We start from the raw sequence: 227,047 nt of genomic DNA, 5'->3' as shown, positions 1-227,047 counted from the left end.
ACGCCCGGCGAGTCCGCGTCGATGATCACGGCGCTGGAGGGCAACAAGATGGCCAGGCGCGGGCGGGCCGCCCAGGCGCTGGCCACGGCCGCGATCGGCTCGTTCGTGGCCGGCACCATCGCCACGGCCCTCCTGGTCGTGGCGGCGCCCGCGGTGGTGAGCTTCGCGATCGCGTTCGGCCCCGAGGACTACTTCGCGCTGGCGATCCTGGCCTTCACGGCCGTGTCGTCGGTGCTGTCGCGCTCGATCGTGCGCGGCCTGGCCTCGCTCGGCCTCGGCCTGGTGATCGGCCTGATCGGCATCGACCAGCAGACCGGCCAGGCCCGGCTCACGCTGGGCATCCCGCAGCTCCTCGACGGCATCGACGTGGTGATCGTCGCGGTCGGCCTCTTCGCCCTCGGCGAGGCCCTGTACGTGGCCTCCCGCCTGCGTCACGCGCCTCCCGAGGTGGTGCCGGTCGGCCGGGCGTGGATGGGCCGCTCCGACTGGCGCCGCTCCTGGGCGCCCTGGCTGCGCGGCACCGCCCTGGGCTTCCCGTTCGGCGCGCTGCCGGGCGGCGGGGCCGAGATCCCCACGTTCCTGTCGTACGCGGCCGAGAAGCGCCTGGCCCGCGGCGTGGCCCGCGAGGAGTACGGCCAGGGCGCCATCGAGGGCGTCGCGGGCCCCGAGGCGGCCAACAACGCCTCCGCGGCCGGCACCCTGGTCCCGCTGCTCACGCTGGGCCTGCCCACCTCGGCCACGGCCGCCATCCTGCTGGCCGCCTTCCAGCAGTACGGCCTGCAGCCCGGGCCGCAGCTCTTCGACCACAACCCGGCACTGGTCTGGGGCATGATCGCGTCGCTGTTCATCGGCAACGCGATGCTGCTGGTGCTGAACCTGCCCATGGCCCCGCTCTGGGCCCGCGTCCTGCGCGTCCCCCGGCCGTACCTGTACGCCGGGATCGTGCTCTTCGCCGCCCTCGGCGTCTACGCGCTGAACGGCTCCGTGGTGGACCTGTTCGTCCTGTACGTGCTCGGCCTGCTCGGCTACGCCATGCGGCGCTTCGGCCTGCCCGTCGCGCCCGCCGTGATCGGCATGATCCTGGGCCCGATGGCGGAGATCCAGCTCCGCCGGGCGCTGGCCATCGGGGCGGGGGACGTGAGCGTGCTCGTCCGCAGCCCGATCGCGGCCGTGCTGCTCGGGCTGTCGGTGCTGGCGCTGCTGACGCCCCTGTTCAGGAAGCTCCTGGCCCGGCGCGGCCTCGCCCCCGCACCACGCGGGGACTGAGCTCCCGCCCCGGGCGTCGCCTCCTCCCCGCACCACGCGGGGAGGAGTGACCGCGGCCCGGGCCGGGAATCGTTCATCGTGGTTCTTGGAGCGGCCCCGCCGATCTGTCCGGATCGACGGGGCCGGCCCGGGCCTACTCGGAGACGCCGAGCTTCTCCAGGATGAGCTGCCGGGCCCTGGCCGCGTCGGCCTTGCCCTTGCTGGCCCGCATGACGCCGCCCACGAGCGCGCCCGCCGCGGCGATCTTCCCGGACCGTACCTTCTCGGCCGCGTCGGCGTTGTCGGCCAGCACCTGGTCGATGATCGCCGAGAGCTCGCCCTCGTCGTTGACGATCTTCAGCCCGCGCCGCTCGACCACCTCGTCCGGGGTGCCCTCGCCGGCCAGCACGCCTTCGAGCACCTCGCGCGCCAGCTTGTCGTTGAGCGCGCCCGACGCCACCAGCTCGGTCACCCTGGCGATCTGCTCGGGCGTGATCGGCAGGTCGGCCAGCGGCGTGCCCGTCTCGTTGGACTTGCGCGCCAGCTCGCCCATCCACCACTTGCGCGCGTCGGCCGCCGGCGCGCCGGCCGTGACCGTGGCCTCGACCAGGTCGATGGCGTCGGCGTTGTGCATGGCCTGCATGTCGAGGTCGGACAGCCCCCACTCGGCCTGCAGCCGCTTGCGCTTGACCGACGGCAGCTCGGGCAGGGCCGCCTTCAGCTCGGCCACCCACGCCGGGTCGGGCGCGATCGGCACCAGGTCGGGCTCGGGGAAGTAGCGGTAGTCCTGCGCCTCCTCCTTGGAGCGGCCGGACGTGGTGGTGCCGGTGTCCTCGTGGAAGTGCCGGGTCTCCTGGACGATCTTCCCGCCACCGGCGAGCACGGCGGCCTGCCGCTCGATCTCGCTCCGCACGGCCCGCTCGACGCTGCGCAGCGAGTTGACGTTCTTGGTCTCCGTACGGGTGCCCCACTCGGACGAGCCGCGCGGCATCAGCGAGACGTTGACGTCACACCGCAGCGAGCCCTCCTCCATGCGCACGTCGGAGACGCCCAGCGAGCGCATGATCTCGCGCAGCTCGGTGACGTACGCCCTGGCCACCTCGGGCGCGAGCCGGTCGGTGCCCGGGATGGGCTTGGTCACGATCTCGACCAGCGGGATGCCCGCGCGGTTGTAGTCGACGATCGAGTAGTCGGCCCCGTGGATGCGCCCGGTCGCGCCGCCCACGTGGGTGGACTTGCCGGTGTCCTCCTCCAGGTGCACGCGCTCGATCTCGATCCGCACGGTCTCGCCGTCGACCTCGACGTCGATGTAGCCGTCGAAGCAGAGCGGCTCGTCGTACTGAGAGATCTGGTAGTTCTTCGGCATGTCCGGATAGAAGTAGTTCTTCCGGGCCATGCGGCACCACTCGGCGATCGAGCAGTTGAGCGCCAGGCCGATGCGGATCGTCGACTCGATGGCCTGGGCGTTGGCCACCGGCAGCGCGCCGGGGAAGGCCAGGCAGGTCGGGCAGACCTGCGTGTTGGGCGGGGCGCCGAAGGTCGTCTTGCAACCGCAGAACATCTTCGACCGGGTGCCCAGCTCGACATGCGTCTCGAGACCGAGCACCGGCTCGAACCGCTCGAGCGCTTCGTCGTACGGCATGATCGTGCCGGCAGTCATCGTGAGGTCCTTCGTTCGGATCGTCGCATGTGCATCGCCCTACAGCTCCGGCGCCTTGGACAGCAGGCTGCCGCCCCAGCGGCTCTCCAGGGCCTGCTCCACGGCCGCGCCCACGCGGTAGCAGCGGTCGTCGGCCAGGACCGGGGCCATGATCTGCAGCCCGACCGGCAGGCCGTCCTCGTCGGCCAGGCCGCACGGCACCGACATGGCCGCGTTGCCCGCGAGGTTGGACGGGATCGTGCACAGGTCGGCGAGGTACATCGCCATCGGGTCGTCGGCGCGCTCGCCGATCGCGAACGCCGTGGTCGGCGTCGTCGGCGACACCAGCACGTCGACCTGCTGGTAGGCGGCCTCGAACTCGCGCGCGATGACCGTGCGCACCTTCTGGGCCTGGCCGTAGTAGGCGTCGTAGTAGCCGCTCGACAGCGCGTACGTGCCCAGCATGATGCGCCGCTTGACCTCGGGGCCGAACCCGGCGGCCCTGGTCAGCGCCATGACCTCCTCGGCGCTGCGGGTGCCGTCGTCGCCGACGCGCAGGCCGTAGCGCATGGCGTCGAAGCGCGCCAGGTTGGACGAGCACTCCGAGGGCGCGATCAGGTAGTACGCGGGCAGCGCGGTCGTGAACGACGGGCAGGAGACCTCGACGACCTTGGCCCCGAGCGACTCCAGGAGCTGGACGGCCTCGTGGTAGCGGGCCAGGACGCCCGCCTGGTAACCCTCGCCGGCGAACTCCTTGACGACGCCGATCCGCATGCCGGCGATGTCGGGGTTCTTCGCGGCCTCGACGACCGAGGGCACCGGCGCGTCGATGGAGGTGGAGTCCATCGGGTCGTGGCCGGAGAACGCCTCGTGCAGCAGCGCCGCGTCGAGCACGTTGCGGGCGAACGGCCCCGGCGTGTCGAGCGAGCTGGCGAAGGCGATCAGGCCGTACCGGGACGAGCCGCCGTAGGTGGGCTTCATGCCCACGATGCCGGTCACCGAGGCGGGCTGCCGGATGGAGCCGCCGGTGTCGGTGCCCGTGGACAGCGGCGCCTCGTACGCGGCCACCGCCGCGCTGGAGCCGCCCGACGAGCCGCCGGGGATCTTCGTCAGGTCCCACGGGTTGGAGGTGGCGTGGTAGGCGGAGTTCTCCGTCGAGGAGCCCATGGCGAACTCGTCGAGGTTCGTCTTGCCCAGGATGACCAGCCCGGCCTCGCGCAGGCGGGCGGTGACGGTCGCGTCGTACGGGGGCCGCCAGCCCTCCAGGATCTTGGAGGCGGCCGTCGTCGGCATGTCGCGGGTGGTGAAGATGTCCTTGTGCGCGATCGGCACGCCGGCCAGCGGCCCGAGCCTCTCACCGGCCCGCAGCCTGGTGTCCACGGCGCGCGCCTGCTCCAGCGTGACCTCGCGATCGACGTGCAGGAACGCCTTGACCTTGGGCTCCACCTCGGCCATGCGGTCGAGGTGCGCCTCGGCCACCTCCACGGCCGACACCTCGCCGGCGGCGATCATCGACCCCAGCTCGGCGGCGGTCTTGCGGATCAAACTCATGCCTCCTCCCCGAGGATGCGCGGCACCCGGAAGCGGTCGTCCTCGACGGCGGGGGCGCCGGCGAGCGCCTGGTCGGGCGTCAGGGACTGTCGCACCTCGTCGGCACGGAAGACATTGGTCAGCGGAAGCGCGTGCGACGAAGGCGGCACGTCCTCGGCGGCGACCTCGGCCACCTTCGCGACCGACTCGATGATGGCATCGAGCTGGGTGGCGTAGTGATCGAGCTCATCGTCGGTGAGCGCCAGCCTGGACAACCGGGCCAGGTGTGCGACCTCGTCGCGGGTTATGGCGGACATGAGTCGTTGAACCCGTTTCGTGGATGGAGTCTTTGGACACTGCCATCCTAGGGGGCTTGACCAACAAGCCCCGAACCATTAAGCCTCAGGCCGAGCTGCTGACCTCAGGCTGGTACCCGTACTCCACGGCGCCGCCCGCCCGGTCGCGCAGCCACTCCGCGGCCTCCTCGGCCGGCATCGGGTGGCAGAACAGCCAGCCCTGCCCCACGTCGCAGCCCATCTCCACCAGCCGCATCGCCACGTCGTCCGACTCCACGCCCTCCGCGACCGAGCGCAGCCCGAGCGAGCGGACCAGGTCCACGATGGAGCGCACGATGCGGTAGTCGTCCTCCGACTCCGCGATCCGGCGGACGAACGAGGCGTCGATCTTGACCTCCGACACCGCCAGCCGCTGGAGCCGGATCAGCGAGGAGTAGCCGGTGCCGAAGTCGTCCAGGGCGAGCGGCACGCCGAGCGTGGCCAGGGCCTTGATGGTCTCCTGGGTGTAGGCCTGGTCGCCGGTCAGGATGCGCTCGGTGACCTCCAGCTGGATGGCGGCGGGCGGCAGGCCGTACCTGGCCAGGCCGACCTCCAGCTGCTCGGGCAGCGCGGAGGCGAGCAGGTCGCGGGCGGAGATGTTCACCGAGATCTGCACCCGCAGCCCCGTGTGCCACCAGGCCGCCGCCTGCTCCAGCGCCTCCTCGATCACGTACGCCGTGAGCTGCCGCATCAGGTACGACTGCTCGGCCAGCGGCACGAAGTCCGACGGCGCGATCGGCCCGTGCACCGGGTGCCGCCAGCGCAGCAGCGCCTCGACCCCCTGGATGTCGCCGCCGCCCAGCCCCACCTTGGGCTGGTAGTGCAGGCGCAGCTCGCGGTTGTCGATGGCGCGGCGCAGGTCGCCGAGCAGGGTGAGGCGCTCGGGCGAGTTGCGGTCCTTGTCCGGCTGGTAGAGCTCCACGCCGGTACGCCCCTCCTTGGCCAGGTACATGGCCACGTCGGCGCGTTGCAGCAGCAGCTCGAAGTCGGGGGCGTGGTCGGGGTAGAGGGCGATGCCGACGGAGGCGTCGAGGTCGAACGTCATGCCCTCCAGGCGTACGGGCTCGGTCAGGGCCGCGCGCAGCCTGGCGGCCACCTCCCTGGCCGCGTGGGCGTCCCTGATCGAGGGCAGCAGCACGGCGAACTCGTCGCCGCCCAGCCTGGCCACGACGTCGCCGGGCCGTACGGAGTGGGTGAGCCGGTGCGCGATCAGTTGCAGCAGCCGGTCGCCCACCGGGTGCCCCAGCGTGTCGTTGACCTCCTTGAACCGGTCGAGGTCGAGCAGGAACAGCCCGACCCGCTCGTCCTGGCGCGCCTCGGCCAGCGCCTCCTCGGTGCTGACGATGAGCAGCTTGCGGTTGGGCAGGCCGGTCAGCTCGTCGTGCAGGGCCTGGTGGTCGCGGCGCATGGAGAGCGTGGCGGTGAAGTAGACGGCGGCCAGCGGGGCGACGAAGAGCGGCACGAGGCCGGGCGAGTGGCTCATGACCACCACGACCAGGGGCGCCAGGCCCAGCAGGCCGGTGTAGACGAGGCTCTGCGGGCCCACGGTGACCTTCAGCACGCGCATGATCGAGCGCCGCTCGTGCAGCGCGACCGCGCCGCTCACGAGGGTGGCCCTGGTGGCGAAGTACGCGATGCCGGCCAGCGCGATCGCCAGCAGGTCGCCCCCGCCGGGCACCCACGGCGCGGCCGGGCTCGGCACGATGCCGAACGTGCTCAGCACCACGGCAGCGGCGGTGAGCGCGAGCGTGGACTGGGCGATGTTGAACATGACCCGGTGCCACGACCTGCGCGTCACCACGCCATTGATCACGACGGCCACGGCCTGCATCAGCACCGCCACGGGCAGCCCCAGGTGGAGCAGCACGGCGAAGGTGAACATGGTGGACGGGTACGTGCCGCCGACGGCCGTCGCGGACGACACCATCACCGGACGGAGCTCCCCCAGGATCACCAGCACCGCGAGCACCCAGAACAGCGGCGTGCGGGCCAGGCCCGCCACCCCGGTCGCGTCCAGCCTGAGCATGGCCACCACCAGAGCGGTGAAGCCGATCACAGTGATGCCCGCGAGGTATCCCCACAAGGGTGTGCCGACGCGTGGTCCGGTGTCGCGGGTGTCGGTTGGGTCAGTCATCGGTAACAGAACCCCCATTAGGTCACTATGGGAGGGTACGACCTTCACCCCACTTCGCGAAACCAAGCGCGTACGTTCCGTCACTTCTCCTTCCCGACATATACCCAAAAAGCACCCTCAGTAGCAAACCGAGCACACAATGACGAAGGGGCCCGCCCTTTCCGGGCAGACCCCTTCCAGCAGCCGGACGCTATCCCTCCGGCCTGACCGCCACCCCGGCGGCCGCCTCAGGCCCCTCGTCGAGCAGGACCCCGAACCCTGCCAGGTCGAGGATCGGCACCCCGAGGCTGACCGCCTTGTCATACTTCGACCCGGCGTTCTCCCCCGCCACCAGGAACGACGTCTTCTTCGACACCGAGCCGGACACCTTCCCGCCCCGGCTGGTCAGCGCCTCGGCGGCCGTGTCACGCGTGTAACCCTCCAGCGTGCCCGTCACCACGAACGTCAGCCCCTCCAGCGTCTGGGGCCCCTTCTCGGGCGCCGGCTCGTCCTCCATCCGGACCCCGGCAGCCCGCCACCGCTCGACGATCTCCCGGTGCCAGTCGACCTCGAACCACTCCTTGATCGTGGCCGCCACCCTGGGCCCGATGCCCTCGACCGCGGCCAGCTCCTCCTCCGAGGCGTTCATCACGGCGTCGATCGAGCGCATGGCGTCGGCCAGGTCGCGGGCGGTGGGCGGGCCGACGTGCCGGATCGACAGCGCGACCAGGATCTGCGCGAGCGGCACCTGCTTGGCCCGCTCCAGCTCCTCGATGAGCAGCCGGGCGCCGGCGCTGGGCTGGCCGTCGAGGTTGGAGAAGAAGGTGACGACCTTCTCCTCGCCGGTCTTCGGGTCCAGCTTGGGCAGGCCGGTCTCCAGGTCGCGGACCACCGACCTGATCGGCAGCAGCTTCTCCAGGGTCAGGTCGAACAGGTCGGCCTCGGTGCGCACCACCGGCTCCTGCGGCGGCAGCGGCTGGGTGAGCGCCGTGGCCGCGACGTAGCCCAGCCCGTCGATGTCGAGCGCGCGCCGCCCCGCCGCGAAGTAGATGCGCTCGCGGATCTGGGCGGGACAGCTCCGGGCGTTCGGGCAGCGCAGGTCGGCGTCGCCCTCCTTCTCGTACGCCAGCTCGGTGCCGCACTCCGGGCAGTGCGTGGGCATGACGAACTCCCGCTCAGACCCGTCGCGCAGCGCGGCGACCGGCCCGACGATCTCGGGAATGACGTCGCCCGCCTTGCGCAGCACCACGGTGTCGCCGATGAGCACGCCCTTCTTGACCACGATGGCCGCGTTGTGCAGCGTGGCCCGCTCCACGGTCGAGCCGGACACCACGACGGGCTCCATCACCGCGTACGGCGTGACCCGCCCCGTCCGCCCCACGCCCACCTGGATGTCGAGCAGCTTGGTGTTGACCTCCTCCGGCGGGTACTTGTACGCGATCGCCCAGCGCGGCGCCCGCGAGGTCGAGCCCAGCTCCCGCTGCGTGCGGAAGTCGTCGACCTTCACCACGACCCCGTCGATCTCGTAGGCGGGGTCGTGCCGGTGCACCCGGTAGTGCTCGATGAACTCGTCGACCTCCGCGAGCCCCGGCACCACCTTGACCAGGTCGCTGACCGGCAGCCCGAACTCCCGCAGCCGGTCGTAGCAGTGCGACTGCGCCCGCGGCTCCTCCGTGCCCTCCCAGACGCCGATGCCGTGCACCAGCATCCGCAGCGGGCGCTGCGCCGTGATGCGCGGGTCCTTCTGCCGCAACGTGCCCGCCGCGGCGTTGCGCGGGTTGGCGAACGGGGGCTTGCCCTGCTCCACGAGCTGCTCGTTGAGCTGCTTGAAGTCCTCGACCGGGATGTAGACCTCACCGCGGATCTCCACCAGGCTCGGGACGTCGTCGCCCTTGAGCCGGTGCGGGACACCCTTGATCGTGCGGACGTTGGCCGTCACGTCGTCACCCGTGCGCCCGTCGCCCCGGGTCGCGCCGCGCTCCAGCCTGCCGTCACGGTAGACCAGCGCCACGGCCAGCCCGTCGATCTTCAGCTCGCACAGGTAGGGGCCGGGATCGCCCTCGGCCAGCCGCTCGACCCGCGCCTGCCAGCCCGCCATGTCCTCGGCGTTGAAGGCGTTGTCGAGGCTCTCCATCCGGTTGAGGTGCTGGACCTTGGCGAAGTCGCCCGACGGCGCCGCGCCCACCTTCTGCGTGGGCGAGTCGGGCGTCTGGAGCGTCGGATGCGCCTCCTCCAGCGCCAGCAGCTCCCTGAACCACCCGTCGAACTCGGCGTCGCTCACCGTCGGCTGGTCGAGCACGTAGTAGCGCCAGCGGGCCTCCTCGACCAGCTCGCTGAGCTCGGCATGCCGCTTGAGCGCGCTCACCGGGACACCCTCGACCTCATCCACGTGAGCCTCCTTCCGTACGACGACCTGTGCAAACGCTACCGTCGAGCACCGTCACCACCACGACTCAACCCTCTCGCGGATCGTCCCTGAGCACCCGCGCCGCCTTGCGGCAGGCCGCCAGCGCCGCCCGCGCGTACGCCGGGGAGGCCCCCGCCAGCCCGCAGGCCGGGGTCAGCACCACCTTCGAGGCCAGCCCGTCGGGCGCGAACCCCAGCCGCCGCCACAACCCCAGCGCCGGCCTGGCCACCACGCCGGGATCGGCCAGGCGCGTGTCCCTGCCCGGCACGACCCCCATGAACAGCGCCATCCCGGCCTCGAACAGCTCTCCCAGCTCCTCGTCGTCCCTGCGCCGCAGCAGCGCCGCGTCCACCGACACGCCCCGCACCTCCGCCCTGCGCAGCAGCGCGTACGGCACGCCGGGCGCGCAGCAGTGCACCACCGGAGCCTCGAACGAGCGCAGCGACTCCTCCACCCGCCACTCCTCGACGGCCGCCAGCCGCCCGAACCCGGAGGCGGTCGGCACCGTCCCCGCCAGCACCCCGGGCAGCCCCGGCTCGTCGAGCTGCAGCACGATCTCGGTAACTCCGGGCAGCCGCCTGCGCACCTCGGCGCAGTGCTCGGCCACGCCCTGGGCCAGCGAGGCGGTCAGGTCGCGCACGGCCCCCTGGTCGGAGAGCATCTTGTCCCCGAACTTGAGCTCGATCGCCCCGGCCAGCGTCCACGGCCCGCAGACCTGCAGTTTCAGCGGCCCCGTGTAGTCGTGACCGATCTCCTCCAGCCCGTCGAGGTCGCGCCGCAGATGGTCGACGGCCCGCTGGTGGTCGCGCCCCGGCCGGTCGGACAGCCGCCATCCGGACGGCTGCACCTCGACGGGCAGGTCGACGAGCAGCGCCGCCGTCCGGCCCACCATGTCCGCGCCGACGCCTCTGGCAGGCAGCTCCGGCAGGTACGGCAGCCCTGGCACCTCGCCGAACACGACCCTGATCGCCTCAAGATGATCCTCACCCGGATGCGAACCGACTCCGGTGGCTTCCCACGTAGACATGGGCACCAGCGTAGGCTCTGCCGAATGAAGCTCACGAAATTCGGCCACGCCTGTGTCCGCGTGGAGAAGGACGGCAAGGTCCTGGTCATCGACCCGGGCACGTTCACGGACGGCTCCGCCCTCGACGGCGCCGACACCGTGCTCATCACCCACGAGCACGCCGACCACGTGGACGTCGGCAAGCTCAAGGCGGCCTCGCCCGACCTGGAGATCTGGACCTGCGAGGGCGTCGCGGCGGACCTGACCGAGGTGCCGGCCAAGGTGCAGGTGGTCCGGCACGGCGACGACTTCGAGACGGCCGGGTTCCAGGTGAAGGTGTTCGGCGAGTGGCACGCCAGGAATCACCCTGACATGCCCGTCGTGCAGAACGTCGGGTTCCTGCTCGACGACGAGCTGTTCTACCCGGGCGACGCGCTCACCGTCCCCCAGGCGGAGGTGGGCACGCTGCTGGTGCCGACCGGGGCGCCGTGGATGAAGCTGTCGGAGATGGTGGAGTACCTGCGTACGATCCGCCCGGCGCGGGCGTACTCCACGCACGACGCCCTCTACAGCGAGGTCGGCCTCGGCCTGGTGGACAACTGGCTGCGCATGGAGGCGCAGAAGCAGGGCGCCGACATCCGCCGCATCCCGGTCGGCGGGTCGGCCACGCTCAGCTAGCCGAGACGATGGTGGCCGAGCCGATCACCGTCGCACCGGAGTAGAGCACCGCGGCCTGGCCCGCCGCGACGCCCGTGGCGGGCCGGTCGAGCTCGATCGTCAGCCCGCCCCCGTGCTCGGCGAACCGGCACGCGTAGACCTCGCCGTGCGCCCTGAGCTGCACCGTCAGGTCGTCACGGCCGGACGGGCCGTTCCAGACCGGGGTGCCGCAGGTGATCGTGGTGACCTCCAGCGCGGAGCGCGGGCCGACCGTCACCGTGTTGGACACCGGCTCGATCGACAGCACGTAACGCGGCCTGCCGTCGGGCGCCGGGCGGTCGATGCGCAGGCCCTTGCGCTGCCCGACCGTGAACCCGTGAGCCCCCTGGTGGCTGCCCACGACCTCGCCGCTCTGGTCGACGATCGGCCCCTCGGCCGCGCCGAGCCGCCCGGCCAGGAAGCCGCGCGTGTCGCCGTCGGCGATGAAGCAGATGTCGTGGCTGTCGGGCTTGTCGGCGACGGTCAGGCCGCGCCTGGCGGCCTCCTCGCGCACCTCGGCCTTGGTCGAGTCGCCCAGCGGGAAGATCGCGTGCCCGAGCTGCTCGCGGGTGAGCACGCCGAGCACGTACGACTGGTCCTTGCCCTGGTCGACGCTCCTCGACAGGACCCCGTCGACCAGCTTGGCGTGGTGGCCGGTGGCGACGGCGTCGAAGCCCAGGGCCAGCGCCCGGTCCAGCACCGCGGCAAACTTGATCTTCTCGTTGCAGCGCAGGCAGGGATTGGGGGTGCGGCCCGCGGCGTACTCGGACACGAAGTCCTCGACCACGTCACGCTGGAATCGCTCCGCCATGTCCCAGATGTAGAAGGGGATGCCGATGACGTCGGCGGCGCGCCGCGCGTCGCGCGAGTCCTCGATCGTGCAGCAGCCCCTGGCCCCCGTGCGGTGCGATTGGGGGTTGACGGAGAGCGCGAGATGGACACCAGTGACGTCGTGACCGGCCTCGGCGATCCGAGCGGCGGCCACGGCGGAGTCGACGCCGCCCGACATGGCGGCAAGCACACGCAGTCCCATGACCGTTCCAGCGTACTGTCCGCATGGGAGTGCGCGACCATGCCCTCCGTCTGGGAGTATTCGACCATGCGACTGTTCGGGCGCAAGGACGCAGACGAAGGGGCCGTCGGGCCGGCCGAGGCCATCGCCGAATTCTGGGCGTGGTGGCAGGAGGCCAGGCCGCGGGTCGACGCCCTGCTGGGAGCGGGCGACGCCGAAGGGCTGGAGACGCTGCTCACCCCGTCGGTCGCCGCGATCGACCCCGGGCTGATCTACGAGGTGGCTCCCGGCAAGGAGGCCGCGCACGCCCTGGTGGTGACCGCGGCGGGCGACGCCGAGCTGCGCTCGCTCGCGCACCGCTGGGCCATGGCGGCGCCGCCGCCCGACCTGCTGTGGGAGTTCCACCCGTCGCGCCAGGCCAACCCGCAGGCGACGGAGCTGAGGCTCGACGTGGGCGGCTTCGTGTTCGAGCTCGACAAGCTCACCCTCGGCCTGCGCGTGCCGCGCAACCAGCCCAGGGTCGACGTGGCCGCCTACCACCCGATCTTCGGCGAGCTCGACGAGGACACCCGGATGGAGACCACGCTGCTGGCCCTCGACTGGCTGCTCGGCGAGGACGACGTGGCCAGGTGGGTGGGCGAGATCACGGCGGTCACGTTCGAGCCGATCGACTCCGTGGCGGCCGTGCACCTGCCGGCCGTGGTCGCCGACGTGGCCTCGGGCTACTCCGAGGAGGAGTGGCTGCTCCTCGAAGGCCAGACCGGCACCGGCGCGCCGCTGGTCGCCACGGCCCGCCACCCGCTGCGGCCGGTGGACCACCCGCTCTTCGACCAGCACATCGCGATCACGCTCCCGTACGCGCACCGCGACGAGAACGGCCTGCCGGTCGGCGACTCCCTGGCCGCGCTGCGCTCCTTCGAGGAACGCCTGGCCGCCCGCCTCCTCAAGCTGCGCGACGACGCCGTGCTGGCCGCGCACCTCAGCGCCGAGGGGCACCGGATCATCCACGTGTACGCCGACCCGACGGGCGAGGCCGCGATCCACGCCAAGGAGCTGATCGTGGGCTGGGAGGAGGGCGAGCCCCGGGTGGACGTGAGCTCCGACCCGGCGTGGACCGCGGTGGCGCCGTTCCTGACCTGAGCGGAGGGCTCGGGCCTCTGGCGGAGGCCCGCCGAGACCTCGGTCAGCCCAGCCCGGCGCGCCGGGCGCGCTCCACCGCGCCGGGGAGCACCTCGATCAACCTGTCCACGTCGTCGCGCGTGGAGGTGTGCCCGAGCGTGAAGCGGAGCGAGCCGCGCGCCGCCGCCGCGTCGGCCCCCATGGCCAGCAGCACGTGCGACGGCTGCGCGACGCCGGCCGAGCAGGCCGACCCGGTCGAGCACTCCACCCCCTTGGCGTCGAGCAGCATCAGCAGCGCGTCGCCCTCGCAACCGGGGAAGGAGAAGTGCGCGTTGCCGGGCAGCCGGTTGACGGGGTCGCCGTTGAGCACCACGTCGGGCACCGCCTCGCGGACGCGCCGGATGAGCTCGTCGCGCAGCTCCACCAGCCGCCGCTCCAGCGCCTCCTGCTCCCGCACGGCGCTGCTGACGGCGGCGGCGAGCCCCGCGATGGCGGGCGCGTCGAGCGTGCCGGAGCGCACGTCGCGCTCCTGCCCTCCGCCATGCTGCACGGAGACCGGCGTCAGCCCTCTGGCCAGCAGCAACGCCCCGACTCCCATCGGCCCGCCGATCTTGTGGCCGGTGAGCGTGAGCGCGTCGGCCCCCGAGCCGGAGAACGACACGGGCAGCTGCCCGACCGCCTGAACGGCGTCGGTGTGGAACGGGATGCCGTGGTCGTGCGCGATGGCGGCCAGCACGTGGACCGGCTGGACGGTGCCCACCTCGTTGTTGGCCCACATGATGCTGATCATGGCGACGCTGCCGGGGTCGCGCTCGATGGCGGCGCGCAGCGTGTCGGGATGCACCCGGCCGTGCTCGTCCACCTCCAGCAGCTCCACCTCGGCGCCCTGGCTGTCGGCCAGCCACTGGGCGGGGTCGAGTGCGGCGTGGTGCTCCACCGAGCTGATCAGCACGCGCCCGCGCGGGCGGCGCGCCCAGTAGAGGCCCTTGATCGCGAGGTTGTCGGCCTCGGTGCCGCCCGAGGTGAACACGACCTCGCTGGGCCTGGCCCCGAGCGCGCCGGCGATCGTCTCGCGCGACTCCTCGACCACCCTGCGCACCTGGCGACCGGCCGCATGCAGGGAGGAAGCATTTCCGACGCGTTTGAGTTGATCCGTCATGGCCTCGATCGCTTCGGGCAGCATGGGGGTGGTCGCCGCATGATCAAGGTAGGCCGACGGTCTGGTCACGTGCTCAGGGTATCTCGTTTGCAACTGTACCGTCCGGACGGTACAGTTGAGGCATGCGAAGGGACGAGCTGTTGGACGCCGCGGAGGATCTCCTCTGCGACCAGGGCTCGGCCGCGCTCACCCTGGCGGCCGTGGCCGACCGGGCGGGCGTGAGCAAGGGCGGGCTGCTCTATCACTACGGCTCCAAAGAAGCCCTGATCAAGGGCATGGTGGAGCGGTTGATCGAAGACTTCGACGCACTGATGGCGGCCCAGCCCGGCGACACGTACACCGAGCGCTACCTGGGCGCCACCCTGGCCGCCGTCCGCTCCGGCAGGCTGCGGCGATGGGCGGTCGTCACGGGGGCGTCGGGCAACCTCTTCCTGCTCGCGCCGCTGCGTGAGGCCATGACCCGATGGCATCGCGAGGAGCTGCGGGAAGAGCCCGACCCGGTGGCCTCGCAGATCGTACGCCTCGCGTGCGAGGGGCTGTGGGACGTGGCCAGCCACGACCCTGAGCTGAACACGGAAGCCGACCTCCAGGTCCTGGAGCAGCGCCTCAAAGCGCTCATCCGGCCCGCGTCCGCCTAGCTCCCGCCCCTCTCCGTCCCGGGCCGCCGCCCGGCCGGCCCGTCTCCCACCGGTGTGCCCGCGCGCCGCTCCGATCCGGTACGGCCCCCGCGCACCGAGCCACGACCGGCCTCCGGCAGGCCGTCATCCCCCTTCAAGCACCCCCACCTTCAAGACGGCCCGGCCGCCTCCCAGACGGCCCGGCGGTCTCCCTGTGCTGCCCCGCAGCACACCCACCATGCCCGATTTATCACGAAAAACTACGACCTTCAGTGAGGTAGCCCTATGACCCGCGAGCTGAGGAGCGCCCGTTACGGGGCGGTCCTCACCTTTGTCCTTGCCGGCCTGATGGTGGGCACGATGACCGTGCGCATCCCCGCCCTGACCGACAAACTAGGCCTGTCCGAGGCCATGGTCGGGACGATCCTGCTGGTGTGGGGCCTGGGCGCTCTGGTGACCATGCAGTCCATGCGCCGCGTGATGGCGCGCGTGGGCAGCAGGACACTCCTGCGGGCAGGCGGCCCCCTGACGGCACTCGGCCTGCTCGGCGTGGCCCTGGCACCCGACCTGCCCCTGCTCCTGGTGGCCGTGGCGCTCTTCGGCATGGCCTTCGGCACCGTGGACGTCGCCATGAACGCCCAGGGTTCGGCCGTCGAGCAGGCGTACGGGCGCCCGCTGATGAACGGCATGCACGCCGGCTGGTGCGTGGGCGCCATCTCGGCGGGCGGGCTGGGCAGCCTGGCGATCGCCGCGGGGCTGCCGTTCACCGTGAACGTGGCGCTGATCGCGCTGGTCTCGCTGCCGGTGATGGTGCTGCTCGGCCGTACGTACCTGCCGGAGCCCCCGGCGGCGGCGGGGACCGCGCGGCAGGGCCGCCGGCGCATGCCGCCGATCGTCTACCTGCTCGGCACGATCATGTTCTTCGCGTTCATGGTCGAGGGCACCGTGGCCGACTGGAACGGCCTGTACCTGCGCGACGAGCTGGGCGCGCCCGAGGCCGTGGCGGCGCTCGGTTACCCGGTCTTCGAGGTGGGCATGCTGGTCGCCCGGCTCACGGGTGACCGGCTGCGCGTCAGGTTCGGGGTGCGCGGGATGCTGACCGTGTCCGGGGTGGCCACGGCCGGGTTCTTCGCGGTCGTGCTGCTGGCGCCGTCCGCGCTGGTGGCGGTGTCCGCGATGTTCTTCGTCGGGCTCGGCGTGGCGACGATCTCGCCGCTCACGCTGTCGCTGGCGGGCACCGCGACGGACACTCCCGGACCCGCGATCGCCCAGGCCGGCGCCATGGGATACGCCGGGCTGCTGCTCGGCCCCGTGGTGATCGGGTTCCTGTCGGACGCGACCTCCCTGCGTACGGCGCTCGGCGTCGGCGTCCTGCTCGGCGTGCTGATCGCGCTGGCCGGACGGCTGCTCCCGCGCCGCGAGCCGGCGGCCGAGCTCGGCTCCCTGCCCGCGCGTGAGGCCGTGGAGGCCGCGGCCTGACATCATCAGGTGATGGATCTTGAGCGGAAAGTGCCCTTCGACGTCGCCGCCTACGTGGAACGCGTGAAGTCACGCCCCTGCTTCATCTGCGCCATCGTGGCCGGCGACCCGGATCACGCCCTCGAACAGATCGTCTACGAGGACGACCGGCACCTGGCGTTCCTGCCGCGCTACCCCACCGTCCCCGGCTACGTGCTGGTCAGCCCGAAGCGGCACGTCGAGCACGTCGTACGCGACCTCGACGAGCCCGCCTTCCACGCGATCATGGAGGTGGTCAGGAAGGTGGCGCTGGCGGTGGAGGCGGTGGTGCCGTCGGAGCGCACGTACGTGCTCTCGCTCGGCAGCCAGCAGGGCAACGCGCACCTGCACTGGCACATCGCCGCGCTGCCGCCCGGCACCCCGTACGAGGAGCAGCAGTTCCACGCGCTGATGTCGGAGAACGGCGTGCTGCCCTGGACCCAGGAGCACGCCGAGGAGCTGGCCGCCCGCCTGAGGGCGGCGCTCTCCTGAGACATTCCTGTGGATCCGGTGCGGGCCCGCCGCGCACCCCCCGCGTGGCGGCCCCATCTTCACAGGGAACTCACAGAACCGCCCAGAGCCCCTCCAACCACCCGCCGCACGCTGGACGTCATGATCCAGCTCAGCGGACTGACCAAACGTTACGGCGAGAAGCTCGTCGTGGACGATCTCACCTTCACGGTACGGCCGGGCCTCGTCACCGGCTTCCTGGGCCCGAACGGCGCCGGCAAGAGCACGACCATGCGCATGATCCTCGGCCTGGACCTGCCCACCGCCGGCACGGTCACCGTCAACGGCCGCCCCTACCACGAGCTGCTGCACCCGCTGCGCGTGATCGGCTCGATGCTGGACTCGCGGGCCGTGCACCCGTGGCGCAGCGCGTACAAGCACCTGCTCTACCTGGCCCAGTCGAACGACCTGCCGGCCTCCCGCGTGGACGAGGTGCTGCACCGGGTCGGGCTGGCGGACGTGGCCAGGAGGCGGGCCGGCGCGTTCTCGCTGGGGATGAGCCAGCGGCTGGGCCTGGCAGCGGCGCTGCTCGGGGACCCGCCGGTGTTGCTGCTGGACGAGCCGGTCAACGGGCTGGACCCGGAGGGGGTGCGGTGGATCCGCACGCTCATCCGGGGGCTGGCCGCCGAGGGCCGTACGGTGCTGGTGTCCAGCCATCTGATGAGCGAGATGGCGCTGACCGCCGACCGGCTGGTGGTCATCGGCAAGGGGCGGTTGATCGCGGAGGGCGAGCTCGGCGAGTTCACCGAGACGGGCGCGGCCGTGGTCGTCCGCACGCCCGACGCGGCGGCGTTCGCCCGGCGGCTGGAGCTGGCGGGCGCCCACGTGCGGCCGGGAGAGGGCGGCGAGCTGCTGGTCACCGGGCTGGGCATGCCCGACGTCGGCCGGCTGGCCTGCGCGGAGAGTGTGCCCCTGTACGAGCTGGCCACGCGGCGCGTGTCGCTGGAGGAGGCGTTCATGGACCTGACCCGCGACGCCGTCGAGTACGGAGCGGCCCGATGATCGCCGCGGGGGCTCTCAGGGCGGAGTGGACCAAGTTCAGCAGCATCAGGGCCACCATGGTGCTCTCGCTGGCGACCGTCGTCGTGTCGGGGCTGTTCGGGTGGCTGTTCGGCAACGCGGCGGCCGGGGATTACGCGATCGCCACGCCGCAGGAGCGGCTGGACTTCGATCCGCTGGCCGCGGGCATGCGCGGAATCTTCATCGGCCAGCTCCTGATCTCCGCGCTGGGCGTGCTGGTCGCCTCCTCCGAGTACGGCTCGGGCACCATGCACGCCACCCTGGCCGCCGCGGGCAGGCGCGGCCGGCTGCTCGCCGCCAAGGCCGCGATCACCGTGCTGACGGCCCTGCCGGTGAGCGTGGCCTCGGTGTGGCTGATGTACACCCTCAGCCAGAGCACGCTGGCGGCGAGCGGGGCCCCGTCCGTCATGCCGGGCGACCCGGCCGCGCTGGCGATGTTGCTGCTCGGGCCGGTCGTGCTCGCGCTGCTGGCGCTGTTCGGGCTGGCGCTGGGCTTCCTGCTGCGCGGCACGGCCGCCGCCGTGAACGTCAGCACCGCCTTCCTCCTGCTGCCCACCCTCGCCTCGTCCTCGCCCGGCATCCTGCGCGACCTCATCGAGAACTACTGGCCGAGCACCGCCGCCCTCCAGGCGCTCTACGGGACGACCGAGCTGCCACCGGTGGCGGCGTTCGGGCTGTTCGTCACCTTCGTCGCGATCATGCTGATCGCGGCCTTCGTCAAGTTCAACCATCGGGACGCCTGATTACGCTGGACACCGGGGAGGTGCCTCACTTGGGCGAACGGCTGCTGGTGGTCGACGACGAACCCACCGTCAAGGAGTTGCTGTCGGCGACCCTGCGCTTCGCGGGCTTCACCGTGAGCTCGGCCGACAGCGGCACCCAGGCGCTGGAGGCGGCCCGGCTCGACCCGCCCGACCTGGTGCTGCTCGACGTCATGCTGCCGGACCTCGACGGCTTCGAGGTGCTCCGCCGCCTGCGCGGCCTGCCCAGGGCCGGCGGGCGGCCCGGCCCGGTGCCCGTGCTGTTCCTGACGGCCCGCGACGCCACCGCCGACAAGATCAACGGGCTCAGGCTCGGCGGCGACGACTACGTGACCAAGCCGTTCGACCTGGAGGAGCTGCTGGCCCGCATCCGGGCGATCCTGCGGCGCACCGGCGCGATCCCCGACGAGCACACGCTCGTCGTCGGTGACCTGGAGGTCGATCCCGACGCCCACCAGGTGACCAGGGCGGGGCGGCCGGTGCGGCTGTCTCCCACCGAGTTCAGGCTGCTGCACCACCTGGTGCTGAACGCGGGGCGGGTGGTGCCGAAGCCGCAGATCCTGGAGCACGTGTGGCGCTACGACTTCGCCGGCGACACCAGCATCGTGGACACGTACGTGAGCTACCTGCGGCGCAAGGTGGACACCACCGAGCCCAAGCTGATCCACACCGTGCACGGGGTCGGCTACCTGCTGCGCAGACCGCGATCATGAGGCTGTCGCTGCGGGCGCGGCTGCTGTCGATCACGGTGGCCCTGCTGGCCGTCGGGCTGGTGGTGATCGGCTCCGTCGTCGTACGGCAGCTCGAGCACCAGCTCCTGACCCGGGTGGACGCCCAGCTCGCCCCCATGAGCAGGGCGCTGTCCACGATGCCGCCCGAGCTGCTGGACCGGCTGCGGGCCAGGACGGGCCAGGAGCCGCTGGGCCGGCTGCCGACCGGAGCGGACCAGGGGTCGCCGGCCGCGGACCCGCTCGACCTGATCACGAAGGGATACGCGGGTTACCTGTCCGCCGGCGGCGCCGTGCTGCACTCCTTCGGCGACCCGGCGGGCCCCGGCCTGCCCCGCCTCGACGCCGCCGCGGTGACGGCCCGCGCCGGCGAGCCGTTCACCGTGGAGGGCGACGATGGGCAGGAGTGGCGGGCCGTGGTGCTGCCCGCGCAGGGCGCCACCGGCCACTCGGGGGTGGTCGCCGCGGTGTCGCTGGAGGCCCTCCAGGCGACGGTCAACCGGGTGCGCGCGGCCTGCCTGGTGGCGGGCTCGGTCCTGCTGGCCGTGCTGGCGCTGGTCGGCGGGATCGCGATCAGGGCCGGGCTGGCCCCGCTGCGCCGCGTGGAGGAGACGGCCGCGGCCATCGCCGGCGGCGACCTCAGCAGGCGCGTGCCGGAACCCGCCGCCCCCGGCACGGAGGTGGGGCGGCTGGCCCGCTCGCTCAACACGATGCTCGCGCAGATCGAGCAGGGCGTGGCGGCGAAGGTGGAGTCGGAGGCCCGGATGCGCCGGTTCGTCGCCGACGTCAGCCATGAGCTGCGCACCCCGCTGTTCGGGATCAAGGGCTTCTCGGAGCTGTACCGCATGGGCGGCACCGAGGCCGGGCCCGCCATGGCCCGCATCGAGAGCGAATCCGGCCGCCTGGCCGAGCTGGTGGACGACCTGCTGCTGCTCGCCGGGCTCGACGAGAGCGACGGCCCCGGGCTCGACCTGACCCCGATGGACCTGCGTACGCTGGCCGCCGACGCCCGTCACGACTTCGCCGCCCTGGACCCGTCCAGGCCCATCGCCTTCACCGGCCCCTCCGGCGGCCCGGCCGCCAGCGCTCCCGTGCTGGGCGACGAGGCCCGGCTGCGGCAGGTGGTCAGCAACCTCGTCGGCAACGCCGTCACCCACACGCCCGCCGGCACCCCGGTCAGGATCGGGGTGGGCACGGACGGCGGCGAGGCGGTACTGGTCATCGCCGACGAGGGGCCCGGGCTGGCACCCGAGGAGGCGTCGAGGGTCTTCGACCGCTTCTACCGGGCGGACGGCTCCCGTGCCCGCGCCACGGGCGGGGCCGGGCTCGGGCTGGCCATCGTACGGTCGATCGTGGCCGCGCACGGCGGGCGGGTGGAGCTGCGGTCGGCGCCGGGCCGGGGCGCGGCCTTCGAGATCAGGCTTCCCGCCGCCGCCTCCTGAGCCGGGCCGCTCAGCCCTCCTGCGAGAAATCCCCGTACGTCGGCTTGCCCGCCGGCTGGTAGATGCCGACGATGCAGCCGCTCCCCGTCGTCCTGGACTCGACCAGGCGCATCGCCGTCGCCGTACGCCCCGGCTCGAACAGCCGCTTGCCGCTGCCCAGGACGACCGGGTACGTCCACAACCGCAGCTCGTCGATCATCCCGTGGTCCAGCAGCGTCCTGGCCAGCGCACCGCTGCCGTGGATCTGCAGCTCGCGGCCGGGACGCTCGCGCAGCTCGGCGATCTGCTTGAGCACGTCGGTCCTGATGATCGTCGTGTTGTGCCAGTCGGCCCTGTCCAGGGTCGTCGAGACGACGTACTTGGGCAGGTTGTTCAGGCTGGTCGCGATCACGTCGTCCGCGTCGGTGACGGTCGGCCAGAACGCCGCGAAGATCTCGTACGTCCTGCGCCCCAGCAGGAACGCGTCCGCCTCGCCGAACCACTGCTCGGAGTAGGTGCCCAGCTCCTCGTCCGCGTAGGGGAACTGCCAGCCGCCGTGCTCGAAGCCCCCGCTGGGGTCCTCGGTGGGCGTTCCCGGCCCCTGCATGACACCGTCCAGCGAGAGGTACGTGGCCAAGGTGATCTTCATGATCGTGCTCCCATCGGTCGCCGGGGTCTGTGCCGATGATGACCTGCCCGACCGACAGAACTCATCGTCAGCTCTGCTGGGCGGTGGGCATGATCGTGACCTGCTGGAGGTTCGCCCGCGGCGGCAGGCTCGCCAGGAACCCGATCGTCTGCGCTACGTCCTGCGGCGTGAGCCACTCCACCGTCTGCTTGGAGCCCTCCAGCCACGCCCGCGCGCCCTCGTCGGTGACGTGGCTCTGCAGCTCGGTGCCGACGATGCCCGGCTCGATCGCCGAGACCCGCACGTTCTTGGGGCCCAGCTCGGCCCGCAGGTGCCGCGACAGGTGCGTGACGAACGCCTTGGTCCCGGAGTAGACGGCGAAGTTCGGGAAGATGTTCTGCGCCGCGATCGACGAGGTGTTGATCAGGTCGGCCACGCCGCGCTCGCCGGCGGACCCGACGAGCTGCGGGACGAACGCGCCGATCACGTTCATCAGGCCCGTGACGTTCAGGTCGATCTGGTGCTGCCACTGGTCGGCTGCCAGCTCCTCGACCGGGGCGGGCAGCATCACGCCCGCGTTGTTGAACAGCAGGTCGGCGCCGCCCAGCTCGGCCGCCACCCGCTCGGCCGCGGCCCGGACCGCCGCCGCGTCGGTGACGTCGGCCGCCAGCGCCAGCGCCCGGCCGCCGGCCCGCTCGATGCGGGAGACCAGGCCGTCCAGCCGCTCGGCGCGCCGCGCCAGAACGGCCACCCGCGCGCCCAGCCCGGCCAGGTGCTCGGCCGTGGCCTCGCCGATCCCGCTGGAGGCACCGGTGATGACGGCCACGCGGCCAGAAAGAGAGGTGTTCATGGTGTGTGCGCCCTTCGACGTCCTGCGCGGCCGGTCGCCGCGCTCCTCCAACAGCACACCACCCGCGACCCCCCTCACGGGGTGCCCGAGACTGCCCTGACCAGGCAGGTAACCGCGAGACTGGTACTGGCAGGGCCACCCCTGCGGCCCCGCCGGCACGCGGGCGGGGCCACACTGGGGACATGGACCGCAGTCGCGAGCTCGCCGACTTCCTGCGCACCCGCCGCGCCCGGATCACGCCGGACCGTACGGGGCTGCCCGCCGACGGCCGCCCCCGCCGCGTGCCCGGCCTGCGCCGCGACGAGGTGGCCAGGCTGGCCGGGGTCAGCACCGAGTACTACACGCGGCTGGAGCAGGGCCGCGCCGGCAACCCCTCGCCCGAGGTGACCGAGGCGCTCGCCCGGGCGCTCCAGCTCGACCCCGCCGAGCGGGAGCACCTCACGAACCTGCTGACCCGCCCCAGCCGCCACGCCCCCATCAGCCCCCAGCGGGTCAGGCCGGGGCTGCGCCTGATGTTGCAGACCCTCGACCACGTACCGGCCTTCATCCTCGGCCGCCGCACCGACGTCCTGGCAGCCAACCGCCTGGCCCGCGAGGTGCTGACCGACTTCGACGCCCTGCCCGCCACCCAGCGCAACCTGGCCAGGTACTACCTGCTCGACCCCGAGGCCCGCACCCGTACCGGCGACTGGGAGCGCATCGCCGCGGAGACCGTCGCCGTGCTCCGCCTCGAAGCCGGCCGCTACCCCGACGACCGCCGCCTCGCCGAGCTCGTCGGCGAGCTCACCCTGCGCTCGCCGGAGTTCGGCACCTGGTGGAACGACCACCGCGTGCTGCGCCGCACGCACGGCGCCAAGCACTACCACCATCCGCTCGTCGGCGAGCTGCACTTCGAGTACGAGTCGCTCCAGCCTCCCGGCGACCCCGACCAGACGTTGTGCGTCTACAACGTCGAGCCCGGTTCCCCGACCGCCGACGCCCTGCGCCTCCTGAGCAGCTGGACGGCCTCCGCCGCCTCCTCCTAGCCCGTTCAGCCGCCGCCCGGCGACCATGATCGGTAATGTGCCAGGATGAGCGGAACGTTCCCCCGGCACGTGTTGTGCGTGCTCGGCTCCGGCCTGGAACTTTCGGAGATGCAACAGATCGCGGCCGGCTTCGGCGGGCTCGTCCTTGATCGCGAGTACTCCGAGGCCGCACCCGATCCCCGGATGCCGGACGCGTTCCAGGCCGGCACTGGCCGACGACGCAGCCGGGGTCATGGACGAGAGACTGGCCGCCACGCTCGTCACCGCCTGGGTCAAGCGACCCGTCTACGACGGTCAGGTGCTCTACAGCTCTGGCATGCACCTGCTCGGCGCGCCCGAGGTGGAGATCGAGACCGGGACGGAGCCGCCCGCGCCGGCCGGATGACCGAGGACGCGCCCCGCTGGGTGCTGCGCACCGGCCCGTGCGACCGTTACGACGAGGACGACCTGTTCTTCAACCCGTACGGATACGTCCGCCTCACCCGCGAGAAGTGACGGCCCGCTGCCGGAGGATCTCCGCCGTGGCCTCATCAGCAGGCAGGAACGCCTCCAGCCGCAGCTCGGACAGCGTCACGTCCACAGCGGTCGCGAACGACGTCAACGTGCTGATCAGCCGCAACTCCCCCTCCGGCACCCGCAACCGCAGCGGCACGGCGAACCCGAGATGCCCGGCCGGCGCATCCAGCTCCGGCAGGTACCCGTCCAGCTCAGCGATGAACGCGTCGAGCCCCGGATGCGGACTGCGCAGCGCCTGCTCCCGCAGACTCCCGGTGATGTGCCGCCCCCACTCGGCCAGGTTCTCCACCCGGCGCGCCATCCCCTCCGGATGCAGAGCGACACGCAGCACGTTGACCGGCGGCTCCAGCAACGCCGGCGCCACCCCCTCCCCCAGCACCCCGAACGCCGCGTTGGCGGCGACCAGCTCCCCGTAAGGCCGGACGACCACCGCCGGATACGGCAGATGCCCCTCGAGAATCCGCTCCAGCGCCTCCCGCACCGGTCCGAGCTCGGGCGCGTCCAGCCCAGACTCCGCATAGACAGGGGCGAACCCGGCGGCAAGCAGCAGCCCGTTCCGCTCCCGCAACGACAGCTCCAGCGACTCGGCCAGCCGCACGACCATGGCCCGCCCCGGCCGCGACCGGCCCTGCTCCAGAAAGCTCAGATGGCGCTGGGTCGTGTCGGCCCTGATCGCCAGATCGAGCTGGCTGAAGCGCCGGCGCGTCCGCCACCGCCGCAGCTCACTGGCGAACCGATCAGTCCCCGTCGACACCGTCATGCCCCCTTCATACTGCACCGCCGCGCCCGCGCGATTCCCTGCGGGGAATCGCGGCGATGCCCTGCCTGACCCCAGACTGCCGGACATGAGCAACGCCTTCGATGTGCAGGAGCGGGCCGGCCGTTACGTCGCCCAGTGGAACGAACCCGACCCGGCGACGCGCAGCGCCCTCATCCGCGAACTGTGGGCCGCCGATGCCGTCCACGCCCTGGTGCACCCGCCCGAGGCGATCCGCGACGCCGCCGCGGCCCTCGCCTTCCCCGCGCCGCCGCTGGAGGCCCGCGGTCACGAGGCCCTGGAGGCGCGGGTGACCCGTGCCTACGAGATGTTCGTGGAGCCGGGCGAGCACGTCTTCGAGGCGGCCGGGGAGGCGGTGGTGCTGATGCCGCGGGTGATCGGTGTCCGGTGGTCGATGGTGTCGGTCCGTACGGGGGAGGTCGTCGGTGGTGGTCTGGACGTCCTGGCCCTGGACGGCGACGGCCGGGTGCTGACGGATCACCAGTTCATCGGGTGAGCCGGTACGGGTTCACGAAGATCGTTCGCACCGGACAGGCAGGCTTGAGGGTGTCGCGATGATGTCTTTATCCAGTCACGAGCCGCGTGCTTTGACTACTTGAACTAAACACCGGGCGAGATGAGTATCCCGGCCAGTTCTCTCTCCAGCAACACGGACCTTCCCTAACACAAAGGGCATCTCAAACGCTCACAGCGAAGCCTTGCGCAACCACGATTGCAAGAACGCAGGTTTCCAGCAATAATCGCTGCCATGATGGACGATGAAGCTGGTCAGCTCTCGATGCTTCTGGCGTTCCGGGCAGAAAATACCTACTCGTTCTATGACGAGTTGGACTTCTCGCTGGAAGCGACCGCTCAGGCGGAGAAGGGTGTACCACGGACCGTCCAATGGCATCAGAAGGGCGGCAGGCCACTTCGGGTGCTACCTGCGGCAGGCGTGTTCGGCGCCAACGCGTCGGGCAAGACCAACCTGCTCAAGGCTCTGAGCGATCTCAGGGAACATGTCCTGTTCTCCTTCCGGTCCGGAGATCCTTCCGGCGGCATCCGCCGACCCAGCTTCCGTCTCACCCCTGAAGCAGCAGAGAAGACGACCCGTTACGAGGTCGATGTCGTTCTGAACGGCGTCCGCCACGAATACGGCGTCGCGATGAACGACCAGTATGTTCTTCATGAATGGGCCTATCGCTATCCGCACGGCCGCGCCGCCCTGCTATTCGAACGCCGGCACGGAAAGCCGGTGGACCTGCCGGTCGGCAAGCGTTCGATCGGCCGCGCGATCGAGCGGATAGCCAGGCCGAATTCACTGTTCTTGTCGGCTGCCGCTGCCGGCAACCATCCAGACCTACTGCCGATCTATGAGTGGTTCGGGCAGAACCTGATGCTCGCAGAAGCATCGAGCAGGCAAGCGCGCTGGGCCTTCACCGCACAACTGCTACGTGAGGACTCCAGTCGCGAGCAGGTCCTGGCACTCCTCCGCGCCGCAGATCTCGGGATCGCGGATGTCAAGATCCGGCCACCGGATCCCAAGGTCATGGAGCGGGTTCGCCGCGCCGCCCTCATCCTTGCCGGCCGCGAGGACGACGCCGAAGGATTCCCTGACATCGAACTCACTGAACTGGGTTTAGTGCTGAGCCACCAAGGCGCCAAGGAGGACGTCGAGTTCAACGTGTCAGAGGAATCTCTCGGCACCCTTGTCTGGCTCGGGCTCGTGGGTCCCGTCTTCGATGCCCTCCGATCGGGCAGCGTCCTGCTGGTCGATGAACTGGAATCGAGCCTTCATCCCATACTGGCCGCACGAGTGATCGGGCTGTTCCAGGATTCGGAAGCCAACCCGAAGGGTGCTCAGCTCATTTTCAGCTCGCATGCCCCGACGCTGCTGGGCAACGCGTCTCACGCACGCCCTCTGGGGCGTGACCAGATCTGGTTCACCGAGAAGCTCACGGATGGGCGGAGCCGCCTCTACCCGTTGTCGGATCTGTCGCCACGGCAGGAGGAGGCCATCGGGAAGCGGTATCTGAGCGGGCGCTACGGAGCGACCCCCATCGTGAGCCATGAGGAGTTCGTCGAGGTGGCGCGGCTCATAGCCACCGGGAGCCGCAGATGACCAGGAAGCCGCGCAGCCGCTCCCAGCAGTCGTCCGCACGAATATCCGAGAGGCGGACGCTACACGTCTACACCGAAGGGACCAAGACCGAGGTCATCTACCTCCAGCATTGGCATCGGATCCATAGACACAACACCATCGTCACTATCGACGACTTCCATGGAGCCCCCTTCTCTCTCGTGCGTGCCGCTGTTGATCGCAAGCGGAACGACCAGCGGGAAGAGAAGCGTGGCCGTGGCCGGGCGTTCAATGAGTACTGGTGCATGTTCGACGTCGACGAGTTTCCGAACCTTCCGGAGACCTATCAGCTGGCCGCCCAGCACGACATCAAGATCGCTGTATCGAACCCCTGTGTTGAGCTGTGGTTCTTACTTCATTTTCAGGACCAGACGGCCGCCCTCGAACGAGGTCCAGCTCAAACACTCGCCAAGAGATATCTTTCGTGCGGAAAGTCATTGACACCCGATGCGCTGGACCAACTGGTCCAGCATCATGGTGTGGCCATGGAGCGCGCGGAGAAGCTGGACAACAAGCATGAAGGGGACGGGTCTCCTGCGCGCTCGAATCCGAGCTCAAGCGTCTGGCGGCTGGTCGAACGCATCCGGAACCAGTGATCTGGTTTCCCTCTGAGAGGGGTCGCTGACCACAACCCGCTACTGCCGTCGGCACGGTTCCAGCCGGACATGGTCACACGATTCCGCTGTTGAGCTTCGGCTCCCACGCCCCAGCAACGTCATCGGCCAGCGCGGCGGCGCAGCGGCATTTGAGCGGGGGTTTGGGGGGCTGCGCCCCCCGATGTCACAGCCCGACCCCCGAGGCGCGAAGCGCCCGATCGGGAGGACCACGCTTGTAGAGCCGGGGGTTCGGGGGGCCGCGCCCCCCGATGTCACGGCCTGAGCCCCATGCGCGAAGCGCCGGCTGGGAAGACCATGCGTTCACCCCCGGGAACTACCTCTACTTGCGCTTGTTGATCTCCTCGGTGAGCTGGGGGACGACCTGGTGGAGGTCGCCCACCACGCCGTAGTCCGCCAGCTCGAAGATCGGGGCCTCAGGGTCCTTGTTGATGGCCACGATCGTCTTGGCCGTCTGCATGCCGGCCCGGTGCTGGATGGCGCCCGAGATCCCGGCCGCGATGTACAGCTGCGGCGACACCGTCTTGCCCGTCTGGCCCACCTGGAACTGGTGCGGGTACCAGCCGGCGTCCGTGGCGGCGCGGGAGGCGCCCACCGCGGCGCCGAGGGAGTCGGCCAGGCCCTCGATGACCGAGAAGTTCTCGGCCGAGCCGACGCCGCGGCCTCCGGAGACGACGATGGCGGCCTCCGTCAGCTCCGGCCGGGCGCCCTTCTCCTGCTTGACCCGCTCGACCACGCGGGCGGCCTTGGCGGCGTCGGAGAGGGTGACCGAGACCTCCTCCTCCGCACCGGCGCCCGCGGCGGCGACGGGGGCGGTGGAGTTGGGGCGTACGGCGACGATGGGCGTGCCCTTGCGCACCCGGGAGTGCACGTTGACGCCGCCGCCGAAGATGGACTGGTCGGCGACGAAGCCCTCGCTCAGGCCGACGGCGTCGGTGATGACACCGGAGTCGGTCTTGATGGCCAGGCGGCCCGCGATCTCCTTGCCTTCGGCCGTGGCGGCCACCAGCACCGCCGCGGGCGACTTGCCGGCGACGAGCTGGGCGAGCAGCTCGGCCTTGGGCGCGACCACGTGGTCGACGATGTCGCCGTCGCCGGCGACGTAGATCTTCTCGGCGCCGTACTCGGCCAGGCGGGCCTTGGCCTCGGGCGTGATGCCGGGGCCTGCCCAGACGGCGGAGGGCGTGCCAAGGGAGCGGGCCAGGGTCAGCAGCTCGAGCGTGACCTTCTTGACCTCGCCTTCGGCGTGCTCAACAAGAACGAGAATTTCCGACATTTCCGTATAACCCCCGTTCTCAGATGAACTTCTTGGACGCCAGGAAGTCGGCGGCCTTCTCGCCACCGTCGCCCTCGTCCTTGACGATCGTGCCGGCCGCGCGCGGCGGGGCCGCGGCGAAGTCGACCACCTCGGACCAGGCGGCGGCCAGGCCGACCTGGGCCGCGTCGATGGAGGCGTCGCCGATGGCGAGCGTCTCGACCGGCTTCTTCTTGGCCGCCATGATGCCCTTGAACGAGGGGTAGCGGGGCTCGTTGATCTTCTCCACCACGGAGACGACGGCGGGCAGCGGAGCCTCGACGAGGTCGTAGCCGTAGTCGGTCAGCCGCTGGATCGTGATCGCGCCCTGGCCGACCTCGACCTTGTTGGCCAGCGTGAGCTGGGACGCGCCGAGCCGCTCGGCCAGCATCGCGGCCAGCACACCGGTGCGCGCGTCGGTCGACTCGGAGCCCAGGATGACCAGGTCGAACCCGATCTTCTTGAGCACCTGGGCCATCGCGTACGAGGTGGACAGCGCGTCGGAGCCGTGCAGCGCGTCGTCGCTGAGGTGGACGGCCTTGTCGGCGCCCATGGCCAGTGCCTTGCGGATGGTGTCGGTCGCCTTGCCGGGGCCCATGGTCAGGACGGTCACCTCTCCGCCCTGGGCCTCCTTGATCTTCAGCGCCTCTTCGACCGCGTACTCGTCAAGCTCGTTGACCACGCCGTCGGCGGCGTCGCGGTCGAGCGTGTTGTCATCGGACCGCAGCTTGCGCTCGGTCGCCGTGTCGGGGACCTGCTTCACGCAGACGACGATGTTCATGGCCGGTGGCCGACCTCCCGTAGTTCGCGTGCGCCCCCGCCTCGCTGCGGTGGGCGCCGAAATGCATCTGTCCAGACTGCCAGGTGCCCGCCGGGCATCCGACAGAGGGTCTGCCGTGGTTTCGCCGTTATGTTACCCATGGGTAGCTTACGCGCAAACCAGCGGCGCGTACGCAACCATCCCCACCATACCGAACTTTATTCGGTTGCTGCTCACGCGGACAGCAGGAACACGACGCCCACCACCAGAGCGGTGCCCGCGAACAGTGCCAGGGTGAACGTGGTGAACATCGCCGCCAGCCCGAAGCAGAGCCCCACCGCCCCGGCCACGCTGACCAGATCCGCGATCATGCGGCCCCGCCTGAACGGGCTCCGGGAGAACAGCGCCACCCCGGCGTCGGACACCACCCCCAGCGCGTACGCCGCCAGCAGGAAGAGGGACACCTCCGGCAGCGGCTCGCGGGCGGCGGCCGCCAGCAGCGACACGAACAGCCCTGAGCCGATCAGCCAGCGCCTGCGCACCTTCTCCCGGTGCCTGGCGCGCGACTCCTCCACCGAGCGGCGGTAACGCTCCTTGCCGGGCCGCCACTCCCTGGTGTTCATGTCGTCCATGGCCGGCCGGGCACGGACGGGCGGCACGTGCGGGACCGGCACGACGTCCAGCCTGGCGCAGATCTGCTCGGCCGTGGGCCGCGCGGCCGGATCCGTGGACAGGCACTCCCGTAACAACGGCTCCAGCCACTCCGGCGCGCCCTCCAGGTCGGGCGGATGGTGCACGACCCGGTAGGCGACCGCGGAGGCGGGCCCCTGCCCGTACGGCTGCCGCCCGGTGGCCGCGTACGCCAGCGTCGCCCCGAAGGCGAACACGTCGGCCTCCACGCCCACGGCCCGCCCTTCGAGCACCTCGGGGGCCAGGTAGCCGGGCGTGCCCACCACGGCGCCGGAGGCGGTGACGGACAGCGAGTCGAGCGCGCTGGCGATGCCGAAGTCGATTACGACCGGCTCGCCCTCGGTCATCATCACGTTGGCGGGCTTGAGATCCCGGTGCACGACCCCGGCCCGGTGCATCGCGAGCAGCGCGTCGGCCAGCCCCGAGGCCAGCCGCCGCAGGTCGTCCACGGGCAGGGGGACCGAGCTGAGCGGGCGGCCCTGCACGTACCGGGTGACGAGGTAGGGCCTCGGGCCCTCCAGGGAGGCGTCGAGCACCTCCGCGACGTGCGGCCCGCCGACCATGCGCATGGTCTCCACCTCGCGCGCCAGCCGCGCCAGCGCCGCCCCGTCGGCCGCGACGTGCGGATGCAGCACCTTGACCGCGACCGTACGGCCCTCAGGGTCGAGCGCCAGGTGCACCTCGCCGAACCCGCCGGCCCCCAGACGGGAGAGAAGCTCGTACGGGCCGAGGCGCTCGCTCATACCTCATCTCTCCCCCGCGGCGGCGGCGGGGACACTCAGGACCAGGGATTCAGCCACCCCAGCCCCAGCCCCTTGAGCAGATCGCCGATCAGGCCCGTGATCAGGCCGATCGTGCTCTGCTTCGCGTCGCTCGCCAGATCGTTGATCACCGACTCCGGTGCCCGCCACGGCGCCCACGAGGTGTCCTGTCCCAGCGCGAACATCACCGCGAACAGTGCCGCCGTGCCCACCAGCACGACCGCCACCAGGGCGGCGCCGGGGCTGCGCAGCACGCCGGTGAGCGTGCGCGTGACGGCCTTGCGCGGCGCGCCGCCGCCGGGCAGCACGAACAGGCCGGCGGCGAAGGCGCCCGCCGCGTACGCCGCGGCCTCGTTCACGCTCAACTGCCCGGCCCAGTACAGAACGCCCCAGACGCAGACGCCGAACAGCAGCGCCAGCGGTGCGTGCACCACGGTCACGAGCGCGGACTTGACCAGCGCCCAGGGCGTGCCGACCAGGGCGAGCAGCGGGTCCGCCGCGCTGCTGCCGCGCACCTGGCGGCGCTTGACCAGGTCGCCGAAGAGGTACTCGCCGATCCGCAGCACGAACGCGAGCGCGACCGCCACCGCTCCGGCCATGACCGGCATCATGACGGTCAGCGCCACCAGCGTGACCAGCAGCAGCAGCCCGACGACCTGGCTGCCGAACAGGTACCGCTTCCGCTCCGACGGAGGCGTGTACTGCGGCGGCGGGGTGTAGGGCCGCACCTGCGAAGGCGAGGTGGGTGCGGGGACCAGCCGCCGGTCGGGCGGCGGGTAGCCGGCCACGCGCTGGTCGGGATGGGGCGCGGGCCTGGCGGGCATCGGCGCGGGCACGTACGGCGGCGGCCGCTCCTCGCGCCGCTTGGGCCGCTCCTCGTGCCGCGTCGGCGTCGGCGCGGGCGGCGGCGCGGCCTTGCGGTACTCGACCGGCGGCAGCAGGTCGGAGAACGTGTCCATGGTCCGGGTACGGCCCACCGGCTTCGTCCCCGTCGGCCCCTCGTTGAACGTGGTCACCGCCGGGTCCAGCGCCTTGGCCATCCGCAGCAGCTCGTGGGCGCCGGGCCGGGCCGACGGCTCGACCTGCAGCGCCCGGCTGAGCCAGCCGCGCAGCCACGCGGGCGCCTTGTCGATCTGCGCCCGCCCTTCCATGATGTTGAAGCAGACGGACTCGAACGTGCCCGTGCCGAACGGCGGCGCGCCGGTCGCGGCGAAGAACACCGTCGAGGCCAGCGCGTGCACGTCGGCCGCCTGCGTGATGTCGGAGTCGCGGATGATCTCGGGCGCCAGGTAGCCCGGCGTGCCCACGAACATGCCCGTCTGCGTCAGCCGGGTGGCGTTGACCAGGTGGGCGATGCCGAAGTCGATGACCAGCGGCCGCTCGTCCACCAGCATGACGTTGGACGGCTTGAAGTCGCGGTGGATCACGTCGGCCGCGTGGATGGCCACCAGCGCCTGGCAGAGCCCCTGGGCGAGCTGGATGACCTGGCGGGCCTCCAGCGGGCCCTCGGCCAGCACGGTGTCCTCCAGGGTCCGGCCGGGGGCGAACCTGGTCACCACGTACGGCTGGCTCCCGACGAGCTCGGCGTCGATCACCTCCGCGACGAACGGGGAGCGCACCCTCCGCATCGTCTCGACCTCGCGAGTGAGCCGGTCGCGCGCCTTGAGGTCGGCGGCCACGTGGGGATGCAGCACCTTGATGGCGACTTCGCGTCCCTCACCGTCGAGACCGAGGTGAACGACGCCCATGCCGCCCTCGCCGATCTTCCTGACGAGGCGATACGGGCCGAGGCGTTCTGGTGCTTGGGTGCTCATCGCCACCTTCCCCGCGTCATCCCCCGGAATTCCCCCCTAGCTGGTTGAGCTGCTTCGCCACTTCTTCGACGTTCAGCGGAGTCCATACGGCCTCCCCCTCAGGCTTGTCCCCGAACGTGCTGGATGCGAGGCCCAGCGAGAGCGCGGCACCCGCCGCGAGTACTCCCGCCATCACCATCGCCGCTGTTCTCGAGGGTACGAGCGATGAGAGCGTTCTGCGCATCTGTTTGCCCGGACCTTCGACTCCGGGACCTGCGCAGACCGTCCACAACGCGATCGCCGCGCCCCAGGCCAGGGCGTAGTAGGAGTCCATCCCGGCCACCACGGTGAGCAGCAGCGTGACGGGCAGCCCCAGGATGAGCGCGTACAGCACCAGCGCCAGCGTGATGCCCGCCGACTTGGCCAGCGCGGCGGGGACCGCGAACACCCTGACCACGTCGAGTGCCGCCGCTCCCGCCGCCCGCCGGGCGGCGAGCTGGGGCTGCGCCAGGTCGGCCGCGCGCAGCAGGATCGCGACGGGGACCGCCACGATCGCCACCAGCACGGGCTTGAACACGGCCGCCACGATCATCAGGATCAGCAACATGGCGCCGGCCACGCCGTACGCCCTGGAACGCTGCAGCGGCTTGCCCGGCTGCGCGCCCGGGATGTACGGCTCCCGCTTGGTGCTCAGCCGGTCCGGCTGGGCGGGCGGGAACTGCGGCTGGGCCGGGATGTAGGGCGGCGGCTGCGCCGGGATCGGGTTGGGCCGGCCGTAGTCGGGTGCCTCCGGCCGACCGTCGGGGCCGACGACGGGCCTGCCGGGGTTGGGACCGGACTGCGGGCCCTGGTTCATCCTGCGGTAGTCGGCCGAGTCGGAGCGCACCCGCCTCGTGGGCACGTCGGTCTCGCCGTGCGCGGGCGCGGCAGGGCCGTTGCCGGCGGCCTGCGGTGTCTGCGGCGGGTAGACGCCGGCCTCGCGCTGGATCTGCCGCAGCTCCTCCGGCGACACCCTGCGGGTCGGCCACGGGTCGGGCTGGTTGGGCAGCAGCGAGACGTACTGCTGCTCCTGCGGCTGCGGCGGCGCGGGCGGCCGCTCCTGGTTCTCCAGCAGCCGCTTGGGCGTGACCGGAGGCGTGGAGATGTCGTACGACGGCCGCTCCGCCGGCCTGGGCGGCGCGACCGGCTCGGGGCGCGGCACGGTGGAGATCTCGTCGGGCGAAGACGACCCCTGGGCCTGCTTGGGCAACATCCTGGCCGTCTGCTCGGCCAGCTCGGCGGCCTTGGGCCGCTTGCTGGGGTTGCGCTGGAAGGCCGCCTTGAGCAGCGGCTGCAGCTCGGCGGGGGCGGCGCTGATGTCGGCCTTGCCCGCGGTGATGTTGTAGAAGATCATCTCCAGCGTGCCCTTGCCGAAGGGCGGCTGGCCCGTGCCCGCGTACAGCAGCGTGCCGGCCCACGCGTGGATGTCGACCTCGGGGCCCGCCTCCTGGCCCTCGATGATCTCGGGCGCGAGGTAGCCGGGCGTGCCGATGAACATGCCGGTCTGCGTCAGCCGGGTCGCGTCGACCGCCTGGGCGATGCCGAAGTCGATGAGGACCGGCTCGCCGTCGAGTATCAGCACGTTGCCGGGCTTGAGGTCGCGGTGGATCACGCCCACCGAGTGCACGACGGCCAGCGCCGAGGCCACCCCGTGGGCGACCCTGAGCAGCGCGGGCAGGTCGAGCGGCCCGTCGTTCTTGACGATCTCGTCGAGCGGCGGCCCCGGCACGTAACGCGTGACGATGTACGGACGATGACCGGTCACATCGGCGTCGAGCACCTCGGCGATGTACTTGCTGCGCACCCGGCGCATGGTCTCGACCTCGCGCGAAAGCCGCCGCCTGGCGACCTCGTCACCGGCGACCTCTCCGCGCAGGACCTTGATGGCCACCTGCCGCCCCTGAGGGTCGACAGCGAGGTGGACAACGCCCATCCCGCCTTCACCGAGCCGCCTGAGCAGCCGGTAAGGGCCTAGTCGGTCATCGTTCATGGCATGAAGCACCATACCGGCTTAATCCCCGCCCACGAGATGAACCATGAGGCCACATTCCCACTCGTACAACGTCCAGAACGGCCTCATCGGTTTCCCATCCAACGGTCTCGAATCGGCCTCAGTTTCCTTCAGCCTGCCAGGGAGAGCACCTCTGCCCTCTTCAGCCCGGCCAGCGCGGCGCCGGAGACGGCGAGCTTCGACCTGCGCAGCCCGCTTCCGATCACCACTCTCGCGTGCTCCGCGACGTGCGTGTCCACCAGGACCGGCCACTCCTCGGGCAGGCCGAGGGGCGTGATGCCGCCGTACTCCATGCCGGTCAGCTCGACCGCCTCCGCCATCGGGGCGAAGCTGGCCTTGCGGGCGTCGAGGTGCCTGCGCACCACGCCGTTCACGTCGACCCGCATCGTCGCGAGCACCATGCACGCGGCGTAACGCGTCTCGCCGCCCCGCTTGGCCGCCACGACGACGCAGTTGGCCGACTCGTCGAGGGTCACGCCGTACTTCTCGCAGAACGCGGCCGTGTCGGCCAGATCGGGATCGATCTCGGCCACCTCGGCTCCCTCCACGTCCGGCACGGCTCGGGCCACCGGATCGGCCAGCAGATCGATCCGCTCGGTCGCGGGCACCCAGTGCAACGTCATTCCATCTCCTCGATCGCCTCTCCCAGGAGCCTACTTGCGCTCCCGGGAGCAGCGGGCGGCGTCACGGAGACTGCAGGACTCTCCTGTGCAGTTGGGTGACGGCGCCTCTGGCGGACTCCATGGCCCCCGCCTGCCACGCGATCAGATGGGTGAGCCAGTCGCCCGCGAAGTAGACCCTTCCGGCCGGGCGTTGCAGAAGAGTGAAGGACGAATCAAAGGACGGCCAGCGCACCCAGCCGCCCTGGATGTGCTCCTGGCGTTCCCAGGCGATGGAGACGCTGGACAGCAGGTTCTGGCGGTACTTCTCGCCGTGGATCTTCTTGCCCTGGGTGAGCGCCCTGCGCCGCCTGTCCTCCGGGGTGAGGGCGCCGTACAGCTCGGCGGCGCGCTCGGTGTTGTAGTACCCGACGAGCAGGCCGCGCTCGGCGTGGTAGTCGTGCGACGGGTACCAGATGTGCGTGATGTCCAGGTCGGTCTCTGTGACGCCGCCGTAGACGCGGTCCTCCAGCTCCCACCAGCGCCTGCCGTACTCCAGGCCGATCTTGCCGGCGGCGATGGGGACGGGGGTGCTCAGCGCGGCCGTGATCGGGGCGCCGAGGTTGTGCGGGATCTTGGCGAGGAGGTGGGGCGGGAGGGTGGCGATGCAGTAGTCGGCCTTGAGGATGCCGCCGGTGTGGGTGACCTCGACGCCGTCGTCCAGGGTGGTGATCCCGGTGACCCTGGCGCCCGTCTTGATCCTGTCCTGGCCGATGGCCTGCTGGAGCCCGGTGGCGATGGCGTCCATGCCGCCGACGGGCTGGAACATGGGGGTGGCCTGCTCGTAGCCGAAGTCGTTGGTGATGGCGCGGCCGGTGCCGGCGGCGAGGACCTGGTGGAGGGTGCCGGGGTCGGGCATGGGGACCCCGCCGTCCAGGGCCGGGAACCTCGTGAAACCGCGGCGCTCGGAGCCCTCGTAGTCGAGCTTGGGGCCGAGGTCGCCGAACCGCCTGAGGAACTCCAGCAGGCTTTCCCTGTCGTCCTTGGTGAGGGCCTTGTCGAGGGCGCCGAGGTTGGTGGCCTTGGCCAGGAGTTCGGCGATATATCCGTACATGTCGGCTCGGGCCGTACGGGCCCTGACCGTCTGGCCGTTGGTGTGGACGTAGGCCGAGGCGTTGTTGTTGATGAACGTCTCGATGGGGATGCCCAGCTCGCGGCAGTAGTCGAGGGTCACCATCCACTGGGCGATGCGGCCGGGGCCGGCGTTGAAGTAGACGCCCGTGCCGAACTTCACGTCCTGGGCGGGGCCGTTCAGCTCGGCCAGGCGGTCACCGGCGCGCAGCGTGAGGTTCCGGCCGCCGGGCTTCTGCCGGGCTTCGAGCAGCGTGCAGTCGTAGCCGGCCTTGCCCAGCTCGTACGCCGCGGTCAGCCCCGCCACGCCCGCACCGATGATCACGACCTTGGCCGAGGCCCTGCCGCTCAGCGTGAAGTCGCCCTGGCGCGGCGGCGTGTACTCCTTGTCCTGCCCGGTGGGGGCCAGGCCGAGCGCGCCCATGGCGGCGTACATGGCGCCCGCGCCACCGGCCGCGCCGATCCCGACGAGCAGCCCCCGCCTGGTCAGCACGCCGCCCTTGGTCTCAGCCATAGGGCCCGCTGCCGCAGGCGACCTGGCCGGCGATGCTGGCGAACAGGCCGAACAGGGCCATGATCTGGTTGAAGTCGCCGGTGGTGAACTCCGTGTGCCGCGCCCCCACCGACTTCACGCCCGGGATCAGCGACACGGCCGCGGCGATGGCGGTGGAGTTCCACTCCACCCCGAGCGTGTACGGCGCCTCCACCACGTACGGCGTGAAGTCGTTCAACCGGCCCAGCGCCCGAGCCGTGGCCTCACGGATCCGGGTCTGGGCGACACTCGGCGGCAGCAGCTCGGCCGAGAACTTGTCGATCCCCTTCTTCACCGCCACGGTCTCGACGTCGCCGAGCAGCTCGCGGGCCTCCTCGCCCACGGCCTCGTCCCCGGTCACCAGCACCACCGGCACCCCGTGGAACCCGGCGCAGGCCGCGACCAGCCGCGTCTCGCCGCACAGCTCGCCGTTGAGGTAGACGTTCTGGATCTCCTTGCCCATCCACGTGTGGTTGAGCACCCCGTGCGGCACGCCGGCGCGGGCGTGGTAGCCCACGAAACCGGCCGCCTGGAACGAGCCGTCGAGCCCGTGCGCCATCCGCTGCGCCTTGCCGGGCCCCCTGATCAGGCTCGCCCGGGGGTCGAGGAGGTCGATGCGGAGGTTCTTGGTGGAGCCGTGGGCGTCGTTGACCAGCACGCCGCTCGCGCCGGCCGCGAAGGCGCCCTCGACGGCGGCGTTCGCGTCGGCCGTCATCAGCTCGCAGCCCCGCTCGTACCCGCGCTTGCCGGCGTGCATCTCCTCCGGGTCGGTCAGACCCGTCACGCCCTCCATGTCGACCGACAGATAGACCTTCACACGCTCCCCCACGACTCGACCCTGCGGACCTCGGACTCCGTCATCAGCCCGACGTTCGCCTCGATGAACGCCGCCGCCTGCGCCCGCCAGCGTGCCGGGATCTCCTCCAGGGCCGGCGGGTAGCAGTGCTCCAGCCAGCTCGTGGACTCCTCCGAGACGTCGAAGTAGTCGAGCGCCGGGGCGAACAGCGTGTTCTCGATCCCGGGAACGCGGGCCAGCCCGTACTGGATCATCTCCTGACCCCCGTACGGCGGCTTCTTGAGGTACTTGCGGGCCACGGGGCGGTCGGCGGTGATCGGCGTGTCGAGCGGGCGGCGCTCCACGGCGGCCTGGATGAGCTCCTTGTACAGGCACTTGCCGCAGTTGCGGCACGGGCCGTCGGTGCCGCGCAGGCACCAGCGGACCTGCTCCCGTAACGGCGAGCTCAGGGCCAGCCGCATCGTGACGGCCTCGCTCACGCCGCCCACGGGCAGCACGAGGTGCACGCCCGCGGCGGCGAACAGGCGGCCCCACCTGCCGTGGGGCGACCACATCGGGTTGTCGGGGGTGAACCGCCACAGGTAACGGCCGCCGCCGAGCCAGCGGGAGCCCATCTCGTAGCCGAAGCCCAGCCCGCCCAGGTCGAGCTGGTCGGCCAGGAGCAGGGCGCCGGCGGCCACCGCGTGGTGCTCGGGGTAGCCGGGGCGGGGCTCGGCGAGGGTGTACTCCAGGTCGGAGGTGACCGTGCTCAGCTCGCGGCCGGTCTTCGCGGCCAGCTTGGCCAGCACGTCGGAGCGGTAGTGCGGCCAGCGGTTCGGCACGCGCGGGTGGGCGACCCTGCGGAAGTGCACGAACGGGGCCTCGGGGAAGACCGTGGCCGCCGCCACGGAGTCCGCGCCGCCGCTGTACGAGATCGCCAGCCGGTCCCCCGGCCGCCGGGGCTCCGCGCCCACCGGCCCCGCCTCGATGCCCCAGCCGTCGTGCAGCACCTGTGCCAGCTCCGCCGAGATCGCCCGGTCGAACGTGATCCGCCTCCTGGTCCAGGGGGCGACGATCGTCCAGGCGGCCACGGCGTACAGGTCGGGGTGCGCGTCACCGGGGACCCCGCCGATGGAGCACGAGTTGATGGCCAGCTTGATCGGGTACTCGTCGGACGCCTGGCCGGTGATCTCGTCCTCCGGGTCGAGCCGGAAGGTCAGGTTCGACCCGGCACTCCAGGTCACGCGCACGGTTGCTCCTCGGGCCTGCCCGGCTCGCCGCGCCCGGCCCGCAGGCCGTCGATGGCCTGCCAGACCAGGACCTCGTTCTGCAGGACGCCGTCCATCGCCCTGGCCGTCTCCTGGGCGAGCCGGTGGGTGTCGTCGAGCTTGGCCTTGAGCGCCGGGTCAGGCCCCGGCGCCGCCGCCGGGCGGGCGCTCCGCAGCCGCTCGACCTCGCTCTGCAGGGTGGCCATCTCCCGCCGCAGGGTCTGGACCTCCCAGAGCGCGTCCCGGATGTCCTGGCGATGATCGGCGATGGAGATGTACCGAGAGTCGAACCATGTGCGCACGGCCTTTCTGAGCCGGGCAGGGACGGGGACGCGCATCATGAAACGCCACCATAGTGGCAAACCAACATCGGAATGGACGACCCTTACCGAATGCGTTGACTTCTCGTTGCACCCGGCGCGACGGGGCTACCGCCCGGTGAACTTGGGCTTGGTCTTCTCCGCGAACGCGCGCAGGCCGATCTTGGCGTCCTCGGTGGCGAACAGGCCGGAGAACTGCAGGCGCTCGATCTCCATCCCCCGGTCGAGGTCGGTCTCCAGCCCGTGGTCCACGGCCTGCTTGGCGGCGCGCAGCGCGACGGCCGGCCCGCCCACGAAGGTGGCCGCCCATTCGAGGGCCGCGGTGTAGACCTGCTCGTCCGGCACCATCCGGTCGACCAGCCCGATCGCCAGCGCCTCGGCGGCCGGCACGTGGCGGCCGGTGAAGATGAGGTCCTTGGCGCGGGCGGGCCCGACCAGGCGGGGCAGCCGCTGGGTGCCGCCCGCGCCGGGGATGATGCCGAGCAGGATCTCGGGCTGGCCCAGCTTGGCCGACTCGCCCGCGACCCTGAAGTCGGCGCAGAGCGCCAGCTCGCAGCCGCCGCCCAGGGCGTAGCCGGTGATCGCGGCGATGACCGGCTTGCCGATCTTGGCGACCGCGGTGAAGCAGGCCTGGAGCGTGGCGGAGTGGGCGGCCATGTCGGCGTACGACATGTCGGCCATCTCCTTGATGTCCACCCCGGCGGCGAACACCCGCTCCCCGCCGTACAGGATCACCGCCTGCACCTGCGGATCGGCGTCCACGATGCCCGCCGCCTCGGCGAGTTCGGCCTGGACCTGGCCATTGAGGGCGTTCATCTTCGGCCGGTCAAGACGGATCGTGGCGATCTGGTCGGCCACCTCGACGCTCACAAACTCACCCATGTGATCGAACCTAACAGGTGCTCACCCGGCCGCCGCCGCGGACTTGACCGCGTCCACCGACTTCTTGCTGCGCGAGACCCGCACCAGGGCGGCCGACAGGCGGGCCAGCTCGTCGCCCGAGTGCGCCAGCTCGGCCAGCGGGCGGGCCTGGCGGGGCAGCCCGAGCTTGCCTGCTCCGTCCAGCACCCGCTTGTCCAGGTGCGGCGCGACCTGCGGCCAGACCGCCTGCACCTCGCGCAGGAAGATGTCGGCGCCTGTCGGCCCGATGCCGGGGAACTCCATCAGCAGGTCCGCGATCCGCCGCTCGTCGCCCTTCGCCTCGTCGCGCAGGCGGCGCAGGTCGCCCTTCCAGCGGTCGTTGATCAGGTCGGCGCCGTCGCCGAGCATCGTGGCGGTCCGCTCGTCGTAGCGGCGGTAGTGGCCGCGGCCCAGCGCGTCCACCCGGTCCTGCCAGCTCGCCTCGCGCATGCCCCTGGGCGTGCCGTACCCGGCCGCGTACAGCTCCCTGGCGGCGGCCACGGCCACGTCGGCCGAGATGCGCGCGCTGAGCAGGGTGGCCAGGACGAGCAGCTGGTAGAGCGGTTTGGGCTGGTCGGCCAGCTTGATGCCGGCCTCGGTCGCGAACGTGCGGCCGAACCGGTCGAGCAGGGCGTCCAGCACGGCTCCATCCTTCTTACCCATGCCGCTGCGCCTACCCGCCACCCGCGCGGGCATGCCGGGGCGGTGTTTGGGCTCGTGGAGGCAGGTAAGGCGGAGTTCTCCCGCAAGTGAAGGAGCAGGTCGTGCTGACATTGACCGACAACGCCGTGGTGGCCATCCGTGATCTCATGGTCGGGGAGGACGTGCCTCCCGACGCCGGTCTGCGCATCTCGCCCAAGGCCGACGAGGCGGGCACGCTGGAGGTCTCGCTCGCCAGCACTCCGGAGGCCGGTGACCAGGTGGTGGAGAAGGAGGACGTGCGCGTGTTCGTCGCCGAGGACGCGGTGCCGATCCTCGACGACAAGGCGCTGGACGCCCAGCCGGGCACGCCGGGGCATCCGACGTTCCGCCTCGACCGGCGGTCCTGAGCCCACGGTCCGGGTTCCTGGGCCGTCAGCCCTGGTCGGAGTCGCTCTCGGGCGGGCGGGTGTCGCCGAGGCCGAACAGGCCCACCAGCGTCCCGTCCGCCTGGGTGACCACCACGTGGTCCACCTTCGCCTGGTCCATGCGCTGGACCAGCGGGTCGATCTCCTCGCTCGGGCGCACCGTGGTGGCGCCCACCCGCATGACGCTCTCGGCGGTGCCGTCCAGGTCACCACCGCGCAGCTCGCGGGAGCCGATCACGCCCTGGACGACGTCGTCCTCGTCCACCACGACCGCCAGCCCGGCCGGGTCGGCGATGATGCGCTCGGTCAGCATGCCCAGCGGGTCGTCCAGCCCGGCGGTCACCGGGTCCCTGCGCACGTTCCTGGACACCAGGGCGGCGTGCCCCTCGTACGGCAGGTCGGCGGACAACCAGTCCATCTTGCCCACCCCGTAGTCGTACACCTGGCCGAACCCCAGCCGCTGGAGCCGGTGCGCGGCCCGCGGGCTCAGGTCGCAGAGCCAGTCGTGGCAGTACACGATGACCGGGCGCGCCCGGTCCAGCGGCGGCGTGCCGTCGATGCGGCCCAGTGGCAGGTGGACGGCCCCCGGCAGGTGGGCCCACTCGTACTCGCGCTCCGGCAGTACCTCGACGAGCTGCGCCTGCCTGGTGGCGACCAGGTCCCGCACGGCCTCGCGATCGATGATGTGCGTCATGACCTCCCCGTACCCAGAGTCGGGGGACGCAGCGGACGATTCGTGTCACGATGACGGCGCGTCCTCTTCAGGGAGTATCCGATGTGTGACGATCCGCTGCTGCCTCCCGCCGTCGCCGCCGCGCTCGCGGACTACCGCTCGTTGCGGGACACCCACGACGTCCGCTGGGGCGAGCCGCCCCTGGGGTACGTGGTGCAGGCCTGGGCCACCGTCTTCCTCGACAACCGCTACGGCTACTGGGCCGCGGCCCTGCGGCAGATCGCCGGACGCCATCCCGGCGTGCCCCCGGAAGACCTGGAGGCCCACCTCGGCGAGGTGGACCCCGACCGGGTGGTGCGCGACGCGCTGGCCGGTGACGTGCTGGACAACCTGGCCGCGCTGCGCCTGACCCCCGGAGGGTGCCTGCTGGAGGCCGAGACGCAGGTGGTGCTGGGCGACCGGCCCTTCCGTACGGGGTTGCTGCTCGACTCCAGCCGGGACGAGCCGGTCACGGTGGTCGTGGACGGGGTCCCGTACACGGTGGGGCCGTACGGGGCCAAGGTGGTCGAGGTGGCCGAGTCCGTGCTGGTGGGCGGGCGGCCGGTCGAGCTGTCGCCGCTGAGCAGGCGGGCGGAGGCGGCCGTGATCAGGGTGCGGGCCGGGTTCCCCTGCCGGTGGAGCGTCATGGGGGCGAACGGGCAGGGCTGGTACCCGCAGGGTGTTCCGCCCAAGCGGGACGCGCACCGGCGGCCGTACTTCCACGGCGACGACCTCGTGGTCGAGGTGCCCGCCGAGCCGATCACCGTGGGCGTGGCCAGGGGCATGGAGTACACCACCGCCGAGCTCGTGGTGACCCCGGAGGCCGGTGCGACGACGCTGGTCGAGCTGGCCCCCGAGCGGCTGTACGACTCCGCCGCCCGCGGCTGGTACGGCGGCGACCTGCACGTCCACCTGAACTGGATGGGCGAGGAGCCGGCCGCCCCCGTCCTGGCCGCGGCGGCGCAGCACGGCGAGGACCTGCACGTGCTCAACCTCGTGGCGGGCAACGTCGCCGGCGAGCGGGTCTACGACGTGGAGGCGCTGCGGCACTGGGCGGGCAAGGACCTGCCCTGGTCCGACGACCGGCACCTGGCCAGGCTCGGCGTCGAGTACCGCAACGACCTGATCGGCCACTGCACCGCGTTCGGGCTGCGCGAGCCGCCGCGCCGCTACCACTCGGGCTTCCTTGGCACGGCCGACTGGCCGCCGAACGCCGTGGCGCTGGAGGAGCTGCGCGCGCTGGGCGGCGTGACCGGGTACGGGCACCCGTTCCACACTCCGTTCGGCGACGACGACCCGCCGGACGTCGTGCTCGACCGCGGGCGCTCCTGCGCGGCCAGGGAGATCGTGGCCGACGCGGCGCTCGGCCTGATCGACACCCTGGACGTGCTCAACCACTCCTCGATCGCGGCCACCGCCGCCGTCTACCGCCGGCTCATCGGCGCGGGCAACCGGCTGGCGGTCACGGCCGGCACCGACGCCGTGCTGTCGTTCTGCCGCCGCGGCACGGCCTCCTCCCCGCCGGGCTGGGAACGCGTGTACGCCAACGTCGCCGGCCCGCTCACCGCCGAGTCGTACGCCGAGGCGATCCTGCTCGGCCGCACGTTCGCCACCACCGGGCCGTGGCTGGAGCTGACCGTGAACGGGCACGGCCCCGGCGACACGCTGGAGCTCCCGCCCGGGCAGCGCGTGGAGATCGCGGTCTCCTCGATCGGGCCCGAGGTCGAGACCCTGGAGATCCGCACCGCGGACGGCGTGCTGGCCCAGGGGCCGCCCGGGCGGCTGACGGCGTTCGTGGAGGTGCGCGAGCCGACGTACGTGGTCGCCGTGGCCTCCGGCCCGCCGCACCCGCGCAGCATGCACCGCTCCGGCGCGTACGCGCACACCAGCCCGGTGTACGTGGACGTCGCGGGCGGGCACGTGGCCAGGGAGGCGGACGTGCGGTGGTGCCTGGCCTGGCTGGAGCGGCTGGAGGCGGTGTTGCGCGAATCCGGCACGTTCGAGACCCCCGGGCAGCTCGGCGACCACCTCGCCCTGTACGAGCGCGCCAGGGAGGTCTACCGGCGGCGGCTCGCGCCTCCCGGGGTCAGGTGACGCCGGCGAGGACCCGTTCCAGGCCCCAGCGGAACTGGCCGGCCGGTCGAGACGTAGGCCGCGACGGCGTCGGCGGCGGCGTGCGTGCGGGGGAATGCCTGCTCGTCCACCGCGAGCGCCGCGCGGCGGGCGGCGGGCGGCGATCCGCTCCACCTCCGGCGGCACCGGGCCGTCCACCTCGGCGGCCTCCAGGGAGATGGCGCCCAGCACGTACACCATGATCGTGTACGAGGCGCGGGGGTCCGGGAGCGCGGCCAGCAGCGCCTCTCCGACGCGCAGCGCGACGGGGCCGCTGAAGGCGGCGCCGAGGATGGCGGGGACGGCCGCGGGGTGGCGCATCAGCACCTCGCGCAGGTCGAGCGCGAACGCCGTGATGCGCTCGGCCGGCGGCCTGCTCTCGTCCTCAAGCGACGCCAGGTCCGCCTCGCCGAGCAGCCGGTCGCGCCGTCCTCCTCGGGCGGCTGCTGCCCGCGCTCGCCTGATCCGCGTGCTCGTCTGATCCCCTCGCTTGTCTGGGCCCGGTCAGCGTTCGGTCGTCTGGATGTATGCGGTCGCGGTGGCCACGGCGACGGGCTCGCCGTCGGGGGCCAGCAGTTCGCCGGACATGAAGCACACCTGGCGGCCCCGCCGTACGACCCTGCCCCGGCCCACCAGCCGGCCGGGGCGGGCCGGGCGGAGGAACTGGACGTGCAGGTCGAGCGTCGGCGCGAACTGCCCGGGCGGCAGCGTGGCGACCAGCGCGGGCCCGAGCGTGTCGTCGAGCATCGCCGCCAGGAAGCCACCCTGGACCGCGCCCACCGGGTTGGTGAAGCCCTCGCCGGCCGTGAACGCCACCTCGATGGCGCCCTGGGCGGGATCGACGTGCAGCAGCTCCCAGCCCAGGGTGGTGGCGGCGGGGGGTGGGGGCACCCGGCCGGCCATCACGTCCCAGAACGGGCCCTCGCGTGTGGGTGTTTCCATGCGGGCCATTCAACGCCGCGGCACCGACAAGTTCGGGGACGGCCGCCTGGAAATCGTGCTTCGCGCACTCGGGGTTACGCTGCTGTGAGGAAGGCGATGGACGAGCAGAGGAAGGCGGCTGACCGCATGAGCGCGCCGGGCCATCTGACAGCGGAGGCCGGAGGAGACCGAGGGGCCATGCTCGCCGACCAGGTGAATCGCATGATCGCGCTGGCTGAGGAGGCGCGGGCGGAGGAGACGTGGGCGTTCGATGCGCTCAGCAGGTTCGTGGCGGGGTGTGCGGGGCTGGGGCTGGATCCGCTGGCGGCGGTCGGCGTTGCAGAAGCTCCTGGTGCGGCACGTGATCGTTTGATGAAGGTGCTCGAAGACGTCGTCCGGGCCGGTCACGACGAGGGTGCGCTGCGTGGTGACGTGGGCGCGGGTGATGTGGTGGGGGTCGTCGGGCTGCTCGTCCGGGGACTGCCCACGGTGCCCGCCGGGTTGGGCGAGGAACTGCGGGAGCGGGCCGTGCGCCTGGTGCTCGCCGGGATGCGCGCCCACCCCGCGCCGGTCCCGCCGGGCGCGGCGCTGACGGCCGGGGACCTGGCGCGGCGCGTTTCCGGGTAGGGGCCCGGGCACCGTACGCGTTGCGCCGAACCCCACCGCACGACGACCCGCCGACCCGGCGCAGGCCAGCGAGCCGACAGTCCTCGCTCGGCCCACGGCGCAGGTCAGTGGGCCGGCGGGACTCGCCCGGCCCAGCCGGCGCGGCTTGTCGGCCGACGGGAGTCGCCCGGCGCGTCGGTGGGCCGGGCGAGGTCCGTGTGCGGTGAGGGCGGGATCCGGGGTGGGCGGGGTTAGGCGGGTGGGTGGAAGGTGGTCAGGCCTTCGGGCATGCCGCGCCGTACCGCCTGGACGATCTCCTGGTGGAGGCGTGGGCCGGGGTCGGCGGGCGGGCCCAGGGGGCTGCCTTCGACCTCGTACCACTCGTCGGCGTCCAGGTACTGCACGCGTACCGTCACCCGGCCCCCCGCCACCACCGTCCGCACCGTCACCTCACCGGTGATGACGCCGACCTCCTCGGTCATCACCCCGCCCGGCCCGGCGACGACGCTGCTCTGGTAGGTCTCGGCGCTCACCTCAGGCCCCGGTCTCCCCGTAGCAGGTGGCCACCATCTCGGTCAGCGCGTCGCGTTCGGCCTCGGTGACGGTGAGGTCGTAGCGGGACTTGACGTCGATCCAGGCCCGGCTGTACGTGCACCAGTACGACCGCAGCGGCGGCTTCCACTGGTCGGGCGACTGGTCGCCCTTGGAGCGGTTGGAGGCGGCCGAGACGGCGAGGAGCTGCGGCCCTTCGAGGTCGTTGGCGAACTGCCTGCGGCGGGCGTCGGTCCACGTGTTCGCGCCCGAGCGCCACGCCTGGGCCAGCGGCACCATGTGGTCGATGTCGAGGTCCGCGGCGTTGGTGAAGTCCCTGCCGTCGTACACGCTGTGCCAGGTGCCGCTGATGGCCCGGCAGTTCTCGTCCTGTTTGACGTCGGCGCCGTCGCGGGCGAGCACGGTCTCGCGGGTGTCGCAGGAGTGGCCCTGCGACGTCCAGTGCGGGAAGCGGCTGCGGCTGTAGCCGGCCATCGAGCGGGGTTCGGCGATGACGAGCTGCTGGAGCTGCGCCTGGGCGGCGGGGGCGGAGAGGGTGGGCGGGAGTTCGGCGGGAGAGGCGGCGCCCGCGCCGGCCGCCGGGACCAGGGCCAGGATGGTCGTGGTCGCGGCGGTCGCCGTGCGGGCGGGCCATGATCGCAATGAGAACATGGCCCACGACTACTGCGATGATTACTCTGAGTAATCGAAGGCGCGCTCCGCTTGTCACTTGGAGTGACAGAGTTGGGGTTGGCTTTGGTCAGGCGGTGCCCGAGAGGCGTTCGACGCCGCGCAGCAGCGCCGAGTGGTCGAGCGCGCCGTCGCCGACCGCGTTCGCCGACGCGACGAGCTGGGCCACCAGGGCGCCGAGCGGCAGCACGACCCCGGCCTCGCGGGCGGCCGAGGTGACGATGCCCAGGTCCTTGTGGTGCAGCTCCAGGCGGAAGCCGGGCTCGAAGGAGTGGGCGGCCATGTTGGCGCCCTTCTGGCTGAGCACGGCGGAGCCCGCCAGGCCGCCGCCCAGCACCTTCAGCGCCGCGTCCAGATCCACCCCGTACGCCCGCAGGAACACCACCGCCTCCGCCAGCGCCTCGAGGTTGGCCGCCACGATGAGCTGGTTGGCAGCCTTGACCGTCTGGCCCGATCCGCTCGGCCCGACGTGCACGACGGTCTTGCCCACCGCCTCGAAGACGGGCCTGGCGGCCTCGAACGTGCCCGCGTCCCCGCCGACCATGATCGACAGGGCCGCGTTCCTGGCACCGGCCTCGCCGCCCGAGACGGGGGCGTCGAGGTAGCGCAGGCCGCGGCGGCCCGCCTCCTCGGCCAGCTCGCGCGTGACGTCGGGGCGGATCGTGGAGAAGTCGATGATCAGCGTGCCAGGGGCGGCGTGCTCGAAGACACCCCCGGGGCCGGTCAGCACGTCCTGGACGTCGGGCGAGTCGGGCACCATGATCGCGACGACCTCGGCCCCCGTCACCGCGTCGGCGATCGACCCCGCCGCCCGCCCGCCGGCCGCCGCCAGCGGCGCGGCCTTCTCGGGCGTGCGGTTGTAGCCGGCCACGGCGTGCCCGGCCTTGACCAGGTGTACGGCCATGGGGCTGCCCATGATGCCGAGGCCGATGAAGGCGATGGCGGTCACGTCGAAAGGTCCTTCCGTGTCGGGTTCGGTGGGCGTCACGCGGACGGCCGCTGCTCCCTGGGCAGCCAGCCGAACGCGTCCTGCCCCTTCGCGAGGTACTCCAGGCCGACGTACCCGTCGTATCCGGCGGCTCGCAGGTCGTCGAGCCACTGCCGCAGCGGCAGCTCGCCGCTTCCAGGCGCGCCCCTGCCCGGCGCGTCGGCGATCTGTACGTGGGCGACGCGCGAGCCGTACCGCTCGATGGCGGCGGGCACGTCGTCACCGTTGACGGCCAGGTGGTAGAGGTCGGCGAGCAGCCCGGCCCCCGGCACGCGGTCGAGCACGGCCACCGCGTCGGCGGCCGTCAGCAGCGGGTAGCGCGGCGCGCCGCTGACCGGCTCCAGCAGCACGGTGCCCGGCACGCCCGCCACGCAGGCGGACAACATCTCGACGGCCAGCTCGTCCTGCTCCCCGGCTCCGGCGCCCTCGACGCGGTTGCCGTACAGGGCGTTGAAGGCGCGGCAGCCCAGCCGTTCGCCGATGGACGCCACCACGGGGATGTTGTCGAGCAGCTCGCGCGAGCGACCCGGCCACGACACCACGCCGCGGTCGCCGCCGGGCATGTCGCCGGCGAAGAAGTTGAGCCCGGTGAGCCGGACGCCGGCGTCCTCGACCGCCCGCACGAACGCGTCCACGTCGCGGTCGGCCGGCACCGCCACGGGCCACGGCCACCAGAACTCCACCGCCGTGAACCCGTCGGCCGCCGCCGCGGCGGGACGTTCGAGCAGCGGCAGATCGGTGTAGAGGATGGAGCAGTTGACGGTCCACTTGGTCACGCGCGGGCCTCTTCCCGGTTCTTCACGGTCTGGTCGTCGATGCCACGAGTATGTCGCCGTGCTCGTGGACGGCGTACATCGGGGGCCGCGCGACACGGGCGTGGGGCGGGTGTGTCATGCGGGCAACATGAAGCCGGAGCGGGTCTATGATGTTGGAAAGTAAAGCGGCGGGAGGTCGGGCATGCGGATGTCCCAGTGGGCCCACGACACGTTCGGGCAGCGCGTTCCCCTGATCAGACAGGGCATCGCGGAGGCGCTGTCGGTGGCGCTGGAGAACGCGCTCGACGCCCAGAAGGTGGCGCAGACCGATCATCTGCATCCGTTCGGGTTCACGCTGATGTCCCGCAAGTTCGAGGCGCTGGCCGAGGCGTTCGAGGACCTGGGCGACGTGCGCGTCGTCAAGCCCGGCGGCTCCCAGCACGAGCTGGTGGTGCTCGACGGCAAGCTGCTGTTCCCGTTCCGCTACGCCAAGGACCGCTCGGTCAGCGTGATGAGCGCGCGCATCGGCGACGGGCGGCCGTCGGCGCTGGTGCAGGCGCTGTTCAACCGGTTCGGGCCCGAGCCGCGGATGCGGCAGCTCGCGCTGCACGACCTCCCGCCGCACGCCGTCCCGGTCGCCGAGGCGCTGGGCGACCTGCCCGACGACACCCGGCTGGTGCTGATCGCGTACGCCTGCAACGCGCACTCCGGGCTGCTCGACGCCTGGTGGGGCGAGGCCGAGCTGCTCGACCGTACGGGCAGCCTGCGCTGGCACCACTGCGAGGAGATCCCGCTGGTGCAGGAGAGCGTGGCGCCCGCCGGGCGCGAGGGCGAGGCCGCGGCGTTCGACCACGGGGTGCCGCCCGCGCCGGCGCTCAACCCGCGCAGGGGCGCGGCGCGCCTCGCGGCGCCGGTCAGCGAGCCGCTGCCGTTCGGGCCAGAAGCCGCCAGCGGTGCGTGACTCCGGCACGGGCAGGCGGCCCCCGCACTCCGGTACGGGCGGGCCGAGCCCGCAGGCGGTCGCCGACGCGTTCGACGCCACCCGCCTCACCCAGGCCCGGCACCTGGCCGCGCTCACCAAGAAGGAGGTCGCCGAGCACCTCGGCGTCTCCCCCGCCGCGGTCGGCCAGTACGAGTCGGGCGTCACCCGGCCCCGGCCCGACCTGATCCCGCGGCTGGCCGAGGTGCTGTCGGTGCCGATGGCGTTCTTCCTGTCCGGGCGCCCGCACGGCAAGCTCGACGGCTCCATGGCGCACTTCCGCAGCCTCCGCTCCACCCGCGCCTACCAGCGGGCCAAGGCCGTGGCGTTCGTCGAGCAGGTGTGGGAGCTGACGTACGCGCTGGAGAAGCGCGTCCAGCTGCCCCCCGTCGACCTGCCCGGGTTCGCGGGCGGCGAGATGCACTCCGACCTGCCACGCGACCCGGCGGGCGCGGCCCGCGCGCTGCGCGCCCACTGGGGGCTGGGCACCGGCCCGATCGGGCATCTGGTGCGCCGCATGGAGTCGCACGGCATCGTCGTGGCCTTCCCCCGCCACGACCCCGACGCGGTCACCGTCGACGCCTTCTCCACCTCCAGCCTGCCGCGGCCGATCGTGGTGCTGACGCCCAACCGGTTCGACGACATCTACCGCCACCGCTTCACCGCGGCCCACGAGCTGGGTCACCTGGTGCTGCACGGCGACACGGCGGCGGGCGACCCGCAGCAGGAGCGGGAGGCCGACGCGTTCGCGGCCGAGTTCCTCACGCCGCGCGACAGCATCCTGCCCCAGCTCCCGCTCCGCGCCGACCTGCGGCGGCTGGCCGAGCTGCGGCTGACGTGGGGGGTGTCGGTCGACTCGCTGCTCTACCGGTGCAGGGAGACGGGGCTGCTCTCCGACTCCGCCGCCGGCCGGGCCTACCAGCGGCTCGCCGCGCTGCGCGACCAGCCGGGCTTCACCAACGAGCCGGTCTCCGGCTATCCGGGTGAGCAGCCGGTGCTGCTGGCGCAGGCGTTCGAGCTGGCCGGCCGGGAGAGCGGGCTGAGCGTCGCCACGCTGGCGCAGGAGCTGGCCTGGCCGATCGCCCGCGTACGCGAGCTGATCGGCCTGCCCGACCGGCGGCCGTCACTGAAGCTCGTGCCCTGACCCGCGCTCTTCCTGCCGGGGAGCGGCGGTCAGCGTGAGGCTGCCCGGCAGGGCCGCGACCGTGTCGCGGAAGCGGGCGGCGAGCGCCGGGACGGACGGCGGGCCGTCCGCCTCGGCCGACCACTCGCCGACCGCGACCCGCCACGCCGCCACCAGCATGTCGCCCGCGAGCCGGGTACGCGGGTCGTCGGGCAGGTCGAGCCGCCGGTGCAGCACCTCGATCACGGACCCCATGGTGCTCTCGCAGAAGTGCAGGTTGTGCGCGTCCATCGTGGACGTCTCCTGCGACAGCCGGTAGCTCAGCACGGCCCGCCCGGCCCACGCCTCGTCGGCCACCCGGTCCAGCGCTGCCAGCAGGGCCGTCTGCATCAGCTCCACCAGCGGCCCCCCGTCGGCCGGGATCGTCTCCAGCTCGTCGAGGAAGACCCGCCACATGTCGTGCAGCGGCGCCATCGCGACGTCCTCCTTGCCGGCGAAGTACCGGAAGAACGTGCGCTTGGACACCTCCACCTCGTCGCAGAGCTCGTCCAGGGTGACCGCGCCGAAGCCGCGGCGGCCGAACAGGTCGAGCGCGGTGTCGATCAGGGCCTGTCGGGTGCGCTGCTTCTTGCGCTCGCGCAGCGGCGGTGCGGCGGTCATGCAGGAAGTGTACGCGAGCGGCATACGCCACTTGCAGGCTTATGCCACTGAGTGGCATAAATTAGCCGTTGTCCCCTTCCGGAAAGGCGCGAACCCATGCGTGCTCTGCTCATCGACCACTCGACCACCTCCGGCCTGCGCCTCGGCGAGGCCGCCGACCCCGTGCCGGAGCCGCACCAGGCCCTCGTCCGGGTGCACGCGACGTCGCTCAACTTCGGCGAGGTCAGACACGGCATCGAGCACGCCGCCGACGGCACCGTGCTGGGCTGGGACGCCGCGGGCGTGGTCGAGCGCGCCGCGGCCGACGGCTCGGGCCCGGCCGCCGGCACCCCGGTGATCACCATCGGCTACGCCGGCGCGTGGGCGGAGCTGCGTGCCGTGGACACCTCGATGCTCGGCGTCGTACCCGCCGGAGCCGACCTCGGGGCGATCAGCACGATCCCGGTGGCGGGCGCCAGCGCGCTGCGCGCGTTGCGCAAGCTCGGGCCGCTGCTCGGCAAGCGGGTGCTGGTGACGGGCGCCACGGGTGGGGTGGGCCGGTACGCCGTGCAGCTCGCCCGCCGCGCCGGCGCCCACGTCATCGCCTCGACCGGAGACCCGGCCGGGCAGGGCGACGGACTGCGCGCGCTGGGCGCCCACCAGGTGGTCGCCCGCCCCGAGCAGGCGGACGGCCTGGTGGACGGGGTGGTGGACAACGTCGGCGGGCCCCAGCTCGTGGCGGCGTTCGGCAGGCTCGCGGCGCACGGCACGCTCGTCTCCGTCGGCCACGGCACGGGCGAGGCGGAGGTCTTCCCGTTCGGCGCGCTCTTCGGTGACGAGGGGCGGCACGACCGCTCCATCGTCACCTTCTACCTGCTGGACGGCGCGGACCTGGTCCCCGACCTGACCTGGCTGGCCGCCCGCGTGGCCGCCGGCGGCCTCGACCCCGGGATCTCCTGGCGCGGCGAGTGGAAGCGGGCGGACGAGGCCGTCGCCGCCCTGGTGGAGGGACGGCTGCACGGCAAGGCGGTGCTCGACTTGACCTGAAGCAAAGTTGAGGTTGCAGGCTCGTAGGCAGTACCGCAGTCAAGTCCTCCGGGAGAGCACCATGCGCGCCGTCGTCCTGCACACCTTCGGACCCGCCGAGAACCTCAGCTACGAGACCGTCCCCGACCCCGAGCCCGGCCCCGGCCAGGTGCGCATCGCGGTGAAGGCGGCCGGCGTGCACCTGGTCGAGACCATGATGCGCTCCGGACTGGCGAGCGATTCGCTGCCGCCGCTGCCCGAGCTGCCGACGATCTTCGGCGGCGAGGTGTCCGGGCAGGTGGACGCCGTGGGGCCGGGAGTGGACCCCGCCTGGATCGGCCGGGACGTGGTGACCTCGGGCGGGCAGCCCGGCGGGTACGCGGAGCTGGCCGTGGCCGACGTGACCGGCCTGCACCGGCTGCCCGCCGGGCTGGGCCACGAGGCGGCCGTGGCGATGATCGTCACCGGCGTCACGACGCTGCGGTTCCTCGACGTGGCCGAGCTGACCTCCTCGGACGTCGTCCTGGTGACCTCGGCCGCGGGCGGGATCGGGCGGTTGATCATCCAGTACGCGCGCCGCCTCGGCGCCCAGGTGATCGGCGCGGCGGGCGGCCCCGGCAAGGTGGCGGCCGTCCGCGAGCTGGGCGCCGACTTCGCCGTGGACTACGACGTGCCGTCCTGGCAGGAGGAGGCCGCCTCGTGGCTGGGCGGCAGGAAGGTCACCGCCCTGCTCGACGGGGTGGGCGGCGACAAGGCGCGGGCGGCGTTCGAGCTGCTGGCGGACGGCGGCCGGTACGTCACCATCGGCAACGCCTCCCAGGGCGGCTTCACCCCGGACCCCGAGACCGTCCGGGAACGCGGCCTCACCGTCACCAACGCCCTGCTCCTGCTGCTCGGCCGGCCGGAGGAGCAGCCGGCGTACGAGGTCAGGGCGCTGGCGGCGGCCGCCGACGGCACGCTGGTGCCGGACGTGCAGGTGTTCCCGCTGTCGCAGGCCGCGGCGGCACACGCGGCGCTGGAGTCGCGGCAGACGACGGGCAAGGTCGTCCTCGTGCCGTGACCGCACGCGGCGCGCTGGCGTTGCGGCGGACCATGGGCGCGGTCGTCCTCGTGCCGTGATCGCACGCGCCCCCTCCCGCCAGATCCGGACTCTGCGCTCAATAGGGTGCAAGGCATGGCGGATCGGACGATGAATCCGGGCACCCCTGACTGCCGCAGCGCCGGACGGTACCTGTGGTGGCTCGTCATGCAGCAGCGCGGCCGGGTCCTGGCGGGCGCCTGCCTGGGCACCGCGTGGATGGTCTGCCTGACGCTGCCGCCGTACTTCCTGTCCCGCGCCATCGACGACGGCCTGGCCAAGGGGCGCTGGCCCGTGCTGGCCGGGTGGACCGCCGCCGTGTTCGGCATCGGCCTGCTGAACGCCTGGCTGGCCATCATGCGCCACCGGACGATGACCCGGGTGCGCATGGACGCCGCGTTCCGATCCGTCCAGGTGGTGGCCCTGCAGGCGACGCGCCTGGGTGCGGCGCTGCCGCGCAAGGTGACGACCGGGGAGGTGGTCACCATCGGGTTCGGCGACGCCGCCATGATGAGCAGCACCCTCACCGTCACCGGCCCTGGCGTCGGCGCGGTGCTGGCCTACATCGTCGTGGCCGGGCTGCTGCTGACCGTCTCCCCTCTGCTGGCCGCCGTGGTGCTGCTGGGCGTGCCGCTGCTCGTCGTCCTGCTCGGGCCGCTGCTGGGACGGCTGCGCGGTGCGGAGACGGCCTACCGCGTACGGCAGGGCGAGCTCGCCGCCAGGTTCGCCGACATCGCGAGCGGGCTGCGGGTGCTGAACGGCATCGGCGGCAAGGACGTCTACGCCGCCCGCTACCGGCACGGCTCCCAGCAGCTGCGGGAGCAGGGGTACCGGGTCGGGGCGGTGACGAGCTGGATCCATGCCCTGGGGGTGGGGCTGCCCACGCTGTTCCTGGGCGCGGTGACGTGGCTGGCGGCGCGGATGGCCGTGCAGGGGGAGATCACGATCGGGGAGCTTGTGGCGGTGTACGGGTATGCCGCCGTACTCGTGGTGCCCGTCGCGTTCTTCGTCGAGGGCGGCTACGACATCGGCCGCGGCCTGGTCGCCGCCCGCAGGGTCGTGCACTTCCTGACCCTGAAACCCGACACGCCCGGCGGCGGCCTGGCCCCTCCGGCTTCGCCCGCCTCACTGCGTGATCCGGCGTCCGGCGTCGAGATCGTGCCCGGCCGGCTGACCGCGCTGGTCAGCGCCCGGCCGTCGGAACCGGTCGCGGTGCTGGACCGGCTGGGCGGGTTCGCCCCGTCGGAGGCCACCTGGGGCGGGGTGCGGCTGCGCGACATCGATCCGGCGCGGCTGCGGGAGCGCATCCTGGTGGCCGACAACGAGGCGGACCTGTTCGCGGGCACCCTGCGCTCGGTCGTCGCGGGCCGCCTGGACACGCCGGACGAGACCGCTGCGGGCCGCACGCGCTCGCTGGAGGAGGACATGGCGCGGGCGATCCATGCGGCCATGGCGGACGACATCGTGCAGGCGCTGCCGGACGGGCTCGGCTCCATCATCGCCGCCCAGGGCCGCAACCTGTCGGGCGGGCAGCGGCAGCGGTTGCGGCTGGCCCGTGCGCTGCTGGCCGACCCTGAGATCCTCCTGGCCGCCGAGCCCACCTCGGCCCTGGACGCGCACACGGAGGCCACGGTGGCGGGACGGCTGCGCGCGGCCCGCGCCGGCCGCACCACGGCCGTCGCCACCACCTCACCGCTCGTCCTGGATCGCGCGGACCTCGTGCACTACCTGGTGGACGGCGTGGTGGCAGCCTCGGGCTCCCACCACGACCTGCTGCGCGACCACCCCGGCTACCACGCGCTGGTCTCCCGTGGCACGGACGACGACGGTGATGGAACGGACGCCGGCACAAGCTCAGACGGCGAAGCAGGCGGCGACGGCGGCCGAAGATGCGGTGGCGGCGTTGCTACAGAGGAGCGGGTGAGATGAGCGCCGCCACCCCTCACCCGCCCGCCGCCGCCCACCCCGGCGACACCCCCGGCAAGCTGCCCGTCGCCGAGCCCAAGCAGACCCGGCGGGCCGCGCTGCGCCTGATCCGCCTGGACGGGCGCGCCTTCGCGGGCATGCTCGCCCTCAACGCCCTGGCCGCGGCCGCCGGTCTGGCCGCGCCGTGGCTGCTGGGCCGCATCATCGACGAGGTCAAGGCCGGCGCGAGCCTGACCACCGTGGACCGGCTGGCGCTGGCCATCCTGGTGTGCGCCGTGGCCCAGCTCCTCCTGTCCCGGTACGCGAGCTATGTCGGCCACCGCTTCGGGGAGCGCACGCTGGCCCGGATCAGGGAGCAGTTCACCGAGCGGGCGCTGGCGTTGCCGTCGTCGGCGGTCGAGCGGGCCGGGACGGGTGATCTGACCACCCGGGGCACCACGGACGTCGCCTCCGTCGGGGCCATGTTGCGTGACGCGGGGCCGGACGTGGCGATCGCCGCCGTGCGGGCGCTGTTCGTGGTGGCCGCCGTCTTCGTGCTGGACCTGCGGCTGGGCGCGTGCGGGCTGCTCGGGCTGGTGGGCATCTGGTTCGCCTCCCGGTGGTACCTGCGCAGGGCGGTGACGGCGTACCTGGATGAGGGGTCCGCGAACTCGGCGCTCGCGGAGGAGCTGGCCTCGACCACCGGCGGCGCCCGGACGATGGAGGCGCTCCGCCTGGAGCGCCGGCGCATCGACGCGTGCCAGGGCGCGATCGAGGAGTGCCGCCGCACCCGGCTCAGGACGTTGTTCCTGCGCAGCGTGCTGTTCCCGGTGGTGGACGTCTCGCACGTGCTGCCGGTCACCGCCGTCCTGCTGCTCGGCGGGGCGCTGCTGATGCGGGAGCCGAGTGCCGTGACGCTGGGCACGGTGGTGGCGGCGGCCCTGTACCTGACCCAGCTCTCCGCGCCGCTCAACACCATCCTGGAGCAGCTGGAGCGCCTGCAGAGCAGCACCGCCTCGTTCGCCCGCGTGGAGGGGCCGGCCCCGGCCTCACGGGCCGCCGAGGTCTCCCCCGTGCCGGCCGACGACCGCATCGAGGTCTCCGGCGTGCGCTTCGCCTACGACGGGGGCCCCGACGTCCTGCACGGGGTCGATCTGCGGGTACGCCCAGGCGAGCGGCTGGCTATCGTCGGCCCCTCCGGCGCGGGCAAGACCACGCTGGGCAGGCTGCTGGCGGGCATGGACGTGCCCAGGGCGGGCTCCGTCACGGTCGGCGGCGTCCCCGTGGCCGGCCTCGACCCGGCCCAGCTCCGCGAGCGCGTCGTTCTCGTCACCCAGGAGCACCACGTCTTCCTCGGCACCGTACGCGACAACCTGCGCATCGCCGCCCCCTCCGCCACGGACGCCGAGCTGCGCGCGGCCCTGGCTGCGGTGGGCGCGGACTGGGCCGGCGACCTCCCCGACGGCCTGGACACCGACCTGGGCCACGGCGCCCACCGCCCGGACGGCGCCCAGGCCCAGCAACTGGCGCTGGCCCGCGTGGTGCTGGCCGACCCGCACACGCTGATCCTCGACGAGGCGACCGCGCTGCTGGACCCGCGTACGGCCCGGCACACCGAGCGCGCGCTGGCCGCCGTGCTCAGGGGCCGTACGGTCATCGCCATCGCCCACCGGCTGCAGACCGCGCACGACGCGGACCGGGTGGCGGTGATGCGGGACGGGCGGCTCACGGAGCTGGGGACGCATGACGAGCTGGTCGCGGCCGGCGGGGCGTACGCGGCGCTCTGGCACTCCTGGCACGGCGGCCGTTAGGACCTCAAAGGCTGAAAAATATCTTCGCAAAGATCTCGCCTGCGAAGGAAAATGTTGAGACGCTGAACTGCACGACGCGCCCCCCAGTCCCGAGGAGTGCCCATGCGCAGACTACTGGCGATCTCCCTGGTCGCCGTACTCCCGTTAAGCAGTATCAGCGCCGCTCACGCCCAGGAGCCCGCCGACCGGCAGCAGGCGTTCGCCGCGGCCGCCGAGGAGTTCCAGGTGCCGCAGAGCGTGCTGCTCGGCGTCTCCTACCTGGAGTCCCGCTGGGACGCCCACGCCGGGCAGCCCTCCAGCGACGCCGGCTTCGGGCCCATGCACCTGACCGACGCCGCCGCGTTCACCTCCGGCAACCACCACCACGAGGGCACCGAGGACGCCCGCGGCGACGAGAGCCGCCCGCTGCCCGCGCCCGTCGAGCAGCCGGCGCCGGCCGACGTGCCCGCCTCGCTGCGCACCATGGAGCGGGCCGCCGCGCTGACCGGTGAGAGCCACGAGAAGCTGCGCACCGACGACGCCGCCAACATCCGCGGCGGCGCGGCGCTGCTGGCCGACTACCAGAAGGCGCTCGGCGCGCCGCTCAGCGACGACCCCGGCGAGTGGTACGGCGCCGTCGCCCGCTATTCGGGCGCCGAGGAGGCCGGGGCGGCCAGGTTCTTCGCCGACGAGGTGTTCTCGGTGATCGAGCAGGGCGTCACCCGGACCACCGACGACGGCGAGCGGATCGCGCTCCCGGCCGTGCCCGGCCTGGAGAAGATCGAGAAGTGGCTGGAGAAGCTCGGCCTGCGCCCGTCACGCCCCGACGGCGTGGAGTGCCCCGCCTCGATCTCCTGCGAGTGGATCCCGGCCGCCTACCAGGAGCTGCCGGACAACGACTACGGCCACTACGACCTGGCGAACCGCCCGTTCAGCCAGAAGGTCGACTACATCATCATCCACGACATGGAGGGATATTTCCTCCCGTCCATCCGCCTCAACCAGGACCCGAACTACGGCGCGAGCTGGCACTACTCCATCCGCTCGTCCGACGGCCACATCGCCCAGCACATCAAGACCAAGGACGTCGGCTGGCAGGCCGGCAACTGGTACGTCAACGCCAAGTCCATCGGCCTCGAACACGAGGGCTTCCTCGCCGAGGGCGGGACCTGGTACACCGAGGCGATGTACCGGTCGAGCGCCCGCCTGGTCCGCTACCTGGCGCTCAAGCACGCCGTGCCGCTGGACCGCGCCCACATCCTGGGCCACGACAACGTCCCCGGCACCCTGCCGACGACCGTGCGCGGCATGCACGAGGACCCGGGGCCGTTCTGGGACTGGGCGCACTACTTCCAGCTCATGGGCGCCCCTCTGCACGCCTTCGGCGGCCCCCGCGCGGGCTCGGTCATGATCAAGCCGGACTTCGCCACGAACAAGCCCTACTTCTACGGCTGCGACCGCAAGAACCCCGAGGCCGCCTGCCCGCCGCTGCCCGCCGGCACCGTCTGGCTGCGTACCGAGCCCCGCGCGGACGCGCCGCTGGTCAAGGACATCGGCAAGCACCCGACCGGCGACTCCCTCTACAGCGTCTACGACCACAGCGCCCGGGCCAGCACCGGCCAGCGCTACGCCGTGGCCGACCGGCAGGGCGACTGGACGGCCATCTGGTACCTCGGCCAGAAGGCCTGGTTCCACAACCCGGCCGCCGCGCCGACCGCGGTGCCGTCCATGGGGCTGGTGGTCACGCCGAAGCCGGGCAAGGCGACCGTCCCGGTGTACGGCAGGGCGTACCCCGAGCAGGAGGCGTACCCGGAGGGCATCCCGTACCAGGCGGTGACGCCGCTGCAGTACACGTTCTCCGCCGGAGAGAAGTACACGCTCGCGGGCCCGGCCGCCACGGAGTACTACCGCGCGGTCACGTTCAATCTGGAGGACCACCAGGTGGTCCGGGGCAGGACGAAGTACCTGGAGATCCAGTTCGGGCACCGCGTGATGTTCGTCAAGGCTGACGACGTGCAGGTGACGTTCTCCGGGTGAACTCCTTGACGGCGCGCCTGGTGCTCGCCAGCGCCTCCTGAGAGGAGTCGAACGTGCGCTGGGCGACGCCGACGAACACGCAGTCGACCACGAGGAGCTGGCTGATCCGGCTGGCCAGGGCGCCGGGACGGAACTCCGTCTCGCGCCCGGCCGAGATCAGCACGTGCTCGGCCAGCTCCGCGATGGACGAACGCGGGTTGTTCGTGATGGCGACCGTGGTGGCCCCCGCCTCCTTGGCCCGGCTCAGCGGCTCGATCACGTCGGGGGTCTCGCCCGAGGTGCTGATGCCGATGGCGACGTCGCCCTTGCGCAGCAGCACCGCGCTGGTCAGCGCCAGGTGGGCGTCCTGGAAGGCGTGGCTGGACAGGCCGATGCGCAGCAGCTTCTGCGCGACGTCCTCGGCCACCAGGCCGGAGGCGCCGACCCCGAAGGCGTCGATCCGCCTGGCGCCGACGATGGCGTCCACGACCAGGCCGAGCCGCTCGGAGGTGAGCTGGGCGACGGTGTCGTTGATCGCCTCCGACTCGGCCCGCGCCACCTTCTGGATGACCTCCGACAGGGGGTCGTCGGGGGCCAGGTCGCCCGGCACGAGCCGGTCGGGCTGCGCGGCCGCCGCCGCCAGCGCCAGCCTGAGCTGTGGATATCCGGCGAAGCCGAGCAGCCTCGCTGTGCGTACGATCGTGGCCTCGCTGGTGCCCGAGGCGGCGGAGAGCTCCGTGATGGTGCTCCTGGCCACCGTCGCGGGGTCCTCCAGGATGAGGCGGGCGACGGTCTGGGCGGCAGGCGTCAGGGACGGCAGCACACCGCGGACCGTGGCCACAAGAGTGTCGGCGCGCACGCCGTTCCCACTGTCGTCCACGGACCGATTATGCCGCCATAATCCGAAACGCGAGCGCGGCCATTTTTCCACCACGACCTGTCAAAACCCTCACAAGCCATGTGTGAACCCCCACGGGCCGCCGCCGTCATGCGTGTCGGAGACCCGCCGCGCTCGCCGTAACCCACGCATCCGCTCACGCCGTACGGTCGTGACCGTCGCTCAGCGCAGCGTGCCGTTCGTCATGCCCGCCGGCTCCTCGGGGACGGCGATCAGGCCCAGCTCGGCCGGGGTGGCGAGCAGCGGGTGGGACGGGACCACGCGGACCGTGTAGCCGAAGGCGCCCGTGCGGTCGAGCGGGACCGCGCCGGTGTAGTGGGCGCGGCCGTCGTCGTCCACCGAGCGCACGATCAGCTTCGTGTACGAGGGGTGGACGAGCTCGTCGTGCGGGCCCACCTTGCCGTGCGCGGCCTCCACCAGCACGTCGTCCGGCTCCAGGTCGCCGAGCGCGATCGTGGCGTGCAGCTCGATGGCGGCGCCGACCTCGGGGGTGTCGCCCACGCCCGCGGCCTCCACATGCTCCACCCGCACCCCGGGCCAGGCCCTGGTGACCCGCACGCGCCAGGCGGCGAACGCCTTGGCGGGAGAGTAGGCGTCGGCGCTCAGGGCGCGGGCCGCGGCGGCGGCCGGGTTGTACAGGCCGACGACGTAGTCGCGCAGCATGCGGCCGGCCAGCAACTTCGGCCCGAGTGAGGTCAGCGTGTGCTTGACCATCTCCATCCAGCGCCGCGGCAGGCCGTCGAGCGCCCGGTCGTAGAACCGGTCGGACACCTCGTGCTCGATCAGGTCGTACAGGGCGGCGGCCTCCAGCTCGTCGCGCCGGTCGGGGTCGCTCACCCCGTCGGCGGTGGGGATGGCCCAGCCGTTGGTGCCGTCGTACCACTCGTCCCACCAGCCGTCGCGGATCGACAGGTTGAGACCGCCGTTCAGCGCGGACTTCATGCCGGACGTGCCGGACGCCTCCAGGGGGCGCAGCGGGTTGTTCAGCCACACGTCGCAGCCCTGGACCATGAGCTGGCCGAGCGTCATGTCGTAGTCGGGCAGGAAGACGATCCGGTGCCGCACGTCGGTGCGGTCGGCGAACTTGACGATCTGCTGGATGAGCTTCTTGCCGCCCTCGTCGGCGGGGTGGGCCTTGCCCGCGATGACGATCTGCACGGGCTTGTCGGGGTCGAGCAGCAGCTCGGTGAGCCGTTCGGGGTCGCGCAGCATGAGCGTGAGCCGCTTGTACGACGGCACCCGCCGGGCGAACCCGATCGTCAGCACCCCCGGGTCGAGCGCGTCGTCGATCCAGCCCAGCTCGGCGTCGGAGGCCCCGCGCTCGCGCCACGACCTGCGCAGCCGCGCCCTGGCCCCCTCGACGAGCCGCCCGCGCAGCACGCCGCGGATCTCCCAGATGTCGGCGTCGGAGATCTTCTGGATGGCGTCCCAGCCGCGGGCCCGCTCCAGCAGGGAGGGCACCTCGCGCCCGGCGAGCTCCATGAGCTCCCTGCCAACCCAGGTGGGCGCGTGCACGCCGTTGGTGATCGAGCCGATCGGCACCTCGTCGAGGTCGAATCCCGGCCAAAGATTCTTGAACATCTCCCGGCTGACCTCGCCGTGCAGCTGGGACACCCCGTTGACCCGCTGGGCCAGCCGCATGCCCATGACGGCCATGTTGAACCGCCCGGGGTCGGATTCGGCGCCCAGCGCGAGGATGCGCTCCACCGGCACCGTCGGCCAGGCGTTGGCGCCGCCGAAGTGCCGCGCGATCATGTCGACGGGGAACCGGTCGATGCCGGCGGGGACGGGCGTGTGCGTGGTGAACACCGTGCCCGCGCGCACCGCCTCCAGCGCCTCGTCGAACGTCATGCGGGCCTCGGTCAGCTCGCGGATGCGCTCCAGGCCGAGGAAGCCGGCGTGGCCCTCGTTGGTGTGGAAGACCTCGGGCTCGGCATGGCCGGTGATCTTGCAGTAGGCCCTGATCGCGCGCACGCCGCCGACGCCGAGCAGCAGCTCCTGCATGAGCCGGTGGTCGGTGCCGCCGCCGTAGAGGCGGTCGGTGATGTCGCGCGCGGCGGTGTCGTTGTCGGCCACGTCGGAGTCGAGCAGCAGCAGCGGGACCCGCCCGACCTGCGCCACCCACACCTGCGCGTGCAGCACCCGGTCGTCGGGCAGGGCCAGGCGGATCTTGACGGGCGTGCCCTCTACGTCCTTGAGCAGGCTCAGCGGCAGGCCGCCCGCGTCGAGCGACGGGTAGTGCTCGAGCTGCCAGCCCTCTGGCGACAACGACTGGGTGAAGTAGCCGTGGCGGTAGAGCAGTCCGACCGCGAGGATCGGCACGCCCAGGTCGCTGGCCGCCTTGAGGTGGTCTCCCGCCAGGATGCCGAGACCTCCGGAGTACTGCGGCAGCGCGGCGGCGATGCCGTACTCGGGGGAGAAGTACGCGATGGCCCGCGCGCCCTCGGGCAGCGTCTGGTACCACCGCGCGGACGTCATGTACTCGCGCAGGTCGTCGGCGGCGTCGGCGAGGCGGCGCAGGAAGCGGCGGTCGGCCGCCAGCTCGCTCAGCCTGGCCGGCGTGACGGCGCCGAGCAGCGCGACGGGATCGTGCCCGACCTGTTCCCACAGGGCGGCGTCCACCTCCGCGAAGAGGTCCATCGTCTCCGGGTGCCAGGACCACCGGAGATTGTGGACGAGCTCGCCGAGGGCGGCCAGCTCCGCGGGTAGGACGGTGCGGACGGTAAACCGGCGGATAGCTCTCACGTTTCTGCACCCTACGGGCTAGGAGGGACCTCTGAGTCCTTCACCCTCATGAAGGCCGTTCAAACCCCTTCCGGGAACAAGCATGAAGAGGGACTATTGGGGCAACTTTCCAGGTTGTTGGGCTCTCCCGTACACACCGACGGGAGGTCTATCCGCTGCTGTCCACAATTTACATGCAAGGATCGATCCTGCCAGGGAAGCCTCCGGCGGCACCGGGAGTGCCGCCGCAAACTCTCGAATGCGATGATCGGACGAATTCCCATCACGGACATCTCCCCCGTCGTCGACTGCGGGCAATGGCCCGCCAAGGCGGTCGCCGGCGAGACCTTCCAGGTCTCGGCGACCGTTTTCAGAGAGGGCCACGACGCCGTGGCCGCGGGCGTGGTGCTCACCACTCCCGACGGCAGGCGAGGCCGCCTGAAACCCATGCGCGAGCTCGCCCCCGGCACCGACCGGTGGGGCGTGGACGTGAGCCTGCCCGCCGAGGGCGACTGGCTGTTCCGCGTGGAGGCGTGGAGCGACCCGATCAGCACCTGGCTGCATGACGCCGAGATCAAGATCCCGCGCGGCATGGACGTCGATCTCATGTGCGAGGAGGGCGCGCGGCTGTTCGAGCGCGCCGCCAAGGCCGTGCGCGCCGCCGACTGCCCCAACGGCGCGAGCGACGCGCCCAGGCAGAACGGCACGCGCAAGCAGAACGGCAACGGCGACAGCGCCTGCGGCCACCGCGCCGCGCTGCTGTCGATCTCCGCCACCCTGCGCGACCAGGACCTCGACCCCCGGGCCAGGCTCTCGATCGCCCAGCTCCCCGAGACGGCGGCGCTGCTGGACGCGCACCCGTTCCGGGAGCTGGTGACCAGGTCGAAGTCCCACAAGGTCAGGGTGGACCGGCGCAGGGCGCTCTACGGCTCCTGGTACGAGTTCTTCCCCCGCTCGGAAGGCGCGGTGGTCAACGAGCTCGGCATCTCCAAGTCCGGAAATTTCCAGACAGCGGCGAAGCGGCTGCCCGCCATCGCCAAGATGGGCTTCGACGTCGTCTACCTGCCGCCCATCCACCCGATCGGCACCACGTACCGCAAGGGCCGCAACAACACGCTCAGCCCCGAGCCCGACGAGCCCGGCTCGCCGTGGGCGATCGGCTCCGAGGACGGCGGCCACGACGCGGTCCACCCCGACCTCGGCACGATCGAGGACTTCGACGAGTTCGTCGGCCGGGCCAGGGAGCTCGGCATGGAGATCGCCCTGGACTTCGCCCTGCAGTGCTCCCCCGACCACCCGTGGGTCAAGGAGCACCCCGAGTGGTTCACGGTCAGGGCGGACGGGTCGATCGCGTACGCGGAGAACCCGCCGAAGAAGTATCAGGACATCTACCCGGTCAACTTCGACAAGGACCCGGAGGGCGTCTACACCGAGGTCAGGCGGGTGCTGCGGCACTGGATGGACCACGGGGTGCGCATCTTCAGGGTGGACAACCCGCACACCAAGCCGGTGGCCTTCTGGGAGCGGATGCTGGCCGACATCCACCGCACCGACCCCGACGTGATCTTCCTGTCGGAGGCGTTCACCCGGCCGGCGATGATGCGCGCGCTGGCCAAGACCGGCTTCCACCAGTCATATACGTATTACACCTGGAAGAACTCCAAATACGATGTGGAGACCTATCTGACCGAGCTCGCCCACGAGACCTCCTGCTATCTGCGGCCGAACCTGTTCGTGAACACGCCGGACATCCTGCACGAGTTCCTGCAGCACGGCGGCGTGCCCGCGTTCAAGATCAGGGCCGTCCTGGCGGCGCTCGCCTCGCCCACCTGGGGCGTCTATTCGGGGTATGAACTCGGGGAAAATGTCCCGGTACGCCCGGGTAGCGAGGAATACCTCGATAGCGAGAAATATCAATACAAACCGCGCGACTGGGCTGCGGCTGAACGTGAGGGACGGAGCCTGGCTCCCTTCATCACGCACCTGAATTTGTTCCGAAGAGCGCATCCGGCGCTCCAGGAATTGCGTAATCTACGGTTCCACAGGGTCGACCAGGCGGACATCGTCTGCTTCTCCAAACGACTCCCGGGCGCCTATGACACGGCCACACGAAGGCACGGGCTGGGCGACGTCGTTCTGGCGGTCATCAACCTTGATCCGCACCACACCCACGAGGCGACGGTCGACCTTGACCTGCCCGCCCTCGGCCTCGACTGGAACGCCGAGTTCGTCGTCGACGACGAGCTGTCGGGCGAGTCGTACCGCTGGCGGCAGAGCAACTACGTGCGCCTCGACCCTCACATCCAGCCTGCCCACATTCTCACCGTACGAGCCGCGCCACGGTAGAAACTGAATTCAGCGGGGAGTCTTCAATTGTGTGTTAGCGCCTCCCTCATGAGCCTCCTGCGGGGCGACTCATGAGCTCAACACCCATTCCCAACACCTTTGACGAGGAAAAGCCGCGCGACCCCTACTGGTACAAGCGCGCGGTTTTCTACGAGGTCCTGATCCGGGGCTTCGCCGACTCCAACGGCGACGGGACAGGCGACGTCAGGGGGCTCATCAGCAAGCTCGACTACCTGCAGTGGCTGGGCGTCGACTGCCTCTGGCTGCTCCCGCTGTACGAGTCGCCGCTGCGTGACGGCGGCTACGACATCGCGGACTTCATGAAGATCCTCCCCGAGTTCGGCGACCTCGGAGACTTCGTGAAGCTGGTCGACGAGGCGCACAAGCGGGGCATGCGCGTCATCGCCGACCTCGTCATGAACCACACCAGCGACGCGCACCCGTGGTTCCAGGCCTCCCGGCACGACCCCGAGGGCCCGTTCGGCGACTTCTACGTGTGGTCGGACACCGATGAGAAGTACCAGGACGCCCGGATCATCTTCATCGACACCGAGACGTCCAACTGGACCTACGACCCCGTGCGCGGCCAGTACTACTGGCACCGCTTCTTCCACCACCAGCCCGACCTCAACTACGAGAACCCGGACGTCCAGGAGGCGATGCTGGAGGTGCTGCGGTTCTGGCTGGACCTCGGCATCGACGGGTTCCGGCTGGACGCGGTGCCGTACCTCTTCGAGGAGGAGGGCACCAACTGCGAGAACCTGCCGAAGACGCACGAGTACCTCAAGCGGACCAGGGCCGAGGTGGACCGCCTCTTCCCCGACCGGGTGCTGCTGGCCGAGGCGAACCAGTGGCCCTCGGACGTCGTGGAGTACTTCGGCGACCCGGTCGGCGGCGGCGACGAGTGCCACATGGCCTTCCACTTCCCGCTGATGCCGCGCATCTTCATGGCCGTGCGCAGGGAGTCGCGCTACCCCATCTCCGAGATCCTCGCCCAGACGCCCAAGATCCCCGAGCACTGCCAGTGGGGCATCTTCCTGCGCAACCACGACGAGCTGACGCTCGAGATGGTCACGGACGAGGAACGCGACTACATGTACACCGAGTACGCCAAGGACCCCCGCATGCGGGCCAACGTCGGCATCCGCCGCCGCCTGGCGCCCCTGCTGGAGAACGACCGCAACCAGATCGAGCTGTTCACCGCCCTGCTCCTGTCGCTGCCCGGCTCCCCCGTGCTCTACTACGGCGACGAGATCGGCATGGGCGACAACATCTGGCTCGGCGACCGCGACGGCGTGCGCACCCCCATGCAGTGGGACCCCGACCGCAACGCCGGCTTCTCCGACTGCGACCCCGGCCGCCTCTACCTGCCGGTGATCATGGACCCGATCTACGGCTACCAGGCCATCAACGTCGAGGCCCAGCAGAAGAACGCCGGCTCGCTGCTGCACTGGACGCGGCGCATGATCGAGATCCGCAAGCGGCACCCGGTCTTCGGGCTGGGCGGCTACGCGGAGCTGAACTCCTCCAACCCCAGCGTGCTCGCCTTCGTCAGGGAGCTGGGCGACGACCGGATGCTCTGCGTGAACAACCTGTCACGATTCCCGCAACCGGTCGAGCTCGACCTGCGCAGGTTCGTCGGCGTCTCCCCCGTGGAAACCATGGGAGGCGTACCATTTCCGGCAATTGGCGAACTTCCGTATCTTTTGACGCTTCCCGGGCATGGGTTCTATTGGTTCACACTCCCGCCGGCCATCACCCAGGAGGAGTAAGCCGTGCTTGACGAGCTCCTTGCCGCATGGATCAGCCGCCAACGTTGGTTCGGCGGCAAGGGGCGCCCGATCGACGAGTTGTCGATCGATTCGGACGTCGAGCTGACACCCGGGCTGAGGCACCTGATCGTCGCCGTCTGGCAGGAGGGCTCGCGGGACCGGTACCAGGTCCTGCTGGGCGAGCGGGACGAGCTGCCCGACCGCCTCACCCACGCCCTCGTCGGCACCATCGGCGACGGCTACCTCTACGACGCCCTGCACGACAGCGAGCGCACGGGCTGGCTGCTCGACGGCATGGCCCGCGACGAGACCCGCAGCGGCCTGCGCATGCGGCACGTGCCCGGCGTCACCATCGACACCACCCCGCGCAGCCTCGTACTCGGGGCCGAGCAGTCGAACACCTCGCTGGTGTACGGGGACTCCTACATCTGCAAGCTCTTCCGCCGGCTCATCCCCGGGGTGAACCCCGAGCTGGAGATCATCACCGCGCTGGCCGGCAGGAACGCGCCGCACATCGCGCAGCCGTACGGGTGGATCGAGACCGACCTCGACGGCACCAACACGACGCTGGCCATCATGCAGGAGTTCCTGACCCCCGCCAACGACGGCTGGGACCTCGCGCTGGCCAGCGTCCGCGACCTGTACGCGTCGCTGCCCGAGCTGCCGGCGGCCGAGGCGGGCGGCGACTTCGCCGCCGAGGCGGTACGGCTGGGCAGCGCCACCGCCCGCGTGCACCACGAGCTGGCCGCCGCCTTCCCCACGAGCATCGTGGAGATCCACGAGGTCAAACGCATGGCCGAGGGTTTCAGGCGCCGGCTGGGGCGGGCCGTGGCCGAGGTGCCCGAGCTGCGCGAGCATGTGAGCGCCATCGAGGCCGCCTACCACCAGGTAGAGCTGCTCACCAGCGAGGTGCCTGTGCAACGCGTTCACGGCGACTACCACCTCGGGCAGGTGATGCGCACGCCGACCGACTGGGTCATCCTCGACTTCGAGGGCGAGCCGGGCCAGCCGCTGGCCGAACGGCGGGCGCTGTACTCGCCGCTGCGGGACGTGGCGGGCATGCTGCGCTCGTTCGACTACGCGGCCAGGCACCTGCTGGCCGGCCATGCCCAGGCCGAGGAGCTGGAGCCCAGGGCCCAGGAGTGGGCCGACCGCAACCGGGCCGCCTTCCTCGACGGCTACACCGAGGGCGGCGGCGTCATCTCCCCGGCGGACGCGGCGCTGCTGCGGGCGTTCGAGCTGTCGAAGGCGGTCTACGAGGTCGTGTACGAGGCCCGCAACCGGCCCTCCTGGATCCCGATCCCGCTCGCCGCCTTCCGGCCTCGCTAGAACCCGCTGGAACCCGCCAGAACCCGCTAGAGCTCCTCGATCAGACCCGACAGCCCCTCGTGGCCCAGCCCCCTGGCGGTGCGCTGGTCGATGACGGCCTTCAGCGGCAGCAGCAGGTCCGGCTTGACGCCCTGCTCGCGGAAGGCCCGCACCAGGTTCTCCACGCCCGCCCGGTTGATCTCCAGGTTGGAGACCTCGGTGCTGTGGTCGCCCGACGCCATCTTCTCGGCCCACAGGGGCTGCTGCGCGGCCATCGCGTTCAGCCAGGGCACCAGCAGCGACGACACGAACTCCGTGAGCGGGTAACCGGCCGACCTGACCAGCGCGGCGGCCTCCAGCAGGCCGGCGATCTGGCCGTACATGCCGGTCAGCATGGCCAGGTCGAGCAGCGGCGCCATGCCGGGGTCGGTGCCGGTGAAGCGAGCCTCCGCCATGGCGGACAGCGCGCCCTCGTGCCGGTCGAAGGCCGGCTGGGAGCCGCTGTAGAGGATGAGCGCGCCGGGCCGGGCGATCATCTGGGGGACGGCCATGATGCCGCCGTCCAGGTACTCGCCGCCGCGCTCGGCCACCCACGCCGCCAGCTCGCGGGCCTCGGCGGGGCGGCCGGTGGTGAGGTTGGCGACGACCCGGCCCGGCAGCGGCGTTCCCGCCAGCGTGGACGTCACGGACGGGTAGTCGAGCAGGCAGACGATCACCAGCGGGCTCGCCGCGACGGCCTCCTCGGGGGTGGCCGCCTGCTTGGCACCCCTGGCGAGCAGGGGCTCGGCCTTGGCCGGCGTACGGTTCCAGACCGTCACCTGGTGCCCGGCGGCCAGGAGGCTCTCGGCGAGCGCGGTGCCCATGAGCCCGAGGCCGAGCACGGAGATATTTTCCGACATTTCGGTGTTCCTTACGAGTGAGGGTTGTCTCTGCGACCACCCTGCTCGCGGGCGGTTATGGTCGCATTCGGAGTTGGTTATGGGGGGCTTGATGCGGTTCGGGGTGCTTGGCCCGCTCGCTGTGTGGACGCCGGACGGCCGGCCGGTCCGGGTGCCCGAGGTCAAGGTCAGGGCGCTGCTGGCGGGGCTGCTGATCCAGGCGGGCCGTACGGTCTCCGCCGACCGGCTGATCGAGGACCTGTGGGGCGACCGGCCACCCGCCGACGCCGCGGCGGCGCTGCGGGTGAAGGTGTCGCAGCTGCGGCGGGTGCTGGGCGACCGGGAGCTGGTGGCGTACCGGGCGCCGGGGTACGTGCTGCGGGCCGAGCCCGAGTCCGTGGACGCCGGGCTGTTCGAGTCGCTGCTCCTGCGCGCCCGGCGCACCGGCGACCTCGACGCGCGGGCGGCGCTGCTGCGCGAGGCGCTGGGGTTGTGGCGGGGCGGCGCGTACGCCGAATTCGCCGACGAGCCGTTCGCCAGGGCGGTGGTGGCACGGCTGGACGAGCAGCGGCTGGTCGCCCTGGAGGAGCTGGCCGAGACGCGGCTCGCGCTCGGCGAGCACGGGCCGCTCGCCGCCGAGCTGGCCGACCTGGTGGCCGACCATCCGCTGCGGGAGCGGCTGCGGGCCGTGCAGATGCGGGCCCTGTACCGGGCCGGGCGGCAGGGCGAGGCGCTGGCCGGCTACGGGGACCTGCGGCGGCGGCTCGCCGACGAGCTCGGGCTGGACCCCGGGCCGGAGCTGGCGGCGCTGCACCAGGCGATCCTGGAGCAGGACCCCGCGCTGGAGGCGCCCGCCGCGCGGCCCCGTACGAACCTGCCCGCGCCGCTGACGGCGCTGGTCGGACGGGACGAGGCGGTGGCCGAGGTACGCGCGCTGCTGCGCGCCAACCGGCTCGTCACGCTCACGGGCCCGGGCGGCGTGGGCAAGACCCGCCTCGCGCTGGCCGCCGCGAGCGGCTGGACGGCGGGCGCCGAGGTGACACCGGACGCCGCCCAGCGCTTCGAGGGCGGGGTGTGGCTGGTGGAGCTGGCCTCGCTCGGGGCCGGGGCGCAGGTCGTGGAGGTGGCCGAGGCGATCGCGGCCGTGCTGGGCCTGCGTGACGACGCGGCGGGCTGCATCATGGACCGCCTGCCCGGCGTCCTCGCGGCCCGGCCGACGTTGCTGGTGCTGGACAACTGCGAGCACGTGGTCGAGCAGGTCGCCACGCTGGCCGCCCGGTTGCTGCGCGCCGCCCCCGGGCTGCGCGTGCTGGCGACCGGCCAGGAGTCGCTGCGGATCGAGGGCGAGGCCCTGTGGAGCGTGCCGCCGCTGGGGCTGGAGGCGGCGATGGAGCTGTTCACCGTACGGGCCGGGATCGAGCCCGACGGCGACGTCGCGGAGATCTGCGAGCGGCTCGACGGCATCCCGCTGGCCCTGGAGCTGGCGGCCACGAGGATGCGCGCGCTGACCCCGCGACAGCTCGCCGACCGCCTCGACGACCGGTTCCGGCTGCTCGCCTCCGGCCTGCGCGGCGCCCCGGCCAGGCAGCGAACGCTGCGCGCGATGATCGACTGGAGCTGGGAGCTGCTGACGGAGCCCGAGCGGGTGGTGCTGCGGCGACTGGCCGTGCACGCCGACGGCTGCACGCTGGAGGCGGCCGAGCACGTCTGCGCCGAGCCGGGCCTGGACGTGCTCGGCCTGCTGGCCCGCCTGGTGGACCGCTCCCTCGTGGTACGCACGACCGCGGGGCCGCGTTATCGCCTGCTGGAGTCGGTGGCCGCGTACTGCCAGGAGCGGCTGCGGGAGGCCGGCGAGCTGGACGACGTACGCCTCAGGCACGTCCACCACTACGCCGCCCTGACCGCGCAGCTGGAGCCCGCCCTGCGCGGGCCCGGCCAGCGCGACGCACTCGCCCGGCTCGACGCCGAGGCCGCCAACCTCAGAACGGCCCTGGAGACAGCGGTCCGCATGAACGCGGCGGACCAGGCGCTGGCACTGGTGAACAACCTGGCCTGGTACTGGGTGCTGCGCGGCAGGCTGGGCGAGGCCCGCCGCGCCCTTGAGTCGGCCCTGTCCATGGCGCCGCCCGGAGACCCGGCCACGGCGCGGGCCGGGGTGTGGCTGGCCGGGTTCGAGATGCTCGCGGGCCGCCTCGTACGGCCGGACAGCACGCTGTTCGAGGCCATCGAGGACCCGTGGGCGCGGGCCCGGGCGCGGTGGTTCGCCGGGTTCGCCCTGTTCGGCTACGAGGACCTGTCGGCGAGCCACGAGCTGGTGACGACGGCGCTGGCGGAGTTCCGCCGGCTCGGCGACGACTGGGGCACGGCCGCCGCGCTCACCCTTATGGGCAGGTACGCCGCCATGCGCGGCGACCTGACGGCGCTGCGGGACAGCGCGGAGCGGGCACAGGGACTGTTCCGCGGGATCGGCGACCGGTGGGGCGAGCTGCGGGCCACGGAGAACCTCGGCACGCTGGCCGAGATCACCGGCGACTACGGGCGGGCCGCGGCGCTGCGCCTGGAGGTGCTGGCGATGGCCGAGGAGCTCGGGTTGTGGAGCTCGGTGTCGGAGGCGCTGTCGCGGCTGGGCAGGATCGCCATGCTGACCGGCGACCACGTACGGGCCGACGACTACCACGAGCGGGCCAGGAGCCTCGCGGTGGCGCAGTCGAACCGGCCCGCCGAGGAGTTCGCCGAGCTGGGCCTGGCGCTCAGCGCGCGCAGGCAGGGGCGGCTGGACGAGGCGGAGCGGCGGTTGCGCGCCTGGCTGGGCTGGGTCGAGGACGTGTCGGGCGATCCGGGCGCTGCTCTGATCCTGGCCGAGCTGGGGTTCGTGGCCGAGCAGCGCGGCGACGCGGCGGGCGCGCTGGACCTGCATCGCCAGGGGCTGGCCGTGGCCCGCAAGGTGGGCGACCCGCGGGCCGTCGCGCTGGCCCTGGAGGGGCTGTCGGGCGCGCTCGCGCTCGACGGGCGGCCCGAGCAGGCCGGGCGGCTGCTGGGCAAGGCGGCGGCGCTGCGGGAGTCGGTGGGCGCCCCGCTGCCCGAGGGCGAGCGGGGCGACGTCGAGCGCATCACGGCGGCGGTACGGCGGGCGGCGGGAGCGGACGCCCTCGCGGCGGCCATGAGCGCCGGCGCGACCCTCCCACTGGAGACCGTCATCTCCCCGGAGCCGCAACCCGGCAGGCGTCAGCCCGCCGGGTGATCACCGCGCTGCCGGTCAGCCCCGCCGAGTGATCACCGCGCGCCCGCCAGCAGGCCGGGCGATCCACGCGCGCCCGTCAGTACGCCGGGTAGCCGCCGTGGGCGGCCGGCGCGGCGGACGTGGCCTGGAGGTGCTGTTCCTGGGCGCTGCTGATCCTGCGGATGACGCCGATCGCCAGCACCGCCGCGACCAGCATCAGCCCGATGCTCACCGTGTCGAACCGCGCGGCCGCCGCCAGGGTCTCCAGGTCCTCGGCCCGGAACAGCAGCCGCCCGGCGAAGTTGCTCACCAGGCTGCCCACGAGCCAGGCCGCCCACCAGGCGTCGATCAGCCCCTTGGACGCGGAGCCGTCGCGCGTGGAGGCGTACCAGATGTCGTCCACGACCTGCTTCGGGAACCAGAAGTTGACGATCGGCACCACCCAGCCGAAGATCACCCACGGCTTGCCGCGCCGGTGCCCGCCCGGGGAGAGGAGCTCCGCGTTGGCACGCACCCTGAACAGCCAGACCAGGAACGCGACGACGGCGACCACGTACACGATGAACTCGGCGATGCCGGACAGCCCGTAGATCAGGTCGGCGGTGTCGATCTCCGAGTCGGAGACGGAGTCGAGGTCCACGATCATGCGGTCCACGAGCCCGCCGTACCACAGGCCGACCCCGGCCGCGCAGAGGCCGACGACGGAGTCACACGCCAGGGCCACGATCGCGAACAGCGCGACACCGCGGACCGGGCGTAAGGGGGGCGGGGGCGGGGCGTATCCCTGTGGTGGGTGTCCGGGCGGAGGTGGATACATGGCTCGCCTTTCTGGGAGGGGACGCGAGCAGCCCACCAGTATGTCGAGCCAAGAACGGGGAAAGGATCTCTAGACCACCTCGGCATCCTCTTGTGATAAACCCGGGATTTCGCACATCCGGTGATTGTCGCCGTGAAAGCGGGCAGTGCCTGGGATGGACGGTCATCTTAGGGCAGTGTTGGGAGCATGCCGATGAGGACAGAGCTCGACCGCCTCGCGGGCGGTGCGCACCACGACCCCCACTCCGTGCTGGGAGCACACCCCGTGACCGGCGGGGTGGTGTTCCGCACGCTGCGGCCCCTGGCCGAACGCGTGCGGGTGGTGCTGGAGGACGGCTCTGCCCACGACATGAAACACCAGGCCCACGGGGTGTTCGAGGTGACGCTCCCCGGGCTGGACAAGGTGCCGGCGTACACGCTGAGCGTCAAGTACGCGGGCGCGGACCCGTACGAGGTCCGGGACCCGTACCGGCACTGGCCCACGCTCGGCGAGGTGGACCTGCACCTGATCGGCGAGGGGCGGCACGAGCGGCTGTGGGAGGTCCTCGGCGCGCGTGTGATGGAGCACGAGGACGTCCAGGGCACGGCGTTCGCCGTCTGGGCGCCGAACGCGCGCGGGATCAGGGTCGTCGGCGACTTCAACCACTGGGACGGCGTCGCCTACCCGATGCGGTCGCTGGGCCGGTCGGGCGTGTGGGAGCTGTTCGTGCCGGGGCTGGGGGCGGGCCAGCGGTACAAGTACCAGGTGCTGGGCGCCGACGGGGTGTGGCGCGACAAGGCCGACCCGATGGCCAGGCGCACCGAGGTGCCGCCGATGACGGCCTCGGTGATCGACAAGTCCGACTACAGCTGGCAGGACGACGCCTGGATGGTCGACCGGCGCGAGCGGCAGCCGCAGCACGGGCCGATGAGCATCTACGAGGTGCACCTGGGCTCGTGGCGGCCGGGGCTGTCGTACGTGGAGCTGGCCGACCAGCTCTCCGAGTACGCCGCGGACCTGGGCTTCACCCACGTGGAGCTGCTGCCGGTGGCCGAGCACCCGTTCGGCGGGTCGTGGGGTTACCAGGTGACCTCCTACTACGCGCCGACGGCGCGGTTCGGCACGCCCGACGAGTTCCGCCACTTCGTGGACCGCATGCACCAGCGCGGCATCGGCGTGCTGCTCGACTGGGTGCCCGCGCACTTCCCGATGGACGACTGGGCGCTGGCCCGCTTCGACGGCACCCCGCTGTACGAGCACGCCGACCCGGCCAGGGGCGAGCACCCCGACTGGGGCACCTACGTGTTCGACTTCGGCCGCAGGGAGGTGAAGAACTTCCTGGTGGCCAACGCGCTGTTCTGGCTGAAGGAGTTCCACATCGACGGCCTGCGGGTGGACGCGGTGGCCTCGATGCTCTACCTCGACTACTCGCGGCGCGAGGGCGAGTGGACGCCCAACGTGTACGGCGGCAGGGAGAACCTGGACGCGGTCGAGTTCCTCAAGGAGATGAACTCGGTCTGCTACCGGGAGGCGCCCGGCATCACGACCGTGGCCGAGGAGTCGACGGCCTGGCCCGGGGTCTCGCGGCCGGTGCATCTGGGCGGGCTCGGGTTCGGGTTCAAGTGGAACATGGGCTGGATGCACGACACGCTCAAGTACCTGCACCACGAGCCGATCTTCCGCCAGTACCACCACCACGAGATGACGTTCTCGCTGCTGTACGCGTACTCGGAGAACTACGTGCTGCCGCTGTCCCACGACGAGGTCGTGCACGGCAAGGGCTCGCTGCTGGGCAAGATGCCGGGCGACGAGTGGCAGCGGTTCGCGCAGCTGCGGGCGTTGCTGGCGTTCATGTGGGCGCATCCGGGCAAGCAACTGCTGTTCATGGGCGGCGAGTTCGGCCAGGGCTCGGAGTGGTCGGAGAGCCGCGGGCTCGACTGGTGGGTGCTGGAGTTCGACGGGCACCAGGGCGTGCAGCGGCTGGTCCGCGACCTGAACCGGCTCTACCGCGACACCCCGGCGCTGTGGGAGCAGGACTCCAGGCCCGAGGGCTTCCGGTGGATCGACGCCGACGACGCCTCGGGCAACACGCTCTCGTTCGTGCGCTACGCCAACGACGGGTCGGCGGTGGCGTGCGTGGTGAACTTCAGCGGCGGGCCGCACGAGAGCTACCGGCTCGGGCTCCCGTACGCGGGCCGGTGGTCGGAGGCGGTCAACACGGACGCCTACGATTACTGGGGCAGCGGCGTCGGCAACCTCGGGGCGGTCGAGGCGGAGGCCGAGCCGTGGCACGGGCTGCCGTACTCGACGACGTTGCGGGTGCCGCCGCTGGGCGCGGTGTGGCTCACGCACGAGGGGAACCGGCTGAACGATTGAGGTGCACCCGCTGAAAGTTCGGTGAGAAACCCCCTGGGGGCCTGTGCCTCTGGGGCAAATCGCCCTAAACTCCGAGATCATCCCCCTCGGAGGACGCGTGCGATTCCGCCCCCTGATCGTCAGCACGATCGCCCTGGCCCTGCTGCCGCTTTCGGGTCCCGCCTACGCGGAGGACCCGGCCGCGACACCGGCGCCGGGCGTGACGCAGACCCCGACGGAACAGCCCCCGGCGGAACAGCCCCCGGCGGAGGAGACCCCTCCCGCGGAGGCTCCCGCCGACCCTGAGAGCAAGGTCGAGGACGGCTTAGGCGTCGACGGCGGCACCGAGCGGGCCATCGTCGAGCTGACCGGCCCGGCCGAGACCGCGCCCGTGGCCACGCAGGCCGCGGCCGAGAGCGTGGACGTGGTGCTGCAGCCGCAGAGCCAGTCGTTCATGGTCGTGGAGGGGACGGCGGAGGAGCTGGCCAAACTCGCCGAGGACCCGCGGGTCTCCTCCATCCACCGCGACCGGACGTACACGCCGGCCGAGGTCGCCCCGAGCCTCTCCCTGATCGGCGCCGACAAGGTGCACGCAGGTGGCAACACCGGGGCCGGCCAGGTGGTGGCCGTGCTCGACACCGGCATCGACGTCGACCACCCGTGGTTCCAGGGCCGGATCGTGGCCCAGGCGTGCTTCTCCGCCACGGAGGACAGCGGCGTCGTCTCGCTCTGCCCGAACGGCATGAACGAGCAGAGGGACGGGAACGCGGCGGACGCGACGACCCCCAACTGCCTGCTCGACGGCGTGAACCTGTGCGACCACGGCTCGCACGTCGCGGGCATCGCGGCAGGCACCGGCGGCGTGGCGCCGGGCGCGGGCATCGTGGCCGTGCAGGTGTTCAGCCGGCTGAACGACGAGGACAGCTGCGGCGAGCCGGCGTGCCTGGTGGCGTACGAGTCGTCGCTGCGCCAGGCGCTCGACTACGTGGCGAGCCTGAACCAGCCCGTCGCGGCGGTGAACATGAGCCTCGGCGGCATGCTCTACGACACGAACTGCGACGCCACCGTGGAAGGCGCGATCTTCAAGGAGAAGTTCGACGCGCTGCTGGCCAAGGGCGCCGCGACCGTGGTGGCCGCGGGCAACGAGTACTACGAGGGCACGGCCCACCCCGCCTGCGTCTCCACGGCGGTGGCCGTCGGCGCGAACGACAACGCCGACGCCATCGCGGAGTGGTCCAACCGGGGCCCGCTGCTCGACCTGTTCGCGCCCGGCGTGGACATCGAGTCGGCGGTGCCCGACAACACCACGATCGTCTACAGCGGCACCTCGATGGCGACCCCGCAGGTGGCCGGCGCGCTGGCGCTGATGAAGGCGGCCTCGCCGGACAAGCCGATGGCCGAGCTGATCGAGACGCTGAAGTCGACCGGCAGGCCGTACGTGTACGACGTCGCCGGCGCCCAGGTCACCACCCCGCGCCTGGACCTGGCGGCGGCCCTGACCGGCGCGGCCGCGCAGCCGCCCGTCACCCAGAGCCCGTCCCCCGTGGCGGACGACACGGCCCCCGAGCCCGACCCGAGCGACAGCAGCGGCCCCACTCCCGAGCCGGAGGATCCGGCGGAGCCGGCGCCCTCGCCGTCCTCCACTCCGGTCCCGCTGCCGACGGTGACGGTCACGGTGACCGTGACGGAGACGGCGAAGCCGCCGGCCGCGGTCTGCACGCGGGGCACCGCCGCGCGGAAGCTGGCGACCCCGCAGTGGGCCGTGGAGCTGCACCGGGCCAGCGGCACGATCCCGGACGAGACGCTGACCTGCTATCTGAAGCTGATCGGCAAGTCGAGCAAGGTGTTCCCCGAGCTGACGAAGGCGTCGTCGCTGGGCAAGGCGTACCGCGTACTGAAGAGTTCGAAGACCCGCAAGGCCAAGCTGGACAGCGCGCTGCTGACGGCCTGGCTGAACTGGGCGCACGGGACGAACGGCACGACGGCGCTGTCCGCGGCCGAGAAGGTCAGGCTCAGCAGCAAGCCGAGCGCGGCGGCGCTGAAAAAGGCCACCAGCAATATCCTCAAAACCGTCAAATAGCGGAATTTCCGAATAAGGCCGGTCACTTCAGACCGGCCTTTTCGCTTGTGTCGCATAAAAGCAAAATAGCCTCCAACGTTTAATCGGGTTACATACGTCACTGACATCACAGTTGTCGCAGGTGGGGAGGTAAGCGGCTGTACGCAGCCGCGAGCCGGAAACGCTTCACGGCTCCAGCTCCCGGGAGGAAGAAGTGAGGCTACGGTCTCTGCTGGTCGGCGCGACGACGCTGGCCATGACGACCGGCGCCCTGTGCGCCGGTACGGCTCTCCAAGCCGACACCATCGACACCGGTGACCCGATCATCAGCCCCGCACTCGTCTCGGAGATCCAGGAGAAGAGCGCGGTACGCTCCATCATCCAGCTCAAGCCCGGCCAGAGCGTCGAGGCCGTGGCCGCCGACATCGAGCAGGCCTCCGAGGGCAGCCGCGTCCTGGAGGCGGCGGAGTCGCCCAACTTCTTCGTCGCCGAGCTCGACGGCGCGACGCTGGAGAAGCTCAAGCAGGACTCCCGTGTCCAGTCCGTCTACAAGGACGAGCTGAGCATGCCCCTGCTCGACACCAGCACCGCCACGATCCGCTCGGTCCAGGCGAACGCCGCGGGCTGGAACGGCACGGGCACCACGGTGGCCGTGATCGACACGGGGATCGACAGCGACCACCCGTTCTTCACGGGCCGGGTCGCGGACGAGGCGTGCTTCTCCTCCTCCAGCGGCAGGGACGGCGCCGTCTCGCTCTGCCCGAACAACCAGCCCAGCCAGACGGGGCCCGGCGCGGCCAACGTCGAGATCCCGCAGTGCACGGTCAACGGCCAGAACGCCTGCTCGCACGGCTCGCACGTGGCGGGCATCGCGGCGGGCAAGATGGTCGCGGGCGCGCCGGGCAACGGCGTGGCGCCCGAGGCCCGGGTCCTCCCGATCCAGGTGTTCAGCCGCATCGACAACCCGCTGACCTGCGCGATCGGCGGCTCCACCGCGCCGTGCTTCCTGAGCTACACCTCGGATCAGAAGCTGGCGCTGGAGTACGTGACGCGGGTGGTCAGGACCTACAACATCGCGGCGGTGAACATGAGCCTGGGCAGCGCCCGCGGCTACACCGAGGCCTGCGACACGGACACGACCGCCGCGGCGGTCAAGCCGGAGTTCGACGCCCTCGTGAGCCTGGGGGTGGCCCCGGTGGTGGCGGCGGGCAACGCCGCCATGCAGAACGCCGTCGCGTCGCCCGCCTGCATCTCCACGGCCGTCGCGACCGGGGCCACGGACGACGCCGACGCGCTGGCGCCGTTCACCAACCGCGGCAACCTGCTCGACCTGTTCGCGCCGGGCGTGGCGGTCAACTCCGCGGTGCCGGACGACCTGTATGGCGTGAAGGCCGGGACCTCGATGGCCGCGCCGCACGTGGCGGGGGCGTTCGCGCTGATGCGGCAGCGGTTCCCCGAGTTCACCGTGGCGCAGAGCCTGCAGCGGCTGCAGGACACCGGCACGCCCGTCCAGTTCGACTCGTCGGGAACGGCGGTGATCAAGTCGCGGATCGACCTGGAACGCGCCACCTCGAACACCCAGGGACCCGCCAACCCCGGCGCCTGACCACGAGCCATCGAGGGGCCGGGCCACCCGGCCCCTTTCGCATGCCGGCAGGTCACGACAGTCGCATGCCCGCAGAGCACGACAAGAAGCTATAACGGAACACACGCGCCTCTCTGACATCAGTTGTCCGATTACTAGACTTTCGTCAACAAACACCCCCTGAACCCCCGGAGGAGCAGTTGAGACTCTCGTCTCTGCTGGCCGGCGCCATCGCGTTAGCCGCCACCTCGGCAGCGCTGGTGGCCACACCCGCCCTCGCCGACCCGGAAACCAAGCTCGACCCGGCGATCACGGCGAGCGGCGAGCACCGCGTGATCGTCCGCGTCCAGCAGCCCGCCCAGGTCAAGTCCGCGCAGTCCAGCGCGGAGGCGGTCGAGCAGGACAGGAAGAACGTCGGCGCGGCACCGCCTGCCGAGGTCGCCGGCGAGCTGGACTTCTTCGTCTACCGCGGCACCCGCGCCGAACTGGAGCAGATCGCCCAGCAGTCCGACGTGGTCTCGATCCGCAAGGACAGGCTCAACGAGCCCACGCTGGTGGAGAGCATCCCGCTGATCGGCGCCGACAGGGCGCACCGCCTCGGCTACACCGGCAGGGGCACCGCCGTGGCGATCCTCGACTCCGGCATCGACAACGACCACCCCGCCTTCGGCGACCGCATCGTGGCCCAGGCGTGCTTCTCCGCCACGGACCCGGTGGACGGCTCCAAGCCGCTGTGCCCGAACGGCAGCCAGTTCCAGATCGGCGACGGGGCCGCGAACGCCGAGACGGCGGCGTGCATGACGGGCGCCCCGCAGCCGCAGTACGGCCTGTGCTACCACGGCACCCACGTGGCGGGCATCGCGGCGGGCCAGCGGACGGCCGACTTCGCCGCCAGCGGCGTCGCGCCCAAGGCCAAGATCATTCCGGTGCAGGTCTTCAGCCGCTTCGACAACTCGCCGTACTGCTCGGGCCGCCCGGTCTGCATCCTGGCCTACGACTCCTCCATCCTGACTGGCATGGCATACGCCGACACGCTGGCCGACCAGTACAACATCGCCTCGGTGAACCTGAGCCTGGGCGGCGGCAAGTACGACACGGCCTGCGACGAGGGCGACGGCGCCGACTTCAAGGCCGAGGTGGACAAGCTCCTCGCCAAGGGCACCGCCACGGTGGTCGCCTCCGGCAACAACGGCTACGACGCGTCGGTGTCGTGGCCCGCGTGCGTCTCCAACACGGTGGCCGTCGGCGCCACGGACAAGCAGGACGCGGTGGCCGCCTTCTCCAACCGCGGCGCCCTGCTCGACCTGTACGCCCCGGGCGTCGCGATCACGGCGGCCATCGCGGGCAACACGTACGCCGCCCTGAACGGCACCTCCATGGCCACCCCGCACGTCACGGGCGCGTTCGCGCTGCTGCGCCAGAAGAGCAGGCACGCCACGGTGGACAGGCTGCTCGGCTCGTTGCAGCGGACGGGCAAGCCGATCACGTACCCGAGCGCGGACACCGAGGTCACCACCCCCCGCCTCGACATCTGGTCCGCCCTCCGCAAGGGATAGACCCCCACCCATCGCCCATAGGGGTGGGCCACCCACCCGTTGCCCGTCGGGGTGGTCGCCCATGGGAGCCCACCCCGAAAGGGCTTCGCCGGGGGCGCTTCGCGCGCACAGCTCAGACGCTCTGATCAGGCGCCTCCGGCGCAACCCGGCCTTCGGCACCCCAGCGCCTCCGGCGCCCCGCCCGGGGGCGCCTGCGGCGCCACTCGGTCCGCTCCCTTGCCCATCCGCCGGAGTGAGCCACCCGAATCCCGCAAGAGAGCCGCTCAAGAAGGCACCCGTCGTGCCCGGGCTCGAACGCCCTAACCCGCGATCACCCCTCCACGGCGCGTTCAGACGCCCGCCGCGATCTTGAGCAGGACCACCCCGCCGATGATCGCCGCGAACGACCCCAGCTTGGCCGGAGTGATCCGTTCCTTGTAGATGAGGGCGCCGAGCAGCACCGTGCCGATGGAGCCGATGCCCGTCCACATGGTGTAGCCGACGCCGACGTCCAGTGTCCTGAGCGCCAGGCTGAGGGTGAAGATGCCGCCTGCGGCCGACAGCAGCGTGAAGACCGACGGCCAGAGGCGGGTGAAGCCCTTGGTGGCGTTGGTGCCGAGGGCGAAGCCGATCTCGAAGACGATCGCGATGGACAGGTAGAGCCAGGCCATGATGGCGTTCCTCCGGTTCAGGCGGCGGTGGTAGTGGCGGTGGTGGACGGGCGGTCGGCGAGTTTGAGGCCGAGGACGCCGCCGATGATCAGGACGAAGGCCAGGGCCTTCCACACGGTGATCTGCTCGTCGAAGATCAGGGCGCCGAGCACGACGGTGCCGACCGAGCCGATGCCGGTCCACACGGTGTAGCCGACGCCGACGTCCAGCGTCTTCAGCGCCAGGCTCAGGAAGAAGATCCCGCCGGCCGCCGCTCCCGCCGTGAGCAGGGACGGCCACAGCTGGGTGAATCCCTCGGTGGCGTTGGTGGCCAGTGCGAAGACGACTTCGAACACCGCCGCGATGAGCAGGTAGATCCAGGCCATCGGAGATCCCTTCTCGGAATTTGCATGTATCTGCAAGTAGTTGGGCCGAGCAGAAGGATGTATGTACATGTATATTGTTGTCAAGTGAAAGCCGCCTGACACCGGGAGGTCCCCATGACCGCCGCGCCGCCCGTCTCGGAGATCGCCTCGACGTGGAATCACGTCCTGCTCCTGCACGCACGCGTGGAGAGCAGGCTCGGCACCGCGCTCCAGCGGCGGCACGGCATCGGCCTGTCGGAATACCGGGCGCTCGGCCACCTCGCCGCCTCCCCCACCAGCGAGCTGCGCATGCAGGAGCTGGCCGACAGGATCGGGCTGAACCAGAGTTCGGTGACCCGGCTGGTGGCGCGGCTGAACGCGGCGGACTTCACGTACCGGGACCTGTGCCCGGACGACAAGCGCGGCGTCTACACGGTCATCACCGAGGCCGGGCGCGCCCGGTACGCCGAGGCGAGCCAGACCTACGAGGAGACGCTGAGGAGCGCTCTGGAGGAGGCCGGGCAGGCGGACCCGGCACTCGCCGCAGCGGTCACGGCGCTGGCCGGAGCGCTGACACGCGGCTGAGCCTCCGGCGCTGGGGGGAGCGCCCGGCACAGGCGGAGCGGAGGGCCGGCGGCTGAGTTCTCAGTGAGGAGATCCGGCCGGCCCGGATCGGTGTTCGCTCTCGTACCATGATTGCGTGCAGGGCCTCCTCCGCTCGCTGTGGGACGAGCCCCGTCCGCCCCAGGCGCCGCGCCGGGTGTGGCGGGACTGGGCGCTCGTGGGGCTGCTCGCCGTGGCCATCGTGCTGGAGGCGGTGTTCCGTACCGATCTCCAGTGGCGGCCGATCTCGGTGATCTTCGCCGCGGCGATGCTGCCCACGCTGTTATGGCGCCGTACGCGGCCGCTGCCCGCCGTGGCGGTCCCGGTCGTGCTCTCGGTCCTGGTCCAGCTGCTCACGGGTGCCGATCCGGCCGAGATGGGCTCCATGGCCTACATCCTGATCCTGCTCTACGCCCTGTCCCGGTGGGGGTCGGGACGGGAGGTCGCCGCGGGGCTGGTGCTGATCACGGCCGCGGTGCTGGCCGGCGTGGCGTCGGGGAACATCCTTCCCGGCGACGTCGGCGGGGCGTTCGCGGTCGTGTTCGCGGGGATGACGCTGGGCGGCACCTTCCGCTACCGGGCCAGGGCCAGGATGCGCGAGCTCGATCAGGTCAAGCTGCTCGAACGCGAGCAGCTGGCCCGCGACCTGCACGACACCGTGGCCCATCACGTCTCGGCGATGGCGATCCGGGCCCAGGCGGGCATCGCGACCGCGGCCTCCGATCCCGGCGCCGCCGTGGACGCGCTGCGGGTGATCGAGGCCGAGGCGTCCCGTACGCTCGCCGAGATGCGCACCATGGTCCGCGTCCTGCGCCGCGACCAGGGATCCCCGGCCCCCGAGCTGGCTCCGAACCCGCACCTCGACGACCTCCGGCAGCTCGCCGGGCGCGGCCGGGTCGGCCCCGCCGTGGACGTGCGGATCGACGGTGACCTCGACGACCTGTCCGCGTCCGTCGGGGCCGCGATCTTCCGGATCGCCCAGGAGTCCGTCACCAACGCCAGGCGGCACGCCCGGCACGCCACCCGGATCGAGGTCCGCGTGGCCGCCGACGACACGTCCGTGCGCCTGCGGGTGAGCGACGACGGCGACAGCACCGCGGGCCGTCCCGTCACCCCGTCCGGGTACGGGCTGCTCGGCATGATCGAACGCGCCGGCCTGCTCGGCGGCACCTGCGAAGCCGGACCCAACCCTGGTCGCGGCTGGACCGTGACCGCCGAACTGCCTCGAACGGGAGCCTCCACATGACCACAGGGCCGGCGGAGCACCCGGGTGAACCGACCAGGAACGCGGGCGAAGCGGCCCGGAACACAGGCAAAGCGGGCCAAAACGCGGGCGAAGCGGCCGGGAACACCGGCGAAGCAGGCCGGAACGCGGACGAAGCGGACACCGGGATGCGCGAGCAGCCGCACCACGACGGCCCCATCCGGGTGATCGTCGCCGACGACCAGGAGATCGCCCGTACCGGCCTGCGGATGATCATCGACGCCCAGCCCGGCATCGAGGTCGTCGCCGAGGCCGCCGACGGGCACCGCGCCGTCGAGCTGGCGCGGCGGCTGCGACCAGATGTATGCCTGTTCGACATCCGCATGCCCCGCTGCGACGGCATCGAGGCCACCCGCGCCCTGGCCGGGCCCGAGGTGGCGGACCCGATGGCGGTCGTCGTGATCACCACGTTCGACCTCGACGAGTACGTCTACGCCGCGCTCAGGGCGGGCGCCCGCGGGTTCCTGCTCAAGGACGCGGGCCCCGCCCTGCTCTCCCAGGCGATCCGCGCCGCGGCGGGCGGCGACGCGCTCATCGCGCCGAGCATCACCGCCCGCCTGCTGTCGGCGTTCGCCGGCACCGGCCCCGCCCAGCCCCGCGTGCAGCCGATCGAGCCGCTCACCGAGCGGGAGGAGGAGATCCTGGTCACCGTGGCCCGCGGGCGGACCAACAACGAGATCGCCGACGAGCTGCACATCTCGCTGAGCACGGTGAAGAGTCACGTGGCGAGCCTGATGACCAAGCTCGGCGTCCGTAACAGGGTCGAGATCGCCATGTGGGCGTACGAGACGAACCGGGTCAGGCAGCGCTGACCCGCCACCCCCGCCGGCGGATGATCGCCTCGGCCACGGCGGCGTTGATCGCCCAGCTCGCGCCCAGGACCAGCGCCCGGGTGAGGTGGTCGGGCTCGCCCGCGGCCGCGATCCACACTCCCTGCGTCACGGCCTGGGTTCCCGCGCCGGCGCCCATGGCGTACGCGCGCATCATCCAGGCGCGGTGCCGCGGCACGTCCCCGCGGCGGATGGCGGCCAGGCCGAGCACGAGGGAGCCGCACATGACCGTCCCCGCCACCCAGCGGAACACCGACAGCAGCCCGTCGTCGCCGGGCGGCAGCTCGGCGAACGCCGTCATCCACAACCCCGACAGCCCCGCCACCAGCCCGAACCCGACCAGCGCCCGCCCGGCGGCCCGGTGCCACGCGCGCCTGCGCCGCCGGAACCTGGGGGCGAACTGGAACGCGCCCACGGCGCTGTAGACGGAGACGGCCACGACGTGCGCCACGATCGGCGCGGGCGAGGCGAAGAAGCGGGCGTTGGCCTGCGTGATCTCGGCCCCCGCGGTCAGCTCGGTGAGGCGGATGGCGCCCGCGAGCAGGGGGACGAAGCTGAGGGCGATCAGTCCGGCCGGCACGAGCCAGCTCGTCCTGGGGGCTGCGAGGTCGTTGGGCATGCCCCGATGGTGACCGCCGGGCCCGCCCCGGCTCATCGCCCTGACGGCCCGACCTGGTTGAGCCGATCGGCCGGTCGACAGGTCGTACTTTCGACCGTTGAGCCTTCCCGCAGGTCGCGCCCACACTGAGGCCATCGACCCCACGGAAGGAGATTCCCGATGAAGGCCTACGTTCTCACCTCGTACGGCTCCCCCGACGCCCTGGAGCTCAAGCACGTCGCCCAGCCCGCCCCCGGCCCCGGCGAGGTCCTGGTACGGGTGCGCGCCGCCTCCGTCCAGCCCGCGGACTGGCACCTCATGCGCGGCGAGCCGTTCGTCTCCCGGCTCATGCCCGGCCCCCTGGGCCTGCGCAAGCCGAAGATCAGCGTCCTCGGCGCGGACGTGGCCGGGGAGGTGGAGGCGGTCGGCCCGGGCGTCACGCGGTTCGAGCCGGGCGACGAGGTGTACGCGATGACCGCCAAGGGCGGCGGTTTCGCCGAGTACGTGTGCGTGCCGGAGACCGAGCTCGCGCCCAAGCCGGCGAAGCTGTCGTTCGAGGAGGCGGCGGCCGTGCCGCTGGCCGCCGGCACCGCCCTGCTGGCCCTGCGCGACCAGGGCCGGGTGCGGCCGGGGCAGCGGGTGCTGATCAACGGCGCCTCGGGCGGCGTGGGCACGTTCGCGGTGCAGCTCGCCAAGGCGTACGGCGCGCACGTCACGGGCGTGTGCAGCACGCGCAACCTGGACCTGGTGCGCTCGCTCGGCGCCGACGAGGTGGTGGACCGCACGAAGGAGGACTTCACCCGTGGCGGGCAGGTCTACGACGTGCTGCTCTACATCGCGGGCAACCGCTCGTTCTCCGAGTGCCGCAGGGTGATGGCGCGCAAGGGCGTCTGCGTCCTGATCGGCGGCTCGGCCAGCCGCTGGCTGCAGCCCGCCGGCCACGTCTTCGCGACCCTCGCCGCGTCGGCGTTCGTCTCCCAGAAGGCGGTGCTCACGAACGTGCTCGCGGCCACGGGGAACCGGCGGAACCTGGAGGAGCTGACGGACCTCGTCGAGGACGGCCGGCTCACGCCGGTCGTGGACCGCGTGTACGACTTCGAGGAGCTGCGGGCGGCGATCCGGTACCAGGAGGAGGGCCAGGCGCCGGGGAAGGTCGTCGTCCGGGTGTGAGGGCCGATGGGCGAGTCAGGCGTACAGGTCCTCGAGGCCGACCAGGCGGGCGTCCTTGGGGAGGTCACCCTGGAAGCCGGCGCCTGTGTAGCACGTGAGGACCGTACCGGTGGTGTCGTACCCCTTCACGGACAGCAGATCCCGGGCGCGGCGGAGCCGTTCGACATGGCCGGCGTTCATGACCTTGTCCCATTTCACCTCGCCGAGGGACAAGATTCGGCGTGGCCGGCCGTGCTCCTCCCGGGCGAGGACGGCCACATCGACCTGGATCTGTGTCCGGTTGTGCGGGTCTGCCACAGTTCCGGCGGCCACCTCGCCAGGCGACTCACCGAACATTCCGGCGTCCACGGTCCACACCCACTCCCTGCAGAGGGCCTCGAAGTGCGGCCCTACCACCTGGGACAGGAACGTCCCGCGAGAGTCGCGCCACGCGGCCTCCGGCTGACCGCGTTCGAGCCGGGTCCACTCACGGCGCATCACGGCCTCGTAGAAGACGATCAGGGGCTCGCTGATGCGGAAGACCGACTTTCCCCTTCTGAACGCGTCAGCCTCGCGGGTGATCAGCTGCGAATCCTCGAGGACGTTCAACGGATGACCTATGTCTGGAGATTTCCGGCCAATGTGGTTGGCGATCCCGCCACGGGTCGCGTTGCCCGATGCGATGGCGTCGAGCACGGCGTGATAGACGGCCGTTTCGCGGATGTCCGCTTCCTCCGCCAGGAGGTAGCGGGCCTCGCGGAAGATCGGCACCTGCGGGTTGAGCACGGTGCGCACCACCCAGTCGTCGAAGTCGTCCAGGGACTCAGGCACGTCATCGGCCACGAACTCCCGGCGGTAAGCGGGTGTGCCGCCCGCGATCGAGTGAACGAGCACCGCGAGCCGTGGATCGTCGATGCCCCAGAACCTGGCGGCGGCACGGTAGTCCAGCGGTTTCACCACCAGTTCCAGGCTCGCCCGCCCGCGCAGGGGCGCATTGCCCGCCAGAAGACGGCCCATCACGCCCATGGCCGATCCGCACAGCAACAACCGCGACTTCGCACCCCTCGCGTAGCCACGCGGGTCCAGGGCGAGCTGGAACACCGAGGCCAGGGAAGGGGAGGCCTTGGTGAGATAGGGGAACTCGTCGATCACGATGAGTCCCTCGGGCACATCGATGTACAGGCGCTCCAGCGCCTCATGCCAATCGGCGAACGCGTATCGACCGCCTCCGGTCTGCGCGGCCAAGGCCCGGCCGAACCGGGCCAGCGCCGCGGTCTCCGTCTCGTCGGTGGCCGTGAAGAAGAATCCGCCCGCTTCTTGCACCAGTGCGTCCAGGAGGAAGGTCTTGCCCTGCCTCCGCCTGCCGCTCACGATGCCGAGCCTGACGTCAGGACTCGGGGATGTCGCGAACCTGGCCAGGCCCGCCCACTCGCGATCACGATCGAACACGTGTGCAGGCTTGGGGATGGTCTTCATGAGTAGAAGTATACAGCTAAGGTTTACACCCCTTAGCTGTATATCCCTACGCGCGTTTGGAATTGTGTCGCTTAGGGTGGCTTCTATGGACGCAGGCAAGGTGATCTTCGAAACCGTGGAGAAGCTCCGTCAGCGGCGGACGGCCCCGCTGATCCTGGAGCTCGATCTCACCGAAGGCCTCACCGAGGGCCCGCCGGCGGATCCGCTCGCCGCTGTGCTGTCCATGCGCAAGACGCGCCTGGCCGACGTCCTGTCCGGGCTCAAGCGGGCCAGGCAGGACTCCAGGGTCAAGGCGCTGGTCGTGAAGATCGGGGGGCAGCCGCTGGGTCTGGCCATGGTGCAGGAGCTGCGCCAGGCCGTGATCCACTTCCGTGCCTCCGGCAAGCTGACCGTGGCGTTCTCGGAGTCGTTCGGGGAGTTCGGCGGCGGCACCGTGCCGTACTATCTGGCCACCGCCTTCGAGCGGCTCTACCTGCAGCCCAGCGGCGACGTCGGGCTGACCGGGGTGGCGATGGAGCAGCGCTTCGTCAAGGGGGCGCTGGGCAAGCTGGGCGTCGGGTTCGAGGCGGGGCAGCGGCACGAGTACAAGACCGCGCCCAACACCTTCACCCAGGACCACATGACCGATCCGCACCGCGAGTCCATGGCGCGCATCGTCGAGTCGGTCACCGAGAGCCTCGTCGCGGGCATCGCCGACGGCCGCCGCCTGGACCCGGGCAAGGTGCGGGAGCTGATCGACCGCGGGCCGTTCACCGCCGCCGAGGCGCAGGAGGCCGGGCTGGTCGACGGGCTGGCCTACCGGGACGAGGTGTACGACGAGCTCAAGCGGTCCGCGGGCGACGACGCGCACCTGCTGTACGTCGGCCGCTACGCCAAGGCCGCGGCCGTGCGCAAGCTGCCGCACCCGATGGCCGACGCGGTCGCGCTCGTGCACGCCACCGGCATGATCAGGACCGGCCGCAGCGGCCGCAGCCCGCTCGGTGGCGGCGGCGCGATGGGCTCCGACACGATCAGCGCCGCGCTGCGCGCGGCCAGGCGGGACGACCACGTCAAGGCCGTCGTGTTCCGGGTCGACAGCCCCGGCGGCTCGTACGTGGCCAGCGACACGGTCTGGCGCGAGGTGACGCTGACGCGCAAGGTCAAGCCCGTGATCGTGTCCATGGGCGACCTGGCGGCCTCCGGCGGTTACTTCATCGCGATGGCGGCCGACGTGATCGTGGCCCAGCCCGGCACGCTGACCGGCTCGATCGGCGTGTACGGCGGCAAGCCCGTCTTCTCCGAGCTGCTGGAGAAGGCCGGGATCAACTCGGAGATGGTGGCCCAGGGCGCCAACGCCGGCATGTTCTCCACCTCCCGCGGCTTCTCGCCCGAGCAGTGGGACCGCATCAACGCCTGGCTCGACCGCATCTACGACGACTTCGTGGGCAAGGTGGCCCAGAGCCGCGACCTGTCCCGCGAGCGTACTCACGAGCTGGCCCGCGGCCGGGTCTGGACGGGCGCCGACGCCCGGGCGAACGGCCTGGTGGACGAGCTGGGCGGGCTGGAGGACGCGCTGGCCATGGCCAGGAAGCGAGCCGGCCTGGCCGACGACGCGCCGGTGCGCACCTATCCGCGGATCAACCCGCTGGAGCGGCTGCGCGGGCCGGAGTCGAGCGAGGACCGGTCGGCGGCGCTGGCCAGGATCAGGATGGACGCCTGGGGGCCGCTCGCCCGGCTGTCGGCCGAGCTGGGCCTGCCCGCGGTGGGGCCGCTGATCCTGCCCGGCTGGTACTCCATCCGCTGACCGCGTGCGGGCGGTACTCCGTCCGCTGACCGCCCGAGGGCTTCGCGGTCGGGGAGCCCTGCGTCAGGTGGCGGCCGTCGAGCGGTAGCGGCCGCGTAGCCGTACCAGGGGCTGGAGGGACGCGTCGACGTAGTCGACGGCCAGCACGGCGGCGATGAAGATCGTGTGATCGCCGGCCGGGACCACCTTGGTGGTCTCGGCCTCGATCGCGGCCACCCCGCCCTCGATCACGAGCGCCTCGGTCAGCGGGCCCCGGTGGTGCGGGGTGCCCGCCACGAGCAGCCGGGCGCTGGGCCGGCCGGCGGTGGCGAAGCGGCTGGCGACGGCGGCCTGGCCCGACGACAGCAGGGAGGCCGCCCAGCGGTCCTGCCGGAGCAGGACCTCGTTGAGGTAGCCGCGGCTGGCCAGGCTCACCAGCACCAGCGGCGGCTCCAGCGAGACGGACATCAGCGCCGACACCGTGGTGCCGAGGTCGTCGCGCCCGTCGCGCGCGGTCACGACCGCCACCCCCGCGGCGAGCTGCGCCATCGCCTCCGTGAACAACTCGCTCACCGCACGGGCCCCCGGCTTCCCGGGGCCCGCGGTGGCGAGACCGTCCGCACGGGCGCCCGGCCTTCAGAGGCCCGCGGTGGCGAGGCCGTCCGCGCGGGCCCCCGGTGACCGGGGGCCCGGAGCGCGGAGGTCATCCGAGACCGTTGGTGGTCAGCCATTCCTTGGCCACGACCGCGGGCTCGTCCTTGTTGACGGAGATCTTCTGCATCATCTGCAGGAGGGAGTCGGTCGTCAGCTTCGCCGAGATGCCGTTCAGGGTGGTCCTGATGGTCTCGCTGGCCGCGGCCTTGTTCAGCAGGGGCGTCACGTTCTGGGCGGGGAAGATGTTCTTGGGGTCCTGCAGCGCCACGAGGTTGTTGGCGGCCATCTTCGGGTCGGTGGTGAAGACGTTCCCGACCTGGATCGAGCCGTCCTTGATCGCGTCGGAGGTGGTGGGCCCCGTCGGCTTCCACTCCTTGAACTCCAGGCCGTAGACCTCCTTGAAGCGCGCCTCCCACCGGTTCTTGAACTCGGGCGGGCCGCCGACGATCATGTCCTTGGAGACCTTGGCGAGGTCCTCGATCGTGTTCAGCGACTGCTTGGTCTGGGTGTCCTTGGAGATGGACAGGCTGTCCTTGTCCTCCGCCGGGGAGGAGTCGAGCACCTCCAGCTCGGCGGGCAGCTTCTCCTTCAGCGCCGTGTTCACCTCGTCGGTGGTGGCGGCGGTGGCCTTCTGGTCGATGAAGGCGAGCAGGTTGCCGTTGTACTCGGGGACGATCGTCAGGCCGCCGCTCTTGACCTGGTCGTAGACGACCTCGCGGCTGCCGATCCGCGGCTTCTCCTCCACCTGTACGCCCTTGGCCTCCAGTGCCTGGGCGTAGATCGAGGCGAGCAGCACGCTCTCGTCGAAGTCGAAGGAGCCGATGACGGCCTTACCTCCAGCGCTCGAAGCCGAGCCGGTGGGAGCGGCGCTCGTCGTGTCGAGGGGGTTGCCCCCGGTGCTGCCGCCGCCCCCGCAGGCGGCGAGTGCGAGCATCGCCGTGAGGAACACTCCGGCGACGCCGTACTTGCGTCTCATCTTGCATTTCCCTTCTAAAGCGGGAGGTAATATAGGAGACTATCGGACCTTCAGTCGCTGGCTCACCCCCGGAGAGACCGTCACTCTCTGGACGAGCGCGAACAGGACCTGCACCACGAGCGCGAACAGCACAATCAGTACTGAACCGCCGACGACGCTCGCGTAATCCTTGGTCGCGAAACCGTCGATCACGTAACGTCCGAGGCCGCCCAGCCCGGTGTAGGCGGCGACCGTGGTGGTGGCCACGACCTGGATGGCCGACAACCGGCAGCCGAGCAGGATCAGCGGCAGCGCCACCGGCACCAGCACCCGCCCGAGCACCTGCCCGCCGCGCAGCCCCATCCCGTACGCGGCGTCGCGCAGCTCGGGGTCGACCCCCTTGATCCCCTCGAACGTGTTGACCAGGATCGGCGGCACCGACAGCAGCACCAGCGGGATGATCACCGGCCAGATCGAGGCCGTGCCCAGCAGCAGCACGAACATCACCAGCAGGCCCAGCGTGGGCAGCGCCCTGGCCAGGTTCGCGGACACGACGACGAGCAGCTCGCCCCGCCCGGTGTGCCCGATCGCCAGGCCCAGCGGCACGGCGATCAGCACGGCCAGCAGCAGGGCCAGCGCCGAGAACTCCAGGTGCTCCAGCAGGCGCATGGGGATGCCGCCGGAGCCCGACCAGTTCTCGCCGTTGCCGAAGAACTCGCCCAGCCAGCTCAGGAACGACGTCAGCCAGTTCACGCCACCGTCCCCTTCCGTGCGCGTACCTGGACGGCCTTCCGCTTCCGGCCCGTCTGCCCCTTACGCGCGCGTACCCACGGAGTGAGCAGCCGCTGCGCCAGGACCAGCAGGCCGTCGGCGATCAGCGCGAGCAGGACGATGAGCACGATGCCGACGATCACCGGCGGCATGAACGGGTTCTGGTACGCCCGCGTGAACAGCCCGCCGAGCCCGCCCTGCCCGATCAGCGCCCCCACGCTGACCAGGCTGATGCTGGAGACCGCGACAACCCGCATGCCCGCCAGCACCACCGGCACCGCGATCGGCAGCTCCACCTGCAGAAGGCGGCGCAGCGGGGTGAAGCCCATCGCCACGGCCGACTGGCGTACGTGGTCGGGCACCGAGTCGATCCCGTCGACCACGGCCGGGATCAGCACGGCCATGCCGTAGAAGGTCAGCGGGATGATCACCGTGGTCTGCGACAGCCCGGTCACCGAGATCAGCAGCATGAAGACCGGCAGCGACGGCAGCGCGTACACGATGTTCATGAACCCCGCCGTGGGCTGGTAGAGCCAGCGCCAGCGGATGGAGGCCAGGCCGAGCGGGAGCGCGAGCAGCAGCGCGAGCACGATCGGCACCAGCGACATCGTCAGGTGGTCGGTCAGCAGGTTCCTGATGCTGTCGGCCCGGCCGGTGTCCCAGTTGCGCCCGATCCACTCCCAGATGGAGGGAGGCCCGTCACCCATCTGCGGCCTCCGCCAGCGCCTCGTCCAGGGCCTGCCTGGTGGCCACGCCGACGGCCTTGCCCCGCTCGTCCACGGCCACCGCGCAGCCGGACGGCGACAGCAGCGCCGCGTCGAGGGCGGAGCGCAGGTTGTCGCGGCCGTGCTCGTACGTGCCGGCGGGCTCCAGCTCGCCGGGCCGATCGCCGCGCCGCCAGCCCACCGGCCGGCCGTCGCCGTCCACGACCAGCAGCCACGGCTCGGACGTGCTGCCGTCGAACCCCTCGGGCACGGTCAGGTCGGTACGCAGCCGCAGCCCCGCCGTGGAGATGAAACGCAGCCGCCTGATCCCCCTGTCCTGCCCGAGGAACTCGCGGACGAAGTCGTCGGCCGGCTCCGACAGCAGCGTCTTGGGGTCGGCGAGCTGGGCCAGCCTGCCGCCCACGCGCAGCACCGCCACCCGGTCGCCGAGCTTGATGGCCTCGTCGATGTCGTGCGTGACGAACACGATCGTCTTGTTCAGCTCGCTCTGCAGCCGCAGCAGCTCGTCCTGGAGGTTGGTGCGGACGATGGGGTCGACGGCGCTGAACGGCTCGTCCATGAGCAGCACGGGCGGGTCGGCGGCCAGCGCCCTGGCCACGCCGACGCGCTGCTGCTGGCCGCCGGAGAGCTGGAACGGGTAGCGGCCGGCGAGCGCGGGGTCGAGGCCGACGCGCTCCAGCAGCTCCATGGCCGCGGCGCGGGCCTTCTTCCTGTCCCAGCCCAGCAGGTAGGGGACGGTCGCGATGTTGTCGACGATCTTCCGGTGCGGGAAGAGGCCGGCCTGCTGGATGACGTACCCGATGCCGCGCCGCAGCGCCGGCGGGTCGATGCCCTGCACCGGCTTCCCGTCGAGCAGGATCCGGCCCTCGGTGGCGTCGATCATCCGGTTGATCATCCGCAGCGAGGTGGTCTTCCCGCAGCCCGACGGGCCGACGAACACGGTGATCTCGCCGGTGGGCGCCTCCAGGCTGAGGTCGTCCACGGCGACCGTTCCGTCCGGATAGCGTTTGGTGACAGACTCGAATGTGATCACGCGCGAACTCTCGCTTCGGGGCCTCCGGCGGCAGCGCCGCAGCCCCCGTGCCACGACCGCCGCATGATCTGCTGAACCCACAGACTACGGCGGCTCGTACCGACCTGTCCCCTCGGGTTTTCCTGAAACGCTTCACTTGAGCTGGGAGATTCGTATGAAATCTGGATCTGGTAGTGCGCCGGACCACGGTGTGTTGGCATGATTACCCTCACCATTCCTGACGCATCAGCTCACAACTCCTGACGCGCCTCTCACCCCCAGCGTCCGCATCCAGCAAGAGGAACCGGCCCCGTGTCTCAGTCGCTCACCGATCAGCGCCATCGTGCAGAACTGATCGCAGAGCTCTACGACCTCCATGCCGCCGGGCTGTTCGCGTACTGTGCCGACCAGCTCGGTGACCTCGGCTCGGCCTCCGACGTCCTGGTGGCCGTGCTCAGCAGCGTCCCCGCCACCGCGCCGCCCCGCGCCGCGCTCTACGCCTTCGCCCGCCGCGAGATCCACCGGCGGGACATCGTCTACTCCCCGCCCGCCGTCGACCCGCTCATCGACCCGGCCACCGCGCTCGTCGAGCGTTCCCTGCGCGAGCTGCGCCCGCACCAGCGCGAGGTGCTGGTGTTGTGCGCGGTGTGCGGGCTCAGCAAGGCCGAACTGGCCTGGGTGCTCGACGTCGCGCCCGACACCGCCGAGGAGCTGGCGGTGGGCGCGGGGCACCGCCTGCGCCAGTCGCTCGGAACGGCACTGGCCTCGACCGGGGTCCGCGTGCCCAAGCCGGTGGCCGACGTCTACGGCGCGCTCGGCGTCGCGCCGCTGCGCGACGTGCTCGGCCGCCTGCCGTGGCCGCAGCCGCCGGGAGCGCTGCGCATCCACTTCGCGGGCTCCCGTACGGCGGCGCCCGCACCGCTGTTCGTCAAGCCCCGCTGGCCCAGCCCGCCCATGTGGCCGCAACCGCTGGCGGACGCCGATCCGGCGACCAGCACGGTGATCTTCCCGGCCGAGCTGCTGACACCGCCCTCGGCGGCGCAAACGCCCGTGCACGAGGCGACCACCGCCCCGATGCCCAAGCTCCGCGACCCGTTCTCGCCCCCGAGGGACGTGCTCGACCCGGGGCCGCCGCTGCGGGATCCGCTCGGGTCGGCGCGAACGCTGCGGGACCCGCTGGGCGAGCTCCGGCCGCGCACCCCCTCCACCGGCGACCGGCCGGTCTCCGGCGACCGGCGGGATGGTGAGCGGCGGGATTCGGTGCCGTACGCCGGTGACCGGTGGGTCGCCGGGCCGTCCTCCGGGGCGTCGGCGCGGGAGCGGCCGTTCTTCATGGCGGCCCCCGACCCGACGGCCGCCGAGCCGTTCGCGACGGGTGACGTGATCCTGCCCAAGGACGCGCCGGACCCGTACATGACCGGCGACGTGCTCGTCCACGGTGACCCGTCCCTGCCGCTCCCCCCGCCGCGGCGGACGCCCGCCGAGGAACGCCGCCGGCAGCCGCTGGAGCCCCAGCCGACACCGGAGGAGTTCCGCAGGCCACCGTCGGCTCCCGAGGGGTTCCGCAGGTCGCCATCGGCGCCGGAGGAGTTCCGCAGGCCGCCGTCGGCTCCCGAGGGGTTCCGCGCGCCGCCGGCGGCTCCCGAGGGGTTCCGCGCGCCGCCGGCGCCGGCTCCGCGACGGCAGGCGTCACGGGCCGAGGAGCCGGTGCGCGGACCGGCGGCCCCGCTGTTCAAGCCCCGCGCCAAGCCCCGTCCCAAGCCCGCCGCCGAGCCGGTGTACCGGCTGCCGGACACCCGCGAGGACGAGCAGGACCAGGCGGGTTCCCTCGGCAGGCCGCTCGAGAAACCCCTGGAGAAGCCGCTGGAGAGGCCCCTGGACAGACCGCGGGAGCGGCCGCTGGACAGACCTCTCGACCGGCCGCTGGAGAAGCCGCTGAGCAGGCCGCGGCAGAGCGCGGAACCGCGCAAGCAGGGCCGGCCGGCGGGCTCGTCCCTCCTGGACCCGCGCCCGGTACGGGCCAGGCCCGCCCCCAAGCGACGCCCCGAGAGCGGCCGCCCGCCGAAGAAGGTGCGCCGCCGCAAGGACCGCCACCACGACTGGGTCTGGGAGCTCGTCGGGTTCCTGCTCTGCGTGGCCATCGCGATGATCGTGTTCTTCTCCATGCCGGTCTTCGTGGACCCATGACGACCGCTCCGGTGGCGGACCTGGAGGCCCGCCACCGGACACGCGGTCAGGACCGGCCGGTGAGCGCGGCCACGTCGAAGCCGCCCAGCCGCGCCGGGTCGCCGAGGATGTCCAGGGTCACGATCTTGCCGTCGACGATCGTGAACGCCCCCACGGCGGTCGTCCGCCCGTCCAGCACCATGAGCGCCCCCGCGGTGCCGTTGACCAGCACCGGGCGGGCGAACGGCGCCATCCGCCGGAACATGAGCGCCTGCTTCGCGACCGTGAGCGCCCCGCGAAGCTCGTTCCAGCCCCTGGCCGCCGAGGGACCCACGTCCGTGCGGAGCACGATGTCCGGGTGCAGGAGCGACACGAGCGTGTCGAAGTCACCGTCGCGGGCCGCCGCCATGAACGCGTCCACCACCTCGCGCTGCCGCGACACGTCCGGGTCCGGCGACGGGGCGGCCCCGGACACCCGCCGGCGGGCCCGGCTGGCGAGCTGCCTGGTGGCGGCGGGCGTACGGTCGACGATCCGCGCGATCTCCTCGAACGGCACCGCGAACAGGTCGTGCAGCACGAACGCCAGCCGCTCCGTCGGCTCCAGCTGCTGCAGCACCACGAGCAGCGCCAGCCCCACCGAGTCCGCCAGCAGCGCCTCCTGCTCGGGATCGGCGCCGCCCGCCGGGCTCACCACCGGCTCCGGCATGCGCTCCTCCAGCGGGTCCTCGCGGCGGTGCTCGCGGGAGCGCAACATGTTCAGGCAGATGCGGGACACGACCGTGGTGAGCCAGCCGCCCAGGTTCCGCACGTCGGCGGTGTCGGTGCGGTTGAGCCTGAGCCACGTCTCCTGCACCGCGTCGTCGGCCTCGCTCACCGACCCCAGCATCCGGTACGCCACAGCCCGCAGCTGACCCCGCTGCGCCTCGAAGAGGCCGGTCAGCGATTCGTCGTCGTTCACCTGTCACATTCCTTCGTCCGCCCGCGTCAATGCTTCGACCCATGAAAGCGGACCGATGTGACGTCATCGGCCCCGGGACCCTTGGAGTGACCGATGGAAGCACGGATGGGCCAGCCCGCCTTCGTCCTGCCCGACGCCATGCAGGCCCTGATGGCCCTGGAGAAGACCGTCAACGCGGCCGGTGTCTCCAGACAGCTGCTCAACCTCGTCTACCTGCGCTGCAGCCAGATCAACGGGTGCAGCGTGTGCGTGGACATGCACGCGCGGGACCTGAAGAAGCACGGCGAGAGCGACGAGCGGCTCTGGTCGGTGGCTGGCTGGCGGGACGCGCCGTACTTCACCGACGAGGAACGCGCCGCCCTCGCCCTCGCCGAGGCCGCCACCCGGCTGAACGACCGGTCCGACCCGGTGCCCGACGACGTGTGGAGCGCCGCCGCCGACCACTTCAGCGAGACCGAGCTGGCCGGGATCATCATGGGCATCGGCCTGGTCAACCTCTGGAACCGGCTCAACGCCTCCACCCGCCAGGTCGCGGGCGCCTGGACGGGCTGAGCCTCCCCGGGGGCGTTACCCGGCCGACAGGATGAGGCCGCTGGTGGGGACGCCGGTGCCGGCCGTCACGAGGACGTTGGTGACGTTCTGGAGCTGGTTCACCGCGGTGCCCCTGATCTGGCGGACGGCCTCCGCGATGCCGTTCATGCCGTGGATGTACGCCTCCCCGAGCTGCCCGCCGTGCGGGTTGACCGGGAGGCGGCCGTCCAGCTCGATGCCGCCGTCGGCGAGGAAGCCGGGTGCCTCCCCACGCCCGCAGAAGCCCAGCTCTTCGAGCTGGGTCAGCACGAACGGGGTGAAGTGGTCGTACAGGATGGCCGTCTGGATGTCGGCGGGAGACAGGCCCGAGAGCTCCCAGAGGCGGCGCCCGACGACGGACATCTCCGGCAGCCCCGTCATGTCGTCCCGGTAGTAGCTGGTCATCATCATCTGGCCGGCGCCCGCCCCCTGCGCCGCGGCGGCGATCACGGCCGGGGAACGGCGCAGGTCGCGGGCCCGTTCGGTGGAGGTGACCACCAGCGCCACCGCCCCGTCGCTCTCCTGGCAGCAGTCGAGCAGGTGCAGCGGCTCCACGATCCACCGGGACACCTGGTGCTCCTCCAGCGTGATCGGCCTCCCGTGGAACCAGGCGGCCGGGTTCGTGGCCGCGTGCCTGCGCATGGCCACCGCCACGCGGCCGAAGTCGGCGGAGGTGGCGCCGTAGGCGTGCATGTAGCGCCGCGCGAACATGGCCACCCACGCCGCCGGCGTCATCAGCCCGAACGGCACGTGCCAGCTCATCTCCAGCCCCTGGGAGCTGGGCTGCCCGGTGAGCCCCGCGTTCGGCTGGCCGAAGCGGCGGCCAGAGCGCTCGTTGAAGGCCCGGTAGCAGACCACGGTGCGGGCCGCGCCCGTGGCCACCGCCATGGCGGCGTGCGCGACGGTGCCGCAGGCGGCGCCGCCGCCGTACTCGACGCGGGAGAAGAAGGTCAGCTCGCCGATGCCCGTCTCCCTGGCGACGGCGATCTCCTGGTTGGCGTCCTGGCTGTAGGTGACCAGGCCGTCCACGTCGCCGGGTGACAGTCCGGCGTCGTCCAGCGCCGCGAGCACCGCCTCGGCGGCGAGTTGCAGCTCGGAGCGTCCCGACCGCTTGCTGAACTCGGTGGCGCCGATGCCCGCGATGGCCGTGCCGACTTGCCCTCCAGCGCTCACAGTCCCTCCCGCGCTCACTGGCCCTCCAGCGTGACGGTGCCGGTGGCGTGCTCGCCCAGGCTCACCCGGCCGCGTACCTCGACGGTGAGCCGGGCGCCCTCGCCCGCGACGACCGTGCCGCTGAAGGTCAGGCGGTCGCCGGCGTACGCGGGCACGCCCAGCTTGACGTCGATGCTCCTGATGACGGCCTCGGGGCCCGCCCAGTCGGTGACGTAGCGCTCGACCAGGCCCATGGTGGTCAGGATGTTCAGGAAGATGTCCGTGGAGCCCTGGGCGCGGGCCAGCGCCGTGTCGTGGTGCACCGGCGTGTAGTCCATGGTGGCCAGGGCCGTGGAGACGACCATGGTGGGCGTGAGGTCGATCGACAGCTCTGGCAGCGCGTCCCCGATCATGGCTCCTCCGGCGCCCACATGGGCAGGACGAGCCGGTCGTCCATCCGGCGGTACGTCACGCGCAGCGGCATGCCTATCCTCACTTCCTCGACGGGGCAGTTCACGACGTTGCCCACGATCCGCACGCCTTCCGGCAGCTCCACCACGCCCACCACGAACGGGGTCTCCCTGCCGGGCACGGGCGGATGGTGGTGCACGACGTAGCTGAACAGGGTGCCCGTGCCGCTCGCCAGCCGGTACGCGCGCTCGGCCGAACGGCAGTGCGGGCACAGCGGGCCCGGCGGGTGGCGCAGCTCGCCGCAGTCGGCGCAGGACTGGATGCGTAGCTCGCCCCGGTTCACGCCCTCCCAGAAGAACGCGGTGTCCTGGTTGACGGCAGGCTGGAGCGGGTACGGCTCCGCGGCCTTCGCCGCCGGCGGGCGGAACTTCAGCACCCGGAACATCATGTCGGCGACCGGCTCGTCGTCCTCGGTGTACCAGGTGATGTTCCACGTGGCGAAGTAGCCGACGCCGAGCGCCGTCCGCTTCGGGCCCGCCAGGCCGGAGAACCTGGTGGCGGGCGTGAGGCGCTCGCCGACGCGGACGTAACGGTGGTAGGTCTGCTCGCAGTTGGTGGCCACCACGCCCGTGTAGCCGCTGTCGTTGAGCGCGCTCATCATGTCGTCGACCGGGGAGCGTTCCTTCTGCCCTCTGGACAGGCCCGGCATCGTCCACACCTGGGCCATCGCGGGCGGGGCCAGGCCCTGCTCCAGGTAGCGCGGGTTCTCGTCGCCCATGGCGGCCAGCCAGTGCCTGATCATGGGGACGTTCACGGGGTCGGCGGCCGGGGCGCCGCGCACCTCGCCCAGCGCCGTCTGCTTGCCGGCGAGCTCGTGCAGCTCCTCGTCCGTCATCGTTCTGCGCTCGGTGCCTTCGGTGCCTTCTGTGCCTTCGGTGCCTTCTGTGCCTTCGGTGCGTTCGGTGCCGTCGGTGGAGGCGGTGCGGTCGGTCATCGCGGGGGCCTCGGCAGGCTCAGGCCGAGCATGGCGATCAGCTCGCGCTGCACCTCGTTCACGCCGCCGCCGAACGTCAGCACCACCGCCCCCTTCACCCCGTGGTCGAAGCGTTCGAGCAGCTCGGCCGTCTCCGGGTCCGACGGGTCGCCGTACCTGGCCAGGACGTCCCCGACGATCCTGCCGATCTCCTGCATGCGCTCGGAGCCGTAGATCTTGGTGGCCGACGCGTCGGGGGCGCCGAGCCAGCCGAGGTCCATGTTCGCCGCCACCTGCCAGTTGAGCAGCTCGTTCGTGCGGAAGGCCGCCCACACTCTCGCCAGTGCCCGCCGTACGTCGGGCTCGGCGTCCAGGCCGGTGCGGCGGGCCCAGGCGCGGAAGCGGTCGTAGGTCTGGCCCAGGTTGCCCGCGGGGCCGAGCGTGACGCGCTCGTGGTTGAGCTGGTTGACGATCAGGTCCCAGCCCCGGTCCACCTCGCCGACCACCATGTCCACCGGTACGCGCACGTCGGAGTAGTAGGTGGCGTTGGTGTGGTGGCGGCCGTCCATGGTCACGATCGGGGTCCACGAGAAGCCGGGGTCGTCCGTGGAGGCGATCATCATGGTGATGCCCTTGTGCTTCTTGGCCGTGGGGTTGGTGCGGGCGGCGAGCCAGATGTACTGGGCGTAGTGGGCGCCGCTGGTGAAGATCTTCTGGCCGTTGACGACGTAGTGGTCGCCGTCCAGCACCGCCGTCGTCCGCAACGAGGCCAGGTCGGTGCCCGCCTCCGGCTCGCTGTAGCCGATCGCGAAGTGGCACTCGCCGGCCAGGATGCGCGGCAGGAAGTGCTCCTTCTGCTTCTCCGTCCCGTACTGCATGAGCGTCGGCCCCACGGTCTGCACCGTGATGATGGGGTACGGCACCCCGGCCCGGGCGATCTCGTTGGCGAAGATCTGCTGCTCCAGGGGGCCGTAGCCGCTGCCGCCGTACTCCTTGGGCCAGCCGAGGCCCAGCTTGCCGTCGCGGCCCAGCCGGCGGCAGTGCTCCATGTACGCCCCGCCGAACGGATCCTCAGCGATCTTGGCGCGGTCCTCGGCGGTGAGGCAGGCCTGGAAGTACTCGCGCAGCTCGTCGCGGAGCCTGCGCTGCTCGGGGGTGAGGTCGATGAGCATCAGACGAGCGCTCCGATCAAGTCGAGCTGGGCGTCGGCGCCGCCGAGCAGCTGGGACAGGTGCCTGGCCTGGGCGAAGTAGCGGTGCAGCGGGTAGGTGACGTCGAGGCCGAGGCCGCCGTGCAGGTGCTGGCAGGTGTAGAGGGCCCTGGACGCCTCGCTGACGTGGTACGCCGCCAGCGCCAGGTCCTCGTCCGCCGGCAGGCCCTCGCCCAGCCGCCAGACGGCCGACCACATGGCCACGTCCAGCGCCCTGGCGGCGATGTAGACGTCGGCGATCTGCATCGTCACGGCCTGGAACTCGGCCAGCGCCCGCCCGAACTGCTTGCGCTGCTTGATGTAGGCGGTCGTCAGCTCCAGCGCGCCGGCCAGCACCCCGCTCGCCTGCGCGGCGACGGCCGCCATGAGGATCCGCCGCGCGTCTGTGACCGCCTCCTGGCCCGCCACCCGCTCCGCCGGGGTGCCGTCGAGCACGATCGTGGCGGCGGGCTCGCCCGTGGAGGTGTACTCGGCCGCCGTCGCGGGCTCCCGCACCAGGAACAGGCCCTCGTCGGCGGTGACCAGCACCTCGGCCGAGGGGTAGGGCACCGAGACCTTCCGCCCGCTCAGCACCCACCCGCCTTCCGATGCCGGGCTCGCGGGGGCGGGGCGGGCGGTGGTCGTGGGTGGGTCGGCGAGGGCGCGGGCGGGCTCGCGGAGGGCGAGCGTGAGGCGGCCGGCGAGGCGGCCAGCGAGGTGGCCAGCGAGGTGGCCGGTGCGGTCGCCGGTGTGGTGGTGCTGCCGGCCGGAGGGGGCGTGGCGGGCCAGGAGCAGGGTGGCGGCCAGGGTGGGCAGTGCGGGCACCATGGCGGCCCGGGCGCCCGCCTCGCGCAGCACCACGGCCATCTCCACCGGCCCGAGCCCGGCCCCGCCCGCCTCCTCCGGCACGCACACGTCCATCAGCCCGGCCTGCCGCAGCCGCTCCTCGCCGCCGTCCTTGGCGAGCACCTCCGCGGCCAGTTTCTTCAGATCCTGTTGGGTTTCGTCCAGGTTGAAATCCACTACGTCTCCAAGAGGTGTTGCCTGCCGTGCTGTACGAACTCCTCCTCGATCCCCTTCACGTCGGCCTCCGTCAGCAGCCGCAGCCCGCCGGGGCCGCGTACCCACACCGGGTCGGTGGTGCGCCAGGCGTCCCTGGCGAGGTGCCGCTTGATGACCTTGTGCGAGGCCGTCTGGGGTAACTCCCGGCACAACCGGACGAAGCGGGGCAGGGACTTGGCGCCGAGGTCCCGGCGCGAGGCCAGGAACGCGGCGAACGCGACCGGATCAAAGACTCCCGACCCGGCGGCTCCCGAGGCAGGGGCTCCCGGGGCGGCCGCCGCCGGATCCGGGGTGGCTTCCAGGACGAGGGCCGCCATGACCTGGTCGCCGGCCGCCGGGTCGGGCACCGGGTACACCGCCGCCTCCACCACCCCGCCGAACTCGCGCAGCGCCGCCTCGATGGGCGCGACCGCCAGGTTCTCGCCGTCCACGCGCAGCCGCTCGGTGCCCCGGCCGGCGAAGAACACGTAGCCGCCGGCGTCCGCGTAGGCCAGGTCACCGGACCAGAACGCGCCGTCCCTGATCCGCTCGGCGTCGGCGTCCGGGTCGTTGTAGTACCCCTCGAACAGGCCGAGCCCGGCCGTGTTGACCAGCTCGCCGATGGCCTCGTCCGGGTTGAGCAGGCGGCCGTCCTCGATCCGGGCGGGCGGGCAGGGGCGGGTGGTGAGCGGGTCGAGTATCCGCACGCCCTCGGGCAGGCGGCCCAGGCAGCCCGGGGGCCCGGCGGGGTCGGGGGTGAGCGAGATGGCGGTCTCCGTGGAGCCGAACGCGTCGATGACCAGGCATCCGAACCGCTCCCCGAACCTCCTGACGGCCACCGCGCTGCCCTCGTTCCCGAACGCGATCTTGAGCGGGTTGGCGGCGTCGTCGGGCTGTTCCGGGGTGGCCAGGACGTAGGAGAGGGCCTTTCCGACGTAGTGGAGGTACGTACAGCCGTATCGCCTGATGTCGGGCAGCAGGCCCGAGGCCGAGAAGCGCCGCCGCAACACCAGCGCCGCCCCGGACGCGACGGCGGGGGCGTAGGCCGCCATCAGCGCGCCGGAGTGGAACAGCGGCATCGAGCAGTAGACGGCGTCCTCCGGGGTGAGCATCGCCGCCAGGCTCACCCCGGGCACGGCCAGCTTGCGCTGCGTGATCCGCACGGCCCGAGGACGCCCGGACGTGCCGGAGGTGAAGATCAGCATCACGAGGTCCCCCGGAGCCGGCGCAACGCCCTCCGACCGCACGCCGGCCTCGGCCGAGGCAGCCCCCGACACGGCAGCCTCCGAGGCGAGCGGGAGCGACGGCACGCGCAGCGCCTCAGACACCGCCCGCGCGGTCCCGCCGCAGGACTCGTCCGCCAGGACCAGGTCCACGTCGGTGGCGCGGGCGTCGCGGATCAGCTCGTCCACCGACCGGGTCGGGTTCAGCGCCACGACCACGTGCCCGGCCAGCGCCGCGCCGCCGATCAGGACGACCAGCTCGGGAACGTTCTCACCGAGCACCCCGACGTGCGTCCCCGCTCCTCGCGCGGACAGCCGCGCCCCGGCGGCCCGGCAGGCCGCGACGTGCTCGCGCCACGACCACACCCTCCCCTCGTGCACCAGCCCCGGCCGGTCGTCCTCGGCCCGGGCGAGCAGCAGGGAGGCGAGCGTGTCCGCGGTCATCGCTCCTCCAGCAAGCGCTAGGTAAGCCGACTCGCAAACTAGAACAGATTCTAATTGCTGTCCAGTATCCACTCCTTGGGATAAGTCCAGATATATCCGTGTAACGCCGGAGACATGGGCCAATACGGCTCGTTTGTGACCCGCGAGTAACAAGCCGCGTAATCGAGAAATCAGATAACGTGTTCTTATGCGTACCACGCAGCCCGCCATCACCGCGCCCCCGAGCGAGACCGAGGGACCCTTGGAAAGCCACCCCGCGCCGGGCGGGCACAGCGTCCGTACGCGCAGCCAGCATCAACGTCGCAAGCGCATCGTCCAGGCCGCCGCCGCGCTCGCCTCGCGGGGCGGCGTGGAGGCCATGCAGATGCGTACGGTGGCCGAGCGCGCGGGCGTGGCGCTTGGCACGCTCTATCGATACTTCCCGTCCAAGATGGACCTCGTCGTGGCCGTCGTCGGCGAGGAGATCGACCTGCTGGAGAGCAGCATCGAGCGCCGCCCGCCCGGAGCCGCCACGCCCTCCAGCCGCGCGGTCGACGTGCTCATGCGGGCCACGCGGGGGCTCATGCGCGAGCCGGAGCTGGCCGACGCGCTGATCCGGTCGCTGATCCTGGCGGAGGTGCAGACCCCGTTCGGCGACCGCATGACGGGGCTGCTGCTGCGCGTCTCGGCCGACGGGCTGTCGCTGGAGGAGGCCAGCGAGGAGCAGCTCGACCTCGCGGGGTCGCTGTCCAGCGTGTGGGTGCAGGAGCTGCTGGAGATGCTGCGCGGCCGCCGTACGTATGACCAGATCCAGCGCCGCATCGAGACCGCCGCCGCCCGCCTGCTCGCCGACATCTGAGCTTCCGCGCCCGACCACTCGTTACGGCTTCGCCCCCCACCCGCCGCCGCACTCCGGCCGGGGGCCTTCCAGGAACACGGCCGCTGAACCCGTCAGTGGCGAGCCGCCGTTACGGCGCGCACAGTGGGCCGTCGGCGTGGCCGGGCCTCAGCCCTGACGCTCGTGACCGGGCCCCAGCCCCGACGCTTGTGGCCGGGCCTCAGCCCTGACGCCCCACGAACTCGGCGACACCCTCGTAGTGCCCCTGCGACGCCTGCCCCGCCGGCTCGTACTCCAGGAGCAGCAGGCCGCTCGGCGTCGCCTCGTGGCGGACCAGGCGCAGGCCGGACGTGGCGCCCTGGCCCGACAGGAGGCGCCGGCCGGTCCGCAGCACGGTGGGAGCGATCACGAGGCGGAGGGTGTCGATCAGGCCCGCCGCCAGGAGCGTGTCCCCGAGGCGGGCGCTGCCGTGGATCTGCAGCTCCCGCCCGGGCCGGGCCCTGAGCGCGGTGACCGATCGGACCGGGTCGCCGCCGAGCACGGTCGTGGGGTGCCAGGTGCCTTCGGTGAGGGTGTTGGACACGACGTACTTCGGCAGGGTGTTCATCCGCGCGGCGTACGGGTCGGCGGGGTCGGTGATCTTCGGCCAGTCGCGGGCGAACGCCTCGTAGGTGCGCCGCCCGAACAGCAGGCCGTCGGCGAGGTCGAGCCACTCGGAGGTGCGCCGGACGAACGTCTCGTCGAGGTGCGGCACGAGCCAGCCGCCCCGGGTGAAGCCGCCGGTGGTGTCCTCGTCGGGCGAGCCGGGGCCCTGGCTGACGCCGTCGAGCGTGACGAACTCGGTGAGGGTGATCTTCACGGGGTCACCGTGCCTTCGGCCAGGGCGGCGAGCTGGGCGGTGACCGTGCCCCAGCCGTCGGCGAAGCCGAGCTTCTCGTGGCGGGCGCGGGCCTCGGGGTCGCCGTGCCGGACGAGGATCCGGTAGGCGGTGCCGTCGGGGTGGTCGTCCAGCGTGACGGTGGCGGTCATGGCGACCGGGTCGGGGTTCGCCGGGCGCCAGGTGCTGGTGATCGCGTTGGTGAACACGAGGCGTTCGAGCTCGTCCACGGCGAGGAAGCAGGCGTCCAGGTGCGGGGCGAACGCGGCGCCGCCGTCGCTCAGCCGGGTCACGAACGCCCCTCCCGGCCTCGGGTCCAGCCGGTCCACCCGGCAGCGGGACGGCGCGGGGACCCACCACCGTTCGAGCCTGGACGGGTCGGTCCAGGCACGCCAGACGGTCGCGCGCGGGGCGCGGATGACGCGCTCCAGAACCAGGTCGAGATCGGGATTCACCGGTTGTTCTCCTCCGGGTCGGTGACGAACTGTTCGAGGCGGTCGGTGCGCTCCTCCCAGATCCGGCGCTGCTCCGCGAGCCAGTCGTCGACGAGGGCGAGGCGTTCGCGGTTGAGCACGCACGTGCGTACCCGGCCGGACTTGAGCGTGCGGATGAGCCCGTTCGACTCGAGCGTGCGCACGTGCTTCATGAACGAGGGGAGCGTCATCGGGAACTCGCGGGCGAGGTCGCCGACGCTTGCGGGCCCGTGGCCGAGGCGCCGGACCACGGCGCGCCGGGTCGGGTCGGCGAGGGCGACGAACACGCCGTCCAGTTGCGCCGAATACTGTGCCATGAGGCTAAGTATTGGGAGCGGCGAAGGTAAGCGCAAGGGCTAAGTTTCGTGTCGGCTTGTCAAAGGATTCGAGTTTCTGTCGGTGGCGGGGGCTATACAGGGTGGTATGACCGACAAGCCGACGAACGAGGATTTCCTCCGGCTGGCTGATCCGATGCGGCGCGAACTGCTGGCGCACTGCTACCGCATGATGGGTTCGGTGCACGAAGCCGAGGACCTCGTGCAGGAGACGTACCTACGCGCGTGGCGCGGCTACGAGAACTTCGAGGGGCGCTCGTCGCTGCGCACCTGGCTCTACCGCATCGCCACCACCACCTGCCTGACCGCGCTCGACAGCCGCTCCAGGCGGCCACTCCCGACCGGCCTCGGCGCGCCGAGCCTCGACGCGAGCGCGCCCCTGGTGCAGGACGGCGAGGTGCCGTGGCTGGAGCCCGTGCCCGACACGCTGGCGGGCGTGACCGGCGACGACCCCGCCTCCATCGTGACCTCGCGCGAGAGCATCCGGCTCGCGCTGATCGCCGCGCTGCAGCACCTGCCGCCCCGGCAGCGGGCCGTGCTGATCCTGCGCGACGTGCTGAAGTGGAAGGCCGCCGAGGTGGCCGAGGCCGTCGGCACCTCCACGGCGGCGGTCAACAGCATCCTGCAGCGGGCCAGGGCGCAGCTCAGCGAGGTGTCGCCGAGCCTCGACGACCCGGTGGAGCCGCTGACGCAGGAGCAGCAGGCGCTGCTCGACCAGTACGTGGCGGCGTTCGAGAACTATGACATCGACGGCCTGGTGGACCTGTTCACCAAGGACGCGGTGTGGGAGATGCCGCCGTTCGTCGGCTGGTACCAGGGGCCGGAGAACATCGCGAGGCTCGTCGCCACGCGCTGCCCCGCCGAGCAGGCCGGAGATCTCAAGCTGGTGCCCATCGGGGCCAACGGCCAGCCGGCCTTCGCCGTCTACCACCGCCGCGGCGACGTCTACGAGCAGTTCGCGATCATGGTGCTGACGTTCTCCGGCGAGCGGGTCGGCCACGTCGGCATGTTCTTCGAGGAGACGCTGTTCGAGACGTTCGGGATGCCGGCCAAGTGGGAGGGTTCCGAAACAAAGTAGAACGCGTTACAGTCGCGCCAGAGCGTCGTTCTGGAGGCGGCCATGGGCACACCGGTAATAGTCGAGGCCGTTCGCACGCCCATCGGCAAGCGGGCGGGATGGTTGTCGGAGCTCAAACCGCAACAGGTTCTGGCCGCGGCGCTGAACGGGCTCGTCGAGCGCGCGGGGCTGGATCCCGGGGCCGTGGAGCAGGTCTTCGCGGGCTGCGTGACCCAGGCCGGCGAGCAGGGCGGTCACGTCGGCCGCCACTCGTGGCTGTACGCCGGGCTGCCGTACCAGGCGGGGGTCACCACCGTGGACGCCCAGTGCGGCTCCTCCCAGCAGGCGGTGCACCTCGCCGCGGCGATGATCGGCGCGGGCGTGATCGAGGCCGGCGTCGGGTGCGGGGTCGAGGTGATGAGCCGGGCGCCGCTGGGCAGCAACGTGCGTCCTGCCAGGCCCAGGCCGGACGACTGGAGCATCGACCTGCCCGACCAGTTCACCGCCGCCGAGCGGATCGCGCGGCGGCGCGGGCTCACGCGCGAGCGGCTCGACTGGTTCGGGGCGCGGTCGCAGCAGCGGGCCGGCAAGGCGTGGGCCGACGGGCGGTTCGAGCGGGAGATCGTGCCCATCGGCGACGTCCGCAGGGACCAGGGCCTGCGCGAGACCACCGTGGAAGGGCTGGCCGGGCTGAGGCCGGTGGTCGAGGGCGGGCTGCACACGGCCGGCACCTCGTCGCAGATCTCCGACGGCGCGGCGGCCGTGCTGGTGATGAGCGAGCAGGCGGCGCGGCGGCACGGGCTGCGGCCCAGGGCCAGGATCCTGGCGCAGGCGCTGGTCGGGGCCGAGCCGTACTACCACCTGGACGGGCCCGTGGAGGCCACGGCACGCGTGCTGGCGGCGGCCGGCATGGCGATCGGCGACATCGACAGGTTCGAGGTGAACGAGGCGTTCGCCTCGGTCGTGCTGTCCTGGGCGAGCGTGCACGAGCCCGACCTCGACCGGGTGAACGTCAACGGCGGCGCCATCGCGCTCGGCCACCCCGTGGGTGCCACGGGCGCGCGGCTGATCACCACGGCGCTGCACGAGCTGGAGCGGTCGGACTCGGCGACCGCGCTGGTCACGATGTGCGCGGGCGGCGCGCTGGCCACGGCCACCATTCTTGAACGCATCGGCTGATCAGGTATCCGATCGCCGCATCCGGCGCTCGGAGCACGTACGCACTCATCTCTCGGGGGGCACATGAAGTCCAGGCGCAGGCCGTACGCCGAGCAACGGCCGCAGGGCCTCGGCGGCGGGGTGTGGAGCGTGCCGGTGCCGATCCCGGGCAACCCGCTCGGCTACACGCTCGTCTACGCCATCGAGTCGCCCCGGGGCCCGGTGCTGGTCGACGCCGGCTGGAACCATCCCGACGCCTGGGAGGCGCTCAGCGGCGGCCTGGCCGCGGTCGGGCTGGACGTGAGCGCGGTGAGCGGGGTGGTCGTCACCCATTTCCATCCCGACCACGCCGGGCTGGCCGGGCAGGTCAGGGAGGTGGCCGGCGCCTGGATCGCCATGCACGAGAGCGACGCGGCGCTGGTCAGGCTCATGACCGAGTACGCCGGCAGCAAGCACGAGGCGTTCCAGGCCGACATGCTCAGGCGGGCGGGGGCCGACCCCGGCGAGGCCAGGCAGGTGGCGGGCGAGCGCCCGTCCCCGCCCGCGCTGCCGGACCGGGAGCTGCGTGACGGCGACCTGGTGGACCTGCCGGGCCGCAAGCTGCGCGCGGTGCACACCCCCGGCCACACGCCGGGGCACATCTGCCTGCACCTGGAGGACGCGGACCGGCTGTTCACCGGCGACCACGTGCTCCCCGACATCACCCCTCATGTCGGGATTTATCCGTACGATCGGGACGACATCGATCCCCTGGGCGACTTCCTGGAGTCCCTGGACCGCGTGGGCGACCTCGGACCGCTCGACGCTCTCCCCGCACATGAGTGGATATTTCCTGATGTGGCCGCACGCGCCGCTCAGATCCGCCACCATCACGAGGAGAAACTCGAACGGCTGCGCGCCCTCCTGGACCAGCGGCCGCAACCGCTGACCATCTGGGAGGTCGCCGCGATGATGACGTGGAACAGGCCGTGGGACGAGCTGCCGCCCCCGCTGAGGGGCATGGCGGCCGGCGAGGCCGCGGCGCACCTGCGCACCCTGGAGGCCAGGGGCCAGATCCGCCGCCTCCCAGGTGTCGATGCCGTGCGCTTCCACGCTCTAGACTCCTAGACATCCGATGTCTAGGGAGAAAAGCGTGGCGGTCACCGATGCGGCCATCGACAAGATCAAGCAGATGATCCTCTCCGGCGAGCTGGCGCCCGGCGACCGGCTGCCGAAGGAGGCCGACCTCGCCGAACGGCTCGGCCTGTCACGCAACTCGTTGCGCGAGGCCGTACGCGCGCTCTCGCTGATCAACGTGCTGGACGTGCGGCAGGGCGACGGCACGTACGTCACCAGCCTGGAGCCGCGGCTGCTGCTCGACACCATGTCGTTCGTGCTCGACCTGCACAGGGACGACACGGTGCTGCAGTTCTTCGAGGTGCGCAGGATCCTGGAGCCGGCCGCCACCGCGATGGCGACGGAGCAGATGACCGACGCCGACATCGCCGAGCTGCGCGTGATCCTGGAGTCGCTGCCCGAGCGGCCCACCGTCGAGGAGCTGGTGGCCAACGACCTGCAGTTCCACCTCCGGATCGCGCAGGGGTCGGGCAACAGCGTGCTCTGCTCGTTCATCGAGAGCCTGTCCGGGCCGACCACCAGGGCGCGGATCTGGCGCGGGCTCACGCAGGAGGGGGCGATGGACAAGACGCGGGAGCAGCACACCGCGATCTACGAGGCCATCGCCGCACGCCAGGCCGACGTCGCCCGCTCCTGGGCGACCGTGCACGTGGCGGGCGTGGAGTCGTGGCTGCGCCGGGCGCTGGAGCTCGACTGACGCCGTACGCACACATCGGAGGGCTGCGCTCCGCGAACGTTCGCCGGGGCGCGGCCGCCTCGTGGGCGTGCCGTACCGGCTCGTGATCGGGGAGAGCACGAGCGGGTAGTACCGGTTCTGTGTCCGACAAACTCTCGAAATACCGGAGCAAACGCGACCCGAAACGTACCCCAGAGCCCGTCCCCGACGCCCCCTCCTCCTCCCCCGATGGGAACGCCTTCGTCATCCAGGAGCACCACGCCCGCTCCCTGCACTGGGACCTGCGCCTGGAACGCGACGGCGTGCTCGTCTCCTGGGCCGTCCCCAAGGGCCTGCCCGCCGACCCCGGCACCAACCACCTGGCCGTGCACACCGAGGACCACCCCATGGAGTACCTCACCTTCCACGGCGAGATCCCCCAGGGCGAGTACGGCGGCGGCACCATGACCGTCTGGGACACCGGCACGTACGTGACGGAGAAGTGGTCGGATCGCGAGGTCAAGTTCGTGCTGCACGGCGAGCGGGCCTCCGGCCGGTTCGTGCTGTTCCAGACGCGCGGCAAGAACTGGATGATCCACCGCATGGGCTCCGCGGTCCGCGACCCGTTCCCGTCCGTCTCCCCCATGCTCCCCACCGAGCGTGCCAAGCCGCCGAAGGACGCCTCGGCGTACGCCTTCGAGTTCGCCTGGGGCGGGCGGCGGCTCCTGGTGCCCATCGACGGCGGCCGCACGGACGCCGCCCGCGAGCACCCGTGGCTGCGCGGGCTGGCGGAGTCGTTCGGCAGCCGTACGGCGGTGCTGGACGGGGAGGTGGCCACCCTCGGCGGCGCGGAGATCCTCGTCTTCTACGACCTGCTGTACGACGACGGGCGGTCGCTGGTGGCCGAGCCGTACACCGTGCGCCGGGCCGCGCTGGAGGCCCTGGACCTGACCGGAGCCCACTGGCAGACCGCGCCGTCCTGGCCCGGGGAGGCGGGCGCGGTGCGGCGGGCGGCACGCGAGCAGGGCTTGCCGGGGGTGGTCGCCAAGCGGCTGGACTCGCCGTACGAGCCGGGGCCGTCGAAGGCGTGGCTGTTCATCGGGTCCTGAACGGTGGCGACCATCGCGTCACGAGAGTAGCGACCATTGCGTCACAAACCATGCGACCAATTCTTCATGGGGTCAGCGGCCGATGCACCACAGACCTGTGTCATGCTGCGAATATGGCCAACACTCCTCTGGGCGACTTCCTGCCTCGGCATGCGGAGAGAGCGGTGGTGGAGGCGCTGGGCGACACGAGAGTCGTCCTCGTCAACGGCGCCCGCCAATGCGGCAAGAGCACACTGGTGCGCCGGCTCGCGAAGGGCAGAACGGCAGAATGGCGCGACCTGGACGCCGCGGTGACGAGGCAGGCGGCCCTGACCGACCCGGACGGCTTCGTGGCGTTCCCCGAACTCATGGTGATCGACGAGATCCAGCGAGCACCTGAGCTCCTGCTCGCGATCAAGGCACAGGTAGATCACGATACGAGGCCCGGTCGTTATCTACTCACCGGATCGTCCCGGCTGCTCGATCTCAAGGACCTTCCCGACACGCTGCCGGGCAGGATGGAGACGATCGAACTGTGGCCGTTCGCCCAGGGCGAGATCGACGGCACGGCCGACCGCTTCGTTGACGCGATCTTCGCGGAGGGACCCGCGTTGCGGCACTACTCCGAGATCACCCGCACCGGCTACGCCGACAGGCTGGTCCGCGGCGGCTTCCCTGAGGCGGTCGCCCGCGATAACGTCCGCCGCAGGGGGCGATTCTTCGACTCCTACGTCGGTGACCTGATCGCGCGGGACGTACGGCAGCTTGCCCAGATCGAGCGCGGCCCCGACATGCGGGCGCTGGTCCGTCTCCTGGCAGGGCGTTCCGGCCAGTTGCTGGTCGCGAACGCCTTGAGCACTGAGCTCGGCGTGCCCGCGAGCACCGTGAGCCGCTATCTCGTCCTGCTCGAAGAAGTGTTCCTGATCAAGCGGATCCCGGCATGGTCGAGGAATCTGACCAGCCGTGCCATCGCCACGCCGAAGGTCGGGTTCGTGGACTCGGGTGTGGCGGCGAACGTGCTGGGCACCGACGCCCGCGGGCTCGTCCGCCCCGGTGGCGCGTTCGGGCCGCTGCTCGAAGCGTTCGTGCTCATGGAGCTCGCCCGCCAGCTCACTTGGTCCGATGAGCCGGCGGACCTGTACCACTACAGGACCAAGGACGGCGCCGAGGTGGACGCGGTGCTGGAGAACCGGCAGGGACGCGTGGTGGGCATCGAGGTCAAGGCTGCCTCCACCGTGCGCGCCGAGGACTTCAAGGGGCTCAAGCACCTCGCTGACCGGCTCGGGGACGACTTCGTCGCGGGCGTGGTCCTCTACACCGGCACGCAGACTCTCCCGTTCGGGGACCGGATGAGGGCCATGCCGGTCGGCGCGCTGTGGGAGGTCGGGTAGGGCCGTCGAGGCGACGGCCCTCGCGATCCCTACGTGGCTGCCAACAGCCCCTCCCTCTCCAGGTCCGCCCACAGCCCCTCGGGCACCGGCCGCGACCACAGGCCGGCGTTCCGCCGGACCTCCTCGGGCGTGCGGGCGCCCAGGACGATCGTCGAGATCGCCGGGTGGCGCAGCGGGAACGCCATGGCCGCGTGCGGCAGGGTGACGTCGTGGCGCTCGCAGACCCGGGCGATCCTCGTGGCACGGTCGAGCAGCTCCGGCGGCGCCGGCGCGTAGTTGTAGGTGCCCGACGGCTCGTGGGTGGCCAGGATGCCGCTGTTGAACACCCCGGCCGCCAGCACCTGGACGCCCCGCTCGGCGCACTCCTCCAGCAGGGGCAGGCCCGACTGGTCGAGGAGCGTGTAGCGGCCGGCGAGCATGACGACGTCGATGTCGGTCTCCTGGACGAAGCGCAGCGGCGCCTCCCACTGGTTCATGCCGACGCCGATCGCCCGCACCCGGCCCTCGGCGCGCAGCTCGGCCAGTGCCGGGGCGGCCTCGGCGATGGCCTGGTCCACGTGGTCGTCCGGGTCGTGGATGAGGGCAATGTCCACGGCCGGGAGCCCCAGGCGTACCAGGGAGTCGTCCAGGGAGGCGCGGACGCCGGCCGGCGAGAAGTCCCACACCCGCTCCAGGTCGCCGGCGACGTCGAAGACGTCGTCGTCGCGGCCGTCGCCGGACGCCCTGGGCCGCAGCAGGCGGCCCACCTTGGTGGACAGCAGGTAGCCCGACCGGCCGGCGAGCGCGGCGCCCAGCCGGCGCTCCGACAGGCCGAGGCCGTAGTGCGGCGCCGTGTCGAACAGGCGCACCCCGCTGTCCCAGGCCGCGTCCACCGTGGCGCGGGCCTGCTCCTCTGCGACCTCGTCGTAGAGGTTGCCGATGGGTGCGCCGCCGAAGCCGTGGCGGGGCAGGTCGATGGGCATCAGTCTTGTGCCTTTCCGCCCGCGATCCGGCTGATCATGAGGGCGATGAGGATGATCGAACCGTAGATCACCGGCTGCCAGAACCCGGAGACGCCGATGAGGGTGAGGATGTTCTGGACGAGGCCGATCACGAGCACGCCGGTGAGCGCGCCGAGGATCGTGCCCTTGCCGCCGTCCATGCTGACGCCGCCGATGACGGCCGCGGCGAACACCATGAAGATCCAGCCGACGCCCTGGTTGTTGCCGATCGCCCCGAGTCGTCCGGTCTCCAGGATGCCGGCCAGCGCCGCCAGCGTCCCGCCCAGGATGAAGACGCCGTACAGGACCCGGTCCACCCGGATGCCGGCGGCGCGGGCGGCGTCGATGTTGCCCCCGATGGCGTACAGCGCGCGGCCGAGCCTGAGGTAGCCGAGGCCGAAGATGCCGGCGGCGAACAGCAGGCCGGCGATCCAGATGGCGGCCGGGAGGCCGAGCCACATGGCGCTGCCCAGGTAGAGGATCGATTCGGGGAGCTGGAACAGCGTCTTGCCCTCGGTCGGGCCCTGGAGGAACCCGTGCACGATGATCAGCATGGCCAGCGTGACGATGAACGCCGAGAGCTGGAACCTGATGATCAGGAAGCCGTTGAACGCCCCGATCGCCGCCCCGATGAGCAGCGCCAGCGGGATCACCAGCGCCCCGGGCAGCCCGAGGCCGAACCCGCCCGCCGCCACCGGGACCACCAGCATCACCGCGATGGCCGGCGCGGTGCCGACCGTGGACTCCAGCGAGAGGTCGAACTTGCCGGCGATCAGGATCATCGCCTCGGCCAGCACGAGCAGCGAGATCGCCGCCTGCTGCTGGAGCACGTTCGTCAGGTTGCCCGCCGTCAGGAAGGTCGGGTCCAGGAACGCGCCCACGATCAGCAGGAGCACGATCACCGGCACGAGCGTCAGGTCGCGGAACCTGGCCAGCTTCAGCCGGGGGGCCGGCGCAGTCAAAGTCGTCACTCTTCCATGCCTTCCATCACGGCCACGAGCTCGTGGTCGGTCCAGCCACGTGGCACGTCCTTCACCACCCTGCCGTGGAACATCACCAGCACCCTGTCGCAGATCCGCAGGTCGTCCAGCTCATCGGAGACCACCACGGCGCCCGCCCCGCGCTCGACCGCGTCCTCGACGGCGCCGAGCAGGGCCTGCTTGGCCTTGACGTCCACGCCGGCGGTCGGGTTGATCACCACCAGCACGGTCGGGTCGTCAACGAGCGCCCGGGCGAACACGACCTTCTGCGCGTTCCCTCCGGACAGGTCGCCGACCGGCTGGTCGGGGCCCTCGGTCTTGACGTCCAGCGCCTCGATCATCTGCTCTGCCTTGGCTCGCCGCCTGCCCGGGGAGACCAGGCCGTAGCGGCCCAGCTTGCGGGCGATCGGGAACGTGGCGTTCTCCCCCACCGAGAGCAGCGGGACGAAGCCCTCGTGGTGGCGGTCCTCGGGCACGAACCCGAGCCCGGCCCTCATGGCGGCGGGCACGTCGCCGGGCTTGACCCGGGTGCCGTTCACCGTGACGGTGCCGGTGTCGGGCCTGCGCAGCCCGACCAGGGTCTCGGCGAGGCCGACCTTGCCGCTGCTCGCGGAGCCGGCCAGGCCGACGACCTCGCCTTCTTTGACGGAAATATCGATATTCGCGTATCGCCCTGCCAGGCTGAGGCCGGCGCCCTGCAGCACCACCCGCTCGCCGGGCGTGTGCTCGCGCGCCTCGTACGCCGCCGTCGCCTCCCCCGTCATCGCGGCCACCAGCTCGTCGTGCGGCAGCTCGGCGACCGGCCTGGTCAGGACGTGCCGGGCGTCGCGGAAGACGGTGACGCTCTGGCAGATCTCGTAGACCTCGTCGAGGTGGTGCGAGATGTACATCATCGTGACGCCCTGCTCGCGCAGCGACCGCATGCGCGTGAACAGCCGCTCGATGGCCGGGCCGTCCAGCCGCGCGGTCGGCTCGTCCAGGATGATGAACCTGGCCCCGAACGACAGCGCGCGGGCGATCTCCACGAGCTGGCGCTGCTCCACGCCGAGGTCGCCGGCCAGCGCCTGCGCGTCCACGTCCACCTCGTACGTGTCCAGCAGCTCGCGCGCCCTGGCCCGCAACGTGCGCCAGTTGATCATGGCGCCCTTGGCGGACTGGCGGTTCAGGAACAGGTTCTCGGCGACCGAGAGCGCCGGGATGATCGTGGACTTCTGGTAGACGCAGGCCACGCGCTGCCGCCAGGCGTCACGGTCGGCCAGGGCGGGCGCGGCCTCTCCCGAGAACCGCACCTCGCCCTCGTCCGGTCGCTGCAACCCGGTCAGGATCGACACGAGCGTGGACTTGCCCGCGCCGTTCCTGCCGACCAGCGCGTGCGTCTCGCCCTCGGCGATCGCGATCTTCGCGCCGTTGAGCGCGGTGGTCGGGCCGAAGCGCTTGACCACGTTCCGGGCTTCGACGTGCATGTTCATCTACTTGACCTGGTTGCCCCAGAGGGCCTTGTCGTCCACGTTCTCCTTGGTCACCAGGGGCGCGGGGAGCTGGTCCTCCAGGCCGTTCGGGAGCTGGATGATCGTGCTGTCGTGGTCCGTCGGGCCCGGCTTGAACGTCTTGCCCTCCGCCGCGGCCTTGGCGTAGAAGAGGGCGTACTTGGCGTACAGGTCGGCCGGCTGCGACACGGTCGCGTCGATGTCGCCCTTGCGGATCGCCTCGAACTCCTGGGGGATCCCGTCATTGGAGATCACGAAGATGTGCTTGGGGTCCTCCGGCGGGACGAGCAGCCCCTTCTGCTTGAGCACCTGCAACGTCGGCGCCAGGTGGACACCACCCGCGTGCAGGTAGATGCCCTTGATGTCCGGGTTCTGCTCCAGGCGGGTCTGCAGCATGGACGCCGCCTTGCTGCCCTCCCACTCCGTCGGCTCGCTGAACACGGTGATGCCGGGGAACTTGGCCTTCATGCACTCCAGGAACGCCTCCGACCTGTCACGGCCGTTGATCGAGCTGAGCGCGCCCTGGAGCTGCACCACCTTGCCCTTGCCGCCGAGCTTCTCGCCGAGGAACTCGCACGCCTTGGTGCCGTACGCGCGGTTGTCCGCGCGCACGACCATGTAGACGTTGCCCTTGTCCGGACGGGTGTCCACGGTGACGACCGGGATCTTCTTGTTCTCCAGTTGCTGGAGCGTGTTGGCGATGGCGCCGGTGTCCTGCGGGGCCATGACGATGACCTTGGCGCCCTGGCCGGTCAGCGCCTGCACGTTGTTGACCAGCTTGGCCACGTCGTTCTGCGAGTTCGTGGCGGGCATGAGGTCCACCTTGAGCTCGCCGGCCATCTGCGGGACGTACTTGATGTAGGAGTTCCAGAAGTCGGAGTCGGCGCGCGGGTGGTCGATGCCGACCTTCCCGCCGCTTCCTCCTCCTGCCGTGGTGCCTGAGCCACACGCGGTCACGACCGCCAAGAGGGCCGCTGCCGCGACCGCCCGTCCGAACGTCATTTGGGGGGTTACCTTCCTTGAGTCGCTAGTTGGCGGGCCGGAGCCGGAGCCCCTGCATGCCGCCGTCCACCGCCAGCGCGGTGCCGGTGGTCGAGGCGGACTCGGGGCTCGCGAGGTACGCGATCGCCGCGGCCACCTCCTCCGCGGTGACCAGGCGGCCCATCGGCTGCCTGGCGTTGAGCGCCGCCCGCTCCGCCTCCGGGTCGTCGGCCGCGTCCAGCAGCCTGCCGACCCACGGCGTGTCAGCGGTGCCCGGATTGACGCAGTTGACCCGGATGCCCTCGCGGATGTGGTCCGCCGCCATCGCCAGCGTCAGCGACAGCACCGCACCCTTGGTGGCGCTGTAGAGCGCCCGCTGCGGCAGCCCCGCCGTGGCGGCGATCGAGCACGTGTTCACGATCGCGGCGTGCTCGGACCTCCTCAGGTACGGCAGCGCCGCCCGCGCCACCCGGACCATGCCGAGCACGTTGACGTCGAACACCTTGTGCCACTCGCTGTCCGGGTTGTCCTCGATGGTGCCCTGGGCCCCGATGCCCGCGTTGTTCACGAGCACGTCGATGCCGCCCAGCCGCTCGGCCGCCTCGGCCACCGCCGCCCGTACCTGCGCGTCGTCCGTGACGTCGGCCTTGATGCCGACGAACGGCTCGGCGGGCGGGTTCAGGTCCAGGCAGGCGACCGTCATGCCGCGCCCGGCCAGCGCCTGCGCCGCCGCCAGCCCGATGCCCGACCCGCCGCCGGTCACGACCGCCTTCAGACCCACGCCTGTCTCCTTCCCGATCATGATGCGCCGCCGTCCCTCCAGACCTCGCCGCCGGGGAACGTGTGGGCGGCGATCGACTCCGCGTGCATCTCCGCGCTGAACCCGGGCCTGGACGGAGCCACGTACCGGCCGTCGCGGATCACCACCGGGTCCACGAAGTGCTCGTGCAGGTGGTCGACGTACTCGATCACGCGGCCGTCCATGGTGCCGGTGACCGCCACGTAGTCGAACATCGACAGGTGCTGCACCAGCTCGCACAGCCCGACCCCGCCAGCGTGCGGGCACACCGGCACCCCGAACTTGGCCGCCAGCAGCAGGATCGCCAGGTTCTCGTTCACCCCGCCGACGCGGGCGGAATCGATCTGCACGAACGAGATGGCCTCGGCCTGGAGGAGCTGCTTGAACACGATGCGGTTCTGCACGTGCTCGCCCGTGGCCACCGGCACGGGGGCGATGCCCCTGGCGATGGCGGCGTGCCCGAGCACGTCGTCCGGGCTGGTCGGCTCCTCCACCCAGTGCGGCCTGAACTCGCGCAGCGCGTTGACCCACTCGATGCCCGAGCCGACGTCCCAGCGCTGGTTGGCGTCGATCGCGATGGGGAAGTCCGGCCCGCACACCTCGCGCGCCACCCTGAACCGCCGCCTGTCGTCCTCCAGATCCGCGCCGACCTTCAGCTTGATCTGCCCGAACCCCTGCTCCATCGCCTCCTTGCAGAGCCGGCGCAACTTCTCGTCGTCGTACCCGAGCCAGCCGGGGGACGTGGTGTAGGCCGGGTAGCCCTCCTGGATCAGCCGCTCGATGCGCTCGGCCTTGCCCGCCTCGTTCCTCTTCAGGATCTCGAGGGCCTCGTCCTTCGTCAGCGCGTCGCTGAGGTACCGGAAGTCGATCAGCTCGACGATCTCCTCCGGCGGCATCTCCGCCAGCAACCGCCACAGCGGCCTGCCCGCCCGCTTCGCCTTGAGGTCCCACAGGGCGTTGACCACGGCGGAGATCGCCATGTGCATGACGCCCTTCTCCGGGCCCAGCCAGCGCAACTGCGAGTCGCCCACCATGTCGTGGTAGAGCGCGCCGAGGTCCTCGACGTCCTTGCCGATCACGTACGGCTCCAGGGCGCTGATGGCCGTGGTCTGGATGTCGTTGCCGCGGCCGATCGTGAACGCGAACCCGTGGCCCTCGTAGCCGTCGTCGGTCCTGAGGACCACGTAGGCGGCGGAGTAGTCGGGGTCGGGGTTCATCGCGTCGGAGCCGTCCAGCTCGCGGGAGGTCGGGAACCGCACGTCGTGCGTCTCCATCCCCACGATCCGGTACGCCCCCTGACCGGAACCCGCACCCTCCACGGAACCCGCACCCTCGGCGGAACCCGCACCCTTCGTGGGACCTGTACTCTCGGCGGAACCCGCACCCTCGGCGGGGCCCATCACGCCGGTCATGCCTGACCCACCGTCTGACGCTGCCGCCCGAGACCCTCGATCTCCAGCTCCATCACGTCACCGGCCCGCAGGTACGGCTGTCCGGCCATCCCCATCGCCACCCCGGCCGGCGTACCGGTGTTGATCACATCACCGGGCTCCAGCACCATGAACTGGCTCAGGTAGCGCACGACCTCGGCCACGTCGAAGATCATGTTCTTGGTGTCGCCGTCCTGCCGCAGCTCCCCGTTCACCCAGAGCCGCATCGCCAGGTTCTGCGGATCGCCCACCTCGTCGGCCGTCACCAGCCACGGGCCCAGCGGGTTGAACGTCTCACACGACTTCCCCTTGTCCCACTGTCCACCCCGCTCCAGCTGGAACTCCCGCTCGGAGACATCGTTGGAGATCGCGTACCCGGCGATCACGCCGAGCGCCTCCTCCCGGCTGCCGAGGTAACGGGCCCGCTGCCCGATCACCACGGCCAGCTCCACCTCCCAGTCGGTCTTCACGCTGCCACGGGGCACGAGCACCTCGTCGTACGGACCGACCATGGTGTTGCCGGCCTTCATGAACACCACAGGCTCGGCCGGCACCGCGGCCCCGGACTCGGCGGCGTGATCGCTGAAGTTCAGGCCGATGCAGACGATCTTCCCGGGGCGCGCGACCGGCGCCCCGATCCGCGCCCCTCCGGCCTCGACGACGGGCAGCTCACCCCGCGCCAACGCCTCGCGAACCCGCGCCACTCCCCCGGACGCGAGGAAGGCCCCGTCGATCTCGCTCTCCCCGATGTCGCGCAGATTACCGGCGTCATCCATGACCACCGGCCGCTCCTGGCCGACGGGTCCAACTCGCAGCAGCTTCACACCGCACCCTTCTCATCGATACATCGGATGTCTCGTTTCAAGATGCTCGTGCTGGTGGACGGAGTGTGTCAAGGGGCAACAAGACGGATACATCCGATCCGTAACCACGAAACACTCCCATAATGCCCGCGACCTGCCTGTGAACCCACTTAACCATCCAAGGTTTCGCCGTTCACGCAGCCGAAATCCCCTCCTCCCATACATCGGACCACAACCCTCCGACTCCCCACCCCAGACCAAATCCCCCCACACCGCCACAACAAGGGCAGCACACCACCCAAAGGGCGAGGCCGATGCTGCGTGGCCCCGCACCGCCCTGCACCACCTCGCACCCTGCACCACCTCGCACCCTGCGCCATCCCACGCGCGCTGCACCGCCTCACGCACTGCGCCGCCTCATGCCTCACGCCATCCCACGCGTGCTGCAGCGCCTCGCGCCGCCCCGCACTGTCTCGCGCAACCTTCCCCGCGGTACGTCGCGCCGCCCTCCTCACCCTGCGGCCACGCCCTGCCACCCCCCTGCCGCCCTGCCGCCTTGCAGGACGGCAACGTGCTACACGACCAGATCAGCGCAGGTCAGCGGCGCTTCAGGGCGGGACGGATCAGGAACGATCCATGGCCGTCCTTGACGCCCGTACAGCTCCGTAATAGAACACGTTTCAGATAGACCTAACCAAGCGCTTGATCAAGAGGTGACCCGCGTGCACATCGACCTTGTCGACAGGGACATTTACGCGAACGCCGGCCCACCCCACGACCAGCTAGCCTGGCTACGCGCGAACTCCCCCGTCCACTGGCACGAGGGCGAGCCCGGCTTCTGGGCCGTGACGCGCTACGAGGACGTCGTACACGTGTCACGACACTCCGACCTCTTCTCCTCCCACCGCAAGCTCGCCCTCTTCGACGACCTCCCCGAGGACCAGATCGCGCTCCAGCGCCTCATGATGCTCAACCAGGACCCTCCCGAGCACACGAGGCGGCGCTCGCTGGTCAACCGCGGCTTCACCCCGCGCACGATCGGAGCACTCGAACAGCACATCCGCGATATCTGCGACGACCTCCTCGACAAGCTGACCGGCGAGATCGACTTCGTCACCGAAGTCGCCGCACCCCTGCCTCTCTACGTGATCTGCGAACTGCTCGGAGCCCCGGCGGCCGATCGCGACAAGCTGTTCAACTGGTCCAACCGCATGATCGGCGCCCAGGACCCCGACTACGCCGCCAGCCCCGAGGAGGGCTCGGGCGCGGCCATGGAGGTCTACGCCTACGCCAACCAGCTCGCCGCCCAGCGCAAGGCGAACCCCAAGAACGACATCGTCACCAAGCTCCTCCAGCCGGACGAGCACGGCGAGACCCTCGGCGAGGACGAGTTCGACCTCTTCGTCCTCCTCCTCGTGGTCGCCGGCAACGAGACCACCCGCAACGCGGCCTCCGGTGGCATGCTCGCGCTCTTCGACCATCCCGACCAGTGGAACCGGCTGGTCGCCGACCCGACGCTGGCGAAGACGGCGGCGGACGAGATCGTCCGATGGGTCTCCCCCGTCAACCTCTTCCGGCGCACCTCGACCACCGACCAGGTGCTGGGCGGGCAGGAGATCAAGGAGAACGACAAGGTCGTGGTCTTCTACTCCGCCGCCAACCGCGATCCTTCCGTCTTCCCCGACGCCGAGACCTTCGACATCTCCCGCGACCCGAACCCCCACATCGGCTTCGGCGGCGGCGGAGCGCACTTCTGCCTGGGCAACCACCTGGCCAAGCTGGAACTGCGGGTCCTCTTCGAGCAACTGGCCCGCCGCCACCCCCGCCTCCGCCGGACGGGCGAGGTGCGGCGCCTGCGCTCCAACTTCATCAACGGCATCAAGGAACTACCCGTGACCATCGGCTGAGCCGAACCTCCTTCCTTGTGGCCGCCATCTTTCTGGGAATGGGTGGCTGGTCCTCCTACCGATCGGTGGCTGCAGTCCTTCCTGCTTTCGGTGGCGAGCGTCCCTTCCGGTCGCCGGCAGGCATTCCCGCCGGCCGGCGGCAGGCGTTCCCGCCCGAGCGGCAGCAGACGTTCCCGGGAGTGGGTGGCGGGCCTTCGTGCCGGTCGGTGACGAGCCCTCCTCGGGGTGGGTGGCAGACCTCTCGGTGGGGACGGGGCGCGAGGGTGGGGTCATCGGTAGCGGCGGCTGCGGCGGGCTGCGCGGATGCGGCCGAGGATGCGGATCGTGCCTTGCGGGCCCGGGCGCCAGCCGCGTTCGATCAAGGCGTTGGCCACGTGGTGGAGGAGGTCGGCGATCTGGCCGGGAATGACGTCCCGGCGGACGGCGATCACGCGCCAGCCACGTCGGCGCAGCTCCTCACGACGGTCCGCGTCGTGCTGCTGGTCGGCGGGTGAGGTGTGGTGCTGCTGGCCGTCGTACTCCACCGCGACCTTGAACTCCTCCCAGCCCAGGTCGAGGTAGGCGAAGCGGTCTTCGCCCAGCTCCACCTTGATCTGGGTGGTGGGTCTGGGGAGGCCGCCGTCGACCAGGATGACCCTGAGCCAGCTCTCCCGGGGAGAGGCTGCGCCGCGGTCGGCGAGGCTGAGGGTTTCGCGGAGGCTCCACGTGTTGAGGGGCCGGTGCCAGAGGGCTTCCAGGTCCACGCCTCTGCGGGCGAACTGGTCGAGAACGGCCACGGCTTCCGTGCGCGGCAGCCAGCGGGCGCAGTCGAGGGCCGTGCGAGACATCGTGGTGAGACGGATGCCTCTGTGCTCCGTGATGTCCTCGTCGGGGAGAGGCACCACGTAGGTGACGCAACCGGGGATCGCGAGGTGGCCTTGAGCGGTCAGCTCCACCGGCCAGTCCTCCTCCGGTGTGGAGAGGGTCTTGATGCCCCAGAGGTGTGCTGCTGTCTGACGGCAGATGGTGGCCTGCGGGGCCGCTCGCGTCACGGAGCGGGCGCGTTCCGCCAGAGATGAGGGAGGTGGGGTCGCCGGTCTTGTGGACGATGACGGCGCAGGTGGGAGGGGTGTGCCCGGCGGCGAAGGGGGAAGTAGCGGTGAGTTCATGGGCGAAGGATGCCGCGAGCGGGCCGAGCGGGGAGGGGCAGAACGGCGTTCTGTGGACGGGCGCGTGGCTACCGGCCCGTCCACAGAACCAGCCCGACCTCCTCGGTACGGCGAGCCGAACGCCTACGCCATGATGATCGGCTTCCAGTCCGGCACCTCCAGGTAGCGTCGCAGCTCGGCGACCCCCGACAGGAACCCGCCCCAAGCCGCGTACGGCGGGTTCGCCTGGTCGAAGCCGCTCTGCACCAGCGTCAGCCGCGTCTTCCCGCCGGCCCCCTCCAGCTCCCACGTCCCGACCCCGCCGTCACCCCAGTCCACGGAGAACTTGCGGTCGGACACGACCTCCAGCACCTTGGCGGGGTCCGGGTTGTCGTCGAAGCCGCCCATGGCCAGGCGCCCGCCCTCGTACGGCTCGATGTCGACCCGGTAGCCGAACCACAGCGACACCGCGTCCGAGTCGGTGATCGCGTGGAACACCTTGGACGCCGGCGCGTCGATCGAGACCTCGACCCGCATGTCCGTGGAGGTGTAGTCCTGCATGGGCGTCGGCACCCGGCCGGTCAGGTGATCGGCCAGGTTTGCCAGCACCTGGCACCAGTACGTCTGCAGCACCCCCCGGATGCTCTTGCCCGTGATGACGTCCTGGAAGTCGAAGTGCGTCTGGGACAGGGTCAGGATCGTCCGGTCGTCGCCATCGGCCTCGATCGACAGCTCGGTGGTCGTCTCCTCGCCGTCGAGCAGCCACGCGAAGCGCAGCGTGCGCTCGTCCGCGTGCAGCAGCCGCTGGTGCGGCGCGTCGCCCTCCGGCGTCGTACGGCCCCAGAACGCGAACCGTTCCGGCAGCTCCACCTCGACGTGCTCGGCCAGCCAGACACGCAGGTCGGCCGGATCGGTCAGCGCGCGGCGCACCCGCTCGACCGGGGCCGGGATGCCTGCTCGGACGATCATGGGCTCAGTCATGGTCTCGTTCTCCTCTGGGCTCTTGAGCGGTCTGCGGATAGCAGGCGAGCGCCAGCTTGAAGGCGTCGCCCTCGGTCCCGCCGTAGCGGGTGAACAGGTCCTGCAGCATGCTCTGCAACTCGTTCAGGAACTCCTGGCGGTTCTCCGGACGCACGCGGATCTCTCCGGAGATACCGATGGACGGCAGCTCGGAGGCGGCCCTGTCGAGCGCCGCGATGTCGGCCTGGACCTCCTCCATGAGGTCGAGCAGGTAGCCGAGGCTGAGCTGGTCGCGGGCCTTGCGCAGCCCGAGCCTGCCCACGAGCCGGGGCGACAGCCAGTACGAGCGTGCTCCGGCCTGGTAGATGCCCTCGTGGATGCCGCGCACCTTGCGCTCGGACACCTGATCGACCAGGCCCGCTTCGACCAGGCGCTTCACGTGGTAGTAGACCCGCTGCGGCGTCTGGCCCAGGCGTTCGGCCACCTCTGAGCAGGTGCGCGGCTCGGCGAGCTGCCGCAGCACCTCCACGCGCTGCGGTTTGAGCAGGGCTTCGGCCTGCTCGATCTCTTCGAGGTACAGGACGTCTCTCATGGCAAAAGCAATTTTTTACGTAAAAAACCGGCTTGTCAATGGTCCGTGAGGGAGGGAAGGGGATTGAAACGCGCGGGCGCCCATGGGCGAAGCACGTGGGATGGAGGCGGGGTGCGGACGCACATACCCAGCGCCCCGGGCGCAGGAGGCAAGGAGGCAGAGGCCAGCAGTCAGCAGCCCCTAGCAGCAGTCAGCGGCCAGAGGTCAGGAGTCAGGGGTCAGCGGGGGATCACGGCCAGGAGCTGTCGTCGTGCGGGTCCCCACCATCCGTGAGCAACCGCAGATCCGCCTCCACCATCATCGCCACCAGCTCATCGAACGACACCCGAGGCTCCCACCCCAGCTGCACCCGAGCCTTCTTCGGATCCGCACACAACAGATCCACCTCGGCCGGCCGATGCAACGTCTGATCGGTGACGACGTACCGCTCCCAGTCCAGCCCCGCCGCACTGAAGGCCGCCTCCACCAGCTCCCGGACCGACTTCATCCGCCCGGTCCCGATCACGTAGTCCTCGGGCTTGCCGGCCTGCAACATCAACTGCATGGCCTTGACGTAGTCACCGGCATACCCCCAGTCGCGCCGCGCCTCCAGGTTCCCCAGCCGCAGCTCCGAGGCCAGCCCCAGCTTGATCCGGGCCACCCCCAGCGACACCTTCCGGGTGACGAACTCGGCGCCGCGCCGCGGCGACTCGTGGTTGAACAGGATCCCGGACACGGCGAACATCCCGTACGACTCGCGGTAGTTCTGCGTGAGGAAGTGCCCGTACGCCTTGGCCACCCCGTACGGCGACCGCGGGTGGAAGGCGGTGCGCTCGTTCTGCGGAGTCTCGCTGACCTGCCCGAACATCTCAGAGGACGAAGCCTGATAAAAGCGGATCTGTCCACCGGAGCCCGACGACCGCGACACGCCCGAGCACACCCGGATGGCCTCGAGCATGCGCAGCACGCCCATCCCGGTCACCTCGGCCGTGAGCTCGGCCTGCTCCCACGACATGGGCACGAACGAGATCGCCCCCAGGTTGTACACCTCGTCCGGCTGTACCCGCTCCACGGCCGAGATCAGCGACCCCTGGTCCAGCAGATCCCCCCGCACCACCCGGACGTCGGCCAGCAGCTTCCGCATCCGCGACACGCGCGGGTTGGCCTGCCCCCGGGCCAGCCCCCAGACCTCGTACCCCTCTTCGAGCAGGTGCTCCGCCAGATAGGAACCGTCCTGGCCGGTGATGCCGGTGATCAGAGCGCGCCTGGCCAAGGGGTCCTCCAACTATCGCCTGCCCTGTCCCTTTGAGACGGGAATGTACAGCTAAGCACTTCACAAGGACATCAGGCCACGTAGAACACGTTCCACCGAACCACGCTCGGTTACGGCAATGTCGCAGTTCGCACGCCCTGCAACGGCCGTTGTGAACAATTCCAGCCGACCTACCGAATGGTAGCCTTCTCGGACTAAGGTCATCTTTCACGGTACACGCCCGACTCCGGGCCCTACCGGCGGAGAAAGGGGTGTCCGTGCGGGAGCGAAAGCTGCGGATCGCGCTTCTGTCCTACCGCAGCAAGCCCACCTGTGGTGGCCAGGGGGTCTACCTCCGCCACCTGAGCCGGGAGCTGGTCGCGCTCGGGCACCACGTCGAGGTGTTCTCCGGCCAGCCCTACCCCGAGCTGGACGAGGGCGTCATCCTCCGGAAGGTCCCCAGCCTCGACCTCTACCGCGACGAGGACCCGTTCAGAACGCCCAAGCTGCACGAGTACCGCGACTGGATCGACTGGCTGGAAGTCGGCACCATGTGGACCGCCGGGTTCCCCGAGCCGCTGACGTTCACGCTGCGGGCCCACCGCGAGCTGAAGAAGCGCGTCGGCGACTTCGACGTCGTGCAGGACAACCAGACCCTCGGGTACGGCCTGCTCGGCATCCAGAAGCTGTTCCCCGTGGTCGGCACCATCCACCACCCGATCAGCGTGGACCGCCGCATCGAGCTGGAGGCCGCCCAGGGCGCCAAGAAGCTCACCATGCGCCGCTGGTACGGCTTCGTGAAGATGCAGTCGCGCGTCGCGCCGAAGCTGAGCCCGATCCTGACCGTCAGCGAGTCGTCGCTGGCCGACATCCACCGCGACTTCAACGTCCCGCAGGCCAACATGCGCCTGATCCCGCTCGGCGTGGACACCCGCTACTTCCACCCGCGCCCGGACAAGCCCAGGCGCAGGGGCTCGATCGTGGCCGTGGCCAGCGCCGACTCCCCCATGAAGGGAGTCGCGACGCTGCTGCGCGCGGTGGCGAAGCTGGCGACCGAGCGCGACGTGAACCTCACCGTGGTCAGCAAGCCCACCCCCGGCGGCCCGACGGAGCAGCTCGTGCAGGAGCTGTCGCTGCAGGACCGGGTGCGGTTCGTGCACGGCATCTCCGACGACGAGCTGGGCGAGCTGATCGCCACCTCGGAGATCTCGGTCGTGCCCTCCCTGTACGAGGGCTTCTCGCTGCCCGCCGTCGAGCACATGGCCTGCGGCACGCCGCTGGTCGCCAGCCGTACGGGCGCGCTGCCCGAGGTCGTCGGCGACGCGGCCGTGCAGGTGCCGCCGGGCGACCCCGAGGAGCTGGCCGCGGTGCTGCGCCGCCTGCACGACTCGCCGGAGGAGCGCGAGCGGGTGGGCCAGGCCGGATACGACCGCGTCATGGAGCGCTACACCTGGCACGTCGTGGCCAAGCGGACCGTGGAGGCGTACCACGAGGCCATCGAGAACCACAAGAGGAGAGGCTGACCAGTGCTGACCGTGGACTTCGCCCGCTTGCCCGTGGGTCCGGGCGTGCGCGTGCTCGACCTGGGCTGCGGCGGCGGCAGGCACGCCTTCGAGGTGCTGCGCCGCGGGGCGGACGTGATCGCGTTCGACATGGACCAGTCCGAGCTGGACGGCGTGGCGAGCATGTTCGTGGCGATGGACAAGGCGGGCGAGGTGCCCGAGGGCGCCACCGGCGAGATCGTCCAGGGCACCGCGCTGGACATGCCGTTCGAGGACGAGAGCTTCGACCGGGTCATCGCGGCGGAGGTGCTGGAGCACATCCCCGACGACATGGCGGCCATGCGCGAGATCTTCCGCGTGCTCAAGCCCGGCGGCACCGCGGCCGTGACCGTCCCGAGCTTCCTGCCCGAGCGGATCTGCTGGGCGCTGGACGAGGACTACCACACAGCTCCCGGCGGCCACGTACGCATCTACACGCTCGCCGAGCTGTCGGCCAAGCTGAAGTCCACCGGCTTCGAGATCGGCCCCCACCACCACGCCCACGGCCTGCACGCGCCGTACTGGTGGATCAAGTGCGCGGTCGGCGTCAACAACGACGAGCACCCGCTCGCCAAGGCGTACCACGAGCTGCTGGTCTGGGACATCATGAAGCGCCCCGCCGCCACCAGGATCGCCGAGGCCCTGCTCAACCCGGTCATCGGCAAGAGCGTGGTCCTCTACGTCAGGAAGCCATGATCTCCCGCGAGGAGGTCGTCCGTACGGCCGGGAGCATCGCGGCGATCCAGCAGGACGACGGCGGCGTGCCCTGGCCGGAAGGCCACGTGGACGCGTGGAACCACGTCGAGTGCCTGATGGCGATGTCCGTGGCCGGCCTGGACGAGCCGGTGCGCCGCGGCTACGCCTGGCTGGCCCGCCACCAGCGCGCCGACGGCTCCTGGCCGATGAAGCTGGTCGACGGCGTGCCGGCGGAGCCGGGCGGCGAGACCAACCACGCCGCCTACGTGGCCGTCGGCGTCTGGCACCACCACCTCGTCACCGGCGACCGGCGCCTCACCGAGGAGAGCTGGCCGATGGTCAAGGCCGCGCTCGACTACGTGGCGGGGCTGCAGACCGAGCGCGGGGAGATCGTCTGGGAGCGCGACGGGCAGGGCAGGGCCTCGACGTACGCGCTGCTCACCGGCTGCTCCTCCATCCACCAGGGGCTGCGCTGCGGCGTGCTGCTCGCCGACCACCTGGGCGACCCGCAGCCGCACTGGGAGCTGGCCGCCGACCGGCTGGCCCACGTGCTGTCGGCGCATCCGGAGGCGTTCGCGGACAAGAGCCGCTTCTCCATGGACTGGTACTACCCGGTGCTGGGCGGCGCGGTGCGCGGGCAGCAGGCGCTGGAGCTGCTGGAGCGCGAGTGGCAGACGTTCGTGGTGCCGGGGCTGGGCATCCGGTGCGTGTCGGACCAGCCGTGGGTGACCGGGGCCGAGACGTGCGAGCTGGTGCTGGCGCTCGACGCGCTGGGTGAGCGGGAGCGGGCGCGCGCGCTCTTCGCCGACATGCAGCACCTGCGGCACGAGGACGGCTCGTACTGGACCGGCTGGCAGTTCGCCAACCGCAAGCACTTCCCGCACGAGCGCTCCGGCTACACCGCCGCCGCCGTCGTGCTGGCCGCCGACGCGCTGCTCGGGCTCTCGCCAGGGGGCGGGCTGTTCCGCGACATCGACGGGACCGCCGTGTTCGATCCGGAGGTCTGCGGCTGCGCCGCAGTGCACACCGAGGGGCTCTGAGCCGCCCGCACAACCGCTTTTGCGGGTTCTTTGCCCGTACGGGCCGGTGCGCCGCCGATGCGTCGCTCAGCGGGCTTACTAGCTTCTGAGTGACGTACGAGGCGTCTTCGGGGGAAGCGTGGGCGACACGGGCACACCATCGTTCTTGGATCAGGTCAGGACCGAGCCGACACCGGGTCCGGCGCTTTCCGGGGCCAGGGGGCTGCGGCGGTTGCTGGCCAAGGATCCGCTGGAGTCCGATCTGAGCCGGCGCAGGTTCCGGCACAGGGGCGGAGCGTCGCGGACGGTCTTCACGAAGTCCGAACGGTCGTACGTGTTCGGCTACAACGCGGTGATGTCACGAGAAGCCGAGAAGGCCGAGGAGCTCCCGGAGGACCAGCGGCCCTTCGCCTACGAGGGGGCCGCGGCCGCCTGCACGCTGCTCGACCTGCTCACCCTGACCCGGGGCCGGCGCCTTCACGAGCTACTTGCCGGCCCCGCCCAGCATCACCGCCACGCCGCCTACCTCGGCGCCGGCCGCGCGTACGCGCTGCTGCGGCTGCGCCCGGTGTGGGGCGCGCGCCGGGCCCATCCGCTGCTGCGGTGGCTGGCCGTGGACGGGTTCGGCTTCCAGTGGAGCCTGTCCAGGGCCGACCGCATGGTGGGCGAGCGCACGATGCCCGACCTGCTCACCAGGGCGCACTGCGCGGTGTTCGACCAGGGGCTGGGGCGGCTGCTCTGGTACCACGAGTGCGGCGCGCCCGACGACGTCTCCGCCAGGATCGCCGGGTACGCGATCCCGCGGCGGGCCGACCTGTGGAGCGGGGTCGGGTTCGCGGCGGCGTACACGGGCGGGGCCGAGGCCGACGAGCTGTGGTGGCTGACCGAGCGGGCCGGGGCCGACGGCTTCCGCGCGTACCTGGCCCAGGGCTGCGCGTTCGCGGTGGCGGCGCGGCTGCGCTCGGGAGAGCTGCCCGGCCACACGGCTCAGGCGGCGCCGATCCTGGCGGGCGCCGATCCGGAGGAGGCGGCCTCGTGGACCGACAGGGCGCTGATCGCGCTCGGCCACGAGGCGCACACGCACGAGGACTTCCGGCGCTGGCAGACGCAGACCCGGGGCTCCTGGACCCGCCGCCACCGCTACTGAACGACTCCTTACCGGAGGAGCCGGACCGCCGGCGGGAGCGGCGCGGCGACGGGGCCGGCGCGGAACGACTGGAGCATCAGGGCGGCGAAGCGGCGCGACGCCGCCACTCTGAGCTCGGGTGACGCCGCGCGGATGCCCTCGTTCGCCATCAGCGCCACGACGACGTCCTCCAGGACGAGATCCGCCCGCAGCCCGCCCGACTCCTTCGCGCGCCGGACGAGCTGCGCGAACAGGCCCATCGTGCGCTCGCGGTCGGCGGTGAAGTACGGCAGCCGCGAGGTGAACGCCCGGGAGAGCCCCCGGTCGAGCGCGTGCACCTCCATCAGCTTCTCGACCACCTGGCAGAACCCCTGCCACGGGTCGCCCGCCGCCAGCCCCTCCTCGACGACCGCCGAGCACATGGCCATCGGCTCGGCGAACGCCTCGGCGAGCAGCGTCTCCTTGGTCGGGAAGTGCCGGTAGACGGTGGCCGGGCCCACCTGCGCGCGCCGGGCGATCTCCCGGATCGGCACGTCGAGGCCCTCGGCGGCGAAGGCCGCGCGGGCGACCGCGAGGATGCGCGCGCGGTTGTCGCGGGCGTCCGAGCGCGACTTCTGACTCACTTCGGCCGTCACCGCTCTCACTTTAGTCAAACGGACGGGGTGCTCCGTTACGGTCCCGTCGCATGAGAGCAGTTCAGTTTTCCGAGTACGGCCCGCCCGCCGTGGTGCGGGTCGCCGAGGCCGAGGAGCCGCACGCCGGCCCGGGGACGATCAGGATCGCCGTCAGGGCGTCCGGATTGTCGGTGGGAGAGACGTACATCCGCTCGGGGAGGATGCGGGAGGTGGTGCCCGTGACGTTCCCGTACCGGACCGGGTTCGACGCCGCGGGAGTGGTGGACGAGGTCGGCGAGGGCGTCATGGGCGCCGGCATCGGCGACGAGGTGTTCGGCATGACCGCGATGAGCGAGCGGGGCGCGAACGCCGATCACGCGGTCCTGGCCGCCTGGGCTCCCAAGCCCGCCGTGTGGAGCTGGGAGGAGGCAGGTGGCGCCGCGGGCAGCGTCGAGACGGCCACCAGGGTGCTCGACCGGCTGGCGGTCGGCGCCGGGCACACCGTGCTGGTGCAGGGCGCGGCCGGCGGGGTGGGCACGGTCGCGGTGCAGCTGGCGGTGGCCAGGGGCGCCACCGTCATCGGTACGGCCCGCGAGCGGAACCACGACCTGCTGCGCTCGCTCGGCGCGCGGCCGGTGACGTACGGGACGGGGCTGCCCGCGCGGGTGCGCGCGCTGGCACCGGACGGGGTGGACGCGGTGTTCGACTGCGCGGGAGGGGCGCTGCCCGACCTGATCGCCATCGCCGGCGACCCGGCGCGCGTGGTGACGATCGCCCCCGACCTCACCGCGGCGGCCCTCGGCGTGCACATGTCGCACGGCGTGGCGGGAGACGAGACGTCGTCGGCCATCGGGGCCGCCGCCGACCGGCTGGCGGTGCACGGCCTCGGCCTCTCTGTCGAGCTGGCCGCTCAGGGCAGGCTGCGGGTGCCGGTCGCGGCGGCGTTCCCGCTCACCGAGGCCGCCGCCGCGCACGAGCTGAGCGAGCGCGGCCACGACCCCGGCAAGATCGTGCTGGTGAACTGATCAGATCCCCGGCCCGACCCGCTCCAGCACGCGCATCGACCCGGTGACCGACACCTCCTCGAACGCGCCGGAGTCCAGCGCCCGCCGGTACACACGGTACGGCGCCTGCCCCCCGTCGGCCGGGTCGGGGAAGACGTCGTGGAAGACCAGCGCCCCGCCCGCCAGCACGTGCGGCGCCCAGCCCTCGTAGTCGCGGGTCACGGGCTCCTCGGAGTGACCGCCGTCGATGAACAGCATGCCGAGCGGCGTGTTCCAGAGCCCGGCGACCCGCTCCGACTTCCCGACGACCGCGATCACCTCCTCCTCCAGCCCCGCGGAGGCGATCGTGGCCCGGAACGTCGGCAGCGAGTCCATCTTCCCGAACCGGGGATCCACCAGGGTCGGGTCGTGGTGCGCCCACCCCGGCTGGATCTCCTCGGAGCCCCGGTGGTGGTCCACCGTGACGACCACGGAGCCGCTCTGCCTGGCCGCCGCACCGAGGTAGATGGCCGACTTGCCGCAGTAGGTGCCGATCTCGCAGATGGGGCCCAGCTTGCCGTACCGGCAGGCCGTCTCGAACAGGGCCAGCCCCTCGTGGGGCGGCATGAATCCCTTGGCGTGTTTCGCCGCGTAGAGCAGCTCTGACGGCATCGTCATAGGCATGCACCCTAGCCGAACCGAATAACATTCCAAACGGCTCTTGCAGGGCCGATCTGCAACCTGTTCTACTTGGCAGCGTGAATCAGCGCGCTCGCATCGCCATGTCGGACGACGAGGTCACCGCCTTCCTGGAGGGCTCGCGCAAGCTGCAGCTCGCGACCATCAACGCGGACGGCACCCCCCACCTCGTCACCATGTTCTACGGCCTGGACGAGGGCAAGATCGCCTTCTGGACCTACGCCAAGGCGCAGAAGACCCGCAACCTGAGCCGCGACCCCCGGGTGAGCTGCCTCGTCGAGGCCGGCGAGGACTACGCCGAGCTGCGCGGCGTCCTGCTGTACGGCAAGGCCGTGCGGGTGGACGACCGCGACCGGGTCCTGGCCATCGGCCTGGCGATCGCCCGCCGGATGACTCCGGGCGTACCGGACGAGCTGATGCTCCCGTACGTGGAGAAAACCGGCGCCAAGCGGGTTGCGTACGTCGTCGAGCGCACGAGAGTGGTCTCATGGGACCACAGGAGGCTCACATGAAGGTCAAGGTGGACGAGCTGGTCTGCGAGGCCAACGCCGTGTGCATGGGGCTCGCGCCGGAAGTGTTCGAGGTGGACGACGACGACCAGCTCCACATCCTGCTGCCGGAACCACCCCCCGAGATGCGGGACCGTGTCCGCCATGCGGTCAGGTCCTGCCCGAAAGCCGCTCTGTCCCTCGAGGACTAGCCCGCGGGAAACGAGGAGGAACCCCCATGCGCGCCGCGATCCTGCACGCCGTAGGCAACGACAAGCTCGACATCCGTGACGACGTCACCCTGGCCCCTGTCGGGCCGGCCGACGTACGCGTCCGGATCAGGGCGACGGGCGTCTGCCATTCCGACCTGTCTGCCATGACCGGTGTGCTGCCCCAGCCCGTGCCGCTCATCCTCGGCCACGAGGGCGCGGGTGAGGTGGTCGAGGTGGGCGAGCACGTCACGTCGGTCAAACCCGGCGACCACGTCGTGATCAGCTGGCGCCCGGCCTGCCAGGAGTGCGAGCTGTGCGTGGGCGGCCAGCCGTTCCTGTGCATGAAGTACGTCATCGAGTCCTTCAGCAAGGGCAACTTCCGGCTCGGCGACGGCTCCACGGTGTTCGGGATGGCCGGGTGCGGCACGTGGGCGGAGGAGATCGTCGTGCCCTGGCAGGGCGCGATCAAGATCGACGAGGACGTGTCGTGGGAGGCCGCGGCCCTGATCGGCTGCGGCATCACCACCGGCGTCGGCGCCGTGCTCAACACCGCGAAGGTCCGCCCCGGCTCGACGGTCGCGGTGGTCGGCTGCGGCGGCGTCGGCCTGGCCGTGATCCAGGGCGCGCGCATCTCCGGCGCCAGGACGATCCTGGCGATCGACCCGCTGGCGTCCAAGCACGAGCTGGCCAGGAAGGTGGGCGCGACCCACGCGGTGACGCCCGAGCAGGTCCCCGAGGCGCTGAACGAGCTCACCGGCGGAGGCGGCTTCGACTACGCCTTCGAGGTGGTCGGCAAGTCCGCCACGATCCAGAGCACCTGGCAGCTCGCCAGGCAGGGCGGCGACGTCATCGTCGTCGGGGCGGGCGCGATGGACGACAAGGTCTCCATCTCCGCCTTCAGCCTGCTGTTCGAGGGCAAGAACCTGCTGTCCAGCCTGTACGGCGAGGCCGACGTGCGGCACGACTTCCCGTACTTCGCCAAGCTCCACAAGTCCGGCCTGCTGGACCTGGAGTCGATGATCAGCTCCCGGATCCGCCTGGCCGACCTGAACGACGCGGTCGCGGCGCTGAAGGGCGGCGAGGTGCTGCGCCAGATCGTCCTCATGGACTGACGACGCCCGCGCAGGTCCTCCCCCGCGCCCGGGGGAGGATCCGCCTGCGTCCCCCGGCTTACAGGCCCGCCCTCCTACGCCCGCCGTAGTACCCGCGGAAGCCCTCGGGGAAGGACGACCGGGCCGGGCCCGGGGCGCGACGATCAGCCGTGACCGCCTTCGCCCTGGTCACCGCCATCGGCGTGCTGTCCGCGCGGCGCCCGTAGCCGGAGCGGGGGGCGCCGCGCGGCGCGCGTCAGGTCGTGGAGAAGGCCGCGTCGAAGGCCGTCGTCGGCGGGGTGATGGAGTTCAGCCGGCGGATGTAGGCCAGCGCCTCCTTGGCCCCGTCGAGCCGGTCCATCCCGGCGTCCTCCCACTCGATCGAGATCGGGCCTTCGTACCCGATCGAGTTGAGCGCGCGGAAGCAGTCCTCCCAGGGCACGTCGCCGCGCCCGGTGGAGACGAAGTCCCAGCCCCTGCGCATGTCGGCCCACGGCAGGTGCGACGACAGGCGTCCCTTGCGGCCGTCACCGACCCGCATCCGCGTGTCCTTGCAGTCCACGTGGTAGATGCGGTCCTTGAAGTCGAGGATGAACCCGACCGGGTCGAGGTCCTGCCACACCATGTGGGACGGGTCCCAGTTCAGGCCGAACGCGGGCCGGTGGCCGATGGCCTCCAGCGTGCGCACGGTGGTGTGGTAGTCGTAGGCGATCTCGCTCGGGTGCACCTCGTGGGCGAAGCGCACACCCACCTCGTCGAAGACGTCGAGGATGGGGTTCCAGCGGTCGGCGAAGTCCTGGTACCCGGCGTCGACCATCGACGCGGGCACCGGCGGGAACATCGCCACCGTGTGCCAGATCGACGAGCCCGTGAAGCCGACCACGGTGTCCACGCCGAGCAGGGCCGCGGCGCGGGCGGTGTTCTTCATGTCCTCGGCCGCGGCCTGGCGCACCGACTCGGGGTCGCCGTTGCCCCAGATCCGGGCCGGGAGGATGGCCTTGTGGCGCTCGTCGATGGGGTGGTCGCAGATGGCCTGGCCGACGAGGTGGTTGGAGATCGTCCACACCTTCAGGCCGTGCTTGTCGAGCTGGGCCCGCTTCTGCTCCACGTACGCGGGGTCCGCCACGGCCTGGGCCACGTCGAAGTGGTCGCCTGAGCAGGCGATCTCCAGGCCGTCGTAACCCCATTCCGCCGCCAGCCTGCACACCTCCTCGAACGGCAGGTCGGCCCACTGTCCGGTGAACAGCGTGACTGGTCGCATCAGTCCTCCACGTTCGTGTAGCGGCTTCCGTCAGCCGCGCTGCGCTCGACCGCCTCCAGCACCCGCTGCACCCGCAGGCCGTCGGCGAACGACGGCGTGGGGTCGGCGCCGGTGGCGACCGCCTCCAGGAAGTCCTTGATCTCGTGGGTGAAGGTGTGCTCGTAGCCGAGGCCGTGGCCGGGCGGCCACCAGGCGCCGACGTACGGGTGGTCGGGCTCGGTGACCAGGATGCGCTCGAAGCCGCCGCCTCCGGCGCTGAACCACAGCTCGTTCATGGCCTCGAAGTCGAAGGACAGGCTGCCCAGCGAGCCGTTGAGCTCGATGCGCATCGCGTTCTTGCGCCCGTTGGCGAAGCGGGTCGCCTCGAACGAGGCCACCGCGCCGCCCGACATCCGGCCGATGAACAGGGCCGCGTCGTCCACCGTCACCTCGCCCCTGGCGGCGGACCCGGTGGCCCCGAGGCCGGCCGACTCGGTCGCCAGGGGACGCTCCTTGATGAACGTCTCGGTCAGCGCCGACACGCCCACCAGGTTCTGCCCGGTGATGAACTGGGCGGCGTCCACGATGTGCGCGCCGATGTCGCCGAGCGCGCCCGAGCCGGCCTTGTCCTTCTGCAGCCGCCAGACCAGCGGGAACTCGGGGTCGACGATCCAGTCCTGCAGGTACTGTGCCCGCACGTGCCTGATCTCGCCGATCCGGCCCTCCTCGACGTACCGGCGGGCGAGCGCGATCGCGGGCACCCGCCGGTAGTTGAAGGCCACCATGCTCTTGCCCTGCGCGGCGGCGGCCGCCGCCACCATGGCCTCGGCCTCGGCGACGGTGTTGGCCAGCGGTTTCTCGCAGAGCACGTGCTTGCCGGCCTGCAACGCGGCGATGGCGATCTCCGCATGGGAGTCACCGGGCGTGCAGATGTCGACGATCTGCACGTCGTCGCGCTTGACCAGCTCTCTCCAGTCCGTCTCGATGTCGGCCCAGCCGAGCTGTGCCGCTGCCGCCTCGGTGCGTTCCTTCGACCGGCCCGCGAGCACCGCCATGCGGGGCGCGACCGGCAGGTCGAAGAACGCTCCGACGCTGCGCCAGGCTTGGGAGTGGACGCGGCCCATGAAGGCGTAGCCGACCATGCCCACGCCGATGGTGGTTCTGTCTGACATGCAACCCCCGATCAGGATCAGGATTCGAAGCCGAGTGCCAGGTACTTCTCGACGTTCTCCTTGGTGATGGTCTCGGACGCGAGCGTGATCGACTGGGGAACCTGGTTCTCCACCAGATCGCTCATGCCCTTCCCCTGTGCTATCAGACGCGCCAGCTTGATCGCCGAGGAGGCCATGGTCGGCGAGTAGGTGACGGTGGCCTGCAGCACGGAGCTGCCCGACTGGATCTCGCGCATGGCGTTCAGCGAGCCGGCCCCGCCGACCATGATGAACTCGTTGCGGCTGGCCTCCTTGATCGCGGCCAGCACGCCGACGCCCTGGTCGTCGTCGTGGTTCCAGAGCGCGTCGATCTTCTTGTGCGCCTGCAGCAGCGAGGTGGCCACCTCGTTGCCGGTCTCGACCGTGAACTGGGCGTCCTGCTTGGCCGTGACGCTGAACCCGTACGACTTCAGCGCGTCGGCGAAGCCCTTGCTGCGGTCCTGCGTCAGCGGCAGCGTGGCGATGCCCTGGATCTCGACGATCACGGGGTTCGAGACGCCCTTGTCCTTGAGCTGCTTGCCGATGAAGTGCCCGGCCGCCACGCCCATGCCGTAGTTGTCGCCGCCGATCCACGACCGGTAGGCCAGCTTGTCGGGGAAGATCCGGTCGAGGTTGACGACCGGGATGCCGGCCGCGGTGGCCTGCATCGCGACCTGGTTGAGCTGCTGGCCGTCGTTGGGCAGGATGACCAGCGCGTTCACCTTGGCCGCGATCAGCGACTCCACCGCGGAGATCTGCTGGTTGATGTCGTTGGTCGGCTCCACCGGCTTGAAGTCGATGTCGGTGTACTGCTTCGCGGTGGCCTCGGCGTTCTTGGCGATGGCCGCGATCCAGCCGTGGTCGGCCGCGGGCGCGGAGAAGCCGATCGTCACCTTGGTGCCCGGCTGGTCGTTGCCGCTGGCCGCCGGGGCGGGTGCCGGGGCGGCGCTGGTGGGGCTCGCGGCGGGCTCGTTGCTGGTGCAGCCCGCCGCCAGCAGCGCGGCTCCGCCGAGTCCGCCGATGAGGAATCCCCGGCGCGCGACGTTGTCACTCATGGTGCTCTCTCCTTCAGATTCCGCCGCTGGAGAAGGACGGCGACGACAATGATCAGGCCCTTGGCGATCAGCTGGTCGCTGGTGTTGAGCCCGTTGAGGATGAACAGGTTGGTGATGAGGGTGAAGATCAGCAGGCCCAGGATCGAGCCCACGATCGTGCCGCGGCCGCCGGTGAGCAGCGTGCCGCCGATGATCACGGCGGCGATGGCGTCGAGCTCGTACAGGTCGCCGTGGGTGGACGAGCCGGTGGTGGTGCGGGCCATGATCAGGATGGCCGCGATGCCGCAGCACAGGCCCGACAGCGCGTACAGCAGCATGGTGTGCTTGCGTACGTCGATGCCGGCCAGGCGGGCCGCCTCGGGGTTGCCGCCGACCGCGTACGTGCGCCGCCCGAACGTCGTGCGGTTGAGCACGATCCAGCCCAGCACCACGACCAGCGCGAAGATGTAGACCAGCAGCGGGATGCCCAGCAGGCGCGTGGTGGAAAGTTCCACGATGGCCGTGTTGTCCGCCCCGATGAGCTGCGTCTTGCGGTCGGACATGCGCTGCGCGAGCCCTCGGGCGGCCACCAGCATGGCCAGCGTGGCGATGAACGGCACCAGCCGCCCGTAGGCGATCAGTATGCCGTTGACCAGCCCCGCTCCGGTGCCGACGAGGATCGCGCAGATCGCCATGACGACCGGCCCGTACGACTGTGTGGCCACGGTCGTGGCCCAGACGCTGGCCAGCGCCATGACCGCGCCCACCGACAGGTCGATGCCCCCGCCGATGATGACGAACGTGGCGCCGACCGTGATGACGCCGATCGTGGCGGCCAGCGACAGGATGCTGACCAGGTTCGAGGTGGTCAGGAAGTTCTCGGGGCGGGTGATCAGGCCGACGACGACCAGCAGCGCCAGCGCGCCGAGCAGGCCGAGGTGGCGCATCTCGCTGACCCCGCGGATCGACGGCAGAGCCGGTGCGGCCTTGGTCGTGGGCTCGCCCATCACGCCGCCCTCCCATTCATGATCATGTCCAGTACGCGGTGCTCGTCCAGCTCCTCGGCCTCTCCCTCGTGGATGACGGACCCTTCACGCAGCACCAGCACCCGATCGGCCAGGCCCAGCACCTCGGGCACCTCGCTGGAGACCAGCAGCACGCCGATGCCCTGCTCGGCCAGGTCGTGGATGACCGCGTACAGCTCGGCCCTGGCCCCCACGTCCACGCCTCGGGTGGGCTCGTCGAGCAGGAGCAGCTTGCGCCCGCCGAGCAGCCAGCGGGCGAGCACCGCCTTCTGCTGGTTGCCGCCCGAGAGGGTCCTGATCGGGCGTTCCGGGTCGGGCGGGCGGATGCTCAGCAGCTCCGACAGCCGCTTGGCCTCGCTCCGCTCCCGCTTGCGGTCGATCCAGCCGAACCTGGCGAACCCCGGCAGGGTGCCCAGCGTGATGTTGGCCGTGACGCTCTGGTCCAGCAGCAGGGCCTGGGCCTTGCGTTCCTCGGGGGCCAGGCCCATGCCGCTCCTGACCGTGCCGACCACGCCGCGGCGCACCGGGCGTCCGTCGAGCAGCACGCGGCCCGTGGCGGGGCGGGCGCCGTACACGGCCTCCAGGATCTCCGAGCGGCCCGAGCCGACGAGACCGGCCAGGCCGACGATCTCGCCCGCGCGTACGGCGAACGAGACGTCCTTGAAGACGCCCGGCGAGGACAGGCCCTCGACCCGCAGCACCTCCTCGCCGAGCTTGCGCCCGCCCCTGGGCGGGAAGACGTACTCGACGTTCCTGCCCGTCATGAGCGAAACGATTTGCGTGGTCGGCGTGTCGCGGGCGGGCAGGCCGACCGCGACCGTGCGGCCGTCCTTCAGCACCGTGACGCGGTCGCCGATCTCGCGGATCTCCTCCAGGCGGTGGGAGATGTAGACCACGGCCACACCCTGGGCGGTGAGCTCGCGGATGATGCGGAAGAGGTTGGCCACCTCGTCGTGGGCGAGCGCGGCGGACGGCTCGTCCATGATGATCAGGCGGGCCTCGTGGGAGAGCGCGCGGGCCATCGAGACGACCTGCTTGGCCGCCGGGGACAGCCGCCCGACCTCCGCCGCGGGCCGGATCTCCGGGTGCCCGAGGCGTTCCAGCACCTCGCGCGCGGCCCGCCGGCCCGCGGCCCTGTTCACGAAGCCGAGGCGGGCGTGCTCGTGGCCGAGGAAGATGTTCTCGGCCACGCTGAGGCCGTCGACCAGGTCGAGTTCCTGGTAGATGGTGGCGAAGCCGAGCTTGATGGCGTCGATGGGGCTGCCGGGGCGCACCTCGGTCCCGTTGAACGAGATCGTGCCCTCGTCCGGCTGGTGAACTCCGGCCAGCACCTTGATCAGAGTGGATTTGCCGGCGCCGTTCTGGCCGAGCAGGCAGTGCACCTCGCCCGCCCGCACGTCCAGATCGACCCCGTCCAGCGCTCGCACGCCGGGGAACTGTTTGACGATGCCCTTCATGACCAGCATCGGGTGGTCCCTTTCAGGCGTTGACGATGCGGTTGATGTTGTCCGGTGACAGGTAGTGCTCGATCGCGAGGATCCCGGCGCCGAGTGCGGCGGCGTTGATCCCCGTACGGCTGGGCGTGATCGACAGGTGGTGCGTGGCCAGCGGGAGAGAGCGGCGGTAGACCGTCTCCCTGATCCCGGCCAGCAGGTGCTCGTGCACCCGCGACAGCGCGCCGCCGATCACGATGACTTCGGGGTTGAAGAAGTTGACCAGGCTGGCCAGCACCTCGCCGATGAGCCGGCCGGCCTCCCTGACCAGGCGCAGCGCCTGGGTGTTGCCCGACTGGACGAGGGCCACCACGTCGGCGCCCGTCTCGGCCGCCAGGCCCAGCTCGGTCAGCCGCCGCGCGATGGCGGCGCCGCCGGCCACGGCCTCCAGGCAGGCGCTGTTGCCGCACCGGCAGCCGGCGTCCTCGTGGCCGCTGACCCTGATGTGGCCGATGTCGCCCGCCGAGCCCTGCGCGCCCCTGTGCAGCTTGCCCTCGGCCATGATGCCGCAGCCGATGCCGGTGCCGACCTTGACGAACAGCAGATGCTTGGTGTCGGCGAACGCCTCGCGGTGCTCGCCCAGCGCCATCACGTTGACGTCGTTGTCCACCAGGACCTCGACGCCCTCGAAGTAGTCGGGGACGGGGTAGTCGTTCCAGCCCGGCATGATCGGCGGGTTGTTCGGCCGGCCGGTGGCGAACTCCACCGGCCCCGGCACGCCGATCCCGACCGCCCGCAGCGCGCTCCTGGGCCGGCCCGCCCGGCCGAGCAGGTGGTCGAGCCGCTGGTCCACGTGGGCGAGCACCTTCTCGGGGCCCTCGCCGATCAGCAGCGCGTCCTCGCACTCGGCCAGCACGTCGCCCGAGATGTCCATGAGCGCGACCCGGCAGTGGGTGGCGCCCAGGTCCACGCCGGCGAAGGCGTGGTCCTCGGTGTGCAGGCGGAGCTGGCGCGGAGGGCGGCCGCCGGTGGACTCGCCGCTCTCGGTCTCCTCGACCAGGCCGCGCTCGATCAGCGCGTCCACGCGCTGGGAGATCGTGGACCTGGCCAGGCCGGTGAGCCTCGCCAAATCGGAACGGGTCGTCGCGGAGCCCGCGCTGATCAGCGTCAGCACGTCGCCGGCGGAGCCCGGCTGGGGGGTCATGCCGCGACAATAAGATCACCGATGGGGCAAATCAAGAGTGTGGATCGACCAAACTCCCCCAACTTCCGCCGAAGATCGAACAAAGCCCGCTTATTGCCCTATTTGTCCTAAAACGCGAAGGCGCCGGCCCCCCTTCATCCGGGGGACCGGCGCCTCACCTTTCGCCGATCAGAGCATGGCCTTCATGGAGTCGGCCGCCGTCAGCACGTACGGCTGCTCGGCCATCACCGACTCCCAGTTGCCCGCGATCGCCTCGGGCGTCAGGTCGTCGGTCTTCCATCCCGGCCCCTCGGCCACGAACACCCGCGCCACCTTGCCGCCCCCGACCGTGAACACCTCGCCGCTGGCCTCGCACGACTCGTGCACGAGATAGGCCACCAGCGCGCTGACCCGCTCCGGCGTGAACTTGGCCTCGAACTCGGCCGGCAGCAGCGCCTCGGTCATCCGCGTCCACGCGACGGGCGCGATCGCGTTGGCCTTGATGCCGTTGCGCGCGCCCTCGATGCCGAGCGTCTTGGTCAGGCCGACCAGGCCCATCTTCGCGGTGGAGTAGTTGGCCTGGCCGAAGTTGCCGAACAGGCCGGCGGGGCTGGAGGTGTTCACGACCCGGCCGTAGCCGGCCGCCTTCATCAGCGGGTACGCGGCCTGGCTGACGAGGTAGGAGCCGCGTACGTGCACGGCCAGCACCGCGTCGAACTCCTCGACCGTCATCTTCCCGAACGACTTGTCACGCAGGATGCCCGCGTTGTTGACGACGATGTCCACCCTGCCGAACGCGTCCACCGCCGCCTGGACCAGGGCCTTGGCGCCCTCGGGGGTGGCGACGTTGTCGGCGCTGGCCACGGCCTGGCCGCCGTTCTTCGTGATGAGGTCGGCCACCTCCGCCGCGGGGCCCGCCGAGGCGCCCGTGCCGTCGAGCGCGCCGCCGAGGTCGTTGACGACGACCTTGGCGCCCCGCTCGGCCAGCAGGAGCGCGTGCGACCTGCCCAGGCCGTGCCCGGCCCCCGTGATGATCGCGACCCTGTCATCGAACCGAAGCATCGAACCTCCCAGGCGAGGAGAACAACATTCTAGTCCTCAGTACGATAACCGCCCCTACCCCGGGTTTCGAGGTCGAAGACCGCCTTTCCCGTACGTGGTCCCGCTCCGGCTCGCCAACCGGCGGGTCAGGGCAGGCGCCACAGGTCGGGCTCGCCCGGCTCCCTGACCAGGCGGCCCTTCGCCTCCAGCCACGCCAGGTGCGCCAGCGTCTCGTTGTTGGCCGAGCGCCGCATGAACGGCGGGATCGTCTCCCAGGGCCGCGACCACGTCAGCCGGGTGGCCACGTCCCAGCAAGCGGCGGCGCCGGCCGCGCCCACCACCTGCTCGATCTCGGCCAGCCGCGCGTCGTGGTGCGCCATCACGGTGTCCACCCGCTCGGCCAGCTCCAGGAACCGGTACTCGTGCGCGGGCAGCACCTCGTCCACCTCCAGCTTGCGCACGGCGTCCAGCGAGTCGAGGTAGTCGGCCAGCGGGTTCGGCCCCGACTGGGGGTGCACGGCCACGATGGGCGTGATCTTCGCCAGGACGTGGTCACCGGAGAACAGCACCCTGCGCTCCGGCGAGACGAAGCACAGGTGACCGGGCGAGTGCCCGGGCGTCCAGATGGCCCGCAGGTCCCAGCCCGGCAGGTCGAGGTCGTCTCCGTCCTCGACCAGCCGGTCCGGCCTGGCCATGGAGACCATGTGCCTGATCATCATGGAGGCGCCGGCCAGCTCGTCCAGGGTCAGGTCGGGCACGCCGCAGCGGCGCAGCAGCGCCCGCTCGCGCTGGACCAGGGAGTCGATGGCCTCGTCGTCGTAGCGCTCGCGGACCAGGCGGGCGTCCGCGGGGTGCAGCGCGATCCAGGCGCCGGAGCTCTCCCTGATGCGGCCCGCCAGGCCGTAGTGGTCAGGGTGGATGTGGGTGACCAGCACGCCCTTGACGTCGGTGATCGCGTACCCGGCCACGCCCAGGCCCGCCACGAGCGCGTCGTACGCCTCGTCGGTGTTCCAGCCTGCGTCGATGATCGCCACGCCGTCGGGCAGCTCGAGCGCGTAGACCAGCACGTACCTGAGAGGGTTGATCGGGATCGGGACCGGGATGGACCACAGGCCGGGACGTACCCGCTCGACGCCGGGGAGCGTCCCGCCGACCCACGCCTCCCGCTGTGCGGGGTTCGCGGGGGTCACCACAAATTTCGCCACATGCCCGAATATAGTTCTGCGTCCGAATCATGTTCTACTTGGGGGCATGAAGCTGAGCCGCGAGATCTCCGATGATGGCCGCTTCGTCCGGCAGCCGAACCGTTTCACGGATCGGCTCGGCCCTCCCGAGCCCGGCCGCTACCGCCTCTACGCGTCCTACGCCTGCCCGTGGGCGCAGCGCGTGCTGATCGTCCGGAAGCTCCTGGGCCTGGATGACCTGCTGGACGTCACGATCGTCGATCCCATCCGCGACGAGAAGGGCTGGCGCGTCCCGGGCGGCGACCCGGAGTACCTGTCCGAGCTCTACCACGCCACCGACCCGGGCTACGTGGGCCGCTACACCGTCCCGTGCATCTGGGACGCCAGGGACGAGCGCATCGTCACCAACGACTTCCCGCAGATCACCCTCGATCTGGAGACGTCGTGGGGCACCTCGCCCAACCTCTATCCGGAACGCCTGCGCCCCGACATCGACATCATGAACGACCGCCTCTACCACGGGCTCAACAACGCGGTCTACGAGGCGGGCTTCTCCCGTGACCAGCAGGTCTACGAGGAGGCGGTGGCGCGCGTGTTCACCACCCTCGACTTCCTGGAGGTGCGGCTGGCCGAGTCGGAGTTCCTCTTCGACACGCTCACCGACAGCGACGTGCGCCTCTACACCACGCTGGCCAGGTTCGACTCCGTGTACTACGCGCACTTCAAGTGCTCGGTGCGGCGGCTGACGGACTATCCCGCGCTGTGGGCGTACGCGCGCCGCCTCCACGCGATCCCGGCCTTCCACGAGACCACCGTCTTCGACCAGATCAAGCGCCACTACTACGTCACCCAGACCAACATCAACCCGAGCCGGATCGTGCCGGTAGGGCCTGAGCTGGACTGGAGCCTGTAGGCGCCGGCATCCGTACGAACAGCAGCGCCGAGGCCAGCATCACGACGGCTCCGACACTCCAGGCGGCGGCGAGGCCCGCCTGGGCGGCCAGGGAGCCGAGAGTGAGATTGGCCACGATGCCGCCGGACTGCAGCGACAGCGAGCTCGTCGAGGTGACCGTGGTGCGCTCGGCGGCGGTGACGGCCTTGTGCGTGAGTTCCAGGCACAACACGGCCGTCACCGCGCCGCCGACGAAGAGCGTGACGTAGGCGAGCCCGGCGCTCAGCATCCCGGGCAGGCCGTCCACGCCCGCCGTCGCGGCCAGCGCCCCGACGGAGAGCGCGGTCAGCGCCGTGCCCGCGATCGCGCCCCCGGCCGAACCGCCCGCCAGGCGCGCGGCCCTGGGCGCCAGCGCGCTGCCCATCGCGCTGCCCGCGAACCCGAGCGCCGCCACCACGGCGTAGGCCAGGCTGCCCTCCTCCGCCGTGCCGGCCAGCTCGGCCAGGCGGCCGGGCGTGAGCAGCTCGATGCTCATCAGCACCATGCCGGACGCGGCGGCGGCGAGCATGAGCCTGCGCAGCACGCTGCCGCCCAGCGCCAGCCGGACACCGCCGGCCACGGTGGCGGGCACCTCGCGCAGCACGCCCCGCAGCGAGCGGCGCTCGTGGGCCGGCTCCGGCAGCGCGAACAGCACCACCACCAGCAGGACCAGCGCCGCCACCGCGCCCACCAGGGGCGGCGCGGCCAGCGGGAGCAGCAGCGAGGGCGGCACCAGGAGCGGCACCAGGAGCGGCAGGGCGCCACCCGCCAGCACCCCGAAGCACAGGGCCACGGACTCCATCGCGCCGCCCCTGGCCAGGCCGGGCCTGAGGTCGGCCGCGGGCCCCTCGATGCCGTGCAGCGTGTCGACGTACCAGGAGGTGGCGGGGCCGCTGGACAGCGCCCGCGCGACGCCCTTGAACACCCCGCTCAGCAGGAACATCCAGAACGTGGTGGACACGCTCATCAGGGCCAGCCCCGCCACGGTGAACGCGGCCGAGGCCGCCAGCACCACGCGCCTGCCGACGACGTCGGCCAGGCCGCCCGTCGGCAGCTCCAGGCTCACGGTCACGACCGAGTACACGGTCACCACCAGCCCGATCCGGGCCAGGCCGAGGCCCCGCTCGGTCATCAGCAGGACCATGGTGGCCATCATGATCCCGGGTGGCAGCCAGGTCAGGAAGCTGACGAGCATGTAGCGCCGTAAGGCCGATCGTGCGGTCACGGCTCCTCCCTCCGCATGCGGGGGAAGCCCCCCACCCAGATCCGGACCTGCTCGGCGTCGGGCGCGCCCGCGTGGCGCGCCTCCAGCTCCCGCAGGATCTCCTCGGTACGCGCCATGAACTCCGCCAGCGCGGCAGGCGGCAGCTCGGTGATGTGGTCGCTCATGCCGGCGATCTCGACCCACTCGGGAGACCACTCGGACTCGTCGAACTCCTGCACGATCTGCCCGAGGGCATCGGCCTGCCACAGCCGCATGACCTTGACCACCTCGCGGCCCTCGGCCGTGTCCGACATCTCCCGGCTGTTCCACGAGGTGTAGCGGTGGCGGGCCCGCCACCGCCGCTCACGGCCGTCGCGCTGCTCGGGGTCCTCCTCGATGAAGCCGTACTTGAACAGCTCCCGCAGGTGGTAGCTGGTCGAGCCGGAGCTCTCGCCCATCTTGCGGCCCAGCTCGCTCGCGGTGGCGGGGCCGTCGGCGCGCAGCAAGCCGAGCAGCCGGGCGCGCAGCGGATGGGTGACGGCCCGCAGCACCTGCGGGTCACTGATCTTGTAGCTCTCCTCCACACCTTCACCGTAGACCGCAAAGACAATTTTGCAAAGTGAATTTTGCGGTTTTCGCGCTCCCTAGACTGTGGGGATGCTCGACGACATCTGGGTGGACGACTCCGTCCTCGCACTGCGCCCCGACTTCGCGGTGCTCATCGTGACCGCGCACGGCCTGCGCAACGGGCCGACCGACGACCGCTCCCGGGCCTGGCTGGCGGCCGCCTCCGCGGTGGAGGTGCAGACGGACAAGATCGACGCCTGGAAGGACGCCTACCGCGCCTTCGGCGCCAAGCCGCAGCGCACCCGCCCCTCGGTCGACGCCCTGACCCGGCGCATGCCACTGCCGGAGATCAACCAGGTCGTCGACGCGTACAACACGATCAGCGTGAAGCACGCGCTGCCGATCGGCGGCGAGGACCTCGACAAGTACGCCGGCCCCGCCCGCCTGGTGCGGGCGACCGGCGACGAGGCGTCGGAGGAGGCGCTCGGGCAGCCGGAGCCCGGCGAGGTCATCTGGCGCGACGACATCGGTGTCACCTGCAGGAGATGGAACTGGCGCCAGGTGGTGCGGACCCGCCTCACCGAGGAGACCACCAACGCGATCTTCCTCCTGGAGCGCCTGGAGCCCATGTCGCTGGAGGAGCTCAAGCAGGCCGGCGAGGAACTCTCAGACCTTCTGTCCGAGTTGTCCCCCGGGGTGCGCATCGCCAGCCGATTGCTGTCCGACGGGAAATAAACCTCTTGCCGAGCCGTTGATACCAAAGAGTAATAATTGCTACACCACCCGGATTGACGAGGCGGGCGTGACCTCTTTGCGCGGTCCTGAGAGGATCGTTCGAGGCGGCACGGGTCCTTCGGCGCGCGCTGCCAGTCCGGGCGAGTAGCCTTGGACAGGTTCTCTAACATCAACGCCGATCTGCGGAAGAGGGCGATTTCCGCCGTGTCGTCTGAGTCGTCGCGGACAAACCCGCTGGCAAGCTTTGGTCAGAACGAGTGGCTTGTCGACGAGCTGTACCAGAAGTACCTCCAAGATCCCGAGTCTGTCGACAAGGCCTGGTGGAACTTCTTCGCTGACTACAACCCTGATTACGGACCGGGCCGAACCCCGGTCAGGGAGGCGGCGAACGGCTCTGTGACCGCGCCCGCACCTCCCCAGGCTCCCAAGGCGCCACCCAAGGCGCCTGCCAAGACCCCGCCGGCGGCCGAGAAGCCGAAGCAGCCGGCCACCCCGGTGCCCAAGGGCGCCGAGGAGGTCAAGCTGCGCGGCGCCGCCGCGCGCACGGCGGCCAACATGGACCTGTCACTGTCCGTTCCGACGGCGACCAGTGTCCGGGCCATCCCGGCCAAGCTGCTCATCGACAACCGCATAGTGATCAACAATCACCTCAAGCGGGGCCGTGGCGGCAAGGTCTCCTTCACGCACCTGATCGGGTTCGCGATCGTCAAGGCGCTGAAGGCCATGCCGGAGATGAACTACTCCTACGCGGAGATCGACGGCAAGCCGACGCTCGTCAAGCCCGAGCACGTCGGCTTCGGCCTGGCGATCGACGTCCAGAAGAGCAACGGCGAGCGCCAGCTCCTCGTGCCCTCGATCAAGGGCGCCGAGGAGATGGACTTCCGGCAGTTCTGGATGGCCTACGAGGAGGTCGTGCGCAAGGCCCGCGGGGGCAAGCTCGGCGTCGACGACTTCTCCGGCACCACGATCTCCCTGACCAACCCGGGCACGATCGGCACCGTGCACTCCGTCCCGCGCCTGATGCCCGGCCAGGGCACGATCATCGGCGTCGGCGCGATGGAGTACCCGGCCGAATACCAGGGCGCCTCCCCCGACACGCTCTCGCGGCTGGCCGTCTCCAAGGTCATGACGCTGACCAGCACCTACGACCACCGGATCATCCAGGGCGCCCAGTCGGGCGACTTCCTGCGCCAGATCCACCGGCTGCTGCTCGGCGAGGACGGCTTCTACGACGAGATCTTCGAGGCGCTGCGGATCCCGTACGAGCCGGTCCGCTGGATCCAGGACATCTCGGCCACCCACGACGACGACGTGGCCAAGTCCGCGCGCGTGATCGAGCTGATCCACGCCTACCGCGTCCGCGGCCACCTCATGGCCGAGACCGACCCGCTGGAGTACAAGCAGCGCAAGCACCCGGACCTCGACATCCAGTCGCACGGCCTGACGCTGTGGGACCTGGAGCGCGAGTTCGCGACCGGCGGCTTCGGCGGCAAGCCGCTGATGAAGCTGCGCGACATCCTGGGCGTGCTGCGCGACTCCTACTGCCGCACGGTCGGCATCGAGTACATGCACATCCAGAACCCCGAGGAGCGGGCCTGGATCCAGGCGCGGGTGGAGAAGCCGCACAAGTCGCCCGAGCGCGACGAGCAGCTCAACATCCTGTCCCGGCTCAACACCGCCGAGGCGTTCGAGACGTTCCTGCAGACGAAGTTCGTCGGCCAGAAGCGCTTCTCGCTGGAGGGCGGCGAGGCCCTGATCCCGCTGCTCGACTCGGTGATCAGCGACGCCGCCGACGAGGACCTCGACGAGGTCGTCATCGGCATGGCCCACCGCGGCCGCCTCAACGTGCTGGCCAACATCGTGGGCAAGTCGTACGCGCAGATCTTCGGCGAGTTCGAGGGCAACATCGACCCGCGCACGGCGCACGGCTCCGGCGACGTGAAGTACCACCTCGGCGCGACCGGCACGTTCACCGCGCCGAGCGGCAAGACGATCACCGCCTCCGTGGTCGCCAACCCCTCCCACCTGGAGGCGGTCGACCCGGTGCTGGAGGGCGTCGTCCGCGCCAAGCAGGACCTCCTGGAGCGCGGCGAGGAGGGCTTCACCGTCCTGCCCGTGCTCGTCCACGGTGACGCGGCCTTCGCCGGCCAGGGCGTCGTGGCCGAGACGCTCAACCTGTCGCAGCTGCGCGGCTACCGCACCGGCGGCACCGTGCACGTGGTGGTCAACAACCAGGTCGGCTTCACGACCTCGCCCGCCTCGTCCCGCTCCTCGGTCTACGCGACCGACGTGGCGCGGATGATCCAGGCGCCGATCTTCCACGTCAACGGCGACGACCCCGAGGCCGTGGTGCGCGTGGGCGAGCTGGCCTACGAGTACCGCCAGGCGTTCCGCAAGGACGTCGTCATCGACCTCATCTGCTACCGCCGTCGCGGCCACAACGAGGGCGACAACCCCGCCTTCACCCAGCCGCTGATGTACGACCTGATCGACGCCAAGCGCTCGACCCGCAAGCTCTACACCGAGGCGCTGATCGGCCGGGGCGACATCACGGTCGAGGAGGCCGAGCAGGCGCTGCGCGACTACCAGGCCAAGCTGGAGCAGGCGTTCACCGAGACCCGCGAGGCGGCCAAGAAGCCGGCCGAGGCGGCCGCGATGCGGGTGCCCCCGACCGAGGTCGTCAAGTGGTCGCACGACGACACGCCGACCGGCATCACCCACGAGACGCTCAAGCGCATCGTCGACACCCAGCTCAACCTCCCCGACGGCTTCACGCCGCACCCGCGCCTGGCGCCGGTGCTGCAGCGCCGCGGCCAGATGGTCGAGCAGGACGCGATCGACTGGGCGATGGGTGAGACGCTGGCGTTCGGCTCGCTGCTCATGGACGGCCACCCGGTGCGCCTGGTCGGCCAGGACTCCCGGCGCGGCACGTTCACCCAGCGCCACGCCGTCCTGGTGGACCGGATGACCGGCGCCGACCACACGCCGCTCAAGACCTTCAACCAGGGCACCACGAAGTTCTACGTCTACGACTCGCTGCTCAGCGAGTTCGCGGCGCTCGGCTTCGAGTACGGCTACAGCGTCGTCCGCCCGGACGCCCTGGTCCTGTGGGAGGCGCAGTTCGGCGACTTCGTCAACGGCGCCCAGACGATCATCGACGAGTTCATCTCGTCGGGCGAGCAGAAGTGGGGTCAGAAGTCCTCGGTCGTGCTGCTGCTGCCGCACGGCTACGAGGGCCAGGGCCCCGACCACTCCTCCGCCCGCATCGAGCGGTTCCTCCAGGTCTGCGCGCTGGACAACATGACGGTCGCGCAGCCCACCACCCCGGCCAACTACTTCCACCTGCTGCGCTGGCAGGTGGAGTCGGAGCGGCACAAGCCGCTGGTGGTCTTCACGCCCAAGTCGCTGCTGCGCCACAAGGCGGCCACCTCGAAGGCGTCCGACTTCACCGCGGGCTCCTTCCAGCCGGTCCTGGGCGACACGACCGCCGACGCGGCCAAGGTCACCAAGGTGGTGCTCACCTCCGGCAGGCTCTACTACGACCTGGCGGCGCACCGCGACAAGACCGGCCGCGACGACGTCGCGATCGTCCGGCTGGAGCGGCTCTACCCGTTCCCGTCCGAGGAGCTCGCCGCCGAGCTCGCCCGGTACGGCGACCAGGTGGAGCTGATCTGGGCGCAGGACGAGCCGGCCAACATGGGCCCGTGGCCGTACCTCACGCTCAAGCTGGCCGAGGACCCGCAGACCCTGAACGGCCGGGCGGTGCGGCGCGTGTCGCGCACGCCCAACAGCTCGCCGGCGACCGGGTCGCACAACTCGCACGACACGGAGCTCGAGGAGATCCTGCACCAGATCTTCGGCTGAGTCACCGGCTTCCGAGCCCCCGGCCCGCCCGTTCGGGCGGCCGGGGGCTCGCTGCTGCTCAGGCAGGCTAAAGTGCAGGCCGGAGGCCTGCTGACCTTGTGAATGGAGAGCGATGTACTTCACCGATCGGGGGATCGAGGAGCTGGTCGAGCGGCGCGGCGAGGAGGAGGTCAGCCTGTTGTGGCTGGGCGAGCGGCTGCGCGAGTTCGTCGATCTCAACCCCGAGTTCGAGACGCCGATCGAGCGGCTGGCCACGTGGCTGGCGCGCCTCGACGACGACGATGACGACTGACCACCTGCGCGGCCGCCGCTCTTAAGCCGTAGGCTCGAATAACGCGATACATCTTGAGTTTCCGCGAAACGCGACATATCGTGATTCGTGAGAACAGGTGTCGCCTAGAGAGGGGCGGGGGAGCATGCAGCAATGGACCATCGACGAGCCGGGTCAGCTGACGTTCGGTGAAGTGGAGACGCTGGACGTCCGTATCGTCGCCGGCCGCCTGGACGTGCTGGCCAGCGACGGGCCGCCGACACTGGAGATCGCCGACATCGAGCCCGCCTCGCCGCTCACCGTCACCTACGACGAGGCCACCCGGTCACTCACCATCGCCGACCGCGACCTCACCTGGGACGGCGTGCTCGGCTGGCTGCGCCGCGACCGGCACAGGTCGGTGCTGTCCATCGCCGTTCCCAAGACCTGCAAGGTCAGGGCGGGCGTGGTGTCGGCCCCGGCCGTACTGGCCGGGTTCGAGAGGGTGACGCACGTCAAGAGCGTCTCCGGGGACGTCGTGCTGGACGGCGTCAGCGGCGACGTCGCCGCCAACACCGTCTCGGGCGCCGTCGAGACCCGGGCCATGGACGGCGACCTGTCGTTCATCAGCATCTCGGGCGACCTGACCGTGGCCGACGGCACCCCGCGCCGGCTGAAGGCCAACACCGTCTCGGGCCGCATCACGGCGGATCTCGCGCTGCGGCCGACGGGTCACGTGACGTTCAACAGCGTTTCCGGTGACATCCTGGTCAGGCTGCCAGAGAACGTGGAGGCGGACGTCAGCATCAGATCCACCTCCGGCAGGCTGGTCAGCACGTTCGAGGAACTGTCCAACACGAGCGGCCCCGGGGCGAAGTCGCTGTCGGGGCGGCTGGGTGGCGGCATGGCCTCACTGTCGGCCATCACGGTCTCCGGTGAGGTCACGCTGCTCAAGGGAGAGAAGGAATGAGCCCTGTCTTCGGTCACGGCCGGCTCCGGCTGTACCTGCTCAAGCTGCTGGACGAGAGCCCGCGCCATGGCTACGAGGTCATCCGGCTGCTCCAGGACCGCTTCCTCGGCGTCTACTCGCCGTCTCCCGGCACGATCTACCCGCGCCTGGCCCGCCTGGAGGAGGAGGGCCTGGTGACGCACGAGGTGATCGAGGGCAAGAAGGTGTTCTCCATCACCGACAAGGGCCGCGAGGAGCTGAACGCCCGGCTCGACGAGCTCGACGACCTGGAGCAGGAGATCTCCGCCTCCGTCCGCGACATCGCCCGCGAGGTCAAGGAGGACGTGCGCGACACGGTCAAGTCGCTGCGCGACGAGCTGACCCGGATGGCCAAGGACGTCCGCACGGGGGCGGCCGAGGACACCAGGCGCCTGCGCGACCAGCAGAAGGAGGACCTCAAGCGGCTGCGCGACCAGCAGAAGCGGCAGTGGATGGAGCACGCCTACCACTGGCAGGACGAGGGCGAGCGGATCAGCAAGGAGTGGCGAAGGATCTGGTCGGAGGTCTGGGCCACGCTCGGCGGGCCCTCGTCCGGCGGCGCCTCGCCCAACCGGGCCGAGCTCGACGCCGAGCTGGGCGAGCTCCTCGCCGACTTCGTCGCCACGGCCCGCGAGGAGGCGTCGGAGGCGCGGCTGACCGCGGAGAAGCTGGCCGAGCTGCGTACGACGCTCGACGAGGCCTCCCGCCGCATCCACGACATCCTCGACCGCTGACCCACCGGGGAGCGCCCCCCGCCTCCCCGGCACCACATGTTCCGCCCGCCTGCTCGCCGTCGCCTTGGTCTGGAGGACGCGGCGCGCGGCAGGTCGCCCGCCCCGCCGCCGCCTGGAAACGGCGGGCGCGTCAGGCCGCTACGCCGACAGGCGTTCCGGGCGGCGGCGGCGCGAGCTGCGCGCGGCCCTCCTGGCGTGGTACGCGATCGGCATGTACCGCAGCCGCTCCGGCAACCGCGGCGTCAGCATCGCCACCGCATGCCCGAGATGCCGCAACCGCCGCTCGTCCCTGGCCGTCCACCGCAACCCGAGCTTCTCCCGCACGGCAGGCGGCAGGGTGCCGACGGTGACGAAGTAGTTGAACTCCCCCGCCCCCACCCCCACCGGCGTCCACAACCGCCGCAACGGAGCGGGCAGCCGGGGCGGCGCAGGCGTGCCGCGCATCACCGTCAGCACGTCGAGCGCGGTGGCGTGCGCCTCCAGCCGGCGGCTGACCATGTCGTCGAAGTACCGCCAGAACGCCTCCAGATCCGCGGGCAGCTCCCGCTCTGGCACCCGCAGGATGGCGCCGAGCTGCCGCGACTCCGCATAGAGCCGCCGCTCCTGCGCCGTGGTGAACGGGGTGCCGAAGTACCGGTTGAGCGCGATGAACCGTTCGAACAGCGACAGGTGCACCCACGCCCACGCCTCCCCGTTCAGCGCGTGGTAGTGCCGGCCCTGCTCGTCCACCCCGCTGATTGGCTTGTGCAGCTCCCTGAGCCGCTGGCCCTCCGCGGGACCGTCCGGACCGCCGTAGACCCACTTCTGCACGGAGGCGAGCGTGCGCTCCAGCCTCCCCCACGGGTCGTCCTTGTACGTGGAGTGCTCGGCGACCGCGGCTCCGACGGCGGGATGCATCGTCTGGAGGACCAGCGCGCTGCCGGCCACGAGCAGGTTGCGGTACTCGCCGGCGGTGTCCCAGTGCATCGAACCTGGGCCGAAGGGCTCAACGTCCATGATGACTGCCTCCTGGGTGGTACAACCCCCTTCCTCTTGTATCACCCAGGAGGCTCAGAAGTAACCCTTCACTTATTCAGACGGTAAAGACGATCTTTCCGAAGATCTCCCCTGCCTCCATGGCGGCGAACCCGTCCCGCGCCTCGGCCAGCGGCAGCACCCGATCGACCACCGGCCGCAGCCCGGTCTGCTCCAGGAACACCGCCAGCCGCCCCAGCTGCTCCCGAGTCCCCATCGTCGTGCCGATCACGGACAGCTGCAGGAAGAAGACCCGGTTCAGATCGGCCGGCGGAACCGCGCCGCTGGTGGCACCGGAGACGACGATGCGGCCGCCGGGTCTGAGCGACTTGAGCGAATGATCCCAGGTGGCCTGCCCGACCGTCTCCATGACCGCGTCCACCCGCTCCGGCAGCCGCGCCCCGGACTCGAAGACCTGGTCGGCGCCGAGCTCCCTGGCCCGCTCCCGCTTCTCCTCCGAACGGCTGGTGGCCCACACCCGGTACCCGGCGGCCCGGCCGAGCGCGATCAGCGCCGTCGCCACGCCCCCGCCCGCCCCCTGCACGAGCACGGTGGAGCCGGGCTGCAGCCCGGCCTTGTCGAACAACATCCGGTACGCCGTCAGCCAGGCCGTCGGCAGGCAGGCGGCGTGCTCGAAGTCCAGCCCGGCGGGCTTGGGCACCAGGTTGCGGCGCGGCACGGCCACCCGCTCGGCGAACGTGCCGTCGTGCACCTCGGACAGCAGCGTGCGCTTGGGGTCGAGCGTCTCGTCGGCCCCGGTGCCGATCACGGAGTGCACGATGACCTCGTTGCCGTCCTCGTCCACGCCGGCGGCGTCGCAGCCGAGCACGATCGGCAGCCGGTCCTGCCTGATGCCGACGCCCTTGAGCGTCCACAGGTCGTGGTGGTTGAGCGCGGCCGCCCGTACGGAGACGGTCGTCCACCCGTCGGGCACCTTCGGCTCCGGGCGCTCGCCCAGCGTCAGGCCGGCGAGCGGGTTGTCGGGATCGGTCTGTGTGGCGGTTACGGCGAACATGGCCGCACCTTACTTCAGCCCTCCTCCCCGCTACTTCATCGTGACCCGGATGCCGGAGATGGCCTTCGTCCGGAACGACGGCGGCCCGGTGACGGCGACCAGCACGTCTCCCCTGCACACCATCTCGCCCCGCCGCCCGGGCCGGTCGATCGCCCCGGGCATCCTGGCCTGCTTCCCGCAGTCGGGCGTGGGCACGAGCGCGACCATCTCCCCAGCCCCGCCCCCGAACCACAGCTGCGGCCCGACCGACTCTCCCTGCAGATGCTCGCCCGGCTCCGCCAGCCGCACCCCGCTCCGCGCCGTCAGCACCAGATACCCGTCCTTGGTCACCCGCCCCTTCAAGCCCTCGGCCACGGCCGTCCGCTGCTCGAACGTCAGCCCCTGCCCCCGGTCGTACATCGCCAGCCGCCACGGCCCGAACGCGAACAGCAGCACCTGCCCGTACTGCCCGCTGCCGGCCTGGCGCGGCCAGAGCGTCACGTTGGCCGCGTAGTTCCTCAGCGCCCGCCCACCCCGCGTGACCTCGATCTCACCCCCGTAGGGCGCGACGAACTCCCGGAACACCCCGTCGATCCACCCCGCCCTGTACGGCCGCGACCCCAGCTCGGCCAGCCTCAGCTCGGCCGGATAGCGCACCTCGGCCCGCGCCCCGTGCGGGAACACCACCTGGATGACCTCGTCGTCCCCCTTCTTCCTGGCCGGCACGCTGAGCACGTTGGGCGCGTTGTCGAGCGTGGTCAGCGAGCTGATGGGCCCCGGCGTCCGGCTCGCCGGAGCGGCCTCGGACCCGGGCTCGGGGTCCCGGCTGACGAGCAGGCCGACAACGGGAATCAGCAGGAGCGCCAGAACCACCACCAGCCCGGTCCACCGGCGACGGCCGCGCTCGCCTGCCTCGATGACGTCGAACTGGTCAGCCACGACGTTCCTAGCCGAGTAGTGCCGGCTTGCGCCCTTGCAACTCAGTTCAATTGAGCGGCGACCGCCAGCGCAAGCCCTGGAACCTGGCGAAATCCTGGTCGCAGGTCACGAATTCACAACCGTGCTCGATGGCGAGTGCGGCGAGGTAGGCGTCGGGGATGAGCTTTCTTCGCGCGTTCGTCTCCCGGCACAACCTCGTGAAGATCTCCCAGTGACGCTCGCCAGGGGCCACGACGATGGCGTGCGGCTGGTTGCGCACCTGGTCGGCGAAGGCGAGGATCCGCTCCATGGAAGGCGGAACCTCGTGGATGGCCTCGACGCTGAGAACCCTGACGAGGCCGTTGACGACATGGTCGGAGACCGCGTAGGCGGCGTCACCGTTGACCATCTCATCGACCAGCTTGTAGCACGCGATGTGATGGGGCGCCTCGGTGCGAAAGGCATTGACCAGGACGTTGATGTCATTGAGCAGCATCGGCCTGCACCCGGTAGACGGTCTCGATGTCTTCCTGCTCCATGAGGGCGTAGATGAACTCCGGCGTGAGCTCGATGCCCGGCTTGAGCCGCGCGTCGGTGGTGACCAGCTCCACGCGGGGCCGCTCGGCCACCTCCGTGGATCGGTTGAGCAGTTGTCGCAAGGCGTCCTCCATGACCGAGTTGAGACTGCGTCCGTTCTTCGCCGCGTACGCCTTCGCCTCGTTGAGGAGCACCTCGTCGATGCGCACTGTAGTCCTCCGCATGACTCCAGCGTCCGTGCGTGACATAAAAATGTCAACACCAGATAGTAGTCACACGATCACAGAATTTGCCCCTGCTTTACGTCACCAGACAGCCACATTGAGCTTCCCATCGCTGGACACCCGCACCTCCTCCCCCACCAGCTCCCGCCCCTCGGCCTCCACCAGCAGCGCCCGTTCCTCCACCACCGCGTAAGCCCTCCCCCCGGGCACGTCCACGACCAGGAACCCCTTCTCGGCCTCACCGTCCCGCCCGTGCGCCACCGTGTACCCCGCCACCACCCCCACCCCTTCGTACGAGGCCACCAGCGGCACCTCCTTCGCGACGTGCACCGGCGCGACATCCCCCAGCCGCCCGCCCGGCTCGCTCGACCACACCGCGTACGTGTGCTTCGTCAGATGCATCCCCACCCCGCTCACCAGCCCGTGCCCCGACTGCGCCCGCAGCAGCCCGGCCATCGTCGCCGTCGAGTGCAGCACGTAGTCGCTGGCCGGCCCGCCCGCGTACGGCAGCCCGCCGGTCACGGTGAGCCCGCGCGGGTCGAGCGGGTCGAGGCCGATGGCGTCGCACGCCTGCCGCAGCGCGATCGCGAAGCAGCTGTACAGGTCCAGCGCGTTCATGTCGTCCAGGCCGAGCCCGGCCCGCTCGAAGGCGGCCTCGGCGGCGCGGGCGATGGCGGGCGAGGCGCCGAGCGCTGGCCGCGTCGCGACCTCCCAGGTGTCCTCCGCGTACGCCCATCCCCGCAGGTAGACCCGCTGTTCCGGCGGAACCCCCAGCCGGTCGGCCAGCCGCGAGCTGGCCAGGATGACGGCCGCGGCCTGGTCCACCTCCAGCACGGCCACCGTGTCCGTGGTGTAGGGCCAGCCGACGAAGCGGCCGCCGGAGAGCTCGCCGGGGGTGCGGGCGGCCCTGCGCCAGGCGTACGGGTTCGCGGCGGCGACCTCGGTCATCGGCGCCATGATGCGCGCCCGCTCGCGCATCTCCTCCTCGATCGTGGTCCCGGCCGCCGCCCGCCGCGCGGTCTCCATGATCGGATAGGTGTGCACCGGCAGGAACAGTCCGTGCGCGAGCGCCGACGGGTGCGGCGGCCGTTCCCACCCGTACGGGGGCTTGGGGTCGGCGGGGTGACTCCACGGCGCGTGCTCGCCCGCCTTCCTGTACGCCCTGCGCGTGGCGAGCGCCTCGGCACCGGCGACCAGCGCCGAGTCCAGCTCGCCCGCGGCGATCGCGGCGGCCGCGGCGCCGATGAGCAGGTGCGGGGCCGTACCGCCGACCTTGGAGTAGACCTGGTGGCGCGGCGCGGCGCCGAGGCGTTCGGCGAGGCGGCCGACGGGCGAGTCGTAGTACCAGGAGTCGGTCCAGACGAGCTGGATCGAATCGAGCCGATCGACGGGCAGCCGCGCGTCGCCGGCGGCCTCACGCGCCACCGACTCCCAGAGGTCGAGCGGTTCAGGGCCGGGCTGCTCGCGAATGGTGCGCTGCGCGATGCCGATGAGGCAGGGGATGCGAGGGTCCATGGCTCATGCTAACCAGAACATCGCTCGGTTTGACAGGGAGTGGCGTTTGATAATTGCCGTTACCGTTGTGACGAGAGAAATTCAAACCAGGCGCCGACCTGCGGAGATGCCAATCTTGAATACATGCTTATTTGCTATTTCTATAACGGAATGGAACCGGCCCATGCTTTTTCACGTCGATTCCTGGCCGCCGGATCGAGCCGTTCATTAACGTTCCGATCGTTTTCCTGGCCCACCGGGGCGCAGTACCCCGCTCTGGGCCGCCGAAAGCTGAGAGGAGCTCCATGTATTCCCGAGCAAGGCGCATCGCGATCCCCCTCGCCGGCCTCGTGGCCATCGGGCTGGCGGCGGGCATGGTCAGCGGCGCCGCGGCCAACGCGACGACCGCACCCTCGGACGTCGTCTCGAAGAACTCGGCGACCCCGGCTGAGCAGGCGGTCCAGTTCTGGACGCCGGACCGTGTGAAGCTGGCCACCGACCACGACGACGGCGTCGACCTGAGCACCAAGGGCGTCAAGGGCAGCAACGACGCCCCCGACGGCCCGGCCGGCTCCGTTCCGCCGATCGGCGCGGAGAAGACCTCGTCCAAGAAGAGCAAGCACGTCAACCTGCCGAACACGGTCGGCCGCGTCTTCTTCACGCTGCCGAAGGCCGACCCCCGCAACCCGAAGAACTGGCGCTACTGCTCGGCCAGCTCGGTGCAGGGCAAGTACCGCAACCTCGTGGCGACCTCCGCCCACTGCGTGTACGACACCAAGAAGAACACCTTCTACGACAACTGGATCTTCATCCCGTCGTACTGGGACGGCGACAAGGTCTGGAACGGGAAGGCTCCCTACGGCATCTACGCCGCCAAGACGTTCAACGCGCACGACGACTTCGTCGTGAAGGAGGACTACGACTACGACTACGCGTTCGTCAACGTCTTCAACGGCATCAAGGTCAACTGGGAGAAGGTCGGCGGCCGCTGGAAGTGGACCGTGAAGAACGTCGGCCGCCTCGGCGACAACGTCGGCGGCCAGGGCTTCACCTGGAACCGGAGCACCAAGCTGAACGTGTTCTCGTTCGGCTACCCCGCCGGTGAGCACCCGGACGGCGACAAGCCGTTCACCGGCCGCACGATGAAGTACTGCTACGGCAAGACCAAGGCGATGCCCGAGGCCAAGAAGTACAACCTGCAGGAGCACATCGGCTTCAAGTGCGCCTTCACCGCCGGCGCGAGCGGCGGGCCGTTCATCTACAACTACAAGAGCGCGTCGCGGACCGGCTACCTGGTCGGCGTCAACAGCGTCGCGTGGGACACCGACGGCAACGACCGCTACGACCACATCTCGTCGCCGTACTTCAACACCGACACCTACAAGGTCTACAAGGCCGCAGCCAACCGCTGGACCGGCAACTGGCGGTGATCGACGGCACCCCTGGCCCCGGTTCCCCCAGGGAGCCGGGGCCATCCTTCGGTGGAATGGGGGTCACTTGCCGGCGTGGCGTAGGCCACTTGGAGCGTGCGAATGCGACCGCGAATGGGCGCGAATTCCGTGCGCGCGGATCACTCGCGAACCGGCCTCTGACCTGCGGAGACATGGCCGCTCTAATGATCATTTACACGTATCAGGGGCGTTCGGCTGACGGTGTCCTTATAGTTCACGATGCACGCTTGATCAGGTAACGAATCTCTATCCGAGCTGCAATACCGTCTGTACATCTGGAAAAATCCACCCTTACGACCCCAAGAAAGGCATTTCATGATCCCCCGAGCCAGGCACTTCGTGGCCGCTGCCCTCAGCAGCGCGCTGCTGATCGTGCCTGCCTTCACGGGGATCGCCGCCCAAGCCGCCCACGCCGCCGTCGCCCCCAGCAAGGTGTACGCCGTCCCGCTGGCCAAGACGCTCGCGGACGTGAAGCGGGTCGCCGACTACTGGCGGCCCGACCGCCTGAAGAAGACCGACCTGTCCACCCCGGCCACGCCCGGTTCCGGTGCCGCCTCGACGACCTCGTCGGGCGCCGCCGCGGGTCCCGCCGCGGCCACCACCGCCGTGAAGCGGACGACCGCCGCGGCCGGCGTCGACCCGGCACCGCCGCGCAAGGGCAACGCCGCGAACACCATGGGCAAGGTCTTCTTCCGGTTCGGGGACAAGGAGTACTGGTGCTCCGCCGCCGCGGTCGCGGCCAAGAACCGCAGCGTGGTGGCCACCGCCGGGCACTGCGCGTACGACTCGCGCACGGCCAAGCCCGCCGACTACTGGATCTTCGTGCCGACCCCCGACCCGAACGGCGAGGCGCCCGAGGGCATCTACGTGGGCGCCTCGATCAGCCTGCACGAGGACTGGTCGGGCAAGGGCGACTACGACTACGACTACGCGTTCGTGACCGTCCACCGCGGCTTCGCCTGGGCCGCCAAGGACGGCGGGTACGTCATGCAGGACATCGGCCGGCTCCAGGACAACGTGGGCGGCCTCGGGCTGGAGCTGAACAAGAAGCCGGGGACGTACACCGTGACCGCGTTCGGCTACCCGGCGGGCCAGCAGCCCGACGGGTCGCACCCGTACGACGGCAAGACGTTGCAGAAGTGCCTGCCCGGCAACACCCGCTTCACCGTCGCCCCCGGCCGCGACCTGCAGAAGGGCGTCGAGCTGACGCCGTGCGACTTCAGCCCGGGCGCCAGCGGCGGCCCCTGGGTGATCGGTTACGACGACAACCGCAGGCTCGGCAGCCTGGCCGGCGTCAACAGCCTGACCTGGAACAGGGACGCCAAGGGCCGCTACGACTCGGTGTCGGCCCCGTACTTCGACACCACCACGGGCGAGGTCTACCGACGCGCCGCGGGGCTCAACACCCTGCCAAATGTGACCTAAGTCATAGCAACCGGCTGATCACGACAAGTGATCAGCGGCTTCTCTGTCTCGGTACGGTCACGGCGCGCCTTGGAACGCTGACAGGATCTACCGGTAACGCGCATGACCATTGTCAAACCTGTAGGTTCCGGGCTGTCCGTTTGCTGAGTTATGGAGGTGCATGAGGCGCCTCATGTCAGCGCAACCTGGAGCTACCTTGAAGCGAATCCTTCTCCCCGCCGGCGGCGCCATCCTGGCCACCGGTCTGCTGGCCGCCGGCCTGTCCGGCACGGCGCAGGCCGATGGCGACGTCGCCCACGACCCGATGGCCCGCAACAACTCCTCCGCGATCTCCGTCGCCTCCTTCTGGCTGGCCTCGAACGGCGCCGCGCTCCGGTCCGCGACCCAGTACACGTGGGACTCGAACGAGGTTCGGAAGGTCGTCTCCAAGGGCGGCTACAGCCCCGACGGCAGCCCCGGCACCACGGCGCCGACCGGCGAGTCGAAGTCGACCGGCAGGGCCCAGAACGTCAACCTCCCCAAGACCGTCGGCAAGGTGTTCTTCGTCGACGGCCACGGCAAGTTCCGCTGGTGCTCGGGCACCTCCATCCAGTCGAACTACCGCAACGTGGTCGCCACGGCCGGCCACTGCGTCTACGACACCGACAGCAACAGCGCCACGATGGACAAGTGGGTCTTCGTCCCCGGCTACTACCAGGGCAAGGCTCCGTGGGGCATCTACGTGGGCAAGCAGGCCTTCACCCACTACGACTTCGACGTCTACGAGGACTACGACCGCGACTACGCGTTCGTCACCGTGTACAACGGCATCACCTCGAACGGTGTCAAGCAGGTGGACCGCAAGGACTTCGAGCGCTTCACCGGCCCGAAGCGCGCCTGGGGCGGCCGCTACTACATCCTGCTGTCGAAGGACGCGGGCCGCCTCGGCGACAACGTCGGCGGCCAGGGCTTCGCCTGGAACCAGCCCACCGGCAAGCCGGTCCGTGCCTTCGGCTACCCGGCCGCCCCGCACCCGGACGGCAACAAGCCGTACAGCGGCGTGACGCCGAAGCACTGCTACGGCAACACCACCGCCAAGACCGTCGGGGCCTCCTGGCTCAAGATCGAGGAGCACGTCGGCCTCAAGTGCGCCGTGACCCCGGGCTACGACGGCGGCCCGTGGCTCCTGAACTACAGCAACGCCAAGCGCCTCGGCTACGTGAACGGCGTCACCAGCACGTTCGCCGACCAGGACGCCAACGACAGGATCGACTACATCACCTCGCCGTACTTCGACGGTGAGACCGCCGCGGTGTACAACGCGGCCAAGAACGTGTGGTCCGGGAAGATCGTGGGCCCGAACGGCGAGCTGTACAAGTAAGCCCTACCAGGGGAAAGCGAGGGCCTCGATCCCGAGGCCCTCGCCTTGCTGTTTCCGGGGGTTCCACGCACGGCCTTCCGCCGGAGGGCGCTTCGCGCCGGCACAGCTCCAGACAGCGCCTCCCAAGGGGCTCCGCCCTCCTTCGATCCCCCAGCAATCCCGCTCGCTCCTCTCGCCGCAGCGCTGCCGCCGTACGCCCGCGGGGCGGCACCGATATGCCGCACAGCCGGATCTTCCCTCCACGGAACGAAGATCTTTCTTTGTTCAACTGACAGACCGTGTTTGCCTTGTCACGATGGGCGCATGCGTCGCGATGATCTGACAGACGCCGAATGGGCCAGGGTCGCCACCCTCCTCCCCCAGACCAGCGTCCGCGCCGGCCGCACGACCGACGACCGCACAGTGATCAACGGCCTCCTCTACCAGGCACGCACCGGCGTCCGATGGCGCTACCTCCCCGAGCGGTACGGCTGCTGGGTCACCATCTACAAGCGCCACCGCCGCTGGCTGGCGGACGGCACCTGGCAGCGCCTGACCCTGGCACTGCACGCCGACGACCCCGGCGACCGCGCACCGGCCCGTACAGGCCGGCTCGGCCCGGCGCAGCTCGACCTCATCCGCAGCCACCCACCCGGCTCCCCCAGCGCCACGCCCCACCTGCCCACCGCGAAGGACCCGGCCAAGGACACTGCGGTGCTCGCCAGCCTCCAGGTCCTTCTGGGCGAGACGGTCAAGCCCAAGGGAGCCTGACCACACCTCACCGGCCCGCCGACGATGCGTCGGCGGGCCGTTTCATGCGCCGGGCGACGCCCCAGAACGCCGATGGGCACGGCTCTCCGGACGCCTTCAGAGCCGAACCTGAAGATCTCCTGTGAGGATCAGGCCAAGTTAGACGGAGCAGGTTCCCATCTGGTTCCTGTGATCTGAGTCACGTTTTACTGACTACGTTATGTGTCAGCCCGCTAACGGCACTTTCGTCCCAGCAGCAACAACCCCCTCATACCCTGCGAAAACGTGACCTGACGATCACAACGCGCAAACGTCTCTGACAGGTCACGGAAAGGTCACGGCGAAAGGGGGGCATACCGGATCACGCAAAGCGGGTTTCACCTGCGGAGATCACCACGCTATGTTCCTTGCTATCCCTTTACTGACGCATGGGACGCAAGTTGCGACCCACGACAGAGCAAGGAGCAGTTCCCTTGAAGCGCATCCTCATCCCCGCCGGTGGCGCCCTCCTGGCCACCGGCCTCCTGGCCGCCGGCCTCGCCGGCACCGCCCAGGCCGACGACACCGTCGCCAAGGACGCCATGGCGACGAGCGCGGCCAACGCCAAGGCCATCGCTCAGTTCTGGGCGGAGAACAACGGTGCTGCCCTCAAGGCCGCTACCGAGTCGAACGTCTGGGACAAGACTGACGTCGCCAAGCTGCAGAGCAAGGGCGGCTACAGCTCGGACACCAAGCCGGGCTCGACCGCTCCGATCGGTCAGGAGAAGAAGGCCTCCACGAAGGTCCAGAACGTCAACATGCCGAAGACCATCGGCAAGGTCTTCTTCGTCAACAGCAAGGGCGAGAAGAAGTGGTGCTCCGCCACTTCGATCCAGTCGCAGTACCGCAACCTGGTCGCCACGGCCGGTCACTGCGTGTACGACACGGCCGCCAACACGGACGTCCTCGGCAAGTGGGTCTTCGTCCCCGGTTACTACCAGGGCAAGGCTCCGTGGGGCATCTACGTGGGTAAGCAGGCCTTCACCCACTACGACTTCGATGTCTACGAGGACTACGACCGCGACTACGCGTTCGTGACCGTGTACAACGGCGTCCACGTCTCGGGCAAGACCACCAAGGTCACCCCGAGCGAGTACAAGTCGCACGTCGCCAAGGGCGGCGTCGGCTTCGTCAAGGAAACGCCGATCACGAAGGAAGAGTTCGAGGCCGGCTACGACAAGTACGGCGAGGCGGGCCCCTTCAAGTCGAAGGCCGCCGACCCGAAGGTCGAGACGGTCGCCAAGCCTGCCGACGTGACGGCCAGCAACGTCGACGCCTACATCAAGGGCGAGGGCCCCACCAAGGGTGTCCAGCTCACTGGTGCGGAGGTCTACAAGTCGCAGTACACCGCGGCTGGTACGGGCTTCGACAACGGCGACAAGTTCGAGCGCCTGAGCACCGAGGTGCCCATCAGCAAGGAGCAGTACGACGAGCTGAAGGCCGCCAAGGGCGACGGCAAGTTCATGGGCGAGGTCCGCGCCCAGCTGGGTGACGACAAGAAGACCGAGGTCGCCTGGTTCAAGACGCAGTTCTTCATCAAGAAGTGGGTCAAGACCACCGTTCAGATGAAGTACTGGGTCGAGGACTACTACGTCGTCGACATCGCCGGCAAGGACGCTGGTCGTCTCGGCGACAACGTCGGCGGCCAGGGCTTCGCCTGGAACCAGCCGACCGGCAAGGCCGTGCGCGTGTTCGGCTACCCGGCCGCTGCTCACCCCGACGGCAACAAGAACTACACCGGCGTGACTCCGAAGTGGTGCTACGGCAACACCACGAAGAAGCTGGTGGGTTCGGCTGCCAAGAAGATCGAGGAGCACGTCGCCCTCAAGTGCGCCATGACCGAGGGTGCCGACGGTGGCCCGTGGCTGTACAAGTACAGCAACAGCAAGCGTCTCGGCTACGTGAACGGTGTCACCAGCACCTTCAACGACCAGGACGGCAACGGCCGCGTGGACTACATCTCGTCGCCGTACTTCGACGGCGAGACGAACACCGTCTACAAGGCCGCCGCGGCCTCGTGGTCCGGCAAGATCGTCTGAAGTAACGGATAGCGACCGGGCTTAGACCGTTCGTGTAACCGTTGCCAGCGGAGGGCCCGGCATCCTGCCGGGCCCTTCTGCGTTTCCCGCCGAATGTGAACGCGTTTGGACGCACGGGACGTCCAGACGGTGCCATCAACCTGATGTGATCTGCGTCACATCGCCTGGTCGAGCGGAACCAGGAGGGTGCCTCAGCCCCGCGAGTCCCACTGACAACTTCCTTATGTTGATCTGGGCAAACGGTAAAGAGGCCCGCTTTCCTCAGCTCCTGCGCATCAGCCATCTAAACATCACAGAACGATCACGGCCGTCTTGTCCCCATCTTTCCGACCAAAGCGGCTACCGGATCTCAAGATCGACACTGTATGTTCCTGGCTATCCCTTTACTGACGCATGGGACGCAAGAGGCGTTCCACGACAGCGCAAGGAGTTACCTTGAAGCGCATCCTCCTCCCGGCCGGTGGCGCCATTCTGGCCACTGGTCTGCTGGCTGCTGGTCTCGCCAGCACCGCCCAGGCCGACACTGACGTTGCCAAGGACGACCTGGCCAAGACCGCGGCGCAGGCCGCCGAGGTCATCGACTTCTGGACCAAGTCGGACAACGCGGCGCTGAAGAAGGCCGTGGCGTTCAACCCCGACGCTCTCGAGGTTGAGAAGATCTCCTCCGGTGGTGGCTACAGCGCCGACACCAAGCCGGGCTCGACCGCCCCCATCGGCGAGGAGAAGAAGAGCACCGCCAAGGTGCAGAACGTGAACCTGCCGAAGACCATCGGTAAGGTTTTCTTCGAGTACCGTGACGGCTCGCTCTACTGGTGCTCGGGCACCTCGATCCAGTCGCAGTACCGCAACCTGGTCGCCACGGCCGGTCACTGCGTCTACGACATCGCCGGCAACGACGAGGTCGTTTCCCGCTGGGTCTTCGTGCCGGGCTACTACCAGGGCAAGGCTCCTTGGGGCATCTACGTGGGTAAGCAGGCCTTCACCCACTACGACTTCGACGTCTACGAGGACTTCGACCGCGACTACGCCTTCGTGACCGTCTACGACGGCATCGGCGGCGTCGCCAACCAGTCCACGAAGGTCACCCCGAGCGAGTACAAGGCGCACATCGCCAAGGGTGGCAAGGGGTACATCAAGGAGACCCCGATCACCGCCGAGGAGTTCGCGGCGGGCTACGACAAGTACGGCGAGGCTGGCCCGTACAAGTCGGCCCCTGCTGACCCCAAGGTCGAGACGGTTGCCAAGCCCGCCGATGTGAACCTCGGCAACATCGACGAGTACTACAAGGGCGAGGGCCCCACCAAGGGTGTCAAGGTCGTTGGCATCGAGGTCACCGAGGCTGTGTGGAACGCGGCCAAGGTCGGCTTCGACAACGGCGACCGCGTGCCCAGCCAGAAGGTTGCGATCTCCAAGGAGGAGTACGACTCCCTGGTGGCGCAGAAGGGTGACGGCAAGTACCTCGGCACCCTGTCCACCAACGAGGCGAAGACTGCCTGGTTCAAGCAGGAGTTCTACGTCAAGAAGTGGATCAAGACCACGGCTCAGGTGAAGTACTGGGTCGAGGACTACTACGTCGTCGAGCACAACGTGAAGAGCGTTGGCCGCCTCGGTGACAACGTCGGTGGCCAGGGCTTCGCCTGGAACCAGCCCACCGGCAAGTACGTCCGCACCTTCGGCTACCCCTTCGGCCCGCACCTGGACGGCAACAAGCCGTTCACCGGTGTCACGCCGAAGTGGTGCTACGGCAAGACGGCCAAGAACGTCCTCCGCATCCCGTCCAAGAAGGTCGAGGAGCAGATGTCGTTCAAGTGCACCGTGACCGCCGGTTACGACGGTGCGCCGTGGCTGTACAAGTACAGCAACAGCAAGCGTCTCGGCTACGTCAACGGTGTCACCAGCCTCATCGCCGACACCGACAGCAACAAGCGCTACGACACGATCACCTCGCCGTACTTCGACGGTGAGACCGCCGCGATCTACAAGGCCGCTTCGGCCTCGTGGTCCGGCAAGCTGATCCCGTAGTTCTCGCTGCTGGACAGAACGACGACCTAGTCATCGTTCACATGCTTCACCCAAAGGGCTCGGCTCTCCGCCGGGCCCTTTGGCCTTTCTATGAGAAATCTGAGCATTCCCCTTACCAGAGTGACTGAAGGGTCGATAGGGTCTTTACACCCTTTTTGACAACTGTGGAGCCTCCCGTGAAGCGCCTGCTCATCCCCCTCGCCGCCGCCGGCCTGAGCGCCGCCGTACTCGCCTCGCCCGCCACTGCCGCCCCGTCCTGGGAGTCGGAAGACCTCCTCCCCAAGCCGGCCGACGCGTACGGTGCCGCCGCTTTCTGGCTCGACTCCAACGGAGCCGCCCTCCGGAAGGCCACGCAGTACAACCTGGACGCCAAGGACGTACCGAAGGTCGTCAGCTCGGGCAGCAAGGGCGTGCCTGACGGCAAGCCCGGCATGACCGGCCCGACCACCGCCCCCAAGGCCGGCACGAGCAAGAACGTCAACCTGCCGAAGACGATCGGCAAGGTCTTCTTCCTCGACAAGTCGGGCCACTACCGCTGGTGCTCGGCCACCTCGATCCAGTCCAGGAACCGCAACCTGGTCGCCACGGCCGGCCACTGCGTGTTCGAGAACGGCAAGGACCAGGTCTACCGCAAGTGGATCTTCGTGCCGGGCTACTACCAGGGCAAGGCGCCCTGGGGCGTCTACGTCGGCGCCTACGCCTTCACCGCCTACGACCTCGACACCTACGACGACTACGACGGCGACTACGCCTTCGTCGCGGTGCACAACGGCTTCGCGCTGACGGGCTCCAAGGAGGTCGTCAAGAGCGAGTTCCACGCCTGGGGCGGCGACAAGTGGGTCAAGCACGAAGAGATCAAGAAGGAAGAGTACGACGCCGGGTTCGACAAGTACGGGCCCGCGGGGCCGTATTGGTCGAAGGACTTCGACGTCACGCCGGAGAAGGTCGCGCACAACTACACGGGCGAGAAGATCCTGACCAAGGTCGAGGTCACCGAGTCCGCGTACGGCAAGGCGCCGAAGGACACCGCGAGCGACGTCAACGGCGAGCAGTACGAGCAGGCCGGCCCGAACCCGATCAGCCAGGAGGAGTTCAAGAAGCTCACGGCCGAGAAGGGCGACGGCAAGTTCCTCGGCAAGCTCACCGCCACCAAGGACGCCAACGGCAACGAGACCGCGTGGTTCGAGACCCGCTACTACATCAAGCAGTGGGTGAAGGCAGGCAAGACGGTCCGCTACTTCCGCGACCACTACTACATCGGCCTGGCCAAGGACCTCGGCCGCCTCGGCGACGTCGTCGGCGGCCAGGGCTTCGCCTGGAACCAGCCGCTCGGCCAGCAGGTGACCGTCTTCGGCTACCCGAGCGCCCCGCACCCCGACGGCGACAGGCCGTTCACCGGCGTCACCCCCAAGTGGTGCACGGGCAAGACCGGCACGAAGAGCGTGCAGGTCAACATGTTCAAGGTCGAGACCCACCAGGTGCTCAAGTGCTCCATGACGTGGGGCGCCGACGGCGGCCCGTGGCTCATGAAGTACAACAACAGCAAGCGCACCGGCTACGTCAACGGCGTGACCAGCGTCTTCGCCGACAACGACGGCAACGACCGGATCGACTACATCAGCTCGGCCATCTTCGACGGCGAGACCGCCGACGTCTACAACAAGGCGAACTACGCCGAGACGAAGAAGATCGTCGGCCCGAACGGCGAGCTCCTCAAGTAACCCCGCGTTGGGCCCGGGCGTGCCCCGGGCCCACCACAGGGATCACACGGCGGTGAGCTCGCGCGTGCGCTCGCGCAGCGCCGCCACCGGCCGCTCGTTCTTGTACGGCTCCAGCCGCCGCCGCAGATCGGCCGCGTACGACCGCGACCGCGCCGACTGGAGCTCGGCGGCCAGCGCCAGCGCGCCGGCCGCGGCCGTGCACGCCTCCTCCAGCTCACCGCACTGCAGCAGCCCGGCCGCCAGCAGCGACAGGTTGAACATGCGCCCCCGCACGTACCGGGAGTCCATGTCGAGCGAGCGCCGCGCCTGGCGCACGACCCGCTCCCCCTCCCCGAGGTCGCGGAAGCAGTGGGCGAACTTGGCGGACAGGTAGGCCTCGTCGAAGTAGCTGAGCCACTTGGGCTCCTCGGCGGGCTTGCGGGCATCGAAGGCGCACTCGGCCTCGTGGAGGGCGTGGCCGCAGGATCCGGCGTCGCCCAGACCGGCGTGCGCGTGGGCCTCCAGGACGTGCGCGGAGGCCAGGAGAGTCTTCACCCCGGCCTTGCGGGCCGCCATCTGGGCGGCCCTGGCCAGGTCGAGGGCGTGGGCCGGCTGGCCCATGTAGATGGCCTGGTGCGCCATGCCGGCCAGGATCTCGCCGCCCAGCGTCTGGTCGTCGGCGCCCCTGGCCAGGCGCAGGGCCTGGATCAGGTACCGCTGGGCGAGGCCGTGCTGCTCCATGTCGTAGGCCATCCACCCCGCCAGGCGGGTCAGCTCCGAGGCCGCGGCGGCCAGCTGCCTGCCGGTGGACTCGCCGTACGAGCCGTCCTTGAGCAGGGGGGAGACGGCGGTGTCGAGGTATTTGACCACGGACGAGCGGACGCGTCCGCTGCCGAAGCGGTTGTCGAGCTCACCGAACGAGCGGGTGACCTCGTGGATGGCGGCGATGTCGGCGCGGCCGACCCGCCGCGTCCCCATGCCGCTCGGGCGCCCCTCAGAGGGCGATGTCAGCCAGCGTACGGCTCCAACAGAGCCTGCTCCTATCGCGAACGTCGAGTCGATCAGGAACCTCCGTCTCTCTACATCGGCCCGCCACAGCGCCGTCACGGTCGCGACCCCCTCCTGCCAGGTGTGCGTGAACTCCTGTCCGAGATCGAGGGGTGTGATGACGGCCGGCATGCCCAGGTCCTCCGACGAGACCGGCCTGCCTAGCCGGAGCGCGAAGATCTCGGTGAGCAGGCACGGGACCGGATCGCGCGGCCTCTGACCCCCGATCCAGCGCAGGACGGAGCTGTGGTCGTACTTGAGGCCCGGAGTGCCACGTGCGGCTCCCAGATCGTTGAGGCGCCTGGCCAGTCCCTTGTGGGAAAAACCCGCCTCTGCGATGAGCTGCTGCAGCAGTCGATTCGGCTCGCGTTCCATCGCTCTCCTCGTCACAGGAGTCGGCGCCCACATCATTACAGAGAGCTACTGTTATAGCACCTTGCGTAAAGGGTTTATGGCAGTTCCCAAAGGTCACCCAAACTCCATCCCACACCCCGGGCCGTCTGCGCATGGTCAGCGGGCCCTGGCTCCTGGACGGGGATCTCAACTACCCACGAAACGCCCATGTAACCCGAAAAGCAGAACCACCTGGTGAGGGGCGGTAAAAAAGGGGCGAGCGAGGGCCCGGAAAGGGCTCTCTCGCTCGCCAGGACGGCCCGTGAGGGCTAGACGCGCGCGACCCCGTCCGCCCGGGCCTGGGCGGCCACGGCGGCCGTCACGGCGGGCGCGACGCGCTCGTCGAACGGGCTCGGGATGATGTACGTCGCCGAGAGGTCGTCACCGACCACCCCCGCCAGCGCGTTGGCCGCGGCCACCTTCATGTTCTCGGTGATCGCGGTGGCCCGCACGTCGAGGGCTCCCCTGAACACGCCGGGGAAGGCCAGCACGTTGTTGATCTGGTTGGGGAAGTCGGAGCGCCCGGTGGCCACCACGCTGACGTGCCTGGCGGCCACGTCGGGGTGCACCTCCGGCGTCGGGTTGGACAGCGCGAACACGATGGCGCCGGGCGCCATGGACGCGATCGCCTGCTCAGGGACCGTGGACCCGGACAGCCCCAGGAACAGGTCGGCGCCCGCCAGCGCCTCCTCCGTGGAGCCGGTGTGACCCGCCCGGTTGGTGTCGCGGGCCAGCGCCTGCTTGACCGGGTTGAGGCCCTCCCTGCCCTCGTAGATCATGCCCTTGGAGTCGGAGACCGCGATGTCGCCGATGCCCGCCTCCAGCAGGATGCGGGTGACCGCGACGCCGGACGCGCCCGCGCCGGCCACGACGGCCCGCAGGTCGCCCAGCGTGCGGCCGGTCAGGCGGGCGGCGTTCTGCAGGGCGGCCAGCGCCACGATCGCGGTGCCGTGCTGGTCGTCGTGGAAGACCGGGATGTCGAGCAGGTCGCGCAGCCGGTCCTCGATCTCGAAGCAGCGGGGGGCGCTGATGTCCTCGAGGTTGATGCCGCCGAACGAGGGCGCCAGGCGCACCACGGTCTCGACGAGCCCGTCGACGTCGGTGCAGTCGAGGCAGATGGGCACGGCGTCGACGCCCGCGAACTCCTTGAACAGCAGCGCCTTGCCCTCCATGACCGGCATGGCGGCCGACGGGCCGATGTCGCCGAGGCCGAGCACCGCGGTGCCGTCGGAGACGACGGCGACCACGTTGGAGACCCAGGTGTAGTCGTCGGCCAGCGCGGGCTGGTCGGCGATGGCGGTGCAGACCCGGGCGACGCCGGGCGTGTACGCGAGCGACAGGTCGTCGGCGTCGCGGACGGGAACCGTGGAGCGGATCTCGATCTTGCCTCCCCTGTGCAGGGCGAAGGCGGGATCGAGATCGGGTGTTTCGACGGAAGCAGAAGCGGGCGTGGCAGCCACAGCGACCCCTGTAGTCATCGGTAGCGGAAGTAACCTTCGGCGGACGAGCGCGAGCGGGCTGGCTTCGGTAGCTGCCAGGATCCCCTCGCCGGTCGTCTGGTGAGGGGGTTCGGGGGTCACCCGTCTTCCCATCTTGCCACATGCTGAGATGCTCTTCAGTGTCGGCGCCGACGCCGTTCTGTTGACGCATCGTTAAATCCCGGGTGACAGACCGCAGCTAAACCCCATCTAAACTGCACAAAACGCAAGTTTCATGGCTTTTCACTACGAGGAGGCCGTACATGGCCCTCAGACCCCTGAGCCGCCGAGGCTACGCCGCCGGCGCGCTCGTCTTGGCCACTGCGCTCACGCTCACCGCGTGCGGCAGTGACGCCGGCTCCGGCACCGGCACGACCGGTGCCAGCGCCTCCGCCGCCGGCGGTGCCAAGCTCGTGCAGCCCGGCAAGCTCACGGTCTGCACGAACATCCCGTACGAGCCGTTCCAGTTCAAGGACGGGAGCGGCAAGATCGTCGGGTTCGACGTGGACATCGTCGACCTCGCCGCGAAGAAGCTGGGCGTGACCCAGAACATCGTGGACATCGACTTCGCCGTGATCAAGAGCGGTGCCGCCATGTCCGCCGGCAAGTGCGACGTCGCCGCCGCCGGCATGACGATCACCGACGAGCGCAAGCAGAACATCGACTTCTCCGACCCCTACTTCGACGCCACGCAGGCCCTGCTGGCCAAGAAGGGCACCGGCGCCACCTCCCTGGAGGACGTCAAGGCCAAGGGGCTCAAGCTCGGCGCCCAGGCCAGCACCACCGGCCTCGACTACGTCAAGAAGCAGGGCTTCGACCCCACCGAGTACGCCGACTCGGCCAAGGAGCTGCTGGCCCTGCAGGCCGGCCAGGCCGACGTGATCGTCCAGGACCTGCCCGTCGTCCTCACCTGGCTGAAGAAGCCCGAGGTCGCCGCCAAGTTCGAGATGATCGGCAGCCTCGACACCGGCGAGCAGTACGGCATCGGCCTGAAGAAGGGCTCCGACCCGGTCCTGCTCAAGACGATCAACGAGGAGATCGCCAAGGCCAAGCAGGACGGCACCTACGAGAAGATCTACGTGAAGTGGTTCGGCAAGAAGCCCGGCGAGCTGGGCTGATCCATGGCCGACCAGCCGAAGACGGCTGAGCCCGGGCGTACCGGGCTCAGCCCTCGGAAAAAGCAGCAGGTCAGCCGGGGCGTCCAGTACGTCATACTGGCCGCCGCGCTCGTCGCCGTCGTACTGTACGCCGACTGGCCGAGCCTCGCCCAGAACTTCGCCAAGCTCGACGTGGCGCGTGCCGCGCTGCCCGATCTGTTCACCATCGCGCTGCGCAACACGATCATCTACACGCTGGGCGGGTTCGTCTTCGCGTTCGTGCTGGGCCTGGTGCTGGCGCTGATGCGGATCTCGCAGGTCCGGCCGTACCGGTGGATCTCGATCATCTACATCGAGATCTTCCGCGGGCTGCCCGCGCTGCTGATCTTCCTGCTGATCGTGTTCCTGCCGCTGGCGCTGCCGGGCTTCGAGGTGCCCGGCGGCACGTACGGGCAGGGCATCCTCGGCCTCGGCCTGGTCGGCGCGGCCTACCAGGCGGAGATCTTCAGGGCCGGACTCCAGGCCGTGCCCAAGGGGCAGACGGAGGCCGCCAGGTCGCTCGGCATGTCGGCCTCCCGCGCCCAGATCACCGTGGTGATCCCGCAGGCCATCCGGATGGTCATCCCGCCCACCACCAACCAGTTCGTGGCCCTGCTCAAGGACTCGTCGCTGGTGCTGTTCCTCGGCGTGTCCGGCGAGTACGTCGAGCTGGCCAAGTTCGGCAACGACCTGGCCTCCCAGTACGCCAACGCCACGCCCATCATGGTCGCCGGCATCACGTACCTGATCGTGACCATCCCGCTGGGTTACCTCGCGTCCCGGCTGGAAGGGCGTAAGGGGAGGAATCGATGACAACCCACGCCATCGAGCTGAGCGACCTGCACAAGTACTTCGGCAAGAACGAGGTGCTCAAGGGCATCGACATGACCGTCGACCCGGGCCAGGTGGTCTGCGTCATCGGCCCGTCGGGCTCGGGCAAGTCCACCCTGCTGCGCTGCGTGAACCTGCTGGAGACGCCCACCAGGGGCAAGGTGTTCGTGGAGGGCGTCGAGATCACCGACCCCGACGTGGACATCGACGCCGTACGCCGCCGCATCGGCATGGTCTTCCAGCAGTTCAACCTGTTCCCGCACATGACCGCGCTGCAGAACGTCATGATCGCCCAGCAGCGGGTGCTGAAGCGCGGCAAGCGCGAGGCCGAGGTCATCGCCCGGGACAACCTGGAGAAGGTGGGCGTCGGCTCCAAGTGCGACTCCCTGCCCGGCCAGCTCTCGGGCGGCCAGCAGCAGCGCGTCGCGATCGCCAGGGCCCTGGCCATGAGCCCCAGCCTGATGCTCTTCGACGAGCCCACCTCGGCGCTCGACCCGGAGCTGGTCGGCGACGTGCTCACCGTCATGCGCAAGCTGGCGGAGGAGGGCATGACCATGCTGGTGGTCACCCACGAGATGGGCTTCGCGCGGCAGGTGGCCGACCGGGTGGTGTTCATGGACGGCGGCGTGATCGTCGAGGACGGCGCCCCGGCGCAGGTCATCGGCGACCCCCAGCAGGAGCGCACCCGCACGTTCCTGCACCGCGTCCTGCACCCGGAGGAGTGACCGGCAGGGCGGGGCGCTCACCATCCGGGTGCCCCGCCTTTCTGCTGTAATGGACCGGGATGGACCTCACCTCTTACGCCGAGTGGGCGGTCCGGCTGGCCAACGACCCGGACCCGCCGCCCGAGCTCAGGAACCTGCGTGACGAGCTCGCCGCCGTCTTCGACGCGGCAGGCGACGAGCGCGCCGTCGCCGGGCTGCTGAACGCCCTGCTGGTGCGCTATCCCGTACGCCCCCAGCTCTCCGACCACGACGGCCACGCCTGGCACCTCCACCTGGCCGAGGACCCCGCCGCGACCGCCGTCATGGGCCTGGCCGCGGTCGTCGCCGAGCTGGGCGTGGACCGCCTCGGGCGGTGCCGTGAGCCGCACTGCGGGCTCGCCTTCCTCGACACCTCCTCCAACCGCTCCCGCCGCTACTGCTCGGCCCGCTGCGCCAGCCGCGCCAACGTCGCCGCCTTCCGCGCCCGCCGCCGGAACGGTTCCTAGCCCTTGCGAGGCGCCCTGCGCAGGAGCGGCCAGTAGCGCAGCACCACGCGGCCCACGATGTCGTCGACGGGCCCGAAGTCCCAGCTGTCGCGCCTGCCGCTGGCCCGCTGGTTGTCGCTCTCCAGCCACCACCCGCCGGCCCCGTGCCACTGCGCCCGCTTGACGATGAGCCGGTCGGGGTCGCCGGGCAGCCTCGCCACCACGAGGTCGCCGGGATGCACGGTGGCACCCCGGCGTACGAGGAGCCAGTCTCCGGGCACCAGCGCGGGCCGCATCGAATCCCCTTCGACACGCACTCTCATCGTCAAGACCCCCCACTCCGCGGGCGTTGGGACACGAGTAAGGTCGGTTGTGGACCAAGCTGATTCAGCATCCAGGAAGGACTTTCTGATGCTCGCACGACTGCTACGACCCAAGCATGTCGCTTCCGCACACTGCGACCTGCCCTGTGGGGTCTACGACCCCGCTCAGGCCCGCATCGAGGCCGAGTCGGTCAAGGCGATCATGGAGAAGTACGCGGCCAACGAGGACGCCGTCTTCCGCGCCCGCGCGATCAAGATCAAGGAGGAGCGGGCCGAGCTGGTCAAGCACCACCTGTGGGTGCTGTGGACCGACTACTTCAAGCCGCCGCACCTCGAGCAGTACCCTCAGCTCCACCAGCTCTTCTGGGACGCCACAAAGCTCGCCGGCGCCGCGGGCGCCAAGGGCACCGTGGACGTCGCCAAGGCCGAGGACCTACTGGGCAAGATCGACGAAATCTCCAAGATCTTCTGGGAGACCAAGGCCGCCTAAAACGGCACATAAGGCTCTGTGCGGTCACACCCCGCACAGAGCCTTTTCCGTTGATGGCGAGTCTGAATCGTCCAAGCACCTCTCAGGGGCGGTAAGTTGCAGACAGCGTCGGATTCGCGAGGAGGAACGTGACCGAGGAAACCGAGACGCGCGCGGAGGGCGTGGCCGGCATCCGTGACGTGGTGAGCATCAGGCTCCCCGCAGCGAGTGCCTACCTGTCTGTGCTGCGTACGGCAACCGCCGGCCTGGCGGCGCGGCTTGACTTCACCCTGGACGAGATCGAGGACCTGCGGATCGCGGTCGACGAGGCCTGCGCGATGTTGCTGAACGAGGCGGTGCCCGGCACCGACCTCACCGCGGAGTTCGAGCTCACCGGGCAGGAGATGCAGGTCAGGGTCGAGGTGGCCACCGTCGGCAGTTCCGCGCCCAAGCGCGACGACTTCGCCTGGATGGTCCTGACCGCCCTGGCCGACGACGTCGACGCGGTGACCGACTCCCCTGATCGCATGGCGATCGTCCTGCGTAAGCGCCGAGGCGCGGCCCGGAGTACGGCAGGGCCGGCGTGACGGAAAGGACTGGAGCCATGGCCACCAGCGAACACGCCGTGCCCGACAGGGTGCGTGCCCGCATGCTCTTCGCCGAGCTGGCCGAGCTGGGCCCCGAGGAGCCGCGCCGCCAGCGCATCAGGGATGAGCTGGTCGAGCTTCACCTTCCTCTGGTCGAATACCTGGCTCGCCGCTTCCGCAACAGGGGCGAGTGGCTCGACGACCTCACCCAGGTCGCCACCATCGGGCTGATCAAGTCCATCGACCGGTTCGACCTGAACCGGGGCGTGGAGTTCTCCACCTACGCCACGCCCACCATCGTCGGCGAGATCAAGCGGCACTTCCGCGACAAGGGCTGGGCGGTCCGCGTGCCGCGCAGGCTGCAGGAGCTGAAGCTCTCGCTGACCAAGGCGATAAGCGATCTGTCCCAGCGCGAGGGCCGTGCCCCGACCGTGGCGGAGCTGGCCTCCTACCTCAAGATGACCGAGGAGGAGGTGCTCGAAGGGCTCGAGTCGGCCAACGCGTACTCGACCGTGTCGCTGGACGCGCCCGACTCGGGCGACGACGACGCTCCCGCGGTGTCCGACTCGCTCGGCATCGTGGACGAGTCGCTGGAGGGCGTGGAGTACCGCGAGTCGCTCAAGCCGCTGCTCGAACGGCTGCCGCCGCGCGAGAAGCGCATCCTGTTGCTGCGGTTCTTCGGCAACATGACGCAGTCGCAGATCGCCACCGAGCTGGGCATCTCGCAGATGCACGTCTCGCGCCTGCTCGCCCGCACGCTGGCGCAGCTGCGCGAGGGCCTGACCGCCGACGACTGATCCCCGGCTTCCGCGCATCGCCTGCGCGGAAACGGGTCTAACGGCGCGAGGGGTCGGTGTCAGCTCCCGACGCCTTGCCGTCACCGTAGAGGGCCTGCGTGGTGGGGGGAGCCAGCAGCGTCACCAGCCCCGCCAGGGCCACGACGATCATCGGGATCCCGAGCTGCGGCTGGCTCGACGTGATGAGGGTGCCGCCGACCGGCAGCATGAAGATCTGCGTCAGCACGCCGGGCGAGCGCCCCCACCGCTCCATCTTGAACAGCCCGCCCCAGGCCACCCAGAGCAGGCCCGCCCCGACGAGCAGCCCGAACCCCGCCACGGCCAGGGCAGAAGTGACGTCGTCCGGCGCCCCGGTCAGGGTCTCCACCGCGACGTAGACGCCGAGCCCGAGCGCGACCAGCCCCTCCAGGGCGACGACCGCGGCGGCGATGAGCAGGGTAAGCGGGCGACCGTTCACGTCCGTACCCTACCTCCCGGGCCGGACGGGGCGGAAAATAGGACGTTCGGCCGATAAGTCGGACAAGGCCACCGGCTACGCTGGCGATATGCGCGCAATGCTGCTGGTCAACCCCAAGGCCACGACCACGAACGCCCGTACGCGGAACGTGCTGATCCGCGCTCTCGGCGCGGCGGTCGACCTCACCGTCGAGGAGACCCGGTACCGGGGGCACGCCGCGTCGCTGGCGGCCACCGCGCGGGCCAAGGGGTACGACGTGGTCGCCGTGCTGGGTGGCGACGGAACGATCAACGAGACCGTCAACGGCCTGCTGAACCCGGTGAACGGCGACGACGACCCGCCGAGGGCCGACCCCAGCACCGGCCGCCCCGGCCTGATCGTCATCCCCGGCGGCAGCGCGAACGTCTTCGCCCGCGCGCTGGGCCTGCCGAACGACCCGGTGGAATCGACCGGCCAGGTGCTGGAGGCGCTCAGGGAGAACCGGCGCAGGACCGTGGGTTTGGGCCAAGCCCTCTGGGAGGGGCAGAGCCGCTACTTCACCTTCTGCTCGGGCATGGGGTACGACGCGGAGGTTGTACGGGCCGTGGAGGGCCTCAGGGGCACGGGGCGTAAGGCTACCCCTGCACGGTATGTGAACACGGCTCTGAGGCACTATCTGGCCACGGACAAGCGGCATCCCGCGATGACCGTGACCGGCCCGGGCATCCCTCCCGCCGAGGGGGTGTTCATGGCGATCGTCTCCAACACCTCGCCATGGACGTACGTGGGCAGCAGGCCGGTCCGGCCCACCCCGTGGGCGAGCTTCGAGACGGGGCTCGACCTCCTCGGCATGCGGCGCATGGGACCGATGACGCTGGCGAAGGTGATCCGGCACATCCTCACGGAGAGTGACATCCTTCCGTCCGGCCGGCACCTCGTCCAGATGCACGACGAGGCGGAGATCACGCTCACCGCGGACCGTCCCGTGGCCTTTCAGCTGGACGGCGACTACCTGGGAGAACGCGAAACCGTAACATTCCGGTCTACACCGAACGCGTTACAAGTTCTGGTCTAGTCGGTTACATTCGGTCATTGTGTGACGCATCCGACATCCATAACCGCCAAAACTTCCCGCCAACCCCCTTGCGTGCACTCTCCGTGGCTGACAGGCTCGTTCATGACGTCGGAACGTAGGACCTTTAAACACCCCAGGGTCCTCCGAAGGTCAGCGGGCAACCCCGGTCCTCACAGGATGCGGGTAATTGTTCGCGCGAGTTAGTGAAACTCTTCACAAAGTAGTAGCCGCACGGAGCCGACCAGAGGCTCCATCTACTAAGGAGTGGACGCATGGACTGGCGCCACCGAGCTGCCTGCCGTGACGTGGACCCCGAGCTGTTCTTCCCGATCGGCAACACCGGCCCGGCACTCATGCAGATCGAGGAGGCCAAGCAGGTCTGCCGTTCCTGCTCGGCCGTCGAGGCCTGCCTGAAGTGGGCCCTGGAGTCCGGCCAGGACGCCGGCGTCTGGGGCGGCCTGAGCGAGGACGAGCGCCGCGCGCTCAAGCGCCGCTCCGCCCGGGCTCGCGCCCGCGCCACCGCCTGACCCTGTCACACCCAAGAACATACGCGACGCCGGTCCGCGCGCAGCAGCGGCCCCCGTCGTTCAGTTCGGCTGGAGCGGGAGCGGGATCGACAGGACGACCTCCGTGCCGCCTTCCAGGCGCGGCTCAATGGTGAGCCGCCCGGACAGCTCCCCCTCGACCAGCGTACGCACGATCTGCAGCCCCAGACTGGTGGAGCTGTCGAGGTCGAAGCCGCCGGGCAGGCCGCGGCCGTCGTCCCAGACGGTCACGTTCAGCCGCTCGTGCGCGGGCTCGACCACCACCTCCAGCCGCTTGGGCCGGCCGTGCTGCAGCGCGTTCTGCAGCAGCTCGGTCAGCGCCATGGCCAGCGGTGTGGCGATGAGCGAGGGCAGCACCCCGAACTCCCCCACCCTGCGCGGCGTTACGCCCACCTCGGGCGAGGACACCTCTCCCGCCATCGCGATCACCCGGTCGGCGATCTCGTCGAAGTCCACGAACTCCTCGGGCGCGTGCGACAGCGTCTCGTGCACGATCGCGATCGACCCGACCCGGCGCACCGCCTCCTCCAGCGCCTCCCGCCCCTCTGGCACCTGGAGCCGCCTCGCCTGGAGCCTGAGCAGCGCGGCCACGGTCTGCAGGTTGTTCTTGACCCGGTGGTGGATCTCGCGGATGGTGGCGTCCTTGGTCATCAGCTCGCGCTCGCGCCGCCGCAGCTCGGTCACGTCCCTGATGAGCACCAGCGCGCCGATGCGGCCGCCGCCGACGATCAGCGGGATGGCCCGCAGCTGCACGATCGTGCCGCCCGACTCGACCTCGGTCTCCTTGGCCGCGCGCCCGCTGGCCACGATCATGAGGTCCTCGTTGATCGGCTCGTCCGAGTAGCACAGCGTGGCGGTGACCCGGCCCAGCTCGGCGCCGACCAGGTCGGCGTGCAGGCCGAGCCGGCGGTAGGCGGACAGCGCGTTCGGCGACGCGTACGTGACGCGCCCGGCCCGGTCGAGCCTGAGCAGGCCGTCGCCGACGCGCGGCGAGCGCACCAGGATCGGCTCCTCGCCGGAGAACGGGAAGCGCCCCTCGGCCACCATCTGCGCCAGGTCGGAGGCGCTCTGCAGGTAGGTCAGCTCCAGGCGGGACGGCGTGCGGGCCGAGGAGAGGTTCGTGGAGCGCTGGATGACCGCCAGGAAGCGGCCCTCGCCGCCCTCGACCGCCCGGCGCACGGGGATGGTCTCCTCCCGGACGGGCACGCCGGTGGACCAGTCGGGGTCGCCCTCGCGGCAGATGCGGCGCTCGTTCCAGGCCGTGTCGATGAGGTTGCGCTCGCCCTTGGCGGCCACGGTGCCGACGATGTCGTCGTGGTAGACGGTCGGGCCGGTCGTCGGGCGCATCTGCGCGATCGCGATCCAGCCGCTCTCCCCCAGCAGCGGGGCCCACAGGATGAGGTCGGCGAAGGACAGGTCGGCCAGCAGCTGCCAGTCGGAGACCAGCGAGTGCAGCCAGTCGAGATCCGCCTCGTCGAGCGCTGTGTGGCGGGCTACGAGGTCGCTGAGAGTCGGCACGAGTGCATCATGCGTGCTTTCCCCCGCAACAACCAAACCGACTCCCGGTGAGACGGGCCGGGCTCGGGCCGGTAAGGGACGAGCAGGCAGTGTTCACGCCAGCGGCGGCATAGCACCATATGACGGGGGGTTCAATCTCATATTGTGAGAACCATCACAGGGTCGAAGTCGCCGGATCCCAGGACGGGACGGTGCGCGGCGAGCCGGAGGTGATCCACACGGGCAGGTGGTTCTACCGCGACACGGCGCGCGGACCGGCCTCGGTTGTGATCGCGCGCGCTGCTGTGGATATCCTTCACAATCAACCTGAGCTGCCCGGATCCGCGTGTGCTCACACCCGTACGCGCCCGGAGCCTGCGGGCGGCTCCAGCCCGCGGTTGACCGCCCGGGCCAAAGTGAGTTCCGATGATCTCGCGGTGATCAGACACGCCCTCACCGCCGTGGCAGAAGTGAAGGTGAGAGCGTGACAGACGACAGCCCCCGCGTTCCCAAGTACTACGACGTGAAACGGGCCCTGCTCGAGCTCACCAAGACCCTGCCCCCCGGCACGGCCCTGCCGCCCGAGCGCACGCTGGCCGTACGGTTCGAGACCTCGCGCACCACCGTCAGGCAGGCGCTGACCGAGCTGGTCGTCGAGGGGCGGCTGCTGCGCATCCAGGGCAAGGGCACGTTCGTGGCGCAGCCCAAGGTGGCCCAGGTGCTGCAGCTGACCTCGTACATCGGGGATCTGCGCACGGCCGGGCTGGAGCCGGACACCAAGATCCTGGAGATCGGCTACATCACCGCCGACGAGGCGCTCGCGCGGCGCCTGGCCATCAACCCGGGCGGCCGCGTGCTGCGCATCCACCGGCTCAGGCTGGCCAACGGCGAGCCGGTCTCGATCGACACCACCCACCTGTCCGCGCGCCGCTTCCCCCGCCTGCGGCGCGAGCTGGAGGTGCACGCCTCCCTGTACGAGACGCTGCACAACGCCTACAACGTACGGCTGACCGACGCCGAGGAGATCATCGAGACCGTCCTGGCCACCCCCTACGACGCCAAGGCGCTCGGCGTGGACGTCGGCCTGCCGATGCTCCTGCTCACCCGGCACGCCTTCGACGCCGACGGCAACCCCGTCGAGTGGGCGCAGTCGCTCTACCGCGGCGACCGGTACAAGTTCGTCACCCGCCTGCGCCGGCCATGAGCGTCCTCGTCGTCACGGGCACCGGCACCGGCGTCGGCAAGACGGTCGTGACGGCGGCGCTGAGCGCGCTGGCGCTGGCCCGCGGGTCCGCCGCGGCGGTGGTCAAGCCCGCCCAGACCGGGCTGGCGGCCGGCGAGCCAGGCGACGTGGACGAGGTCATCCGGCTGTCCGGCGTCACCACCACGTTCGAGCTCGGCCGCTTCCCCGCCCCGCTGCCGCCCGCAGCGGCCGCCAGGGCCGCCGGAGAGCCGCCCGTGTCGCTGTCCGCGGCCGCCGGGCTGGTGCGGGAGCTGGCCGAGAGCAACCGCCTGGTCGTCGTGGACGGCGCCGGCGGGCTGCTCGACCGCTACGACGAGGAGGGCGCCACCCTCGCCGACCTGGCCCGCGCCCTGCGCGCGCAGGTCCTCGTCGTCGTACGGCCCTGCCGCGACACCGTCAACCACACCGCGCTCACCCTGGAGTCGCTCGCCCACCACGGCCTCGACCTGGCCGGGATCGTCATCGGACGGTGGCCGGCCACGCCGGGCCCCACCGCGTGCGGCAGCGTGACGGACCTGGAGATGCTGGCGGCCAGGCCGCTGGCCGGCGTGCTGCCCGACGGGCTGGGCGGCCTGCGCGGGCGCCACGAGTTCGCCGAGGCGGCCCGCGAGGGGCTGGGCGCCACGCTGGGCGGCACCTTCGACCCGCTGGCCTTCAGGCAGCGCCACAGCCTCTGACCCGCGGGTCCTGAGGGTGGGGCTAGCCCCACCATGCACCGGCACACCAGACCCATTTCGCGTCCTCGCTCCAGGTCAATACCGTTGAAGACATGAGAGTCCCCCGTCCCTGGTCGGCGCGGGCCTGGCTGGACACGGCCCATGTGATGATCGGTTTCCCGGTCGCCGTGCTGCTCGGCGGGCTCACGCTGCTGACGGCCGTGGCGCCGCCGCTGCTGAAGCGCGCCCTGCCGTGGTTCACCAGGGTCCAGCGCTCGCGGTTGCGCGCCTTCCAGGGCGTGCTCATCCCGCCCGTGCCCGCCCCGGCGAGCTGGCGCGACCCGCTGACGTGGCGGCAGATCGGCTACCACCTGCTGTCGCCGGTGGTGGGGGTGGCCGGTGCGGCCCTGGTGGCGTTCGCGTGGGGCGGGGCGGTGGTGGGGCTGCTGGCGTTCCTGCCGCCGAAGCTGCAGAAGCCGCCGCTGGAGTTCATGATCGATCTCAGGGACAACCGGGTGATGGGGACGTACATGCTGGTGGGGCTGGCGTTGCTGGTGCTCGCGCCGCTCCTGGCCCGTGGCATGGCCGCGCTGGACCTGTCGGTGGCCCGCACGCTGCTCGGGCCCAGCCGTACGGAGCTGGGGCAGCGCATCGAGACGCTGACCGAGAGCCGGGCCGGTGTGATCGACGCGGCCGACGCCGAGCGCCGCAGGATCGAGCGCGACCTGCACGACGGCGCCCAGCAGCGGCTCGTCTCCCTGGCCATGAACCTGGGCCTGGCCAGGGCCACCCTGACCGACCTGCCCGAGCCGGCCCGCGAGGCCATCGAGCAGGCGCACGAGGAGGCCAAGCAGGCGCTCAAGGAGCTGCGCGACTTCGTCCGCGGCCTGCACCCCGCCGTGCTCAACGACCAGGGGCTGGACGCGGCACTGTCGGGCGTGGCGGCCCGTACGCCCATTCCCGTGAAGCTGCGCGTCGACATCGAGCGGCGTACCACTCCGACCATCGAGGCGGTGGCGTTCTTCATCGTGTCCGAGGCACTGACCAACATCGCCAAGCACGCGGCGGCCACCAGGGCCGAGGTGAGCGTGCGGCGCGAGCGCGACCGCCTGCACGTGCTCGTCTACGACGACGGGTGCGGCGGTGCCAGGATGGACGGCGGAACCGGGCTGCGCGGCCTGGCCCAGCGGATCGACTCCGTGGACGGGACGCTACGGCTGTCCAGCCCGCTGGGCGGACCGACGACGATCGAGGTGGAGCTGCCGTGCGAGTAGTGCTCGCAGAGGATTCCGTGCTGCTGAGGGAGGGCCTGATCCGGCTCCTGGCCGCCGCGGGCATGGAGGTGGTGGCGGCCGTGGACGAGGCCGAGGGCCTGCTGCGAGCCGCCGAGGAGCACAGGCCCGAGCTGGTCGTCACCGACGTCAGGATGCCGCCCACGCACACCGACGAGGGGCTGCGGGCCGCGCTCGTGCTGCGCCGCCAGCAGCCGGGCCTGGCCGTGCTGGTGCTGTCCCAGTACGTCGAGGAGCGCTACGCCGCCCAGCTCCTCGCCTCCGCCTCGGCAGGCGGCGTCGGCTACCTGCTCAAGGACCGCGTTGCGGACGTGGCGGAGTTCATCGACGCGCTGCGCAGGGTGGCCTCCGGCGGCACCGCGCTCGACCCGGAGGTCGTGGCCCAGCTCCTGCTGCGCGGCAACAGCGACCCGCTGGAGCGGCTCACGCCGCGCGAGCACGAGGTGCTCAGGCTGATGGCCGAGGGCCGCTCCAACGCCGGCATCGGGCAGGCCCTGGTGCTCAGCGAGGGGGCCGTGGGCAAGCACATCGGCAACATCTTCACCAAGCTCGACCTGCCGCCCGCCGAGGGCGACCACCGGCGGGTGCTCGCCGTGCTGCAGTTCCTCAAGATCCGGAGCCTGCCGTGAGAGCCATGTGGCTGGCGGCGGGCGCCGTGGCCACCGTGGTCGCGCTGACGCTGTCCACGGTGGGGCTCTGGCACGGGTTCTCCAGGGCCAGGACACCGACGGACGTCACCGTCCGGTCCATCCCGTTCGACGGCGAGAAGCTGCGGATCCTGGCCGGCAAGGGCCAGGTGGACCTGGTGATCATGTCGGGGCAGGCGGGCGAGGTGCTCATCCAGCGGGCGCTGCGCTGGACGCGCGACAGGCCCACGGTCACCGAGGACTGGGACGCCCGCTCGGGCACGTTGCGGGTCGACGCGGTGTGCCCAGGCCACGACCAGCCGACGGGGCCGGTCTGCCGGGCCGACTACGTGGTGCAGGTGCCGCCCGAGACCACCCTCGAGGCCCGCACCTCCGGGGGCGACCTCTCGGTGGGCGAGCTGTTCGGCGACCTGCGCCTGACCACCGTCTCCGGCAACGTCCGCGCCAACGCCCTGGCAGGCGACCTCTGGGTGCGGACCGGCACGGGCAACGTGGACGGAGACGGCCTGCGCAGCTCGCGGGCCGACGTGGAGGTCGGCTCGGGGGACGTCAAGCTGACGTTCCGCAGCGCTCCCTCCGAGGTCAAGGCGGTCGTGCGGACAGCGGGCGACGTCACCATGTACGTGCCGCCGAGCCTGTACGACGTGACGGCCGAGGGCGCCAACACCACGCTCGACGTCAAGCGCTCCTCCGGCGCGTCAAGGAAGATCACCATGCGGGCCACCGAGGGATTCGTGAGCGTGTGCTGCCGGTGAAAGTCTGTTTACGTGTGTGACTGGTTGGTAAGTTCCCGGCATGGAGTCTGCGAAGCACGCCGGTGACGCCGCCGTCGCCGTGTCCAAGGCCTACGGTGTCGAGACCATGTTCACCCTGTCGGGAGGGCACGTCTTCCCGATCTACGACGGCGCCGTGCACGAGGGCATGCGCATCCTCGACGTACGCCACGAGCAGAGCGCGGTCTTCGCCGCCGAGGCGACCGCCAGGCTGACCAGGAACCCCGGCCTGGCCGTGCTGACCGCGGGCCCCGGCATCACCAACGGCGTCAGCGGCGTCGCGACCGCCCACTTCAACGGCTCCCCCGTGGTCGTCCTGGGCGGCAGGGCGCCGCAGTCCCGCTGGGGCAGCGGTGCCCTGCAGGAGATGGACCACCCGCCGCTGCTCGACCCGATCACCAAGCTGTCGTTCACCGCCGCGGGCGCCGAGTCGGTCGGCCAGGACGTCGAGGTCGCCTTCCGCACGGCGGTCGCGCCGCACCGCGGCCCGGTCTTCCTCGACTTCTACATGGACCACCTGTTCTCCCCCTCGCCGGTCCACGAGGTGCGCACCCAGTCGCCGTCGCCGCTGGAGCCCGACCCCGACGACCTGGCGGGCATCGCGCGGCTGCTGGCCGAGGCCGAGCGCCCCGTGCTGGTGTACGGCTCCGACGTGTGGATGGACCGCGCCGAGGAGGCCGCCCGCGACTTCGCCGAGACGTGGCGGCTGCCGGTCATCCCCAACGGCCAGGGGCGCGGCATCCTGCCGTCCGGCCACGAGCTGCTCGTCACCCGGGCCCGCGGCCTCGCCTTCGCCCAGGCCGACCTGGTGATCGTGGTCGGCACGCCGCTCGACTTCCGCCTCGGCTACGGCTGGTTCGGCGGCAAGGACGGCGCGCCGCTGGCCAGGGTCGTGCACATCGCCGACGCGCCCTCGCAGCTCGCCACGCACATGCAACCGGCCGCGTCCGCCGCCGGCGACCTGTCGGTGGTGTTCTGGAGCCTCGGCACGGCCTGCGGCGAGGCGGGGGTCAAGCCCGACTCGTACGCCACGTGGGTGACGAAGCTGTCCGAGGCGGCCGCCGCGGCCATCGCCGGCGACGCTGAGCTGCTGGCCTCCGGCTCCGACCCGATCCACCCGATGCGCATCTACGGCGAGCTGAACCGGGTGCTCGACGACGACGCCGTGGTCATCGGCGACGGCGGCGACTTCGTCTCCTACGCCGGCAAGTACGTCGAGCCGAAGCAGCCGGGCAACTGGCTCGACCCCGGCCCGTACGGCTGCCTGGGCACCGGCCTGGGCTACTCCATCGCCGCCCGCCTGGCCAGGCCGTCCTCGCAGGTGGTGCTGCTGCTCGGCGACGGCGCCGCCGGGTTCTCGCTGATGGACGTCGACACCCTCGTCCGCCACAACCTGCCGGTCGTGATGATCTGCGGCAACAACGGCATGTGGGGCCTGGAGAAGCACCCCATGCAGATGTTGTACGGCTACGACGTGGCCGCCGAGCTGCAGCCGCAGTGCCGCTACGACCAGGTCGTCACCGCGCTCGGCGGGGGCGGCGAGCTGGTGACGAAGCCGTCGGAGATCGGGCCCGCGCTGCGCAGGGCGTTCGACTCCGGCGTGCCGTACCTGGTCAACATCGCCACCGACCCGCAGATCGCCTACCCCCGCAACACGACGGGGGTGTGACTACGACTTCTTCACCGTGGGGGTGGGGGTCGTCGGGGTGGGCGTGGGCGAGGCGTCCTCGGGGCAGACACTGTCGACGACGACCAGGGTGACCGTGGTGCCCTTGGTCACCGACTTGCCCGCGCCCGGCGTGGACGCCTTGACCCTGCCGCAGCGCATGCCGTCGGTCGTGGTCGTCTGGTCGTCCAGGGTGGACAGCAGGCCGGCCGCCTCGACCATGTCCACCGCTTCGAGGTAGCGCTTGCCGATCACGTTCGGCATCAGCACCTTGTTGGCGGACGTGGTCGGGGTGGGCGTCTTCGACGTCGACGGGGTGGACGAGGGCGTGCTGGACGGCGTCTTCGTCGGCTCCTCGGTCTCGTCCGGGGTCTGCGTGGGCTGCGGGTCCCGGGTGGGGGGCCTGGACTGCCTCGTCGGCTCGGGTTCGGGCTCGGGCTCAGAGGTCTTGGACGGGGCCTTGGACGGCGGCTTGGTGGTCTTCGTGGCGTTGCCGACGGGGGTTTCGCTCACCGTCTGCTCCGGGCCGCCGATGGGCATGCCCGTCAGCGCGACCGCGGTGGCGCCCACGCCGAGCACGACCGCGGCGGCGATGCCCGCGATCAGGCCCGTCCTGCGCGGCGCCTTGGCCGCGCGGCGGCTCCCGCGCCGGTCGCTGATCGCCGTGTCCTCGTGCGCCGTCCTGGCGCCCGTCTGGTACGGGCCGGCGTCCTGCTGCCCGGGCTGCTGGAACTGGCCGGTCTGCTGGTACTGCTGGCCGGTCTGGGCGTACTGCTGGCCCGTCTGCGGGTACTGCTGCTGTCCGGGGGGCTGCTGGTGCTGCTGGACCGGCTGCTGCTGCGGGGGCTGGGCCATGGTGGAGCCGGTGGCCAGCTCGGGCACGGCGGGCGCCTGGCCGCTGGCGATCGCCCTGGCGGCCTCGCTCATCGCGCGGGCGCTCGGGTAGCGCCTGGCCGGGTCCTTGGACAGGGCGATCTCCACCAGCGTGCGCACCGACTGGGGGATGTCCTGGGGCAGCGGGGGCGGGGCCTCGCGGATGTGCTTGAGCGCGATCGTGACCGCGCTGTCGCCGTCGAACGGCCGCTGGCCCACCAGGCACTCGTACGCGACCACGCCGAGCGCGTAGATGTCCACGGCGGGCGTCACGGGGGCGCCTTCGGCCTGCTCGGGGGCGCAGTAGGCGGCGGTGCCGAGCACCATGCCGGCGTCGGTGAGCCGGCTGGCGATGTCGGAGCGGGCGATGCCGAAGTCGGTCAGGACGAGCGTGCCGTCGCGCTGCACGAGCAGGTTGCCGGGCTTGACGTCGCGGTGGACGATCCCCTGGTCGTGTACGGCCTGCAGCGCCGACGCGGCCTGCGCGATGAGCTCCATGGCCGCCTGCGGCGGGATGCGCCCCAGCCTGCCGAGCAGCCGGTCGAGCGGCTCGCCGTCGACGAACTTCATCACCAGGTAGACGGTGTCGCCGCTGACGCCGTAGTCGTAGACGTCGACCACGCCGGAGTGGTTGATCGTGGCCATCGCCCGCGCCTCCCCCTGGAAGCGAGCGACGAACCCGGGGTCCTCCATGCGGCCGGGGAGCAGCACTTTGACGGCGACGGTGCGTGCGAGCACGACGTCCTCGCCTCGCCACACCTCGCCCATGCCACCGGCGCCGATGCGGGTATCCAGCCGATACCGCCCAGCCAGCGTCGTCCCTTGGGCCACCATGATTCCCCCGCTACCCCCCTACATCCCGGAACCCAATTACCTCGCCCACCCCGCGGATCTCCAACAAAGCGAAGTTTTGTCGCGGTGAGGTAACACAGTGGTCACGGAACTCAGAGAGTGTACGACTCACCTGACCCACATGCCACTCAAATGCCTCAAGCCGTACAAAGCCTATCCTGGGGCCTTCCAGCCGCACTTGTCCGCGTTTCCGGGAAGTCGGCGGCCTCATGAGAGGCTCGTCCCATGACGCTCACGCCAGGTCTCCGTGCCCAACTGCTCATCGTGGTCGAGATGGAGGACACCGCGAAGCGGATCGGCAGCGGAGACGTTCCCGTGCTGGCCACGCCCCGGTTGCTCGCCCTGGCCGAGGCGGCGACCGTACGCGCCGTCGAGCGGCACCTCGCGCCCGGCGAGACGTCCGTCGGCACCCGGGTCGAGCTGGAGCACCTGGCCGCCAGCCCGCTCGGCACGCACGTGCAGGTCGGCGTGGAGCTGACCGAGGTGGACGGCCGGCGGCTGGTCTTCGCGTTCGAGGCGCACGACAAGCACACCGTGGTCGGCAAGGGCACGATCGAGCGGATCGTGGTCGACCGTGCCAGGTTCCTCGCCCGCGCCACTCGCTGAGGGCGATCGGATCGCCTTCTCCGGATCACTCCGCTGATCTCACACGCGCCCGCGGTCGATCACCCGGGCGAGCGCCTCGACCGCGTGAGGATCGTACGCGCTGCCCGACGACAGCCGGATCCGCTCCAGCGCCGCCCCGCCGCGGTCACGGTCGGTGGAGGGCCCGACCAGGTCGTCGTAGGCGTTGGCGACCTTGATGATGCGGCTCGACAGCGGCGGGTCATCGGTGATCGGGTCGCACTGCCTGCTGACCACCTCGGCCACCCGGTCGAGCACGCCCGTCTGCCTGATCACCTCGGCGCCCAGCTCGGCGATGCGGCGGGCCTGCTCGGGCTCGGTCAGCACGGTCGCGCCGCCGGGGATCGGGTCGCGCAGCGAGAGCTGGCCGATGTCGTGCATCAGCGCGGCGTACTCCAGCTCCAGCAGCTCGGGCTCGGCCATGCCGAGCTCCCTGCCGATGGCCACGGCCAGGCGGCTCACCCGGCGCGAGTGCCCCGGCTCGACGTAACCGCCCACCTCGGTGACCCGCGACAGCGCGCGTACGGTCTGCAGGTAGGTCGCCCTGATCCCGGCGTACTTGCGGAAGGCGACCTGCGTGACCAGCAGCGGCGCCGCGAACACCAGCAGCGCCACCAGGTCCATGCTGTGCGTGGCCAGGGCGAGCAGCACGCCCGACGAGGCCACCGCGGCGCCCAGCGGGAAGGCCATGTTGATCTCGTCGCGCACCGCCACCCTGAACGCCGTGCGCACCTGCTCGGCCCGCAGCAGCGCGGCGATCAGCACGTCGATGAGCAGGGTGATCGCGATGAGCGCGACCATGACCATGAGCGCCGGCCACCACGTCTGGGTCGGCGGCTTGGTCATCAGGTAGAGCGGCTCCGCCAGCGGCCGGAACGCGAAGGCCAGCAGCGCGCCGGTGAGCAGCCGTCTGGCCATCGCGTCGAGCCGCGGCGGGCGGCCCACGGCCAGGTGCGGGAGCGCCCCCGCCGTCATGCCCACGGCGATCACGGCCACGACCTGCAGCGCCGAGTGCTCCAGCGGGACCTGGCTGAGGTCGAGCAGCAGCGTGTAGCCCAGCGCGGCGGCGGCGCCGATCGGCGCGACCTCCCTGTTGCCCGGCATGGTGAGCCTGGCCAGCTCGCCGACCGCGATCAGCGCGCCGAACCCGACCGCGATCTCCGGCCGCTCCAGCCCGACCGCCGCCGTGTGCGCCACGCCCGCCAGCGCGACCAGCCCGGCCGCGCAGATGAGCAGGAGCTGGCCGGAGTCGAGGCGGCGCAGGACCGTGTTCAGCGACCGCCCGGAGGTGCGCCTGACGCGCTCAGTGGTGATCATGAGCCGGTCACGACCTGGATGGGCATGGTCGGGTCGTCGTGGTCCTTGATCGTCGCTTCCGCGTCGTCGGGCGGCGGCTCGTCCACCCGGCGCGGCGGCTGCCACGGCTCGTGCTCCAGCGCGCGGATGAAGGCCGCCACCATCACCGGGTCGAAGTGCGTGCCCGCGCTCTTGCGCAGCTCCTCGACGGCCTCGGGGACGGGCCTGGCGCCGCGGTAGGAGCGGTCGGAGGTCATCGAGTCGAACGCGTCGGCCACCGCGATCACCTTGGCGAACTCGGGGATCTCGTCACCGGCCAGCCCCATCGGATAGCCGGTGCCGTCGTGCTTCTCGTGGTGGTGCATGATCCCGGCGTACGCCTCGTCGAGGAAGCCGATGCCCCTGACGATCTCCAGCCCGCGCATCGGGTGCAACTGGATCGCGGCGAACTCCTCCTCGGTCAGCGGCCCGTCCTTCTGCAGCACCTTCGTGGGCACGCCGAGCTTGCCCACGTCGTGCAGCATGCCGGCGTAGCGGATGGCACGCACGCGCTCCAGCCCCATGCCGATCTCCTGGGCGATCATCGAGGAGGCGTGGGAGACGCGCGTGCAGTGGCCCCTGGTGTAGTAGTCCTTCGTCTCCACGGCCTGGCAGAGCGCGGCGATCGTGGCGTCGTACGAGCGCTGCTGCGCGTGGTACTGGCCGAACGCCCAGCGCGCCACGAACAGCGGCAGCAGCACCAGCACCGCCGAGATCGACGCCACCGTGGCCCACAGGCCGGCCACCAGCAGCCCGAACGTCCCGTAGCCCAGGTAGGACAGCAGGAACTGGGCCATGCCGCGCATCGGCACCTCGGTGGCCCGCACCTGGGTGGCCAGCCCGATGATGGTGAGCGTGAGCGCGATGTTGAGCGGCACGAAGACGGCCGTGGCGGCGGCGTACGGGCCGATGAGGTCGTCGAAGGCGTTGACCTCGGGCACGCCCACGCTGCCGTCCAGCGCCTCGTAGACGCGCCCCGCGACGTAGCCGCAGATGGCGAACTGCGCGCCGTTGAACAGCCGTTTGATCAGCGGCAGCCCCGGCCGCACGCTGAGCACGGCGGTCAGCCCCACAAGGGCCGCGCCCTCGGGGCCGAGCAGCACCACGGCGGCGAGCGAGGCGGAGAAGCTCACCGACACGGCGAACTGCTCCACGTTGAGCAGCGTCGGCATCGACTCGCACACCAGGAACAGCAGGGCGAGCACCAGGAGGATGTCCAGGTCCTCCGTGGCCACGGGCGCGCCCGAGACGACCACGCCGCGTACGACGAGTGCGGCCGCCGCACCGATCACGGCGACCAGATAGACCCTTGCGGGCCACGGCAGATCACGCATTGCGGCCCCCCACGGCGATCAGGTCCAGGACACCCCAGGAGGAAACGCTCCGCCGATCAGCATGATCACCGGAGTGACCAGAAGGATGGCCGTGAGCAACCGGGTGACCGTAGCCTTGAACATCCACATGCCTCCACGTCGACTTGTGGGGTTCACGCTACAGAACCGGGCGTGGCCACATGGGCGGAGTCGGAAATCGCAAGCAAAGCGTAATCAAGCCACTACTTCGCGCGACGGCCCGCGGCCCACTCGACGGTCTTCTTCACGCCGGTCGACAGGTCCGTACGCGGCTGCCAGCCGAGCCCCTCGTGGGCGGGCACCGGATCGACCGCCATCGCCGGCAGGTCGCCCACGCGCGGCGGCGCGAAGCCGGGCTTGTCCTGGGCGCCCGCGGCGTCGGCGATCAGCGAGTGCAGCCGCCGGTCGGTGGTCTGGATGCCGGTGCCGAGGTTGAAGCGGCGGCCGTTGCCGTCGGCGCCGCACGCCCTGACGAAGCCGTCGACCACGTCGCCGACGAAGACGTAGTCGCGGGTCTGGGTGCCGTCGCCGTACAGGACCGTGGGTGTGCCGTTGAGCAGGGCGTCGGTGAAGATGGCCACCACGCCGGCCTCGCCGTCGGGCGATTGGCGCGGGCCGTAGACGTTGGAGAGCACCAGCGTCGTGTACTCGATGCCGTACAGCGCGCGGAACGTGGCGAGGTAGATCTCGCCGCTGAGCTTGGAGGCGGCGTACGGCGAGCGCGGGTCAGGCGCCGCGTCACCGGGCACGGGGATCGAGGCGGGACGGCCGTAGACGGCCACCGACGAGGCGAACACCACCTTGCGCGTTCGCCCCTCGTGGGCGGCGTTCAGCACGGCGGCCGTGCCCTCGACGTTCAGCCTGGCGTCGTGCGCCGGGTCGGTCACGCTCTTGCGCACGCTGATCTGCGCGGCCAGGTGGCAGACGACCTCCGGCTGCAGCTCGGCCATCAGCCCGATCAGCGCCGGGTCCCTGATGTCCATCTCGTGCAGCCGGAACCGGTCGCTGCGCGCGGCGTCGGCCAGGTTGTCGCGGGTGCCGGAGGACAGGTCGTCCACGACGTGCACCTCGTGCCCGTCGGCCAGGAGGCGATCGACGAGATTCGAACCGATGAAGCCGGCACCCCCGGTGACCAGAACACGCATGCAGCCGATCCTAGTCGGCCCGCCCTTCCGGTCGGCCAGCCCCTCTAGTCGGCCAATTCGGATCTCACCTGGTCGATGCGGGCCAGCACCTTCGAGCGCAGGTCCGCCGGGACCGGGTCGCAACCGCAGTGCTTGTGCACGAGGGCCTTGATGGCCTTGTCGAGGTCGTACTCCTTCAGGCACGGGCTGCACTCGTCGAGGTGCACGCGGATCTCCGCGACGTCCCCCTCGGTCAGCTCACCGTCGAGGTAGGAGTACACCTTGTCGAGGACCTCGCGACAGTCGGTGTCATGCGGGTTTCCACAGCTCATTTCGATCCCTCCGCCGGGACCAGGCCACGCTCGCGAGCATAGTCCTCAAGGAGGCCCCGGAGCTGCCTGCGTCCTCTGTGCAGCCTCGACATCACGGTGCCGATCGGAGTGCCCATGATGTCGGCGATCTCCTTATAGGGGAAGCCTTCCACGTCGGCCAGGTAGACGGCGATCCTGAACTCCTCGGGGAGTGCGGCGAGCGCCTGCTTGATGTCACCGTCGGGCAGGTGCTCCAGCGCCTCCACCTCGGCCGACTTCAGCCCGCTGGAGGTGTGGGACTCGGCGCGCGCGAGCTGCCAGTCCTCGATCTCCTCCGTGCCCGACTGCTTCGGCTCCCGCTGCTTCTTGCGATAGCTGTTGATGAAGGTGTTGGTGAGGATCCGGTAGAGCCACGCCTTGAGATTCGTGCCCTGCTGGAACTGGTGGAACGACGCGAACGCCTTGGCGAAGGTCTCCTGCAGCAGGTCCTCCGCGTCCGCGGGATTTCGGGTCATCCGGAGCGCGGCGGAGTAGAGCTGCTCGAGATACGGCATGACGTCGCGCTCGAATCGCTCGCTTCGCTGCTCCAGCGTCTCCGCGCCTGTCGCGGGCACCGGACCCACCCCCCTAAGATCACCGGTGGCCGGCTGTGGCGGAACACCGTACTCAGGGGAGGATACCCGCTGGCCCGTGACCAGTCGGTCAGCGGGCTGGGGTTCTACCAATGTGAGCATGCTCGTCGCAACACGCCCGCGCCCTTGTCTGTTCCCGCAAGATAGAAGGTACGAAGGACCCGGTGCGGGGAACGTCATACGTACCGGCTGGTAGCCCTTTTTCCGGAACCCAGGAGTCGCGTGTGCTGCCCATTCCGGCCGAGGAACTGAACGGCTCAGGGACGCTCGGGCCGTACTGGACCTTCTACCGCGCCGTCGCCGCCGAACAACTCAACCGATGGCTCCCCGGCGAACCCTCGGTGATCCTCGATCTCTCCGGCGGCCGCGGCAAGTGGTCCGGCCAGGCCGCCAGGCTGGGGCACCGGGTGATCGAGGTGCTCGACTTCCGCCGGACCCCCGACGGGCTGTCCCGGCTCCGCGACGCCGACCGCGTCCGCCACGTACGCGCCGACGACCTGGCCTTCCTGCCCGACGCGAGCGTCGACGCGGTGCTCGCGGAGGAGCGGGTGATGTCGATCGAGCTGATGGCCGAGTCGGCGATGAACGACGTGGCCAGGGTGCTGCGGCCCGGCGGCCGGGCGCTGGTGTGCGTCGACTCGCTGGTGCTGGGCATGGCGATCCTGGCCGAGCAGGAGCAGTGGCAGCACCTGCGGCAGACCGGCGAGGTCATGCTCGTGCCCTGGCCCGACGGCAGCATCACGCGCTGCTTCAGCAGCGGGCAGCTGCGCGAGCTGCTGATCGGGGCCGGGCTGGAGGTGGAGTGGATGCGCCCGCGTACCGTGCTGTCGCCGTCCACGGTCGATCATGTGCTGAGCTCCGACGCGCGGGCGCTCAACTACCTGGTGCGCACCGAGCTCGAAGCCCAGCCCAACGACGACGACACGGTGGGCATCCACCTGGTGGCCAGCGCCCGCCGTCCTTCTTGATGGGCGCCCCTGGTCGGGGTGACCCGCCGGAGTTGCCGTGCCGCCGTTCTTCGTGTCCGGCGGCGAGCGTACGTCCTCAGCGGCGGCGTTCGCGCTTGCCCTGGCACTGCACGCAGCGCGCGGCCTCCGGGCGGGCCTCCAACCGGCCCTCCGGAACGGAGCTGCCGCAGTCGACGCACCTCCCGTACACGCCTTCGTCGATGCGCTTGAGCGCCTCCATGATCGCCTGGCGTTGTGCCGTGGCCACGGTCATCATGGCCTGGGCGCGGTCGGCGTCGGTCAGGTCGGAGCCTGCGTCCGCCGCGGAGTGCTCACGTACGGCGACGGGATCCCCCTGGAGGACCCCGATCGAACGATCCAGTTCCGCGAGCATTTCTTCCAGCCGCTCACGAGCGGTCGTGACGTCCACGAATCCGCACCTCCGGGTGAATGAGGGCAACCCGCGGCGAGGACTTCCCCGGATGTCCCGCCCGGTGCAATTAGGGGGCATTTTCTGGCGGTGACACCGAGTAAACGGATGCATCGCTTTCCTCACCGGATGCCCACTTACCGCGCTTCTTACACCTTTAGAAAAGCGCGGTTTCCTCCTCCTCGGGGAGAGGTTTGATGAGGTCCGGGCCATTGTTCCGTACGTTGTTCACGTCCGTCGCCACCGCGTACGCGGTCAGGCGCCCAGGCTCGGCCGGCACCAGCAGCCGCCCCGCCTGCTCGGTGTCGGTGAGCTTGGGGTCGAGCCACTCCGCCCAGCGCTCCCGCTCGATCATCATGGGCATCCTGTCGTGGATGCGGCCGAGCTTGTCCTCGGCGTTCGTGGTGATGACGGTGCAGGTCACCAGCCACTTGAGCGGGTCGTCGTCGTCACGCGACGGGTCCTTCCAGAACTCGTACAGGCCCGCCATGGCCAGCACCCCGCCGTCCGCGGGATGGATGAAGTACGGCTGCTTCTTCTTCTTTTCGCCCTCCACGGGCATCCACTCGAAGTAACCGTCGGCCGGCAGCAGGCACCTGCGCTTGGCGAACGCCTGGCGGAACGACGGCTTCTCGGCCAGCGTCTCGGCCCTGGCGTTGATCAGCCGCGACCCGATCGACGGGTCCTTGGCCCACGGCGGCACCAGGCCCCACTTCACGACCCTGAGCTGCCGGACCGCCCGCTCGGCCTCCTTGGGCACGCGGCTCAGCACGGCGTAGACGTTCTTGGTGGGCGCGACGTTGTAGTCGGCGTTGAGCTCCTTGTCGGGCTCCGCGTCCTGCTCGACCTGGAACTCCTCGAGCAGCTCGTGCTTCTTGCGCGCCGAGGCGTATCTACCGCACATGACCCCACACTGCCACGTCCGGCTTCCGCCCGCATGTCTGCCGCGTGCGGTTCATCCCACCCGGCGGCCCCGGCCTTTCCGCCGCCGTTCCGGCGGCGCTGGCCTTTCCGCCGCCGGAACGGCGGCGCTGGCCTTTCGCGGCTGTTCCGGCGGCCACCGACACGCCAGGTCACGCTGTTCATCCGGTGTCCATCCACAGGTCGCAACAGTGCGGCAGTCGTTATCCACAGGCTGTGACCCCCGCCCCGCCACGGCCAGTACTCTTTGACCATGCCCGCTCCGCACTGGCCCGCGCCGACGGCGACCACCCCGATCACCGCCACCGTCCCGCTGCCCGGCTCCAAGTCGGTGACCAACCGCGCGCTCCTCCTCGCCGCCCTCGCCGACGGCCCGGGGGTCGTGCGCCAGGCGCTGCGCAGCCGCGACGCCGACCTGATGGTGGCGGCACTGCGGGCACTGGGCACCACGCTGGTGGCCGTGCGGGAGACCTCGGCGGGCGTCGACTGGCAGGTGACGCCCGGCCCGGTCCGCGGCGGCGCCCACATCGACGTCGGCCTGGCGGGCACCGTCATGCGGTTCGTGCCCCCGGTGGCCGCCCTGGCCGACGGCCCCGTCTCCTTCGACGGCGACCCGCACGCGCGCAAGCGCCCGATGGGCCCCATCCTCGACGCCCTGCGCTCGCTCGGGGCCAGGATCGACCACGACGCGCTGCCGTTCACGATCAGCGGGCCGCTGGCCGGCGGCGAGGTCACGCTCGACGCGTCGGGCTCGTCGCAGTTCGTCTCGGGCCTGCTGCTGGCGGCGGCACGCTTCGAGAAGGGCATCACGATCCGCCACGTGGGCCCGCCGGTCCCCTCGCTGCCGCACATCGAGATGACGGTGGAGATGCTCAGGGCGGTGGGCGTCAGGGTCGACGCCGGCGAGCGCGACGTCTGGCGGGTGGAGCCCGGCCCGATCGCGGCCAGGGACATGACGGTGGAGCCCGACCTGTCGAACGCGGCGCCGTTCCTGGCGGCGGCCCTGGTGACGGGCGGCACGGTCACGATCCCCGCCTGGCCGCTGCGCACCACCCAGGCAGGCGACGCCCTCCGCGACCTGCTCACCGCCATGGGCGCCACGGTCACCCGCGCCCCGGCAGCCTCCTCCCCTGCAGCCCCCGCCTCGGGAGCCCCTGGCGCTTCCGGGAGCTCCGGCGACTCCACGGGGCCAGGCACCACCGACCTGGTGGTCACGGGCACCGGCCGGATCACCGGCCTCGACACCGACCTGCGCGACGTGGGCGAGCTGACCCCGACGATCGCCGCCCTGGCGGCTCTGGCCTCGACCCCGAGCCGGATCCGGGGCGTGTCCCACCTGCGCGGCCACGAGACCGACCGCCTCGCCGCCCTCGCCACCGAGATCAACCGCCTCGGAGGCGACGCCGAGGAGACGGAGGACGGCCTGATCATCCGCCCCCGCCCGCTGCACGGCGGCACCTTCCACAGCTACGACGACCACCGCATGGCCACCGCGGGTGCCGTGATCGGCCTGGCCGTGCCGGAGGTCGAGGTGGAGAACATCGCGACGACCGCCAAGACCCTGCCGGAGTTCGTCCAGATGTGGACGGCGATGCTGGAAGCCCGATGACCTCCGCGATCAGGCCCGGCCGGCACCGTCCTGTCCTGGCGGCTGGTTTCGCCCGTGGCACGCCGGGCACTTCGGAAAAGGGCGGCACGTGACCGCGCGCTGCCCGCACCCGTTCAGCACCGCCCGCACGTGCCGTCCCTTCACGAGCCTCGACCGCGCGCACCGGCGCTCGCCAGGGCACGGCCGATGACCGCCCATCCGGTATCGGTGACGCGGGCAGGGCCTCCGCCGGTGGCGGACGCCGGCACGAAGGCAGCCTGGCCATCACGACCGCACGTACACAGCACAAGGACAGAGGGGTAGCGAGCGCATGGGAGCGGACCGCTGAGTAAGCGGGAGTACGACGAGGACGACGTACGGGTCAGGCCGGGCAAGGGTTCCCGCCCCAGGACCCGGATCCGTCCTGCGCACGAGGACGCCGTCGAGGGGTTCGTGGTGGCCGTCGACCGGGGCCGCTACACGACGCTGGTCGAGCCGGAGCGCCCGAAGGGCTCGGCCCAGAAGCGCAAGCCGCCGCAGCGCCGGCTCGTGGTCGCCATGAAGGCCCGGGAGCTGGGCCGCAAGGGCATCGTCGTGGGCGACAGGGTGGCCCTGGTGGGAGACGTCTCCGGCCGTCCGGACACGCTGGCCAGGGTCGTACGCGTGGAGCCGCGCACCTCGATGCTGCGCCGTTCGGCGGACGACACGGAAGACACCGACGGCATCGAGCGGCCGGTCGTGGCCAACGCCGACCAGCTCGTCATCGTGACGGCCCTGGCCGACCCGCCGCCGCGCCCCCGCATGATCGACCGGATCCTCGTGGCGGCCTTCGACGCCGAGATCGACACCCTGCTCTGCCTCACCAAGTCCGACCTCGCGCCACCCGACGAGCTGGTGGCGCTGTACGAGCCGCTGGGCGTGTCGCACGTCGTGGTCCACAAGGGCGGGTCCCTGGACGAGCTGCGCGATCACCTGGCAGGCCGCGTCAGCGTCCTCGTGGGCCATTCGGGCGTCGGCAAGTCGACGCTGGTCAACGTCCTGGTGCCCGATGCCAACCGGGCCGTCTCCCAGGTCAACGCCGTCACCGGCCGCGGCCGCCACACCTCCACCTCGGCGGTGGCCCTGGAGCTGCCCGAGGGCGGCTGGATCATCGACACGCCGGGCGTACGCAGCTTCGGGCTGGCGCACGTGTCGGTGGAGACGGTGCTGGCGGCCTTCCCCGACCTGGTGGAGGGCACGGTCACCTGCCCGAAGGGCTGCACGCACCTGGACGAGAGCTGCGCGCTGGACGCCTGGGTCGCGGCCGGCAACGCCGACCCCGCCCGCCTGGAGTCACTCCGCCGCCTCCTGTCCAGCCGCGAGGGCACCCCAGACGACCCGTCCGCCCCCCGCCGCGAGCCCGTCCCGGACGACGCCTCCTGACCCACGGGACTTGAGGGAGCTGAAACGCGGCGGCCCGGCGCGAACGCGCGAGGGTCGACGCGGCGGCCCTGCGCGAACGTGCGAGGGGTCACTGCCGGGCCAGCTCCCACCACCCGGCCGGCCGCAGAGTGCCCAGCACGTCGAGCAGCTCCACCCGGGTCGCCGAGCTGCTCCTGAGCACGACCAGGGCAGCACCACGCACGGAGTACAGCTCCATGTCCAGACTCCGCTCGTTGGTCCACACGCCCGGCGTCACCTCCTGGCACTCGGCCCGCACCGAATGCTCCTCCTGGCACACCCGCTGAGGAGTCAGCTCACCTCTGGTCCGCAGGACGACGCCGATCGTCGCACCGTCCCGCTCGTAGGTGAGGGCGAGCTCCTGCCCCGTGGCGCGGACGTGGGTGAGCCGGTGCTCCGGCAGCTCCGGCGCGACGACGGGCACTCCTTGGTGAGCCGCCACCTGGGTGCTGACCAGCACGATGCCGGCCCCCGTACCCAGCCTGACGGCGATCCCGCCGACGGCCAGCACCGCGACGGTGATCAGCCGCGTCGCGCGGGGCATCGGCATCACCAGGGCGGCGGCGAGCGTGAAGCCGAACGCGCCGAGGCCCATGAACACCAGACGGCCGCCCCACTCGCCCAGGTTCGTGGTGACACCCGGCCAGAGCCAGATCAGCACCATGCACATGCCGACCGCGATGGGCCCCATGACGGACAGCAGCCACCACCGGGGCAATTTCGCCCAGAAGGACAGCAGCATGCCCGCGGGGAAGGGCCCGGCCAGCAGGGCCAGGAACGCGAGCCGTTCTCCATGCTCCAACGCCGGAGTGACGAGAGCGTGCTCCGCGAGCCCGATCACCGCCCCCACCAGGGCGGCCCGGATCAAGGCGTTCATGCCCGACCATCGACCATGATCGCCACCATCCACTAAGCCCCGTTCACCACCAAATCAGCTCCTGCCACCCTAATGGCCCGCAACGTGGCGAACGCGGCCCGCAGCTCCACTGTGGCAGGCGGTGGTCAGGAACGCCGAGCCCGATGACGGGCACACCCTCGCGGCCGGCTGCCGCGTGCCCGCCGGCACCTCACCGGGTGCCGCCCCAGCAGAGCGGTGACGGCGAGCGCGACGACCAGCGGGCCAGGTCAGCGGGCCAGGTCGGCGGGCCAGGTCGGCGGGCCAGGTCGGCGGCGCGGGTCACCGGGTCAGGCGGGCGGCGCGGGTCACCGGGGCGGGGTCCGTGAGGCGGGTCAGCGGGGCGGGGTCCGTGGGGCGGGTCAGCGCGGGCGGTTCGGGCGGAGGGTCCAGGTGACGGTCAGGGCCGACACCACGACGCCGTCCGCGTTGGTGATCTCCACCGCCACGTCGAACACCGGCCGCTCCCCCGCGTCCAGCCTCGCCACGACCTCCTCCCGCGAGGCCAGCAACCGGGCCTCGGCCCGCACCTCCCCCAGCGCCACCTTCCGGTACTCGATGGTGGCGGTGGTGGGCAGCGGCACCGCCCGGCTGAGCTGGTCCCCCAGCGACGACAGCACGGCGGCCCCCGACGCGGACTCCGCGAGCGTGAAGAGCACCCCGGCGTGCGGCCCCGACACGTGGTTGCGCAGGTCCGGACGGTCCGGTACGCGGCACACCGCCCGCCCGTCCTCGACCACGTCAAAGACGATCCCCAAGGTCCGGGCAAACGGAACTGTATCCAGCAGGAGGCCACCGACATCTACCGACATACCGACCATGCTACTGGCGAGTAACTGGAATGCGAGTTACCAGAAAAGGGGCTTTAGTGACTGATGCTCTGTATACCCGACACGGTAGCGTGGGCGACCGTGCAGGGTTACAACGATGATCTTCGCCTCGCGCATGTCATGGCGGACGCCGCCGATGACCTGACCATGCGGCGGTTCAAGGCGGTCGACCTCAAGGTCGAGACCAAGCCCGATCTGACGCCGGTCAGCGACGCCGACCGCGCCGTGGAGGAGGCCATCCGGGGCACGCTGCGGCGCGCCAGGCCGCGCGACGCGGTGGTGGGCGAGGAGTTCGGCAAGACCGGCTGGGGCGCCCGGTCGTGGATCATCGACCCGATCGACGGCACCAAGAACTACGTGCGCGGCGTGCCGGTCTGGGCCACGCTGATCGCGCTCATGGAGTACGGCAAGGTCGTCGTCGGCCTGGTGTCGGCCCCCGCCCTCGGCCGGCGCTGGTGGGCGGCGACCGAAGGCGGCGCGTGGACGGGCAAGAGCCTGACCAAGGCGTCCCGCATGCAGGTGTCCTCCGTGTCGGCCCTGGAGGACGCCTCGTTCTCGTACTCCAGCTTCGGCGGCTGGGAGAAGCGCGGCAAGCTCGACAACTTCCTCGACCTCAGCCGCGCCTGCTGGCGCACGCGGGCGTACGGCGACTTCTGGTCGCACATGATGGTCGCCGAGGGCTCGGTGGACCTGTCGGCCGAGCCGGAGCTGTCCCCGTGGGACATGGCGGCGCTCACCGTGATCGTCGAGGAGGCCGGCGGCGTCTGGACCGACACCGCCGGCGTGAAGGGCCTGGAGGGCGGCAGCCTGGTCTGCACGAACGGGGTCCTGCACAACGAGGTGATCGACCGCCTCAACGGCACCACGATCAGAAGCTAGCCGCGGGGCCGGAGCAGACCCGCCCGGGACCGGATGTCCTCGGTCGCGGCGTTCAACTCGCGTTCATCCTTGATGGTCACGTTCCCCTCGTACGTGACCCCGCTCGGCGGGTCGTCGTGCCCGAGCGGGTCGGCGTCCCAGAAGTTGCCCCGGAAGACCACGTTCTCCAGCGGCGGCCCCACGTGCAGGACGGACGTGTTGTCGGCCCGCATGACGACGTTCTCCTCGACGATCACCCCGCTGGCGCCGTAGTCGAGGTAGAGCCCGAAGTTGTACGGCGTGCGCGTGTCCTTGATCACGTTCCCCCGCACCTCGGCCCCCGCCCCCTGGGGCCCGGCCAGGTACACGCCGCCCCCGTCGGCCAGCACCTGCATGGTGTTCACCGTGAGGTTGCGCAGGATCCTGGTGCCGTCGGCCGATCCGACGACGATGCCGCAGTGCGGCACCTCGCTGACCTCGTTGTTCGCGACGACGCAACCGTGCGTGCCCATGACGGAGATCCCCGGCGACCCGCTGAACTCCAGCCCGACGCGCCGCACCCGGTTGTCCTCCAGGGTGGTCCCCCGGCTGCCGGACACCACGATGCCCCCGGCGGACAGCGTGTCGAAGTCGCAACCGCGTACCGTGAGCCCCTCACCCCCGGAGACGCCCAGCCCGGAAGCCCCGAGCCGGGTGAACCGGCAGCCCTCGACCCGCACCCCTGCCGTCTCCTCGAACCGGATACAGGCCGGAATCGTGACGGAATCCGCGGGATACGTCACGGACGAGCCCTCTCCCAGCACGGCCGTCTCGACCCCGCCGCCCTCGTAGTACCCGCTCCCGTGGTAGTGCACGAACCCCTCGGGACGGCCTGGCCGCGACCACGTGGCCTCGGCGAAGACCAGCCCCTTGAACGCCACGTCCCGCGCCCCGGCGACCCGCACCAGCGTCTCCAGGACCGGCGCGACCACCGTCGTACGCGCAGGATCCTCACCCGGCAGCGGCAGGTACAGCAGCACGTGCTCCCCCGGCCGCGACCGGTCGAGCGCGAAGGTGCCCGGCTCGCGCAGGAACGCCGGGTCGTTCTCGATCGCCGTCGGCAGGCCGGGGCCGCGGGAGGTGTTGCCCTCCCAGACGGAGTTGTACAGCTCCATGGCCCACCCGAACCCGGGCTGGGCCATGGTGATCACCGTCCGGCCCCCGTCGGCCTCGGCCGCGGCCATCCCCAGCCGCGCCTCGGACCAGGGGTAGACGCCCCGGTGGACGAACTCGGCGCTCCGCCACGCCAGCGGCTCCGTGCTGTCCGTGACGTATCCCGTCCCCGTCGCCTCCGCCGCGCCCGGCAGGCCGGGGATGGCGGCGCGGGCGGCCCGGCGGCCGTCCACGTAGAGCTGGCGGACCTCCAGGTCGCCGACCTCGGCCCGCCAGACGCCGTCCCGCACCCGCCACTCCGTGATCGGCCGGCCGCCGCTGATCACCGCCTCCTCCTGCCCGGCGGTCCCGTGGCCGTACGCCTCGTAGACCGTCCCGGAGTCGGCCTCCGTGAGCTCGAACGGCCGGGTCAGCACGTGGGTGCCGCCCATCAGCCGTACCACGGCCTCGCCGGGGACCTCGCGGGCCGCGGACCGGGCCCGCTCCAGGGTCAGGAACGGGCGCTCGAAGGAGCCCTCCCAGGAGTCGTCCCCCGCCGGAGACACGTAGAACATCTCAGCCACCTCCGATGTGTTTATGCCGTACACGAAGTAGTACACCATAAACTAGAGGCATGCCAATGAGCCAGGATCCCGTCGAGCTGCTGTGGCGGCAGGAGGAGCCCGAGCCGCGCCCGGGCCTGAGCGTGGGCAGGATCGTGCGCGCCGCCATCGAGCTGGCCGACGCCGAGGGCCTGGAGGGCCTGTCCATGCGCAAGGTCGCCGACCGGCTGGGCTTCACGACCATGTCGCTCTACCGCCACGTGCCCGGCCGCGACCAGCTCGTCGACCTCATGAGCGACGAGGTCATGCGCGAGCACCCGAAGGCCCCGCCCCGGCAGGAGGGCTGGCGTGCCCGGCTGGAGGCGATCGCCAGGCAGGGGTGGGAGATCCGCAGGCGGCATCCGTGGCTGGCCGAGGTGCGCGGCAGCCGCCACCTCCCCGGCCCGCACGCCGTCGCCCACTACGACGACATGCTCGCCACGCTGACCGGCACCGCGCTCAGGCCGTCCGAGGTGATCGCGGTCATCGGCCTGATCGGCCGCTTCGTGGACGCCGAGGCCCTGGTCCTGGTCGAGACGCAGCGCGAGGAGCGCCGCAGCGGCGTGTCCGAGCAGGAGTGGTGGGGCTCCCGCGACTCCCTGTACGAGCGCCTCGACCGCTACCCGGCGATCACTCACCTGTGGGAGTCCGGCGGCTGGAACCACCCGGAGGACTCCTTCGAGTTCGGCCTGCGCCGCCTCCTGGACGGCATCGAAGCCCTCATCCACGAGCGTGACGAAAACCGTGACGAAACTTGCAGGGAGTGCGGCAAGACGCTGGAGCCGGCCGCCTCGGGCCGTCCCCGCCTCTATTGCTCGCGCGCATGCCAGCAACGCGCCTACCGCAAGCGCAACCAGCACTCGCCGAGCCGCGAGGATCGCTAGAGGGCCAGACCCGCGAGGGCCGTTAGAGAGCCAGCACCCGCCGCACCGCGCTCATCAGGCTCTCGCGGTACCCCTCCCCGTACAGCACCACGTGCACGAGCAGCGGATGCAGCTGATGCAGCGGCACCCGCTCGCGCCACCCCTCCGCGAGCGGCCACTCCTCCCGGTACGCCCCCAGCACCCGATCCAGGTACGGCAGCCCGAACAGCCGCAGCATGGCCAGATCCGTCTCCCGATGCCCGCCATGGGCGGCCGGATCGATCAGCACCCCGTCCCCGCCGGACCAGAGCACGTTCCCGCTCCACAGGTCCCCATGGATGCGCGCGGGCGGCTCCGCGGGCCCCGCGACGTCGGCGAAGCGCCCCACCGCCCGCTCCACCAGCGCGACGTCGGCGGCGGGCAGCCGGGCCTGCCGCAGGAACGGCAGCACCCGCCGTTCACCGTAGAACGCCGGCCAGCCGTCGCACGGCGAGTTGTCCATCGGCAGCTCGGCGATGAACCCGGCCCACGGCGCGCCGAAGGCGGGCGCCCCGGCCCGGTGCAGCCGGGCCAGCGAACGCCCGAACCGTTCGGCGGCGGAGGCGCCGGGCCGTTCCTGGCGCACCCAGGACAGCACGAGCAGGTCGGGCCCCACCTCGATCACCTCGGGCACCGCGGCGGCCTCGCCCAGCCAGCGCAGCCCCGCAGCCTCCGAGGCGAACACCGCGGAGGCGCTCCCGCTCTTGGCGAACACCTCGCGCCCGTCGTCCAGCACGCCCCGCCGCAGCCGCCATCCGTGCGACGAGCCGAGCTCCTCAGTGAATCTCATCGAGCGAGTCGGCGACGTGCTTGGCGACCCCCTCCGAGGCGGCCTCGACCAGCCCCAGCACCTCCTCGAATCCCTCCCGGCCCCCGTAGTACGGATCCGGCACCTCGGCCCCGTCGGGCGCCGCCGGGTCGAACGAGCGGAACAGCCGCACCTCCACCCCGCCAGGGGCGAGGTGGCGGAGGTTGGACAGGTTGTCCCGGTCCATGGCGAGCACGAGGTCGTAACGGTCGAACCAGTCCTTGGTGAACTGCCGGGCGCGATGCGCGGTGCCGTCGTAGCCGTGCTCGGTGAGGATCTCCAGCGCCCGCTCGTCCATGGGGTCCCCGACGTGCCACCCGCCGGTGCCCGCGCTCTCGACGATGACGCGGTCGCCGAGACCGCGATCCGCGAGCGTTCGGCGCAGGACGACCTCGGCCATCGGCGATCGGCAGATGTTCCCCATGCACACCAGGCATACGCGATAAGTCATAACACCCATCATGAGGGTGACCTGGCGCGTTCACCGAACGTTCACCCTCGGTAGGGGGTCTGAGTCACCTTCGCTGCATAGCTTCATGGCGACTAAGGACCAAGTGGGAGGAACCCAACCGTGAAGTATGCAGGCCGGCTCGCCGCCGTCGCCGTCGTCGGCGCGCTCTCGCTCGCTGCGTGCGGCACAGACAACAACGCCGGCGCTGGCAGCACCAGCTCCGCCAGCGCCAGCGCACCCGCCGCGGGCAACGACAACGGTGGCCTGAGTGGCACGATCAACGCCGCGGGCTCCTCGGCCCAGGCCAACGCGATCACCGAGTGGACGAAGAACTTCACGGCCACGAACCCTGGTGTCACCCTGAACTACCAGCCCAGCGGCTCGGGCGCGGGTGTGCAGGCGTTCATCCAGGGCACGGTGGCCTTCGCCGGCTCCGACTCGGCCCTGAAGGAGGACGAGCCCGCCCAGGCCAACGCCCGCTGCAAGACCGGCAACGCCATCAACATCCCGATGGTGACCGGCCCGGTCGCGGTCGTCTACAACCTGCCCGGCGTCGAGGGCCTGCAGCTCTCCCCCAAGACGCTCGCCGGGATCTTCAACAGCAAGATCACCAAGTGGGACGACGCCGCCATCAAGGCCGACAACCCCGAGGCCACGCTGCCCTCCACCCCGATCCAGGCGTTCCACCGCTCGGACGAGTCGGGCACCAGCGACAACTTCACGAAGTTCCTCAAGGCCACGGCCGAGACCGACTGGCCGCACGAGCCCGCCAAGGCCTGGCCGGCCGAGGCCAAGGGCCAGGGCTCGAAGGGCTCCGACGGCATCGCCTCCTCCGTCAAGGACACCGAGGGCGCCATCAGCTACGTCGAGCTCTCCTACGCCGAGAACTCCTCGCTGCAGAAGGCCAAGGTCGCCAACGGCGCCGGCGAGTTCGTCGAGCTGACCCCCGAGAGCGCGGCCAAGACCGTCGAGACGGCCGAGATCAAGGGCACCGGCAACGACCTGGCCCTGTCGATCGACTACGCCACCAAGACCGCGGGCGCCTACCCGATCGTCCTGGTGACCTACGAGATCACCTGCGAGAAGGGCCTGCCGGCCGAGGAGTCCAAGGTCGTCAAGGAGTTCCTCAAGTACACCTCCAGCGACGAGGGCCAGGCGGCGCTCAAGGAGCTGGGCTACGCCCCGCTCTCGGGCGCTCTGCTCACCAAGGTCCGGACCGCGGTCGAGGCGATCTCCTAATCCCCTATGGCGACCAACGTACGTACCCGTGACGGCGGGCCGGCCACGAGCCGGTCCGCCTCGCGGCGCAGCCGCGGTGAAGCGCCCTTCCGCTACCTGTCCACCGCGGCCGGCGTCGCCCTGCTCGCGATCATGGCGGCCATCGCCGTGTTCCTCATCAGCGAGGCGATCCCGGCCCTGCGGGCGAACGAGGCGAACTTCTTCCTGGACCTGACCTGGGAGCCCAACAGCAGCCGCGAGTTCGGCATCGCGGCACTGGCGTTCGGCACCGTGCTCAGCTCCCTGCTCGCGCTGGTCATCGCGACCCCCATCGCGGTCGGCGTGGCGCTGTTCATCTCGCACTACGCGCCGCGCAGACTGGCCGCCCCGCTCGGCTACCTGATCGACCTCCTCGCCGCCGTGCCCAGCGTGGTGTACGGCCTGTGGGGCGTGGCGTTCCTGGTGCCCCTGCTCAGGACCCCCTCGCAGTGGCTCAACGAGACCTTCGGCTGGTTCCCGCTGTTCGCCGGTGAAGGCATCATCGGCGGCAAGACCATGCTCGCCGGCTCCGTCGTGCTGGCCATCATGATCCTGCCGATCATCGCCGCCATCTCCCGCGAGGTGTTCCTCCAGGCCCCCAAGATGAACGAGGAAGCGGCGCTCGCGCTCGGCGCGACCCGCTGGGAAATGATCAGGATGGCCGTGCTGCCGTTCGGCCGGCCCGGCGTCATCAGCGCCGCCATGCTCGGCCTCGGCCGCGCCATGGGCGAGACCATCGCGGTCGCGCTGATCTTCCCCGCCACCTTCGACATCACCATCCAGATCCTCACCCCGCACGCCAACAGCATCGCGGCGAACATCGCCAACGGCTTCGGCGAGGCCAACGACATCGGCCGGGGCGCCCTGATCGCGTCCGGTCTGGTGCTGTTCATCATCACGCTGCTGGTCAACATGGCCGCGCGGTTCGTCATCAACCGCCGCAAGGAGTACGCGAGGGCCGGCGCATGACCACGATCCAACACATCTCCACCGGCCGCCGGATCAAGGACCGGGTCGTCCAGGGCCTGGTGTATCTGGCGTTCGCGCTGGCCGTGGTCCCGCTCGTCTCCGTGCTCTGGCTGGTCATCTCCAACGGCCTCGAGCGCTTCGACCTGGACTTCCTGACCCACTCCATGAACGGCATCGGGGCCAGGGACGCCCACGGCGGCGCGTACCACGCCATCGTCGGCACACTCGAACAGGTCCTGCTGGCCTCGCTCATCTCGGTGCCGATCGGCCTGCTCACCGCCATCTACCTGGTCGAGTACGGCAACAACGGCCGGCTGAGCCGCTCCATCAGCTTCTTCGTGGACGTCATGACCGGCGTCCCTTCCGTCGTTGCGGGCCTGTTCGTCTTCGCGTTCTGGATCCTCTTCCTCGGCTTCGAGTTCTCCGGCTGGGCGGGCGCGCTGGCGCTGTCCATCCTGATGATGCCGACGGTCGTGCGGTCCGCGGAGGAGATGCTCAGACTGGTGCCGAACGACCTGCGCGAGGCCTCGTACGCGCTGGGCGTGCCCAAGTGGCGCACCATCGTCAAGGTGGTGCTGCCGACCTCGTTCACCGGCATCGTCACCGGCGTCATGCTGGCCGTGGCCCGCGTCGCCGGTGAGACCGCGCCGCTGCTGATGACGGTGTTCTTCACCAACTCCATCAACAACGACCCGTTCAGCGGGCCGCAGATGGGCCTTCCGCTCTTCGTCTTCGACCAGGCGGCCCGTCCGAACGACACCGCCATCGACCGAGCGTGGACCGGAGCCCTCACGCTCATCCTGATCGTCATGCTGCTCAACCTGGTGGCGCGCCTGATCGCCTGGTGGCGCTCGCCTGCCAAGGGCCGATAGGGGGAAACGACCACAATGTCCAAGCAGATCCAGGTCTCGGGCCTGGACGCGTACTACGGGTCGCACAAGGCGATCGAGGACGTGTCCATGACCATCGAGCCCCGCTCGATCACGGCCTTCATCGGCCCGTCGGGATGCGGCAAGTCGACGTTCCTGCGCACGCTCAACCGCATGCACGAGGTCATCCCCGGCGCGCGGGTGGAGGGCAAGGTGCTGCTCGACGGCGAGGACCTGTACGCCCCCACGATCGAGCCCGTCTCGGTCCGCCGCATGATCGGCATGGTGTTCCAGCGCCCCAACCCGTTCCCGACGATGTCGATCTACGAGAACGTGGCCGCCGGCCTCCGCCTCAACCGCGGCCGCATCTCCAAGTCCAAGCTGGACGGCATCGTCGAGGAGTCCCTCAAGGGCGCCAACCTCTGGAACGAGGTCAAGGACCGCCTCAACAAGCCCGGCGCCGGCCTGTCCGGCGGTCAGCAGCAGCGCCTCTGCATCGCCCGCGCCATCGCGGTCCAGCCCGAGGTCCTGCTGATGGACGAGCCGTGCTCGGCCCTCGACCCGATCTCCACGCTGGCCATCGAGGACCTGATGGCCAAGCTGAAGGATCAGTACACCATCGTCATCGTCACCCACAACATGCAGCAGGCCGCCCGGGTCAGCGACAGGACCGCGTTCTTCAACCTCGCCGCGCAGGGCCAGCCCGGCAAGGTCATCGAGATGGACGAGACGTCCCGCATGTTCACCAACCCGACGCAGAAGGCGACCGAGGACTACATCACGGGGCGCTTCGGCTGATGACCCAACAGCAGGCGGCATCCACGATGAACGGGGACACGAGGACCAAGCCCGTACTGCTCATCGCCGATCCCGACGACGCGGTCGTGGACGACCTGGCCACGGCCCTCGAACGCGAGGGCGTGGCCGTGACCGGCGCCCCGGACGGCGCTCAGGGGCTGCTGCAGGCCGGCGCCCTCCAGCCGGACGTGGTGCTCGTCTCGGCCACGCTGCCGGTCATCGACGCGGTCGAGTTCGTCCGCGCCGTACGGCGGGCCCGGGCCGTGCCCGTGCTGCTCGGCGTCGGCGAGGGACACGCCGAGCAGGCGGTACGCGCGCTCGCGGCCGGCGCCGCCGCCTGCGTGGCCAGACCCTACAGGGTGCCGGAGCTGCTGCCGTTCATCCAGGCGGCTTCCCCCGAGTCCCGCAAGGTGCTGGCCGTGGGCGGGGTCGAGCTGGACGTACAGGCCTATCAGGTACGCGTGGCCGGGCGCGCCGTGCACCTGCCGTTGCGCGAGTTCGAGCTGCTGCAGTACCTCATGCGCAACGCCGACCGCACGGTCACCCGCGAGCAGATCATGCGCCACGTCTGGCACGCCGCCGCCAACACCTCGACGAACACCATCGCGGTGCACGTCAAGCGGCTGCGGGCGCGCCTGGGCGACGAGGACGACCAGCTCATCCAGACCGTACGCGGGGTGGGCTACCGGCTGGTCACGCCCGGCATCGCCGGAAGTCACGCATGATCCGCTCGGCCACGCCTTCGACCGTCGCGATGCCGTACCCCACCTCAGGGCTGCCCTCGGTGAGTACGGCAACGGCGTAGTCGCGCCCGCCGTCCCTGATCAGCCCGACGCTGATCGTGGCCCAGAGCTTGTTCGAGACGCGCCTGAGCCAGCCGTTCTTCAGCGCCACCCGTTCGCCCCGGCACGCGGCGGCGCTGATGCCCCAGTCCTGGCCGTCGATGACCGCGCCCATGAGCCTGAGCACCTGCTCGCGGTCCCCGGCCTTGAGCGGGCTTCGCTCCGACACGAGCGCCGCCATGAGCCGCACCTGGTCGTCCACGGACGTCCTCGTGATCCCCCAGCAGTACAGGTCGACGCAGCTCCCCGGCACTCCTCGGGTGTGCTTCAACCCGAACCTCCGCCCCGCCGCGCTGAACCCCTCCGCGCCCCCGATCCGCAACCACAGCCGGTCGGCCGCGTGGTTGTCGCTGTAGCGGATCATCTTCTCCGCATCGCGCCTGACCGCCGCGGGAAGCTTCTTCCACCGGGTACGCAGAAGCAGCGTCATGAGGATCTGTACCTTGGCCGTGCTCGCGGTGATCAGCCGCTCGCCCGCGTGATACCGGAAGACCCGCCCGGTCCCCAGCTCCTTCACCATCGCCGTCACCGGCCCCGGCCTGCCCGCCAGGAACCGATCGAGCCGCTTCGAAATCCGCTTCGCCGGCACCGCCTCCTGCTCCTTGGCGGTGGGCTCCTTGGCGGTGGGCTCCTTGGCGGCAGGCTCCTTGACAGCGGGCTCTTTGGCGGCAGGCCGCTTCTCCTGCGCGGCCGCGACGTGGTGCACAGCCCCTCGCCCGGCGCCAGGAGCCGTCGGCCCGGCCAACGGCCCACGGACCACCTCACGGAGTGGCACGCCGACACCAGGCCCTATGGCGTCGCCACCAGGCCCTATGGCGTCGCCACCAGGCCCTATGGCGTCGCCACCAGGCCTTATGACGTCGGCAGCAGGCCCCATGGCGTCGGCTGCGGGCGGTGGCATGGCTCCGGTACTGACCTCGGCCATCCCCTGGTTCTTGGCCGTCACGAGCGGTGCCAGCAGGACGAGAACGATGATCAGTCGTGGTATCGCCTTCACCCCGACCGCGATCACTGCAGCATTATCACGAAAAGTCGCGACCTACCGCTAGATGACTGCTTCGAAACCTCAGCCCCTCGCGGCCCGGCACTCGCCGCAAACACAGAAAGGGCCCCGACGCTCGGCGTCGGGGCCCTCCCATAAAGATTGTCCGGCGGTGACCTACTCTCCCACACCCTCCCGAGTGCAGTACCATCGGCGCAGGGAAGCTTAACTTCCGGGTTCGGAATGTAACCGGGTGTTTCCTTCCCGCCATAACCGCCGTAACCCTGCGAAACAGCCGTTTGCTGTCTCAGAACTGCATAGTGGACGCGAGCAAAAGAAAGTCTGCTTTGTGGTCAAGTCCTCGGCCTATTAGTACCGGTCAGCTCCACACGTTACCGCGCTTCCACCTCCGGCCTATCAACCCGGTCGTCTACCGGGAGCCTTACCCCCTCACAGGGTGGGAGACCTCATCTCAAGGCGAGCTTCCCGCTTAGATGCTTTCAGCGGTTATCCCTTCCGAACGTAGCCAACCAGCCGTGCACCTGGCGGTACAACTGGCACACCAGAGGTTCGTCCGTCCCGGTCCTCTCGTACTAGGGACAGCCCCTTTCAAGTCTCCTACGCGCGCAGCGGATAGGGACCGAACTGTCTCGCGACGTTCTAAACCCAGCTCGCGTACCGCTTTAATGGGCGAACAGCCCAACCCTTGGGACCTACTCCAGCCCCAGGATGCGACGAGCCGACATCGAGGTGCCAAACCATCCCGTCGATATGGACTCTTGGGGAAGATCAGCCTGTTATCCCCGGGGTACCTTTTAGCCGTTGAGCGACACCGCTTCCACACGCCGATGCCGGATCACTAGTCCCAGCTTTCGCTCCTGCTCGACCCGTCAGTCTCACAGTCAAGCTCCCTTGTGCACTTACACTCAACACCTGATTGCCAACCAGGCTGAGGGAACCTTTGGGCGCCTCCGTTACTCTTTGGGAGGCAACCGCCCCAGTTAAACTACCCACCAGACACTGTCCCCGATCCGGATCACGGACCAGAGTTAGACGTTCAAAACGACCAGAGTGGTATTTCACCAATGACTCCACCCGAACTAGCGTCCGAGCTTCCCAGTCTCCCACCTATCCTACACAAGACGCTCCAAACGCCAATGTCAAGCTGTAGTGAAGGTCCCGGGGTCTTTCCGTCCTGCTGCGCGTAACGAGCATCTTTACTCGTAGTGCAATTTCGCCGGGTCTGCGGTTGAGACAGCGGGGAAGTCGTTACGCCATTCGTGCAGGTCGGAACTTACCCGACAAGGAATTTCGCTACCTTAGGATGGTTATAGTTACCACCGCCGTTTACCGGCGCTTAAGTTCTCACCTTCGCCCAGAAAACTGGACTAAGCGGTCCCCTTAACGTTCCGGCACCGGGCAGGCGTCAGTCCGTATACATCGTCTTACGACTTCGCACGGACCTGTGTTTTTAGTAAACAGTCGCTTCCCCCTGGCCACTGCGACCCCCACCAGCTCCGAGTGCAAGACTCATCACCAGCAGAGGTCCCCCTTCTCCCGAAGTTACGGGGGCAATTTGCCGAGTTCCTTAACCACAGTTCACCCGATCGCCTTAGTATTCTCTACCTGACCACCTGAGTCGGTTTAGGGTACGGGCCGCCACAACACTCACTAGAGGCTTTTCTCGGCAGCATAGGATCATCCACTTCACCACAATCGGCTCGGCATCACATCTCAGGCACATGGAACGCGGATTTGCCTACGTTCCGCCCTACATGCTTACCCCAGGACAACCATCGCCTGGGCTGGACTACCTTCCTGCGTCACCCCATCGCTTACCTACTACCCAATCAGGCCGAGCGTTCACCCTGACGGTCGTCCCGAAGGACAACCCGAGCTAAGGACTCTTAGTATCAAGGGGTTCAGTATGGGCGCATTGAAGCGGGTACGGGAATATCAACCCGTTGTCCATCGACTACGCCTGTCGGCCTCGCCTTAGGTCCCGACTTACCCTGGGCGGATTAGCCTGGCCCAGGAACCCTTGGTCATCCGGCGCGAGGGTTTCTCACCCTCGATTCGCTACTCATGCCTGCATTCTCACTCGCACAGCCTCCACAACTAGATCACTCTGCTGCTTCGCCGGCTGCACGACGCTCCCCTACCCATCAACTCCACATAGGAATCAATGCCACGACTTCGGCGGTGTACTTGAGCCCCGCTACATTGTCGGCGCAGAATCACTTGACCAGTGAGCTATTACGCACTCTTTCAAGGGTGGCTGCTTCTAAGCCAACCTCCTGGTTGTCTCTGCGACTCCACATCCTTTCCCACTTAGCACACGCTTAGGGGCCTTAGTCGGTGATCTGGGCTGTTTCCCTCTCGACTACGAACCTTATCGCCCGCAGTCTCACTGCCACGCTCTCACTTACCGGCATTCGGAGTTTGGCTGACGTCAGTAACCTTGTCGGGCCCATCGGCCATCCAGTGCTCTACCTCCGGCAAGAAACACGCAACGCTGCACCTAAATGCATTTCGGGGAGAACCAGCTATCACGGAGTTTGATTGGCCTTTCACCCCTACACACAGATCATCCCCCAGGTTTTCAACCCTGGTGGGTTCGGTCCTCCACCCAGTCTTACCTGAGCTTCAACCTGCCCATGCGTAGATCACTCCGCTTCGGGTCTACAGCATGCGACTCAAACGCCCTCTTCAGACTCGCTTTCGCTACGGCTCCCCCACACGGGTTAACCTCGCCACACACCATAACTCGCAGGCTCATTCTTCAAAAGGCACGCAGTCACATCACAGCCGATCCGAAGATCAGCTAAGCTCCTACGGCTTGTAGGCACACGGTTTCAGGTACTATTTCACGACCCCTCACCGGGGCACTTTTCACCTTTCCCTCACGGTACTCGTGCACTATCGGTCATCAGGGAGTATTTAGGCTTACCAGGTGGTCCTGGCAGATTCACACAGGATTTCTCGGGCCCCGTGCTACTTGGGATCCCCTCCAGCAGTCGACAAGGTTTCGCCTACCCGGCTCTCACGGTCTACGGCAGCCCTTCCCAGAGCTTTCAACTACCCCATCGATTTATCACTGCTCGAAGCAGCGGCAGCCACTTCAAGAAGGTCCCACGACCCCGGACATGCAACGCCTGCCGGCTATCACACACGCCCGGTTTAGCCTCATCCGCTTTCGCTCACCACTACTCACGGAATCACTCTTGTTTTCTCTTCCTACGGGTACTGAGATGTTTCACTTCCCCGCGTTACCACCAACCGCCCTATACATTCAGGCGGAGGCAACACCACATGACTGGTGCTAGGTTTCCCCATTCGGACATCCCCGGATCAACGTCTGGTTGGCGACTCCCCGAGGCTTAACGCAGCCTCCCACGTCCTTCATCGGCTCCTGATGCCAAGGCATCCACCGTGTGCCCTAAAAAACTTGGCCACAAAGATGCTCGCGTCCACTATGCAAATCTCAAACAACAAACAGCAAACCACCGCCACAACACGTACCCGTGCTGCTTGAGTGGCCCTGTCTCCGAAGAACCGGTCGCCCGTTTCCTCAGGACCCAACAGTGTGTCCAACCAGACCGAACCCCCGAAACGCCCGTTCCCACTCCTCCCGCAGGAGGCGGTACTAGCACGCCGGCGATCCCGGCCCGGCTGAGTAGCCAGTGCTCCACTAGTGAGCTGTCACCCCACCACACACTCGGTGGCGATGGGTGAGAGTGCTCCTTAGAAAGGAGGTGATCCAGCCGCACCTTCCGGTACGGCTACCTTGTTACGACTTCGTCCCAATCGCCAGCCCCACCTTCGACCGCTCCCCCCCTTGCGGGTTGGGCCACGGGCTTCGGGTGTTGCCGACTTTCGTGACGTGACGGGCGGTGTGTACAAGGCCCGGGAACGTATTCACCGCAGCATTGCTGATCTGCGATTACTAGCGACTCCGACTTCATGGGGTCGAGTTGCAGACCCCAATCCGAACTGAGACCGGCTTTTAGGGATTCGCTCCACCTCACGGTATCGCAACCCTCTGTACCGGCCATTGTAGCATGTTTGCAGCCCAAGATATAAGGGGCATGATGACTTGACGTCATCCCCACCTTCCTCCGAGTTGACCCCGGCAGTCCCCCATGAGTCCCCAGCACGCCGAAGCGCCTGCTGGCAACATGGAGCAAGGGTTGCGCTCGTTGCGGGACTTAACCCAACATCTCACGACACGAGCTGACGACAGCCATGCACCACCTGTCACCCAGTCCGAAGAGGCCCACATCTCTGCAGGTTTCCGGGTGATGTCAAACCTTGGTAAGGTTCTTCGCGTTGCGTCGAATTAAGCAACATGCTCCGCCGCTTGTGCGGGCCCCCGTCAATTCCTTTGAGTTTTAGCCTTGCGGCCGTACTCCCCAGGCGGGGCGCTTAATGCGTTAGCTCCGGCACGGAGATCGTGGAAGATCCCCACACCTAGCGCCCAACGTTTACAGCGTGGACTACCAGGGTATCTAATCCTGTTCGCTCCCCACGCTTTCGCTCCTCAGCGTCAGGTAAGGCCCAGCAAGCCGCCTTCGCCACCGGTGTTCCTCCTGATATCTGCGCATTTCACCGCTACACCAGGAATTCCACTTGCCCCTACCTACCTCTAGCCGGCCCGTATCCACCGCAGACCCGCAGTTAAGCTGCGGGCTTTCACGGCAGACGCGACCAGCCACCTACGAGCTCTTTACGCCCAATAATTCCGGACAACGCTTGCGCCCTACGTATTACCGCGGCTGCTGGCACGTAGTTAGCCGGCGCTTCTTCTGCAGGTACACGTCAACTTCGTCCCTGCTGAAAGAGGTTTACAACCCGAAGGCCGTCATCCCCCACGCGGCGTCGCTGCGTCAGGCTTCCGCCCATTGCGCAATATTCCCCACTGCTGCCTCCCGTAGGAGTCTGGGCCGTGTCTCAGTCCCAGTGTGGCCGGTCGCCCTCTCAGGCCGGCTACCCGTCGTCGCCTTGGTAGGCCACTACCCCACCAACAAGCTGATAGGCCGCGAGCCCATCCCCAACCGAAAAAACTTTCCACCACCACCCGATGCCGGAGGCGGTCGTATCCGGTATTAGACCCAGTTTCCCGGGCTTATCCCAGAGTCAGGGGCAGGTTGCTCACGTGTTACTCACCCGTTCGCCGCTCGAGTACCCCGAAGGGCCTTTCCGCTCGACTTGCATGTGTTAAGCACGCCGCCAGCGTTCGTCCTGAGCCAGGATCAAACTCTCCAAACAATGTCTGGATTATTCATCCGAGCAAAATCCATCAAGAAAATCTCTTGACGAGGTGTTGCATGAAAATCATGCACTGGCTTTTAACACACTGTTGAGTTCTCAAGAAACGGACGCGTACTTCCTCACCAGGCCCGCTCTCGCGGCCCCCGCTCGGAGGCGTTCATTTCGTCGTTGTGGTCTTAATTCTTTCAGCCGTTCAAGTTCCTGTCAAATTGACCGGACTTGCTCGACCTGCGGGAATTAATCCCTGCCCCCTTTCGGAGACAACCCCTCTAACTTACCAGCCCGTTCGAAGTGGTCCGAACCATCAACGGACGACCCTGAAGGTAGTGGGATTTGCCGGGTATCTCGGGGCTCCAGGAGCCCCTCTCGATCGCCCTGCGGGAAGCAACTCTAGCAGCCTCGCGCGCCCGCTTCGGCCCACTCAGGTAATCAGGAGGTTCTTCCCTCACCACCTGACCCTCAAACCTCGCCAATCCCCAGCGGTCCGACGCCCCCAGGCAAGCCGACCGCAAGTCATCCGCAATCGTCCCTCGGTACGAAGTACCTACGAGCAGTCTGCGCTCACGGAGGTGGCCGACATGACACGGTCGGAGTTCGACGACATCCGCGCGTTCCTCGCCGACGGGGCGACTCACGCCGGAGATCTGCTGCGAGTCGCCAGGACTCTGATCGACGACCTGGAGCACGCCCGCATGCGTGAGGCCGTCCTGCGTACCCACTACCTGCGCCTGCTGACGGCCGCCCGCGCGACCGTCGCGGCCGAGCTGGCGGACATGCCGGAGCCCCTGGCGTTCCTGAAGCACGAGCTGGCCGAGCGCGGCCAGCTGCCGGGGGACGGCGAGGCCGTGCAGCGCATCCTGTCCGACGCGCGCACGGCGGCCGCGTTGCTCGCCTGCCTGGAGGAGATGCCGCAGCCGCGCCCTCGCGGCCCCCGGCTGCGGCGCTGCGTCGGCACCGGCCGCGCGCTCCCCCGCTGACCACAGCCCGCGCCGGGCGGCCCACTGGACGCGACCCTCACCGCAGAACCGCGGCCCTCACCGCAGAACGCGGAAGCCCGCCCGCAGAACGCGGCAGCCGACTCGTAGAACGCGGAAGCCAGCCCAACGCCGCGCCCGAGCGAACAAACGGGACAAAGTTGCCGCCCACTGACGTGGGGACAACTGCGGGCATACTCCCCCTTGGCCGGCTGCCTGCAAGACTCCGCATATGTGGCAGCGGGGGCTGAACTGGACGGCAATCGTCGTGGTCGGGATATTCGGCCTGATGTGGGTCGGCATCGTGATTTATGCGGACAAAGGCTCGCCCCCCTGGATGCGCATCGTCCAGGTCATCTTCGGCCTTCTCCTGCTGGCCTGGTCCGTACGGAAGACCGTCCACATGCTCAGCAAGGCCTGACCCGGCGGCCTACGGCTGGAACCGGTACCCCATCCCGGCCTCGGTCAGCAGATGCACCGGATGCGCCGGATCCCGTTCGAGCTTGCGCCGTAGCTGCGCCATGTACTGGCGCAGATAGTGCGTCTCCTTCAGGTAGGAATCGCCCCAGACCTCGGTCAGCAACTGCCGCTGGCTGATCAGCTTGCCGGGATTGCGCAGCAGGATCTCCAGGAAGTGCCACTCCGTGGGCGTCAGGCGTACTCCGTCCGAGATCGTCTTACGGGTGAGGTCGACGACGTGCTCACCCACCCGCACCGTGGCGTTCTCCTCGTCGTGCTGCCCGGTGCGGCGGGTCACGGCGCGCACCCGCGCGAGCAGCTCGTCGACGCTGAACGGCTTGGTGACGTAGTCGTCCGCGCCGGCGTCGAGCGCGTCCACCTTGTCGGTGCTGTCGGCCCGGCCGGAGAGCACGATGATCGGGATCGAGGTCCAGCCGCGCAGCCCCTGGATGACCTCCACCCCGTCGAGATCGGGCAGGCCCAGGTCGAGGATGACCAGGTCCGGGTGCCACTCGGCGGCCTGGCGCAGTGCCGTGCCGCCGTCGGGGGCGACCGCGACCTCGTACTGCCTCGCCGCCAGGTTGACCCGCAGGGCGCGGAGGATCTGGGGCTCGTCGTCCACCACCAGCACGCGGGTCATGGGGCCCGCCGCAGTGAGACGGTCATGGTGAGTCCTCCTCCGGGCGTGTCCTCAGGGACGAGCGTGCCGCCCATCGCCTCGGTCAGCCCGCGCGAGAGTGCCAGGCCGAGCCCCACGCCCGTGTGGTTGTCACGGTCGCCGAGCCGCTGGAACGGCAGGAACACCCTTTCATGGGCTTCGGGCGGAATGCCGGGGCCCCTGTCGATGACACGGATCTCGACGCGGTCGCCGTGCCAGCTCGCGCCCACGAGCACGGGCAGGCCGGCCGGGCTGTGGCGGACGGCGTTCGCCATCAGGTTGACGAGCACCCGCTCCAGCAGCGCGGGGTCGGCCATGATCTCGGGTGTCCCCGGCGGGATGTCGGTCGCGAGGCGGTCACTCAGCGGCCCGAGGTCGTCCACCGCGTGCGGCAGGACGTCCTCGATCGCCACCGGTCCGAGCGTGACGCCGAGGACCCCGGCCTGGAGGCGGCTCATGTCGAGCAGGTTCGACACGAGCCGGTTCAGCTTGATCAGCGATTCGCCGGCGGTGGCGAGCAGCTCGGCGCGGTCGTCGTCCGACCAGGTGACGTCGGTGCCGCGCAGGCTCTCGACCGCGGCCATGGCCGAGGCGAGCGGCGTGCGCAGGTCGTGCCCAACGGCGGCGAGCAGCGCCGTACGCATCCTGTCGGCCTCGGCCAGCGGCCCGGCCCGGTCGGCGGCCTCGCGCAGCCGCTGCTGGCGCAGCGCCACCGCGGACTCCGCCGCGAACGCCTCCAGCACCCGCCGGTCGCCGGCCTCCAGCGGACGACCCCGTGCGGTGAGCACCAGCCGGTCGTCGATCACGACGTCGTGGTCGCCGGTGCCGGGGCTCGTGGCGGGCTTCCCGCCCGAGGTCGCCACGATCCGCCACCCGCCGCTCTCCCCCGGCTCGCCCCGTTCGAGCAGGGTCACCGCCGCCAGCCCGAACGTCTCGCGCATCCGGGCGAGCAGCGACGGCAGCGCCGACTCGCCGCGCAGCACGTGGCCCGCCAGCGTGGACAGCACCTCGGCGTCGGCCCGCGAGCGTGCCGCCTCCCTGCTGCGCCGGGCCGCCAGGTCGACGACCGTGCTGACCATGGCCGCCACCAGCACGAAGATGGCCAGCGCGAGCACGTTCTCCGGCTCGGCGATCGACAGGGTGTGCAGCGGCGGCGTGAAGAACCAGTTGAGCAGCCCGAACGCGAGCACCGCCGCCGTGAGCGCCGGCCACATGCCGCCGGTCAGCGCGACGGCCACCACGAACAGCAGGAAGATCAGGATCTCGCTGGGCAGGGTCAGCTCCACCGGCCGGAGCGCGGCCGTGAGCAGCGGGATCCCGAGCAGCACCAGCGCCCAGCCGGACGCCCGCCGCCGGCCCGGCAGCGCGGCCCGCGGCCGCGTCCGCCGGCGGCCCGCCGCAGTCTCCTCGTGCGGCACGATGTGCACGTCGATGGCCCCGGAGAGCGCGGCCGTCGTCGCACCCACGCCCCGGGTGAGCGGCCGCCGTCTCCTGGACGCCCCGAGCACGAGCTGGGTGGCGTTCGCGCCGCGGGCGAACTCGAGCAGCGCCCGCGGCACGTCGTGCCCGACCACCTGGTGGTACGTCCCGCCCAGGTTCTCGACGAGGGCGCGCTGGCGTACCAGATGGGCGGGGTCGTCCTTGGTGATCAGCCCGTCGGCGCTGGTGATGTGCACGGCGAGCAGGTCGGCGCCCTTGCCGCCGGCCGCGATGCGCGCGGCGCGCCGGACGAGGGTGTCGCCCTCCGGCCCGCCCGTGAGTGCCACGACCACGCGTTCGCGGGCCTCCCAGATGCCGGCGATCGAGTGGTCGCTGCGGTAGCGGCCGAGTTGTTCGTCCACCTTGTCCGCCACCCAGAGCAGGGCGAGCTCCCGCAGAGCGGTCAGGTTGCCGACGCGGAAGTAGTTGGCGAGCGCGGCGTCGACCCGTTCCGGCCGGTAGACGTTGCCGTGGGCGAGCCGGCGGCGCAGCGCCTCGGGCGCCATGTCGACCAGCTCGATCTGGCCGGCCCTGCGCACCACCTCGTCGGGGACGGTCTCGCGCTGCGGCACGCCGGTGATCCGCTCGACGACGTCGTTCAGCGATTCGAGGTGCTGGACGTTGACCGTGGAGACGACGTCGATCCCGGCGTCGAGGATCTCCTCGATGTCCTGCCAGCGCTTGGTGTTGCGGGAGCCGGGGACGTTCGTGTGGGCGAGCTCGTCGATCAGGGCGAGCGCGGGGGCGCGCTCGATGACGGCGTCGGGGTCGAGCTCGGTGAACATCGTGCCGCGGTAGCTCGTGGTCCGCCTCGGCACGACCTCCAGCCCGTCGAGGAGGGCGGCGGTGCGGGCGCGGCCGTGGGTCTCGACGAGGCCCACGACCACGTCCTTGCCGCGCTCGCGCGCGCGCCGCGCCTCGCTCAGCATGGCGTACGTCTTGCCCACGCCGGGCGCCGCACCCAGGTAGACGCGCAGCCGCCCTCTCATTCCTCCAGGTTACGGCTGGTACGGCGGCGCGACTCCCCACCCCCAGTGCGGCACCGGAGCCTCGGGCGGCGGGGTCGCCCCCGGCTGCGAGTTGTGCCTGGCCAGCCTGGTGCCCCATTCGATGTAGCCGGCGAACGCGGCCCTGAACTCGGGGTCGTCGGGCAGCCCGACCTCGTCGGCCGCGTCCATGAGCAGGTTCACCCATCGGCGGCGCTGCGGCTCGGTGATCGACTTGCCGAGGTGGTGGCGGAGCATGTGGGCGTAGCCGCCGCGTTCGGTGGTGTACCGGTCGGGGCCGCCGAAGACCTCGCTCAGCCACATCGCCACGTACTTCGGATGGTCCGGGTCCATGTGCGCGAACAGCGGCCCGACCAGGTCGTCCTTGACGACGCTGCGGTAGAACACCTCGGTCAGCCGCTCGAAGGCCTGGGTGCCGCCGGCCCATTCGTAGAGGGTCGGTACTGCCTCATCGGTCATGTAATCATGTAATCATCCGCGGCCATGGCGGACAAGGGTTGCTTTTCCGGGCAAACGAAAAAGTCCCCGGCCGCCGGATGAACCGGCGACCGGGGACTTTCCTTGGTAGCGGGGACAGGATTTGAACCTGCGACCTCTGGGTTATGAGCCCAGCGAGCTACCGAACTGCTCCACCCCGCGTCGGTGTGTCAGTACTTACTATACAGGCTTCCGAGCAGTGGACGAACCACACACCCGCCCACTCACGCGAAAGCCCGGATCTCCGTTTCCGGAAACCCGGGCCTCTGCCTGGTAGCGGGGGCAGGATTTGAACCTGCGACCTCTGGGTTATGAGCCCAGCGAGCTACCGAACTGCTCCACCCCGCGTCGCTTGTGCCTTTGTAGGCTACCGGGCAACGCGGGGCGGGCGCAAACCGAATGCGTCAGGACGTGTTCTCCGTCGGCGATCCCGTGGGCGACGCCGTCGGGGACGCCGACGGCGAAGCACTGGGCGAGGCGGCCGGTGAGGCGGTCGGTGAGGCCGTGGGCGACGGCTGCTGCTGCGGCTGCGCGTTGGCCCCCTCCAGCGCCTGCAGCGCCTCCTCCAGCCGCTTCTGGGCATCGCCGTAGGCGTCCCAGTCGGGCGGGCTGGCCTGCAGCGCCTTCTGCGCGTCCGAGTAGGCCTTCTTGGCGTTGGCGATCGCCGAGTTGAGTGCCGAGTTGGACGTGTTGGGCTGGGCCTGTTGCTGCTGGTCGCTCGGTTGTTGTTGCTGCTGTTGCTGCTGCTCGCCGCCGAAGACCTCCGCGAGGGCCTCCTCCAGCGTGCGGGCCACACCGATCTTGCTGCCGAACGACACCAGCACCCGCTGCAGGATCGGGTACGGCTCCTGCCCGCCGCCCGCGGTCACCTGGACGTACACCGGCTCGATGTAGACCAGCCCGCCCGCGTACGGAAGTGTCAGGAGGTTGCCGTAACGGACCGCGGAGGCACCCACACCCAGCAGGTTCAGCTCACCGGCGAAGCGGCTCTGGAAGGCGTTCTGCGCCTGCCCCGGGCCTGGGATGGGGGTGCTCGACGGCGGCATCCGCAGGATCCGCATCCGGCCGTACTCGGGGCCGGCCGTCGAGTTGACCGCCATGAACGCCGCCAGGTTGGGCCCCTGCCGGGGCACGAACGTCGTGGTCAGCGAGAACGCCGGAGTGCTGCTGCCCGGCATCGTGGTGGTCAGGTAGTAGGGCGGCTGCTTGATGTTCCTGTCGCCCTGGGTCGGGTCGCCGGGGACGTTCCACACGTCCTGGCCGCCGTAGAAGGCCCCCGGGTCCTGGATGTGGTAGCGCGACAGGGTGAAGCGCTGCACCTTGAACAGGTCCTCCGGGTACCGCACGTGCTGGCGCAGCTCGGCGCTCATCTGCGAGGCCGGGCTGATGACGCCGGGGAACGCGTTGCTCCAGGTCTTGAGCAGCGGGTCGTTGGCGTCCCACGCGTAGAGCTTGACCGTGCCGTCGTAGGCGTCGACCGTGGCCTTGACGGAGTTGCGGATGTAGTTGATCTTGTCGGTCGGCTGCTGGGCGATGACGCGGCGGTCCGTGGACGTGTCGCGTGTCATGTCGCCGAGGCTCTGGCTCTGCGAGTAGGGGTAGTCGTTGGACGTGGTGTAGCCGTCGACGATCCACTGGATCCGGCCGTCGACGATCGCCGGGTAGGGGTTGCCGTCGAGCGTGAGGAACGGCGCGACCTTCTCGACCCTGTCCCGCGGGTTGCGGACGTACAGGATCTTGGAGGCGTCGTTGATGTCGCCCGACAGGACGATGTTCGCCTCGCTGTACTTGGCGGCGTACAGAAGCCGGTTGAAGAACGAGCCGACGGGCACGCCGCCTGCGCCGGTGTAGGTGGAGTTCTTCTGGCCGGTGCCACCCGTCTCCGGGTAGTCGAGCTCCTGCGGGTTGTTCGGGTCGCCGCCCGCGATCACGTACTCGGAGGCCGACTCGTTCTCGCCGAAGTAGATGCGGGACTCCTTGAGCTTGGTCGTGTCGACCAGCGGGCCGGTGACCGGCATGTCCTTGGCGTCGTACGCGGGCAGGCCGCTGGAGTCGACCTGGTTGCCCGGCGCGGCGACGAAGCCGTAGCCGTGGGTGTACTTGAGAACGCGGTTGATCCAGTTGTTCTGCTCCGTCGGCGGGCCGGTCAGCTCGCGCACGCCGACGATGTGGTCGACGAGCTTGCCGGAGCTGTCGGGGTAGCGGTCGACGTCGAGCGGGTCGGCGAAGCTGTAGAAGCCCCTGATGCGCTGCGTCTGCTCGTACGTCGAGCCGAGCAGGAACGGGTCGAGCAGGCGCACGCCCGAGACGGAGGTGTCGCCGTTGGCCTGCACCCGGGCCGGGTCCGCCTGCGCGTTGTACGTCTCGACCTCGGTCTTGTCGATGTTGTACGCCTCGCGGGTGGCCTGGATGTTGCGCTCGATGTAGGCCGCCTCCTTGCCCTGCTGGTTGGGCTTGACCTGGAACTGCTCGACCAGCGCCGGGTAGACGCCGCCGATCAGGATGGCCGAGAGCACGAGCAGGCCGAAGGAGACGCCGGGCAGCATCCCGCCGGGCCGGAACACGCCGGCGAAGAACAGTGCGGCGCAGATCAGCGCGATGATCGCGAGGATGGTCTTGGCCGGCAGCACGGCGTTGACGTCGGTGTAGGAGGCGCCGTGCACGTAGCCGCGGTCGGAGAAGACCAGGCCGAAGCGGTCGACCCAGTAGGCGACGGCCTTGAGCAGCACGAAGACGCCCAGCAGCACCGACAGGTGGACACGGGCCGCCCTGGACGCGTGCACGCCGGGCGACTGCAGGCGGAAGCCGCCGTACAGGTAGTGCGTGATCGCCGCCAGGACGATCGAGATGATCACGGCGGTGAACAGGAAGTTCAGCACCATGCGGATGAACGGGTAGTCGAACATGAAGAACGAGATGTCCATCCCGAACAACTTGTCCGTCTTGCCGAACGATGCGCCGTTGCTGAACTCCAGCCACGTCTTCCACTGGCCCGCGAACGAGGAGCCGGAGAAGAGGGCGAGCAGCCCCATGCCGACGATGAAGATCAGCTTTCGGTGGGGATCGAGCGCCATGCGATAGCGGTCGGCGCCGCTGCCACCACCGAAGATCGCCGGCCCGAACATCGGGCGGGTCTTGAAGGCCAGCAGCATGTTGCCGCCGGCGATGCCGACCATGAGCACCGCGCCGACCACGAACAGCACGATCTGGGTCAGCACCATGCCGCTGAAGACCGACGTGAAGCCGGTCGAGTCGTACCAGAGATAGTCGGTGTAAATGCCCGAGAAGAGGAAAAACAGCGCGACGATCGCCACGAGGGCGATCGCCACAGGCAGAAGCAGTCGCGGTCGGCGGGGCAAGCGCATCGCCCTGCCGGCTCCTGGGGTCCGGAAGCTCAAGGCCAACCCCTCGTCGTAATGAAAAAACGGTCCGTGACTGGCAACCTACACCGCTGTGCCAGCCCTACTGCTAACGCACGGCGATCGCCAGAAGTTTCATCCGGCCTCGCAGGAGGGCACCTGGCCCTTGCCGGTACGCAGCGCGTCGAGCGCCAGCACCGCCTGGTGCAACGTGTCGGCCCTGACCAGCCGGAGGCCGTCGGGCACCGCCTGGGAGGCCTCCGCGCAGTTGCCCGGAGGCGTCAGGAAGATCGTGGCGCCCGCGTCCTTCGCGCCGATCATCTTCTGCGCGATGCCGCCGATCGCCCCCACCTCGCCCGTCGGCTGGATGGTGCCGGTGCCCGCGATCTTCTTGCCGCCGGTCAGCTCGCCGGGCGTCAGCTTGTCGAGTATGCCGAGCGAGAACATCAGCCCGGCGCTCGGCCCGCCGACGTCACCCACGCTGATGTCCACGTCGAACGGGAACGTGAACTTGGGCCCCATCGTCAGCCCGACGATGGTCTGCCCCTGGGGGCCGGCCACGGTCTGCAGGGTGACGTCGAGCTTCTTCCCGCCGCGCACGACGCCGAGCACCACGCTCTCGCCGGGCTTGTGCGCCTTGACCGCCTTCTGGACGGCCTCCGAGTCCTTGGTCGGCTCGCCGTCGACGGAGGTGATCTCGTCGTCCTTCTGCACCTTGCCGTCGGCGGGCTTGCCCGGCTCGGTGGACAGCACGCCCACACCCACGGTGTACGGGATCTTGAGCTCGGTCAGCGCGGCGGCGGTCGCGGAGTCCTGGGAGTTCGTCATCTCGACGACGTTCTCCTCCTCGACCTCCTCGGCGTTGCGGCCGGGGGCGAAGATGGTCTCCTGCGGGACCACCGCCACCGTCGGGTCGAGCCAGCCGCGCAGCGCGGTCAGCAGGTCGATCTGGGCGGCGGGGCCGCCCTGGTAGGCCACCGTGACCAGGCTCAGCGCGCCGGAGGTCGGGTAGGTCTGCCTGCCCTTGATCGTGATCACGGGCTTCTTGTCGACCTCGCCGATGGTGTTCTCCGTCGGGCCGGGGCTCAGCACGACGTACGGAACGGGGCGGAACGCGCCGATCACCCCGAGCGCGAGCACGAGGAAACCCGCGAGCAGCAGGGTCAGGGCGCGTCGTGACATGTCGATGAGCTTATTCGCCGGCGCCGACCCACTCGGTCTCGCCGTCGGCGAACACCTGGTGCTTCCAGATCGGAACCCGTGCCTTGAGGTCGTCGATCAGGCGCCGGGACGCCCTGAACGCCTCGTCCCTGTGCGGCGCCGCCACCGCGACGATCACGGCGGCGTCACCCAGCTCCAGCTCGCCCACCCGGTGCACGGCGGCGATCGCCGTCACGGGGAAGTCGGCCGCGATCTTCTCGGCGACCAGCCGGAGCTCGGCCTCCGCGGAGGGGTGAGCCGAGTAGGAGAGCTTGGTGACCGGCTTGCCGTGATCCTGCTCACGGACGGTGCCCACGAAGAACGCGGTGCCGCCCGCGGCGTGGTCGGCCACGGCTGCCAGGACCTCGTCAACGGAGAGCGAGGTGTCGCGAATGCCGAGCAAGCGGATGACGTCCACGAGAAAGACTCTAACCGTTCATCCGCGCCGCTTCTTACGGACTTGACGGACGATCGCGGCGGTGCCGATCACCGCCACGGTGGCGCCGGCGGCGGTGAGCGTGGCCTCCTTGACGGGCAGGCGCCTGCCGACCACGGTCGTACGGTTCTCCCGCAGCTCCAGGAGCTGCTCGAAGGCGGCCTCGTTCGTCCACGACGGCTTCCAGCC

General features: G+C 70.5%; 206 protein-coding genes, 2 tRNA genes and 3 rRNA genes (2 of these 211 only partly in view). 98 read left to right on the top strand and 113 right to left on the bottom strand.

Annotated features, from left to right (window positions below; all coding sequences use genetic code 11):
* A protein-coding gene (locus tag HD593_RS06355; RefSeq protein WP_185101248.1) for a tripartite tricarboxylate transporter permease crosses the window boundary here: on the top strand, positions 1–1,266 show its 3' portion. 249 nt of this gene lie to the left of the window's left edge; the window shows 1,266 of its 1,515 coding nt (coding positions 250–1,515); its start codon lies off the left edge, out of view; the stop codon is at positions 1,264–1,266.
* A 133-nt stretch (positions 1,267–1,399) separates the two neighbouring features.
* Here the strand turns inward: HD593_RS06355 and gatB are convergent, their stop codons facing one another.
* The 6 genes from gatB to HD593_RS06325 form a co-directional block, all read right to left on the bottom strand.
* Positions 1,400–2,905 carry an Asp-tRNA(Asn)/Glu-tRNA(Gln) amidotransferase subunit GatB gene (gene gatB, locus HD593_RS06350; protein ID WP_185101246.1) on the bottom strand — a complete coding sequence of 502 codons (1,506 nt, stop codon included), beginning with the start codon at positions 2,903–2,905 and terminating at the stop codon, positions 1,400–1,402.
* A gap of 39 nt (positions 2,906–2,944) precedes the next feature.
* Positions 2,945–4,435, bottom strand: a complete 1,491-nt coding sequence (gatA, locus tag HD593_RS06345) for an Asp-tRNA(Asn)/Glu-tRNA(Gln) amidotransferase subunit GatA (protein WP_185101244.1) — start codon at positions 4,433–4,435, stop codon at positions 2,945–2,947.
* On the bottom strand, positions 4,432–4,731 hold the full coding sequence (gene gatC, locus HD593_RS06340) for an Asp-tRNA(Asn)/Glu-tRNA(Gln) amidotransferase subunit GatC (protein WP_043618492.1): 300 nt from the start codon (positions 4,729–4,731) through the stop codon (positions 4,432–4,434). Before gatC ends, gatA begins: the two co-directional genes overlap by 4 nt.
* 85 nt (positions 4,732–4,816) lie before the next feature.
* Positions 4,817–6,883, bottom strand: a complete 2,067-nt coding sequence (locus HD593_RS06335) for a putative bifunctional diguanylate cyclase/phosphodiesterase (RefSeq protein WP_185101242.1) — start codon at positions 6,881–6,883, stop codon at positions 4,817–4,819.
* A 190-nt stretch (positions 6,884–7,073) separates the two neighbouring features.
* Positions 7,074–9,251, bottom strand: a complete 2,178-nt coding sequence (ligA, locus tag HD593_RS06330) for an NAD-dependent DNA ligase LigA (RefSeq protein ID WP_185101241.1) — start codon at positions 9,249–9,251, stop codon at positions 7,074–7,076.
* A 64-nt stretch (positions 9,252–9,315) separates the two neighbouring features.
* On the bottom strand, positions 9,316–10,296 hold the full coding sequence (locus tag HD593_RS06325) for a methionine synthase (RefSeq protein ID WP_185101239.1): 981 nt from the start codon (positions 10,294–10,296) through the stop codon (positions 9,316–9,318).
* Positions 10,297–10,320: 24 nt separating this feature from the next.
* Here HD593_RS06325 and HD593_RS06320 point away from each other — a divergent pair, with 24 nt between their 5' ends.
* The gene (locus HD593_RS06320; RefSeq protein WP_185101237.1) at positions 10,321–10,953 is read left to right on the top strand and encodes an MBL fold metallo-hydrolase; all 633 of its coding nucleotides are present in this window, start codon (positions 10,321–10,323) and stop codon (positions 10,951–10,953) included.
* Here the strand turns inward: HD593_RS06320 and mnmA are convergent.
* Positions 10,946–12,004 carry a tRNA 2-thiouridine(34) synthase MnmA gene (mnmA, locus tag HD593_RS06315; protein WP_185101235.1) on the bottom strand — a complete coding sequence of 353 codons (1,059 nt, stop codon included), beginning with the start codon at positions 12,002–12,004 and terminating at the stop codon, positions 10,946–10,948. The genes HD593_RS06320 and mnmA overlap by 8 nt on opposite strands.
* A gap of 66 nt (positions 12,005–12,070) precedes the next feature.
* Here mnmA and HD593_RS06310 point away from each other — a divergent pair, with 66 nt between their 5' ends.
* The gene (locus tag HD593_RS06310) at positions 12,071–13,123 is read left to right on the top strand and encodes a DUF695 domain-containing protein (protein WP_185101234.1); all 1,053 of its coding nucleotides are present in this window, start codon (positions 12,071–12,073) and stop codon (positions 13,121–13,123) included.
* A 43-nt stretch (positions 13,124–13,166) separates the two neighbouring features.
* Here HD593_RS06310 and HD593_RS06305 read toward each other — a convergent pair whose 3' ends face one another.
* Positions 13,167–14,285: a cysteine desulfurase family protein gene (locus HD593_RS06305; protein WP_185111692.1), complete on the bottom strand. Its 1,119-nt coding sequence runs from the start codon at positions 14,283–14,285 to the stop codon at positions 13,167–13,169.
* A 98-nt stretch (positions 14,286–14,383) separates the two neighbouring features.
* Here HD593_RS06305 and HD593_RS06300 point away from each other — a divergent pair, with 98 nt between their 5' ends.
* The 7 genes from HD593_RS06300 to HD593_RS06270 all read left to right on the top strand — a co-directional run bounded on the left by HD593_RS06300 (position 14,384) and on the right by HD593_RS06270 (position 20,836).
* Positions 14,384–14,899, top strand: a complete 516-nt coding sequence (locus HD593_RS06300) for a TetR/AcrR family transcriptional regulator (protein ID WP_185101232.1) — start codon at positions 14,384–14,386, stop codon at positions 14,897–14,899.
* A gap of 264 nt (positions 14,900–15,163) precedes the next feature.
* A complete protein-coding gene (locus tag HD593_RS06295) occupies positions 15,164–16,357 on the top strand; it encodes an MFS transporter (RefSeq protein WP_185101230.1) in 1,194 nt (397 codons plus the stop codon).
* A gap of 12 nt (positions 16,358–16,369) precedes the next feature.
* A complete protein-coding gene (locus tag HD593_RS06290) occupies positions 16,370–16,867 on the top strand; it encodes an HIT family protein (protein WP_185101229.1) in 498 nt (165 codons plus the stop codon).
* A 120-nt stretch (positions 16,868–16,987) separates the two neighbouring features.
* Entirely contained in the window at positions 16,988–17,887 is a 900-nt protein-coding gene (locus tag HD593_RS06285) for an ABC transporter ATP-binding protein (RefSeq protein ID WP_185101228.1), read from the top strand.
* Positions 17,884–18,648 (top strand): hypothetical protein, encoded by a 765-nt coding sequence (locus HD593_RS06280; RefSeq protein WP_185101227.1) that lies wholly within the window; start codon positions 17,884–17,886, stop codon positions 18,646–18,648. Before HD593_RS06285 ends, HD593_RS06280 begins: the two co-directional genes overlap by 4 nt.
* A gap of 29 nt (positions 18,649–18,677) precedes the next feature.
* Positions 18,678–19,379: a response regulator transcription factor gene (locus tag HD593_RS06275; protein WP_185101226.1), complete on the top strand. Its 702-nt coding sequence runs from the start codon at positions 18,678–18,680 to the stop codon at positions 19,377–19,379.
* Positions 19,376–20,836, top strand: a complete 1,461-nt coding sequence (locus tag HD593_RS06270) for a sensor histidine kinase (RefSeq protein ID WP_185101225.1) — start codon at positions 19,376–19,378, stop codon at positions 20,834–20,836. The genes HD593_RS06275 and HD593_RS06270 overlap by 4 nt, the downstream gene beginning before the upstream one ends.
* Positions 20,837–20,846: 10 nt before the next feature.
* Here HD593_RS06270 and HD593_RS06265 read toward each other — a convergent pair whose 3' ends face one another.
* Entirely contained in the window at positions 20,847–21,464 is a 618-nt protein-coding gene (locus HD593_RS06265) for a dihydrofolate reductase family protein (protein WP_185101224.1), read from the bottom strand.
* A 67-nt stretch (positions 21,465–21,531) separates the two neighbouring features.
* Entirely contained in the window at positions 21,532–22,293 is a 762-nt protein-coding gene (locus HD593_RS06260; RefSeq protein WP_185101222.1) for an SDR family oxidoreductase, read from the bottom strand.
* A 182-nt stretch (positions 22,294–22,475) separates the two neighbouring features.
* Here HD593_RS06260 and HD593_RS06255 point away from each other — a divergent pair, with 182 nt between their 5' ends.
* A complete protein-coding gene (locus HD593_RS06255; protein WP_185101220.1) occupies positions 22,476–23,318 on the top strand; it encodes a helix-turn-helix transcriptional regulator in 843 nt (280 codons plus the stop codon).
* 232 nt (positions 23,319–23,550) lie between these two features.
* Positions 23,551–23,703 carry a hypothetical protein gene (locus HD593_RS06250; protein WP_185101219.1) on the top strand — a complete coding sequence of 51 codons (153 nt, stop codon included), beginning with the start codon at positions 23,551–23,553 and terminating at the stop codon, positions 23,701–23,703.
* Between the two features lie 93 nt (positions 23,704–23,796).
* On the opposite strand, the gene HD593_RS06245 is transcribed toward HD593_RS06250, so the two are convergent.
* On the bottom strand, positions 23,797–24,594 hold the full coding sequence (locus HD593_RS06245; RefSeq protein ID WP_185101218.1) for a helix-turn-helix domain-containing protein: 798 nt from the start codon (positions 24,592–24,594) through the stop codon (positions 23,797–23,799).
* A gap of 85 nt (positions 24,595–24,679) precedes the next feature.
* Here HD593_RS06245 and HD593_RS06240 point away from each other — a divergent pair, with 85 nt between their 5' ends.
* The 3 genes from HD593_RS06240 (at position 24,680) to HD593_RS06230 (ending at position 27,327) form a co-directional block, all read left to right on the top strand.
* A complete protein-coding gene (locus HD593_RS06240) occupies positions 24,680–25,108 on the top strand; it encodes a hypothetical protein (RefSeq protein WP_185101217.1) in 429 nt (142 codons plus the stop codon).
* A 252-nt stretch (positions 25,109–25,360) separates the two neighbouring features.
* Positions 25,361–26,713, top strand: coding sequence for an AAA family ATPase (locus HD593_RS06235; RefSeq protein WP_185101216.1), 1,353 nt, complete (start codon positions 25,361–25,363; stop codon positions 26,711–26,713).
* Positions 26,710–27,327, top strand: a complete 618-nt coding sequence (locus tag HD593_RS06230) for an RloB family protein (protein WP_185101215.1) — start codon at positions 26,710–26,712, stop codon at positions 27,325–27,327. The genes HD593_RS06235 and HD593_RS06230 overlap by 4 nt, the downstream gene beginning before the upstream one ends.
* A 340-nt stretch (positions 27,328–27,667) precedes the next feature.
* Here the strand turns inward: HD593_RS06230 and HD593_RS06225 are convergent, their stop codons facing one another.
* From HD593_RS06225 to HD593_RS06170, 12 genes are all read right to left on the bottom strand, one after another.
* A complete protein-coding gene (locus HD593_RS06225) occupies positions 27,668–28,621 on the bottom strand; it encodes an electron transfer flavoprotein subunit alpha/FixB family protein (RefSeq protein WP_185101214.1) in 954 nt (317 codons plus the stop codon).
* Positions 28,622–28,640: 19 nt separating this feature from the next.
* Positions 28,641–29,420, bottom strand: coding sequence for an electron transfer flavoprotein subunit beta/FixA family protein (locus HD593_RS06220; RefSeq protein ID WP_185101213.1), 780 nt, complete (start codon positions 29,418–29,420; stop codon positions 28,641–28,643).
* A 212-nt stretch (positions 29,421–29,632) separates the two neighbouring features.
* Positions 29,633–30,832: a serine/threonine-protein kinase gene (locus HD593_RS06215; RefSeq protein WP_185101211.1), complete on the bottom strand. Its 1,200-nt coding sequence runs from the start codon at positions 30,830–30,832 to the stop codon at positions 29,633–29,635.
* 35 nt (positions 30,833–30,867) lie between these two features.
* Positions 30,868–32,664 (bottom strand): serine/threonine-protein kinase, encoded by a 1,797-nt coding sequence (locus tag HD593_RS06210; RefSeq protein ID WP_185101209.1) that lies wholly within the window; start codon positions 32,662–32,664, stop codon positions 30,868–30,870.
* Positions 32,665–32,680: 16 nt separating this feature from the next.
* Positions 32,681–34,672: a serine/threonine-protein kinase gene (locus HD593_RS06205; RefSeq protein ID WP_185101207.1), complete on the bottom strand. Its 1,992-nt coding sequence runs from the start codon at positions 34,670–34,672 to the stop codon at positions 32,681–32,683.
* 131 nt (positions 34,673–34,803) lie between these two features.
* Entirely contained in the window at positions 34,804–35,316 is a 513-nt protein-coding gene (locus HD593_RS06200) for a YbaK/EbsC family protein (RefSeq protein ID WP_185101205.1), read from the bottom strand.
* Between the two features lie 61 nt (positions 35,317–35,377).
* Positions 35,378–36,937 carry a flavin monoamine oxidase family protein gene (locus HD593_RS06195; RefSeq protein WP_185101203.1) on the bottom strand — a complete coding sequence of 520 codons (1,560 nt, stop codon included), beginning with the start codon at positions 36,935–36,937 and terminating at the stop codon, positions 35,378–35,380.
* Positions 36,930–37,784 carry a M55 family metallopeptidase gene (locus HD593_RS06190; protein ID WP_312903371.1) on the bottom strand — a complete coding sequence of 285 codons (855 nt, stop codon included), beginning with the start codon at positions 37,782–37,784 and terminating at the stop codon, positions 36,930–36,932. Before HD593_RS06190 ends, HD593_RS06195 begins: the two co-directional genes overlap by 8 nt.
* The gene (locus HD593_RS06185) at positions 37,769–38,980 is read right to left on the bottom strand and encodes a DUF6395 domain-containing protein (RefSeq protein WP_185101201.1); all 1,212 of its coding nucleotides are present in this window, start codon (positions 38,978–38,980) and stop codon (positions 37,769–37,771) included. Before HD593_RS06185 ends, HD593_RS06190 begins: the two co-directional genes overlap by 16 nt.
* The gene (locus tag HD593_RS06180) at positions 38,971–39,339 is read right to left on the bottom strand and encodes a hypothetical protein (protein WP_185101200.1); all 369 of its coding nucleotides are present in this window, start codon (positions 39,337–39,339) and stop codon (positions 38,971–38,973) included. The genes HD593_RS06185 and HD593_RS06180 overlap by 10 nt, the downstream gene beginning before the upstream one ends.
* Positions 39,340–39,426: 87 nt before the next feature.
* Positions 39,427–40,200, bottom strand: a complete 774-nt coding sequence (locus HD593_RS06175) for an enoyl-CoA hydratase/isomerase family protein (protein WP_185101197.1) — start codon at positions 40,198–40,200, stop codon at positions 39,427–39,429.
* A 21-nt stretch (positions 40,201–40,221) separates the two neighbouring features.
* The gene (locus HD593_RS06170) at positions 40,222–40,881 is read right to left on the bottom strand and encodes a hypothetical protein (RefSeq protein WP_185101195.1); all 660 of its coding nucleotides are present in this window, start codon (positions 40,879–40,881) and stop codon (positions 40,222–40,224) included.
* A gap of 101 nt (positions 40,882–40,982) precedes the next feature.
* Between HD593_RS06170 and HD593_RS06165 the strand changes: the two genes are divergently transcribed.
* Positions 40,983–41,267, top strand: coding sequence for a HesB/IscA family protein (locus HD593_RS06165; protein ID WP_185101193.1), 285 nt, complete (start codon positions 40,983–40,985; stop codon positions 41,265–41,267).
* 25 nt (positions 41,268–41,292) lie between these two features.
* On the opposite strand, the gene HD593_RS06160 is transcribed toward HD593_RS06165, so the two are convergent.
* Positions 41,293–41,979, bottom strand: coding sequence for a rhodanese-like domain-containing protein (locus HD593_RS06160; RefSeq protein ID WP_185101191.1), 687 nt, complete (start codon positions 41,977–41,979; stop codon positions 41,293–41,295).
* Between the two features lie 81 nt (positions 41,980–42,060).
* Here HD593_RS06160 and HD593_RS06155 point away from each other — a divergent pair, with 81 nt between their 5' ends.
* Positions 42,061–44,091 carry a CehA/McbA family metallohydrolase gene (locus HD593_RS06155; protein WP_246546344.1) on the top strand — a complete coding sequence of 677 codons (2,031 nt, stop codon included), beginning with the start codon at positions 42,061–42,063 and terminating at the stop codon, positions 44,089–44,091.
* A 94-nt stretch (positions 44,092–44,185) separates the two neighbouring features.
* Positions 44,186–44,590 (top strand): hypothetical protein, encoded by a 405-nt coding sequence (locus HD593_RS06150; protein ID WP_185101189.1) that lies wholly within the window; start codon positions 44,186–44,188, stop codon positions 44,588–44,590.
* Between the two features lie 23 nt (positions 44,591–44,613).
* Here the strand turns inward: HD593_RS06150 and HD593_RS06145 are convergent, their stop codons facing one another.
* Positions 44,614–45,051 carry a PaaI family thioesterase gene (locus HD593_RS06145; protein WP_185101187.1) on the bottom strand — a complete coding sequence of 146 codons (438 nt, stop codon included), beginning with the start codon at positions 45,049–45,051 and terminating at the stop codon, positions 44,614–44,616.
* Positions 45,052–45,252: 201 nt separating this feature from the next.
* On the opposite strand from HD593_RS06145, the gene HD593_RS06140 reads away from it, so the two are divergent.
* On the top strand, positions 45,253–45,657 hold the full coding sequence (locus tag HD593_RS06140) for a hypothetical protein (RefSeq protein ID WP_185101185.1): 405 nt from the start codon (positions 45,253–45,255) through the stop codon (positions 45,655–45,657).
* A gap of 230 nt (positions 45,658–45,887) precedes the next feature.
* On the opposite strand, the gene HD593_RS06135 is transcribed toward HD593_RS06140, so the two are convergent.
* The 4 genes from HD593_RS06135 to HD593_RS06120 form a co-directional block, all read right to left on the bottom strand.
* Entirely contained in the window at positions 45,888–46,169 is a 282-nt protein-coding gene (locus tag HD593_RS06135; protein ID WP_185112764.1) for a hypothetical protein, read from the bottom strand.
* A 1-nt stretch (position 46,170) separates the two neighbouring features.
* Positions 46,171–46,839: an HNH endonuclease family protein gene (locus HD593_RS06130; RefSeq protein ID WP_185101184.1), complete on the bottom strand. Its 669-nt coding sequence runs from the start codon at positions 46,837–46,839 to the stop codon at positions 46,171–46,173.
* A gap of 88 nt (positions 46,840–46,927) precedes the next feature.
* A complete protein-coding gene (locus HD593_RS06125) occupies positions 46,928–47,806 on the bottom strand; it encodes a 2-hydroxy-3-oxopropionate reductase (protein WP_185101181.1) in 879 nt (292 codons plus the stop codon).
* A gap of 35 nt (positions 47,807–47,841) precedes the next feature.
* A complete protein-coding gene (locus HD593_RS06120; RefSeq protein WP_185101179.1) occupies positions 47,842–48,621 on the bottom strand; it encodes a hydroxypyruvate isomerase family protein in 780 nt (259 codons plus the stop codon).
* Between the two features lie 181 nt (positions 48,622–48,802).
* On the opposite strand from HD593_RS06120, the gene HD593_RS06115 reads away from it, so the two are divergent.
* Together HD593_RS06115 and HD593_RS64235 are read left to right on the top strand one after the other, a co-directional pair.
* A complete protein-coding gene (locus HD593_RS06115; protein WP_185101177.1) occupies positions 48,803–49,561 on the top strand; it encodes a hypothetical protein in 759 nt (252 codons plus the stop codon).
* On the top strand, positions 49,554–50,723 hold the full coding sequence (locus HD593_RS64235) for a helix-turn-helix domain-containing protein (protein ID WP_185101175.1): 1,170 nt from the start codon (positions 49,554–49,556) through the stop codon (positions 50,721–50,723). Before HD593_RS06115 ends, HD593_RS64235 begins: the two co-directional genes overlap by 8 nt.
* On the opposite strand, the gene HD593_RS06105 is transcribed toward HD593_RS64235, so the two are convergent.
* Positions 50,703–51,362: a TetR/AcrR family transcriptional regulator gene (locus tag HD593_RS06105; protein ID WP_185101173.1), complete on the bottom strand. Its 660-nt coding sequence runs from the start codon at positions 51,360–51,362 to the stop codon at positions 50,703–50,705. The genes HD593_RS64235 and HD593_RS06105 overlap by 21 nt on opposite strands.
* A 96-nt stretch (positions 51,363–51,458) precedes the next feature.
* Here HD593_RS06105 and HD593_RS06100 point away from each other — a divergent pair, with 96 nt between their 5' ends.
* The 5 genes from HD593_RS06100 to HD593_RS06080 all read left to right on the top strand — a co-directional run bounded on the left by HD593_RS06100 (position 51,459) and on the right by HD593_RS06080 (position 59,177).
* Positions 51,459–52,388, top strand: coding sequence for a zinc-binding dehydrogenase (locus tag HD593_RS06100; RefSeq protein ID WP_185101171.1), 930 nt, complete (start codon positions 51,459–51,461; stop codon positions 52,386–52,388).
* A gap of 61 nt (positions 52,389–52,449) precedes the next feature.
* Entirely contained in the window at positions 52,450–53,427 is a 978-nt protein-coding gene (locus HD593_RS06095; protein WP_185101169.1) for a zinc-binding dehydrogenase, read from the top strand.
* A gap of 114 nt (positions 53,428–53,541) precedes the next feature.
* Complete coding sequence (locus HD593_RS06090) at positions 53,542–55,374, top strand: ABC transporter transmembrane domain-containing protein (RefSeq protein ID WP_185101167.1); 1,833 nt, start codon at positions 53,542–53,544, stop codon at positions 55,372–55,374.
* Positions 55,371–57,161 carry an ABC transporter ATP-binding protein gene (locus tag HD593_RS06085; protein WP_185101165.1) on the top strand — a complete coding sequence of 597 codons (1,791 nt, stop codon included), beginning with the start codon at positions 55,371–55,373 and terminating at the stop codon, positions 57,159–57,161. Before HD593_RS06090 ends, HD593_RS06085 begins: the two co-directional genes overlap by 4 nt.
* A 102-nt stretch (positions 57,162–57,263) precedes the next feature.
* Complete coding sequence (locus HD593_RS06080; RefSeq protein WP_185101164.1) at positions 57,264–59,177, top strand: N-acetylmuramoyl-L-alanine amidase; 1,914 nt, start codon at positions 57,264–57,266, stop codon at positions 59,175–59,177.
* Here HD593_RS06080 and HD593_RS06075 read toward each other — a convergent pair.
* A complete protein-coding gene (locus HD593_RS06075) occupies positions 59,140–60,036 on the bottom strand; it encodes a MurR/RpiR family transcriptional regulator (RefSeq protein WP_185101163.1) in 897 nt (298 codons plus the stop codon). The genes HD593_RS06080 and HD593_RS06075 overlap by 38 nt on opposite strands.
* A 180-nt stretch (positions 60,037–60,216) precedes the next feature.
* Positions 60,217–62,799 (bottom strand): alpha-glucan family phosphorylase, encoded by a 2,583-nt coding sequence (glgP, locus tag HD593_RS06070; protein ID WP_185101162.1) that lies wholly within the window; start codon positions 62,797–62,799, stop codon positions 60,217–60,219.
* 243 nt (positions 62,800–63,042) lie between these two features.
* Between glgP and HD593_RS06065 the strand changes: the two genes are divergently transcribed.
* The 3 genes from HD593_RS06065 (at position 63,043) to HD593_RS06055 (ending at position 68,225) form a co-directional block, all read left to right on the top strand.
* Positions 63,043–65,124, top strand: coding sequence for an alpha-1,4-glucan--maltose-1-phosphate maltosyltransferase (locus HD593_RS06065; RefSeq protein WP_185101161.1), 2,082 nt, complete (start codon positions 63,043–63,045; stop codon positions 65,122–65,124).
* A 71-nt stretch (positions 65,125–65,195) separates the two neighbouring features.
* Complete coding sequence (gene treS, locus HD593_RS06060) at positions 65,196–66,896, top strand: maltose alpha-D-glucosyltransferase (protein WP_185101160.1); 1,701 nt, start codon at positions 65,196–65,198, stop codon at positions 66,894–66,896.
* A 3-nt stretch (positions 66,897–66,899) separates the two neighbouring features.
* Positions 66,900–68,225: a maltokinase N-terminal cap-like domain-containing protein gene (locus tag HD593_RS06055; protein ID WP_185101159.1), complete on the top strand. Its 1,326-nt coding sequence runs from the start codon at positions 66,900–66,902 to the stop codon at positions 68,223–68,225.
* A gap of 26 nt (positions 68,226–68,251) precedes the next feature.
* On the opposite strand, the gene HD593_RS06050 is transcribed toward HD593_RS06055, so the two are convergent.
* Complete coding sequence (locus tag HD593_RS06050; RefSeq protein WP_185101158.1) at positions 68,252–69,103, bottom strand: NAD(P)-dependent oxidoreductase; 852 nt, start codon at positions 69,101–69,103, stop codon at positions 68,252–68,254.
* A gap of 91 nt (positions 69,104–69,194) precedes the next feature.
* Between HD593_RS06050 and HD593_RS06045 the strand changes: the two genes are divergently transcribed.
* Positions 69,195–72,323 carry an AfsR/SARP family transcriptional regulator gene (locus HD593_RS06045; RefSeq protein WP_185101157.1) on the top strand — a complete coding sequence of 1,043 codons (3,129 nt, stop codon included), beginning with the start codon at positions 69,195–69,197 and terminating at the stop codon, positions 72,321–72,323.
* Between the two features lie 76 nt (positions 72,324–72,399).
* Here the strand turns inward: HD593_RS06045 and HD593_RS06040 are convergent, their stop codons facing one another.
* The gene (locus HD593_RS06040) at positions 72,400–73,026 is read right to left on the bottom strand and encodes a DUF4328 domain-containing protein (RefSeq protein ID WP_185101156.1); all 627 of its coding nucleotides are present in this window, start codon (positions 73,024–73,026) and stop codon (positions 72,400–72,402) included.
* 285 nt (positions 73,027–73,311) lie between these two features.
* Here HD593_RS06040 and glgB point away from each other — a divergent pair, with 285 nt between their 5' ends.
* The 4 genes from glgB to HD593_RS06020 all read left to right on the top strand — a co-directional run bounded on the left by glgB (position 73,312) and on the right by HD593_RS06020 (position 80,653).
* A complete protein-coding gene (glgB, locus tag HD593_RS06035; protein ID WP_185101155.1) occupies positions 73,312–75,474 on the top strand; it encodes a 1,4-alpha-glucan branching protein GlgB in 2,163 nt (720 codons plus the stop codon).
* Between the two features lie 97 nt (positions 75,475–75,571).
* Positions 75,572–77,533 carry a S8 family peptidase gene (locus HD593_RS06030; RefSeq protein WP_185101154.1) on the top strand — a complete coding sequence of 654 codons (1,962 nt, stop codon included), beginning with the start codon at positions 75,572–75,574 and terminating at the stop codon, positions 77,531–77,533.
* 193 nt (positions 77,534–77,726) lie between these two features.
* Positions 77,727–79,118: a S8 family peptidase gene (locus HD593_RS06025; protein ID WP_185101153.1), complete on the top strand. Its 1,392-nt coding sequence runs from the start codon at positions 77,727–77,729 to the stop codon at positions 79,116–79,118.
* A 179-nt stretch (positions 79,119–79,297) separates the two neighbouring features.
* Positions 79,298–80,653, top strand: coding sequence for a S8 family peptidase (locus tag HD593_RS06020; protein ID WP_185101152.1), 1,356 nt, complete (start codon positions 79,298–79,300; stop codon positions 80,651–80,653).
* A gap of 329 nt (positions 80,654–80,982) precedes the next feature.
* On the opposite strand, the gene HD593_RS06015 is transcribed toward HD593_RS06020, so the two are convergent.
* Both HD593_RS06015 and HD593_RS06010 read right to left on the bottom strand, forming a co-directional pair.
* Entirely contained in the window at positions 80,983–81,303 is a 321-nt protein-coding gene (locus HD593_RS06015; RefSeq protein ID WP_185101151.1) for a DMT family transporter, read from the bottom strand.
* Between the two features lie 17 nt (positions 81,304–81,320).
* The gene (locus tag HD593_RS06010; RefSeq protein WP_185101150.1) at positions 81,321–81,668 is read right to left on the bottom strand and encodes a DMT family transporter; all 348 of its coding nucleotides are present in this window, start codon (positions 81,666–81,668) and stop codon (positions 81,321–81,323) included.
* 114 nt (positions 81,669–81,782) lie between these two features.
* Between HD593_RS06010 and HD593_RS06005 the strand changes: the two genes are divergently transcribed.
* The 3 genes from HD593_RS06005 (at position 81,783) to HD593_RS05995 (ending at position 84,326) form a co-directional block, all read left to right on the top strand.
* Complete coding sequence (locus tag HD593_RS06005; protein ID WP_185101149.1) at positions 81,783–82,232, top strand: MarR family winged helix-turn-helix transcriptional regulator; 450 nt, start codon at positions 81,783–81,785, stop codon at positions 82,230–82,232.
* A 115-nt stretch (positions 82,233–82,347) separates the two neighbouring features.
* On the top strand, positions 82,348–83,496 hold the full coding sequence (locus tag HD593_RS06000) for a sensor histidine kinase (protein WP_185101148.1): 1,149 nt from the start codon (positions 82,348–82,350) through the stop codon (positions 83,494–83,496).
* A gap of 146 nt (positions 83,497–83,642) precedes the next feature.
* Complete coding sequence (locus HD593_RS05995; protein ID WP_185101147.1) at positions 83,643–84,326, top strand: response regulator; 684 nt, start codon at positions 83,643–83,645, stop codon at positions 84,324–84,326.
* Here the strand turns inward: HD593_RS05995 and HD593_RS05990 are convergent.
* Positions 84,313–84,963 carry a DUF2306 domain-containing protein gene (locus HD593_RS05990; protein WP_246546339.1) on the bottom strand — a complete coding sequence of 217 codons (651 nt, stop codon included), beginning with the start codon at positions 84,961–84,963 and terminating at the stop codon, positions 84,313–84,315. The two genes, HD593_RS05995 and HD593_RS05990, sit on opposite strands and share 14 nt — an antisense overlap.
* Positions 84,964–85,122: 159 nt before the next feature.
* Between HD593_RS05990 and HD593_RS05985 the strand changes: the two genes are divergently transcribed.
* Positions 85,123–86,112, top strand: coding sequence for an NAD(P)-dependent alcohol dehydrogenase (locus HD593_RS05985; protein WP_185101145.1), 990 nt, complete (start codon positions 85,123–85,125; stop codon positions 86,110–86,112).
* Between the two features lie 15 nt (positions 86,113–86,127).
* Here the strand turns inward: HD593_RS05985 and HD593_RS05980 are convergent, their stop codons facing one another.
* Positions 86,128–87,567: an ATP-binding protein gene (locus HD593_RS05980; protein WP_185101144.1), complete on the bottom strand. Its 1,440-nt coding sequence runs from the start codon at positions 87,565–87,567 to the stop codon at positions 86,128–86,130.
* Positions 87,568–87,652: 85 nt separating this feature from the next.
* Here HD593_RS05980 and sppA point away from each other — a divergent pair, with 85 nt between their 5' ends.
* Positions 87,653–89,350, top strand: a complete 1,698-nt coding sequence (gene sppA, locus HD593_RS05975) for a signal peptide peptidase SppA (protein WP_185101143.1) — start codon at positions 87,653–87,655, stop codon at positions 89,348–89,350.
* A 63-nt stretch (positions 89,351–89,413) separates the two neighbouring features.
* Here sppA and HD593_RS05970 read toward each other — a convergent pair whose 3' ends face one another.
* The 5 genes from HD593_RS05970 to HD593_RS05950 all read right to left on the bottom strand — a co-directional run bounded on the left by HD593_RS05970 (position 89,414) and on the right by HD593_RS05950 (position 93,467).
* On the bottom strand, positions 89,414–89,902 hold the full coding sequence (locus HD593_RS05970) for a flavin reductase family protein (RefSeq protein WP_312903370.1): 489 nt from the start codon (positions 89,900–89,902) through the stop codon (positions 89,414–89,416).
* Positions 89,903–90,032: 130 nt separating this feature from the next.
* Positions 90,033–90,959: an ABC transporter substrate-binding protein gene (locus HD593_RS05965; protein WP_185101142.1), complete on the bottom strand. Its 927-nt coding sequence runs from the start codon at positions 90,957–90,959 to the stop codon at positions 90,033–90,035.
* A 39-nt stretch (positions 90,960–90,998) separates the two neighbouring features.
* Positions 90,999–91,691: an ABC transporter permease gene (locus HD593_RS05960; RefSeq protein WP_185101141.1), complete on the bottom strand. Its 693-nt coding sequence runs from the start codon at positions 91,689–91,691 to the stop codon at positions 90,999–91,001.
* Positions 91,688–92,416 (bottom strand): ABC transporter permease, encoded by a 729-nt coding sequence (locus HD593_RS05955; protein WP_185101140.1) that lies wholly within the window; start codon positions 92,414–92,416, stop codon positions 91,688–91,690. The genes HD593_RS05960 and HD593_RS05955 overlap by 4 nt, the downstream gene beginning before the upstream one ends.
* Positions 92,409–93,467, bottom strand: coding sequence for an ABC transporter ATP-binding protein (locus tag HD593_RS05950; RefSeq protein WP_185101139.1), 1,059 nt, complete (start codon positions 93,465–93,467; stop codon positions 92,409–92,411). Before HD593_RS05950 ends, HD593_RS05955 begins: the two co-directional genes overlap by 8 nt.
* A 291-nt stretch (positions 93,468–93,758) precedes the next feature.
* Here HD593_RS05950 and HD593_RS05945 point away from each other — a divergent pair, with 291 nt between their 5' ends.
* A complete protein-coding gene (locus HD593_RS05945; RefSeq protein WP_185101138.1) occupies positions 93,759–95,633 on the top strand; it encodes an RNA polymerase sigma factor in 1,875 nt (624 codons plus the stop codon).
* A gap of 46 nt (positions 95,634–95,679) precedes the next feature.
* Here the strand turns inward: HD593_RS05945 and sigJ are convergent, their stop codons facing one another.
* Positions 95,680–96,570, bottom strand: a complete 891-nt coding sequence (gene sigJ, locus HD593_RS05940; protein ID WP_185101137.1) for an RNA polymerase sigma factor SigJ — start codon at positions 96,568–96,570, stop codon at positions 95,680–95,682.
* 93 nt (positions 96,571–96,663) lie between these two features.
* On the opposite strand from sigJ, the gene HD593_RS05935 reads away from it, so the two are divergent.
* A complete protein-coding gene (locus tag HD593_RS05935; protein ID WP_185101136.1) occupies positions 96,664–97,122 on the top strand; it encodes a carboxymuconolactone decarboxylase family protein in 459 nt (152 codons plus the stop codon).
* Between the two features lie 15 nt (positions 97,123–97,137).
* On the opposite strand, the gene HD593_RS05930 is transcribed toward HD593_RS05935, so the two are convergent.
* Genes HD593_RS05930 through HD593_RS05905 form a run of 6 tightly spaced genes read right to left on the bottom strand, consistent with a single transcriptional unit; the run spans position 97,138 to position 103,573 of the window.
* A complete protein-coding gene (locus HD593_RS05930) occupies positions 97,138–98,313 on the bottom strand; it encodes a lipid-transfer protein (RefSeq protein ID WP_185101135.1) in 1,176 nt (391 codons plus the stop codon).
* A gap of 14 nt (positions 98,314–98,327) precedes the next feature.
* Positions 98,328–98,705 (bottom strand): MaoC family dehydratase, encoded by a 378-nt coding sequence (locus tag HD593_RS05925; protein ID WP_185101134.1) that lies wholly within the window; start codon positions 98,703–98,705, stop codon positions 98,328–98,330.
* Positions 98,702–99,697, bottom strand: a complete 996-nt coding sequence (locus HD593_RS05920; protein ID WP_246546336.1) for a bifunctional MaoC family dehydratase N-terminal/OB-fold nucleic acid binding domain-containing protein — start codon at positions 99,695–99,697, stop codon at positions 98,702–98,704. The genes HD593_RS05925 and HD593_RS05920 overlap by 4 nt, the downstream gene beginning before the upstream one ends.
* Entirely contained in the window at positions 99,694–100,848 is a 1,155-nt protein-coding gene (locus tag HD593_RS05915) for an acyl-CoA dehydrogenase family protein (protein WP_185101133.1), read from the bottom strand. The genes HD593_RS05920 and HD593_RS05915 overlap by 4 nt, the downstream gene beginning before the upstream one ends.
* Positions 100,848–101,888: an acyl-CoA dehydrogenase family protein gene (locus tag HD593_RS05910; RefSeq protein WP_185101132.1), complete on the bottom strand. Its 1,041-nt coding sequence runs from the start codon at positions 101,886–101,888 to the stop codon at positions 100,848–100,850. Before HD593_RS05910 ends, HD593_RS05915 begins: the two co-directional genes overlap by 1 nt.
* Positions 101,888–103,573 carry an AMP-binding protein gene (locus HD593_RS05905; protein ID WP_185101131.1) on the bottom strand — a complete coding sequence of 562 codons (1,686 nt, stop codon included), beginning with the start codon at positions 103,571–103,573 and terminating at the stop codon, positions 101,888–101,890. The genes HD593_RS05910 and HD593_RS05905 overlap by 1 nt, the downstream gene beginning before the upstream one ends.
* A 187-nt stretch (positions 103,574–103,760) precedes the next feature.
* Between HD593_RS05905 and HD593_RS05900 the strand changes: the two genes are divergently transcribed.
* Positions 103,761–104,411 (top strand): TetR family transcriptional regulator, encoded by a 651-nt coding sequence (locus HD593_RS05900; RefSeq protein ID WP_246546333.1) that lies wholly within the window; start codon positions 103,761–103,763, stop codon positions 104,409–104,411.
* 199 nt (positions 104,412–104,610) lie between these two features.
* On the opposite strand, the gene HD593_RS05895 is transcribed toward HD593_RS05900, so the two are convergent.
* The 3 genes from HD593_RS05895 to HD593_RS05885 are packed head-to-tail and all read right to left on the bottom strand — an operon-like array spanning position 104,611 to position 106,057.
* A complete protein-coding gene (locus HD593_RS05895; RefSeq protein ID WP_185101130.1) occupies positions 104,611–105,249 on the bottom strand; it encodes a dihydrofolate reductase family protein in 639 nt (212 codons plus the stop codon).
* Complete coding sequence (locus HD593_RS05890; protein WP_185101129.1) at positions 105,246–105,722, bottom strand: SRPBCC domain-containing protein; 477 nt, start codon at positions 105,720–105,722, stop codon at positions 105,246–105,248. Before HD593_RS05890 ends, HD593_RS05895 begins: the two co-directional genes overlap by 4 nt.
* Positions 105,719–106,057, bottom strand: coding sequence for an ArsR/SmtB family transcription factor (locus HD593_RS05885; RefSeq protein ID WP_185101128.1), 339 nt, complete (start codon positions 106,055–106,057; stop codon positions 105,719–105,721). The genes HD593_RS05890 and HD593_RS05885 overlap by 4 nt, the downstream gene beginning before the upstream one ends.
* A gap of 106 nt (positions 106,058–106,163) precedes the next feature.
* Between HD593_RS05885 and HD593_RS05880 the strand changes: the two genes are divergently transcribed.
* The 6 genes from HD593_RS05880 to HD593_RS05855 all read left to right on the top strand — a co-directional run bounded on the left by HD593_RS05880 (position 106,164) and on the right by HD593_RS05855 (position 112,540).
* Entirely contained in the window at positions 106,164–107,153 is a 990-nt protein-coding gene (locus HD593_RS05880) for a sigma-70 family RNA polymerase sigma factor (RefSeq protein WP_185101127.1), read from the top strand.
* Positions 107,154–107,195: 42 nt separating this feature from the next.
* Positions 107,196–108,311, top strand: a complete 1,116-nt coding sequence (locus tag HD593_RS05875) for a steroid 3-ketoacyl-CoA thiolase (RefSeq protein ID WP_185101125.1) — start codon at positions 107,196–107,198, stop codon at positions 108,309–108,311.
* A gap of 63 nt (positions 108,312–108,374) precedes the next feature.
* The gene (locus HD593_RS05870; protein WP_185101124.1) at positions 108,375–109,397 is read left to right on the top strand and encodes an MBL fold metallo-hydrolase; all 1,023 of its coding nucleotides are present in this window, start codon (positions 108,375–108,377) and stop codon (positions 109,395–109,397) included.
* Between the two features lie 25 nt (positions 109,398–109,422).
* Positions 109,423–110,103 (top strand): FadR/GntR family transcriptional regulator, encoded by a 681-nt coding sequence (locus HD593_RS05865; protein WP_185101122.1) that lies wholly within the window; start codon positions 109,423–109,425, stop codon positions 110,101–110,103.
* A 119-nt stretch (positions 110,104–110,222) separates the two neighbouring features.
* Entirely contained in the window at positions 110,223–111,170 is a 948-nt protein-coding gene (locus HD593_RS64230; RefSeq protein ID WP_185101121.1) for a DNA polymerase ligase N-terminal domain-containing protein, read from the top strand.
* A 113-nt stretch (positions 111,171–111,283) separates the two neighbouring features.
* Complete coding sequence (locus HD593_RS05855) at positions 111,284–112,540, top strand: ATP-binding protein (protein WP_185101119.1); 1,257 nt, start codon at positions 111,284–111,286, stop codon at positions 112,538–112,540.
* 29 nt (positions 112,541–112,569) lie between these two features.
* Here the strand turns inward: HD593_RS05855 and HD593_RS05850 are convergent, their stop codons facing one another.
* The 7 genes from HD593_RS05850 to HD593_RS05820 form a co-directional block, all read right to left on the bottom strand.
* A complete protein-coding gene (locus HD593_RS05850) occupies positions 112,570–113,502 on the bottom strand; it encodes an aldo/keto reductase (protein ID WP_185101117.1) in 933 nt (310 codons plus the stop codon).
* Positions 113,502–114,491, bottom strand: a complete 990-nt coding sequence (locus HD593_RS05845) for an ABC transporter permease (protein WP_312903369.1) — start codon at positions 114,489–114,491, stop codon at positions 113,502–113,504. Before HD593_RS05845 ends, HD593_RS05850 begins: the two co-directional genes overlap by 1 nt.
* On the bottom strand, positions 114,488–115,963 hold the full coding sequence (locus HD593_RS05840) for a sugar ABC transporter ATP-binding protein (protein WP_246546330.1): 1,476 nt from the start codon (positions 115,961–115,963) through the stop codon (positions 114,488–114,490). The genes HD593_RS05845 and HD593_RS05840 overlap by 4 nt, the downstream gene beginning before the upstream one ends.
* Before the next feature lie 6 nt (positions 115,964–115,969).
* The gene (locus HD593_RS05835; protein WP_185101112.1) at positions 115,970–116,989 is read right to left on the bottom strand and encodes a sugar ABC transporter substrate-binding protein; all 1,020 of its coding nucleotides are present in this window, start codon (positions 116,987–116,989) and stop codon (positions 115,970–115,972) included.
* A gap of 25 nt (positions 116,990–117,014) precedes the next feature.
* The gene (locus HD593_RS05830; RefSeq protein ID WP_312903368.1) at positions 117,015–117,749 is read right to left on the bottom strand and encodes an SDR family NAD(P)-dependent oxidoreductase; all 735 of its coding nucleotides are present in this window, start codon (positions 117,747–117,749) and stop codon (positions 117,015–117,017) included.
* 17 nt (positions 117,750–117,766) lie between these two features.
* Positions 117,767–119,086 carry an L-fuconate dehydratase gene (locus HD593_RS05825; protein ID WP_312903367.1) on the bottom strand — a complete coding sequence of 440 codons (1,320 nt, stop codon included), beginning with the start codon at positions 119,084–119,086 and terminating at the stop codon, positions 117,767–117,769.
* Between the two features lie 89 nt (positions 119,087–119,175).
* Positions 119,176–119,973 (bottom strand): fumarylacetoacetate hydrolase family protein, encoded by a 798-nt coding sequence (locus HD593_RS05820; RefSeq protein ID WP_221525636.1) that lies wholly within the window; start codon positions 119,971–119,973, stop codon positions 119,176–119,178.
* A gap of 749 nt (positions 119,974–120,722) precedes the next feature.
* On the opposite strand from HD593_RS05820, the gene HD593_RS05815 reads away from it, so the two are divergent.
* Positions 120,723–121,907 carry a cytochrome P450 gene (locus HD593_RS05815; RefSeq protein WP_185101106.1) on the top strand — a complete coding sequence of 395 codons (1,185 nt, stop codon included), beginning with the start codon at positions 120,723–120,725 and terminating at the stop codon, positions 121,905–121,907.
* A gap of 269 nt (positions 121,908–122,176) precedes the next feature.
* On the opposite strand, the gene HD593_RS05810 is transcribed toward HD593_RS05815, so the two are convergent.
* From HD593_RS05810 to HD593_RS05795, 4 genes are all read right to left on the bottom strand, one after another.
* Positions 122,177–122,938, bottom strand: a complete 762-nt coding sequence (locus HD593_RS05810; RefSeq protein ID WP_185101104.1) for an endonuclease domain-containing protein — start codon at positions 122,936–122,938, stop codon at positions 122,177–122,179.
* A 240-nt stretch (positions 122,939–123,178) separates the two neighbouring features.
* Positions 123,179–124,015, bottom strand: a complete 837-nt coding sequence (locus HD593_RS05805) for an SRPBCC family protein (RefSeq protein WP_185101103.1) — start codon at positions 124,013–124,015, stop codon at positions 123,179–123,181.
* The gene (locus HD593_RS05800; protein ID WP_185101101.1) at positions 124,008–124,586 is read right to left on the bottom strand and encodes a transcriptional regulator; all 579 of its coding nucleotides are present in this window, start codon (positions 124,584–124,586) and stop codon (positions 124,008–124,010) included. The genes HD593_RS05805 and HD593_RS05800 overlap by 8 nt, the downstream gene beginning before the upstream one ends.
* A gap of 229 nt (positions 124,587–124,815) precedes the next feature.
* On the bottom strand, positions 124,816–125,838 hold the full coding sequence (locus HD593_RS05795; protein WP_185101099.1) for a GDP-mannose 4,6-dehydratase: 1,023 nt from the start codon (positions 125,836–125,838) through the stop codon (positions 124,816–124,818).
* Positions 125,839–126,089: 251 nt separating this feature from the next.
* Here HD593_RS05795 and HD593_RS05790 point away from each other — a divergent pair, with 251 nt between their 5' ends.
* The 4 genes from HD593_RS05790 (at position 126,090) to HD593_RS05775 (ending at position 130,220) form a co-directional block, all read left to right on the top strand.
* Positions 126,090–127,340 carry a glycosyltransferase family 4 protein gene (locus HD593_RS05790; RefSeq protein ID WP_185101097.1) on the top strand — a complete coding sequence of 417 codons (1,251 nt, stop codon included), beginning with the start codon at positions 126,090–126,092 and terminating at the stop codon, positions 127,338–127,340.
* Between the two features lie 3 nt (positions 127,341–127,343).
* Complete coding sequence (locus HD593_RS05785) at positions 127,344–128,054, top strand: class I SAM-dependent methyltransferase (protein ID WP_185101095.1); 711 nt, start codon at positions 127,344–127,346, stop codon at positions 128,052–128,054.
* The gene (locus HD593_RS05780; RefSeq protein ID WP_185101094.1) at positions 128,051–129,094 is read left to right on the top strand and encodes a glycoside hydrolase family 15 protein; all 1,044 of its coding nucleotides are present in this window, start codon (positions 128,051–128,053) and stop codon (positions 129,092–129,094) included. The genes HD593_RS05785 and HD593_RS05780 overlap by 4 nt, the downstream gene beginning before the upstream one ends.
* A gap of 145 nt (positions 129,095–129,239) precedes the next feature.
* On the top strand, positions 129,240–130,220 hold the full coding sequence (locus HD593_RS05775; protein ID WP_185101092.1) for a DUF1702 family protein: 981 nt from the start codon (positions 129,240–129,242) through the stop codon (positions 130,218–130,220).
* Positions 130,221–130,228: 8 nt separating this feature from the next.
* On the opposite strand, the gene HD593_RS05770 is transcribed toward HD593_RS05775, so the two are convergent.
* Complete coding sequence (locus HD593_RS05770; RefSeq protein WP_185101090.1) at positions 130,229–130,834, bottom strand: TetR/AcrR family transcriptional regulator; 606 nt, start codon at positions 130,832–130,834, stop codon at positions 130,229–130,231.
* Positions 130,835–130,884: 50 nt separating this feature from the next.
* On the opposite strand from HD593_RS05770, the gene HD593_RS05765 reads away from it, so the two are divergent.
* Positions 130,885–131,838 (top strand): NADP-dependent oxidoreductase, encoded by a 954-nt coding sequence (locus HD593_RS05765; protein ID WP_185101089.1) that lies wholly within the window; start codon positions 130,885–130,887, stop codon positions 131,836–131,838.
* Here the strand turns inward: HD593_RS05765 and HD593_RS05760 are convergent, their stop codons facing one another.
* On the bottom strand, positions 131,839–132,480 hold the full coding sequence (locus tag HD593_RS05760; RefSeq protein WP_185101087.1) for a class I SAM-dependent methyltransferase: 642 nt from the start codon (positions 132,478–132,480) through the stop codon (positions 131,839–131,841).
* A 74-nt stretch (positions 132,481–132,554) separates the two neighbouring features.
* Between HD593_RS05760 and HD593_RS05755 the strand changes: the two genes are divergently transcribed.
* Genes HD593_RS05755 through HD593_RS05745 form a run of 3 tightly spaced genes read left to right on the top strand, consistent with a single transcriptional unit; the run spans position 132,555 to position 134,307 of the window.
* Positions 132,555–133,007, top strand: a complete 453-nt coding sequence (locus HD593_RS05755; RefSeq protein WP_185101085.1) for a pyridoxamine 5'-phosphate oxidase family protein — start codon at positions 132,555–132,557, stop codon at positions 133,005–133,007.
* Positions 133,004–133,195: a ferredoxin gene (locus HD593_RS05750; RefSeq protein WP_185101084.1), complete on the top strand. Its 192-nt coding sequence runs from the start codon at positions 133,004–133,006 to the stop codon at positions 133,193–133,195. The genes HD593_RS05755 and HD593_RS05750 overlap by 4 nt, the downstream gene beginning before the upstream one ends.
* Before the next feature lie 26 nt (positions 133,196–133,221).
* Positions 133,222–134,307, top strand: coding sequence for a Zn-dependent alcohol dehydrogenase (locus HD593_RS05745; protein WP_185101082.1), 1,086 nt, complete (start codon positions 133,222–133,224; stop codon positions 134,305–134,307).
* A 235-nt stretch (positions 134,308–134,542) separates the two neighbouring features.
* On the opposite strand, the gene HD593_RS05740 is transcribed toward HD593_RS05745, so the two are convergent.
* The 8 genes from HD593_RS05740 to HD593_RS05705 all read right to left on the bottom strand — a co-directional run bounded on the left by HD593_RS05740 (position 134,543) and on the right by HD593_RS05705 (position 143,637).
* Positions 134,543–135,550 carry a sugar phosphate isomerase/epimerase family protein gene (locus HD593_RS05740; protein ID WP_185111685.1) on the bottom strand — a complete coding sequence of 336 codons (1,008 nt, stop codon included), beginning with the start codon at positions 135,548–135,550 and terminating at the stop codon, positions 134,543–134,545.
* A complete protein-coding gene (locus HD593_RS05735) occupies positions 135,547–136,698 on the bottom strand; it encodes a Gfo/Idh/MocA family protein (RefSeq protein WP_185101080.1) in 1,152 nt (383 codons plus the stop codon). The genes HD593_RS05740 and HD593_RS05735 overlap by 4 nt, the downstream gene beginning before the upstream one ends.
* Before the next feature lie 17 nt (positions 136,699–136,715).
* On the bottom strand, positions 136,716–137,771 hold the full coding sequence (locus tag HD593_RS05730) for an ABC transporter substrate-binding protein (RefSeq protein WP_185101079.1): 1,056 nt from the start codon (positions 137,769–137,771) through the stop codon (positions 136,716–136,718).
* Positions 137,768–138,757 carry an ABC transporter permease gene (locus HD593_RS05725; protein WP_185101077.1) on the bottom strand — a complete coding sequence of 330 codons (990 nt, stop codon included), beginning with the start codon at positions 138,755–138,757 and terminating at the stop codon, positions 137,768–137,770. Before HD593_RS05725 ends, HD593_RS05730 begins: the two co-directional genes overlap by 4 nt.
* A complete protein-coding gene (locus HD593_RS05720) occupies positions 138,757–140,241 on the bottom strand; it encodes a sugar ABC transporter ATP-binding protein (protein ID WP_185101076.1) in 1,485 nt (494 codons plus the stop codon). The genes HD593_RS05725 and HD593_RS05720 overlap by 1 nt, the downstream gene beginning before the upstream one ends.
* A gap of 13 nt (positions 140,242–140,254) precedes the next feature.
* Entirely contained in the window at positions 140,255–141,412 is a 1,158-nt protein-coding gene (locus tag HD593_RS05715; protein ID WP_185101074.1) for an ROK family transcriptional regulator, read from the bottom strand.
* Positions 141,413–141,580: 168 nt separating this feature from the next.
* A complete protein-coding gene (locus tag HD593_RS05710; RefSeq protein WP_185101072.1) occupies positions 141,581–142,453 on the bottom strand; it encodes an SDR family NAD(P)-dependent oxidoreductase in 873 nt (290 codons plus the stop codon).
* A gap of 125 nt (positions 142,454–142,578) precedes the next feature.
* A complete protein-coding gene (locus HD593_RS05705; protein WP_312903366.1) occupies positions 142,579–143,637 on the bottom strand; it encodes an MBL fold metallo-hydrolase in 1,059 nt (352 codons plus the stop codon).
* Positions 143,638–143,683: 46 nt separating this feature from the next.
* Between HD593_RS05705 and HD593_RS05700 the strand changes: the two genes are divergently transcribed.
* Complete coding sequence (locus HD593_RS05700; RefSeq protein ID WP_185101070.1) at positions 143,684–144,529, top strand: glutathione S-transferase C-terminal domain-containing protein; 846 nt, start codon at positions 143,684–143,686, stop codon at positions 144,527–144,529.
* Here the strand turns inward: HD593_RS05700 and HD593_RS05695 are convergent.
* Positions 144,477–145,772: an MFS transporter gene (locus tag HD593_RS05695; protein WP_185101068.1), complete on the bottom strand. Its 1,296-nt coding sequence runs from the start codon at positions 145,770–145,772 to the stop codon at positions 144,477–144,479. The two genes, HD593_RS05700 and HD593_RS05695, sit on opposite strands and share 53 nt — an antisense overlap.
* The gene (locus tag HD593_RS05690; RefSeq protein WP_185101066.1) at positions 145,769–146,335 is read right to left on the bottom strand and encodes a winged helix-turn-helix domain-containing protein; all 567 of its coding nucleotides are present in this window, start codon (positions 146,333–146,335) and stop codon (positions 145,769–145,771) included. Before HD593_RS05690 ends, HD593_RS05695 begins: the two co-directional genes overlap by 4 nt.
* Positions 146,336–146,408: 73 nt before the next feature.
* Between HD593_RS05690 and HD593_RS05685 the strand changes: the two genes are divergently transcribed.
* The 5 genes from HD593_RS05685 to HD593_RS05665 all read left to right on the top strand — a co-directional run bounded on the left by HD593_RS05685 (position 146,409) and on the right by HD593_RS05665 (position 152,889).
* A complete protein-coding gene (locus HD593_RS05685) occupies positions 146,409–147,053 on the top strand; it encodes a B3/B4 domain-containing protein (RefSeq protein WP_185101064.1) in 645 nt (214 codons plus the stop codon).
* Between the two features lie 204 nt (positions 147,054–147,257).
* Entirely contained in the window at positions 147,258–150,917 is a 3,660-nt protein-coding gene (locus HD593_RS05680; protein ID WP_185101063.1) for a multifunctional oxoglutarate decarboxylase/oxoglutarate dehydrogenase thiamine pyrophosphate-binding subunit/dihydrolipoyllysine-residue succinyltransferase subunit, read from the top strand.
* 112 nt (positions 150,918–151,029) lie between these two features.
* A complete protein-coding gene (locus HD593_RS05675; protein ID WP_185101061.1) occupies positions 151,030–151,209 on the top strand; it encodes a DUF6104 family protein in 180 nt (59 codons plus the stop codon).
* A gap of 124 nt (positions 151,210–151,333) precedes the next feature.
* A complete protein-coding gene (locus tag HD593_RS05670; protein ID WP_185101059.1) occupies positions 151,334–152,137 on the top strand; it encodes a DUF4097 family beta strand repeat-containing protein in 804 nt (267 codons plus the stop codon).
* Positions 152,134–152,889: a PadR family transcriptional regulator gene (locus HD593_RS05665; protein WP_185101057.1), complete on the top strand. Its 756-nt coding sequence runs from the start codon at positions 152,134–152,136 to the stop codon at positions 152,887–152,889. Before HD593_RS05670 ends, HD593_RS05665 begins: the two co-directional genes overlap by 4 nt.
* A 138-nt stretch (positions 152,890–153,027) precedes the next feature.
* Here HD593_RS05665 and HD593_RS05660 read toward each other — a convergent pair whose 3' ends face one another.
* The 6 genes from HD593_RS05660 to HD593_RS05635 form a co-directional block, all read right to left on the bottom strand.
* On the bottom strand, positions 153,028–153,885 hold the full coding sequence (locus HD593_RS05660) for an oxygenase MpaB family protein (protein WP_185101056.1): 858 nt from the start codon (positions 153,883–153,885) through the stop codon (positions 153,028–153,030).
* A 76-nt stretch (positions 153,886–153,961) separates the two neighbouring features.
* Entirely contained in the window at positions 153,962–154,918 is a 957-nt protein-coding gene (locus tag HD593_RS05655; RefSeq protein WP_185101054.1) for a zinc-binding dehydrogenase, read from the bottom strand.
* Positions 154,919–154,948: 30 nt separating this feature from the next.
* A complete protein-coding gene (locus HD593_RS05650; RefSeq protein WP_185101053.1) occupies positions 154,949–155,836 on the bottom strand; it encodes a hypothetical protein in 888 nt (295 codons plus the stop codon).
* A gap of 46 nt (positions 155,837–155,882) precedes the next feature.
* Complete coding sequence (locus tag HD593_RS05645) at positions 155,883–156,311, bottom strand: type II toxin-antitoxin system VapC family toxin (protein ID WP_185101052.1); 429 nt, start codon at positions 156,309–156,311, stop codon at positions 155,883–155,885.
* Positions 156,298–156,576: a hypothetical protein gene (locus HD593_RS05640; protein WP_185101050.1), complete on the bottom strand. Its 279-nt coding sequence runs from the start codon at positions 156,574–156,576 to the stop codon at positions 156,298–156,300. The genes HD593_RS05645 and HD593_RS05640 overlap by 14 nt, the downstream gene beginning before the upstream one ends.
* Before the next feature lie 81 nt (positions 156,577–156,657).
* Positions 156,658–158,091 (bottom strand): acetyl-CoA synthetase, encoded by a 1,434-nt coding sequence (locus tag HD593_RS05635; protein ID WP_185101048.1) that lies wholly within the window; start codon positions 158,089–158,091, stop codon positions 156,658–156,660.
* Positions 158,092–158,375: 284 nt separating this feature from the next.
* On the opposite strand from HD593_RS05635, the gene HD593_RS05630 reads away from it, so the two are divergent.
* The 7 genes from HD593_RS05630 to HD593_RS05600 all read left to right on the top strand — a co-directional run bounded on the left by HD593_RS05630 (position 158,376) and on the right by HD593_RS05600 (position 168,856).
* On the top strand, positions 158,376–159,500 hold the full coding sequence (locus tag HD593_RS05630) for a trypsin-like serine peptidase (protein ID WP_185101046.1): 1,125 nt from the start codon (positions 158,376–158,378) through the stop codon (positions 159,498–159,500).
* A gap of 336 nt (positions 159,501–159,836) precedes the next feature.
* Positions 159,837–160,946, top strand: coding sequence for a trypsin-like serine peptidase (locus HD593_RS05625; protein WP_185101045.1), 1,110 nt, complete (start codon positions 159,837–159,839; stop codon positions 160,944–160,946).
* Positions 160,947–161,142: 196 nt separating this feature from the next.
* Entirely contained in the window at positions 161,143–162,306 is a 1,164-nt protein-coding gene (locus tag HD593_RS05620; protein ID WP_185101043.1) for a trypsin-like serine peptidase, read from the top strand.
* Positions 162,307–162,609: 303 nt separating this feature from the next.
* Entirely contained in the window at positions 162,610–163,056 is a 447-nt protein-coding gene (locus HD593_RS05615) for a transposase (protein WP_185101041.1), read from the top strand.
* Positions 163,057–163,508: 452 nt separating this feature from the next.
* The gene (locus tag HD593_RS05610; protein WP_185101039.1) at positions 163,509–165,113 is read left to right on the top strand and encodes a trypsin-like serine peptidase; all 1,605 of its coding nucleotides are present in this window, start codon (positions 163,509–163,511) and stop codon (positions 165,111–165,113) included.
* A 435-nt stretch (positions 165,114–165,548) separates the two neighbouring features.
* Positions 165,549–167,135, top strand: a complete 1,587-nt coding sequence (locus tag HD593_RS05605) for a trypsin-like serine peptidase (protein WP_185101038.1) — start codon at positions 165,549–165,551, stop codon at positions 167,133–167,135.
* 176 nt (positions 167,136–167,311) lie between these two features.
* Complete coding sequence (locus tag HD593_RS05600) at positions 167,312–168,856, top strand: trypsin-like serine peptidase (protein ID WP_185101037.1); 1,545 nt, start codon at positions 167,312–167,314, stop codon at positions 168,854–168,856.
* 42 nt (positions 168,857–168,898) lie between these two features.
* Here HD593_RS05600 and HD593_RS05595 read toward each other — a convergent pair whose 3' ends face one another.
* Positions 168,899–170,257 carry an NsdA family TPR-like regulatory protein gene (locus HD593_RS05595; protein ID WP_185101036.1) on the bottom strand — a complete coding sequence of 453 codons (1,359 nt, stop codon included), beginning with the start codon at positions 170,255–170,257 and terminating at the stop codon, positions 168,899–168,901.
* A 287-nt stretch (positions 170,258–170,544) separates the two neighbouring features.
* Positions 170,545–171,753: an NAD(P)-dependent malic enzyme gene (locus tag HD593_RS05590; protein ID WP_185101035.1), complete on the bottom strand. Its 1,209-nt coding sequence runs from the start codon at positions 171,751–171,753 to the stop codon at positions 170,545–170,547.
* A 263-nt stretch (positions 171,754–172,016) separates the two neighbouring features.
* Between HD593_RS05590 and HD593_RS05585 the strand changes: the two genes are divergently transcribed.
* The 4 genes from HD593_RS05585 to HD593_RS05570 are packed head-to-tail and all read left to right on the top strand — an operon-like array spanning position 172,017 to position 174,930.
* Positions 172,017–172,871, top strand: coding sequence for an ABC transporter substrate-binding protein (locus tag HD593_RS05585; protein ID WP_185101033.1), 855 nt, complete (start codon positions 172,017–172,019; stop codon positions 172,869–172,871).
* Positions 172,872–172,874: 3 nt separating this feature from the next.
* Positions 172,875–173,702, top strand: coding sequence for an amino acid ABC transporter permease (locus tag HD593_RS05580; protein WP_185101031.1), 828 nt, complete (start codon positions 172,875–172,877; stop codon positions 173,700–173,702).
* A complete protein-coding gene (locus HD593_RS05575; protein WP_185101030.1) occupies positions 173,699–174,445 on the top strand; it encodes an amino acid ABC transporter ATP-binding protein in 747 nt (248 codons plus the stop codon). Before HD593_RS05580 ends, HD593_RS05575 begins: the two co-directional genes overlap by 4 nt.
* 59 nt (positions 174,446–174,504) lie before the next feature.
* Positions 174,505–174,930: a CGNR zinc finger domain-containing protein gene (locus tag HD593_RS05570; protein ID WP_185101028.1), complete on the top strand. Its 426-nt coding sequence runs from the start codon at positions 174,505–174,507 to the stop codon at positions 174,928–174,930.
* Here the strand turns inward: HD593_RS05570 and HD593_RS05565 are convergent.
* The gene (locus tag HD593_RS05565; RefSeq protein WP_185101027.1) at positions 174,927–175,232 is read right to left on the bottom strand and encodes a S24 family peptidase; all 306 of its coding nucleotides are present in this window, start codon (positions 175,230–175,232) and stop codon (positions 174,927–174,929) included. The genes HD593_RS05570 and HD593_RS05565 overlap by 4 nt on opposite strands.
* An 88-nt stretch (positions 175,233–175,320) precedes the next feature.
* On the opposite strand from HD593_RS05565, the gene sodN reads away from it, so the two are divergent.
* The 3 genes from sodN to HD593_RS05550 all read left to right on the top strand — a co-directional run bounded on the left by sodN (position 175,321) and on the right by HD593_RS05550 (position 177,085).
* The gene (gene sodN / locus HD593_RS05560; protein WP_221524625.1) at positions 175,321–175,722 is read left to right on the top strand and encodes a superoxide dismutase, Ni; all 402 of its coding nucleotides are present in this window, start codon (positions 175,321–175,323) and stop codon (positions 175,720–175,722) included.
* A 128-nt stretch (positions 175,723–175,850) separates the two neighbouring features.
* A complete protein-coding gene (locus HD593_RS05555) occupies positions 175,851–176,288 on the top strand; it encodes an ATP-binding protein (RefSeq protein WP_148442131.1) in 438 nt (145 codons plus the stop codon).
* 17 nt (positions 176,289–176,305) lie between these two features.
* A complete protein-coding gene (locus HD593_RS05550; protein ID WP_171074665.1) occupies positions 176,306–177,085 on the top strand; it encodes an RNA polymerase sigma factor SigF in 780 nt (259 codons plus the stop codon).
* Between the two features lie 37 nt (positions 177,086–177,122).
* On the opposite strand, the gene HD593_RS05545 is transcribed toward HD593_RS05550, so the two are convergent.
* On the bottom strand, positions 177,123–177,542 hold the full coding sequence (locus tag HD593_RS05545; protein WP_185101025.1) for a hypothetical protein: 420 nt from the start codon (positions 177,540–177,542) through the stop codon (positions 177,123–177,125).
* Between the two features lie 88 nt (positions 177,543–177,630).
* Here HD593_RS05545 and HD593_RS05540 point away from each other — a divergent pair, with 88 nt between their 5' ends.
* Together HD593_RS05540 and HD593_RS05535 are read left to right on the top strand one after the other, a co-directional pair.
* Positions 177,631–178,596 carry a diacylglycerol/lipid kinase family protein gene (locus HD593_RS05540; protein WP_185101023.1) on the top strand — a complete coding sequence of 322 codons (966 nt, stop codon included), beginning with the start codon at positions 177,631–177,633 and terminating at the stop codon, positions 178,594–178,596.
* Between the two features lie 272 nt (positions 178,597–178,868).
* Complete coding sequence (locus HD593_RS05535; RefSeq protein ID WP_148442134.1) at positions 178,869–179,123, top strand: WhiB family transcriptional regulator; 255 nt, start codon at positions 178,869–178,871, stop codon at positions 179,121–179,123.
* A gap of 60 nt (positions 179,124–179,183) precedes the next feature.
* On the opposite strand, the gene HD593_RS05530 is transcribed toward HD593_RS05535, so the two are convergent.
* Positions 179,184–180,659, bottom strand: a complete 1,476-nt coding sequence (locus HD593_RS05530; RefSeq protein WP_185101022.1) for a PAS domain-containing sensor histidine kinase — start codon at positions 180,657–180,659, stop codon at positions 179,184–179,186.
* A 463-nt stretch (positions 180,660–181,122) separates the two neighbouring features.
* Here HD593_RS05530 and HD593_RS05525 point away from each other — a divergent pair, with 463 nt between their 5' ends.
* From HD593_RS05525 to HD593_RS05500, 6 genes are all read left to right on the top strand, one after another.
* Complete coding sequence (locus tag HD593_RS05525) at positions 181,123–181,842, top strand: GntR family transcriptional regulator (protein ID WP_148442136.1); 720 nt, start codon at positions 181,123–181,125, stop codon at positions 181,840–181,842.
* Positions 181,839–182,558: a dethiobiotin synthase gene (bioD, locus tag HD593_RS05520; RefSeq protein ID WP_185101020.1), complete on the top strand. Its 720-nt coding sequence runs from the start codon at positions 181,839–181,841 to the stop codon at positions 182,556–182,558. Before HD593_RS05525 ends, bioD begins: the two co-directional genes overlap by 4 nt.
* Before the next feature lie 92 nt (positions 182,559–182,650).
* On the top strand, positions 182,651–183,811 hold the full coding sequence (locus HD593_RS05515; protein ID WP_185101019.1) for a sensor histidine kinase: 1,161 nt from the start codon (positions 182,651–182,653) through the stop codon (positions 183,809–183,811).
* On the top strand, positions 183,802–184,458 hold the full coding sequence (locus HD593_RS05510; protein ID WP_185101018.1) for a response regulator transcription factor: 657 nt from the start codon (positions 183,802–183,804) through the stop codon (positions 184,456–184,458). The genes HD593_RS05515 and HD593_RS05510 overlap by 10 nt, the downstream gene beginning before the upstream one ends.
* Positions 184,459–184,463: 5 nt before the next feature.
* Positions 184,464–185,231, top strand: a complete 768-nt coding sequence (locus tag HD593_RS05505; protein WP_341850710.1) for a DUF4097 family beta strand repeat-containing protein — start codon at positions 184,464–184,466, stop codon at positions 185,229–185,231.
* 40 nt (positions 185,232–185,271) lie between these two features.
* Entirely contained in the window at positions 185,272–186,918 is a 1,647-nt protein-coding gene (locus HD593_RS05500) for an acetolactate synthase (RefSeq protein WP_185101016.1), read from the top strand.
* Here the strand turns inward: HD593_RS05500 and HD593_RS05495 are convergent, their stop codons facing one another.
* On the bottom strand, positions 186,919–188,622 hold the full coding sequence (locus tag HD593_RS05495) for a serine/threonine-protein kinase (RefSeq protein WP_185101015.1): 1,704 nt from the start codon (positions 188,620–188,622) through the stop codon (positions 186,919–186,921). It abuts the gene before it with no gap.
* A 243-nt stretch (positions 188,623–188,865) separates the two neighbouring features.
* Here HD593_RS05495 and HD593_RS05490 point away from each other — a divergent pair, with 243 nt between their 5' ends.
* Entirely contained in the window at positions 188,866–189,246 is a 381-nt protein-coding gene (locus HD593_RS05490; RefSeq protein ID WP_185101014.1) for a thioesterase family protein, read from the top strand.
* 39 nt (positions 189,247–189,285) lie between these two features.
* On the opposite strand, the gene HD593_RS05485 is transcribed toward HD593_RS05490, so the two are convergent.
* The 5 genes from HD593_RS05485 to HD593_RS05465 form a co-directional block, all read right to left on the bottom strand.
* Positions 189,286–190,581: an HD-GYP domain-containing protein gene (locus HD593_RS05485; protein ID WP_185101013.1), complete on the bottom strand. Its 1,296-nt coding sequence runs from the start codon at positions 190,579–190,581 to the stop codon at positions 189,286–189,288.
* Positions 190,578–191,933, bottom strand: coding sequence for an HD-GYP domain-containing protein (locus tag HD593_RS05480; protein WP_185101012.1), 1,356 nt, complete (start codon positions 191,931–191,933; stop codon positions 190,578–190,580). The genes HD593_RS05485 and HD593_RS05480 overlap by 4 nt, the downstream gene beginning before the upstream one ends.
* A gap of 221 nt (positions 191,934–192,154) precedes the next feature.
* Positions 192,155–193,096, bottom strand: coding sequence for an NAD-dependent epimerase/dehydratase family protein (locus HD593_RS05475; protein ID WP_185101011.1), 942 nt, complete (start codon positions 193,094–193,096; stop codon positions 192,155–192,157).
* A gap of 44 nt (positions 193,097–193,140) precedes the next feature.
* A complete protein-coding gene (gene rsrA / locus HD593_RS05470; RefSeq protein ID WP_185101010.1) occupies positions 193,141–193,407 on the bottom strand; it encodes a mycothiol system anti-sigma-R factor in 267 nt (88 codons plus the stop codon).
* Positions 193,404–194,009, bottom strand: coding sequence for a sigma-70 family RNA polymerase sigma factor (locus tag HD593_RS05465; protein ID WP_043624264.1), 606 nt, complete (start codon positions 194,007–194,009; stop codon positions 193,404–193,406). Before HD593_RS05465 ends, rsrA begins: the two co-directional genes overlap by 4 nt.
* Before the next feature lie 233 nt (positions 194,010–194,242).
* Between HD593_RS05465 and HD593_RS05460 the strand changes: the two genes are divergently transcribed.
* A complete protein-coding gene (locus tag HD593_RS05460; RefSeq protein WP_185101009.1) occupies positions 194,243–194,986 on the top strand; it encodes a methyltransferase domain-containing protein in 744 nt (247 codons plus the stop codon).
* A 76-nt stretch (positions 194,987–195,062) separates the two neighbouring features.
* On the opposite strand, the gene HD593_RS05455 is transcribed toward HD593_RS05460, so the two are convergent.
* Positions 195,063–195,395, bottom strand: a complete 333-nt coding sequence (locus HD593_RS05455; protein ID WP_185101008.1) for a TraR/DksA family transcriptional regulator — start codon at positions 195,393–195,395, stop codon at positions 195,063–195,065.
* Between the two features lie 157 nt (positions 195,396–195,552).
* Positions 195,553–196,299, bottom strand: a complete 747-nt coding sequence (locus HD593_RS05450) for an SOS response-associated peptidase (RefSeq protein ID WP_185101007.1) — start codon at positions 196,297–196,299, stop codon at positions 195,553–195,555.
* Positions 196,300–196,569: 270 nt separating this feature from the next.
* On the opposite strand from HD593_RS05450, the gene aroA reads away from it, so the two are divergent.
* The gene (gene aroA / locus HD593_RS05445; protein ID WP_185101006.1) at positions 196,570–197,925 is read left to right on the top strand and encodes a 3-phosphoshikimate 1-carboxyvinyltransferase; all 1,356 of its coding nucleotides are present in this window, start codon (positions 196,570–196,572) and stop codon (positions 197,923–197,925) included.
* A 324-nt stretch (positions 197,926–198,249) separates the two neighbouring features.
* Complete coding sequence (gene rsgA, locus HD593_RS05440; RefSeq protein ID WP_185111682.1) at positions 198,250–199,326, top strand: ribosome small subunit-dependent GTPase A; 1,077 nt, start codon at positions 198,250–198,252, stop codon at positions 199,324–199,326.
* 88 nt (positions 199,327–199,414) lie between these two features.
* Here rsgA and HD593_RS05435 read toward each other — a convergent pair whose 3' ends face one another.
* Positions 199,415–200,221, bottom strand: coding sequence for a hypothetical protein (locus HD593_RS05435; protein WP_185101005.1), 807 nt, complete (start codon positions 200,219–200,221; stop codon positions 199,415–199,417).
* 380 nt (positions 200,222–200,601) lie between these two features.
* Positions 200,602–201,060 carry a DUF4442 domain-containing protein gene (locus HD593_RS05430; RefSeq protein WP_185101004.1) on the bottom strand — a complete coding sequence of 153 codons (459 nt, stop codon included), beginning with the start codon at positions 201,058–201,060 and terminating at the stop codon, positions 200,602–200,604.
* Positions 201,061–201,150: 90 nt separating this feature from the next.
* Between HD593_RS05430 and hisN the strand changes: the two genes are divergently transcribed.
* Entirely contained in the window at positions 201,151–201,948 is a 798-nt protein-coding gene (gene hisN, locus HD593_RS05425) for a histidinol-phosphatase (protein ID WP_185101003.1), read from the top strand.
* On the opposite strand, the gene HD593_RS05420 is transcribed toward hisN, so the two are convergent.
* Entirely contained in the window at positions 201,945–203,633 is a 1,689-nt protein-coding gene (locus HD593_RS05420) for a right-handed parallel beta-helix repeat-containing protein (protein ID WP_185101002.1), read from the bottom strand. The two genes, hisN and HD593_RS05420, sit on opposite strands and share 4 nt — an antisense overlap.
* Positions 203,634–203,692: 59 nt before the next feature.
* Between HD593_RS05420 and HD593_RS05415 the strand changes: the two genes are divergently transcribed.
* Positions 203,693–204,544 (top strand): TetR/AcrR family transcriptional regulator, encoded by an 852-nt coding sequence (locus HD593_RS05415; protein ID WP_185101001.1) that lies wholly within the window; start codon positions 203,693–203,695, stop codon positions 204,542–204,544.
* Between the two features lie 22 nt (positions 204,545–204,566).
* Here HD593_RS05415 and HD593_RS05410 read toward each other — a convergent pair whose 3' ends face one another.
* On the bottom strand, positions 204,567–205,352 hold the full coding sequence (locus HD593_RS05410) for a fructosamine kinase family protein (RefSeq protein WP_185101000.1): 786 nt from the start codon (positions 205,350–205,352) through the stop codon (positions 204,567–204,569).
* Positions 205,339–205,821: a low molecular weight protein-tyrosine-phosphatase gene (locus HD593_RS05405; RefSeq protein WP_185100999.1), complete on the bottom strand. Its 483-nt coding sequence runs from the start codon at positions 205,819–205,821 to the stop codon at positions 205,339–205,341. The genes HD593_RS05410 and HD593_RS05405 overlap by 14 nt, the downstream gene beginning before the upstream one ends.
* Before the next feature lie 120 nt (positions 205,822–205,941).
* Between HD593_RS05405 and pstS the strand changes: the two genes are divergently transcribed.
* Genes pstS through HD593_RS05380 form a run of 5 tightly spaced genes read left to right on the top strand, consistent with a single transcriptional unit; the run spans position 205,942 to position 210,439 of the window.
* Positions 205,942–207,060 (top strand): phosphate ABC transporter substrate-binding protein PstS, encoded by a 1,119-nt coding sequence (gene pstS, locus HD593_RS05400; protein ID WP_185100998.1) that lies wholly within the window; start codon positions 205,942–205,944, stop codon positions 207,058–207,060.
* Positions 207,061–207,066: 6 nt separating this feature from the next.
* A complete protein-coding gene (pstC, locus tag HD593_RS05395) occupies positions 207,067–208,047 on the top strand; it encodes a phosphate ABC transporter permease subunit PstC (RefSeq protein ID WP_185100997.1) in 981 nt (326 codons plus the stop codon).
* Complete coding sequence (gene pstA / locus HD593_RS05390) at positions 208,044–208,919, top strand: phosphate ABC transporter permease PstA (protein WP_185100996.1); 876 nt, start codon at positions 208,044–208,046, stop codon at positions 208,917–208,919. Before pstC ends, pstA begins: the two co-directional genes overlap by 4 nt.
* Before the next feature lie 15 nt (positions 208,920–208,934).
* On the top strand, positions 208,935–209,714 hold the full coding sequence (pstB, locus tag HD593_RS05385) for a phosphate ABC transporter ATP-binding protein PstB (protein ID WP_185100995.1): 780 nt from the start codon (positions 208,935–208,937) through the stop codon (positions 209,712–209,714).
* Positions 209,714–210,439 carry a winged helix-turn-helix transcriptional regulator gene (locus HD593_RS05380; protein ID WP_185100994.1) on the top strand — a complete coding sequence of 242 codons (726 nt, stop codon included), beginning with the start codon at positions 209,714–209,716 and terminating at the stop codon, positions 210,437–210,439. Before pstB ends, HD593_RS05380 begins: the two co-directional genes overlap by 1 nt.
* Here the strand turns inward: HD593_RS05380 and HD593_RS64225 are convergent.
* The 4 genes from HD593_RS64225 to HD593_RS05360 form a co-directional block, all read right to left on the bottom strand.
* Positions 210,408–211,262, bottom strand: a complete 855-nt coding sequence (locus HD593_RS64225; protein ID WP_312903365.1) for a serine hydrolase — start codon at positions 211,260–211,262, stop codon at positions 210,408–210,410. The genes HD593_RS05380 and HD593_RS64225 overlap by 32 nt on opposite strands.
* A gap of 440 nt (positions 211,263–211,702) precedes the next feature.
* Positions 211,703–211,819: ribosomal RNA gene (rrf, locus tag HD593_RS05370) — 5S ribosomal RNA — on the bottom strand.
* Between the two features lie 68 nt (positions 211,820–211,887).
* Positions 211,888–214,992: ribosomal RNA gene (locus tag HD593_RS05365) — 23S ribosomal RNA — on the bottom strand.
* A gap of 294 nt (positions 214,993–215,286) precedes the next feature.
* Positions 215,287–216,806, bottom strand: a 16S ribosomal RNA gene (locus HD593_RS05360).
* Together the 16S, 23S and 5S rRNA genes form the textbook arrangement of a ribosomal RNA operon.
* Positions 216,807–217,387: 581 nt before the next feature.
* Here HD593_RS05360 and HD593_RS05355 point away from each other — a divergent pair.
* On the top strand, positions 217,388–217,786 hold the full coding sequence (locus tag HD593_RS05355) for a hypothetical protein (RefSeq protein ID WP_185100993.1): 399 nt from the start codon (positions 217,388–217,390) through the stop codon (positions 217,784–217,786).
* Between the two features lie 229 nt (positions 217,787–218,015).
* Positions 218,016–218,204, top strand: coding sequence for a hypothetical protein (locus HD593_RS05350; RefSeq protein ID WP_185100992.1), 189 nt, complete (start codon positions 218,016–218,018; stop codon positions 218,202–218,204).
* Between the two features lie 9 nt (positions 218,205–218,213).
* Here HD593_RS05350 and HD593_RS05345 read toward each other — a convergent pair whose 3' ends face one another.
* From HD593_RS05345 to HD593_RS05305, 9 genes are all read right to left on the bottom strand, one after another.
* Positions 218,214–218,882, bottom strand: a complete 669-nt coding sequence (locus tag HD593_RS05345) for a response regulator (RefSeq protein ID WP_185100991.1) — start codon at positions 218,880–218,882, stop codon at positions 218,214–218,216.
* The gene (locus tag HD593_RS05340) at positions 218,879–221,368 is read right to left on the bottom strand and encodes a sensor histidine kinase (protein WP_185100990.1); all 2,490 of its coding nucleotides are present in this window, start codon (positions 221,366–221,368) and stop codon (positions 218,879–218,881) included. The genes HD593_RS05345 and HD593_RS05340 overlap by 4 nt, the downstream gene beginning before the upstream one ends.
* A gap of 9 nt (positions 221,369–221,377) precedes the next feature.
* Complete coding sequence (locus HD593_RS05335; protein ID WP_185100989.1) at positions 221,378–221,845, bottom strand: group II truncated hemoglobin; 468 nt, start codon at positions 221,843–221,845, stop codon at positions 221,378–221,380.
* Between the two features lie 103 nt (positions 221,846–221,948).
* Positions 221,949–222,025, bottom strand: a tRNA-Met gene (locus HD593_RS05330).
* Positions 222,026–222,134: 109 nt separating this feature from the next.
* Positions 222,135–222,211, bottom strand: a tRNA-Met gene (locus HD593_RS05325).
* A gap of 56 nt (positions 222,212–222,267) precedes the next feature.
* A complete protein-coding gene (locus HD593_RS05320; protein ID WP_185100988.1) occupies positions 222,268–225,228 on the bottom strand; it encodes a UPF0182 family membrane protein in 2,961 nt (986 codons plus the stop codon).
* A 129-nt stretch (positions 225,229–225,357) separates the two neighbouring features.
* On the bottom strand, positions 225,358–226,404 hold the full coding sequence (locus HD593_RS05315; protein WP_185100987.1) for a YlbL family protein: 1,047 nt from the start codon (positions 226,402–226,404) through the stop codon (positions 225,358–225,360).
* Positions 226,405–226,414: 10 nt separating this feature from the next.
* Complete coding sequence (locus tag HD593_RS05310; protein ID WP_185100986.1) at positions 226,415–226,840, bottom strand: molybdenum cofactor biosynthesis protein MoaE; 426 nt, start codon at positions 226,838–226,840, stop codon at positions 226,415–226,417.
* 18 nt (positions 226,841–226,858) lie between these two features.
* On the bottom strand, positions 226,859–227,047 hold the 3' end of the coding sequence (locus HD593_RS05305) for an NAD-dependent epimerase/dehydratase family protein (RefSeq protein WP_185111680.1). It continues 885 nt past the right edge of the window; only the last 189 of its 1,074 coding nucleotides appear in the window; the start codon falls outside the window, past its right edge; it ends in the stop codon at positions 226,859–226,861.

Origin of the sequence: Nonomuraea rubra (assembly GCF_014207985.1) — a bacterium.
GTDB lineage: Bacteria > Actinomycetota > Actinomycetes > Streptosporangiales > Streptosporangiaceae > Nonomuraea > Nonomuraea rubra.
The sequence above is the reverse complement of the archived record's forward strand: the minus strand, read 5'-3'. Positions and strand labels throughout refer to the sequence as shown.

What these genes read in the sequence shown, in the direction of transcription:
- HD593_RS05995 (WP_185101147.1), top strand. Translation starts at nt 83,643, where the DNA reads ATGCGCGAGCAGCCGCACCACGACGGCCCCATCCGGGTGATCGTCGCC.
- glgB (WP_185101155.1), top strand. Translation starts at nt 73,312, where the DNA reads ATGAGGACAGAGCTCGACCGCCTCGCGGGCGGTGCGCACCACGACCCC.
- HD593_RS05915 (WP_185101133.1), bottom strand. Translation starts at nt 100,848, where the DNA reads ATGCTCATCGACCTCACCCCCGAGCAGCGCAGGCTCCGCGACGAGCTG.
- HD593_RS06335 (WP_185101242.1), bottom strand. Translation starts at nt 6,883, where the DNA reads ATGACTGACCCAACCGACACCCGCGACACCGGACCACGCGTCGGCACA.
- HD593_RS05505 (WP_341850710.1), top strand. Translation starts at nt 184,464, where the DNA reads ATGTGGCTGGCGGCGGGCGCCGTGGCCACCGTGGTCGCGCTGACGCTG.
- HD593_RS05450 (WP_185101007.1), bottom strand. Translation starts at nt 196,299, where the DNA reads ATGTGCGGTAGATACGCCTCGGCGCGCAAGAAGCACGAGCTGCTCGAG.
- HD593_RS06310 (WP_185101234.1), top strand. Translation starts at nt 12,071, where the DNA reads ATGCGACTGTTCGGGCGCAAGGACGCAGACGAAGGGGCCGTCGGGCCG.
- HD593_RS05635 (WP_185101048.1), bottom strand. Translation starts at nt 158,091, where the DNA reads ATGGACCCTCGCATCCCCTGCCTCATCGGCATCGCGCAGCGCACCATT.
- HD593_RS06105 (WP_185101173.1), bottom strand. Translation starts at nt 51,362, where the DNA reads ATGACCGCCGCACCGCCGCTGCGCGAGCGCAAGAAGCAGCGCACCCGA.
- HD593_RS05900 (WP_246546333.1), top strand. Translation starts at nt 103,761, where the DNA reads ATGCGTACCACGCAGCCCGCCATCACCGCGCCCCCGAGCGAGACCGAG.
- HD593_RS05665 (WP_185101057.1), top strand. Translation starts at nt 152,134, where the DNA reads ATGAGCCCTGTCTTCGGTCACGGCCGGCTCCGGCTGTACCTGCTCAAG.
- HD593_RS05565 (WP_185101027.1), bottom strand. Translation starts at nt 175,232, where the DNA reads ATGAGAGTGCGTGTCGAAGGGGATTCGATGCGGCCCGCGCTGGTGCCC.
- HD593_RS06230 (WP_185101215.1), top strand. Translation starts at nt 26,710, where the DNA reads ATGACCAGGAAGCCGCGCAGCCGCTCCCAGCAGTCGTCCGCACGAATA.
- HD593_RS05485 (WP_185101013.1), bottom strand. Translation starts at nt 190,581, where the DNA reads ATGATCACCACTGAGCGCGTCAGGCGCACCTCCGGGCGGTCGCTGAAC.
- HD593_RS05715 (WP_185101074.1), bottom strand. Translation starts at nt 141,412, where the DNA reads ATGACCCCCCAGCCGGGCTCCGCCGGCGACGTGCTGACGCTGATCAGC.
- HD593_RS05540 (WP_185101023.1), top strand. Translation starts at nt 177,631, where the DNA reads ATGCGCGCAATGCTGCTGGTCAACCCCAAGGCCACGACCACGAACGCC.
- HD593_RS05760 (WP_185101087.1), bottom strand. Translation starts at nt 132,480, where the DNA reads ATGCCTATGACGATGCCGTCAGAGCTGCTCTACGCGGCGAAACACGCC.
- HD593_RS05870 (WP_185101124.1), top strand. Translation starts at nt 108,375, where the DNA reads ATGAAGTCCAGGCGCAGGCCGTACGCCGAGCAACGGCCGCAGGGCCTC.
- HD593_RS06290 (WP_185101229.1), top strand. Translation starts at nt 16,370, where the DNA reads ATGGATCTTGAGCGGAAAGTGCCCTTCGACGTCGCCGCCTACGTGGAA.
- HD593_RS05935 (WP_185101136.1), top strand. Translation starts at nt 96,664, where the DNA reads ATGGAAGCACGGATGGGCCAGCCCGCCTTCGTCCTGCCCGACGCCATG.
- HD593_RS05410 (WP_185101000.1), bottom strand. Translation starts at nt 205,352, where the DNA reads ATGAGATTCACTGAGGAGCTCGGCTCGTCGCACGGATGGCGGCTGCGG.
- HD593_RS05805 (WP_185101103.1), bottom strand. Translation starts at nt 124,015, where the DNA reads ATGACTGAGCCCATGATCGTCCGAGCAGGCATCCCGGCCCCGGTCGAG.
- HD593_RS06100 (WP_185101171.1), top strand. Translation starts at nt 51,459, where the DNA reads ATGCGTGCTCTGCTCATCGACCACTCGACCACCTCCGGCCTGCGCCTC.
- HD593_RS05660 (WP_185101056.1), bottom strand. Translation starts at nt 153,885, where the DNA reads ATGGACGTTGAGCCCTTCGGCCCAGGTTCGATGCACTGGGACACCGCC.
- HD593_RS06215 (WP_185101211.1), bottom strand. Translation starts at nt 30,832, where the DNA reads ATGAGCGAGCGCCTCGGCCCGTACGAGCTTCTCTCCCGTCTGGGGGCC.
- bioD (WP_185101020.1), top strand. Translation starts at nt 181,839, where the DNA reads ATGAGCGTCCTCGTCGTCACGGGCACCGGCACCGGCGTCGGCAAGACG.
- HD593_RS05925 (WP_185101134.1), bottom strand. Translation starts at nt 98,705, where the DNA reads ATGATCGGGGACGCGCTGCCAGAGCTGTCGATCGACCTCACGCCCACC.
- HD593_RS05405 (WP_185100999.1), bottom strand. Translation starts at nt 205,821, where the DNA reads ATGACTTATCGCGTATGCCTGGTGTGCATGGGGAACATCTGCCGATCG.
- HD593_RS05655 (WP_185101054.1), bottom strand. Translation starts at nt 154,918, where the DNA reads ATGTTCGCCGTAACCGCCACACAGACCGATCCCGACAACCCGCTCGCC.
- HD593_RS05745 (WP_185101082.1), top strand. Translation starts at nt 133,222, where the DNA reads ATGCGCGCCGCGATCCTGCACGCCGTAGGCAACGACAAGCTCGACATC.
- HD593_RS05905 (WP_185101131.1), bottom strand. Translation starts at nt 103,573, where the DNA reads ATGACCGCGGACACGCTCGCCTCCCTGCTGCTCGCCCGGGCCGAGGAC.
- HD593_RS06260 (WP_185101222.1), bottom strand. Translation starts at nt 22,293, where the DNA reads ATGAACACCTCTCTTTCTGGCCGCGTGGCCGTCATCACCGGTGCCTCC.
- HD593_RS05570 (WP_185101028.1), top strand. Translation starts at nt 174,505, where the DNA reads ATGGACCTCACCTCTTACGCCGAGTGGGCGGTCCGGCTGGCCAACGAC.
- HD593_RS05985 (WP_185101145.1), top strand. Translation starts at nt 85,123, where the DNA reads ATGAAGGCCTACGTTCTCACCTCGTACGGCTCCCCCGACGCCCTGGAG.
- HD593_RS06085 (WP_185101165.1), top strand. Translation starts at nt 55,371, where the DNA reads ATGAGCGCCGCCACCCCTCACCCGCCCGCCGCCGCCCACCCCGGCGAC.
- gatB (WP_185101246.1), bottom strand. Translation starts at nt 2,905, where the DNA reads ATGACTGCCGGCACGATCATGCCGTACGACGAAGCGCTCGAGCGGTTC.
- gatA (WP_185101244.1), bottom strand. Translation starts at nt 4,435, where the DNA reads ATGAGTTTGATCCGCAAGACCGCCGCCGAGCTGGGGTCGATGATCGCC.
- HD593_RS06010 (WP_185101150.1), bottom strand. Translation starts at nt 81,668, where the DNA reads ATGGCCTGGATCTACCTGCTCATCGCGGCGGTGTTCGAAGTCGTCTTC.
- HD593_RS06285 (WP_185101228.1), top strand. Translation starts at nt 16,988, where the DNA reads ATGATCCAGCTCAGCGGACTGACCAAACGTTACGGCGAGAAGCTCGTC.
- HD593_RS06255 (WP_185101220.1), top strand. Translation starts at nt 22,476, where the DNA reads ATGGACCGCAGTCGCGAGCTCGCCGACTTCCTGCGCACCCGCCGCGCC.
- HD593_RS05480 (WP_185101012.1), bottom strand. Translation starts at nt 191,933, where the DNA reads ATGCGTGATCTGCCGTGGCCCGCAAGGGTCTATCTGGTCGCCGTGATC.
- HD593_RS05800 (WP_185101101.1), bottom strand. Translation starts at nt 124,586, where the DNA reads ATGAGAGACGTCCTGTACCTCGAAGAGATCGAGCAGGCCGAAGCCCTG.
- HD593_RS05475 (WP_185101011.1), bottom strand. Translation starts at nt 193,096, where the DNA reads ATGCGTGTTCTGGTCACCGGGGGTGCCGGCTTCATCGGTTCGAATCTC.
- HD593_RS05855 (WP_185101119.1), top strand. Translation starts at nt 111,284, where the DNA reads ATGGCCAACACTCCTCTGGGCGACTTCCTGCCTCGGCATGCGGAGAGA.
- HD593_RS06220 (WP_185101213.1), bottom strand. Translation starts at nt 29,420, where the DNA reads ATGAACATCGTCGTCTGCGTGAAGCAGGTCCCCGACACGGCGACCGAG.
- rsrA (WP_185101010.1), bottom strand. Translation starts at nt 193,407, where the DNA reads ATGAGCTGTGGAAACCCGCATGACACCGACTGTCGCGAGGTCCTCGAC.
- HD593_RS05580 (WP_185101031.1), top strand. Translation starts at nt 172,875, where the DNA reads ATGGCCGACCAGCCGAAGACGGCTGAGCCCGGGCGTACCGGGCTCAGC.
- HD593_RS05355 (WP_185100993.1), top strand. Translation starts at nt 217,388, where the DNA reads ATGACACGGTCGGAGTTCGACGACATCCGCGCGTTCCTCGCCGACGGG.
- HD593_RS05415 (WP_185101001.1), top strand. Translation starts at nt 203,693, where the DNA reads ATGCCAATGAGCCAGGATCCCGTCGAGCTGCTGTGGCGGCAGGAGGAG.
- HD593_RS06090 (WP_185101167.1), top strand. Translation starts at nt 53,542, where the DNA reads ATGGCGGATCGGACGATGAATCCGGGCACCCCTGACTGCCGCAGCGCC.
- HD593_RS06205 (WP_185101207.1), bottom strand. Translation starts at nt 34,672, where the DNA reads ATGAACGATGACCGACTAGGCCCTTACCGGCTGCTCAGGCGGCTCGGT.
- HD593_RS05735 (WP_185101080.1), bottom strand. Translation starts at nt 136,698, where the DNA reads ATGTCAGACAGAACCACCATCGGCGTGGGCATGGTCGGCTACGCCTTC.
- HD593_RS06305 (WP_185111692.1), bottom strand. Translation starts at nt 14,285, where the DNA reads ATGCTGCCCGAAGCGATCGAGGCCATGACGGATCAACTCAAACGCGTC.
- HD593_RS05980 (WP_185101144.1), bottom strand. Translation starts at nt 87,567, where the DNA reads ATGAAGACCATCCCCAAGCCTGCACACGTGTTCGATCGTGATCGCGAG.
- HD593_RS06195 (WP_185101203.1), bottom strand. Translation starts at nt 36,937, where the DNA reads ATGGCTGAGACCAAGGGCGGCGTGCTGACCAGGCGGGGGCTGCTCGTC.
- HD593_RS05590 (WP_185101035.1), bottom strand. Translation starts at nt 171,753, where the DNA reads ATGACTACAGGGGTCGCTGTGGCTGCCACGCCCGCTTCTGCTTCCGTC.
- HD593_RS05320 (WP_185100988.1), bottom strand. Translation starts at nt 225,228, where the DNA reads ATGCGCTTGCCCCGCCGACCGCGACTGCTTCTGCCTGTGGCGATCGCC.
- HD593_RS05670 (WP_185101059.1), top strand. Translation starts at nt 151,334, where the DNA reads ATGCAGCAATGGACCATCGACGAGCCGGGTCAGCTGACGTTCGGTGAA.
- HD593_RS05675 (WP_185101061.1), top strand. Translation starts at nt 151,030, where the DNA reads ATGTACTTCACCGATCGGGGGATCGAGGAGCTGGTCGAGCGGCGCGGC.
- HD593_RS05575 (WP_185101030.1), top strand. Translation starts at nt 173,699, where the DNA reads ATGACAACCCACGCCATCGAGCTGAGCGACCTGCACAAGTACTTCGGC.
- pstB (WP_185100995.1), top strand. Translation starts at nt 208,935, where the DNA reads ATGTCCAAGCAGATCCAGGTCTCGGGCCTGGACGCGTACTACGGGTCG.
- HD593_RS05430 (WP_185101004.1), bottom strand. Translation starts at nt 201,060, where the DNA reads ATGGTCGGTATGTCGGTAGATGTCGGTGGCCTCCTGCTGGATACAGTT.
- HD593_RS05840 (WP_246546330.1), bottom strand. Translation starts at nt 115,963, where the DNA reads ATGCACGTCGAAGCCCGGAACGTGGTCAAGCGCTTCGGCCCGACCACC.
- HD593_RS06225 (WP_185101214.1), bottom strand. Translation starts at nt 28,621, where the DNA reads ATGTCGGAAATTCTCGTTCTTGTTGAGCACGCCGAAGGCGAGGTCAAG.
- HD593_RS06300 (WP_185101232.1), top strand. Translation starts at nt 14,384, where the DNA reads ATGCGAAGGGACGAGCTGTTGGACGCCGCGGAGGATCTCCTCTGCGAC.
- mnmA (WP_185101235.1), bottom strand. Translation starts at nt 12,004, where the DNA reads ATGGGACTGCGTGTGCTTGCCGCCATGTCGGGCGGCGTCGACTCCGCC.
- HD593_RS05835 (WP_185101112.1), bottom strand. Translation starts at nt 116,989, where the DNA reads ATGACGTTCGGACGGGCGGTCGCGGCAGCGGCCCTCTTGGCGGTCGTG.
- HD593_RS05435 (WP_185101005.1), bottom strand. Translation starts at nt 200,221, where the DNA reads ATGAACGCCTTGATCCGGGCCGCCCTGGTGGGGGCGGTGATCGGGCTC.
- HD593_RS05850 (WP_185101117.1), bottom strand. Translation starts at nt 113,502, where the DNA reads ATGCCCATCGACCTGCCCCGCCACGGCTTCGGCGGCGCACCCATCGGC.
- HD593_RS05535 (WP_148442134.1), top strand. Translation starts at nt 178,869, where the DNA reads ATGGACTGGCGCCACCGAGCTGCCTGCCGTGACGTGGACCCCGAGCTG.
- HD593_RS05335 (WP_185100989.1), bottom strand. Translation starts at nt 221,845, where the DNA reads ATGACCGATGAGGCAGTACCGACCCTCTACGAATGGGCCGGCGGCACC.
- HD593_RS05595 (WP_185101036.1), bottom strand. Translation starts at nt 170,257, where the DNA reads ATGGAACGCGAGCCGAATCGACTGCTGCAGCAGCTCATCGCAGAGGCG.
- HD593_RS05585 (WP_185101033.1), top strand. Translation starts at nt 172,017, where the DNA reads ATGGCCCTCAGACCCCTGAGCCGCCGAGGCTACGCCGCCGGCGCGCTC.
- HD593_RS05515 (WP_185101019.1), top strand. Translation starts at nt 182,651, where the DNA reads ATGAGAGTCCCCCGTCCCTGGTCGGCGCGGGCCTGGCTGGACACGGCC.
- treS (WP_185101160.1), top strand. Translation starts at nt 65,196, where the DNA reads ATGAGCTCAACACCCATTCCCAACACCTTTGACGAGGAAAAGCCGCGC.
- HD593_RS05495 (WP_185101015.1), bottom strand. Translation starts at nt 188,622, where the DNA reads ATGGTGGCCCAAGGGACGACGCTGGCTGGGCGGTATCGGCTGGATACC.
- HD593_RS06005 (WP_185101149.1), top strand. Translation starts at nt 81,783, where the DNA reads ATGACCGCCGCGCCGCCCGTCTCGGAGATCGCCTCGACGTGGAATCAC.
- HD593_RS06200 (WP_185101205.1), bottom strand. Translation starts at nt 35,316, where the DNA reads ATGACGTTGCACTGGGTGCCCGCGACCGAGCGGATCGATCTGCTGGCC.
- HD593_RS06265 (WP_185101224.1), bottom strand. Translation starts at nt 21,464, where the DNA reads ATGAAGATCACCTTGGCCACGTACCTCTCGCTGGACGGTGTCATGCAG.
- HD593_RS06320 (WP_185101237.1), top strand. Translation starts at nt 10,321, where the DNA reads ATGAAGCTCACGAAATTCGGCCACGCCTGTGTCCGCGTGGAGAAGGAC.
- pstC (WP_185100997.1), top strand. Translation starts at nt 207,067, where the DNA reads ATGGCGACCAACGTACGTACCCGTGACGGCGGGCCGGCCACGAGCCGG.
- HD593_RS05615 (WP_185101041.1), top strand. Translation starts at nt 162,610, where the DNA reads ATGCGTCGCGATGATCTGACAGACGCCGAATGGGCCAGGGTCGCCACC.
- HD593_RS05685 (WP_185101064.1), top strand. Translation starts at nt 146,409, where the DNA reads ATGCTCGACGACATCTGGGTGGACGACTCCGTCCTCGCACTGCGCCCC.
- HD593_RS05645 (WP_185101052.1), bottom strand. Translation starts at nt 156,311, where the DNA reads ATGCTGCTCAATGACATCAACGTCCTGGTCAATGCCTTTCGCACCGAG.
- HD593_RS05730 (WP_185101079.1), bottom strand. Translation starts at nt 137,771, where the DNA reads ATGAGTGACAACGTCGCGCGCCGGGGATTCCTCATCGGCGGACTCGGC.
- HD593_RS06140 (WP_185101185.1), top strand. Translation starts at nt 45,253, where the DNA reads ATGATCGCGCTGGCTGAGGAGGCGCGGGCGGAGGAGACGTGGGCGTTC.
- HD593_RS06210 (WP_185101209.1), bottom strand. Translation starts at nt 32,664, where the DNA reads ATGAGCACCCAAGCACCAGAACGCCTCGGCCCGTATCGCCTCGTCAGG.
- sodN (WP_221524625.1), top strand. Translation starts at nt 175,321, where the DNA reads ATGCTCGCACGACTGCTACGACCCAAGCATGTCGCTTCCGCACACTGC.
- HD593_RS05965 (WP_185101142.1), bottom strand. Translation starts at nt 90,959, where the DNA reads ATGAGACGCAAGTACGGCGTCGCCGGAGTGTTCCTCACGGCGATGCTC.
- HD593_RS06295 (WP_185101230.1), top strand. Translation starts at nt 15,164, where the DNA reads ATGACCCGCGAGCTGAGGAGCGCCCGTTACGGGGCGGTCCTCACCTTT.
- sppA (WP_185101143.1), top strand. Translation starts at nt 87,653, where the DNA reads ATGGACGCAGGCAAGGTGATCTTCGAAACCGTGGAGAAGCTCCGTCAG.
- HD593_RS05880 (WP_185101127.1), top strand. Translation starts at nt 106,164, where the DNA reads ATGACCGACAAGCCGACGAACGAGGATTTCCTCCGGCTGGCTGATCCG.
- HD593_RS05920 (WP_246546336.1), bottom strand. Translation starts at nt 99,697, where the DNA reads ATGACCGACCGCACCGCCTCCACCGACGGCACCGAACGCACCGAAGGC.
- HD593_RS06235 (WP_185101216.1), top strand. Translation starts at nt 25,361, where the DNA reads ATGATGGACGATGAAGCTGGTCAGCTCTCGATGCTTCTGGCGTTCCGG.
- HD593_RS05500 (WP_185101016.1), top strand. Translation starts at nt 185,272, where the DNA reads ATGGAGTCTGCGAAGCACGCCGGTGACGCCGCCGTCGCCGTGTCCAAG.
- aroA (WP_185101006.1), top strand. Translation starts at nt 196,570, where the DNA reads ATGCCCGCTCCGCACTGGCCCGCGCCGACGGCGACCACCCCGATCACC.
- HD593_RS06245 (WP_185101218.1), bottom strand. Translation starts at nt 24,594, where the DNA reads ATGACGGTGTCGACGGGGACTGATCGGTTCGCCAGTGAGCTGCGGCGG.
- HD593_RS05490 (WP_185101014.1), top strand. Translation starts at nt 188,866, where the DNA reads ATGACGCTCACGCCAGGTCTCCGTGCCCAACTGCTCATCGTGGTCGAG.
- HD593_RS05420 (WP_185101002.1), bottom strand. Translation starts at nt 203,633, where the DNA reads ATGTTCTACGTGTCTCCGGCGGGGGACGACTCCTGGGAGGGCTCCTTC.
- HD593_RS06045 (WP_185101157.1), top strand. Translation starts at nt 69,195, where the DNA reads ATGCGGTTCGGGGTGCTTGGCCCGCTCGCTGTGTGGACGCCGGACGGC.
- HD593_RS05990 (WP_246546339.1), bottom strand. Translation starts at nt 84,963, where the DNA reads ATGCCCAACGACCTCGCAGCCCCCAGGACGAGCTGGCTCGTGCCGGCC.
- HD593_RS06240 (WP_185101217.1), top strand. Translation starts at nt 24,680, where the DNA reads ATGAGCAACGCCTTCGATGTGCAGGAGCGGGCCGGCCGTTACGTCGCC.
- HD593_RS06065 (WP_185101161.1), top strand. Translation starts at nt 63,043, where the DNA reads ATGATCGGACGAATTCCCATCACGGACATCTCCCCCGTCGTCGACTGC.
- HD593_RS06095 (WP_185101169.1), top strand. Translation starts at nt 52,450, where the DNA reads ATGCGCGCCGTCGTCCTGCACACCTTCGGACCCGCCGAGAACCTCAGC.
- HD593_RS05720 (WP_185101076.1), bottom strand. Translation starts at nt 140,241, where the DNA reads ATGCTGGTCATGAAGGGCATCGTCAAACAGTTCCCCGGCGTGCGAGCG.
- HD593_RS05955 (WP_185101140.1), bottom strand. Translation starts at nt 92,416, where the DNA reads ATGGGTGACGGGCCTCCCTCCATCTGGGAGTGGATCGGGCGCAACTGG.
- HD593_RS05380 (WP_185100994.1), top strand. Translation starts at nt 209,714, where the DNA reads ATGACCCAACAGCAGGCGGCATCCACGATGAACGGGGACACGAGGACC.
- HD593_RS06160 (WP_185101191.1), bottom strand. Translation starts at nt 41,979, where the DNA reads ATGACGCACATCATCGATCGCGAGGCCGTGCGGGACCTGGTCGCCACC.
- HD593_RS06115 (WP_185101177.1), top strand. Translation starts at nt 48,803, where the DNA reads ATGCGGATGTCCCAGTGGGCCCACGACACGTTCGGGCAGCGCGTTCCC.
- HD593_RS05350 (WP_185100992.1), top strand. Translation starts at nt 218,016, where the DNA reads ATGTGGCAGCGGGGGCTGAACTGGACGGCAATCGTCGTGGTCGGGATA.
- HD593_RS06280 (WP_185101227.1), top strand. Translation starts at nt 17,884, where the DNA reads ATGATCGCCGCGGGGGCTCTCAGGGCGGAGTGGACCAAGTTCAGCAGC.
- pstA (WP_185100996.1), top strand. Translation starts at nt 208,044, where the DNA reads ATGACCACGATCCAACACATCTCCACCGGCCGCCGGATCAAGGACCGG.
- HD593_RS06155 (WP_246546344.1), top strand. Translation starts at nt 42,061, where the DNA reads ATGTGTGACGATCCGCTGCTGCCTCCCGCCGTCGCCGCCGCGCTCGCG.
- HD593_RS05820 (WP_221525636.1), bottom strand. Translation starts at nt 119,973, where the DNA reads ATGGATGACGCCGGTAATCTGCGCGACATCGGGGAGAGCGAGATCGAC.
- HD593_RS06050 (WP_185101158.1), bottom strand. Translation starts at nt 69,103, where the DNA reads ATGTCGGAAAATATCTCCGTGCTCGGCCTCGGGCTCATGGGCACCGCG.
- HD593_RS05630 (WP_185101046.1), top strand. Translation starts at nt 158,376, where the DNA reads ATGTATTCCCGAGCAAGGCGCATCGCGATCCCCCTCGCCGGCCTCGTG.
- HD593_RS06080 (WP_185101164.1), top strand. Translation starts at nt 57,264, where the DNA reads ATGCGCAGACTACTGGCGATCTCCCTGGTCGCCGTACTCCCGTTAAGC.
- HD593_RS05765 (WP_185101089.1), top strand. Translation starts at nt 130,885, where the DNA reads ATGAGAGCAGTTCAGTTTTCCGAGTACGGCCCGCCCGCCGTGGTGCGG.
- HD593_RS05640 (WP_185101050.1), bottom strand. Translation starts at nt 156,576, where the DNA reads ATGCGGAGGACTACAGTGCGCATCGACGAGGTGCTCCTCAACGAGGCG.
- HD593_RS06145 (WP_185101187.1), bottom strand. Translation starts at nt 45,051, where the DNA reads ATGGAAACACCCACACGCGAGGGCCCGTTCTGGGACGTGATGGCCGGC.
- HD593_RS05885 (WP_185101128.1), bottom strand. Translation starts at nt 106,057, where the DNA reads ATGGCACAGTATTCGGCGCAACTGGACGGCGTGTTCGTCGCCCTCGCC.
- HD593_RS06130 (WP_185101184.1), bottom strand. Translation starts at nt 46,839, where the DNA reads ATGTTCTCATTGCGATCATGGCCCGCCCGCACGGCGACCGCCGCGACC.
- HD593_RS06170 (WP_185101195.1), bottom strand. Translation starts at nt 40,881, where the DNA reads ATGGGTAAGAAGGATGGAGCCGTGCTGGACGCCCTGCTCGACCGGTTC.
- HD593_RS05875 (WP_185101125.1), top strand. Translation starts at nt 107,196, where the DNA reads ATGGGCACACCGGTAATAGTCGAGGCCGTTCGCACGCCCATCGGCAAG.
- HD593_RS06325 (WP_185101239.1), bottom strand. Translation starts at nt 10,296, where the DNA reads ATGTCTACGTGGGAAGCCACCGGAGTCGGTTCGCATCCGGGTGAGGAT.
- HD593_RS05340 (WP_185100990.1), bottom strand. Translation starts at nt 221,368, where the DNA reads ATGAGAGGGCGGCTGCGCGTCTACCTGGGTGCGGCGCCCGGCGTGGGC.
- HD593_RS06270 (WP_185101225.1), top strand. Translation starts at nt 19,376, where the DNA reads ATGAGGCTGTCGCTGCGGGCGCGGCTGCTGTCGATCACGGTGGCCCTG.
- HD593_RS05710 (WP_185101072.1), bottom strand. Translation starts at nt 142,453, where the DNA reads ATGCTTCGGTTCGATGACAGGGTCGCGATCATCACGGGGGCCGGGCAC.
- HD593_RS05780 (WP_185101094.1), top strand. Translation starts at nt 128,051, where the DNA reads ATGATCTCCCGCGAGGAGGTCGTCCGTACGGCCGGGAGCATCGCGGCG.
- HD593_RS05725 (WP_185101077.1), bottom strand. Translation starts at nt 138,757, where the DNA reads ATGGGCGAGCCCACGACCAAGGCCGCACCGGCTCTGCCGTCGATCCGC.
- gatC (WP_043618492.1), bottom strand. Translation starts at nt 4,731, where the DNA reads ATGTCCGCCATAACCCGCGACGAGGTCGCACACCTGGCCCGGTTGTCC.
- HD593_RS05550 (WP_171074665.1), top strand. Translation starts at nt 176,306, where the DNA reads ATGGCCACCAGCGAACACGCCGTGCCCGACAGGGTGCGTGCCCGCATG.
- HD593_RS05625 (WP_185101045.1), top strand. Translation starts at nt 159,837, where the DNA reads ATGATCCCCCGAGCCAGGCACTTCGTGGCCGCTGCCCTCAGCAGCGCG.
- HD593_RS05345 (WP_185100991.1), bottom strand. Translation starts at nt 218,882, where the DNA reads ATGACCCGCGTGCTGGTGGTGGACGACGAGCCCCAGATCCTCCGCGCC.
- HD593_RS06150 (WP_185101189.1), top strand. Translation starts at nt 44,186, where the DNA reads ATGCCTGCTCGTCCACCGCGAGCGCCGCGCGGCGGGCGGCGGGCGGCG.
- HD593_RS05700 (WP_185101070.1), top strand. Translation starts at nt 143,684, where the DNA reads ATGAAGCTGAGCCGCGAGATCTCCGATGATGGCCGCTTCGTCCGGCAG.
- HD593_RS05750 (WP_185101084.1), top strand. Translation starts at nt 133,004, where the DNA reads ATGAAGGTCAAGGTGGACGAGCTGGTCTGCGAGGCCAACGCCGTGTGC.
- HD593_RS06175 (WP_185101197.1), bottom strand. Translation starts at nt 40,200, where the DNA reads ATGGGTGAGTTTGTGAGCGTCGAGGTGGCCGACCAGATCGCCACGATC.
- HD593_RS05315 (WP_185100987.1), bottom strand. Translation starts at nt 226,404, where the DNA reads ATGTCACGACGCGCCCTGACCCTGCTGCTCGCGGGTTTCCTCGTGCTC.
- HD593_RS06180 (WP_185101200.1), bottom strand. Translation starts at nt 39,339, where the DNA reads ATGATGCGCGTCCCCGTCCCTGCCCGGCTCAGAAAGGCCGTGCGCACA.
- HD593_RS06015 (WP_185101151.1), bottom strand. Translation starts at nt 81,303, where the DNA reads ATGGCCTGGCTCTACCTGTCCATCGCGATCGTCTTCGAGATCGGCTTC.
- HD593_RS06250 (WP_185101219.1), top strand. Translation starts at nt 23,551, where the DNA reads ATGGACGAGAGACTGGCCGCCACGCTCGTCACCGCCTGGGTCAAGCGA.